Raw genomic sequence first — 228,278 nt, 5'->3', positions numbered from 1 at the left:
TCTCACGATGGTTGTAAGACATGTAAAAATCCTCCTTTGCTATATATATGTATAAGCGTCAAATAATAAAAAAACTCCCATCCCCACGACGAAGGGACGAGAGACAATTTCCCGCGGTACCACCCAAATTAGCGCAAATGCACTCACTCTGTTCCGTAACGTGGAAACACGTCGGGCATTAGTCTGTACCGGAATACATTTCACACCCGCAACTCAAAGGGGAGTTCGTGAATAAACAACGATTGACTTTCACCTTCCGTCAACTCTCTAGACGCCTTTATCCACTACTGATCCTTTTCACCGTTCTTGCTTTTTCATCCACTTATCATATTGTTATTTTAATGAATTTTATGAGTTCATGCAAGTCAATGTCGAAAAATTTGGATTTCAGTCTAATAATTAATAATTGACAGACCCTTTCAAGCTTGAATCAAGCAGCATTTCTGCTTCATTTAAAATGTCCTGCAAGATCGTGTCAGCAGCGTTTGGTCTATATAATTCAGCAATGCTCATTTTCATTTTTTCCATTTTTTCAGGGTGGTTAAATAAATCATTGACCGTCTCTTGAACTTTTTCTAGCTTATTGATGACAACCGCCGCCCCTTTTGCTGCAAACAAATCGGCATTCTCCCTTTCCTGCCCCGGAACAGGTTTATAGAGAATAAGCGGAACTTTTAATGCGGCCGCCTCGCTGAGAGTAATCCCTCCAGGCTTTGTTATCATGCAGGAACAAATGCGAAAGAGCTCGTCGATTCTTTCGACATAGCCAAAAACTTTTATTCGATCCGGGTGAATATACTGAAGCGGTTCAAGCTCATCTTTCAGCGATTGGTTATTTCCGCATACAACGACTATTTGCATGTCATCTCGTGTAAAAAATGATTCACACAAATCTTTTACATTTTTTAAAACTCCATGAGCGCCTGTAGCAATTAACAAAGTTTTCTTGTTCGGATCCAAATTGTATTTTTTATATAAATCGATCGTTTCCATTTTTTCTTCAAACTGCGGCCGAATAGGAATTCCGGTTACTTTGACAAGCGCTGGATGGATGTTGAGCATTGTCAGTTTTTCCTTCACATCGTCGCACGAAACATAATATTTATCAATGTTTTTATGAACCCATACTCGGTGAAGACAAAAATCGGTCAGCACATTAAATGTCGGGATGAACACGCCTGTCCGCGTGCGATATTCAGGAACAACTGAAATAGGAAATGTATTAATGATGATGTCAGGATTTATCTCCCTTACTAGCTGATTCAACTTGCGGTGTCCAAGCTTCAAATACAAATTCATAATGCGTTTGTTAGACATTTTGTCCACACTATAATAAAATAACCGATAAAATTGCTTACCGATGGAAAAACTTTTCAAATATAAATATCTTGTAATTTCCGCCATAATTGGATGAGACTCGCTAATTAAATCAGAAACTTTTACGTTGTTGATTCCCATCTTATGCAAAGACTGCTCCAATGTTTTAGCAACTTGGATATGACCGTTTCCATAATTTGCCGTTAATATTAATATCTTTGGGTCTTTTAACATTTTATTCACCTCAACTTAAAGCAGCTCAACAATTAGAACGAACTAAAATCAAAATAGTTTCACTTTAAATGTATATTTCCTTTTATAATTTTAGGAGAAAAAAATTAAGAATCCTTTATTATTTTATTACATTTACATTTCACTGGAAATTTTCGTTTTTTTTGTTGGTTGCAATAGCTAAAATGACAAATATATGGATTGGGATTTTTTAATGGTTCCAACAAAAAATAATTCTGCCCGTTTACTCGCATGGTTCATACAAGAATCTTACCGATACGCATTGGTTTAATTGAATTTATGCCGTTTTTCCGGGGATTTTTTAGCTAGCTAATGGACAGCCAAAGCTGCATGAATAACACCGAGAAGAATAAGATATGCCCTCCGAACAAAGTTTTTCCTTTATCTTTTCTGAACCGTTTTAGCCAAACAAGCTGAAACTCACGCTGCAGAGATTCAAATACTTTTTCTTTGCTAAACTTTATTTATGAAAAGCATTGGCAAATTCGTTATTCATGTCTTTCATCCATTGGTATATTTGTTCAAAGCTGATTCCTGCATAAAATGCGTCGATCATAATTTGCCGCAGCTCCTCTTTAATTATTTCAATTTTCTCTTCATCCAGCTTTTTCTGCACCATTTTCGATACAAATGTCCCCCGTCCTCTCAGCGTTTCAATCAAGCCTTCTCTTTCCAGCTCTTTATAAGCCTTTGAAACCGTGTTAGGATTAGCGATAATCATGGAAGACATCTCTCTTACAGAGGGCAGTTTATCGCCAGGCTTTAACACACCTTTGATACATAGTTCTTTCATTTTTTTTATGATCTGCTCATATATCGGAGTGGCACTTCTCGGGTCAATTTCAAACATCAAATACCCTTCTTTCTTACAAAAAGGACTCTTTTGTATTATGTGTACTACATTATATAGTACACATAATACAGAAAAGATGCAATCAACATTTTCTGATTCCGCATATAAAAAACACTGAATGATTTCACTCGTTCGGGGGCTCTTGATCTTAGGGAAAAATTATGATGTACATAGTCGTATAGCAGCTTTTTCTAGAAGTTTGACTGATGTTCAACAAACTGATCCCGATTTTGTTTTAAAATGTAATCGTTCATTCGCATTGAGCCGAGCTTTTATATCGGTAATTGCGCAATCTGTTGAAAGATATTTTTATTCTATATTTTCGTTTTTATTCCAAAAACCATTCTTTCCCTATGCAAATTTATATATAAGATCAAATCGGCTAAAGAATAAATGAAAAATCATAATTGCAATTAAAGGGCAAGCCTACAATCAGGCTTTGCCCTGGAATTTTAATGATCGAGCAAAATCATCTCATTTTGAAGGTGCTGCAGTTGAAGGCGCATGCGGTGAAGCTGCTCCCGCTGCTGGTCATTTGCGCTTAAACTGAGTTTTTCCACTTCTGCAAGTGCATCTTGAAGTTTTTGCTGTGCATTTGTATATTCTTCATCATTGTAATGCTCCTGTTTCAGTCCTTCAATATATTGCTCATTTGCATATTCCAATGCTTGCTGGCAATGTTGAATGCACTCTTCCACGGATTGTCTAGTAGCCAAACAAATCCCCTCCTTGATGAAGAATTTCTTCATCAACTGTATTTTTCGCTATTTCTGCAAGCTCCATCATGAAAAAAGCTGGTAAATTCTTATTTGAGATTGGTTTGGCAATCATGGTAAAATGTCTTGATAGTATATCGAAACAGGAGGAGTAGGAATTGGCGAACCACAATCCATTTCCGTATACGAATGACAACAAACGGTATCATACATGGAATTACCATTTACGAAATACATTTGGAGATAAAGTGTTTAAAGTTGCTTTAGACGGAGGATTTGACTGTCCAAACCGCGACGGTACGGTAGCACATGGCGGGTGTACGTTTTGCAGTGCCGCAGGGTCGGGCGATTTTGCCGGAAACAGAGCTGATGATCTTGTTACGCAATTTCACGACATTAAAAGCAAAATGCATGAGAAATGGAAAAACGGAAAGTATATTGCTTACTTTCAGGCATTTACAAACACTCATGCACCCGTGGAAGTTCTTCGTGAGAAATATGAAACGGTATTAGGTCTCGAAGGAGTTGTCGGTTTGTCCATTGCTACAAGGCCTGACTGTTTGCCTGACGATGTTGTTGATTATTTGGCGGAATTAAATGAGAGGACATATCTTTGGGTTGAATTAGGATTGCAAACCGTTCACCAGCGGACCGCTGATTTAATTAACCGTGCGCACGATTATGAATGTTATGTGGAAGGAGTTAACAAGCTCAGAAAGCACGGAATCCGAGTTTGCACACACATCATAAACGGTCTTCCACTTGAAACGTACGATATGATGATGGAAACTGCAAAAGAAGTTGCTAAGCTGGATGTTCAAGGAATTAAAATTCATCTGCTCCATTTGTTAAAAGGTACACCGATGGTTAAGCAATATGAAAAAGGGATGGTGCGCTTTTTATCCTTTGATGAATATGTACAATTAGTTTGCGATCAGCTAGAGGTACTGCCTCCTGAAATGATCGTTCATCGCATTACAGGCGACGGTCCGATCGATTTAATGATAGGGCCGATGTGGAGCGTTAACAAATGGGAAGTGCTGAATGCCATTGATGCCGAACTCGAAAAACGAAACAGCTACCAAGGGAAGTATTATACAAAAGATCGAGTGATGTCAAAATGAACCTCATTCGCATTCTTCCATTTGCAAAAAAATTGATGGCTTCCGCTGTCCAAAACGGCGATATCGTTATTGATGCAACAGTCGGGAACGGACATGATACCGTCTTTTTAGCACAACTCGTTGGCGAACAAGGTCATGTGTTTGGATATGATATTCAAAAACAAGCGCTTGAAGAGACAAAAAAACGGTTGAAGGAATCCGGTTTAATCGACCGTGTTACTTTGTTTCATTCCAGCCATGATGACATTTTCAATACGATTCCGAAAAAACATCACAATCATATCGCCGGTGCGATGTTTAATCTCGGTTATTTGCCCGGTGGCCAAAAAAACATTGTGACAAAACCAGAATCAACTATTGAAGCAGTAAAGCAGCTTTTATCCATACTAAGACCCGGTGGAATGATCGTGCTGGTCGTTTATCACGGCCATCCGGAAGGAAAACGTGAGAGAGATGAGCTTCTTAAATTTGCCGAACAAATCGATCAACATACTGCTCATGTACTTGAATACCGGTTTTTAAACCAAAAAAATTCCCCTCCGTTTATTGTAGCAATCGAAAAAGCAAAATAGCCGGGAATAATATCCCGGCTAGCTTTATCCATCAAGAAGATTTAATCAAATTCCATTTTCGGAACGTTCGATATGCCCTAGCATTCACATAAAAGAAAACGGAGGTTGTTCCTCCTTTTTTTATTAATTTTTTAGCCAGCTTTCCTAAATCTTTATGTACTAATACTTTGTCATCAGATAAATAAATGCCGAGCAATCCGCGGTTAATTAATTTATGAAAATTTTCGTTCGGAATACCTTTTAAATTTTTGTCCGCTTCATGTACAAAATGAGCTAATCGTTCCATCATTTCTGATGTGCTTTCATAAAAACTGCAAAAATTTAAATCGCCCTCCAATTGATCCTCCTCTTGATCAATAAAGTAATCCAATAAAATGTGAAGCCCTTGCACATATGGAAAGTAACCGTCTTTAATTTTTTTGGCAATCGCTTCGTTAAAGCTGGGCTGAAATGCATAGGCGACTAAACAAAAAATGCCCAATGTCGATCCAGCGCAGGCAGAAAATTCATACCACCGCATATCCGGGAGGGAAGATTTATATTGTTCGAACCACTGTACTAGCCTTGGCACTCTTTCCTCTTCTATTACATGCTTATGTACTTGCAGTTCACAATAATATTCGCAAAGCTCCATCAAATAGCCAGCTATAACCGGATAGTTCTCCAATTGGCTCAGCATTCTTTGGCATGTCATGACAAGCTCTTTTAAATATCCGCCGTCATCTTGGTCCTCACGAAATTGGTAGTAATTTTTTAATTCTGCATGAATCGACAGTGCGTCCTTCATTGATTGGTGCAGCATGCGGAAATCTTCCGGATCAAAAGAAGTGCTTCTGTCGCATAAATTATCCAAGTAATCGCTAATCGTTTGATAAGCAACGATAAACTCTATGCATTCCTCTATATGAGAGTTCGACAAAAGCGCTAAAATGCTTCCTCCTTCGCAATGAAATGCCTTCGTATTTATGCTTGCAAGCGCCTGCTTTCTCAATTCAGGATTCGGTATTTCCTCAGCCTTTTTTTTCCACCCATCTAAGTAATAATGGACGGTCGGAAGAATTTCCCTATAAACTCTTGACATAAGGCTGATAGGGTGTTCAGGTATACTCAAAGATCAACTCACCTCTTCATTGTAAAATTCCAGTGTTTATGTTAAATGGCTTTCTGTAAATCTCAACGCATCTTGAAAAACAAGTTCTCTTTCCGGTTCATTAAAAATTTCGTGATATAGTCCTTCCCATTCTTTATAGCTCTTTTCCGTGAGATTCAACTGACTATACCATTTTTGAACTGCTGATTTATCAACAATTTTGTCTTCTCCTCCCTGCATGACGAAAAGAGGGACATCTGGAAACTGCGGAAGCTGCTGAAATGCTAGTTCAATGGCATGAAGAAGCTCTCTGTACCAGCGCACAGAAACTTTTCTTACGTAAAGGGAGTCGTTTCTGTTTATGTCTTGAATTTCCTTATTTCTCGTTGCCATCTCAACTGTCAAACCGGAATCAAAGCGTACACTAGGCGCGAAAATATTTAATCCTTTTGCCAAAAGATCGAGCGCTTTACTCGGTTTTTGCAAAATTCCTAAACATGGCGAAGATAAAATGACCCCGTTTAACGGAATTTTATTTCTCTGCAGCGTACGTATGGCTATTAAACCGCCCATGCTATGCCCCAGCAAAAAAAGCGGCAATTGGAAAGATTGAGCCTCCCTGATCCAACGGTCAACTTCATCAATATATTCATCAAACGATTGGACATGTCCCCGTCTGGAGGATGAATTTCCTTGTCCTGGCAAATCCCCCATGACAACATGGTACCCGTTTGTTTGCCACTTTTTTATCAGCCATTTGTAACGTCCATGATGTTCTAAAGCTCCATGAATGATGACAATCGCAGCTTTAGGACTAGAACTTACCCATTTCCACATAAGTTAACTCCTTTCCGAACATGACGGAAAATTTGTTATAATATGAAAAAAAGAAAAGGATGGTTCCCATGGTTATTTATCCATATAAAGACAAAAAACCTATAATTAGCGATTCGGCTTATATAGCTGATTTTGTCACAATCACCGGCGATGTTCAAATAGGAGATGAATCAAGCATTTGGTTTCAGACGGTTATTCGCGGTGACGTTGCCCCAACTATTATTGGAAATCGGGTCAATATTCAAGACCAATGCTGTCTGCACCAGAGCCCAAATAAACCGTTAATTATTGAAGATGATGTAACCGTCGGCCATCAAGTTCTGCTCCATAGTGCGATTGTGCGGAAAGGAGCTCTAATTGGAATGGGTTCGATTATTCTGGATGGAGCAGAAATCGGAAAAGGCGCTTTTATCGGTGCAGGCAGTCTTGTCCCGCCAGGCAAAAAGATACCTGAGAAAACTTTAGCATTCGGAAGACCCGCCAAAGTGATTAGAGAATTAACAGAAGAAGATCTTCAAGATATGGAACGCATCCGTCGCGAGTATATCGAAAAAGCTCAATATTATAAAAATATTGCTCGTATGAACAACATATAAATTGCTTATAAAAACATTTTAAAACTTTCTCTTTCAAATGTCATTCTTTACCGGGCAGCTTCATGTATTTTTAAAATTTTGTAAAATTTTTATTAGATTTGTTGAAGTTTACATAAATATGAGAGAAAATTTTTTTAAGAATTTTTGCTTTTTGAAAAGAGGAACTTTAACATGGGCAGACTGCTGAATCAGCTTTACCAATTTGAGTGCAAGTTGTTCAAACTGATTAATTCGCATTTTGAACGAAAAGGACTGAATGTTTATTTTCGGTATATTACTCATTTAGGAGGGGCTGTTTTTTCAATTGCAACATGTTTAATGCTGATGTTATTTTTTAATGAACCTGTAAAAACTGTTGCCTTGGCAAGTTCAGCTGCACTTTTTTTCAGTCATATTCCGGTTTTCATTGTGAAAAGAATTTATCCACGCAGACGGCCTTATCTTACATTATTTGAAACAAAAGTGTTAGAAAATCCGTTAACTGACCATTCATTTCCTTCTGGACATACGACAGCTGTATTTTCAGTGGCAACACCATTTTTGCTCTTTTTTCCAGCCTTAACATGGATTTTGCTTCCTCTCGCATTCAGTGTGGCACTATCAAGAATTTTTCTTGGCCTACACTACCCTTCAGATGTGCTGGCGGGAATAGTTCTAGGAGCTTCAGCAGGCACCATCTGTTTTGTCGCATTCGGACCATAAAAGCAAAAAGGTGTCTAATGCATGCATCGCATTGGACACCTTTTTATTTTACAAATATTGATGAGCTTGTTCGCGCAAAGCTTCCGCTTTATCTGTGCGTTCCCATGGCAAATCTAGATCGTTTCGTCCGAAATGACCGTAAGCAGCTGTCTGTTTGTAAATCGGGCGGCGCAAGTCAAGCATTTTTATAATGCCAGCTGGGCGCAAATCAAAGTTATTGCGAATTAATTCAACTAAAACATCTTCACTTACTTTGCCAGTACCGAACGTATCAACAGAAATAGAGACAGGTTTCGCTACACCAATTGCATAGGCCAGCTGAACCTCACATTTGTCTGCAAGTCCGGCTGCGACAATATTTTTCGCTACATAACGAGCCGCATAAGCTGCAGATCGGTCTACCTTCGTCGGATCTTTTCCTGAGAAAGCTCCTCCGCCATGGCGCGCATAGCCTCCGTAAGTATCGACAATGATTTTTCGTCCCGTTAATCCTGCATCTCCTTGTGGTCCGCCAATAACGAAACGTCCGGTAGGGTTGATGAAATATTTTGTTTCTTCATCGATCAGTTCTTTTGGAGCAACCGGATCAATTACTTTTTCTTTAATATCCTGCTTAATTTGTTCTAAAGTTGCCTCCGGATGGTGTTGAGTCGATATGACAATTGTGTCAATTCTAACCGGCTGTTCATTTTCATCATATTCTACCGTAACTTGCGTCTTTCCGTCCGGACGCAAATAAGGAATTTCTTCGCTTTTTCTAACTTCTGTAAGCCGGCGTGAAAGCTTATGGGCAATGGAAATCGGGAGAGGCATTAATTCCTTCGTTTCATTGCATGCAAAACCGAACATTAACCCTTGATCTCCAGCGCCAATCGCTTCAATTTCTTCATCAGTCATTTGTCCTTCTCTCGCTTCTAAAGCTTTATCCACCCCTGCAGCAATATCGGGTGATTGCTCATCAATTGATGTTAAAACAGCACAAGTTTCAGCATCAAAACCGTATTTAGCTCTCGTATAGCCGATCTCTTTGACCGTTTCTCGCACAATTTTTGGTATATCCACATACGTGCTTGTCGTAATTTCTCCACTGACTAATACAAGTCCGGTGGTGACAGATGTTTCGCAAGCTACACGTGCGTTCGGATCTTTTTCTAAAATGGCATCTAAAATCGCATCTGAAATTTGGTCGCAAATTTTGTCCGGATGCCCTTCCGTTACGGATTCAGATGTAAACAGACGGCGCTTTTTTGTCATTTACTGCTTCCTCCTCAAACTTAAAATGATGTTTATGGAGTGCTACACTCCTTGTCATTGACACGGAACTCATTCCCTCACCACTATTGTAAACATATCAAAATATTTCGTACGATAAGAAAAACTTGGCTAAACGAGATTTCTCTTATACATAGAAAAAACCTTCCCTGCCAGAGGAAAGGTTGTTATAAACTTCATTGCCTTTCACTCTTATCGTTCAAGGATATAACCTTGCATCAGGTTAGCACCATTGCTCGTCTATGAATATGGAATTCTTTCGCATCATGTTGTATGTCCATAGAATACTGGGATTTTGAAAGCCATATTCTACTGTCTTCTTTCAACGAGCCGGTTGCTGGGCTTCATAGGGCCTGTCCCTCCGCCAACTCGGGATAAGAGTATCCGTTCAAATGTATATCATACAGGAGCAAAAAAGTACTTGTCAACAATAAATAAAGCTTCTCTGTAATTTTCCAAATCATCTGATATCCATTATTTCAGTATCAGCTGATCAATCATGATTCGTATGATGCCCAAAAATGAAGGCAAAATATATAGTAAAAACATTATTTTCAGAAATCGATAAATAGGATGGATTATTTTTGCGAATGTGTTATACTATTTCTATAAAACCATTTCAAATATGCAAAAAAAGGATGGTATGTATATGAATATTGTAGATGTATCAAATGAATTAGCTTCGTTGATCAGCGGACCAAATGCATATCATAATTTACCAGTCGCACGACTTGTAGAAAAAGTTTTAGCTAGGAAAGAAGGTTTTTTAACAAATACAGGTGCAGTTTCGGTTACAACAGGCAAATATACCGGCCGGTCACCAGAAGATAAATTCATCGTTGAAGAAGATTCTGTCAAGCATTTAATTGATTGGGGACCCGTCAACAAGCCAATTTCATCAGAAGTTTTTGAAAAACTGTACTTAAAAGTCATACAATATTTAAAAAATAGAGATGAAATTTATGTTTTTAACGGATTTGCCGGAGCTGACAAAAAATATCGTCTTCCAATTCAAGTGGTCAATGAATTGGCGTGGCAAAATTTATTTGCTCGCCAACTGTTTATCCGTCCGAAAAGCCAAGACGATTTAAAGGAGCATAAAAATCCGTTTACGATTGTTTCCGCTCCTTCCTTTAAAGCAGATCCAGCTGTGGATGGAACGAACTCAGAAGCATTTATCATTATTTCTTTTGAAAAGAGAATAATCCTGATCGGCGGAACTGAATATGCAGGCGAGATGAAAAAGTCTATCTTTTCCGTCATGAACTTCCTGCTTCCAGAAAGAGATATATTTTCAATGCACTGCTCCGCCAATGTCGGTCAAGAAGGCGATGTCGCGCTCTTTTTCGGTTTATCGGGAACAGGCAAAACAACACTTTCCGCCGATCCAAAACGCCGATTAATTGGTGATGATGAACACGGCTGGTCTTCATCTGGTATTTTTAATATTGAAGGCGGCTGTTATGCAAAATGCATCGGTTTGTCTGAAGAAAAAGAACCTCAAATTTATAACGCGATTCGATTCGGTTCCGTTTTGGAAAACGTTGTGGTTGATGAATCGACACGAATTCCTGATTATGACAACTCCTTATTAACAGAAAACACCCGTGCGGCTTATCCAATTGAAGCGATTGACAATATTGCTAAACCGAGCATTGCGGGTCACCCTAACACAATTATTTTTTTAACAGCTGATGCGTTCGGTGTTCTGCCGCCAATAAGCAAATTAACGAAAGAACAGGCTATGTATCATTTCTTAAGCGGTTATACGAGCAAGCTTGCTGGAACGGAAAGGGGTATTACTTCCCCTAAAACAACGTTCTCCACATGCTTTGGCGCACCATTTCTTCCGCTTCCAGCTACAAGATACTCTGAAATGCTCGGAAGAAAAATCGAAGAACATGATGTGAAAGTATTTTTAGTCAATACAGGGTGGACCGGCGGAGAATACGGAGTAGGAAAACGAATTAAACTTGCTTATACAAGAGCCATGGTTCAGGCAGCATTGGAAGGCGAACTCGATGAGGTGGAAACTGTAAAAGACCCTATTTTCGGGCTGGCGATTCCTGCTCATGTTCCAGGAGTGCCTGATGAAGTTTTACAGCCTATTAAAACATGGAGTGATAAAAACGCTTATGAACAAAAAGCGTATGAATTAGCAAAAGCATTCAAAGAGAACTTCAAAAAATTCTCGAACGTTCCGAAGGAAATTGAAGAACTTGGCGGTCCAATCATATAAAAAAATTACTTACTTTCGGCTACAGCTTTGAACTGTCCCCTGTCAAGTAGACTGTAGAAATAATAAAAATATACCTAAGCGGCTTTAGCTCTATATTCCATGGGGCTAAAGCCGCTTAATCTTTTTTGATACCTTTCATAATGATAAAAGCGGTTGTACTCATCCATCGCAAGAGCTAATTCTTTAAATGTCTGATACTTATGTAAATAATACTTCTCGCATTTAAAGCGTTCCCCAAAAAGATACCATTGGCCCATTATCAATGCATCTGCCTACTCTTGACATACTTTGTGTCATCCCTGCTTGGTCTATCCTACGTTTAAAACCATGAGAGGTATATTGGAACCCACGGTCACTATGAATAAGTGGATGCTCTCCTTTTAAAAGTACGGTGGCTTGATCCAACGTTTTGAATACAAGATGATGATGATTGGAATGTCCTAAAACATCGCTCACAATTGATCCATCATATAGATCAAGAATAGCACTTAAATAGGCTCTCTTTGATGAACCTATTTTAATTCTGTGACATCAGCTACCCATTTTTCACTTGGCTTTTCCGCTGTAAATTCACGATTCAATATATTTTCTGCAACATGTTGAGGGAAAACGTTTTAACCACTTATAGTAAGCAGCTCGTGAAATACCGGCGATTTCACATATAAGATTATGCTTAGTTTTCTTTCTCATGAAGTTCCCGGATTGCGATATACTTGTCTTCAAAACGGATTTGGTTTACTTTCACCTCCTTTCGATTTCCTCTAACTTTTTTAAAAATAGATTCTCCGCACGTAAGCGCTCATTTTCTCTTTCTAACTTTTTCATCTCCAGTTTCATTTTCTCTTCTGGAGATAACTCTGCTTCTTCTTTTTTTCTTCCTCGTTTGTCTTTATCCATTGCCTTAAAGAATATTTAGTAATTTGATACCTTTTACAAAGCTCTTGAATAGTACATTCTCGGTTTTCATATGCAAGTAAAACTTCAAGTTTGAGCTCTGTTGTATATTGCTTATACATAGAAAAACTCCCCCTAAGGTAAAACAGATTTTTTATATTTTAATCTGTCTACCTTAAGGGGAGCATATCACTTTGTCGATAGCCTTTTAATATTTTTATGTGGTTTGGCAAAACAAATCGGCAACGCAGATTTTTAGACGAAAACCCCTTTTTCAACGAACTTTTATGAAAAAGGGGTTACGCGATTTTTTATGATAAGACAAATGGAAGCCGTACTCGAAAAAATTAAGCAAATTCCTCCTTCCACAATCCGTTCAGCAAATGAACGGAAATATGATGACGGTTAATTGGTTGAGTACAATGAAGTGAGATTATAAGTAAGCACGGTTTTGTTATCAGCCCATTCCAATTTAATAATTTCAGCTGTTCCTGTAGGATCGCTTATCAACGTTTTTCGAACTTCCAAAGGAATATTCATAGGATAAAGGCGATAGCCATCTTTGACAAGCTGAAATACGTTTTCCTCTATCCGCTTTTCCTTCCCTTTTGTAATAATCATCGTATTTAATTCAAGCGGCATGCCCATTTCTCCAATCCCCTTTCATTTGATCGATCATTTTTTAGTATGTATCATATGAAAAATATAATGGTCAATTTTTCATCCATTTTATCATTCGTTCTAAAACCATCCGGTTATGCCGAGGCGGAAAATGATGACTAAAATGTTGGAAATACCAGCTTTCCACTTGCTTTCCCAATTCTTTCAGCCTTCTTTCCAATCGATATGCATGTTCAATTGACACGTTTTCATCTTTTCCCCCATGAATGATTAAAACGGGTGCTTGCATTTTTTCAAGGTAATACAACGGTGTCCGCCATTTATAGCGGTCAGGATATTTCTTCGGTGTCCCTCCAATAACTCTTTTCATCATCCTTCTTAAGTCCTTTCTCTCCTCATAAGTTAAAAACATATCAGACACCCCGCCCCAGCTTACAACAGATCGAACATTTGAGCATATAATCCCAGTAAGCAAGGCCATGACTCCTCCCCTTGAAAAGCCAAAAACGTGAATGCGATCCGGATTCACTTGCGGATGTTTCATCAACAAATAGAATGCATTGACCGCATCAAAACGATCATTCCCCGCAAAATCTTCATTCCCTTCTCCTCCTAAATTTCCTCGATAAAAGGGAGCCATCACGATAAAGCCTTTTGATGCAAATTGTATAATTCTTCCTGCCCGGACCATACCAACATTTTTAATCCCTCCGCGCAAATATAAAAAGCCATCATAAACACCTTCTTGAACAGGTTCTGCTAACAGACCTTTCACTTTTAATCCTTCAGAAATATATGTCACGATGGAAAGCTTAATCGAAGGGTTCGGAGATGGGAAAATTTGTTTGTCAACTATTTCTCCGTTTCTCAGCATCTTTTCAACCTCCATTTAGGTAGGCAATCACACATTATATTTTTTTTCATACTTTATCCTAGATAAATATATTTAAACATTTTTCCTTTAATATGAACATCATTAGGGAGGATTTCACATGAAAAAAAGGCTTGCTTCCATCGTATTGGTGATCCTTTTCATCATACCTCTTTCAGCCTGCGGCGGAGGAGTGGAAAAAATTCGGCTGGCGGAAGTCACTCATTCTGTTTTTTACGCACCATTGTACGTGGCCATTGAAAAAGAATTTTTCAAAGAAGAAGGACTGGACGTAGAATTAAAAACTACTTGGGGCGGAGATAAAACAATGACCGCCATTTTATCAAACGGCGCTGATATCGGTCTTGTCGGTTCGGAAACGTCCATTTACGTATATGCCCAAGAAGCAAATGACCCAGTCATTAACTTCGCCCAGCTGACCGAAACGGACGGCACTTTCCTTGTCTCCAGAGCCAAGTTGGATGATTTTCAATGGGAAGATTTAAAAGGAAGCACTTTTTTAGGACAGCGTAAAGGCGGCATGCCGCAAATGGTAGGGGAATTTGTGCTGAAAAAGCATAACATCGATCCGCATCAAGATTTAAACCTTATCCAAAACATCGACTTTGCGAATATTGCAAATGCTTTTGCTTCCGGTACAGGCGAATATGTTCAGCTGTTTGAGCCAACCGCAAGTATTTTTGAAAAAGAAGGAAAAGGTCACATTATCGCATCCTTCGGAAAGGAATCGGGCAAAGTTCCTTATACAACATTTATGGCAAAAGAAAGCTATATTAAGAAAAATGATAAAACGGTGAAAAAATTCACAAAAGCGCTCTACAAAGCGCAAAAATGGGTGGAAGAACATGACGCCGAAACAATTGCCGAAACGATAGCGCCGCAATTTAAAGATACGCCGATCGATATTTTAATATCTTCCATTGACCGTTATAAAAGCCAAGGATCCTATGCAAAAACCCCGCTGTTAGATGAGGACGAATGGAACAATTTGCAAAAAATTATGGAAGAAGCAGGAGAACTGCCGGAGAAAATTGATTATGAACTATTAGTCAACACGTCCATAGCAAACGAAGTGGCAAAATAATGTTGTTTCAAAAGGAGTAAATTTATCGACAAGGGGGGAGGAGATTGTCATTTTTAACGATCGATCATGTCAGCCATACTTATTTTACAAAAAAATCGGCAACGACTGCTTTGGAGGACATCCATTTGGAAGTAGAGGAAGGGGAATTTATATCCTTTCTAGGTCCTAGCGGCTGCGGCAAAACAACGCTGCTTTCCATCATTGCCGGTATCATGAAACCGACAGAAGGGCAAGTTATTTTGAACGGAAAGCAAATATCTTCCGCAACACCGTCTGTCGGTTATATGCTGCAACAAGATTATTTATTTCCATGGAAAACGATAGAGGAAAATATTTTAATTGGATTAAAATTATTGAACAAACTGAATGAAAATGAGAAAAAGCGGACATTTCAGCTTCTGCACCAAATGGGTCTCGAAAATGTAGAAAAGCTATATCCGAATCAATTATCAGGCGGAATGAGACAAAGAGCCGCTTTAGTCCGCACTCTTTCTACAGATCCGAAAATGCTGCTATTGGATGAACCTTTTTCCGCCCTCGATTATCAAACGAAATTAAAGCTTGAAGACTTAGTCTTTCAAACATTAAAGGATTTTAAAAAAACAGCCATTCTAGTCACGCATGATATTGGGGAAGCAATCGCCATGAGCGATCGGATTGTCCTGCTATCCAAAAGGCCTGGCAAAATTGCCAAAATATTTACTGTCCCAAAAGAATTGCGGGATACATCCCCGTTTAAAACAAGGCAGCATCCAACGTATACTTCACTTTTTGACTTAATCTGGAAGGAGTTAGATCAGCTTGAAACAAACAACAACAATTGATCTCCTCCATAAACAATATTTGCAAAGATTGAATAAGGAAAAGAAATGGATTACCTTTTATCAAATCTTAATTATTATTTCTTTTTTTCTCATATGGGAGGTGTCATCCAGCCAAAAATGGATAGACCCGCTCATATTCAGTTCGCCGACAAAAATTTTTCACTTATTTGTTGAAAAACTGCAGGACGGTACATTACTTGCCAATTTGAACGTGACGCTTTTTGAAACGGTCTTGGGGTTTATTTTTGGGACATTATTCGGGACATTACTTGCTGCTCTATTATGGTGGTTTCCAAGGCTGTCTAAAATATTAGATCCGTATTTAGTGGTTTTAAACGCAATGCCGAAAGTAGCTCTTGGGCCGATTTTCATCGTTGTACTTGGGCCCGGATTTACCTCAATTATCGCGATGGGAACAATCATTTCGGTTATTATTACTACAATTGTAGTCTATACTTCCTTTAAAGAAGTGGATCCGAATTATATAAAAGTGCTGCAAACATTTGGGGCAGGCAAAAAGCACGTGTTCAGAGAGGCGATCCTGCCGTCATCTTTTCCAACCATTATTTCTACTTTGAAAGTCAATGTCGGGTTATCCTGGGTGGGTGTGATCGTCGGAGAATTTCTCGTTTCAGCTAAAGGATTAGGCTATATGATTATTTACGGGTTCCAAGTTTTTAATTTTACCCTTGTGCTGTTAAGCCTAGTTATCATTGCCATCTTTGCAACGATCATGTACAAAATTGTCGAACTAATTGAAAAAACATTAATCAAAAGCCAATAAGAGGCTGTCAAGAAAGTCAAATCGCCATTGAAAACATAAAATCATAAACACCGATATATCAACGTTTCTAACACATTAATGGGGGCGTCAATAAGCCGTAAAAACGACTTATTAGACACCCCCTTAAACAATTTCTAAACCGACTTTCAGGAATTTAAAAGCTATTTTATGTAATCGGCATAAATTTTGTCCAAGCTGCGTTTTAGAACATCATCTTTCATAATAAAGCTAAAGCGATGATCGTCCTCAATTTTTTCAGGCAAGTCCGCAAGCAGGACTGGACCTAACGTTTCAAAATACGTGCTCTGTTTTTCGAGCCTCTCAATTTCCGCATAATAAATATTTTTCACAATCGTTTTCTCTTTTCCTATAACCTTATATTGCCCAATATATACGATATCTTGGACAATTCCTCCCGTTTCTTCCCTCACTTCCCGGACAGCAGCTTCAACCGGCTTTTCGCCGTTCTCGACTTTTCCTCCTGGAAACTCGTAGCCCCGGTCTTCATGTAAAGTTAAAAGCCATTTGTTTTCATATCGGCAGATGACCCAGACATGCTTCGGGTAAACAGAAAAAGGGTGTTGACGGAAAGACAGGTATACATCATTGCCGTAAAAATCTTTAAAATAAAACATAATCAATCCCTCTACTCCCATTTATCTGTTTTCATCATAACATATGGAAAAGAGGATTGTATAACTTATTCTTGATTATGCATAAGACCCATTGAAGCAATATGTTTTCTAGCTTCTTCGTCGCCATGCTTATAAATGAATTCATATACTTTTTTTGTTAAAGCATCAATCGCATCATTTTCCTTGTCATAATGATACTGTATATACGGAACATGCGCCCGGAAGAAATTTTGCCAGCTGGTAGAATGAATCTGATCGAAATACTCCCGTAACTCCGTAATTTCCTCATCATTGGCAGAAATTTGAAAATCCCACGGAGATGCTTCTCTGCTTTGGGAAATCTCACCGCTAGCTACTGATATATAATAGGTTTTTTTTGGATTTTCGGACATTTATATCCCCCTCCTCTTTTTAAGTATTGCCTTATCAAAGAAAAATATTTATAAAAAAAGGCTGCCTAACGCAGCCAAAAGAGGAAGGATATAATTATTTTCCAAGGAATGACTTTAACATCCAGTTATGTTTTTCAAGATTCACTTTAATATCGAGAAGCATGTCACCAGTTGCTTCGTCATTCACTTCTTCAGCAACTTTGATTCCTTTGTCCAAATCTTGAATGATGGCGGAAAAGTCGTCAACAACTGCCTGCACCATTTGTTCTGCAGTTTCAACGCCTTCTGCTTCTTTAATAGAGGAGATTTCTAGGCTTTCTCTAATCGTAGCAACAGGTTTAGCGCCCAAAGCTAAAAGTCTTTCCGCTAATTCGTCAATATAACCAGCAGCTTCATTGTACAGCTCTTCAAACTTTTCATGGAGAACGAAAAATTGGTCTCCTTTTACATTCCAATGAAAGTTATGTAATTTTACATAAAGTACCGTCCAATCCGCAATTTGTTTATTTACGATTTGAAATAAATCTTGTTTAGACATAATCCCATCTCCTTTTTATTTAATCTTTTAGTTATACAGTACCCCTTTTTTGCACTCTTAAAACTATAAAAAAAGTTGCATCATTGCGTGTAGCTGTTAGCTGAACACTTTTTCCAAATCCTCTTTACTATGCTTTAGCCAATATTCCATGAGCTTTTTGGCGCCTTCTAAATCATGAAGCTTCGCTTGGCCGCATTGCAGTTCGTTTGCGGCAGGCACTTCTGTCTGCTCTACAGCATCTTTCATTGTCTCTTCCAATAAATCAATGATTTCTTTTACGGTCGGTTCCCCGCTAACGACTAAATAAAAGCCTGTTTGACACCCCATTGGAGAAATATCAATGATATCAAAGTGATCATATTTTTCCGCATATTTGCGAATTGTAAATGCCAGAAGATGCTCCAATGTGTGAATAGCATCCGGTTTCATTGCCTGCTTATTCGGCTGGCAGAAGCGGATATCAAATTTGTTAACTACTCCATCCGTGCCGACTTTATGTACTCCGCAATGTCTGACATACGGTGCTTGCACTTTTGTATGATCCAGTTCAAAACTCTCCACTGAAGGCATTCCCATCACTCCTTACATTTTCTTAGTTTCCATTTTAACACAAAATTTTATAACATACATTTATGTTAAAATGTTGTCAAGATTCCAGAAAAAAGAGGTGCTTGCTGTGAAATCTGTCATGATCGCCCTTATCCGTTTTTATCAAATCTTTATCTCCCCGTTAAAGCCGCCTTCATGCCGCTTTTACCCAACATGCTCTGAATACGGGCTTGAAGCAGTGAAGCGTTTCGGAGCTGTCAAAGGCGGCTTTCTGACAGTAAAACGAATCTTGAAATGCCACCCGTTTCACCCGGGAGGATTTGACCCTGTCCCGGAAATTGAAAAAGATATAAATAAAAAAACGAGTGAATAAATGAAAAATAATGCAAAATACTACAATTATCAAATAAAGCTAAAGGGGAGCAAAAGATATGGAAAATATGATCGCTCAATTTAAACATGAAGTGAATAATGCAACAGAAGAGACGTTCCATTCTTCTGTTTGTTCTTTTTTAAATTTGTGGAGCTATGAATACGGCTCGTTCGAACATTTGCCAAACGAAATCCACCACTTATTGCATATTAGCCAATATGATATTTTAACTGTCGATCATGAATAGCCAAAAACTACAGCCATTCTTTTAGTTTTCTCCTGAGCAGCTTTTTAGATGCATTTCGTGGCAGAGATTCAACAAATGTAAATCCTTTTGGAACTTTGTATTTTGCCAGCTTTTTCAAACAAAATTGCCTTAATTCTTCTTCAGACACCTCTTCGCTTCGGACGACAAAAGCATGGGGAACTTTTCCCCATTTTTTATTTTCTTTTCCTACCACTCCTACATCTTTTACGGAAGGATGCGACAAAATAACTGCTTCAACCTCCGCCGGATAAATGTTTTCTCCTCCCGAAACAATTAAATCGGATCGGCGGTCCAATACATATAAAAATCCTTCTTCATCCAGATAGCCTAAATCTCCAGTATAAAACCAGCCGTCACGTATAGCTTCGTTTGTTGCGTCTGGACGATGTAAATACCCCGGTGTAACATTCGGTCCTTTTACTACAATTTCTCCTTCTTCATTAGGGGAGCAGGCCCTGCCGTCTGCTACGATCCGAATTTGAGCTGGAAACAACGGTTTTCCCGCAGATCCGAGTTTTGAAAAGCAAAATTCAGGGGCTAATGTGGCAATTTGCGAACACGTTTCCGTCATCCCATATGTTTGAAAAACGGGAATTTCTTTTTCACGGCATTGTTCAAGAATCGGCCGCGGGGCAGGACCTCCTCCTAAAAGCATGCAGCGAAACGATTTCGGATACGTGTCACTTCCTAATTCCTGCAGCATGTCATTCAGCATGGCCGTAACGACGGAAGCAATCGTAACTCCTTCATTTTTGATCGCTCTGTTTGCTTCTTTCGCTGAAAATGAAGAATGGAGAACAATTCCGATTCCATAAATGACGCTGCGCATCAAAATTGACAGTCCGCTTATATGAAAAAGAGGAACTGCCAAAAGCCAGCAATCGCCGTCCTTCAGTCCAAGATTCAGCACAGAACCGATCGCACTCCACCAATGATTCCCAAATGTTTGCTGAACTCCTTTCGGTTTTCCTGTTGTTCCAGACGTATACATAATCGTTGCCACGTCATCTAAAATAAAGCTGTCATCTAATGCTGCTTCCTTTTCATCACAAAGCTGCAACTCTGATAATGTCATAACTTTTTTACCGGGAAAATGAACCGATAATTCATCATCACAGATAACGCATTTTATATTCGCATCATTTATTTGCCATAATAATTCTCCAGCTGTTAGTCTAGTATTCAAAAGAACATTGACCGCACCGAGATACATTAAAGCATGAATATTAATGACCATTTCTAAGCTGTTTTTCATTAAAAGCCCGACTGTATCTCCACGCTTGATATCTATTTGATGCAGCTGTCTTGCTCTTTTTTCAACAAGCTGATGCAAGTCCAAAAATGAATAATTTTTCCCCTCATAACGAATGGCCAATCGGTCCGGAGTCAAAAAAGCTCGCTGTTTAAGCCAATTCGGTGTTTCATTTCGATTTGCACTCATGTCTTAACACCTCGATTATTGCACAATAAAGCAGCTCGATGCATCGCCATCAAGCTGCTTGTACTTTTTAAGGGAAACGCGGGAATTGTTTGAAATCAGGTTTTCTTTTCTCTTTAAATGCATCTCGTCCTTCTTTCGCTTCATCTGTTGTATAATACAATAATGTCGCATCCCCCGCAAATTGTTGGAGACCGGCGAGACCATCTGTATCTGCATTAAATGCAGCTTTCAAGAAGCGAATAGCAGTTGGACTTTTTTCCAAAATTTCTTCACACCATTTGACAGTTTCCTCTTCAAGCTGCTCTAATGGGACAACTTTGTTGACTAAGCCCATCTCATAAGCTTCCTGCGCATTATATTGACGGCATAAATACCATATTTCACGAGCTCTTTTCGTACCAACAAGCCGGGCAAGCAGTCCCACTCCATATCCCGCATCAAAGCTTCCAACTTTTGGGCCTGTTTGTCCGAAAATTGCATTCTCTGATGCGATCGTTAAATCACACACGACATGCAGAACATGTCCTCCTCCAATTGCATATCCGTTCACCATTGCAATAACCGGTTTTGGAATCACCCGAATAAGCCGTTGCAAATCCAAAACGTTTAATCTAGGAATTTTATCATCCCCGACGTATCCGCCATGCCCCCGCACTTTTTGATCTCCGCCTGAGCAAAACGCTTTATCACCAGCACCTGTCAAAATAATTACACCAATTTTATCATCGTCCCGCGCATAGGAAAAAGCATCGATCATTTCCGCGACCGTTTTTGGTGTGAATGCATTATGTACATGAGGACGATTCATCGTAATTTTTGCTATCCCATTGTACGTTTCATAAATGATTTCATCATATTCTCGTTCTTTTACCCAAGGAAATCCCATTTTTATCCTCCTTTAATATGTAGAAAAATGTTGGAGAAACTCATCTACTATTTTACCAAAAAATTTTGACTGTTCCACATGAACTGCATGTCCGGCTTGCGGCACGACCTTTAATTCAGAGCAAGGAATCAATTGGTTCATTTCTTTCATAATTTTGCAAAACTTAAGATCCCTTTCACCGCAAATTAATAATGTAGGGATGTTGAAACTTTTTAATGCTCCCCACCATGAAGGTTGAACGCCAGTTCCCATTCCTTTTAAACTGTTTGCCAATCCAATTGCATTATTTTTCAGCCGGTCCTTTCTTATTTTGTCCTTGACGGCAGGCGGGAGAGACTTTTGCGTTAAAAACAAAGGGATATTTTCCCAATGTTGGACAAATGCCGCAACCCCTTCGTCCAAAATCATTTGGGCAAGTCGTTCGTCCTGCAGCCTTCTCGTCTCTCGTTCCTTTTCAGTTTTTAATCCAGGAGAACTGCTTTCCAATATTAAAGTCTTCACAAATTCCGGCTGTCTCATTGCAAAGCTCAATGCCAATCTTCCGCCCATTGAATACCCGAGCACATGCGCTTTTCGAATATTGAATGAAAGGAATATTTCTTTTAAATCTTCAACTGCTTCTTCCATCCGATATCTTTCAGGATTTTCAGGCGAATCTGTTTGACCATGGCCGATGATGTCGATAAGTACTAGCTGGTATTTTTTTAAACTATTTTTCAAAAATCCCCAGGTTTCTCCGCTTCCTGTAAAACCATGAAGGAGAACAAGTGGCTCCCCCTTTCCAAACGTTTCAGCCCAATAATTCACATTTCGAACGGCCAATTTTCCCATCATAACATCCTTTCTATTTCCCAGGAAACAGAACGAAGCCATTTTCTCTGTTCGTTGACTCGTGTATGTCGATTGGTCGGGATTTCAATAATATTTAATCCATCTCTATTCATGCAGAATTGAAACTCGCTTCTGAATTCTTCCCAAGTGGAAATTTTTTTATAATGTGCACTATATAAGCTGGCTGCATATTGAAAATCTAAATTGGTCGGGGTGCCAAACAATTGTTCAAAATGCGTCTTTTCATCCGCCTGCGGCAAAAATGAAAAAATGCCGCCGCCGTTATTATTAATTAATAAAACAGTTAAGTTCAATTTATTTTGTTTTGCAGCAAGGAGTCCATTTAAATCATGATAAAATGATAAATCCCCTATGATTAAAATAGTTTTTTCATGACTAGCTGCAGAAACCCCAAGGGCTGTCGAAACGACTCCGTCAATTCCATTCGCTCCCCGGTTGGCATAAACCGTAATATTTTTATCACTGTTATGGAAAAACGTGTCTACATCTCGAATCGGCATGCTGTTTCCTACAAATACATTGCAGCGATCCGGGAGCAATTTTTGCAATTCGACATATACCGTTCCTTCAAATAAAGAATCTTCCTCAATGACCGGCGTTGACAAATACTCTCGAAAGAGATTGTTTACTTGTTTCCATTTTTTACACCAGGATGTTTCCTGTTTATCTTTACATTTTTTGATCAGCATTTCACATAAATAGGCTTCATCACTGTGAACATGTTCTGCTGATAAAGTAGGATCGCGATAACCGCCATCACCATCAACCACAATTTGCTTTATTTCAGGATGGTCTCTTAACAATAGAAACAGCGGTTTTGAGACGGGTATTGCACCAAAACGAAGGACGACATCAGGTTTCAGATACGCTTTCTTTTCCATCGTTTTTAAAATGGAATCATAACAATCAATAATATAATGTTTAGAATGTTCGCCAAAGCGTAAATTGGACAACGGATCCGCTAATATCGGGAATTTCAATTTCTCTGCTAGTGCCAAAACTTGTTCACGAAACTCTTTGTTATGTAATTCCCCGCATACAATAAGTCCTTTCTCGCTTGAATCGATTTCATCCACAATCCGTTCAATTTGCTCATGTTCGACCAGCTTTTTTGTTTCCACCACTGGCTCAATATGAAGAGACTTCTGCAATTGATGGATTTTCGATAGATCGGGCAAAAGCGGCTCTCGGAAAGGTAAGTTGATATGGACTGGTCCTTTCGGATTTTCATTTGCAGTTTGGACCGCCCGTTGAGCGATATTTTTTATATATAACAGCATCGTTTGACTGCTTTCAGGAAGAGCGCAATCAACAAACCATTTCACATAGTTCGAATACAGATGAATTTGATCAATTGCTTGTGGAGCTCCAATATCCCGCAGCTCATGAGGTCTGTCAGCCGTTAAAATCACAAGAGGGATGCGTGAATAATGGGCTTCTATGATAGCTGGATAATAGTTTGCTGCAGCTGTTCCTGATGTGCAAAGCAAAGCAATTGGTTTTCTTTGTTTTTTAGCCAATCCAAGAGCAAAAAAACCTGCAGATCGTTCATCAATATTAATATAAGCATGTATTTTCGGATGCTCTGCAAATGTGATCGCAAGCGGGGTAGATCGTGAACCTGGGCTAATCACAACTTCAGAAATACCTTTTGTAATTAATCCATTTACAAATGCAATGACATAGTCAGATAGATTTTTATTTTTCATTCAGTTTTCCCCCTAATGCATGCTGCATAGGTCCAAATTTGATTTCTGTCTCCCTGTATTCCTCTTCCGGCTTCGAATCTCCAACAATCCCGCATCCTGCGTACAAATAAGCTTTTTGCTCATCCAGCAGACCTGAACGGATCGCAACGACAAATTCTCCGTTGTCCTGATCATCCATCCATCCAACCGGAGCAGCATACCAGCCTCTCTCTAAAGGTTCTTCATTGCGAATAAATGCTAGAGCAGCATCTTTCGGATAGCCGCCAAGCGCAGGGGTCGGATGCAATTTTTCTACAAAATCAATCAACGTAAAACCTTTTTTTACGGTTCCTTCAACAGGTGTATACAAATGTTGAATATTCGGCGTTTTTAAAATCGTTGGATTGTTTTGTAGTTGCACTTCTTGGCAATATTCACGGAACACTTTTTCGATCGCTTTGACAACAATTTGATGTTCATGAATGTTTTTTGTATCTGAAAGCAGCATCTGAGCGTATTCTTCGTCTGCCTCCACTGTTTTTCCTCTTTTAATTGATCCTGCTACACATGCAGACTGGACCTTTTGGTCTCTCTTGCTTACAAGCCGCTCAGGAGTTGCACCAACGAACGTTTTTCCTTCATTTTCAACAACAAATAAATAACAATTAGGCTGATGTTCATTTAACATTGATAAAACATAATGTATATCAATCGATCCCTCAAACTCCAGCAGCATTTCCCTTGCCAATACGACTTTCTCAAAACGGTTTTGTTTTATTTGTTCTGTTGCTTTTTCAACAGCTGCCATCCACTCTTTTTTATAAAACAAACTTTCTTTTTTGATGGTAAAATTCAAAAAAGAATTTGTGTCTTCATTTTTTTTCTTTAAGGTGTATTCATATGTATTGAAATGATTTATAATTTCATTTATATCATCAGTTGATTGAATTACCCTGTTTATAGTAGCAAGTGTGTGACGGCCAATTTTTGTAATCATGAAAGAAGGTAAAGTGAATCGTGCTTCATGAAACGGTTTCCATTTTGAAGAATTCGCATTTTTTAAAGGGTCAAAAGAAAAACCCCCAAAAAGAAGCGGACCCGTTCCAATCGGATGGGCGCCTTCAATTTGTATATGCTCTTTCCAATCTTTCCACTTTGAATAAATGTCAAAAAAACGGTTGGAAAATTTTTTGTCTGTCGTCAATTCGAGCTCAACACCAATTCCACAAAGGATAAATGTACGATCAGGTGTCGCCCAATAAAATCTTTTCCCTGCATAAGCCGATTGAAAGCTTGAGAAAATCTGGAGCGGATCTTTCTCCTTGATTTCAAATACATAACTTAAAATGATTGGATGGGAATATTTTTTGACATGATTGACAGCATTCGCAACTTTATCCCTCAATGTATCTGAACATGGAATTGAAACCAAAGATGATCCCTCCATAACCGAAAAATAGCTTATATTAAGATACACCTGTTCAAAATTTATGTCAACTATATTATAGAATGACGCAATGCAAAACAACAAGCAAACAAACTGCCTCAGCTCTTTGATGGGGCTTGAGCATTTATTCCAATGAAAAACAATTGACACTCTTTCGACATTTTTCTAGACTAGGTTGTGGGGAATAGCTTTCGTTTTCAGAATGAAATAAAGGAGAGAACATATTATGCATCCTAAAACGGAGTCACATAATGTACCCATTATAAAAGCTGAACGAGGGTTTCGGGCTTGGTGGATGCTTTTAAGACCCCATACATTAACTGCAGCATTTGTCCCCGTGATTGTCGGAACTCTTTTGGCACTGCAAGTAGGACCCATTCATATTGGACTTTTTCTTACGATGCTTACTGCCTCGTTGTTAATTCAAACAGCCACAAACTTATTTAATGAATATTTCGATTATAAACGAGGTCTTGATACAGAAGAATCTGTCGGAATTGGAGGAGCAATTGTCCGAAATGGCTTCAAGCCCCAAACCGTTTTAAATTTAGCAATCACATGTATTGTTGTCTCTATCCTATTGGGAATTTACATCTGTCTCCAGTCAAGCTGGTGGTTGGCATTAGTCGGTTCAATTTGTATGGCAGTAGGATACTTATATACTGGAGGTCCATATCCAATCGCTTACACGCCGTTTGGCGAGCTAGCTTCAGGTTTATTTATGGGAGTCGTTATTATCCTTATTTCCTTTTTTATTCAGACAGGTTATCTAACTTCAACAGCTTTCATTCATTCGATCCCGATTGCGATCACGATCGGCGCCATCATGCTTGCGAATAACATAAGAGACTTAGACGGCGATAAGGAAAACGGAAGAAAAACATTAGCAATTTTGCTTGGCCGCCAGAATGCAATTCGATTTTTAGCAATTATGTTTATTGTTTCTTACTGTCTCATTTTTATTATGATCATTTTTGATTATTCCACATGGTGGTCTATTCTTGCTTTTCTTAGCATTCCAAAAGCTATTCAGGCGGTGAAGCGATTTGTCGGCAAAACAAAGCCTATTGAAATGATGCCGGCCATGAAAGCAACATCGCAAACAAACACTTTATTAGGCTTTTTGCTTGCTGCAGGTTTGCTCATAAGCACCATCATATCTCAGTAACACGATAGTATGTTTACTATCGTGTTTTTTTATTAAGCTTTACTGTGAAATTTGTTCTGTATCATCCACTCGCAATTTCAATATGCTGAGCAAATATTTTGTCCTGAAAAAACATCTCGATAGGTCACAGCCTCTTTATCGGATAGCCAGCCTGTTTCTCAGCCGAATGATGTTGTGGTAGCCTTTCAAGTGCCATCAGCTTCAAAGCATAGCGTTAAAAAAGGCGTGGAAGCAGCAATCCTTTCCTGACATGTTTTAAAATGATGATGAAATTTATGGCTGCAAAGGTGAATTTTTTTCATGATTTTAAAGTTATAATTTATTCCTTTTCGTCCAAAATAGCTTTAGATTCTAAAAAAGAAGGTGTCTTTCATATGGACATGGACGAAAAAAAATTAAAGGATTTTCAAAAGCAATTAATATTCATGAAAAATGAGATTGAAAAACGTTGGGATAATAACGATCATTTTCAATTGGAAAAAGGGCTGGACCATGAATCAACTGGAGAGCTTTCCAGCTACGACAATCACCCCGGAGACGATGCGACCGAACTGTATGAAAGAGAAAAAGATTTAGCATTAAATAAACATTTAGAAAAAGAATATGAAGAGATCGTTGAAGCATTAGAAAGAATTCATGAGGGTACTTACGGTACTTGTTCCGTCTGCGGAAAAAAAATTGATGAAGACCGTCTCAAAGCCATACCGACAGCCAAAACATGCAAAGAACATACTCTAGTTCAAACGATTTCTCATGAAAGACCTGTAGAGGAAGAAATACTTGATGCGACTTTTCACGGATCCTCTCAAATCGACCATGAAAATACCGCTGTTACTGAACCGTATGATTATTTTCAAGATGTTATCGAATACGGAACGTCAGAAACACCGCAAGATGTAAGAACTCCACCGTTATCGTACGGAGATATGTATAATTCCGATGATGAAATTGGATATATTGAAGATATTGAAAACTTCATTTATACAGATATTGAGGGAAAAAACGTAAACGTCTATCCGTCACATGAACATAAACGATATGAAAAAATGCTTGATGAAGAGGATTTAACAGTTTTATGGGGAGATCTTCCATTAACAGAAAAAGAACCATATACGAAAAATGATTAAAATTACAGAAGACAAAAAAAACGTTGCAAACTGCAACGCTTTTTTTGATTTCGAAATGACTCCGCAGGCAGGATTCGAACCTGCGACCGTTCGGTTAACAGCCGAATGCTCTACCACTGAGCTACTGCGGAATATAAAAAAAATTTAAGGCATTTTGCCAAATAGAACAGCTTTTGACTGACAATTGCAGCAATGTCAATTACCCAACTAAGCTGCTTAAAAAATAGCAATGGGCCTGAGTGGACTTGAACCACCGACCTCACGCTTATCAGGCGTGCGCTCTAACCAGCTGAGCTACAAGCCCATATTAAGCGGGTGATGGGAATCGAACCCACGACATCAGCTTGGAAGGCTGAGGTTTTACCACTAAACTACACCCGCACGAAAATATTTATTTTTCTATTTAAATGATAAACACGCATTTTCCATGCCTCTTCCTCTTCCAGCATTGTTCGAGGATGTAAATGCGTCGAGGCAACTCGCAGATTATTCATTGAAGTGTTGCTCGTGGCTGAGGTTTTACCACTAAACTACACCCGCATAATAAGCTGATAATAGAAATAAATACTTATTTTCAATGCCATATTATCTATCTCTACTATAGGCAAATGGGGCGACTGATGGGAATCGAACCCACGAATGCCAGAGCCACAATCTGGTGCGTTAACCACTTCGCCACAGTCGCCGCAATTAATAAAACAATGGCTCGGGACGGAATCGAACCGCCGACACAAGGATTTTCAGTCCTTTGCTCTACCGACTGAGCTACCGAGCCGTAAAACTCCGATAAAAAATTATGTACAATCCATCATTAAAGAAAGAATTCATTGACACAACCTGCTGTACTTGAAAAATTCCTCCTACAGCTGTTGAATCAATAATTAATGGCGGTCCCGACGGGAATCGAACCCGCGATCTCCTGCGTGACAGGCAGGCATGTTAACCGCTACACTACGGGACCATTGGTTGCGGGGGCAGGATTTGAACCTGCGACCTTCGGGTTATGAGCCCGACGAGCTACCGGACTGCTCCACCCCGCGATAATAATGACGGAGGAGGAGGGATTCGAACCCCCGCGCGGTTTGACCCGCCTCTCGGTTTTCAAGACCGACCCCTTCAGCCAGACTTGGGTACTCCTCCATATAATAAAGATGGTGGACCTTGCAGGATTCGAACCTGCGACCGGACGGTTATGAGCCGTCTGCTCTGACCAGCTGAGCTAAAGGTCCGAAAAATGGCGGTGGAGGGGATCGAACCCCCGACCTCACGGGTATGAACCGTACGCTCTAGCCAGCTGAGCTACACCGCCAAATTAAATATGGAGCCTAGCGGGATCGAACCGCTGACCTCCTGCGTGCAAAGCAGGCGCTCTCCCAGCTGAGCTAAGGCCCCTTTAAATTCCCTGGTCGGGAAGACAGGATTCGAACCTGCGACCCCATGGTCCCAAACCATGTGCTCTACCAAGCTGAGCTACTTCCCGATATGGCGCGCCCGAGAGGAGTCGAACCCCTAACCTTTTGATCCGTAGTCAAACGCTCTATCCAATTGAGCTACGGGCGCAAATATGGTGCCGAGGACCGGACTTGAACCGGTACGGTAGTCACCTACCGCAGGATTTTAAGTCCTGTGCGTCTGCCAATTCCGCCACCCCGGCAGAGAAAAGCGGAAGACGGGATTCGAACCCGCGACCCCCACCTTGGCAAGGTGGTGTTCTACCACTGAACTACTTCCGCGTATTATGCGGGTGGAGGGACTTGAACCCCCACGCCGTAAGGCGCTAGATCCTAAGTCTAGTGCGTCTGCCAATTCCGCCACACCCGCGTCAAAATGGTGAGCCATGGAGGATTCGAACCTCCGACCCTCTGATTAAAAGTCAGATGCTCTACCGACTGAGCTAATGGCTCATAAAAAATTTTTTTCTCCTAATCCATTTTTCATTTGTCAGATGTCCCTTCCTCTGCCAGTCTTTTCGAGGATGTTGGATGCGTCGGGACAACTCTCTGATTGTTCGTCGAAGCATTGCTCGTTTCTCTGACGACTAATCTAAAAGTTCCTGCTCAATATGCAACACCTTTAATGATGCCGGCGAGAGGAATCGAACCCCCAACCTACTGATTACGATTCAGTTGCTCTGCCAATTGAGCTACACCGGCATGATGAATACAACAATCAATAATCAGTCTTGCTTCATTTGATCGTCGTTCCAATCTTAGAAATCTTGTCCAAGGAAAAGTTCAATTGGTACGATGAAGCAGCATGAAAGACGATATCTCGACCGTGCTTTGCCAATTGAGCTGAATCGATATACTGTATGGTGGAGGATGACGGGATCGAACCGCCGACCCCTTGCTTGTAAGGCAAGTGCTCTCCCAGCTGAGCTAATCCTCCAATTCAAAAATCACCAGAGGACATATGCAAAGTAAATAAAAGTCCATAATTCTTTCAAAACTAGATAACGGTTCCTTCACGAATAGATGCTCTTTCTTGGTTAAGTCCTCGATCGATTAGTATCCGTCAGCTCCACGTGTCACCACGCTTCCACCTCGGACCTATCTACCTCGTCATCTTCAAGGGATCTTACTCGCTTCGAGCGATGGGAAATCTCATCTTGAGGGGGGCTTCACGCTTAGATGCTTTCAGCGCTTATCCCTTCCGCACATAGCTACCCAGCGATGCCCCTGGCGGGACAACTGGTACACCAGCGGTGCGTCCATCCCGGTCCTCTCGTACTAAGGACAGCTCCTCTCAAATTTCCTGCGCCCGCGACGGATAGGGACCGAACTGTCTCACGACGTTCTGAACCCAGCTCGCGTACCGCTTTAATGGGCGAACAGCCCAACCCTTGGGACCGACTACAGCCCCAGGATGCGATGAGCCGACATCGAGGTGCCAAACCTCCCCGTCGATGTGGACTCTTGGGGGAGATCAGCCTGTTATCCCCGGGGTAGCTTTTATCCGTTGAGCGATGGCCCTTCCATGCGGAACCACCGGATCACTAAGCCCGACTTTCGTCCCTGCTCGACTTGTAGGTCTCGCAGTCAAGCTCCCTTCTGCCTTTGCACTCTCCGAATGATTTCCAACCATTCTGAGGGAACCTTTGGGCGCCTCCGTTACCTTTTAGGAGGCGACCGCCCCAGTCAAACTGCCCACCTGACACTGTCTCCCGCCCCGATCAGGGGCGCGGGTTAGAATGTCAGTACAGCCAGGGTAGTATCCCACCGTCGCCTCAGCGCAAGCTGGCGCTCACGCGTCTCTGGCTCCTACCTATCCTGTACAAGCTGTACCCACATTCAATATCAGGCTGCAGTAAAGCTCCACGGGGTCTTTCCGTCCTGTCGCGGGTAACCTGCATCTTCACAGGTACTATAATTTCACCGAGTCTCTCGTTGAGACAGTGCCCAGATCGTTACGCCTTTCGTGCGGGTCGGAACTTACCCGACAAGGAATTTCGCTACCTTAGGACCGTTATAGTTACGGCCGCCGTTTACTGGGGCTTCGGTTCGCACCTTCGCTTTTCGCTAAGCGCTCCCCTTAACCTTCCAGCACCGGGCAGGCGTCAGCCCCTATACTTCACCTTACGGTTTCGCAGAGACCTGTGTTTTTGCTAAACAGTCGCCTGGGCCTTTTCACTGCGGCTCATCATGGCTTATCACCTTGATGAGCACCCCTTCTCCCGAAGTTACGGGGTCATTTTGCCGAGTTCCTTAACGAGAGTTCTCTCGCTCACCTTAGGATTCTCTCCTCGCCTACCTGTGTCGGTTTGCGGTACGGGCACCTCTCACCTCGCTAGAGGCTTTTCTTGGCAGTGTGGAATCGGGAACTTCGGTACTTCCTTTCCCTCGCCATCACAGCTCAGCCTTCCGGCAAGCGGATTTGCCTGCTTGCCAGCCTAACTGCTTGGACGCGCACATCCAGCCGCGCGCTTGCCCTATCCTCCTGCGTCCCCCCATTGCTCAAACGGTGAGGAGGTGGTACAGGAATATCAACCTGTTGTCCATCACCTACGCCTTTCGGCCTCGGCTTAGGTCCCGACTAACCCTGAGCGGACGAGCCTTCCTCAGGAAACCTTAGGCTTTCGGCGGAGGGGATTCTCACCCCTCTTTCGCTACTCATACCGGCATTCTCACTTCTAAGCGCTCCACCGGTCCTTCCGGTCCGGCTTCGATGCCCTTAGAACGCTCTCCTACCGCTGACACCAACGGTGTCAACCCGCAGCTTCGGTGATACGTTTAGCCCCGGTACATTTTCGGCGCAGAGCCACTCGACCAGTGAGCTATTACGCACTCTTTAAATGGTGGCTGCTTCTAAGCCAACATCCTGGTTGTCTAAGCAGCTCCACATCCTTTTCCACTTAACGTATACTTTGGGACCTTAGCTGGCGGTCTGGGCTGTTTCCCTTTTGACCACGGATCTTATCACTCGCAGTCTGACTCCCAAGGATAAGTCATTGGCATTCGGAGTTTGACTGAATTCGGTAACCCGATGGGGGCCCCTCGTCCAATCAGTGCTCTACCTCCAAGACTCTTCCCTTGAGGCTAGCCCTAAAGCTATTTCGGAGAGAACCAGCTATCTCCAAGTTCGATTGGCATTTCACCCCTACCCACACCTCATCCCCGCACTTTTCAACGTGCGTGGGTTCGGGCCTCCAGCAAGTGTTACCTTGCCTTCACCCTGGACATGGGTAGATCACCTGGTTTCGGGTCTGCGACCTCGTACTATTTCGCCCTCTTCAGACTCGCTTTCGCTGCGGCTCCGCCTTTCGGCTTAACCTTGCACGAAATCGCAACTCGCCGGTTCATTCTACAAAAGGCACGCCATCACCCGTTAACGGGCTCTGACTACTTGTAGGCACACGGTTTCAGGTTCTCTTTCACTCCCCTCCCGGGGTGCTTTTCACCTTTCCCTCACGGTACTGGTTCACTATCGGTCACTAGGGAGTATTTAGCCTTGGGAGATGGTCCTCCCTGCTTCCGACGGGATTTCACGTGTCCCGCCGTACTCAGGATCCACTCGGGAGGGAACGGAGTTTCGACTACAGGGTTGTTACCTTCTCTGACGGGCCTTTCCAGACCTCTTCGTCTACCCCGTTCCTTTGTCACTCCTTAATCGAGTGTCCTACAACCCCAAGAGGCACGCCTCTTGGTTTGGGCTGTTCCCGTTTCGCTCGCCGCTACTCAGGGAATCGCTGTTGCTTTCTCTTCCTCCGGGTACTTAGATGTTTCAGTTCCCCGGGTTGCCCTCCATACCCTATGGATTCAGGTATGGATACTGCCCCATTACGGGCAGTGGGTTCCCCCATTCGGACATCTCCGGATCGACGCTTACTTACAGCTCCCCGAAGCATTTCGGTGTTTGTCCCGTCCTTCATCGGCTCCTAGTGCCAAGGCATCCACCGTGCGCCCTTTCTAACTTAACCGTTTCTTCCTAACATGAGCGATCTATTCGTGAATGTCTTTCCGTTATCCAGTTTTCAAAGAACAATCAAGAAGGATATGATCCTTCAAAACTAAACAAAACGGAAAAGCGTACCCTATTTCAATGTATATATCCTTAGAAAGGAGGTGATCCAGCCGCACCTTCCGATACGGCTACCTTGTTACGACTTCACCCCAATCATTTGTCCCACCTTCGGCGGCTGGCTCCCGTAAGGGTTACCCCACCGACTTCGGGTGTTACAAACTCTCGTGGTGTGACGGGCGGTGTGTACAAGACCCGGGAACGTATTCACCGCGGCATGCTGATCCGCGATTACTAGCGATTCCGGCTTCATGCAGGCGAGTTGCAGCCTGCAATCCGAACTGAGAGTGGTTTTTTGGGATTCGCTCCACCTCGCGGTTTCGCTGCCCTTTGTACCACCCATTGTAGCACGTGTGTAGCCCAGGTCATAAGGGGCATGATGATTTGACGTCATCCCCACCTTCCTCCGACTTTTAGCCGGCAGTCACCTTAGAGTGCCCAACTGAATGCTGGCAACTAAGGTCAAGGGTTGCGCTCGTTGCGGGACTTAACCCAACATCTCACGACACGAGCTGACGACAACCATGCACCACCTGTCACCCTGTCCCCGAAAGGGGAACGCCCTATCTCTAGGGTTGTCAGGGGATGTCAAGACCTGGTAAGGTTCTTCGCGTTGCTTCGAATTAAACCACATGCTCCACCGCTTGTGCGGGTCCCCGTCAATTCCTTTGAGTTTCAGCCTTGCGGCCGTACTCCCCAGGCGGAGTGCTTAATGCGTTTGCTGCAGCACTAAAGGGTGGATACCCTCTAACACTTAGCACTCATCGTTTACGGCGTGGACTACCAGGGTATCTAATCCTGTTCGCTCCCCACGCTTTCGCGCCTCAGCGTCAGTTACAGGCCAGAGAGCCGCCTTCGCCACTGGTGTTCCTCCACATCTCTACGCATTTCACCGCTACACGTGGAATTCCGCTCCCCTCTCCTGCACTCAAGTTCCCCAGTTTCCAATGGCCGCTCGCGGTTGAGCCGCGAGATTTCACATCAGACTTAAGGAACCGCCTGCGCGCGCTTTACGCCCAATAATTCCGGACAACGCTTGCCACCTACGTATTACCGCGGCTGCTGGCACGTAGTTAGCCGTGGCTTCCTCGTCAGGTACCGTCAAGGTACCGCCCTGTTCGAACGGTACTTGTTCTTCCCTGACAACAGAGCTTTACGATCCGAAGACCTTCTTCGCTCACGCGGCGTTGCTCCGTCAGACTTTCGTCCATTGCGGAAGATTCCCTACTGCTGCCTCCCGTAGGAGTCTGGGCCGTGTCTCAGTCCCAGTGTGGCCGGTCACCCTCTCAGGTCGGCTACGCATCGTCGCCTTGGTGAGCCATTACCTCACCAACTAGCTAATGCGCCGCGGGCCCATCCTGCAGTGACAGCTAAAAGCCGCCTTTCAACCGAAAACCATGCGGTTTTCGGTGTTATCCGGTATTAGCTCCGGTTTCCCGAAGTTATCCCAGTCTGCAGGGCAGGTTGCCCACGTGTTACTCACCCGTCCGCCGCTAACCTAAAGGAGCAAGCTCCCTTCGGTCCGCTCGACTTGCATGTATTAGGCACGCCGCCAGCGTTCGTCCTGAGCCAGGATCAAACTCTCCAAAAAAAGTTTGTCACCAAATGCTCTTGTCAGAATCAACAGGCACGCTTTTCGTTTTGTTCAGTTTTCAAAGATCATTTTCCGCTGTATTTTTACAGCGACTTTTTCAATATACAACTATTCAGAGCAAAATGTCAAGAGTTTTTTTAAAAAGTAATTTTTTATTCATGACTAATGTCTCATTGATCTTAACGACATTTGATATTCTATCACCATTAACCACTAATTGCAATATAAATTTTTATAAAAAAAGATTTATTTTTGATAGTCGTTAGACAAAAATTGATTTAGTAGACGAAAGCATACTCATTCAAATAATTATCTGTTAGAACATATTTTACCACAAACAAACGCATTGTTAAGCACCTCTTACTGTTTGTGATCCGCTAAAATTTCTATCTAACGAGCCAAAGGAAAATCGATGTCAAGCATTTGTCAGCATCACCGTTTTCATAAACACGATTTCACCGGATTGAAACATGACACTGTGAAGCAATTTATCGATCGAAACAATAGTTTCCTCAACTTAAAAAAAGACGCGATGCAGCCAAGTACAAATAAAAGCAGAATGCTGATGCAGCCATAGCATTTATTTTTTTGTATTAAAAATGGACAAGCATGAATATATAAAATTTAGAGAGACAAAAGCGGGAGGGATAAAAATGGATCTGGCTTTCTTAATTATTGCTTATTTTTTATCCATTTTCCATTTTGCATATGGATATAAAGAAGCTATAAGAATAAGCGAAGAAAACGGAAAAGTGAACGGTTGGTCCGTCATTTTTTCGTTTCCACTCGGATTTATATTTGCATTTTTTACAAACTTTTTTTATCACAAAATATATTTATAAATTCAATCAGTAGATTTATACAATCTTTACGGAAAAGCTTTTTCCTTCATCTTTTCATTGAAGACGAATATTATCACAAAAAACTCATTTTTTATGAAGAAATAATAAAACCCTTGGTCAACAAGGGTTTTTTAAATGGAGCATAGGGGGCTCGAACCCCTGACCTTCGCGCTGCCAGCACGACGCTCTCCCAACTGAGCTAATGCCCCGTTTTTCATTTGTCACAGACAATATTATAGCGTGATGATTTTTCCAATACAAGTATAAATTTATACAAATGACGAAATTTCATAAGAGGTTTTTCTCCTGTAAAAAAGTTGATGCGGTAACGCTCTTTTCAAAGATATATCAGAATTTACATGGACCAATTACTTATCAAAATCATACGATGGCTACAGAGGGGGGAACGATAAATGATTGCAATTCAAAATAGGCCTATTACAGCTAATGAATTAAAAGAATTTTTTTCAGATGCAAAAGATCGGGAAATTATTGATTGGATGGCAAACAGCCACAAAGTTTATCGCTATGAATCCTTAAATGAATTAAAGTTTGAAATTTTATTCAGGAGAAAAACGATCGAAGCTTCGCTCGACCTTTTAAAAAGCAAAGCGCAATTTGCGACATTTGAAAATTCATACTGTCATGATCGCTTCTGGCAGCTGAGCAGTAAAGGGGCGTTTTTGTTAAAAAAAGATGTGACTCCGGCAAAAGGAATAGAGGACATTTTTATAAATGGAAATAAATATGCATTTGAATGTGCAACAGCTATAGTCATTGTGTTCTATAAAGCTGCTCTTGATTCAATAGGAGAAAAAGCTTTTAATTATTTATTTGCAGATCTTGTTTTATATGACTGGCATTACGACAAAGACCTCGGAGTCCGAACGACCGTTACGACTGATTTTGTCCCAGGAGACTGCGTTTATTTCAACAACCCGGATTTTAACCCGGAAACACCACAGTGGCGGGGGGTAAATGCGATTCATCTCGGCAATAATCTGTATTACGGTCACGGAATCGGAATTCGTGATGCAAAAGGCGTCATCGAAACGTTAAATCGATATCGAAAAAGACAAGCGGTTGAATCGGCTTATTTAAAAGATCAAGTTACAAGACCGAATTACAAGTACCTATCAACTTATCAAAACTATATTCGTGAAAATAAAAATAAACGAATTTCGGCTAGAATCGGGCAAACTTTTTATACATTTTAACTAAAACCTATCCTTTTAAAATTTTTGCATAATATGTCCGTTTTCTAGGTCCGTCAAACTCGCAAAAATAAATGCCTTGCCATGTCCCAAGCAGCAAATTTCCTTCCAAGATGATAACGTGCTGGGATGCTCCGACAGTACTTGCTTTCATATGAGCAGCAGTATTCCCTTCAAAATGCCGGTCAAGCGGATTCTCCCATGGGTACAGCTCATCGAAACGGCGAATCATATCCCGCTTTACGTCAGGATCAGCATTTTCATTGATCGTAATGCCTGCTGTCGTGTGCGGACAGTATACCACAACTATCCCTTCTGAAACGGCTGATTCATGTACAAACTGTTGAATTGACATTGTAATGTCAATCATTTCATCACGCCGGCTCGTCTGTAATATAAATTTTTTTAACATGATAAACACCGCCTCTTAGCCTTGCGCTTTTTCTAAAATGACAAGGGGCCTATTATACGAATAAGCCCCTTTTCCAATTTTTATTCTTCTTGAGATTGGAAGAAAATCATCACGAATTTCAGAAGTTCAAATAGAGATATTAAAGCTGCCGCAACATACGTTAAAGCCGCTGCATTTAATACTTTATTGACTCCGTGCTCTTCTTCGTTTCGGATAAAGCCGTCGCTTACTAAAATAGCTTTTGCTCTAGAGCTCGCATTAAACTCAACAGGCAATGTGATCAACTGAAATGCAACTGCAGCGGAGAAAAAGATAATCCCAAGCCCTAACAAGTTTAAGCTTTGTAATAAAAACCCGGCAATAAGCAAAATCGGAGCAATTCCCGATGTAAGATTGACAACTGGAAACATTTTATGTCTTAACACAAGAGCACCATACCGTTCTTTATGTTGAATTGCGTGTCCGCACTCATGCGCCGCGACGGAGACGGCCGCAATCGAATTTCCGTAATAAACCGGCTCTGATAACCGCACAACCCGATGAATTGGATCGTAGTGGTCTGTCAGCTGCCCGTGAACAGGCTCGACTGGAACGTCATAAAGTCCGTTTTGATCCAAAATTCTCCGCGCAACTTCTGCCCCTGTTAAATGACTCGAAGCGATCACATCGGAATACTTAGCAAAATTCCCTTTCACACGGAATTGCGCCCAAATAGATATTCCGAAGGCAATGAACACCAGAATGTCCATCGGATGAAAAAGCATTTTGAAAAACCTCCCGTTCTATTTTTTATAGTTAACAATAATATAACAATTTTTGAAGGAATTTGTACAGAATTTTGTATCAATGTAAAAGAACTGACACATGTCTTTACTATTCTACGATGACATGAACCATTTCATTCAGCTTTACTGTAAAATCACCCCATAATTATGAATTCAGCTGTCCAACATATTCATACGCATTTGTATACGAAAAGTTTCATTTTCAAAAAAGAATTTGCACATACTAATACAGGGGTGTTGAGATGAAACTTAATAATGAAGAGAAAAAACAACTGAGTACCGCAATTGATAACATGAACGATGCGTTAGATGTATTTATCGAGCTGTACAATGAATCAGAAGAAGATGTAAGCATTATAGAATTTGAAGATCAAACCATCAAGGCGATTAAACGCGCGGTCGATGCATACGGAAAAGAGGCCGTTTCCAAAAAAATCAATACAATTATTACAGAAATTTTCTCTTTTCTTGCCGAAACGAAAGGAAGTAAATCATGAAATCAAAGCTTTGGATTCAATATTTAAGGTGGCCGGTTTTTATCCGAATGTCTGTTATTGTGTTAATGATTTTAATTTTGTTTGGCACGATGATTTCTTACATAGAACCGAAGGAGTTTCCTACACCTTTTGAAGGCATATGGTGGGCTCTTGTAACAATGTCTACAACCGGTTATGGCGATTTCGTTCCAAAAACTTTTTTGGGACGTACATTCGGAATGATACTAATTTTGACCGGAGTAGCATTTTTAACATCCTATTTTACGAATTTATCAGCTGCTGCTGTAAAAAGGCAAAATGCCTATATTGACGGGGAAATTCCTTTCAAAGGGAAAAACCATTTTTTATTAATTGGCTGGAATGAAAAAACAAAGGAGATTATTGAAACACTGCGTATTATAAAATTTTACTGCCCTATTGTTCTTATCGACCAAACATTATCTGAGGCACCTTATATTGATGAAAACATACACTTTATTAAAGGAAATCCTGCCGATGATCAAATTTTAAATAAAGCAAACATTAAAGAGGCAAAAGCTGTCTTCATAACAGCTGATCAACATAGAAACGAATTGGAAGCCGACATGCTCACGATTTTAGTATTAATTACGGTAAAAGCGTCAAATCCGTCCGTGTACACCATTTGCGAAATGATGACAAAAACACAAACATTGAATGCCAAACGGGCGGGAGCTGATGAGATTATTCAATCTTTCCAGGTGGTTGGTCAAGTCTTTTTAAATAGCTTCTTATTTCAGAATGGATTTTCGAATGTTATATTAGAGCTCGGGAAAGCATACGGCGCCCGCTTAACAATTGAATCTCCAACAGACCAGGACATCGGGAAAAATTTTCAGCAATTACATAATGACCTGTTTTCCAATGGCATCATTCTTTTTGGCATCAAAAGAGGGGAAGAGATTTTTCTAAACCCTCCCCACAATTTTACAGTCGTTCAACACGATTGTTTAATAGCTTTAAAAAACTAATTTAATCTTCTTTCAAGCTCTTGAATTAGTGTCTCTCCTAATTGAACATAAGGCTCTAAAACATCGGCATCTTTTTCCGCCGGTTCGGAAAACTGATTAAAGGAGGCTTGGAAGTTTCCAATTGCCGCATGATCGTCAAGTCCCTCTTTATATTTGTGGGTTAAAATAAAAGGCCGGCCGAGTCTTACCGTTGCATTATGTGCATCCAATTGCCCGTCGACAGCACGAAACGGTATTCTTAAAAAGTGGTATCCGTCGTCATCATCCATCAGATAATCAAAATAACCGTGATCATAATCCCAATTCCCTCCAATTGTGTATCCTAACTGTTTTAATTCCAGTTCTAAATCGTATAAAGGATATTGTTTTCCTTCCAAAGATGAAGAAATTTCAATCATTACTTAAACACCTTCCTGCTCATTTTTTATTATGTTTACCCAATGGTGAAAAAGTAGTCATGAAAGATGCTCTTCAAGCTTTATGGAAAATGGCGATTTTTGCATTCGGCAAATATTCGAGCGAATTTTTCGTTTGATGGAAAGTCATTATTTTAAGTTAAAAAATTGGTTTTTTATTTCGAATTTTGCTCTAACTATGCGGATCCCTCTTCCCAATAATATTCTCCACGCTCTTACAGCAGACAGATAAAAGTTAAAGGGCTTCTGTTAATGGAAGGGATATAACGTGACAGTCAAAAATATTGCGATGAAGAGCAAATTGTGTATTTATTTTTCTAAATAAAGGAATAAAAGAGCAACATTGCATTCCAATTGTCGGAAGCGGGCAGCAGATAGACAAAAATAAAACAGCTGTAGCTAGAAATAGCTACAGCTGCTGCTTAATCAAATTCTGTCTGCTTGGCAAAGGAAAATTCAGCAACAAATTGCCGTTCTTTTTTACATGATTCCCTTTTATTTCAAGCGTTTTTCAAGCTCAGCTTTTTTCTCTTCAAAGCCCGGTTTGCCTAAAAGAGCGAACATGTTGATTTTGTATGCTTCTACGCCTGGCTGGTCAAACGGGTTAACGCCAAGTAAATAACCGCTCATTGCACAAGCTTTTTCAAAGAAATAAACGAGATATCCGAATGTATAAGCGTTTAATTCAGGAATGGAAACAATGAGGTTCGGTACGCCCCCGTCAGTATGAGCTAAGAGAGTCCCTTCAAATGCTTTTTTATTGACAAAATCAACAGATTTTCCGGCTAAATAATTTAATCCGTCTAGGTTGCTTTCATCTTCTTCAATCGTTATATCATGCCGTACCTTCTCTACATGTAAGATCGTTTCAAATATGTCCCGGCGCCCTTCTTGCACATATTGTCCTAACGAATGCAGATCTGTCGAAAAGTTGGCTGAAGCAGGGAAAATACCTTTCAAATCTTTTCCTTCACTTTCCCCGAAAAGCTGCTTCCACCATTCCGCAAAATATTGAAGAGCCGGCTCATAATTGATGAGCATTTCAATTGTTTTCCCTTTATTATAAAGAATATTGCGCGCAACGGCATACTGGTAAGCTGGATTCTCCATTAGCTCGGAAGAAGAAAAATCTCTTCTTGCATCTTGAGCGCCCTTCATAATCTCTTCAATATCCACTCCGCTTACCGCAATCGGAAGAAGCCCGACAGCAGTTAGAACAGAATATCGTCCGCCGACATCATCCGGGATAATAAATGATTCATATCCTTCTTCATTTGCGAGTGTTTTGAGGGCTCCGCGCGCTTTATCTGTCGTAGCATAAATACGTTTTTTCGCTTCTTCTCTTCCATATTTATCCTCTAATAATTTACGGAAAATTCGGAACGCTATCGCTGGTTCTGTCGTTGTTCCAGATTTAGAAATGACATTAATGGAAAAATCTTTTTCTTTTATAAAATCAATAACATCTTGGATATATGTAGAACTTATATTGTTTCCGACAAAAATAATTTGCGGCGCTTTTCTTTGGCTTTTTGAAAGAGCATTAAAAAATGAATGGTTCAACATTTCAATTGCAGCTCGAGCACCTAAATAAGAACCTCCGATTCCGATGACAAGCAATACATCAGAATCCGAACGGATTTTTTCGGCACATTGTTGAATCCGTGCAAATTCCTCCTTGTCATAATCTTGCGGCAAATCGATCCAGCCTAAAAAATCACTTCCTTGACCTGATTTTTCATGCAAGGAATGATGGGCAACCTTTACAAAATCTTGATAATATGTAAATTCTTGCTCACTAAAAAAAGATAAAGCTTTAGAGTAATCAAAACGTACATGTGCCATAAGCCAATTCCTCCATCTCTAAAAATTTATCTGCCATGTCTTCCACTTTATCGAAAATATTTGTCGAAATCAAGAAAACAATAAACAGAACAGGCTCATTATTCCTGCTATCAGATGTATAAATTTTTCATTTTGATACAAGTTAATAAGGAAAAATTCAACTTAAAGGAGGTAGCAACATGAGCACTTTACAGCGGATTGCACTGCTTTTTACAATAATCGGAGCCCTGAACTGGGGTCTTATCGGATTTTTTCAATTTGATCTTGTGGCAGCTATTTTTGGCGGCCAAAATGCTGCTTTATCTAGAATCATTTATGGTATAGTCGGTATTGCCGGTCTCATTAATCTTGCTCTCTTATTTAAACCTGATGCAGAATTTGCCCGTAATGAGCCTAAGACGGAAACAAGATAAAGACAACAAGCATTTCAATGAGATCAAAATTCGGAGCTTAAAAAATCGACATAATTTTCTGTAAAAAAACCTTCTATAATTTTTTTCTAAAATCGACAGAACCGAAAAGTAGGGTTCAAATAAACCGGCATAATTGCCGGTTTTTTTCATTAGCGCAGCTTGAAGGATTGCCGCTTTTCGAACTTCTATAACCGAAATGACATTCGATAAATCTTTAAAAGAATGTCCGGGCAAAGTTCGATAGCAGTCTTTGTAACAGGAATAAGTATTAAAAAGCAAATTCGTGTTCTACAATAACGTTTCCGTAAAATTCCGCCATGACCATGATGCGTATGTCTTTATTTTTTTATAATATTTTCGTGTTTTGATTGTTCAATCCATTCCTGCAGCTTTTCACGCAATGTGTTAAAGCCTCTTGACGCTTCGTTTTCTGTTTTTTGTTTAGCAATTGGTTTTGATTTTTCTTCCACTGCCTTAATGGATAAGCTGATCTTTCCCGATTCATGATCAACAGAAAGAATTTTTACATTTACTTCATCGCCGATCTTTAAGTAATCCCGGACATCTTTTACATATCCGTGGGCAATTTCCGAAATATGCACTAGACCTTGCGTTTCTTCATCCAATGCTACAAATGCACCGTACGGCTGGATTCCTGTCACTTTACCAACTAAAACAGCCCCGATAGGATATTGATTAGCCATTTAAACACTCCTAATTCATAATTTCTGCTTAAAACGAATATGCGGTGATCAATTATAACACAATGTACTCATTTGAGCAAAAATAAATAAAAAAACCTGGCCTCATATTAGGCCAGGCAATAAAAGCATTATAAAGATTGTACAAATCGTTTGATCCTTTTCATCGCTTCTTGAAGCTGCTCCATAGATGATGCGTATGAACAACGAATATATCCTTCGCCGCTTTGGCCAAAAACATTGCCGGGGACTACTGCTACTTTTTCTTCTAAAAGCAATCTCTCCGCAAATTCCTCGGAAGACAATCCGGTGCTTTTAATGCTTGGAAAAGCATAAAAGGCACCGCCCGGCATATGGCAAAATAAACCGGCTTCATTTAATGACTGAACAATGTAGTTTCTTCTTCTTTGATAGCTTTTCCGCATGTATAAAACATCTTCATCATTTTCCAATGCTTCTAATGCAGCGTATTGGGCCATTGTCGGCGCGCACATGATCGAATATTGATGAACCTTCAACATTGCACGCGCAAAAACTCGGTCAGCAGCTATATACCCAAGCCGCCACCCTGTCATGGCAAAGCCTTTAGAAAAGCCGGAAATAAGAATTGTCCGTTCCTTCATACCTTCAATACTCGGCATGCTTACATATTCATCTTCATAACAGAGCTCAGCATAAATCTCATCAGCCACTACCAGCAAGTCATATCGCTTAGCAATTTGTGCAACTGCTTCCAGCTCTTTCTTCGATAAAACCGTTCCTGTCGGGTTGTTTGGCGTACAAATCATAATGGCTTTTGTCTTACTTGTAATATATTTTTCCAAAATTTCCGGATTGACTTTAAATTCTTCTTCTCCAAAGGTAGATACGCTGACAGGCTTCCCTCCCGCGAGAGTGACCAGAGGCGCATATGAAACAAAGCAAGGTTCTATTATTAATACTTCATCCCCGCTATTAATAATAGACCGGAAAGCTATATCGATCGCTTGACTCGCACCAACTGTTACAATAATTTCTTCAGCCGGATCGTACTGTAAATCAAAACGTTTGAACAAATACTCGCTGATTTTTTCGCGAAGCTCATACAATCCAGCGTTTGCTGTATAAGACGTAAATCCTTGTTCCAAGGAAAGAATGCAGGCTTCGCGTACATTCCATGGAGTGACAAAATCAGGCTCTCCTACACCAAGTGAAATAACGCCTTCCATATTGGCAGCCAGGTCAAAAAACTTGCGGATGCCTGATGGCTTCATATTTATGACAGTTTCTGACAAATATGAATTTAACGTCTTCATTTTCATGGTGACACCACGATTCTTTTATCTTTATCTTCGTGATCAAAAATGATTCCGTCATGTTTATATTTTTTCAAAATAAAATGTGTTGTTGTAGATAAAACGGATTCAAGCGTTGACAGCTTCTCCGATACAAAACGGGCTATATCATTCATTGTTTTTCCTTCAATCACGACAGAAAGATCATAAGCGCCTGACATTAAATAAACCGATTTAACCTCGTTAAATCGATAAATGCGTTCGGCAATTTCATCAAACCCTACGCCTCTTTTTGGAGCCACCTTTACATCGATCATGGCTGTTACGCCTTCATGTCCGTCTACCTTTTTCCAATCAATGGTTGTCGCATAATTCACGATGATTTTTTTCTCTTCTAAACCTGAAATCAATTTCTTTGTCTCTTCCTCAGAAAGTCCAATCATTTTCGCAATTGTTTCAGGTGTTAATCGGCTGTCTTCCTCCAAAATTTCTAAAATTTCTGTTTCCTTTTCAGTCAATTTCATTTTTGTAAATCCCCCTAAAATGGAATCTTCAGATAATTATATCACGTTCCAGAATTTTTACATCACTATACCAGAAAATTTTTTAAATTGATGGATAAACTAACGGTACAAAATTACTGAAAGGAGAAATAAGCATTGCTAAAGGAAATCCATCACAAGATGAAAATATTAGGAACAAATATATATTACGAATATTATCATCATCCACAACAAACAGATACGATCGTGCTGATTCATGGATTTTTATCCTCCACCTTCAGCTACAGAAAATTAATCCCTTTATTAAAAAAGCACTTTTCCATTATAGCCATTGATCTTCCCCCATTTGGGAAATCCGAAAAAGCAACGAAGTTTTTCTATTCCTATCACAACATGGCAAAAGCGGTTATAGAGCTTTTAGAACGTTTGCAAATCAAACAGGCTGTAATTGTCGGCCATTCCATGGGCGGACAAATTTCTTTATATGCAGCTAAGCAAAAACCTGATTTGTTTAAAAAAATTGTGCTCATTTGCAGCTCTGGTTATATGCAAAAGATGCCTTCCTCTCTCATATTTTGTTCATATCTCCCGTATTTTTACCTTTACGTTAAAAGACAATTTATCAGGCAAGGCGTATGGAAAAGCTTATGCAGTGTCGTGCACGACCAATCGCTCATTAACGAAGACATGATATACGGATATAGCGAACCGTTTTATGACGATAAAATTTTCAGAGCATTGACCCGAATGATTCGTGAACGTGAAGGAGATCTTTCCTCACAAGACTTAAAAACGATTGAAATTCCATGCTTATTAGTATGGGGGGAAGAAGATAAAATCGTTCCAATCGAAGTCGGATACCAGCTTCAGAAAGATTTGCCCATCTCTCGTTTTGTCTCTTTTAAACAAACAGGCCATTTAGTGCCTGAAGAGCGGCCATATCATGTTAGTAATCACATTTTTGATTTTTGTTTCGGCTAAATAGGCAAGTGTTTTTACAATAATTGGCATGACACATTTTTTTTAATCGCCAATAGTTTTTTGGCGATTTTTTCACATTCCTTTAAAGGTATAACCTCTTCAAAAGAGAATTCGTAAATTGACTGAATCTTCCTAGCCAACTGTAAAGGGTGATCAATTGTATGAACGGCTTGAATACAATCAATTATTTCCATTTCGTAAGCATCATTGCCCAGTTGGAGCGGATCCCATTCACTTAACAGTTCAATCATAAATAAATTTGCCTCTTTTTGTTCCATATCGCTTCCCCCAAATTGGTACAAAATGTTTGCAATTGTATTTTAGCACATATACATTGGTATTGAGGTGAGAAGATGAGTGATTTTGATCAAGTAATAAAAAGAAAAGGAACACAATCTTACAAATGGGATTTCACAAAAGAATTGTTCGGACATGAAGATGTTTTGCCAATGTGGGTAGCTGATATGGATTTCAAATCTCCCGATGCGGTCATAGCGGCTTTGAAAGAACGAGTCGAACACGGTGTGTACGGCTATACTGGCGTCGCCTCCAAAACAAAAAAATCGGTTCAAAATTGGCTAAAAACAAGACATGGATGGGAAATTTCAGCCGATTCACTTGATTTTTGTTCAGGCGTAGTGGAAGCAATGAGCATAGCCATCCAAGCATTAACGGAAGAGGGGGATCGGATTGTGATTCAGCCCCCGGTATACAAGCCTTTTTTTGACATGGTGAAGTATAATAAACGCATTGTTGTGGAGAATGAATTAGTTTTAAAAGACGGGCGTTATTCTATCGATTTTGAAGATTTGGCGGAAAAGCTGGCAGATCCATCCGTCAAAATGCTGATTCTTTGCAACCCGCAAAACCCGAGCGGAAGAGTATGGACAAAAGAGGAGCTTGCAAAAATCGGCGAATTGTGCTTAGAAAACGGCGTGTTTGTTTTTTCAGATGAAATTCATTCAGATATTTTGCTGTTCGGCAATAAGCACACCCCTTTTGCTTCCATCAGTGAATCATTTGCTCAAAATTCCATTACAGCTATTGCGCCAAGCAAAACATTTAATCTTGCCGGCCTTCAAGCTTCAGCAGTGATCATTCCTGATAGGAAAATATTAGGTAAATTTAAACAAGTGAAAAGAAACCAGGGGCATTTTTCTTTAAATATTTTTGGCATTACGGCAATGGAAGCAGCCTACAATAACGGACATGAATGGCTGGATTCACTTCTCCTTTACCTTGAAGAAAACGTAAAACTTGTCGAACAATATATTGGGGAGCATTTAAAAAGTATAAACGTAATCCATCCTGATTCTACGTATTTAATTTGGCTTGATTGCCGTTCATTAAATATGACTGAACAACAATTAAAAAAACAGCTGCTTGAAAAAGGAAAATTAGCATTGGAACTGGGCAGTAAATACGGCAAGGCTGGAGAAGGTTTTGTGCGGATGAATATCGGCTGTCCGCGGCAGATGGTCCTAGATGGATTAAAGAGACTAAAAACGGCTCTTTCTTAACATTCGTTGGGAGGCATCGCCTCCCGGTTTCAGCTTCTTTTTTTCTCATTTTCTGAAAGCTTTTTCAGCAGCTCATTCGCTTTTTCTTCTTCCTTGCGGGATATTTTTTTAAAAAAAATGATCGCAACTACAGCTAAAATGATAAACGGAACCATTTGCAAAAAACCATATAAATATTCAATTTTATTTTCCGGAAAATATAGAATAAAATTTAGAAGCCATTCCATGATCATCACGACCTTTCAAATCCATTCTATCTTTTACTATAGCAAAATTTTGCTTTATCATGCCATCTGCTCTGAAAATAAAAGTGTACAATAGGTGAAAACATTACAATTGCTGGAGGGGAAAACTTTGGACATAAAAGTCGGGGATATCGTTACAGGCATTTATAAAACCGGTAAATATATCGGGGAAGTTACCGAAATTCGGGAGAATCATTATTTAGTAAGAGTAAAAGCGGTTTTAAAACATCCGATGCAAGGGGATTTGCACCAGCCGAAACAAGCAGATGTTCCGTTCTTTCATGAACGCAAAGCACTTTCCTTCAATGAACAAGCAAATATTCCAAAAAAAATGGTTCACCATTATAACGGGGAAATTCCTGATTACGAAACTTCTCTGAAAGAAGCTTCCGCTGCTTTAAAGAAGGAGCTTGAGGAAGATGGAAGCGATTGGGCATTGCGTTCTCTTGAAAACTTGAATCGATTAGAGAGAGAATATTTTAAAGCATTATGAAAAGGCCACTACAAATTGCAGCTGGCCTTTTCATGTCGCTTGCTTTTGCCATAATTTTGTTAAATCTATTCGTTCACCAATTGTCAGCGGCTTTGGTTTCAAAAGATATTGCTTATCTTTTTCAATCAGCTTAAAAATATTAAAAGTTGTTAACGCATCGTCAAGTGCACGATGATGCTTGCCGATTCCTTTTTTGCCGTATTCCTCCACAGCTTTCCACAATCCTGTTTGATTGCGGTCGCCAAAAAATTTTTTATATTCCATTGATAAATCGATCTCCGTACCTGCTATTGGAAATGGCAGTCCATGCTCTTTGCAATTATGGCGAAGAACTTTCATGTCCATGTTGCCCCATGTCACGATCATTGTTTCTTCCCCAAAAGAAAGCTTGCGAAGAAGATGAACCAATTCGGAAAACGATAGACCGTTATCAACTTGTTCTTGGGTAATTTCCAAAAAACGCTTACATCGTTCTGTTAATTTTGGAAAAAATCTAGGTTTTACAAATGTGGAAAACGTCTCTTTAATTTTTCCCCTTTCTACCTTTACGACACCCGCTTCGATAATTTCCGGAAAAAAGCCTTCCGGATTCATTTTGTTCTCAGCCATTGTAAATTCAAAATCAATAAATAACTGCTTCTTGGCCTCCACGTTATCCTCCCCCCTTATGAATCACTGCTCCGAAAACACCGTTACTTCATTATATCATTTAACAAGAATAAATATCTTCCATTTCGGAAAATAAAAAATTTTTTATGAATTTTTTATTATAAAATAGAAGAAAGGAGTGAATATCGATGAAGCCAAAAAAAATCATTCTTTTCGACGGCATGTGCAATTTTTGCGATTCGACCGTAAATTTCATCATTTCGCACGATCCAGATGAAATTTTTATATTCGCACCGCTGCAATCAAGCAAGGGAAAGGAATTATTACAGCAATTCGGCCTTTCGACTGAATCTTTTGATTCGCTCGTATTATCGGATGGGAATCGCTGTTATACAAAATCCACTGCTGCTTTACATATCGCCAAACACTTAAGCGGGTTTTTGAAAATATTTTACGGATTCATCATCATACCGAAACCAATTCGCGATTTTATTTATCAGATCATTGCTAAAAACCGATATAAATGGTTCGGTCAAAAAAACAAATGCATCCTTCCTAGTGAAAACATAAAAAAACGTTTTTTACAATAATCCGAGGAATTTTTAAAACTGCCTGTTCATCTCATAAATTTTTCTTTCTGTAAAGAAAGAAACTGGACAATCGCCAATTTCTTTTAAAAAACTCGATTTTACTTGTATTTTCTTTAATGTTTTTGGCATTTCATTCTTAGTAATTGATGACACGAATGTATTCTCTTGGTGCAAATTTTTCTTCATTCATATTTTTGGAAAAAGTATTGATTGGCGTCCACTCATATGATGGATGTACATACGTCTGTTTCGTTTGTTCATGCAAATACCATGAAATGCTGAATAATAAGATAAAAATTAAAACGGCTGTCATTACCTTTTTTGTCATCATACCACCTCATTTTCAAGGTGGGAAATTTCACAAAAAAATATACATTTTATGATTTTTTTGATACGATATTTGTGGTCTTATGAACTTGAAATTTAAAATGCTATATATGCAAAAAATATTGAGAACAATAAAATACAGCTAGTCCAAAACATTGGATAAGGAGGGTTTACATGACATTTCTGCATTGGGCTATATTATTTCCATTTCTATTTGCTTTCATGGTACCATTCCTATATAAGACATTTCGGAAAATACATACTGGATGGTTTGTGCTTCCCCTTCCTATATGTTTATTCATATTTTTTCTTCAATTTTTGCCGGGAGTTAAGTATAAAGAAGGTATCGTACAAACTGTTAAATGGATTCCATCATTAGGAATTGATTTTGCTGTTTATGTGGACGGACTCAGCCTTCTGTTTGCTTTGCTCATTACCGGTATCGGATCTCTCGTTGTTCTTTATTCGATTTACTATTTGTCGAAGGAAAAAGAACAGCTGAATGCGTTTTACGTTTATTTGTTGATGTTTATGGGGTCAATGCTTGGAGTAGTCTTAACTGATAATACTATTGTTTTATATACTTTTTGGGAAATTACCAGCTTTTCTTCTTTTCTATTAATTGGCTATTGGCATTATCGGGAAAGATCACGTTACGGGGCGCTAAAATCGATGCTTATTACTGTTTTCGGCGGGCTTTCCATGCTTGGCGGATTTATATTGCTCTACATCATGACTGGAACATTCAGCATTCGTGAAACAATTGCCCAAAGCAGCAGTATCGCCGACAATGGATTATTTATCCCAGCCCTTATTCTGCTCTTATTGGGAGCATTTACAAAATCCGCCCAATTTCCTTTTTACATTTGGCTGCCTGATGCGATGGAAGCGCCAACGCCAGTCAGTGCCTATCTCCACTCAGCAACGATGGTGAAAGCAGGCATTTATTTAGTTGCTCGATTCACACCTGTATTTGCAGGAAGTGCCGAATGGTTTTGGATCGTTTCACTTTTCGGAATTTTCACCTTATTCTGGGGATCCTTCCATGCGGTGAAACAAACAGATTTAAAAGCGATGTTAGCCTTTTCAACTGTCAGCCAGCTCGGCATGATTATGTCCCTTTTAGGTGTCGGCTCCGCCGCCCTCTTGTTTGATCATTTTGAATTTTATTCAGTTGCGATTTTAGCAGCGATTTTCCATTTGATTAACCATGCGACATTTAAAGGCAGCCTATTTATGGTTGCAGGCATTGTTGATCATGAGACAGGCACTCGAGATATTAGAAAGCTTGGCGGACTCATGTCCCTTATGCCCATTACCTTTACGATCGGTTTAATCGGCGCGTTTTCTATGGCAGGTCTTCCACCATTTAATGGATTTTTAAGCAAGGAAATGTTTTTTACCGGTATGATTCGAGTATTGAACATGGATGTATTTCAAACAGAAACATGGGGGTTTTTACTTCCAGTGCTCGCATGGATCGGCAGTATTTTTACATTTATTTACAGCATGATATTTGTTTTTAAAACATTTGCTGGAAAATTGCAGCTGGAAAATCTGCCTAAAAAGCCCCACGAGGCGCCGATCGGAATGCTGATTCCGCCTATTGTGCTGGCATCCCTTGTTGTTATTTTTGGATTTTTTCCAAACTTGCTTGCTTACAGCTTAATCGAACCGGCAATGAAATCTGTCATGCCTAGCTTGTTGAAGGATGGAGAACATTTTCACATTCATATTTCACATTGGCACGGCTTTACTGCGGAATTTTGGATGACAGTTGGCGTAGTGATACTTGGAATATTCCTATACTTGACAGCGTCAAAATGGAAAAGAGTTTACGATCTGCAGCCGAAAAGGATGACGCTCAATCAATTATATGATCATTCTTTAAAAACGGCAGGCAAAACTTCCAACCGGCTGACAAGCTTTTATATGACTGGATTTATTCGCGACTATCTCGTCTATATTTTTGCATTTATGATCATGGCAGTTGGAGCGACAATGATCATCAAGCAATCAATCTCTTTTGCTGCGGATGATGCTGCACCTGTCGGAATTTATGAATTGATCCTGTCGATTGTTATGATAGCCGGTTCAATCACAGCTGTTTTGGCAAGATCCAGATTGACAGCCATTATTGCACTTAGCTCCGTCGGGTATTCACTCGCACTGTTTTTCGTTTTATTTAGAGCGCCGGATTTAGCCTTAACGCAGCTAGTTATTGAAACGGTATCAACTGCCTTGTTTTTGCTTGCTTTTTATTTCTTACCTGAGCTGCAGAAAAAAGATAAAACTCGAAGATTCCGCCTAGTGAATTTTATAATTTCAGCAGGCGTCGGGGGGATTGTAACGCTGCTGGCCATTTCCGCAAGCAGCGAACGCACTGGAAAAACGATCGCGGAATACTTTCTGGAAACGAGCTATAGCTTGGGCGGCGGATACAATGTCGTCAACGTTATACTAGTCGATTTCCGCGGCTTTGACACGCTGTTTGAAATAACTGTTTTGGCAATCGCAGCGCTTGCTGTCTACAGTATGATTCGCCTTCGCACAGGAGGGAAAGACGTTGAAGAAAACGGGTTTAAAAACGAATGATCTTATTTTGCAAACAATTACAAAAATCGTGCTTTTTATCGTGATCATTTTTTCGTTCCATTTATTTTTCGCTGGCCATAATGCCCCTGGAGGCGGGTTTATCGGCGGGCTCATCACATCAGGAGCAATCGTTTTATTATTGATCGCTTTTGATGTCAAAACCGTGAAAGCGATTTTGCCCATTAATTATGTTAAAGTGGCGGCGTTCGGATTATTGATTGCGATTTTATCGGGGATCGGCTCCTTTCTTTTCGGAGTTCCATTCCTTTCTCATACACATGGCCACGTTCACATACCGGTTTTAGGCGATACGCATCTTGCGACTGCTGTCATTTTTGATCTCGGTGTATATTTTGTTGTTGTTGGCGTGACAATGACGATTATTCAAACGATTGGAGAGACGGAATAATGGAGATTGTAACTTCCATTGTTGCAGGAATTTTGTTTATGACAGCTACATATTTAATGCTTTCAAAAAGTTTATTGCGGATCATTATTGGAACAGGTCTTTTGAGTCACGGAGCTCATCTCCTCATTTTAACGATGGGGGGACTGAAAAGAGGAACTGTTCCGCTGCTAGATGAACACGCAGCTTCTTATGTAGACCCTTTGCCGCAAGCACTTATATTAACTGCAATTGTCATTAGCTTTGGAGTAACAGCCTTCTTTTTAGTGTTAGCCTACAGATCTTATCAAGAACTTGGAACAGACGATATGGATCAATTGAGGGGAAATGATCAGAAATGAATAACAATATCATTATTTTACCGATAATTATTCCTATGATAACTGCAGTATTGCTTATTTTTTTCAATAAACAAGAGAAAGTGCAAAAATATTTAAGCGCTGTTTCTTCTGTTATAAATATCGGCATTTCCGTTTTCCTTGTTCACTATGTTCATACAAACGGAATCATTTCCCTTGAAGTCGGAGATTGGAAAGCGCCGTTTGGGATTGTTCTTGTAGCCGATATGTACGCGATTCTGCTTGTTTTAACGGCAAACATTATTGTTTTTGCCTGTTTGCTATTTTCCTACAAAATAGTAGATTATAATCGAAGCAAATTTTTCTACTATTCCGGCGTCATGTTTTTATTGACCGGAGTGTCCGGTGCTTTTCTGACAGGAGATCTTTTCAATCTGTTTGTGTTCTATGAAGTTATGCTCATGTCTTCTTATTTTTTAATTGTTCACGGAAATTCAAAGCCGCAATTAAGAGAAACTATTAAATACATTTTAGTAAATGTTATTTCATCGGCTTTATTTGTCATATCCGTTGCATTTCTATATGCTGTAACAGGTACATTAAACATGGCTGACTTGAGCCTGCGAGTCGCAGAATTAGGCTCATCCGGCATCATCGCGGCCATCTCCATCATGTATTTAATTGTATTCGGATTGAAAGGAGCCATTTTCCCGCTTTTTTTCTGGATGCCCGGCTCCTATCAGGCTCCGCCAGCAGCTGTTACGGCTCTATTTGGTGCTCTTTTGACAAAAGTTGGCGTCTATTCGATCACAAGAGTGTTTACGCTTATTTTTTTGCAGGACATTGCATTTACTCATACGTTTATCGCATGGCTAGCGGTGCTTACGATCATATTTGGCGTTATTGGCGCCATTAGCTTCTCGGATATTAAACAGATCGTGATATACAACATTTTGACAGGCGTTGGTGTCATTTTATTCGGAGTGTCCACAATGACCGAATCAGGTTTAGAAGGATCTGTTTATTACATGATCCACGATATGATTATTAAAGGGTTGCTGTTCCTTTTGGTCGGAATCGTCTTTTCGATCACTGGAACAACAAACCTTGATAAATTCAGTGGACTAATAAAAAAATACCCAACACTTGGGTGGATGTTTTTTATCGCCGCATTAGCTTTAGCCGGCATTCCACCATTAAGCGGTTTTATCGGGAAACTGAAAATAGTCCAAGGGGGATTTGAGCAAGGTGAATTTGTATTAGCTTTCGCAGTCTTGCTTTCAAGCCTTTTAGTCCTATATTCTGTGATGAAAATATTTATTAACGGTTTTTGGGGAGAGGAAAAAATTCCGCAAGTTCGGGAAACCAGTCAAGTAAAAAGTCTTTACGTTCCGGCTGCTTTCTTGCTTGCTCTCTCATTATTTTACGGGCTTGGCACAGAATTTATCTCTTCATACATCAAACAGGCGGAACAGGTTCTTCTTTCTCCAGATCTTTATATTGAAGCCGTATTAAAGGAGTAGATCACATGGCCTTTCAAATACTGTTAAATTTTATGATTGCCATTACATGGATGCTTTTGCAGGATGACTACTCATTCATCACATTTTTTATCGGATATCTTTTAGGTATTATCATTCTTTTCGCGCTGCGCCGTTTTTTTCCAAGACGATTTTATCTGTACAATATTGCCGCTGTCATAAAGCTCATATTCATCTTTTTGAAGGAGCTTGTCCTTGCAAATATTGCTGTTTTAAAAATCGTTTTGTCGCCAAAATTGAAAATGGAGCCTGGAATTTTTGCCTTTGAAACAGAATTGGAAAAAGATTGGGAAATTACGATTCTATCCAATCTCATTACTTTAACACCAGGAACATTTGTTATTGATATTTCCGATGATAATAAAACGCTTTATATCCATTCTGTGGATATAGCGAATGTCGAACAAGCAAGAAAAGATATAAAAAGCAGTTTTGAGAAAGCTATTAAGGAGGTGAGCCGTTAATGTTTGAATTTATTATTTGGATTTCTTTGGCTCTTATCGCTTCTTCCTCTTTCTTATTGATGATTCGGCTCATCAAAGGCCCATCCGTTCCAGACCGTGCCATATCATTAGATGCGATCGGCATCAACTTAGTCGGGATCACAGCGATCATGTCGATTGTTTTAGATACAAGCGCTTTTTTGGACATTATTTTATTAATTGGAATTTTAGCTTTTATCGGCACGGTATCGATTGCTAAATTCTTGGAGAAAGGAGAAATTATCGAAAATGATCGAAACAATCAGTAAGTTTGTGATCGGATATCTCATTCTCCAAGGAGCCTTTTTCAGCCTAATTTCCGCCATTGGTGTGTTGAGGCTACCAGATGTATATACGAGAAACCATGCGGCTTCCAAAAGCGCGACATTAGGTGTGCTCTCTATTTTACTAGGGGTGTTCTTATATTTTTGGGTGCTTGAAAACCATATGAATGGAAGAGTTTTGCTGGGAATCCTGTTTATATTTTTAACATCGCCTGTAGCAGGACATTTAATCAGCCGCGCAGCTTACCATACAAAAGTGAAACTATGGGAAAACAGCAAAATTGATGAGTTAAAAGAAAAAAAGAAAGCAAAGGATAAGGTTCATTCATGAGCCTTATCTTTTATAGCAATCAAATTGGACGGGACTTCTTAATTTAAAGAATGCCTTCTGACTTCGCAATTAATACGGCTTCTGTCCGAGAGCTGACGTGCAGCTTATTAAAAATGGAAGTGAGACTATATTCAATCGATCTTTTGCTTAAATGCAGCTTATCTGCTATTTCCTGATTTGTTAGCCCTCTTTCGACTTCCATTAAAATCATTTTTTCCCTATCTGTTAAAGGCTCATTTGCTTCTTTCATAGATGGCGACTTTAATGTCTGTCGTTCAATCAATTTTTTTACGTAATCAAATGATAGAATAATCTCACCAAGCAACGCATGGCGAATGTGAGATAATATTTTCTCTTTTGACTCCGTCTTGCTGATTACTCCATGAATGCCTAAGGAAATCGCTTCTTCCATATAATCATTGACATCATATCCAGTATAAAGAAGGACTTTGCATTGGTGTTCTTGAGATGTTATTTGCTTTGCCAGTTCAATCCCGTTGACGTCACCTAAATTCATATCCATAAGAACTGCATCATATTGCAAAAAATCGATTTTCTTCATAAGTTCAGCCGTATAAGGAGGCTCCAGACAATCCACTTCAACTTCAGAATCCGTCTCCAATATCGCTTTTGTCCCTTCTCTCACAGCAGGATGATCGTCAATCACTAAAATACGAATCATGTTTTCCACCTCTTTAGACAAAATCTACAGTAAAATGACTTGGCAAAAGCCAAGTCAAGAATGTGATTAAATTTCAATTAAGACCCGAAATCCATTTCCCGGAGAAGTCTCAATCTTCATTTCACCATCCAAAGCTTTTACCCTCTCTCTAATTCCGGACAATCCCATGCTTTCTGTTTTCGCATACAACAGTTCTTCATCGATGCCTACGCCATCATCTTCATAGTGCAATACAATTTTTTCTCTTATATTGACGAGCATAATTAATATTTGCTTCGCGTTCGAATGCTTGCGCGCATTTGATAAAAGCTCCTGAATGATCCGGTACAAATTAAGCTGCATGTTTATATCAAGCTGCTTGTTAAAATTCCCCGTATTAAAGCGGATTTGAAAATTACACTGTTCTTCGTATTGCGCTACTAGCTTTGATACCGCCTTGACGAGTCCCAAGTCATATAAAATTTGCGGACGCAGCTCTTGACACGTTTCCCTCGTCATATGAATGATATCAAGAATGTTTTGATTCATGCTCTGAATTTTTTCGATCGTAGCAGCAGGATATTGTCCAGATTCCTCCAGAACCAATTCGCATTGCCTTTTTAACGAAATCAAATCTTGCAGCACAGAATCATGCAAATCTTTCGCCAAATTGGAGCGCTGCTTTTCTTCAATTGCAAACAGCAGTTTTTTGAGCCATGCAGGATTGCTGTTTCCCTCTTCCGCTTTTTCAAGCCTTTCCATCAATTCTTCTATTTTCAAAAAGTTTTCTACAGTTACATTCGTATAAAAAGCAAGGGAATTCAGCCAAGAAATTTCATCACGAGTCAGTTTAGGCGTTTTAATGACAGAAAGGCAAATAATAACATATTTCCTTCTATTCGTTTCACCGACAGTTAACACAAACCCTTTATCAAATTCTACAATTTTCCCTATTTCTGTTACAGCATTTAAAATATCTTTTTCGTATGGGGCAATTTCTAAAAGACCGCCATCCCCATCATCATCAACCATTTCGATCCGTCCACTCTCATGAACAACAAGGCAGTATGCACGGCTGACCTTCAAAACCTCTAAAATGGTCGATTTTAACTCAGCCATCATCTGTTTTAAACTGCCTGCTTTCCGGATCCTTGACGTATACTTCAAAATGCTGTCCTGATAATTATATTTTTCCGAAAACCGCTTAAACCGGAAGCGGAAGTCAACAATTTCTTTAAAATAAAAAACACATATCATTAATATATATATAATAATTGAAAGTTGAATAGGGTAAATTTTGGGATTATGTTCTTTCAGCAGTATGATAAAAGCCACTAAAAAGATAGTCGGCAAAATGGAAAGGAGAGCATAATATTTGACTCTGCCTAGAATAAACTCAATATCATATATCTTTGATGATAGAAACTGATACACAAGGGCGAAAGGTATTAACAACATAAATGAAGACAGGAACACTGGTGAGAACAAAGCATCTTTTAAAATGATATACGGAATGACATATAATAGGACAAAAGGTGCAAAAGCAAGTACATTTGTAATAATTAAATTTCTAATCGTAAAAGATATCTCGGAAAGTTTAAGTTTTCTCATTCCTTTTACTTTCACTATAAACGATATTAACAATAAAAAGAGAAAGGTGATTAGATTCAACACTTTCGAATTATAATTAATATCTAAATCTATCGGTTGTTTATTTATGTATTCAATTAAAAAATTTACAATTACAAGAAAATACCCAAAAATAATTACTTTTTTATTAAATAATTCTTGTCCATGTTCATAAAAATAGTGATACAAAAAATGCAGATATATAACTGGAGTCAAAGTAAAAAATAAAACAACCATATATTGGGAAAAAATATCTCCCCGGGCAGAACTGGTCGCAAATAAATAGGCAAGAGATACACATAATAGAAAAAATTTCAATAAATATGGGGATAAAATTTTTAATTTTTTACTTGATCTATAGACAAAAAAACTGCAATACATAGATAGAAGAAAAAGAATAATTGGTATTATCATCATGAAAAATGTTTGAAAATCTAATGATGTTTCCTCAACGTTTATTTTAAATATACTGCCATCTGCCCGTTTGATTGTTAAATTCTTTACTTCTTGATAAACAAAAAAACTGCTCTCTCTAAAAAACTTTTCAGTAGGCACTCCATTTAATTCTAATACTTGATCCCCAATTTTTAGTCCTGCTCGATCAGCCCAAGCTTTCGGGTCAATATTTCTAATATAATATTGACCCTTTGATGTTTTTTCAATGTTTGTTCCTAAATAAGGATACGAGAGGTTGATTTGAAAAATATAAACAATAAAAAACAGCGAGCTTATAAATACTGCAAGTTTATATCCATAATCAACGATTTTTACCTTATTAAAAACCAAATATTTTCACCCTTTAAACTATTTCCAAAATCCAGCAGGCGGCAACAATTTTAAACCGTCTGTAAGTCCAGTAATAATGCCTAAAAGTTCATCAGAATCTTTAACTCCAATCAAACTAGCTTGTCCATTCACGACTTTCTCCAAAACATCAGGGTTTTCGATTAAGAAATTTACGATTTCTTGCATATTGATCTCTCCTTTTTTATTTTTTGATTAAATTTGTTAATAGTTCATCCAATTTTTCAGCAGGCAGCGGAAGTTTTTTTATATAAGTTTCAGCCTTCTTAAGCGCGATGTGTTTCATCACATTTAAATATTGGGTGACTCCCGCTTCCAACAGCTTTTCTTTAAAAGCTACAATGCTTCCAAAGTATTCGTCGAAGTCTTTTCCGCTGTGCACATATTGTAAAATATCCACGCTTGTTTGATTAAATTTCCTTTGCAAATAAAGTAATGCCAGTGACGGCTTCAAAAACTTCCTGTCCTGTTTATGCGGAGTAAACAATCCTTTATAATCATTCTCAATCTGGCCGGCAATCCCTACTTGGTGCCCGTATTCCTTAACTTCCTCGTATCTTTTCCCGCATGCAAACATGACACCCGCTTCAGCTGCAAGAGCTGTAAGGGAACCTGATTTCCATCTCATCATTTGCAAACATTCTTTTTCTGTCTTCACGGCATTTGCCAAATCAATATGCTGGCCTTTCATAGCCTGCAAAGCATATTCAAGAAACAGACCAAGGATCTCAGAACGATAAGGTGATGACAGCGAATGGATATGCGATAAACTTAACGTATAAAGAAAGGATGAGCTGTTAATCGCTTCCCCTCTATCAATATCCATCCACGGTTCTGTAAAGTTGTCCAGATCCTCCAAATCATCAAACATATCAAAAGCTAGGACGAGCAATTCAACAGCTGCCATAAGCTTGTACAATTCTTCTTCATCATTTTCGCTGTTGAATACGTTCGCATGCAAATAACAAAGCTCTGCAAAAGGAAATGTTTGTTTAGATTCGATAAAACGATGCAAAAGATTCCGCAAATAAAGCCAGTCTACAGACCTTTCGACCGCATCCTTCATAAACATTGCCACTTGAACTTTGTTTAATAATAACTCACTTTTTAATGCCATCCCCTCCTTTTGATCTGATTTATATTCAGCTTGAAATCTATGGATGTTTTACAATTATTATACTATAAATTATATATATTATCATAAAAAAGGCGACCAAATTTGGTCGTCGCCTCATTATACAATTTTCGTATATTGATATTTATCGTATTTGTCAATGCTCTTATTGATATTATCAAGCGCCTTTTTCGTTTCGTCTAACTCCCTTTCAAGCATTAAGAAGATCTTGTTGATTTTTTCGATTTCTTGATGATTCAAAGTATCACACTCCCTTGAAAAGATCCTTTTTTCGATCTTTCATATTTATTTTATAGAATTTTCGATCATTTTTCACCGAAAAACTAATTTGAAGTTTTATGCGTGATACCGAAAAACACGCAATGTGATTGTATGTGTCTTTTTGCGATGTATGGCAAACTTGTTATAAAGATTGCATGATCATGATTTTTATAACAGAAGGACTCCTTCTTTCCCCCATTTGTTAAATTCATATAAAAAAGAAGGAAAATTTTGATAAAAGAGGGTTGAATGAACGAAAGAACATTGATAGAATATTTTCTAAATCCCGAGAAGATATGACAAATAAGGGTGAACATAGTGGAAAAAAAAGAATATGTTATACATATTAAATTGGACAATTTATTGAAACAAAAAAGAATGACCAAACGAGAACTTGCCCGTCAAGCTGATATTCGCCATACGCTTGTATGGGAAATGTGCCACAACAAAACGAAGCGCCTTCCTCTAGATAAGCTTGCAAAAATTTGCTCCGTATTACAAGTCGACATACATGATGTCATAGAATTAGTAGAGAGAAAAGAAAGCAATCTAATGTAACCTCCGTCTGACAGCAGAGGTTACATGTTTCTCAAATCCTCTTGAAAATTTACATTTCCTGTATCCATTGAGTAATTTTCGAAGAAAGTGAAATGGCAATGTTCTCATTCGATCTTTTTGCAATAGAATTTTGTAAATGTTCTCTTGTTTTGTCATTGATTTCTTCATATTTAATGATCTTGGACCATTCAAGCTGCGGTACAGCAACTAATATATACTCCTCTTTTTTGTTTTCATAAATATAGACGTTTCTGATCTCTTCACCGTTATGTATTATATTTGCCTTTCGTACTTTCATTGTTTCACTCCTTTTTTCCCTCTATATAAAAAAATACCTGAGTTGAAAGAAAAATCAATCTCAGGTTTTGCAAAATATTTTACCTATTCCCTATTATCGGTTGATCAAAGAAACTTTTCGAATGTTCATTCGTTTTGCTACGAACGTCAAATGTTTTTACATAGTCTCCAACATTTAAAGCTCCTGAACCAAGCGCAGATTTTAAACTCGCCTTAGGAGAAATAGAAAAGCTGTCACCCACTTTTATGATTCCTGAGTCGACTTCATTAATCTCAATTGGACCTACAAAAGAAGGCAAACGAAACCACCACTTCCATTGTTTGTTTATAGTATTGTATGATCAAACGCCTAAATTGTTCGCTTATACAATGGATTTTAACTGAGAATAGTACTTTTCAACTTTTTTATCTAGAGTCCTAATTTTCTTTAAAGCCAGCTTTTCGTCAATTTGACGGTAATGATGCATTCCGCCTGGTTCTTCATCCAATTCATCAGCAAGCCGAACTATACGCTGAAGAGGATTTTGCTTTAAATTACCATCAGGCAAATACGAATCCGTATGAAGGAGAATAGCTAAAGCAATTTGCTTGGCTGTTTCAGGCTTTTCCCCAAGCCTTATCAGCAGTTTATGCGCTCTGTTCGCTCCTTTTATTGCATGAATATCATTTTTTTGATATTTTTCATAATCCCATTTACCGTCCGTGTACCATTCATAATGGCCAATATCATGCAACAGCGCCGCCTTTGTCGCAAGATCGGGATTTACATTGAATGCTATCGCAAGACGAAAAGCGTGATCAGCCGTTTTAATCGCGTGAGCGATGCCAGATCGTTTTAAATATTTTTGTGTAATTGGATGAGTGAAGACTTCCATTAAAGTGACCCTTTTCACAGCTCATCCCTCCTAAATATTTCTGTATAAGATACCATATGTTCGAAATTTTCGCAACGGAAGTGGATTTTATAAATTTATGCAAATATACTGGCGGTTTCGCTGAAAGCTGCAGACAAACATACACCGATTTGCATATGATATAAAAACAAAAAATTCAATGAATGATTGCCAGCAGGAAAAGAAACAATAAAATGGACAGGTACATGAAAATTCCGACTCATTGTTGGTACATATGGAATATTAAAACGAAATTATATTATACAGGAGGGATTGCAATGATAATTGGTGTACCGCGGGAAATTAAAAATAACGAAAATCGTGTAGCCATTACACCAGCTGGAGTTGTTTCATTAGTCAAGGCAGGTCACCGTGTACTCGTAGAAGAAAGTGCAGGTCTTGGAAGCGGAATTCATGATGAAGAATATATTCAAGCAGGCGCCGAAATTCTTCATGATACAAGCAAGGTTTGGGAAGCAGATATGGTGTTGAAGGTCAAGGAGCCGCTTCAAGAAGAATATAAATATTTCCGTGATGGTCTTATTCTGTTTACTTACTTGCACCTTGCAGCTAATCCTGAACTGACAAAAGAGTTGAAGGAATCCGGTGTGATTGCGGTCGCTTACGAAACAGTTTCTGACGGTCATTCGTTACCCCTGTTAACACCGATGAGCGAAGTGGCCGGTCGTATGGCAACACTGGTTGGAACGCAATTTTTACAAAAACCGTACGGCGGAAAAGGTATTCTATTATCCGGTGTTCCAGGCGTTGAACGCGGCAAGGTCGTCATCATCGGCGGCGGGGTAGTCGGTACAAATGCTGCAAAAATGGCTATCGGTTTAGGAGCTCATGTAACGATCCTTGACGTAAGTCCTAAGCGTCTTCGGGAATTAGATGATCTTTTTGGCAACGACATTCAAACGCTCATGTCTAACTCCTATAATATTTTCGAAGCAGTAAAAGAAGCGGATCTAGTCATCGGTGCTGTCTTAATCCCCGGTGCAAAAGCGCCAAAGCTTGTGACTGAAGAAATGGTAAAATCGATGAAACCTGGATCAGTCATCGTTGATGTTGCCATTGACCAGGGCGGGATTTTTGAAACGAGTGATCATGTCACCACTCATGACAATCCGACATATGTAAAGCACGGAGTCCTTCATTACGCAGTTGCGAATATGCCGGGAGCAGTTCCGAGAACATCTACGTTCGCCCTTACTAATTCGACCATTCCATATGCATTGCAAATAGCCAACAAAGGGTTAGTAGAAGTAATCGCCAAAAACGAAGCGATCAAATTAGGTGTCAACGTTGCCAACAAAGAAATAACGTATGAGGCAGTCGCCCGCGATCTTGGGTACAATTATGTTCCTGTAGAAAAAGTTTTTGAAAAAGAGTTCGCAAATATGAATTCTGCCACATAATACACATATATTTTCGACTTACCTTAAAAGAAGGAAAACAGTTCTTGCCGAATCTATTATCAAAAATGCAAAAAAAGCCTTCGCTCTCTTTTGAAAAGCAATAAAAAATGCGCACTTATAGACATGTTAAGTACTGGGCTAATCGTGCACAATACAGACCAAATCAGGATAAATGTGCAGCAATTTGTTAAGTCAGAATGTGCCGACACATTATCCTAATTTGGTGTTGCTTCCGACAACATACATGTCAGAAAGAAATCAATCCACGATTTTCAAGCATACTGAATGGCGGTCATCTTTTTACAAAATAAGGAGAATAGATTCCGTCTCTTCTCCTTTATATATATTGAATTGCGGCTCCTGCTGAAAAACTGAAACAAGCAATAACATTTCTGACATAAAGCCTAATCTGCAATAGTTCAACCGAATGATGGAGGATTCCATCATGATTTAATCGGCACGAATTTTTCCACAAAGGCCGCCAATGTTCGAGTCATCACACCAGTTGCTCCTTCAGGTCCTAGAGGGCCTTTCTTAGAAGTAGTGGATGTCCCGGCAATGTCTAAATGAACCCACGGCGTATCTTCAGCAAATTCTGCTAAAAAAGCACCGCCCATTATCGCATGTCCTTCCCGGCCAGGGGAATTATTCAAATCCGCCATTTTACTGTTTTTTACCCGCTCGCGGTCATCTTCAAAAATTGGCAATCTCCATATTCTTTCATTACATTCAACAGACGCTTTCCAAAGCTGATCATACAGTTTTTCATTGTTCGTCATCGCACCTGTTGTGTGCTTTCCTAGAGCAACAATAACTCCACCGGTTAAAGTGGCAACATCGATAATGTATTTCGCTCCATGCTGCTTTGCATAAGTGATGCCATCTGCAAGAGCTAAACGCCCTTCAGCATCTGTATTTAAAATTTCAATTGTTTTTCCGCTTAATGACACGATGACATCATCCGGTTTCATCGCTCCGCTGCCAATCATGTTGTCAGTAGCCGGAATAACGGCTACAACATTTTGTTTCGGTTTTATTTCACCGATAATTTCCATCGCTCCTAAAACGGCTGCTGCTCCTGCCATATCAGTCTTCATGTTTACTAACCCATCTCTAGGTTTTAACGAGTAGCCCCCAGTATCGTAAGTAATTCCCTTGCCGACTAAACCAATCGCATCGTCCCAAATCTTTTTTCCTTGGTATTTTAACACAATCATTTTAGGGGGTTCACTGGAGCCTTTATTTACCGCCAATATCCCCCCCATGCCCATTTCCTCCATATCCTTTTTTTCAAGGATTTCGATCTCAAAAGAATATTTTTTGGCCAGTTCGATGGAATAATTCGCGAGTTCTGTCGCAGTTAATAAATTTGAAGGCATGTTCACAAGAGTTCTTGCCGAATTTGTTCCTCTTCCATAAACATAACCGGCAGTTAAGGCTGCGTTTATTTTCGCTTTATCTGCATCTGTCAAAACATGAACAGCTTCAATGCTTGATTCGCTGCTGCTTGATCGTTGTTTATAGTTTTTTATTTTGTATGTAGAAAGGGCAAACGCTTCCGCTAGTGCATGAGCTGCATCTACCTCTTCCACATCTCCTCCAATAAAGGTAGAAAGCTGTACGCTTACAATCTTTTTCTGATCTTGTTGAACAGCTTGAAACGCATGCCCAAAAGCTTCCATTGCCTTTTGGAACGTGAATTCTTTTTCTTTCCCAAGCCCGACAAAATAAATTCGTTTTACGTTTTCAGCATCGAATGTATATAGTTTTGCGACACTGTTTTTCGCAGAAGAAATTTCACCTGATTTTATAAGCTTGGTGAGTTCATTGTTCAATTTTTTATCCAGCTCCTGCAAAGCTTTTGACAAATTTCCGTTTTGCTTAAAAAGGCCAACAATTAAACTTTCCCCTTCTAAACCGTCTAGTACTTTAAACATTTTTCCACCTCCTTCAATTATTATACGAGGTCGAATAGAACTTTGCTTTATTTTCAAACCAAAAAATAAAGCCCATCCCTGTGGGATAAGCTACCGTTGTCTAAAAACTTCCATCGTTTTATTTTCGTTTAATTTTTTTAATTCCTCTTCTGTTAACGTTCCGTTTCCTTTTTTAACTAAATAAACATCCACTTTTTTCTTTCCCCACTGATTGTAAACATCTTCTACTGTTTCATAATACAAATCAAGCCGATTGCCTTTAATCGCAGCACCTTTATCTGCAACAACTCCGTAGCCATATCCGGGTACATAAAGTATCGTTCCGATCGGAAAAACGTTTAAATCTGCTGCTATAGTGGAAAAATGATCCCTTTTTACTTTAACACCTGAATAAGTAATTCCATATTCAGGGTGGCCAGGATGTTTTCCTGTCGACTCATATCCGGCTGTATATCCGGTAGCCACAACTGTTTTTTTTGGATACTTTGATAAATCAATGGATTTTTCCATCGTCTGTCCTTGATTTGCATGATTAATATTTTTTGCAACGGCTTGTTGGGAATTTTCTCTTTGATTATATTGTTTGATCACCCATTTTGTCAGTTCATCTGCTTTCACACCTGAAATGGTTTCAAAAGTTGTTAAAAACGCCCCAATAAACAACAGACTCATCATAATTCTTCTAGTCCACATTTTTATACTCTTCATTTTTTCTAATTTCACTCCTCTCACCGTCTATTTGTTTCCAAATCGCAAACAAAATATACGTTGGAGGAGCTTTTGAAAGGAGCGTATTTTTCAATACGTTCCGACATGTATAAATTTTCCGATAAATTAAAAATAAAATGTAGGCACTCAAATAACATTGTTTTAAAAAAAAAGCGTTTTTTTTACATAAAAAAAGCCTTCCGATTATACGGAAAAGCTTAAAACATTTGATATCCTCTTGCTCGAAGCATTCGAATGACAATCCCTGATAGGATCGCACCTACCATCCCGCTTCCTAAAATGAGAATGTCTGCTACGGCAAGAGAGGCGATTTTTTCCCCCAACAGAGAAAATGAGCGGCTAGGTGATTTGAAATAATCAAAAAAATTCACTTCATCAATTAAAAAAATACATACTAACGGATAAAGTATCGCCATTATCCATGACATTCTTAAAAGCATATTTAATAAAAAACCGATTCCAAAAAATAAAACTAAGAACAGCAGCATGGAAATCAACAGCACCGGTATGTTCATCATCGTGACCTCACCCTCAGAAAACTGTCGTATTATTATTAAAAGTTTTTATGTGGTTTAATAAGGATAAAACTTGACCAGCCTTTGTTAATTTGCCAGATCTTCTTACATGTGCCAAACCTTTAAAGCAGCAAATCGATAAATTGTTACCTTAATTATTAACCTATTTATTCCAATATATCAAGTACAAGATTGAATTTAATCGGCATAAATCAGCAAAGCAAGTTTGACATGCACACAAAAAGGTTCTCAGTAGGCTCTCCAACCTTTGAGCAGTTCAAAATTTATACAAAAGAACTGGAAGTTTCCCCAAACGTTTCAAAATGCCAAAAATCACCTTTAAGAAAGATTGTCCTAATGTACAGTGCTTTGTCTGTTTTTTACTCATGTGAGATGCTTTTGTGCTAGTACCATAAAGAGGGATTTGGCTTCAACATTTAAGAGAGAACTTTCATTCCTTCAAGCACAAAAAAGACGGTGTAAACAAACAAAAGAAGCACAAGAACTTGAGAATAAAACGAAGAACTTTGAAGGAAATATCGGGTATAGCTGTCCTACAGACCAAATACATCAGGCTACTATATAATTGCAGATCAGCATGGCGATTTTATGCTGAATCGAACCCTCTAATCGCAATCAGCATAGCGAGCTCTTTAATTTAATTTGTTTAAAAGCTTATTACTACGAAAATTCAATAAATACAGAGCGGCTCCTTCTCCAAAACATTTTACTTTCCTGCTTTAAAAGAAATTACAAAAGCTGTTCATGTTTATAAAACATTATTTTAAAAGAGCAAAAGCCCTTAAGCCTTTGCTCTTTTCTTCAGCTTAAAAAAATTTGAATTTTCCTTTTTTCAACACGAGACCTGCTCCGCCAACCATATATAGCGCGCGGTTATCAATCATTTTCTTCATGAAGGATGCTTTTGTACCGACCATTTTTTTGCCTAACGCAATACCTACTGCATCATCTTCTCCTAGAGAAGCAACAGTTCCTTTAATATCTGGCTTAAATGGTTCGAGTTCTTTTTTACCGCGAATTAATGCAGCTAAATTTCTCGCGCAAACTTCTCCCTGCTGCATTGCAATTTGCGCTGTCGGCGGATATGGACGATTGATTTCCTCATTAATAATTAATGAACAGTCTCCAATAATAAACACATCATCATGTCCTGGTGCGCGCAAGTCTTTCTCTACTTTTACGCGGCCCCGCATTGCCTCAAAACCAGATTCTTCAATTACACTGTTTCCGCGCACACCAGCCGCCCAAATAACAGTGCCTGCTTTTATTTCTTCCGTTTGATCGTCTTTCCCAACAATAATTCCTTGTTCAGTACATTCTTTTATCGCTGTGCCGATTCTAAACTCAACACCTTTGCGCTGCAGTTGATTGACTGCGTACTCCACAAGTTCAGGATCGAAACCTGGAAGTGCTGTCGGTGCTGCTTCCACACAAATAATACGGACTTTTTTAGGGTCAATATCATACTCTCGGCAAAGCTCAGGAACACGGTTGGCAAGTTCGCCTAAAAACTCAATTCCAGTGAATCCTGCACCTCCGACTACAATGGTTAGACGTGTATCATCTTTTTCTTCTTCTGTATTGTATGTAGCAAATTGATATTCAATATGCTCTCTAATTTGTCTAGCAGAATTAATGTTGGAAATTGTGAAAGCGTATTCTTTTAACCCTTGGATTCCAAACGTTTCCGGATGAGCCCCAAGAGCGACTACTAAGTAATCATAGTTAAGCTCGCCATTTTCAAGAATGACTTTTTTCTCATCTGTTTTAATTAATTTTACAGAATCTTGCACAAAGTTTACTTTGTTTGTATCAATTACATCTTTAATTGGATAGCGGCATCGGTCATGATGAAGGGTGCCTGCAGATGCTTCATGCAGCCATGTTGTTTCATAATGATAATCATGCTTATTGACAAGTGTAATATCAGCCTCGTTCACACTCACCATTTTTTGTAGACGTGTTACGGTCATTAATCCTCCATAACCGGCACCTAAAATAACAACTTTAGGATTTCTCACAAGACACACCAACCTTTTCCGTAATTTTTAAAGCGGTCAATTCTAGACTCACTTTTCACATAATTTGTGAAAATATTCACGTTCTTGGACAAAAAATTATAAGGGCAAAATTGTCAATAAAATTTAACATCTTTTTACCTATAGTCATGATATCCGTTTGTGTCCAACTTTTCAAGTTTATTTTTAAGCTAAATGATCAACTTTATAAATCTTTAAATGACAGAATTTTTGTATTTTTACAATCTTTTTTTTATGATATGATTAATAAAGATTAACAAGAGGGGGAATCGTCTGTGAAAGAGGACAGCAAAGTCTACGATATAACGATTATTGGCGGGGGACCTGTCGGGATGTTCACAGCTTTTTACGGAGGAATGAGGCAGGCTTCCGTTAAAATTATTGAAAGCCTTCCACAATTAGGAGGGCAATTGACAGCGCTTTATCCTGAAAAATACATATATGATGTAGCGGGGTTTCCAAAAATTAGAGCTCAAGAATTAGTCAATAATTTAAAAGAACAAATTGCCTTATTCAATCCAACCGTCTGCCTTGAACAGGAAGTTCAGGAAGTTGAAAAACAAAGTGACGGGACATTTAAGTTAACGACAAATTCAGAAATACATTATTCAAAAACGATTATCATCACTGCCGGAAACGGCGCATTTCAACCACGTAAACTTCAGCTGGAAAATGCTGAGCAATTTGAAGGGAAAAACCTGCACTATTTTGTAGAAGATTTAAACTATTTTGCAGGCAAAAAGGTCGTCCTGTTTGGAGGCGGCGACTCAGCTGTTGACTGGGCGTTAATGCTTGAGCCTATTGCAGAAAAAGTAACGGTTGTCCATCGAAGAGATAAATTTCGCGCGCACGAGCATAGCGTAAATCAATTAAAAAATTCTAAAGCAAATATATTAACACCTTTTGTTCCTGTTGAGCTTATCGGCAAGGATCGAATTGAACAAGTCGTAGTCGAAGAAGCAAAAGGAGATCGGAAAGAGATTATTGATGTAGATGAAGTAATTGTCAATTTTGGCTTCGTTTCCTCTTTAGGCCCTATCAAAAACTGGGGGCTGGAAATTGAGAAAAATTCGATTGTTGTTAACTCAAAAATGGAAACAAATATTCCGGGAATTTATGCTGCCGGAGACATTTGTACTTATGAAGGAAAAATAAAATTAATTGCGACTGGGTTTGGCGAAGGTCCAACAGCTGTAAACAATGCCAAAGCTTATATTGACCCAAGCGCAAAAGTTCAGCCAATGCACAGCACAAGTATGTTTAATTGATGAAAAAAGATGTGGGTGTCTAATAAGTCGTTTTTTCGGCTTTTTGACACCCTCTTTAATGTTTTAGAAACGTTGAAATACCAGGACTTATGATTTTTTGTTTTTCAATGGGGATCTGCCTTTCTGAACAGCCCCCTTACAGCGGGAATAATAAGCAAAAGTAAATTTTATTGGAAAGAATAAAGGCTGTCTCGTAAAAGGTCATTTTTTATGACCTTTTGAGACAGCCTTTTTGTCAAGTACTTTTCTAAAGAAACCAGACTGCATCAATCGGACAGACTATTTATCCTTTGTTTACATCCTTCAGAAGTTTTATGAAGGACTTTTCTTATGCTCTCTTTCTGAATTAGTCTTCAAAAGTTTTATGACGGACATTCAGCACATACAATTGCTTTTGTTGGACTTCATTGCCTCTATGAAGGACATTTACAAACTTGATTCCTTTATTTTTGTCCTTTACAGTAGCTCCAAAATCCTTCATTTTAGAAACTCATCGGACAGCCCTATCTTTTTTCAACTTTCATCGGTAATTCATATAGTCTTTCGCACAGTCTTCCATGATGAAAATCTGTGATCTGTAAATATCCTCATTTAATTCTCTATCACTTTTAATAAGTTGCATTTAGCCGTTTTTCCCATAAAAATATCCTAATAAAGCAGACTTTTTTTGGGATTCCACTTTATTAGGATATATTTTATTGTGAGTATAGAAAAAGTTAAGGAATAAAGCGATCATTATGCTTGGCTTCAGGAAAGAATCTTTTTTAGCACTCTTCCGGTGTTCCAGCGTGTGTTGCAGTTCTAAAGGAGGCGCCGCAGCCGCAAGACGCAATCGCATTAGGGTTGTCTATTGTGAATCCTCCACCAAGCATCGATTGTTTATAATCAATCTTTGTTCCCTTTAATATAGGGGCGCTGTCTTTATCCACTAAAATTCGAATGCCGAATTGTTCAAATTCGTGATCATCTTCTTGTTTTTCTTGTTCAAACCCGATGCCATATGAAAGTCCAGTGCAGCCGCCGCCTTTCACACCAATACGCAAATAGGCGCCTTCTTCCTCATTTTCTCTCATCATATCTTTTATTTGAAAAGCTGCCGCTTCGGTAAGCATAACAATTTCAGACATGACCCATCCTCCTTTTCATTAATTTTTGAGTCACTTTTAGTATACCTTTTCAGAAAAAAACTCTCAAATTTCTGAACCGGCTTCATAATAATAGGTCCCCGTGCAAACCGTTTCAGCAGGTCCTTTCATCAAAATTTTCCCCTCGTCAGTCCATTTAATAAATAAATCGCCGCCGGCAAGATGGACAACTGTTTCTTTGCCTCTTGTTGTTTGCTCGTTTAATACGGATGCGACCACTGCCGCACATGCTCCGGTGCCGCAAGCTTGTGTGACACCTGAACCTCTTTCCCATACTCGAAAATGAAGCTCATGGTCATTGACGATTTCGACAAATTCTACATTTACCCCTTCTGGAAATCTTGCATCTTTTTCGACAACCGGCCCCAATGTTGTTAATGGAGCTTTCTCAATATCGTCCACAAAAAAGATGATGTGTGGATTTCCCATCGAAACCGCTGTGACTTCATATTTCGAGCCGTTAAATTCCATGATTTCACCAATAGCTGTTTCATCTCCGTTTCCGGCCATCGGTATTTCCTTTTTTAACAGCTTAGGGTGACCCATATCAATTGTGACGCATGATACTCGTCCATTTTCTTCATGGACTTCGGCTTCAACCAAGCCAGAAAGTGTTTCGATCAAAAACTTTTTCTCTTTTACTATGTTATGCTCATAAACATATTTTGCGACACAGCGCAAACCGTTTCCGCAGTTTTTTCCTTCTGAACCGTCACTGTTGAAAATTCTCATTTTCACATTCGCACGTTCAGATGGAAGAATTAATATTAGCCCATCTGAACCGATGCCGGTATGAACGTTCGCAACTTTTCGCGCAATATCTGGCAGGAGATGCTCCGGAAGCGTTTCTTCGAATCCATTTACATAAATATAACTGTTTCCTAATCCATGCATTTTTGTAAATTGAAAAGTTTCCATCTTTTCCTCCAAAACAACAAAAAATTTGTTTTTATAAGTATAAAACGTTCAAAATTTGTTGACAATAAAAATATCCCCCGTTTTCATATATAAATAAAAGCTCCTCGGGAAATATAAGAGGGGCTTTTATTTTTTATATCATCAGCCTGCCGCTTCAAACACCTTGCTCATACGTAAAAAAAAGACTCATCCGCAAAGGCAAGCGTCGTACTGAGAAACAATATTGAGATTCATACTTACATTTTATAATATGCTCTCATACCTCGAATGAAATATTTAGAGACAGGATCAAAATAAGGAGAATCAAAAGCTTGTCTCCCTTTTAATTTTATCATTCACTTTTATTTTCTATTAAAACATTGGATTTTCTTCTAAAAATTGATAAATATTTTTCACTAGCTCTTCTGCCGTTTCCCCTTCTACCGCTTCTCCGTTTACAAGGGCAAAAAGCGATTCGTAGCATTGGCCGCAATACCCTAGGCAGCTGTATTCAACTATATCTAAATTAGGATCTTTTTCTAATTGTTCTAATGCTTTTTGTGAACCGTTTGCTAAGTTGCTGACACAAAACTCTATAATTGGTTTCACGTGAATTGTCCTCCTTCTATACTCAGTAGCCTATCATAATGCTTTTTTTCTTCATTGTCAAAGCATTGAACTTCAAGGCTCATTTAACATTTTGCCATAACAATTGTGCTATTTTTCCTTAAGTATGTTGTGATTTATACATAAATTCGTTATACTTTTAGTGGCATTTGTTACGATTGTCACAGTTTTGGGGTAAACATTTGCAGGGAAAAGGGGAATCGCGATGAGAAAGTTACTGCTCCTCGGAGGCGGCTATGGCGGCATGAGAATTCTTCACAAGCTGCTTCCCAATAACTTGCCGGATGGTGTCGAAATAACATTAGTGGATAAAAACCCTTATCATTGTTTAAAAACGGAATACTATGCGCTGGCTGCGGGAACGATTTCAGATCAGCATGTGCGCGTGGCCTTTCCAGAACACCCGAAATTGAACGTTCATTACGGTGAAGTCACGGACATTGACCTTGAACAAAAGCTTGTACATTTAAAAGATCAATCTCCAATCACGTATGATGATCTTATCATCGGATTAGGATGCGAAGACAAGTATCATAATGTTCCGGGTGCTGACAAATACACTTGCAGCATTCAAACAATCGATCAATCACGTGAAACGTATCAAAAGCTGAACAATTTAGGAGCAGGTGCAACAGTCTGCATAGTTGGAGCCGGATTGAGCGGCGTTGAATTGGCAAGCGAACTGCGTGAAAGCAGATCCGATTTAAAAATCAAGCTGTTTGACCGCGGAAAAGTGATCTTATCAAACTTCCCGGAACGATTAAGCAAATATGTCCAAACATGGTTTGAAGAGCACGGGGTTGAAGTAATCAACAGCGCCAATATTACAAAAGTTGAGCCCAATATGGTTTATAACCATGATGAACCGATTCCTTGTGATGTTGTCGTTTGGACCGCAGGAATTCAACCGAATTATGTCGTAAGGAAATTGAATGTTGAAAAAGACCGGCAAGGACGGGTTATTTTAACAAAATACCATCATCTTCCTCAAGATGAACATGTGTATGTTGTTGGAGACTGTGCAAGCCTTCCTTACGCACCAAGTGCTCAACTTGCCGAAGCGCAGGCTGAACAAATTGTACAAGTATTGCTCAAAAAATGGAACAACGAACCTCTTCCAGAGGAACTGCCGCCGTTCAAATTAAAAGGCGTTCTCGGTTCTCTCGGAAAAAAATCAGGTTTTGGGATGGTAGGAGATCGCGCACTCACTGGACGTGTGCCACGTCTTTTAAAATCAGGAATTCTTTGGATTTATAAATATCATAGTGGAGCATGAGAAAACCGGGCGTTCATTTGTACGTCCGGCTTCTCTTTTTCCGGAACTCTTTCACTGGAAAATATAAATCAAGAGAAATACAGTTGTCTATTATTTTGCATGCAAAAAAACGAAGCAGCGTTTTTTTTTTTTTTTAGCGAATCTGTTCTTTTGGCTTGAAGAAATCGACAATGCACTTTTTCTTTCACAGTTCTGGATGACGAGTAAACTCTTTCTTACACAGGTTGGTAACCATGTTTTTCCATCTCTTGAAAAATCCTTTTTATCTTTGGATTTCCTTCTCCTACTACCACTCCATTTATGACAACAAGGGGATAAAAATATTCTTCCTTCACGATTTGATCGGCTATTTTCTTTTTCTCTTCATCTTCCGGAGGACAATATATATCAATATATGTGATGTCAAATGGCTGATCTGGATATTTTCTAGTCAGTGCTGCTTCCAGCCATTCAAATGTATCTTTTGCTGAAGGCGAATTTACACAGCTTGGACATAAGTTTTCTGCACCATAAACGCAAATTTCTACCGGTTTTCTCATGTTTGTTCTCTCCTATTTAATAAAATGATGATCTCCTAGATTATCCATATTAGATTTAAAAAAAATGTGATACAATGAATTTGAAACTTACAAATAGATTTTATCGCTCATTTTGAATATAATGATGGATAAGAAAGGAGTCGATAGTATGTCAGATGTTCAAATAAAAGAACAAGTACAAGAAGTTTTAGATAAGCTGCGCCCGTTTTTGCTTCGTGACGGCGGAGACTGCGAATTAGTTGATGTTGAAGAGGGCATTGTGAAATTGCGCCTTTTAGGTGCGTGCGGGAGCTGCCCAAGTTCTACCATTACTTTGAAAGCAGGTATTGAGCGGGCTCTGCTGGAAGAAGTTCCAGGCATCGTAGAAGTAGAACAAGTATTTTAATGAAACAAACCGGCGAAAAGCCGGTTTGTTTCTTTATATCAAGCTTTCAATATGAGTAAACCAAGACTTTGTCCCTTCATAATCAATTTCTAGCTGTGTTACTTCACAATGAGGAAAAGCCTCTTTTAGTTTAGGACGCAATGAGTGTCTCATGCCTTTTGGAGCAAAACACAATATCGTTGGACCTGCACCGCTCAATACAGTCCCGTACACACCGTGCTCTTTTCCGATCTTTCGAACAGCTGACAGTTCAGGAACTAGACTTTCCCTATACGGTTGATGGAATATGTCCATTTCCATCATTTGACCTGCCAATTCCCAATTATTATTCATGATGCTCCCAACAAGCACATTGCTGATCGCACTGGCTTTCACCGACTGCTGAAATTTAAATGTCTTCGGCAAAACGCCTCTAGAATCCTTCGTATATAAATAATATGGCGGAATAACCGCGATAATATCCACATCCAGATTATCCACTTTTACAAAATATGTGTGGTCATCTGTTAAATAGCCGACCACTAGACCGCCTACTATAGAAGCTCCGGCATTATCCGGATGTCCCTCAAACTTGCTGGCAAAATGAATTTTTTCTTCATCGCTCAAATTCAGTTTACAAACACGATCGCAAAGCTCAATCCCTGCTGCAATGGCGGCCGCGCTGCTTCCGAGTCCTCTTGTCATCGGAATATCACTTGAAATTTCCACATAACATGCAGGAAGATTAACACCATGTTTTTCTGCTAGCTTGGAAGCGACTTTATAAATTAAATTCTCTTTCCCTTCCGGTACGTTTGCTACTTCTTCACTTACCGGCTTAAATGTCCAATTTTCCGCAAATGTAACGGCTAGTGTTAAATAGCGGTTTAAAGCGAGCCCTACAGAATCAAAACCGGGGCCAAGATTGGCTGTACTTCCGGGGACTTGAATTTTTAACATGTCTCCTTCTTTCATACATGCCCATCTCCCTTGAGATGGTCCATCACAGCTTTCTTTTCATTAGGCAGCACGATCGGCTGGATTGATGACACATCGATCGCAGTATTCGGATCTTTTAATCCGTTGCCGGTCAATACTGCTACAACTGTGCTTCCTTTCGGGATTTTCCCCGAATTTACATCTTTCATCACTCCTGCAATAGATGCACTTGAAGCAGGTTCAGCAAAAACGCCTTCAGTTCTTGCAATTAATTGATAAGCATCCAAAATTTCTTCATCTGTTACCATATCGATCTTTCCGCCTGATTCATTGGCAGCATTGACAGCAAATTCCCAGCTTGCTGGGTTTCCAATTCGAATGGCAGTTGCCACTGTTTCCGGATTTTCAATCACTTGATTTTTTACAATGGCTGCGGCGCCTTCCGCTTCAAAACCGTGCATTTTTGGAAGCCCTGTTTGGTGCCGCTCATTAAACTCTTTAAATCCTTTCCAATATGCTGTAATGTTTCCAGCATTTCCAACCGGAATCGCCAAATAATCCGGAGCTTTTCCCAGCTGTTCACAAATTTCAAACGCCGCTGTTTTTTGTCCTTCAATTCGGTAAGGATTTACAGAATTGACAAGAGTAATTGGCAGCTCTTCACAAATTTCACGAACCATTTTTAAGGCATCATCGAAGTTTCCTTCAATTGCAAAAATTTCTGCGCCGTACATAACTGCTTGGGCAAGCTTTCCAAAAGCGATTTTTCCGTTCGGTATAACAACAATGGAACGCAATCCTGCACGTGCCGCATAGGCGGAAGCAGCTGCAGACGTATTTCCAGTTGAAGCACACATTATAGTTGTGCTTCCTTCTTCCACCGCTTTTGCAACTGCCATCACCATACCGCGGTCTTTAAATGAACCGGTAGGATTCGCTCCTTCTGTTTTCACATACAGCTCAACGCCTAATTTTTCAGATAATTTTTGTAAATGAATGAGAGGTGTATTCCCTTCGTTCAATGTCAGCATCGGTGTTTTGTCCGTTACTGGCAAAAATTCTTTATATTTTGCAATTAGTCCATTCCATTTCATAATAAGCCGTTCCCTTCTACTCGATACGTACTTTTAACTTCCTTAACAACTTGCAAATCTCGGAGCTCCATTAAAATTTCCTCAAAATCTTTTTTCGATGCTTTATGGGTAACGATGACAATTTCCGCTAAATCTTTATTTTTCAGAGGTAATTGGAGAATTTTCTCAAAGCTTACACCTCTGTCTGAAAAGAGGGATGTAATTTTTGAAAAAGCTCCAACTTGATCTTCTACGTGAATTCGTAAAAAGTATTGAGCAAAAATTTCTTCAGGTGCCTTCAATTGTTTCTGATATTGCGGGGCTACGGCGCTTCTTCCATTTACACCTAGACGCATGTTTTTCAATACGCCTACTAAATCCGAAACAACAGCGGTTGCAGTTGGCAAGCTTCCTGCGCCAGGACCGTAAAACATTGTTTCCCCTACTGCTTCGCCGTACACATAAACCGCATTATATTCATCTTGAACGGAAGCTAACGGATGATGATCAGGCAGCAGTGCAGGCTGTACACTAACTTCAATTTTATCGCCGCTTCGATGGGCGATGCCGATTAATTTCATCGTATAGCCGAGCCGTTTACTGTAATCAATATCCTCTTGTGTAATATCCGTTATCCCTTTTACTTCCACATCTTCTAAATCTACTTCCATAGAAAATCCAAGTCTTGCCAAAATCGCCATCTTTCTCGCTGCATCCAAGCCTTCTACATCAGAAGTCGGATCAGCTTCTGCATATCCTAATCTTTGCGCTTCCTTCAGCACTTCTTCATAAGGGGTTCCGTATTTTGACATTTTCGTTAAAATAAAGTTTGTCGTTCCGTTAACAATCCCCATCATTTTTGTAATCCGATCTGACGCCAATCCATCTACCAATGTACGCAGAATCGGGATGCCGCCTGCGACACTTGCTTCATAAAAAAGATCGCAGCCGTTATCCGTCGCTTTTTTGAGCAACTCAGTTCCGTACACGGCCATCAAATCTTTATTTGCCGTCACAACATGCTTCTTCCGATTTAATGCTTCAAGCAAATATTCCCGTGTCTGCTCAATTCCCCCCATGACCTCAATAATGACGTCAATATCCGGATCTTCTATTACCTCATGAACATTCGTCGTTAATTGGGAAGGTTCTACATGAACATCTCTTTTTTTATTTGTATTTTGAACAAGAATTTTTTTTACTTTCACCGGGCAGCCGATTAAATGAATGAGCTTATCCTGGTGGTCTTCAATGATTTTTACTACTCCGCTACCAACGGTGCCTAAACCGAGCAGTCCTACTGAGATTGATTCCAACCAATTCATCTCCCTTATGTTTATTTATAATAGACAATTGTCTGCCGTAAAAAGACATTAACTGTTTTATAAGACATTATAAATTTCAATGACTGATTTTACAAGAGAAATTTTCATCATCCGCATATGTAAACGCTTTTTGGGCGTTTAAACAACGGCTGTTTTCGGTTTCTCGCCCGTTAACACACGTTGAATATTTTCGACGCAAAGTTCGATCATTTTTATGCGGGTTTCCCGACTCGCGCTGCCGATATGCGGAAGTGCTACAACTTGTTTCAATGATAAAAGCGGATGATTGGAATCAATCGGTTCTTCTTTAAACACATCCAATCCACAACCAGCGATTTCACCAGTTTTTAGAGCATTATACAAAGCGTTTTCATCAACAGATGCTCCTCTGCCAGCATTAACAAATATTGCACTTGTTTTCATTTTTTTAAAGGCTTCCTCGTCAAACAAGTTTTTCGTTTCATTTGTTAATGGCGTTAAATTAACGACAAAATCGGCTTTCTCCAGCAATTCATCAAATGTGCAGTATTTCGCTCCAAGCTCTTTTTCCACTTCCGGTTTCTTTGAACGATTATGATACAAAATTTCCATATCAAATCCTTTTGCCCGTCTCGCAACAGCTTCTCCAATTTTCCCCATCCCAACGATCCCAATCGTTTTATGATGGATATCGCTTCCCGCCAACAAAAATGGAGACCACCCTGTCCATTTTCCTTCTTTTACATACTCCGCAGCTTCAACCAATCTTCTTGCCGCTGCCATTAACAAAGCAAAGGTTAAATCGGCAGTCGTTTCTGTTAGTACATCCGGTGTATTAGTTACAGTCACGCCGTACTTTTTCGACGCTTCGAGATCGATATTGTCATACCCGACTGCTAAATTAGCAACGATTTTTAATTTTTTGGCTTTTTGAAGCAGTTCTTCATCCACCCGGTCTGACAGCATTGTAAGCAGAGCATCAGCTTTTTTTGCCTTTTCCAATAATACAGCCCTCGGACATGGAGAATCCTGCTCCCACATGTCGACAACTCCGATGGAACGAAGAGGATCCAATAGGTTTTCTGGCAGCTTTCTTGTTACAAAAATATATTGGGTCACTGATTCATCTTCTCCTTCTTCTAATAAATGGCTATTGTTTTGAATTGATATGACAAAATCGATGCTTTGTTCGAAACAGCAGCAAGATTTTAGCTGCTTTCTTTTTTATGATACCACAACAAAATGCAAATGAACCTTTTATAACCATGTCAAAGCCGGCAATACAATTTGCTTTTTCCTCAAATATATCATAGATGAAAACGAAGATAAAAATTGCTCATATTGCGAAGATGTTTGCAAAATTTTTTCCATTTGAAATTGCAGAGAATCCCTTTCTTCTTCCTCTGCAAGATAATAGTTTTCAACACATTCAAAATAATGAACAGGAAACAAAAGCCTGCTAAAAACTAACCGCCAAAAAAAAGAGGATAACGGAGACGCTCGGTCGTATTCTGCCAAAAAAAGCTCATCAATTGTTTGCCTTCCTGTCAGAAAATCATACCTTAAACATTCAGCAATATCTCTTCCTCCATGATCAAAAACGAAATCAACAGGCAATGAAAATGCGTTTTCCCATGTTTCTCTCGTAAAACGTTGATGACATATGGTGCCGGAATCAACCGGCAATGGTCGATCATCAAGCTCAGTATCCGCTAAATATTGGATGGCATTTTCGCCTAAGCCTAAATAATATGGAAAGGATTCAATAAATAGCTTGTCAAAGGCGTGATGAGGCTTTGAAGCAATTTGAATACTCCAAAATTGCTCCATTTGATCGATCCGCCTTGCCCATAAATTTCTCCATTGCCCAATTCGATTCGAATGAACGGGAGTAAAAGGCAGCCTTCTGCCAACTTCGTGAAAAAATGACAGCTCTTTTCCGAGAGAAGTTATATTAAGCCGCTTTGTTTGTTGAGGTATTTGAAACACAGCGTAGCGCGTTCCATTATGTTCTGCCGTAAGATCCCCATTTACAGTTAATAAAAACGAAGCAGCTTTTCTCTCGTTAGTCATAAGGAGATAACGACTCATTTCATACAGTTCATAAAGCTCCTTATGGTCAATATGTGAAACAGCAGCAATAAAACCGATATTTCTTTTTGTTTTAAACCCCTGCCATTGCCCAATTGAAAAAAAGTCGAGTACATCTATTCCATAATGCTTTTTTAAAAGCTCTTTCATTCCTAATTCCCCCTATAAATCCATTTTTCAAAAAAACACCCCAATATAAATAATGAAAAAATGCCATAAACTATAACATGTAGAAAAGCTTTTGTGTATACAATATAAAAAAGATGTTGATGCTTTTTGAAAATTTAAGCAAGAATTTATTGAAATCGGCGTCACAGCCGATTTCAGCACTTTCATATACTTGTAAAAGATAGGGTGAACGACATGGATAAAATAGAGCAAACTGCAAGAAAATGGCTGAAAGATAGAGGAGTTACACCGGATGACATCGCAGAGCTCGTCTATTTTTTACAGCAGCAATATTATCCAAACTTAACAAAAGAAGACTGTTTGCAAAACGTGGAAAGAGTTCTTTCGAAAAGAGAGGTTCAAAATGCCATTTTAACCGGAATTCAATTAGATGTTCTAGCAGAAAAGGGGGATTTACAGGAGCCTCTTCAATCGATCATCCAATCGGATGAAGGATTATATGGAATTGATGAAATTCTTGCATTTTCCATTGTGAATATTTACGGATCAATCGGGTTTACGAACTATGGCTATATCGATAAACAAAAGCCTGGTATACTTGCTCATTTAAACGATAAAAGCACAGGTAAGTGTCATACTTTTCTAGATGATATTGTCGGAGCCATTGCAGCGGCAGCTTCAAGCCGGCTCGCCCATCGATCCACTGATTCACAGTAGGGGCAGCGGAGCACCTATTGTGAAATCAGCTGGAAAAGAAAAAGGCTTCATCATAGCACATGCCATTCCAAAAGGTTATTCACTGTATAAGTCGGTTGTATTTCTTTGTGTTTTAAGTGTTCTTTCGTTGTTACGCCTGTATGCACAAGAAGGGTGTCCATCCCTGATTGGATACCTGCCTTAATATCCGTCTCGTAATTATCTCCGACAAGAAGCGTTTCTTCTTTTTTCGTTTTCAGCATTTTCAGCCCTTGCTCTACAATAATTTTTTCAGGTTTTCCGATAAAAATCGGCTGAACATTTGTAGATACTGAAATGACCGATGTAATGGCGCCATTGCCTGGAAGCAGTCCTCGCTCAGTCGGCAGAGCAGTATCCCCGTTTGTTGAAATAAATGTTGCACCTGCGCGAACCGCTAAACAGGCCTTGGCAAGCTTTTCATAATTGATGTTTCGGTCAATACCCACAACGACAAAATCCGGATTTTCATCGACGAAGCGAAAACCTTTTTCCTCCAAGGCCTTTCGCAGCCCCTCTTCACCGATTACATATATAGAAGCATTTTGTTTTCTTTCCCAAATAAAATTGGCTGTGGCAATGCTTGAAGTTAAAATTTGATGCTCTTCCGCCGGAATGCCGAGACTGATTAGTTTTTCAGCTACTTGCTTCGGGGTTTTAGAAGAATTGTTTGTCATAAATAAGTACGAAATTCCTTTTTCCTTCAGTTTTTTAACAAATTCTTCAGCTTCTTCAATTTTTTCTGTACCCCGATACATGGTGCCGTCTAAATCGATGAAATATCCTTTATATTTCTTCAATTTTTTTTCACTCCTTCAATCAATCCATTACGGCTTAAAAGCTGTAACTGGTCCAAGTTCATCTTCCAAGTAGGTTCGAACACGATGGCAAAAATTTCTCAAAACTTGTAAATGGGTTGATATTGAATCATACAGTTCTTCATGCCGTATGTTTAAATAATCTTGAACGAGCATTTTTCTGTAGGAAATTAATTTTTTTAATCCTTCCGCATCCCTGCTGTCAACGACAGATTCATCTTCTAAAATGTCAATAATATCTTCATAGCTTCCCGGGTCCCGCATAATAAAACCGTCAATAATTCCGTTTCCGATATCTAAAATCGCCTCAATCAACAATTGGGCAATCCGCTCCAACGCTTTTTTTTCAACATCAGACTCCCACTGTTGATGTCCTTCAAACATGGATACAAGATCTTCTACAAATTTTACAGTATCTTCAATCTTTTTTCTGTCCACAAAATACATATAATTTCTTTCCTTTCTTAAGGTTTTTGTATCCGTTTTTTATTTTACCATACTCGACCATTTGAACTACCTACTACTTTACACACTTTTGAGTTTTTTAAAGCAGAGCACTAAAATCCTCTCGTTAGACGGATCGATTTTGGCAAACAGAGCTGATGTTTCTAAAATTTGGATTTCGTGATTGAGCAGGCGTAAGCTTTCCGCGGTTTGATACATCTTGCATGCCGGGTAGGATCCGCTTAGATTTTTTCAATTTAATAAAGAAATTCCTAAACGCGCACAAAAAATTGCTTTTACAGATGACGATTTTTCATGACAAGCAGAGGAGGATTTTGAATATGACTTTCGTGCCGATTCATGATATGTTTCTCCAATTAACTTCCCATTCGATACAGAAATCATGGCTGATGGCAGCAGATGTGCGGGCTGATAAAAAAATTGTGTTATTTTGCTTCTATTTCAACAGAAAAATCGCTATGCGAATCGAAACAGAGGTAAGTTTTCTCACAAATTTGCGATAAATCGTTGTGAATGCATCATCTTATGCTACAATGCAATTATAAGAAACGGAGGTAATGAACCATGGCCGAACGCTTTTTTTTGTATGATGAAACCGTCGAGACAAAAACAAGATTTGTTAGCTTTATGGGAGAAAATCAACGCTTTGATTTAGCCATTATTCAATCGGACCGCTATTACGGAAAATATCTTGTACTAAATTTGCAAAGCAACCGGTTTGCGATCATTGGGGAAGATGATCTTAAAGAACCGGGGTATTTAGAAGATGTTTATCAATTAAATGATGAAGACGCAAAAGAGCTTCGGGAGTTTTTATATGAGATCGTCTAATGTATAAATTACCTTCCATGAGGAACGATAATGGTAAAATCATGGACAGGTGAACAAAATGGACAAACAAAATGAATATACTGATTTTTCAGTAGTGGAAACAATGCGAAACTATATTATCCCGGAGGATATGCCGGAAGGCGCCTACGGAGCTCCGCGGGGAAAGGATGAACCTGTGGAGAATAAAAGCACACCTTGGGAAGAAGGTCAGCGTCCATATAGCAGTTTTAACTATGAATTCAAATCCTTGCATCAGAATTTGCCGAGACAATTTCCGGGCAGTCATCCTCCTCATGATGAACCTGATAAAAATGAAGAAGACCCGTATGAAATAAAGTAATCAGGACGGCTGTATGCCGTCCTGATTACTTTTTCACACCCAGATGTTTTTGCATCTGGCGTTTATTTTTTTATTTTCTTTAATACAAAATAAGCACAGCCGAAATTGCAATATTCATACAAATATTCATCTAATGAGCTGATTTTCGTATCATGTGTTGCTTTTTGGTTTTGATCATCAAAAAATCCTCTCAGCCGCAATTGGCTATATCCCCAATCGCCGACAATATAATCATATTTGTTTAAAATTTCACTGTACCTTGCTTTAAAAGCCTCTTCATTAAAACCATTTTTAAAATCTTTTATAAGCTCGTATGTTTGATTAAAAATTGTGATCATTTACAAATTCACCCTCTTCCATATGTTTATCATAAACAAATGATTTCCCTCCATCAATTGCCTGACAACAATTTTTTAAAAGCGGCAATCCTAAAATTATAAGGAGGTGCTGAAATGAAAAAAAGGCTTTTTACTCCTTTTATCATAGCTGCGCTTGCAGCCAGCGGGTGCCAATATGATCAAGAAGGAAAAGGTCTATATAATGAAAACGGGAATACGGTAAACGTGGCAGAAAGAAATGATAATTATAACAGCAATAAAGATTCAGACAGCTTTGGATATGTCCGGCATCAAAAAAGTCCAACAGCCGGAATAGAGAAAGCCACAGTAAAAACTCCTGTCATCAATCGGGAACAATTAGCAGACGTAATCGGAAGGCTTGCCGTCCAGCTTCCAAATGTTCATGATGCTGCTACGCTCGTAACAGATGAAGAAGTTCTTATAGCGTATAAAACCGATTCAAACAACAAATTTGAAACAGCTGACCAAGTGAAAAAGACAGCTGCATCCATTGTTCCGCGTTATTTTCATATTTATGTAACCGATAATCCTAATCTGTTTAAAGAAATCGAATCATACAGCACTCTTGATGGAGAGTCTCCAAATATTAACCGCAATTTAAACCAGACCATTCAGCGCATGTTAAAGTCTCCCCAAGGAAGAAAATTGAATGCTGGTGAAAATGCAAATGGCGAAGGATTCGGAGAAATGAACGAAAGTATTGATCACGACATAAAAGATCAATGAAATAAACGTTGATGCATAGGTGAATTTTTTAGAGGTTATTTACCTATTTTTATTAAAACGGGCCGTCAAGAAATTCTTGACGGCTCTGTGGCTTTAAGCTTTTGCCTGCCGCTGTTTGGCTGCCTCATTTACTTGTTCATCAGCATGATAAGACGAACGGACTAACGGACCTGCCTCGCAATGGCTGAATCCTTTTGACAAAGCAATTTCTTTTAATTCTGCAAATTCATCTGGATGGTAAAATTTTTGAACTTTTAAATGTTTTTTCGTAGGCTGCAAATATTGTCCGATTGTGATGATGTCAACATGATTTGCACGAAGGTCGTCCATCGCTTCGATAATTTCTTCTTTCGTTTCCCCAAGCCCGATCATAATGCTTGATTTTGTCGGAATATCCGGATTGATTTCTTTTGCTCTCCGCAAAAACTCCAAAGAACGTTCATAGGTTGCACGAGCGCGAACCCTTGGGGTTAAGCGCCGAACAGTTTCAATATTATGGTTTAAAATATCAGGTTTAGCGTCCATTAATGTTTTTAAATTTTCGTACACTCCGCCCATGTCAGATGGAAGAACTTCTATTGTAGTAAATGGATTTTTTTTGCGCACAGCACGAACCGTTTCAGCAAAAACGGCTGCTCCGCCATCTTTCAAATCATCACGGGCAACTGCAGTGATGACAACATGCTTTAAGTTCATAATGCGGACGGAATCCGCTACACGCTCCGGCTCTTGCCAATCAAGCTCGGTTGGCAGTCCTGTTTTCACTGCACAGAAGCGGCATGCGCGTGTACAAACGCTTCCTAAAATCATAAATGTTGCCGTTCTTCTCACTGCCCAGCATTCATGAATATTGGGGCATTTCGCTTCTTCACAAACCGTATGAAGCTTTTGCTCGCGCATCAATTTTTTTAACCCTGTGTAATTCTCGTTTGTATTTAATTTTATTTTAAGCCATTCAGGTTTTCGTAAACTTTCTTCTTTTTGAGCCATTTTTCATCATCTCCAATATGTAATCATTAAAAAAATAAAGATGATACACTATAGTCAATTTAACATAAGGAAAGATATTGGACAAGAAAAAGGAATTTTATATTCCTTCAATTTCCAGCCATTGAAACTTTACTTTTTTCTTACACTAAGACATGACATGATGGAAAGGAGTTTATCAATTGTGGTTCTCAGAAAAATGTTATTATTGGCTGCACTTTTATCTTTATTTTCCAGCCATGCCAATGCGTCCAGTCAATTAACTGAACAACAAATAAATCATTTGCGAATGAGCCTGTATAAAAAGGTGGAAGCCATCACCCAGATTCCTTGGTATGTATTGGCTGCGTGCGACCAATACGAACGAAACGTCAGAAAAATAAAAAATGATATCCCAAAACAAAAAGGAGTTATTGGCATTTACATTCCTCCTGATAAATGGGCTGGGACAGCCAATCCGAATTTGAACGACCAAAATCCGGTTAGCATTCAGCTGTTCGGGGGAATCGGAATGGATGGAAACGGCGACGGCAAAGCGCAAATGGATCATGATGAAGATGTCTTATATAGTTTTGCACATTTTTTATCAAAATATGGTAATGATATAGAAAATTTAAAAATTGGTTTATGGTCTTATTATCACCGTGATAAAACGGTCGGAATTATTTTAGGTCATATGAAATTGTTCAAACATTTCGGGCATCTGCAATTAAACGAGCATGCTTTTCCTCTTCCCGTCAGAACTGATTACAGCTACCGTGACACATGGGGAGATGCGCGCGGATGGGGCGGCCGGAGAATTCATGAAGGCACAGATATATTTGCACATTATGGCGTACCGGTTCGTTCCACTTGCTACGGAATTGTCGAAATGAAAGGCTGGAATCGCTATGGGGGCTGGAGAATCGGTATTCGGGACATTCAGAATACGTACCATTATTTTGCACATTTAAACGGCTTTGCCAAAGACATTCACGTTGGACAAATCGTAAAACCGGGGCAAATCATCGGTTCTGTCGGAAGCAGCGGCTACGGCCCTCCAGGAACATCTGGCAAATTCCCGCCGCACTTGCATTACGGGATGTATAAAGACAACGGTAAAACCGAGTGGTCTTTTGACCCTTATCCGCATTTAAAACTATGGGAACGGCTTGAATGGCAAAAAGAAAAAAAATAAAGAGCCCGCACCAACTCAGGAACGGGCTCTTTATGAATCAATTTTATGTTTTTTACTCGACTGAATGGCAATTGCTTGCGGCTATATCGCTGATCAAATGATAGAAAATACTTTTTCATGTCTGTTGAAAAAAAATCCATTAAGGAATACATCTTATTTAAATTCATAGATGGTACGTTTTGGAAACTTCTTTCATCTGTACACTATAGATGAGCAATAATCATTCTTTTATAAAAAGATAATGGTTGTTTTTTATTTTTCTACCATTTTCAATAGTGCTTCTTTGCCTGTCATCCCTGCTTTAATGCCAATTGCCTCCGCTTCTGTTGTGACTGATTCCAATGGGGCTTCAAGAAGCTGCTCAATTGTCCTCACTCCGACAGCGCGGCCGGCAATAATTTTTCTCTCTTTTAATTTTTCATTCAATAAGGCTACATCAAGCGCACCGCACATAATATAACCTTTTTCGGCTGTAACAGCCATGAAATTCGTTTTTGGCAGCTGAATGGTAATGGCGGTAAATTGATGATCACCAATTTTAACCGGCGATACAGATACCATAAAATACCCTCCTTCCCTACTTCACTTTATGAAAGGAAAGGTGATGTTGACAAAAATTTATTGATGGATTTGCAGGAACTGTTTCGATAATTTCCAAGCAAGTACATCTCTTAGCAATTCAGGCATGAAGTATATTTTATTCTTTACACGGCTTAATTGCGGATATAATGGACCTAATGTAAACATATCAATAGTTGCCACTGCATACACATGATTTTGATCAAGATGTTTTCCATTTACAAAGATCTTTTTCACATGTTCCTTGCCATCTTCCAACGTTTCCATGACCGTTTCAATGCCGTCAAAAACCATACGCCCCATTACTTTGCCTCTGAAGCCTAATCCTTTAAGCTTCAATTGCTCCATTTCTTTTGTCCGTGCTTGTAAAATAACTTCTTTTAATTGATCGCCTTGAACCATGATTTTACAAGGATTAATCGGATGAGGACAAATCCGGTGCAAATCGCCTTTTGTGACGAGTCCTTTCGGAAGCGATTCAAGCAATACTCCGGCATTCACCATGGAAACTTCCCCATCGCACCATTCTTTTAAAGCGGAAGCCAACAGTTTTGCAAATGGTGAATCTGAAAACCAATCAATCCGTAATTCTTCTTTTAATTCCACAACAGCTTCGTTAAGTTTTTGAGCACTTTCAGCTTTTTTTTGATCAAGCCACTTTATAGTAAAAACATCTTCTTTTTCAATCGTTTTCGTTTCAATAATCTCCGCTTTTTTATTTACCAGCTTCTTTTGAGCAGAGTCGATCTTAAGTTCAATATGTCCAAGCCACTGTCCAAACTTTCCTGCTCCCGCCAAAAGCGTATTGCCTACAAGCTTTCCACGATCAAGCACATGATGTGTATGGGCTCCTAATATAACATCGATATCAGGAAATTGTTGAGCAATCCATTCATCATCGGATATTCCAAGGTGTGATAAAAGAATGATAACATCTGCTTTGCCCCGGATTTCCTCCAATGTTTCTTTTATATTTGCCATCGGTTCTGTTATCATCCACCCTAACTGACGGTAAAATTGCTCAAAGCAAACCGTTACGCCTAAAATACCGATTCGGACTCCATTTTGTAAATGTTTAATCACATAAGGCTTTGCCCATTTTGGTCTAGTACCGTCTAAGTAAAATAAATTAGACACAATGACAGGGAATTGTGCATGATTATACAGCCGATCCAATGCTTCAAAAGGAAGAGTAATTCCTTCATTATTTCCAATCGTTATTGCATCTGGAGTTAAATGATTCAGCAGCTCAACATTTGCGACTCCCCCGGTCGCTTCAGTAATTGGGTGAAAGCGATCGACGTGATCGCCGATATCGAATAAAAAAACAGTTTCGTTTTTACTTTTATGAATATGTTTTTTTGTTTTTAGATAATGAACGATTTTCGGCCAATTTTCAAAATGACTGTGCAGATCATTCGTATGATATATATGAACCGTCTCAATCAAAGTCGCTCTCTCCTTCAGTGGGATACTTTTCAAAACACTCAAATAAATCAAGCTGCCTTGGCGCTAAATCATGATATGTAATTCCTAACTTTTTCATCAGTTCTTTTCCATTGTCCGCCGCGTCTCCGCCCGAGTTGTTGTTGAAAATGAGATAGAGATCTTTAGTTTGCTTTTTCAGCATTTTTATGTGTCCTTTCCATTCATCAAGCTCTTGTTCATTATATCTATATAAATATCGTACTTCACGCCAATTCCCTTCTTTTGGCCTCAGCCATCCATGAACATTTCGTCCATGAAATCTTACCAAGGTCTTTTCTCTATTCGTGCAATATAATACGGTCGGAACTGAATTTTCCCCTGCCTGCGGCTCATCACAAATGGTGTGAATCCACCCTTCCTTCTCCATGAATTGAAGCGTTTTTTCATAATATGTAGGAAGGAACCAGGAGCGGTGGCGAAATTCTAGTGCACAAGGGGCATCCTTCATTTGCTCTTTGCACCATCGCAAGAAATCAACATTTTCTCTTTTGCAGTGAAACCAAGGGGGAAATTGAAAAAGAACCATTGCCAATTTATTCGCTTCTTGAAAGGGCTGAATCATTTTATAAAAAGCAGCGAACATTTCTGAGCGGCTTTCGAAAGATCCTAAGCCTGTTTCGTGTCCAGTCATTCCTTTATACGCCTTTACAATGAATTGAAAATTTTGGGGCGTCTCGTTCACCCATTTTCGAACGTTTTTCTCAGGCTGTATCGAATAAAAAGTGGAATCGACCTCAACAACAGGAAAATGTCCTGCATAAATCGTTAATTTATCATTCGATGATGTTCCGGATGGATAGAGAGAATCATGATCTCCCCAACCTGTCAAGCCTATGTAAATCATTTCTTACTCCTATCAATGTAGTCTTTATATACTCATCATAATACAGCATCGAAAAAGATTCACGATTTAAGCACTTTTTTGTTATAAAAGGCTGGCAGTATTTTTGGACATTGTATTTATAACAACAATAAAAATAAAGAGTTTTGCAACAAAAAAGTTCAAATATCTCATCCTGTACAGTTGCTGATCGAAAAAACAGGTAAAGTAAAGATGTTATAAGGATCTATGATCAGGAAAAAATTCACAGATTCATCATTTACAACTTGAAAAAGCTGATGCTGCCAATTGGACTACTTCAGATAGAAAAATTACAGAAAATGGTATAATAAACATATAAGAGCACAGTTTGGCCAAATGATAAAATACACCGTATTCGACAATTTTAGTAACCTCATACAACTGTAAAAGGATTTCCACAGAAAGATTGTTAGTCCTTGTTGGATGAATGATAAAAGGAGTGATAGCCACAACATGTCAGTACGAATCAAAATGACTTTAGATGCTTTGAATAAAAGACTAGATGAAAAGAATATGCTGGTTGTTCAAAATGAAGAAGGATTTTTAGGAAAACTACAATTTCGTTTCAATCCCCCTGCAATAGAAGAAGAAATCAAGAAGCTGCCTTTTAATATTCCTGTGACTATGAAGACTTTCTGAAAATATGTAATGGTGCTACATTATTTGATGATCCTGAAAACGGAGGTGGACTGCAATTATTATCTATCGAAGAGATACTAGAGGATTATCAATATATTGATTATCCTTCAGATTGGTTTCCTATTGGATATGGCTACGATGGCTGCCGGCTCATTATAGCTCCAGCTCCCGAAAGAAAAGGATATCTTTATTGGCTTGACAACGGCGGAAGTTTGGACGATCCGTTTGGGTTTCTAAACCTGACTTTTGAAAAATGGTTTGATTACTTTATAGTAGCCCAAGGTAGTAAGTTTTGGGAATGGACATGTGATTTTAATAGGTAAATTATCGCTTAGGGCTAAATATATTTTGATCGTATAAATGAGTTTGCTTCTTCTTTATGAAAGGATCTCATTAAAAAGGATGCGGCTTCAGAAAATGACGCGCAATACACATGTATTGAGGTGGTTGTGTTGAAGATCGTGAAAGAAGCCGTGATTGTTTCTCTTGTACTCCATAATTATATATTTTAGGAACAGTTATATTTGGCCAACATCTTATACTCCTAATATGATGAATTTTTATTAGGAGATGAAATTACTGCAAATAATATAGCATTTGGTTTTATCAATCCATTATTTTTCTTGTTATCTTTTATTCTCCTTGCAGTAATTTGCGGCTCGGTTTTATTTTTGTATGAGAAGATGTTCAAGCCTCATAGAAAAACGTAAGCCATCATTTATGGTGTTCTAGAGGAGAGGGGCAAGCGAAATTTTAAAGCCTTCTGATTCTTCTTTCTCACAGCCACTATTGGCATTGGAGAAAAGCTGTTATGCAATGTAAACTATTAGAAATAGTCCGGTGAGTGACGTTTCCTGCTTGTGACCGCCACAGAAGTGTGCAAACATGCAAACTCCCTGTTTTTTCTTTACATGATGCTCTCCTTTAGCTGGAGCGAAAGATTAAGATACTAAAGCATAAAAATACCGCTGACACATATCTCCATGTGACCAAGAAAATTGAGGACGAGGCACTGGAGTTGTATTAACGGTATAATACAAACATGAATATCTAATTTTTGTGGGTGAATTGTGGGACTGTCCGAAAAGTCAAATCCCCATTGAAAACAAAAAATTATAAACACCGATATATCAACTTTTCTAAAATAATGGGGGCGTCAATAAGCCGTAAAAACGACTTATTAGACACCCCCTTAGTATTATAAGGATTATCCAATACTTCCTTCCATTTCAAACTTGATGAGGCGGTTCATTTCAACGGCGTATTCCATTGGCAGCTCTTTTGTGAATGGTTCAATGAATCCCATAACGATCATTTCGGTTGCTTCCTCTTCAGAAATGCCGCGGCTCATGAGATAAAACAGCTGCTCTTCAGATACTTTCGATACTTTTGCTTCATGTTCCAAAGATATATTATCGTTTAGGATTTCATTATATGGAATCGTGTCGGAAGTTGATTGGTTATCCATGATTAATGTGTCGCATTCAATGTTTGCACGTGCTCCATCTGCTTTCCGACCAAAATGGACAATACCTCGGTACGTTACTTTTCCACCTTGTTTCGAGATCGATTTCGAAACAATCGTAGATGAAGTATTCGGCGCTAAATGAAGCATTTTCGCTCCTGCATCTTGATGTTGACCTTTACCGGCAAGGGCAATGGACAATGTCATGCCCCGTGCACCTTCACCTTTCAATACGACTGCAGGATATTTCATAGTTAATTTCGAACCGATGTTTCCGTCAATCCATTCCATTGTTGCATTTTCTTCACAAACCGCACGTTTCGTTACTAAGTTATACACATTGTTTGCCCAGTTTTGAATCGTTGTATAGCGGCAATAGGCTCCCTTTTTCACAATGATTTCTACAACAGCACTGTGCAGCGAGTTAGTTGTGTAGACAGGCGCCGTACATCCTTCAACATAATGAACGTGGGCACCTTCATCAACTATAATTAACGTACGTTCAAATTGTCCCATGTTTTCTGAATTAATTCGGAAATATGCTTGCAAAGGCGTATCAACTTTTACTCCAGGCGGAACGTAAATAAATGAACCCCCTGACCAAACTGCAGAGTTTAAAGCGGCAAATTTGTTATCAGTCGGCGGAACGACCGTCGCCCAATATTTTTTAAAGATGTCCTCGTTTTCTTTTAAGGCGCTGTCTGTATCTTTAAAAATGATGCCCATTTTTTCAAGGTCTTCTTTCATATTGTGATACACAACTTCTGATTCGTATTGGGCAGAAACACCTGCTAAATATTTTTGTTCCGCTTCAGGAATTCCGAGCTTATCAAAAGTGCGTTTAATTTCTTCTGGAACTTCATCCCAAGAACGTCCTGAGTGTTCAGAAGGTTTTACGTAATAAGTAATTTCATCGAAATCTAAAGCAGACAAATCGCCGCCCCATTGAGGCATTGGCATTTTATAAAAATGGTCTAAAGCTTTCAAGCGGAATTGCAGCATCCACTCAGGCTCATTTTTCATTTTCGAAATTTGTTCAACAATTTCTCTTGTCAATCCGCGTTCTGCTCGGTATATAGAAACGTCTTTATCGACAAAACCATACTTATAATCGCCTATTTCAGGCATTTTTTTCGCCATACTTTCTCACTCCAATCTAATTTAATTTTATCACTCGACTTCAGATCGCACACCTTTTTCCATCGCTTTCCAGGCAAGCGTTGCACATTTGATTCGAGCTGGAAATTTTGAAACGCCTTGCAATGCTTCAATATCTCCTAAATCAATATCATCATCGTATTCCTTGCCTTGCATCATATCGGAGAAGATTTTAGAAAGCTTAAGAGCATTTTCAATCGTTTGTCCTTTGATCGCTTCGGTCATCATGGATGCCGATGACATCGAAATGGAGCAGCCTTCCCCTTCAAACTTCGCATCGATGACTTTTCCATCTTCAATTTTCATTGTCAAATGAATTCTATCACCGCAGGTTGGATTGTTCATGTCAACCGTAACGCTGTCTTGAAGAGAGCCTTTATTTCTAGGATTTTTATAGTGATCCATAATGACTTGACGATACAATGTGTCAAGATTATCAAATGACATTGCCGAAATACTCCTTTGTTTTTTGAATTGCGCGAATGAATAAATCAATTTCTTCTTCAGTATTATATAGATAAAAGCTCGCCCGTGCTGTCGCTGATACTTCTAAGCATTTCATCAATGGCTGGGCGCAATGGTGCCCGGCTCGGATCGCAATACCTTCCGCATCCAGAACAGTTGCCACATCGTGAGGATGAATGCCTTCGAGGTTGAAGGTAACGAGCCCAGCCCGTTCTTTCGGTCCGTAAATTGTCATGCCTTCAATATTTGAGCATTGCTCCAATGCATATTGTGCAAGTCTATGTTCATGATTGAAAATATTCTCAAGCCCAATTTCTTCCAAAAAGTCAATTGCTGCGGCTAATCCAACTGCTCCGGCAATAATTGGTGTACCAGCTTCAAATTTCCATGGGAGCTCCTTCCATGTAGATTCATATAAACCGACAAAATCAATCATCTCTCCGCCGGTTTCAACCGGTTCCATATTTTCGAGCAGCTCTTTTTTTCCGTATAGAACACCGATTCCTGTCGGAGCACACATTTTATGTCCCGAGAAAGCAAGAAAATCACAATTTAAATCTTGAACATCAATTTTCATATGTGGTGCTCCTTGAGCAGCATCTACGACAAGAACAGCTCCGTTTTGATGAGCAATTTCGCCTATTTCTTTTACTGGATTGATCGTGCCAAGAACATTGGATACGAGCGCAATCGAAACAATTTTCGTATTGGCTGTAATCGTATTTCGAACATCACTTAACGAGATAGTTCCGTCTTCTTTTAGTGGTATATATTTTAACGTAGCTCCTGTTTCTTTTGCAACTTGCTGCCATGGAATTAAATTGGCATGATGCTCCATGTACGTAATGACAATTTCATCGCCTTCATTTAAATTGGCCCTTCCATAGCTCTGTGCCACCATATTTAGTCCTGTTGTTGTTCCCCGTGTAAAAATAATTTCCTGGACGGATTTTGCGTTAATAAATTGACGAACTCTTTCCCGTGAACCTTCATAGGCATCTGTAGCTTTTGTACCAAGTGTATGAACACCGCGATGCACATTTGAATTGTACTCGCGGTAGTATTTTGTGATTGCATCAATGACGACATTTGGCTTTTGCGATGTTGCAGCATTATCCAAATAAACTAAATCGCGGCCGTTGACCTTTTGACTAAGGATCGGGAACTGTTTGCGAATTTCTTTAATATCCATTACCGAACTTTCCTTTCAATAACCTCTGTCAATTGGTTTTTTACACTTTCAATCGGCATTTGTCTTACAACAGGATCTAAAAATCCATGAATAATTAATCGCTCAGCCTCCGATTTTGAAATTCCTCTGCTCATTAAATAGTAGAGCTGAATCGGGTCAACACGTCCCACAGATGCGGCATGGCCGGCGACAACATCATCTTCATCAATGAGCAAAATCGGATTTGCGTCTCCTCTTGCCTTTTCACTTAACATTAAAACGCGGGATTCCTGCTCAGCATTTGATTTCGATGCACCGTGCTCAATTTTGCCGATGCCGTTAAAAATGGACGTCGCACTGTCTTTCATAACACCATGTTTTAAAATGTTGCCTTCGGTATGTTTGCCAAAGTGAACGACCTTCGTCGTAAAGTTTTGAATCTGGCTTCCTCTCCCAACAACAACTGTTTTTGTATCGCCTATAGAACCGTCTCCGACAAGATTTGTTGTGTTTTCAGAAATCGTATTGCCGTCATTCATTAATCCTAATGCCCAAAGAATTTTTGCATCGCGTCCAGCAACCCCGCGGCGGTTCACATATGTTGTGATGTTTTCAGTCAGATTGTCAACCGCACCGTAAGAAACTTTCGCATTAGTATTGGCGATAACTTCGGTAATTAAATTAAACACAGCACCCTCTGTTTCGGTGGTCGAGATGTAGTTTTCGACATACGTAACAGAACTATTATCATCCGCAACGATGATCACATGATTAAACAAATTGGCTTCAGGGTTTTCATGTATAAAAACCGCCTGAAGAGGCTTTTCCACTTCTACATTTTTCGGCACATACACAAAGACCCCGCCGTTTAAATAGGCTGCGTGCAAAGCTGTCAGCCGATGTTCATCAATTTTTACTCCATCTTTCATAAAATATTGCTGAAGCAAGTCTCCGTGTTCCTTCGCAGCCGTGTGAATGTCAGTAAAAATAACTCCTTTTTCTTTCAAATCTTCAGAGACTGTCAAAAAAGCAGGCGTATTGTCACGTTGTATATAGAGATTTTTATGTTCTTCATCTGCGTCAATAAGCGTTTTTACTTCTTCCGGCAGCTCATCAAGAGAAGATAGAGTGCTGCTGGAAACGACATGTTTAGAAAACTGAGAGAAATTCCATTTGTCGATTTTTGTTTTATCCGGCTTTGGCAATGGAAGCTCTTCAGCTTTTGCAAGAGCAAGCAAGCGAAGATCTTTCAGCCAGTCCGGTTCACCTAACTGTTTGGAGAAATTTTCTATATATTTCTGGTCAAACGGTAGTTTCGTTTCTACAGTCATTTTGATCCTCCTAACACTTACGCTTCTTGCCCTACTGTTTCGTCTTCGATGCCTAATTCCTTTTTAATCCAGTCATATCCTTCTGCTTCAAGACGCTGAGCTAGTTCTGCTCCGCCGGATTTCACGATTCTTCCTTGCATCATAACATGAACAAAATCCGGTGTAATATAGTTTAACAAACGTTGATAGTGTGTAATAATCAAGCAGCCAAACTCAGGGCTCCGCATTTCGTTGATACCTTTGGAAACAATTTTCAACGCATCAATATCTAAGCCTGAATCAATTTCGTCCAAGATGGCAATCTTAGGCTCAAGCATCATTAATTGAAGTATTTCATTCCGCTTTTTCTCACCGCCCGAGAATCCTTCATTTAAATATCGCTGCGCCATCCCTTGATCCATTTCAAGAAATTCCATTTTTTCATCCATTTTGCGAATAAATTTCATTAAAGAAATTTCGTTGCCTTCGCCTCGGCGGGCGTTGATAGCTGAACGCAAGAAATCAGCATTTGTGACTCCGCTGATCTCACTTGGATATTGCATGGCAAGAAAAAGTCCTGCACGCGCACGCTCATCTACTTCCATCTCAAGCACATCTTGTCCGTCGAGAGTTATGGATCCTTGTGTCACTTCATATTTTGGATGTCCCATGATCGCGGAGGAAAGAGTTGATTTTCCTGTTCCGTTCGGCCCCATGATCGCATGAATTTCTCCGCCTTTTATTTCAAGGTTCACACCTTTTAAAATTTCTTTCCCTTCTACGGAAACATGCAAATCTTTAATCGTTAATGTAGATCCTGACATAACCAATACCTCCATTAATCTATAGGTCAAATATTAATATCATTCTCAATTTATTCTCATTATTATTTTATAACAAATTAAAAGTGAATACAACCTTTTAATATCTCACAACATTATTCATATTACCAAATTTTTAGGAACAAAGTATATAGTCATCTTAGTATCATTCAAACAAACTTGTTGTATGTATTCAATAAAAAGAAAAACCAGTCTTTGCCGACTGGCTGATTTAGTTTAGCGTAGACAAAAACAATTTCCCTTTCAGATTAGCTGTTACAATTTGGCTGCTGCGGTAATTTCGTTCTCTTTTTCTTTCAACCTTCATTCGCTTCTTATGTGTTCTCCTATATTCGTTATATCCCATTCCGTGAAATTGATGCATTGCTTTTTCCATTTCAGACGTAAATTTAATGTCTATCATTTCTTGGTTTAAATAAATAATGAACCAATCCTTTCATTTTTTATACAATTTAATGTTAGCAATGATTACAGCTTGCAAGCAACCTGCTGTATCGCTGATTAAAACAGCTTAAAACCCATTTTAAGCCAATGAGAAAGGATTAAAGGTTCAATCTTACAAATGCTCCAAAATACTGAAAATTACATCTTTATTTGTTTTTCATGCAAAACATTCCGTTCTAAATGCGGCCGCTAAGCTCATCACAAGTCCTTCTTCGAAAGCTGGTGCAAATCCTGCTGCTTCATATATTTCCTTTCGGCTGCATTCCCGCTGGAGAGAAAAAATACAATATTCATCTTGCATTTGACACTGATCTTTCATGCTATTGATAGCTCAACCTTTTTGAAACAAGCAATTGTAAAATTATGTTGAGTAAATGCCCCATTCCCTTTCTTATGTTCTGCTGAAGCGCTTAATTGAAATGAACAGCACTTTCTATTTGCTTTTTTGTCGGCATAAATTTCACCTAAGTTCGTACGTTTTTTCTCAAATGAAATTTTGTCCAAACAATACCAGCTCAGCTTGGTCCAAAAAAAGAAGCTGCGCGTAAATATGCACAGCTTCCCAATTGATTATTCAGCAGGAATAACGGAGCCTTGATAATTTGTTTGAATAAATTCTTTAATTTCATCTGATTGTAACACTTCTACAAGAGCTTTAATTTTTTCAGAGTCTTTATCTTCACTGCGGACAGCAATGACGTTTACATACGGATTGTCTTTTGGCGATTCAAGAGCAATGGCATCTTTTGATGGGTCAAGTCCTGCATCCAGAGCAAAGTTCCCGTTAATTAATACAGCGTCGCCTTCATTGTTTTCATAAGCTTTCGTCAACATTGGCGCTTCGATGTCTGTTTTGAATTTCAAATTCTTTTTGTTTTCTGCTATGTCATCAACTGTCGCTTTCGTTTTATCAACGCCATCTTTCAGCTTAATTAAACCTTTTTCCTCCAGCATTGACAGCATGCGTCCATGGTCAGCAACTGAGTTACTCATGATAATAGTAGCTCCATCCGGAAGCTCCTCTAAAGATTTATATTTTTTTGAATATACGCCAATTGGCTCAATATGAATTCCGCCGGCATTGACAAAATCATATCCATGTTCTTGTTTCTGTGCTTCAAGGTAAGGGATATGCTGGAAGTAGTTTGCATCAATATCCTTTTCCGCTAAAGCTTTATTCGGCAATACATAATCAGTGAATTCTTCAATTTCCAATTTATATCCTTTTTTCTCAAGAAGCGGTTTTGCTTCCTCTAAAATTTCTGCATGTGGAACAGGAGATGCGCCAACTTTAATTACTTCATTTTTCTCATTGTCAGAGCCGCCGGAGCTGCCTCCCTGATTACTACCACCTCCGCAAGCAGAAGCAAATATCATCGTCGCACCTAAAACAGTCGCTAAAAGCCATTTTTTCATATTATTCTCCTCCTTCGTTTAACGCTTATCAATTGCTCTTGTAATCATATCGCCGATCAATTGGATGATAAATACAATAATCAATATGAGTACAGTTGCAACAAATGTTACATCACTATGATTACGCTGAAATCCCTCTAAATAGGCAAGGTTTCCAAGACCACCGGCACCAATGGCGCCTGCCATGGCTGTATAACTTACCAATGCAATTGCTGTGACAGTTATTCCTGAAACTAAAGCAGGCATCGATTCTGGAAGCAGTACCTTGAAAATAATTGTGCTCATTGTAGCTCCCATCGATTTTGCAGCTTCAATCACCCCCTTGTCAACTTCCCTCAGTGCAATTTCCACCATCCTTCCATAAAAAGGCGCAGCACCAATGATGAGTGCAGGAAGTGCAGCATTAGCCCCTAAAATGGTACCAACGATTGCTTTTGTAAAAGGAAGCAGCAAAATGATCAAAATAATGAAGGGAATTGAACGGAATACATTGACAACTGCTGCAACAAACGAGTGGATAAACCGATTTTCCCACATGTTCCCCTTTGACGTTAAAAACAATAAAAGACCTAAAATAATTCCGAGAAAAAATGTAGCAAATACAGAAACAGCTGTCATATAAACCGTTTCATAAGTTGCATCAATGACTTTGTCCCATTTTACATTTGGCAACAATGTCTCAAACATTCGCAATCACCTCCAGCTCCACTTGTTGATTGCGAATAAATTCAATGGCTTGTTCAACTGTAGTTTCATCTCCATCAAAATGGATGATTAACGTCCCGTAGGATCCACTTTGAGTTTGTGAAATTTTCCCTTGCAAAATATTAACCTCTACATCGAACTCTTTAATGATTTTTGAAATCATAGGCTGCTCCGCTCTGTCTCCTACAAAGGTAAGTTTGACAACCTTTCCATGCTTGTACTTTTCAAGCAGGTAATCAATCGTTTCCATTGTTTCATCAGGTTCTGTAACTTGTTTAACAAATCGTTTTGTAATGTTAGCCTTCGGATTTCGGAAAACCGTCAACACATCACCATGTTCAACAATCTTCCCGTTTTCCATCACAGCCACTCTATGACAAATTTTTCGAATTACATGCATTTCATGGGTGATCAAAACAATCGTTAAACCTAATCGCTTGTTAATATCTACAAGCAAATCTAGGATGGAATCAGTCGTTTGAGGGTCTAAAGCAGAAGTCGCCTCATCGCACAAAAGAACTTTCGGATTGTTCGCAAGAGCTCTTGCAATGCCGACTCTTTGTTTTTGTCCTCCACTCAATTGCGAGGGATATGCATCTTCTTTTCCTTCTAAACCTACTAGTTTAATAAGTTCATCAACTCTTTTGAGCCGATCGCTTTTCTTCATGCCGGCAATTTCTAATGGAAAAGCGATGTTCTCCCGCACTGTTCTTGACCACAATAGATTAAAATGCTGAAAGATCATACTAATCTCTTTTCTGGCGGATCTCAGTTCTTTTCCTTTAATTTGGTCTATTCTTTTTCCCGCCACTTCAACTGTCCCATTTGTCGGCTTTTCAAGACCATTTAACAAGCGTATTAATGTACTCTTCCCAGCACCGCTGTATCCGATGATCCCAAAAATTTCTCCGCTCTGGATTTGAAGATCAACTTGATCGACAGCTTTTACTTGGCTATGATTCGTATGATAAATTTTTGTAACACCGTTGAGAGAAATCATGTTTACACCTTCTTTCACACATGCAGCAGCTTCGGTTTAATACTAAAAGCCTTCCTGCACAGCTGCAGAAAGGCACGATTACATTCAATTGACCTTCCTTTTTTTCAACGCAATTGTAGACAAAGCTTTATTGTACATGTGCACCCGCTATTTTTCTATTAAAACATTATTTTAAACAATACAAACTAACTGGGAGAGATTGTACCATTCAACAAACATTGTGTCAATATATTCTTTTCCGATATCTTTACTCTATTTTAACCTGTTAGGCCAATAAAGACAAGACAGATTCTAATCTTAAAATATCCCGAAATCTCCCCTCAACTTTTACTGCTTTCAATTTCATTAGTTGTTGGAGCTTTAGCTGGCCTGTAATGAGCTCTTCCATTTGCTCTTCATTTCCTATAATTTTTACATCAATGGATTCGATATTTCCATCAACTCGTCTTAATCCTTCCAAATCCAATTGATAACAATAAATGCTTTGGCCAAACTCAAAAGCAATAAACATAGGACGTGCCGGAAATAAAGGCTTTAAAAAATGATGATCATTTGCCTTTTCTAATAAAAAATCAAACATTGACAACCCCCCAGCAAATATTTTATTTTACTCATTCTTTCTAGCTTTCCTTCTTCCTGCTGGGAGTTGTCGACGCTTTCTAGAAAAAACTGACATATTTCTCAGGAAATATAATTATATGGTAGAAAAACTTTTTAACTTTTGATATAAATAGTCAATAGAATGAAACGCATATATTTTTTCGGCAATTTGTCCTTTCTCAAAGATCAATAAACATGGAACACTTTCAATTTTCCATTTTTCAGCAAATTCAGGGATATAATTCAAATCTTTCGTATATATGTTTATGGAAGGAATGATTTTTTCTACAATTTCCAGCATGCTTTTAGCTAATTTACACGTCCCGCAAAAAGGTGTATATAAAAATATAATGGTTTGCTCTTCATCGCTAATCGCATCTAATTGCTCTTTTGTTATTTCAATCATTGAACACACTCCACATTTATGATAAATATCTTGCATGTACATCAATATTTGCTCTCAGCAAAACGGCGGCAATATGCTGTTCAGGTGCGGATGCAACTTGACGGTACATTTTGTCTATATATAAATGGTTGGCTTCCGGAAGCTCCCGCTTAATTTGTTTTCTCAATTTTTCTCCTGCTTCATCTGCATCGACTAAAATATAAACATCCTTGAAAAATAAGCTTTCCGCCAATTCATCGAGCTTGGACAAGCTTAACGTGCCATTTGTACAAATAATCTCAGCAGGTTCATTAATAATTTTCTCTACTTTTTTCTTATCAGACTTTCCTTCAACAATGATAACTTTCTCAATTTCTATCAGTGCCATTGTTATCACCTGCTTATAGATGCTTTTTGATATATACTTATTCTAAATGAAGTGGTTGATTCCTTCACACAAAACACTTTGATTGTCCGCACTTTTCCATTTATAAAGAAAAGGAAACCCCCTTCTCAAAGGGAGACGGGGGTTTCATATTAGTCTTCTTTTACCATTTCTTCATATTCTTCAGCTGTCATTAATTTTTCAACATCTTGAATGTCATTTGGTTCAACAACAATCATCCAAGCCTTTTCATAAGGAGATTCATTTACATATTCAGGATTGTCATCCAATTCCTCATTCACTTCAACAACTTTTCCGCTGATAGGGGCATAAAGCTCAGAAACTGTTTTCACTGATTCAACGCTTCCGAAAGGTTCGTCAGCGACTATTTCATCTCCAACTTCTGGAAGTTCAACAAATACGATGTCACCGAGTTCAGACTGCGCAAAATCAGTGATCCCAATTCTTACTTTGTCACCTTCCACCTTTACCCATTCATGCTCTTCAGAATAACGCAATTCTTTTGGTGTATTCAATGTCATTCCCTCCAATTATCATTTTTATATAAGAATTCTATTTAAATAGAATCTTTTATAAATTTAATTTCCCCAAATCTTCTCAAATTCCTCTTCTTTAAAGCCAACGGTCACCTTTTCCCCATTGGTAACAATCGGCCGCTTAATGAGCATACCGTCTGATGCGAGCAAATCAAAGAGCTCCTCATCTGTTGCTGTTTTTACTTTTTCTTTTAAACCTAATTGACGATATTTTTGACCGCTCGTGTTAAAAAACTTTTTTAACTCCAATCCGCTCTTTTCATAAAAGGATTTTAACTCTTCTTTAGAAGGAGGATTTTCCACGATATGTATTTCACGAAAATCAATTCCGTGATCTTCCAGCCATTTTTTCGCTTTTCTGCAAGTTCCGCACTTCGGATACCAGTACATTGTTAAAGCCATTCCTTCTCACCTCCTTCATACAACACCAATAATATTTTATCATATCCGATTTGGACAAACATAATAACTTGATCAATAAATTTTTGGAGCTGTCCAGAAAGTCAAATTCCCATTGAAAACAAAAAATTATAAACACCAATATATCAACGTTTCTAAAACATTAAAGGGGGCGTCAATTAGCCGTAAAAACGACTTATTAGACACCCCTAAGTCCCGCAGTTATACTATATATTTTTCCTCTTCAATCACTCTAGCTGCAATTTGGCGTTTTTTCTTAATGACATTTACAGGGATTTGTCGCATCAATTTTTTTAGAGCAGAGAGAAGAATCCGCAAGTCGTCTCCTTCCTCGATCGCAACAATCGTTTCTTTTGCATTCGCCTCTAATTCTTGAAACGCTTCTTGCACAAACACTTGTGTATAAAGAAGCTTCTGTTTATTCTTTTCTTCTCCTGAGTTCACAATGGCCTTTTCTGTGCGCAAAATAGCGGATTCCATCGCATAAACGTTATTTACCGCATCCGCGATATTTGCAAGAATCTCTTGTTCCTGCTGCAAGGATTGGCCAAATTTTTGAGCTGCAGCACCTGCCAGCAAAAGCGTCACTCTTTTCGCTTGTTTCAACAAATATTTTTCTTGCTCCAATACGCCATCGCCGATTTCTTCCGGCATCCATGTCAACAGTTCTTTTTGAAGGCTTTGTGCTTTTTGAAGAAGAGGTAGCTCCCCTTTCATTGCTTTTTTCAAAAACATTCCCGGAACAAGCAAGCGGTTGATTTCATTCGTTCCTTCAAAAATGCGGTTAATTCTGGAGTCGCGATAGGCCCTTTCCACTTCATATTCCGCCATGTATCCGTATCCGCCATGAATTTGAACTCCTTCATCCGCTATATAATCAAGCGTTTCAGAACCGAATACTTTGTTTAATGAGCATTCGATCGCATATTCAGCAATCGATTGGGCAACAGCATTTCCATCCTTTTGCTCTTCAGGTGTTAAATAACTCATCCGGTCATCAAACAATCCAACCGTTCGATAGACTGAGCTTTCCATTGCATAAAGCTTCAGCGCCATATTGGCCAACTTTTCTTGGATTAACGGAAATTGGGCTATCGGCCGTCCAAATTGTTTCCTTTGCACCGCATATTTGACCGACAATTCGATGATGCGCTTGCAGGCTCCGATTGCCCCGACGGCTAATTTGTATCGTCCGATATTTAAAATATTGAAGGCAATTTTATGCCCTTTGCCGATTTCCCCTAAAACATTTTCTTTTGGCACTAAAACGTTGTCTAAGATCAATGTCCTTGTTGAAGAGCTTTTGATCCCCATTTTCTTTTCCTCAGGACCTGTTGAAACACCCGGAAAATCTCTTTCAACAATAAATGCTGTGAAATGTTTGCCGTCCACCTTTGCATACACGATAAAAACATCTGCAAAAGCTGAATTTGTGATCCATTGTTTTTCTCCGTTTAAAATATAATGTGTTCCTGCCTCATTTAGCTTCGCTGTAGTTTTTGCACCAAGAGCATCTGATCCTGATCCTGGTTCCGTTAATGCATATGCAGCGATTTTTTCACCGACTGCAAGGCTGGGCAAATATTTTTTCTTCTGTTCTTCATTTCCAAACAATACAATTGGAAGCGAGCCAATGCCTACATGGGCTCCAAATGTAATTGAGAAGCCCCCTGCGCGGGAAAATTGTTCTGCAATAAGAGCAGAGCTTACTTTATCAAGACCTAGTCCGGAATATTCTTCTGGAATATCTGCTGCGAGCAGACCAAGTTCGCCAGCTTGCTTCAGCAATTTCACCGAAATATCAAATTCATGGTTTTCAAGACGGTCAATAAAAGGAACAACCTCGTTCAGGACAAAATCTTCAGCTGTTTTCGCAATCATTTTATGTTCTTCTGTACAGTCTTCCGGCGTGAAGATCCGATCAAAAGGAATTTCTTCCATGATGAAGCTTCCGCCCTTTATATAGGCCTCTGTTTTGTTTGCCACCCAATATTCCCCCTTTTGGATTCATAAATAAGTTCGAAGACTCCATGTCATTTTCCATCATGTTTAGAAAACCTAACCTTTTGGTTTTTTATAGAAGCTCGAAAACTCCCGCTGCACCCATTCCGCCGCCGATACACATCGTCACCAATCCAAATTGTTCATTTCTTCTTCTCATTTCGTGGATAAGAGTTAATGTCAATTTTGCACCTGTACATCCAAGAGGATGTCCAAGAGCTATGGCACCTCCGTTTACGTTTACTTTCTCTTCGTCTAATTTGAGTTCTCTAATTACTTGAATCGCTTGTGAAGCAAATGCTTCGTTTAATTCAATGAGTCCAATATCGGAAAGTTCAAGACCCGCTAATTCAAGCGCTTTTGGCACCGCAACGACAGGGCCTATTCCCATCACTTCAGGCGGCACTCCTCCTACAGCAAAAGAACGGAATTTGGCCAGCGGCTTTAGCTGAAGCTCTTCCGCTTTTTTTCGATCCATTACCATAACGGCAGCCGCTCCGTCGCTCATTTGCGAAGAATTTCCCGCCGTTACAGATCCGTTTACTGCAAATACCGGTTTTAAAGATGAAAGAACCTCTTTTGTTGTTTCTGGTCGAACCCCTTCATCTTTGCGAAATATTGTTTTTTTCTCCTGCAGCTTGTTATTAGCATCAACTGTTCGGTTCGTGATTTCTACAGGAACGATTTCTTCAGCAAATGCTTCGTTTTGAATTGCTAATGCTGCTTTTTGGTGGCTCCGCACAGCAAATTCATCTTGTTCCTCTCGACTGATATTGTATTTTTGTGCGACCTGCTCGGCTGTATGTCCCATGCTCATGTAATATTCAGGCGCTTCCTCGGCAAGCTTTGCATTTGGCCGCAATACATTTCCAGTCATTGGAACAAGACTCATTGATTCTGTTCCTCCTGCGATAATGACTTCCGCATGCCCAAGCATGATCCGTTCAGCTGCATAAGCAATAGCCTGCAGCCCTGAAGAACAAAACCTGTTAATGGTTATTCCCGGCACTGTATAGGGGAGCCCTGCCAGCGCCGCGATATTTCTTGCAATGTTTAAGCCTTGTTCTGCCTCAGGCATAGCACAACCAATAATGACATCATCAATATGTCCGTCATAGCTTCCGGCCCGCTTCAATGTTTCCTTTACTACTAATGCTCCTAAATCATCCGGTCGTATGTTGGCTAATGCCCCTTTTTTTGCTTTTCCAACCGGTGTCCTAGCACCAGCGACAATGACAGCTTCCCTCATTTTTCTAACTCCTTTCTGTCAGTTGCGCAGCGGTTTTCCTTTTAACAGCATGTGCTGCATCCTGGCTTGTGTTTTCGGTTCACCTATTAAACTTAAAAATGCTTCCCGTTCCAAATCGAGCAAATATTGTTCATCTACCTTTGTCCTGTATGGAAGCTTGCCTCCCGCAATCACATAGGCTAATTTTTTAGCAATCTTTACATCGTGCTCCGAAGCGTATCCCGATAAATAAAGATTTTGTGCCCCTAATATCATGGCGGCATATCCGGTCTCGCCAACTACCGGAATTTTTTTGCGGACAGGAGGACGGTATCCGCTTTCATATAAAAACAGCGCTTTTTGCTTCGCATCATACAGCAGGTGATCTTTATTGATGGTTATGGCGTCTGTCGGTTGAAGAAACCCGTTTTGCTGCGCTTCCTGTGCGGATTTGGACACCTTAGCCATGGCGATCGTTTCAAATGTTTTATTTGCGACCTTTTGCAAATCAATTTCAATATCATTGCCGATTTGGTCAAGAATTTTTATATACAGTTCTTTGTTTCCTCCCCCGCCCGGGATCAGTCCAACACCTGTTTCAACTAGGCCAATGTAAGTTTCCATAGCTGCTTGAATGCTTGAGGCAGGCAAACATACTTCCGCGCCGCCTCCCAATGTCATATGAAAAGGGGCCGCTACAACCGGCTTCGGACTATATTTAATTTTCATCATCGCTTGCTGGAACTTTCTTATCATCAGCTCAATTTCAAAATAATTTTCATCCTGCGCCTCCATTAACATAAACGCAAGGTTTGCGCCTACACAAAAGTGTTTTCCTTCATTGCCGATGACTAGCCCTTTATAATTTTTATCAACTTCGTCGATGGCAAAATCGATCATTTGCACAATATCATAGCCGATCGCATTGTTTTTCGAATGAAACTCGAGCAGTGCGATATCATCGCCGATATCGATTAAGCTTGCCCCGTTATTTTCTTTAATGATTGATTTTTCATTTTTCAACGATTGCACATGAATTTGTTTCATATTTGTTTGCAGCAGTCTGTACTCGCCCCGATGATAAAAATAAGTGGTGCCTTCGCTTTGCTTATAAAACGTTTCATTTCCATCCTTCAGCATTTGCTTGACCCATGCTGGCACTGTTCCGCCCTGCTGTTCAATGGTTTCAACCGATCGTTTTATCCCGATTGCATCCCACATTTCAAACGGTCCAAGCTCCCAGCCAAATCCCCACTTCATCGCTTGGTCAATGTCAACGATCGTTTCGGCAATGCTGTCCAGCTGTTCTGCGGAATAAAGAAGCGTTGGAATAAGAATTTTCCAAATAAGAGTGCCTGCACGGTCGTTCGAATAAACAACTGCTTTTAACTTCTCCCCGGTGCCTTTTTCACGTCTCGCTATTTCGATAGAATCGGCACGCAGTTTTTTTCTATTTTCATATTCCATCGTATTTACATTTAATTCTAAAATTTCTTTGCCCGTTTTTTTGTAGAATCCTTGCCCGGCTTTTGACCCAATCCAGCCGTTTTCATGCATTTTCTTCATAAAATCCGGGACACGAAAAATTTCTTTTTCTTCGCCATCCACTCTTTCATATACGTTGTTTACGACATGAAAAAACGTGTCTAAACCGACTACATCAAGTGTGTGGAATGTGGCGCTTTTTGGTCTGCCGATCAAAGGCCCTGTCACGGAATCAACTTCTCCGACAGAATAATTCCCTTTCAGCATTTCACGTACGGTTACAAGAAAACCATATGTTCCAATGCGATTGGCAATGAAATTCGGTGTATCCTTTGCGCAAACAACCCCTTTGCCAAGAACATCTTCACCAAATCTCTTCATAAATGCTACAACTTGTTCGTCAGTATCTTTTGTTGGAATAATTTCGAGCAGCTTCAAATAGCGTGGCGGGTTAAAAAAGTGAGTGCCTAAAAAATGTTTGCGGAAATCTTCTGAGCGGTTTTCTGACATCGAATGAACGGAAACTCCAGACGTGTTTGTGCTGATAATGCTGCCTGGCCGCCGCCATTTGTCCACTTTTTCAAAAACTTTCTGTTTAATATCGAGCCTTTCCACAACTGCTTCAATCACCCAATCAGCTTCAGCAATTTTCTCAATGTCATCATCAAAATTCCCGATCTCAATTCGCTCTATATTTTCTTTTGCAGTCAATGGAGCAGGGGTCTGCTTCTGCAGTCTTTGCACGGCCTTTTGAGCATAACGGTTTCGAACGATTGGATCTTTCAGCGTCAATCCTTGCTGTTTTTCTTCTGCCGTTAGTTCTGTCGGTACAATATCCAGGAGTAATACATGAATCCCGACATTCGCTAAATGTGCTGCAATTTGGGATCCCATCACTCCTGATCCGAGTACTGCAGCTTTTTTTATTTGACGCACAATTTCAAATCCCCTTTCATTTGAATGAACATTCATTCATTTTTTTCTGTTTTACTAAAGTATAAAATATTTAAAATTTTTGTTCAATATTCCTGTTAAAAAATTTTTGCATAACTCTTTAAAAATTGTGGGATATTAAATTTGTACATTTTTGAAAAAGGGGGCTTTTATGATGAATCAAATGCCAACCAATATGCAAAATATGCAGCAAAATCAAATTTATAACGAACCGCCGCAAATTATTTCTGTAAAAGATCAACTATATTTAACAGATATGATGTCATGGAATTTAATTGCGATGAAAAAAGCACATTTTTTTGCTTCACAATGCCAAATTCCTGAAATTAAAGCTGAGTTGGAAAAGGTAGGAGAAATGCATCATCGCCACTATCAGCAGATATTAAATCAATTAAATGGCAATCCACAAATGCAGTAGAAAGGAGATTTATTATGCAAGCCCAGCAATCAAACAACACGAAAATCAGCAATCCGGAAACAACAGTTCAAAAAAGCCCGCAAATGAACGACCGCGACTTTATAAATGATTTGCTTGCAACTGAAAAATATATGACACAAGGTTATAGCACAGCTTTGAATGAGCTTAGCCACACCGTTTTATACGAAAATATTCAAATGATTTGCGACGAAACGCAAAAATGCCAGCGACAGTTATTTAATGTCATGTTTAAAAATGGATGGTATTCCCTTGAGGCGTGCGACAACCAAAAAATACAACAAAGCTATCAGCAATATGCTAATTATTTGCAGCAGCAATCTCCTTACAATCAAAACATTCAATAAAAATGAACTTAAAAGTGTCTGACCCCAATCGAACAGACAGCAAATAAAGAGTTAAAGCAGCCTTATTCCGGTAAACAAGCGGAGTAAGGTTTTATTTCTTTTACGGGACGGAAATGTTATTCCCAATCGATTACTGAATAGGCGAGCTCATTCCGTTCTATATGATAACATCCTATATTTATCTGCTGTTTTTAAAGTAAGAAGCATTTTGCTTTAGCACAAAAAATTTTTAACCTTTATCAGCATTCCATTGTTTCGTCCAACGTCAATGCTATGAAACCTTAAAGTTATTTTGAATGATACTATTCTGTCCGCATAAAAAATCCTCCTGCTACTTATAAGGAGGACAACTTCAAATTTAGATCAACGTTTTTTATTATTTCTATGCTGTTCATTTAATTCTTTTATTTCATTAATAATAGCTTTCATTTGTTCTTTTGCTTCTGGAAATTTTTCATTCCAATGTTTCACTAGCGGCGGCATCGATTTTGCCATGTACGTATACAACACCCAAATTTTCACTTTTTCTTTTAATTCAGGAGACGATTTTCCAAGCAAGAGTTCGGTATACTTTTCAACAAGCGCATCAACCTGAGCTTGAAACTGGTTATCCATTTTTAATCTCTCCAATTACTTTTTTATTGTACATTCACTAACATTCGGGCATGTTCTGCATTTTTTCCCATCATCGTCTGTCAAATAAAACAGGCAGCATGTTTTTCTTTTTCGAATATAATCATCATATTGATCAGAATATGTCTTAGGACCAAAAAATTTTTTTAAAGGGTTCCGATTAAAATCCCCAAACAATTCACCTTTTGCTTCCTTCACGCAATAAATAAAATCTTCTTTTATTTTTTCATGTTTATCTTCATGCTGCTTTTCATTGAGCAATGTTTCATACATCCAAAATATATAGATCGCAACATTTTCCCAAAGAATCCATTTTGAAATTTTTGCCTCTGTTGAGACAACCTGTAAAAGACGGGTGATGTTTTCTTTAAATAATAAGGTTAACATTTCATCCCGCCATTTTTTTCTTTCTTGGGGAGCGATTGTGACTTCGTTCGATTTGAAATAAAAGCCCGGCAGCCAAAGCGGATCTTCGTCATCAGTGATCAGGACAAGATTTTTTATATCCACTTTTAAAGCTTTATCAAACATTGTCATGGTATAAAGAGCTAAAGCGGCTAAAAAAGCATATCTTTTAATAAACATTGACCCGGCTACATAAAGAGGTGCATTAAATTTAGGCTGAATATTTTTTAAAAACAGCTGCAGTTTTTCCGGTTTTAGCAGTTCCTCCATGTCAATTGATGAATCGGTTGCACGTTTTGCTTCTGAATATCGAAATTTTGACAGCACCTTTATTTCATCGAACGTCAACTTTCCCATGCCTGCATCCCTACTTTATTAATATTTCTCCCTTTTCCGAACGGAATACATAGCGGTGTTCCAAAAATCGGATCGCGAATAATTTTGCAATCCATTTCAAAAACATCTTTGACCAGTTGTACATTCATTACATCTTCCGGTTTTCCTTGTTTATAAATGTTTTTATCCTTTAATACGACGATATGATGAGCATAACGGCAGGCTAAATTTAAATCGTGAAGAACCATGATGATCGTTCTTTTCTCTTTCATATTCAATTCAAATAATAAATCGAGTATTTCAATTTGATGTGTTATATCTAAATAAGTTGTTGGCTCGTCGAAAAGAATAATATCTGTATTTTGCGCCAAAGTCATGGCGATCCATGCACGCTGTTTTTGTCCTCCTGATAAAGAGTCCACTGTTCGTTCTGCCAATTCACTCATTCTAGTTGCTTCAAGCGCTCGAAAAACTAATTCTTCATCTTCCTTGGACCATTGGTTCAGCCAATTTTGATAAGGATACCGTCCTTGTTTAACAAGCTGCAAAACAGTTAATCCTTCTGGGGCTTCAGGCCCTTGCGGAAGTATAGCCAGTTTTTTTGCCACTTCCTTTGTCGGTAGCTCGGCAATGTCCTTTCCTTCCAAGAGTACTGAACCGCCTGCTGGCTTTAAAATTCTTGCCAAAGATTTTAATAAGGTCGACTTTCCGCAACCGTTGCTTCCAATTAATACAGTAATTTCTCCCGTTGGAATAGTAAGATTAAGATCTTCAATAATCATATTCTGTCCATAAGCAAAAGTTAACTCATGAGTATACAATCTATGCATGCCATCACCTCCTAAATATTTCTGTGCTTCATTAACAAGTAAATAAAATAAGGAGCCCCGATCGCTGAAGTAAACACACCAGCTGGAATTTCATGCGGCAAAAAGATTGTTTTTCCCAATAAATCAGAAAGCATAACAATGAGTGCCCCGACAAAGGCTGAAATCGGCAGCATCAAACCAAAGCTTGAACCGACAAGCTTTCTTGCAATGTGAGGAGCAATAAGACCTACAAACCCTATCCCTCCTCCAAAAGCGACAGCAACAGCAGTCAAAGCGGTTCCTAGAAATAAGAGGAAAAAGCGGGTTAATTGTACCCGGTTTCCCATACCGATTGCGATCTCATCGCCAAAACTTTGAATATTGATCGTTCGTACAGTAACAACCGTTATCAAGAGAAGAATGATAGTTGCTGGAAACAAAATCTTTACTTGAGACCAGTTTGCTGCATAAACTGAGCCGGTTATCCAAATATTTGCTTGGGATGCTTGGTAAATAGGCCCTTTTATCATTAACAAAGTCGTTAATGCTTTAGTTAAAAAGGAGATTCCAATGCCGACCAACACAAGCCTGATTGCAGTCACACCGTTTTTCCACGACAATAAATAAACACATATGCCTGTAACGGCTGCTCCTATGAAAGCTGCCAAAGGCATCCAATGAATGCTTACAGTTAAAGAATGATTCTTATCGGAAAACAGCATTAAAAATAGTACAACCGCTGCCGAAGCACCACCGGTAATTCCGATAATGTCAGGGGATGCTAAAGGGTTCCGAACTAAATTTTGCAAAATTCCGCCCGCAACAGCCAAACACATGCCGACCAAAAGGGAAATAAGAATTCTCGGAAGCCTAAATTGTTTAATAACAAGCTCGTTCGTTCCATCCCCTATTCCAAAAATTGTTTGAAAAACTTGGACAGGGCTGATCATCACTTCGCCTACACTTGCACTGACAAGGATTACGAAAAACGCCGCAAGAAAGAAAACGAACGTAAGTAAAAAGGCTTTTTTATCAATTAAAAATGAAATGACATTTCCGATCCGAAGCGAAACATATTTTTTCATGATGCACGAACCCCCTTCCTTGCAATATAAACAAAAAATGGGGTTCCAATTATCGCCGTCATGACCCCTACAGGGACTTCTTCAGGCATGACAATGAAACGGGCGCCAATATCTGCTGCAACTAGCAAAATCCCACCAAATACTGCACAGAACGGCAAAATCCATCTGTAATCATTTCCGGCCACATACTTTGCAATATGGGGCACGACTACGCCGATGAATGCAATAGGACCAGCCGCCGCAACTGCACCGCCCGCAAAAAATATGACAGCACAGGCTGCAAAAAACTTCACTGTTCCTACTTTTAGTCCTAAACTTTTCGCCACTTCTTCTCCCATTACTAAGACGTTTAATTTAGAGGCGATAAATGTACAAATAACTAATCCAATCAAAATATATGGAAGAACAGCTGTCATTACCTCCATTTTGCGGCCTTGCACAGATCCTGCAAGCCAAAATAATACTTGATCCAACGCTGCTTCATTTAAAACTAACAAACCTTGCGTAAGGGAAGAAAAAAGTGCCGCAACGGCCGCTCCTGCCAAAGTAAGCTTTACAGGCGTCAATCCATCACTACCCAATGAGCTGATCATGTACACAAGCATGGCAGCAAAAGCTGCGCCTGCAAAAGCAATCCAAGTAAACGCTTGTAAGCTGTTTACAGAAAATAAGGAAAAAGCTAGAACAATAAAAAATCCTGCACCGGCATTGATGCCAAAAACGCTTGGCGATGCAAGAGGATTTTTCGTAATAGCTTGCATCAATGCACCGGATAAAGCAAGACAAGCGCCGACTACACTCGCTATGACGGATCGAGGAAGTCGAACATTTTGTATAATAATATGTTCATTGGAACCATTAAAATGAAAAAAAGCATCCCATGCCATCTTCCAGCTTGTATCCGTATATCCATATACAATACTTGCACACATGCAGAATAATAGAAGCAAAAAGGAAAGAAAAAGTAAGATTGCTTTACGATTACTAGATAATGACAACTTCACGTCTCTCCTAACAAGTCGAACTTCTGAACCAATTGTACCAAATCATTTTGAATGTGAAAATCATTTTCAATTAATTATTGACTTTTTATTTCTCACTGATTACTATTATTAAGGAATTGAAAATCATTTTCAACTACATTTTAGGGGGTTACATAATGAAAAAAATATCAAAATTATTATTTTCCATCGTTGCCATACTCATGCTGGCAGTAATTGCTGCTTGCGGCAACGGGGACAGTAAAGAAGCTTCAAAAGAAAAGAAAGAAAGCTCAACTGAAAGTCAATCATACAAAGTTGAGCATGCAATGGGAACAGCTGAAATTCCAAAAAAACCTGAACGTGTCGTCGTATTAACGAATGAAGGAACCGAAGCGCTTTTAGCAATGGGATTAAAACCAGTCGGAGCCGTTCAATCTTGGCTTGGCGATCCTTGGTACGATCATATTAAAGATGAGATGAAAGACGTTGAAGTCGTTGGTACAGAAAGTGAAGTCAATGTTGAAAAAATTGCAGCTCTTCAGCCTGACTTGATTATAGGCAATAAGCTTCGCCAAGAAGCAATCTACGACAAGCTCAATCAAATAGCGCCAACAGTTTTTTCGGAAACATTAAGAGGCGACTGGCAGGAAAACTTTAAGCTATATGCAAAAGCCATCAATCGTGAAGAAGAAGGACAAAAAGTATTAGATGATTTTAATAATCATGTAGAAGAAGTAAAACAAAAATTAGGAGATCAAGTGAATCAAGAAGTTTCAGTTGTTCGTTTCATGGCTGGTGTAACGAGAATATATTGGAAAGATTCATTTTCTGGTGTGATTTTCGATCAAATTGGATTTAAACGTCCTGCTCAGCAAGAAAAATTGTTTACATCTGCAAATAAATTAGGAGATTTGGCAGTTGAAGTCGGAAAAGAACAAATTCCGGAAATGGACGGTGACATCATCTTCTATTTCACCTATGCACCGCAAGGAGACAAAGAAGCTTTGCAAGCAGAAAAAGAATGGACAAACGATCCACTTTGGAAAAACTTAAATGCTGTTAAAAACGGAAAAGCTTACAAAGTTGACGACGCTATTTGGAACACAGCCGGCGGTGTGCTTGCTGCAAACCATATGCTGGACGACTTAGAAAAATTGTTAACTCAATAAAATTGAGATGGTCGAAAAGATAATTTTTTCTTACCTTGAAAATCAGCAATATGAATAAAGCCAAAGCAACCTTACTTCAAAATTCATTGGAGTAAGGTTGTTCAGCTTTTATGCACTTTTGTTTCGTTTAACTAAATTTTCGCTTTATTTTGGTTTATAAGACTACTTTGCATTTGTTATTTAACTTATGTTCGAACAAGTTATACTGGACGAATCTTCATTCATTTATAAAAAGGAATTCTTTTTCGTATTCAATGCCAATCAATTATTTCGTTTAAAATTCTTTTGCCATACATTCTCTTTTTAAGGGAAGGGCGGCTTTTCATGTTTTTAATTAATCTATTCATACGTATCGACGTTACGTGCTTCGAACATATCTGGTTCCTGCCGTTCAATTAGTTCGCCACGACTTAATTGATTTCTTTCCCCGCTCTTATTTTTGTCCATACATATACACTTTTTCAGCGATTCTTTCTCAATTCTTTTCTACCATAAACAATATCCATTCCGATCTTTATTTTTGAACCGTTACCTTCTTCGTGACATGCTCATGTAGTCCTTCATCATTGTTGACATGAACTTGGATTTGATAAGTTCCTGAGGAAGAAAATGTATATTTCGCTTCATATGTACCTTTCTCGTCTCCTGCAGCATCTACCCAATCATGCTTTTCAGAACCGTCCTTCCAAATTTCATAACGGACGTTTGCATTTAACAACGGAGCGTTTTCTGCTTGAATTTTTGTTTGAATCAATGTTTCCGCATTCGCCTTTACATTTGTCGGCAGCTCCAATTGGATGTCTACAGATTCTTGAGAATGTTCATGAGTATGATTTGCGGTTTCTTCGTTTTCGCCCGTTGAAGCTCCATCTTTATGTAGTTCACCAATCACAATTTGTTTTTTGGGCATATTATGCTGATTTTTCGCCGTAACGTGTGATTGAACAAAAAAAACTCCATTTTCATCAAATGTGTGTTCAATCGTATATTGGCCGTCTTTTTCATGTTTTGCTTCTATCATTTTACTTTCTTCTTTTTCTCCTTCTTTCCATATTTCAAATTTTACTTCATCAGCATCTTCAACCGCTTCTCCTCCGTAGCTCACTTCAGCAGTCAACGAAACTTTTTCATGTATATTCGCATGGTCCGGCACTTTCAAATTGACTTCGAGCGGATGAACTTCGGTACTTTCTCCGCTGTTCTCTTGTTTCGTTTCATTTTGACCGCAAGCTGCAAGAAGGAAAACGGCGGCAAGCAATATAATGATTTTTTTCACAATAAATCTCCTTTCTTCAATAAAAATTAATTGAGAACTATTAAATAAAGAATAAATTTAATACATACATATTGCAACATTGCAAAGGTGAATATTTTGTGTAGGATTCATGAAATTTTTATGTGGAGGATAATGGTTTTTGCACCTGGCAGCATTGAATATAAATAAGAAAACCGGACGCACAAATTGAACATATCCCGATCAAAGATCAAATAGACAGTATTAAAAATTCCCCCTTATTCAGCGGCTTACAGAATAGTTGTAGAAGGAATCACTGTTAAAGAAATCATCTGACAATTCCTCCCCATATAACTCAGTAGGTCTGTACGCTGAAGAAAGAAGCACTGTCTTCGAAGATATTTTTTAACTGCTAAGAGTTTAAACTCAACTGAATAGTTTATGAACTTTTGTCCTTTTCTTGCCATAAAAAATCACCTCTTAAAGCAGTGTTGACCAAATAGGGATTTTTCAACATCTACTTTAAGGGGTGCAGTTCATAGACAGTATAGGTTTTTTTCTTTCTATCTAGACAAGAGGGATCGTATCAAGTAGTGAGTATCGGTATATATTTTCATCTCCCAGCAAAAATTCAATGTTTTCTGTTACACCATTTTCTCCGGCTGGACAATGCGGTCAAATTCTTCGGCTGACAGAAGGTTCAGTTGAACAGCTGCCTCCTTTAAAGTCAATCGTTTTTCATATGCAAGCTTTGCAATTTTCGCTGCATTTTCGTATCCAATATGAGGATTTAAAGCAGTTACGAGCATGAGCGAGTCTTGTACATATTTATCAATCACTTCTTTGTTTGCTTCAATTCCCACAGCACAGCGGTCGTTGAAGGAAATTATACTATCCGATAAAAGCCGGATCGATTGTAAAAAGTTATAAATAATAACCGGTTTGAAAACATTTAATTCAAAATTTCCTTGGCTTGCGGCAAAACCGATCGCTGCATCATTTCCCATGACTTGGACTGCTACCATCGTTAATGCTTCGCTTTGCGTCGGATTCACTTTTCCCGGCATAATGGAGCTTCCGGGCTCATTTGCTGGTATCGTGATCTCGCCAATTCCGCATCTTGGACCGCTTGCCAGCCATCTAACATCATTTGCAATTTTCATAAGATCAGCTGCCAAGGCTTTTAGCGCTCCGTGTGCATGAACGATTTCATCATGGCTAGTTAGCGCATGGAATTTGTTTTCAGAGGAACGGAATGATTCATTCGTTTGCTTGCTTATTTCATCTGCTACAAGCTGTCCAAACTGAGGATCCGTATTAATTCCTGTTCCGACTGCTGTTCCGCCGATCGCCAAATCTCTCAAGTTATCCATTGCTTCGACAATCATTTTTCTGCTTTTTCTCAGCATATGTACCCATCCGCTGATTTCCTGTCCAAGCGTGAGCGGTGTTGCATCCTGCAAGTGGGTGCGGCCAATTTTCACAAGATTCTCAAACTGCTTGGATTTCTTATCAAGCGTCTCTGTCAACAAATCAATTGCCGGCAACAGCTTGTTTTTTATCACTATGACACCAGCAATATGCATTGCTGTAGGGAATGTGTCGTTTGAGCTTTGTCCCATATTCACATCATCATTTGGATGAATTTTTAATGATTCAAACCCATTTTCTTTCAAGTATTCATTTCCTTTAAACGAAATCACTTCATTGACATTCATGTTCGACTGCGTTCCGCTTCCGGTTTGCCATACTACGAGCGGGAAATGCTCATCAAGCTTCCCTTCTATAATTTCATCACAAACATGAACGATCGCATCTTTTTTCTCTTTTGGCAGCTTTCCTAATTTTTCATTAACGATCGCTGCACCTCTTTTTAAAATGGCAAATGCACGAATGACTTCAATCGGCATCGTCTCAGTACCGATTTTAAAATTGTTTCTGCTCCGTTCCGTCTGTGCACCCCAGTAGCGGTCTTTGGGAACTTTTACTTCTCCCAGCGTATCTCTTTCTATACGATAGTCCATTTTCTTCTTCCTCCTTTTTAAATAATCATCTATTTTAAATATACCTCTAATATTTTGTTAAAAGCAAAAAAACTCTGATAATTTTTTATAAAAATGAAGAACTTTATTAAATCATAAAAAAAAGCGGTTTTAACCGCCCTGAACTATTGTTTTCTTATTTTGAAGTGTGCATTCAGCTGGCCTTGAATCATTTTTTTCTTATCTTCTAGCATTTTATCTCTTTCTTTTTTCAGCATTTCTTTTCTAATTTCAAACGTTTGAACGCCGTCTTCGATTTTATCTGCAATTTCCATTAATGTTTCAATATCTGAAAAGGAATATTTTCTCGTTCCTTGTTTCGTTCTTTCGGGAAAAATTAATTTTCGTTCTTCATAATATCGTATTTTTCTTGGTGATAGTCCTGTTAGTTCACTAACGATACCGATCGTAATGACTTTTTTATCCTTATATGATTCTGACATTGTTATACCTCCTTTAATAACGTTATTACGTTAAAATTTATAACATTTTCAGCCATTAACTTTATTATACAATTTTTTTTCGTATTTTTTAATTTTTGTTGTAAGATTTTCTTACATTGAATACTTATAAATATTTTTTTCCTTGTTCAAATTGACAAGAAAGCAAACTATTAGTATCCTTTGTACAGATCACATTTGGGTTGGAGGAAAGGTTTATGTTACATACGAAACAAACGAATCTTGAATCTTTTTTACATCAATATAAAGATCGCGCACGTCTTCTTATTACATGCAACGACCAGCCAGGAATTGTTGCAAAAATTTCTAAAGTTTTATATGAACACGGCGCCAATATCGTCCAATCAGATCAATATTCAACAGATCCTTCAGGCGGCACTTTTTTTATGCGCGTTGAATTTGAATTACCGGATATAGAACGTAAAAAAGGCGAGCTTGAAAAAGACTTTGAGCCGATCGGAAAAGAATTGCAAATGAAATGGCAATTTTCATATATGAACCAATTAAAGCGAATGGCGATTTTCGTATCGAAACAAGATCATTGCCTTCTCGATCTTCTTTGGCGTTATCAATCAGGCGATTTTTTTTGCGAAATACCTTTGGTAATCAGCAACCATCCAGATTTGCGTGAACCAGTTGAATCGCTTGGAATTCCGTATTATTACATACCGGTCAATAAAGACAATAAGCCGGAAGCGGAAATGCAGCAGCTTGAACTGTTGAAGAAATATAATATTGATTTCGTCGTTCTCGCCCGTTATATGCAAATTTTATCTCCAGATTTCATCAAGCATTACCGGCATCGAATTATTAATATTCATCATTCGTTCTTGCCTGCATTTGTCGGTGCAAGACCGTATGAGCGCGCATATGAACGCGGAGTCAAAATTATTGGAGCCACTTCCCATTATGTGACGGAAGATTTGGACGAAGGACCAATTATTGAACAAGGGGTTAAAGAGGTCAGCCATCGGTACAATGTTGAAGATTTAAAAAGAGTCGGAAGAACGATTGAACGCGACGTTCTCGCCCGCGCTGTACAATTGCATTTGGAAGACCGCATCATTGTTCACGGAAACAAAACGATTGTCTTTTAATCAAAAAGCGCACTTGCTTTTCACAGCATGTGCGCTTTTTTTCAATAAGAGCTCTATTGATAAATTCAATTAACAAGGATGTGGCAAAAAAGAAAATGATGGTATACTTAAATACAAAAAATGCGGGATCATTTTTGAAAAAATATTTTGTTTTTATCATTCGTTTTCTATTGCTCTATACGGTATTTCAAATACTATCGGGTACTGTTTTAACTGCTTTTTACACGCCAGATTTTTCTGCCAAAACGGGCAGTCTTAGTCAAGAGGTAGTGTTCGGCGAGCCTTCTTCCATACCATTGCTTATATCATTGCTTATTGCTACAACAGCCTATTTTCTCGCTCAAAAAGTATTGAAAGCTGCACAATAATAAGAAAAAAGGACCTCAGCTTTGAACTGAAACCCTTTCCTTTAGCAAAGCATGTAAATAAAAGAAACCGGCATGTTTGCCGATTTCTTTTATTTCATTGTTAATTTTATAAAAATCACGGGAAACGTCTTTCTATAATGGAGACGGTGGGACGTGCTGATCCATGCTTTCGCAATGGCACTGACTATATCTTGAACCTAAACAGGTCCTCCGGCGTGTTATGCGAAATTTAGATTTGCCGTACGGCAGAATTTCGCATCCTAGTACTACCTTGAAGGCAGCCTATGAGTCGATACACGGCTGTTGGATTGCTCCACATACCGCTCGGTGTTGCCATATCGCAGAAACGACTTAGGTTTCACCGATTAAGCCGGATTTTCACTTGTGTGTTGCCACACAAGGCGACTATTTCCTAATCGAACCCACGTCCAGAGATATCGCCACTTAAGCATCTACGAGCGTATCCGACATATTTAACATTTCACTGTTCCTTAGCCTGTCGGCAGGCATCCGGACAGCTAGTCTGATTCGTCTCTTCCCTCTTCCTCAGACGGCGGAATCGGGCGTAGCCCACTTAAGTTGAACCCCTTTTCCTCCACATGGGCGATGGAAGAAAGGAGCCTTTAGCATTAAGCAGCTAAAGCGTAGTTGTTTTGTTTGCCAGTTATCTTTAGGCGACGTTGATGACGGAGACGATCCCTCCGGCTCGCAGCTTAAGCTCGATCTATCCCTGTCGAATCCAAAACGTCCCCGTTTTATTCGAGCTAGTGCTTGAGAAATATATTCAACTGGCAACGACATATATTATTATAACAAAAACAATATATTTTTCAATTGTCATTTATTGTTATCATTAATAGATCCCTTTTTGTTTTTGTTGAAATGCCCGTTCAATTTCTCTTTTCGCTTCTTTTCGTTTTAAATCCTCCCGCTTATCGTATTTCTTTTTCCCTTTTCCTAGCCCGATAAGCACTTTCGCAAATCCATTTTTAATGTAAAGCTTCAGCGGAACTAATGAATAGCCCTGTTCTTTTGTGGCCCCGATCAGCTTATTGATTTCTCTTCGATGCAAAAGAAGCTTTCTCGTTCTTAACGGCTCATGGTTGTATCGATTTCCCTGCTCATACGGGCTGATATGCATGTTATGAAGAAAAACTTCCCCTTTTTCCACTCTTGCGAACGCATCTTTTAAATTGGCGCGGCCGGCGCGAATCGATTTAATTTCTGTTCCCTGCAGGACGATCCCAGCTTCATACGTTTCTTCAATAAAATAGTCGTGGTGCGCCTTTTTATTTTGGGCAATCAGTTTCCCTTCTCCCTTTGACATTCTCTGTCACCCTTTCGTGAAAATTAGGGGTAAAGATTATTATAGCAAATGAACATTTTCGCCTCAATCAAGATTCTTTCTAAATGAAATTTTGCTGTTTCAATGAGTTTGTTTTTTTAGACATCTGGCCTCGCTTTAACGCTTTTTCTTCTTCCGCTTCTTTTTCGATACGTTTTTATAAAACTTTTTCTTTTTTGATTTCGGCGGTCTCGTTGACCATTCTTCCTCTTCTTCCTGATGTTTGCTCTTAATCACCTTCACCGTTTCAGGCCGTGTTGATTTTTTTCGTTTTTTTCTCATGCCGACAATTTCAAAATCGATGGATCGTTCCTCTTTATCAACATTCACAACGCGGACGGTAATTTCATCGCCGATGCGGTAAACATTTCCCGTTCTTTCGCCGATCATCGCATAATGACGTTCATCATAATGGTAGTAATCATCCGTCATATAGCTTACATGAACGAGACCTTCAACAGTATTCGGGAGCTCGACAAACATGCCGAAGTTTGTGACAGAACTGATGATTCCATCAAATTCTTCCCCAATCTTATCCAGCATAAATTCTGCTTTTTTCAAATCATCCGTTTCACGCTCCGCATCAACAGCCCGCCGTTCCATATTGGAAGAATGTTCTGCAATTTCCGGCAAAATTGATGCCCATTTCATCTGTGTCTTTTCGTCTATTTTCCCTTCAAGCAAATATTTTCGAATGAGTCGATGAACTATCAAATCGGGATAACGGCGAATCGGGGAAGTAAAATGGGTGTAAAATTCGGTCGACAATCCGAAATGCCCGACGCTTTCCGGATGATATTTCGCTTGCTTCATAGACCGAAGCATGACAGTTGAAATCACCATTTCTTCAGGTTTTCCCCGTACTTCATCTAAAATTTGCTGCAAAGCGCGCGGATGAATATTGTTTCCTGTTCCCTTCACGACATAACCGAAATTTGTAATAAATTCCAAGAAACGTCTTAGTTTTTCCTCATTCGGTTTTTCGTGAATTCGATATATAAACGGTACATTTAACCAGTGAAAATGTTCTGCTACTGTTTCATTTGCAAGCAGCATAAATTCTTCAATTAACCGTTCCGCTACAGATCGTTCCCGAATAATGACATCATACGGTTTGCCTTTCTCATCCACCAAAACTTTCGCTTCCTTAAAATCAAAATCGATAGCTCCGCGCAGCATTCTTTTTTTCCGTAAAATCGCCGCAAGCTCAGCCATATCCTCCAGCATGGGGACAATTTCTTGATATTTTTCCCGAAGCTGTTCATCCTTTTCAATCAAAATTTTATTGACATTTGAATAAGTCATCCGCTCAGCGGAGCGAATAATACTTTGAAAAATATCATGCTGAACTACGTTCCCATATTCATCCACAATCATTTCGCACGATAATGTCAGACGATCCACCTTCGGATTCAGTGAACAAATTCCGTTTGATAAACGATGCGGTATCATCGGAATGACGCGATCAACTAAATATACACTTGTCCCGCGTGCAAATGCCTCTCTGTCAATCGGAGTTCCTTCTTTTACATAATAACTGACATCTGCGATATGCACGCCAAGCTTATAGCAGCCGTTATTTAACTTTGTTACTGTTACGGCATCATCCAAATCTTTTGCATCTTCACCATCAATAGTAATGATTAATTCGTTGCGAAGGTCTCGTCTGTTCTTGATTTCCTCGCTCTTAATCTCATCAGGTGTTTCGTTTGCTTGCTTTAATACATCATCCGGAAAGCTCAATGGCAGCTGATGCTTATGAATGATTGATAAAATATCGACGCCAGGATCATTTTTATGGCCTAAAATTTGTACGACTTCTCCTTCTGCACTCATTCGTCCTTCAGGATATGACGTGAGTCGGACAATTACTTTATGACCTTCAACCGCCCCATTTGATGCATTTTTCGGAATAAAAATGTCGTTGACAATCTTTTTGTCGTCAGGTATGACAAATCCGAAGTTTTTGCTTTCCGTATATGTTCCGACAATTTCCGTTATTCCTCTTTCCAAAATGCGTATGACCGTGCCTTCCTGTCTCGCCCCGCTTGTTTTCGGGCTTAGCCGCACAAGAACTTTGTCTCCATGCATCGCATGATTCAGCTCGCCGGGCGGAATGAACACGTCATCAAAACCTGGTTCATCCGGTTCAACGAAAGCAAATCCGCGGGCATGTCCGACCAGTGTTCCGCGGATCAAATTCATTTTTTCTGGAACACCGTATCGATTTGCTCTCGTCCGCACAATGAGGCCTTTTTCTTCCATCTTATTTAAAGTAATAATCAGCTTTTTAAATTCGTCTGCGTCCTCTAGCTGAAAAGCTTCTTCTAATTCCTCCACAGTCAAAGGTTTATAAGCCTCTTCCTTCATAAAAGAAAGAAGCCTTTCAGCTAATTGCATATCGGGTTCTGCCAATACGATAACCTCCTTTTACTCCTGCCAATCAAGGCTCTCTAAAAATTCATAGACGTCCTGATGCAGTTCATCTCGCTGCTTGTCAAGCGTAATAACATGCGACGATTCTTCATACCATTTGATTTTTTTTATATTTGAGCTTACTTCGTTATAAATAATATTTGCACTATCCGGATTGATCATTTCATCGTGCCGCGCCTGAACCACAAATGTCGGGGCATAAATCATATCGACATTTTCTCTCACATCAGAAATCAAACGCTGCAGAGCTTTCAACGTTTTCATTGGTGTTTTTTGAAACTCTTCCATTTCCGCCTCAATCTGTTCTTCCGGCTTTCCTTCAAATTGTTTATATTTGCGGGCATATTTTAAAATCCCTTTATACATCGTTTCTTCGCTTTTAATATACATCGGGGCGCACATTGGAATAATTCCTTTTACAGGTACAGTGTATCCCAGTTTTAAAGAAAAAACTCCTCCAAGAGACAAACCGGCAACTGCAATTTCTTTAAAACCTAAGTCTTTCAGATGTTCGTAGCCGCCCATCACATCTTGCCACCAGTCATCGGGACCGGTATGAACCAATTCTTCCGGAGGAACCCCATGGCCTTTATATTGAGGGGCATGACAAGTATACCCTTTATCTTGCAAAAAACGCCCAAGTATCCGCACATCTGCTGAATTTCCAGTAAAGCCGTGAAGCAGCAGTACAGCACGATTCCCACCTTCAAACGTAAAAGGTTTTGGCGGTAAAACTTTCATTTTAAAATCTCCTTCTCTTTTTAAATTCTTTATTTTTTACAACGAATTGTAGTATGAAAAAAGTTTAAATTCCATTATATACCAAAAACATTATTCATTCAACAGCTTTATTTTCCCATAGAAAAAAGGCCTGTTTGACAGACCTTTCTAGCTATTATAATCCAAACCATGAAACAGCAATTGCTAAAACAAAAAATAACACAGAAAGAACGATTGTAATACGATGTAAGATTAAATCTATTCCACGCGCTTTTTGCTTCCCAAAAAGCTGTTCAGCACCGCCGGAAATGGCTCCAGATAATCCAGCACTTTTTCCAGACTGCAGTATCACCACAGCGATCAGCGCAATAGATACAATTGCTAATAGTATGACAAGCAGAGTATGCATGTCCACTCCACCTCCTAAAAAAACGCACATTACAATAGTTTTAATGTATCATAAATTGGCTCATTACACAATAGCGTATCCATTCAGAAAATACGAAAGCGGATGTCTTGAAGCAAGACATCCAACTCTGTATTACCTTCCACGATGTTTTGCCTTCGCTTTTAAACGCTTTAACTCTCTTTTTCGCTTGATGAGAGCTTCGCGCAGCTCCTTGCGCAAAACTTTTCTCTCTTTTTTACGATGCTCCAATTCTAGCTGAAGGGCTGTTTGTGCATATGTGGAAAGCGGCCTTGTTTTCATTTCCTTTGCAGCTTCACGTTGCAGTCGCTTCGGATTTTTGCGCTTTTTCATTTCAAGCGGCACGGCGGTTGTTGTGCGGCACTTGTGCAGTAACGATAGCATCGGACCATTCACAAATGCCAAAACTTCATCATCTTTTGGCTCTGAACCAAATACGTAGCGAACCGCTTTTATAGCTTCACCTTCCTTTTGCTCAACCACACCGATCCAGAATTGTCCATCGTAAAAAACCGTCAACTTCATGAAAGGTCCCTCCTTGTAAAACGTAACGACAGCGATGGACATCCCAAGGAGGGGAAGGATACTGACACTCTTTCGGAGTGCGCCCGGACTACCAACCGGGACTGTGTTTTTACGCTGTCTATGTTTTTATTATATGTTGTTTATTGGTAATAAGAAAGTATTTACACACCGTCTAGGTTATGATTTTGTGTGCTTTGAGCTTTAATTAAAAAAGGTCTAACCAAATAACTCGGTTAGACCTTTTCATAGATAGTGTTATTTTTTCAAGTTATAGAAAGATTTAATTCCTTGGTAAACTGCAGTATCGCCAAGTTGATCTTCGATGCGAAGCAATTGATTGTATTTCGCAACGCGGTCCGTGCGGGAAGGTGCGCCTGTTTTAATTTGGCCTGCGTTTGTTGCAACAGCAATGTCTGCAATGGTGCTGTCTTCCGTCTCGCCTGAGCGATGGGAGATGACCGCTGTATAGCCGGCGCGTTTTGCCATTTCGATCGCATCAAACGTTTCTGTTAACGTTCCGATTTGGTTAACTTTAATCAGAATAGAGTTGCCGACTCCTTTTTCAATGCCTTCCGCTAATTTTTTTGTATTTGTTACAAATAAATCGTCTCCGACAAGCTGAACTTTTCCGCCTAAACGTTCTGTTAACAGTTTATGGCCTTCCCAGTCGTTCTCATCAAGTCCGTCTTCAATCGAAATGATCGGATATTTGGAGACAAGCTCTTCATACCATTGCACCATTTCTTCCGACGTTTTTACAACGCCTTCTCCTTCTAGGTGGTACTTGCCGTCTTCTTTATTAAACAGTTCAGAAGAAGCAACATCCATCGCAAGCTTAACTTGTTCGCCAGGTTTGTAGCCGGCTTTTTCAATTGCTTCGATAATAGTTTGCAAAGCTTCTTCATTTGATTGTAAATTTGGAGCGAATCCACCTTCATCACCAACAGCTGTATTATATCCTTTTCCTTTTAATACAGATTTTAATGAATGGAAAATTTCCGCTCCCATCCGCAGTGCTTCCCGGAAGCTTTCCGCGCCGACCGGCATAATCATGAATTCTTGAATATCAACATTGTTGTCTGCATGAGCGCCGCCGTTTAAAATGTTCATCATCGGCACAGGAAGAGTTTTCGCATTGAAGCCGCCGAGATATTGATACAGCGGAACACCTAAATAATCAGCTGCAGCACGAGCAACGGCCATAGAAACACCTAAAATTGCGTTTGCTCCCAGCTTTCCTTTATTTTCTGTTCCGTCAAGTTCAATTAATAATTGATCGATGGCATTTTGTTCCGTCACATCAAAGCCTAACAGTTCTGGGGCAATAATTTCGTTCACGTTTTTAACTGCTGTTAAAACCCCTTTTCCAAGGTAGCGTTCTTTATCACCGTCACGCAATTCAACAGCCTCGTACTCACCTGTGGATGCACCGCTAGGTACAAGCGCCCGTCCAAATGCACCTGATTCTGTATACACCTCTACTTCAACTGTCGGATTTCCTCTTGAATCAAGCACTTCACGTGCATAAACATCAGTAATAGCTGGCATGTTGCTTCATCTCCTTTATTTATGATTTAATAAGACTTTTCCCTGTCATTTCTTTCGGTTTTTCCAGCCCGAGCAGCTCGAGCATCGTTGGTGCTAAATCGCCTAAAATTCCGTCTTCTCTTAATTCGATTCCTTTTTTCGTTATAATAACCGGCACTGGATTTGTCGTATGTGCGGTTTGCGGTTTTCCGTCAAGTGTGACGACTTCGTCCGCATTTCCGTGGTCAGCAGTTATAATAGCTGTTCCGCCTTTTTCGAGAATCAAATCCACCACTTTTCCGAGACATTCATCAACCGCTTCGACTGCCTTTATCGTTGGCTCAAGTTTGCCGGAGTGGCCGACCATGTCCGGATTGGCAAAATTCAATATGATCGCATCATGCTTGTCAGCCTCAATTTCTTTTAAAAGCGCATCAGTTACTTCATATGCGCTCATTTCCGGTTTTAAATCATACGTGGCTACCTTCGGTGAATTAATTAAAATCCGTTCTTCGCCAGGAAACTTCTCTTCCCGGCCTCCGCTCATAAAGAACGTAACATGCGGATATTTTTCTGTTTCTGCTATGCGCAGCTGCCTCAATCCGGCTTGGGAAATGACTTCGCCAATTGTGTTGTCCAAGTTAACCGGCTTGAAGGCAACATATCCTTTCACCGTTTCGCTAAAATGCGTCAAACAAACGAAGAATAAACGTTTTGGATGTTTCGGTCCCCTATCAAAGGAACGGAAATCTTCATTTGTGAATGTATTCGAAATTTGAATGGCGCGATCCGGACGGAAATTATAGAAAATGACCGCGTCATCATCTTGAATGGTTGCAACAGGACTGCCGTCTTCTTTTGTCATAACAGAAGGGATGACAAACTCATCATAAATCCCGTGTGCATAAGAATCTTCAATACATTCGTATGCGTTTTTGTAAGCTGGCCCTTCGCCATACACCATCGCTCTGTATGCTTTTTCTACTCGATCCCATCTTTTATCTCTGTCCATCGAGTAATAGCGGCCTGAAATCGTTGCGATCTGTCCTACTCCGTATTCATTGATCTTTTCATTCAGCTCATCAATATATTGCTTCGCCGTTTGCGGACCAACATCGCGTCCGTCCAAAAATCCATGAATGAACACATTTTTCACTTGCTGATCTTTCGCCAATTTTAACAAGGCGAATAAGTGGTTAATGTGGCTGTGAACACCGCCATCCGATAATAAGCCGAAAATGTGAAGGTTCGTTCCTTTTTCTTTCACGTGGTTCATAGCTGAAAGAAATGTTTCATTTTCAAAAAATTCGCCTTCACGAATCGCTATGTTAACGCGTGTCAAACTTTGGTATACAATTCTGCCTGCACCGATGTTTAAATGTCCAACTTCAGAATTTCCCATTTGACCTTCCGGCAAGCCGACAGCTTCTCCACATGCTTTTAACGTTGCATGCGGGTATGTATTCCAAAATCGATCAAAATTCGGCTTGTTCGCTTGAGCCACAGCATTTCCTTTCACTTCGTCACGCAGAGCAAAACCGTCTAATATAATTAACGCTACTGGCTTTTTACTCATTTTGGCCTGCCTCCAATAGCTGCAAGAAAGAGCGTGGTTCTAGGCTTGCGCCTCCGACTAATGCTCCGTCAATTTCCGGCTGGTTTAGAAAATCTTTAATATTTTCCGGTTTAACACTGCCGCCATATTGAATGCGAACTTCGTTTGCAACATCATCGGAATAAATATCGGCAATTACACCCCGAATATGGGCACATACTTCATTGGCATCCTCAGGAGAAGACGATTTTCCTGTGCCAATCGCCCAAATCGGCTCATAAGCAATCACTATGTTTTTCACAGCCGAAGCATCGACTCCAGCCAACGCTTTTTTGACTTGATCGCCAACAATTTCATTCGTTTTTCCAGCTTCACGCTCAGCTAATGATTCGCCTACACATACGATCGGAGTTAATTCGTGTTTGAAAGCAGCCAATACTTTTTTGTTCACGGTTTCGTCTGTTTCGGCAAACATTTCCCGGCGTTCGGAGTGTCCAATGATCACATAATCAACACCGATATCCGCCAATGCAACAGGGCTGATTTCCCCTGTATAAGCTCCGCTTTCTTCAAAATGCATATTTTGAGCGCCAATTTTTAGTTCAGAGCCTTCAGCCAATTCCACAAGCTGACCTAAAAATAAGGCAGGTGCACATATAACGGAATCAACTTTATCCTGTGGGGGAACGAGTGATTTGACTTCCTTTACAAAGCTTTTTGCTTCTTCCAACGTCTTATGCATTTTCCAATTCCCTGCAATAATCGGCTTTCTCATCTTTACACCTTCCTTTTTACGGAAATGGTTGTGGTTATTTGTCTTCCAATATTTGAACTCCCGGAAGTTTCTTCCCTTCCATGAACTCTAAAGATGCTCCGCCTCCGGTTGAGATGTGGTTCATTTTATCCGCAAGGCCGAATTTTTCTACTGCTGCTGCTGAATCACCGCCGCCGATGACCGTATAAGTATGTTCTGCTTTCGCCAAGCTTTCCGCTACAGCTTTTGTTCCCTTTGCAAAAGCATCCATTTCAAAAACGCCCATCGGTCCGTTCCAAACAACAAGCTTTGATTGTTGAATGACATCCGCATAAATTTCAGCCGTTTTAGGTCCAATGTCAAGTGCTTCCCAATCAGCCGGAATACTGTCAATATCCACTACTTTTGTATTGGCATCATTTGAAAAATCATCTGCTACCACAACATCTACAGGCATATAAAAGCGAACGCCCTTTTCTTTGGCACGTTCCATAAACGATTTTGCCAGTTCTATTTTATCTTCTTCAAGCAAAGACTTGCCGATTTCGTGACCCAGCGCTTTTACAAACGTATAAGCAAGTCCTCCGCCGATAATCAAATTATCTACACGTTCCAATAAATTTTCGATAACTCCGATTTTATCTTTTACTTTTGCACCCCCGATAATCGCTGTAAATGGGCGGTCAGGATTATCAAGCGCTTTCGCTAAAACATTGATTTCTTTTTCCATTAAAAATCCTGCAACAGATGGTAAATATTCCGCAATGCCTGCGGTGGATGCATGTGCGCGGTGAGCAGCGCCAAAGGCATCGTTAACATATAGATCAGCCAATTCAGCAAAAGCTTTAGCAAGCTCAGGATCATTTTTTTCTTCGCCAGGATAAAAGCGTACATTTTCCAGAACGAGAATGTCGCCATTGTTTAACTTGTCTACTTCCGCTTTTACAGCCGCACCGTAAGCTTCATCTACTTTGACCACCTTTTTGCCTAACAGTTCTTCTAAACGCTTCGCTACAGGCGTCAATCGAAGCTCTTCCACAACCTGTCCTTTTGGTCTGCCAAGGTGGCTGGCAAGCAATACTTTCGCTCCTTGATCCGCCAAGTATTGGATCGTTGGGAGTGCAGCTCGAATGCGTGTATCATCGGTTATTTTGCCATCCTGCATCGGTACATTAAAGTCAACTCGGCAAAATACCGTTTTCCCTTTCACATCGACATCTTTTATCGTTTTCTTGTTCATGGCTCAAGCTCCTCCTTCACAATAACGATCAGGAAAAAATTCTTCCTACATGTTGAAAGGGAAAGGGGAATGTAAACGTCCCCTTCCCCTTCCCGCTTTTCATTATAGCTTTTTAAACAGGCAAGCTACAAGTCCGTATTTAAAGATTATAAACCTTGTTTTGCAATGTAAGCCGCCAAATCTACCACGCGGTTTGAGTATCCTGTTTCGTTATCGTACCAAGAAACAACTTTCACCATGCGGTTTTCAAGCACCATAGTAGAAAGCGCATCAATCGTAGAAGAATGAGTATCACCATTATAGTCTCTGGATACAAGCGGCTCCTCGCTGTACGCTAAAATACCTTTCAATTCTCCTTCAGCTGCTTCTTTAAGCGCCGCATTTACTTCTTCCACTGTTACGTCTTTTTCAAGCTCTGCAACTAAGTCAACGATGGACACATTTGGTGTCGGAACACGCATTGCCATACCGTTAAGTTTTCCTTTTAATTCAGGCAATACGAGCGCAACCGCTTTAGCCGCACCAGTTGTTGTCGGTATGATAGACTCTGCTGCAGCGCGAGCGCGGCGGTAATCTTTGTGAGGCAAGTCTAAAATTTGTTGGTCATTTGTATAAGCATGCACAGTTGTCATCATGCCGCGAACAATGCCAAATTTTTCATGTAAAACTTTTGCAAACGGAGCTAAGCAGTTCGTTGTACATGAAGCGTTGGAAATGACATGATGATTGCTTGGATCATATTTGTCTTCGTTTACGCCCATAACAATTGTGATATCTTCTTCTTTAGCCGGAGCAGAAATGATTACTTTTTTCGCACCTGCTTCAAGGTGTTTTGCCGCATCTTGACGGTTTGTGAAGCGACCAGTAGATTCTACTACAATTTCTACGCCAAGGTCTTCCCAGCCTAATTGAGCTGGATCGCGCTCGGATAATACTTTAATTTCTTTTCCATCCACGACCAAGTTATTTCCGTTTACCCCGACTTCCACATCGAGTTTTCCATGAACAGAATCGTATTGTAAAAGATGTGCAAGCATGTTTGCATCTGTTAAATCGTTTACTGCTACTACTTCTACTTCAGGATTTTTTAATGCTGCGCGAAATACATTGCGTCCAATACGACCAAAACCATTAATACCTATTTTCACTGCCATCTTTAAGTCCTCCTTCAATTTTAGGAATGATGTTTATATTGAGGGAGCTTTACAGTTCCCTTAATAACTCTTTAGCTGCCACTTCGTCAGTTACTAAAATCGTGGCTAATGATTGATTCATATACGCTTTGATCGCTTTTGCTTTAGAGGCTCCTCCCGCAACCGCGATCACATTTCGTATGTTTTTTAAGTCCTCCAGCTGCATTCCAACCGTTTGAACTTTATGAACGACTTCACCTTTTTGGTTGAAGTAATAACCGAAAGCTTCGCCTACTGCATTTCCTTTTTTAATTTTTTCGAAATCTTCCTTCGGAGTCTTTCTTCGCTCCGCCATTGTTTGAGCATCCCCGATGCCATGAACAAGCATTTTCGCTGAACGTATAATTTTTAAAAGGTCTTTTATTTCCGGTTCTTCGATAATGGATTCATATGCTTCCTTGCTTAGCTGGTCAGGAACATGAAGCAGCCTGTATTTCCCATGTGCACGTTCAGCTATTTTGGCGCAAATCGTATTCGCCTGGTTTTCAACATTTTCCCCTAGTCCGCCTCTTGCAGGGACAAATAAAACATTTCGGTGATGACCTAACGGAATCATCATTTCAGCAACAGCTGCCAGCGTTGTGCCGCCTGCCACAGCAACAACCTCGTCATCCTGCAAATGATTCATAATGCATTGTGCACAAGCTCTTCCCATTTCTTTTTTCACGAGGGGCGAATGGTCGCTGTCACCTGAAACAACAATCACTTCATCTAAATGAAGCTTCTCTTTTAATGTAGTTTCCAAAAAAGTTAAACCTAAAACATCTTTCATCATTTCTTCCAATGATGAAAGAAGATCATCCCCTTCTTTCGTTAAGGTCATTCCCGAGGGGTGAATATGAATTAAATTTTGTTCTTTTAAAAATTGCACTTCTCCACGCAGAATTCTTTCACTGATGCCTAAATTGTTTGACAAGCTTCGTCTTCCTACAGGCTGCATCAGTCGAATGGACTGCAAAATTTGATAGCGCTTTTGCATAGTTTGGAGAAGATCAGGCAATAATTTTTTTTGAGCTTCAATTAATGATTGCATTTTCAAGACCCTTCAGCTCTTTCTTTCCGGGACTTTTTTTGTCCCTGTAAGACAAATTATGTCCCAATTATAGCAAAAAAATTCACCCCTTGCTACATATATTATTTTAGCAGGAGCGCAAATGTTAATCAACAGAAACAAGTTCCAGCAAACGTTTTCTTAAAGAATTTTCTTCAATTTTCCCAAAAATAACAATCTTTCCATTCACTTCAATCACTGGAATCATTAGTTGATATTTTTCCAGCAGCCGGTCATCTTGATAAATATCTTTTTCTTTCAGATCAAAGGGTATTTCAGCTTGCAGCTTATACAGCAATTCCTTTGCTTCATCACACAATGGACATGTTTGCTTCGTATAAAGAACCACTTGATTCACGAATCCAATTCCTTTCTAATTATATCTTTTTCGCAAATTGGACGAAGGGATATTGAGCTGATCGCGGTATTTGGCCACTGTTCTTCTCGAAACATTCATATTATAATTCTCTTTCAACAGGTTGGCAATTTTTTGATCTGAAAGCGGTCTTTGCTTATTTTCTTGATCAATTAATTGCTGAATGACCTGTTTAACATTCGCACTTGATGTATCTTCTTCTCCCACTTTGTTAGTGAAAAAATATTTCAACTCATATAAACCGAAAGGAGTTTGAACAAATTTATCATTGACCGCTCTGCTTACAGTCGACTCGTGAATGTTAAGTGAATCAGCGATATCTTTTAATGTTAGCGGTTTCAAAACGTTGTTTTTCAAATAGAAAAAGTCTTTCTGAAATCGTATAATTTCCTGCATAACTTTGACAAGCGTTTCCTTCCGCTGCTCAAGCGATTTTAACAGCCAGCGTCCTTGATGGAGTTTAGTCTGTACGTAAGATTTTACATCTTTTTCTGTTTGTACAATCGGTTCATAGTCCCGATTGATTTTAATTTGCGGCAAAAGATCTTCATTATAATATACAATCCAATCTCCATTTCGCTCTTCAATCATTAAATCAGGGATGATATAATTCGGGGTTTCCTCATCAAATTGCAGACCAGGTCTTGGATTCAATGTTTGAACAAAATCGAAAATTTGCTGAAGAGCATTCAGCGACAGACCTGTCTTTTTGGAAAGATCCTTCCAAGCTTTTGTGGCAAACAGATGAAAATGCTCTTTTAACACGAACTCGGAGCCTTTAGGTTTTTCCTCAATTTCTTTAGCCTGCAAAAGCAAGCATTCTTGAAGCGAACGTGCCCCGACGCCAATTGGATCTAATGATTGCAGTACAGACAGCTGTTTTTCCAAAAGATCGATCGAAATTTGGAACTTTTCCGATAGGCGGGATAAGTCTTCTGACATATAACCATTTGAGTCCACTGCATCGATTAAAATATGAATAGCACGCCGTTCGTTTTCGGTAAAACGAAATTCTACGAGCTGATTTCGCAAATGATCTTTTAGCCCCATCCCTTTTTTCGGCATATTTTCGATCCAGCGGCCATCCTCCTTGCTAGCCCTCTGCTGCTTTCTTTGATTATGATAAAATATCGTTGGATGGGATTCTTCCAATTCCACAAAGGGGTTTTCAAGCGTAATTTCCCTCAAGTAAGATACTAAATCGATTGTAGAATATTGCAAAAGCCCAATGGCTTGCTTCAGCTCTTTCGTCATCGCCAATCTCAAGGATTGGTTTTGGACTAAGTCCATTTTTATATGCATCAGAACTCCCCCCCTTTAGTTCTATTTTACATGAAGAATTTAAAAAAAGAATCTAAAATTTTGGAGGAACGAACATGACACAGCTTTTTTCTGTTTCCTATTTTAAAGAAAACTTTAAACAGTACATTGAAATGAATAAAGAAAAATCTTCAAAGATTGATGCCATGAACAGCTACTACCGATCTGTCGTCTCAACTTTAATTTACGACCAGCTAACCAAAAATGCAGAAATATTGAAAAGACTGCAAAATCTTGATCAAGCATATAATCAAGTGAAAAACGAGGAATAAAAGGACTTTTAAATTTTAATGTATGGGATCAGTTTTTGAAGTCGGCATATAAGCCGATTTCTTCTTTTTTTGCAATAAAACTTATGGCTAAACAAAAAAACTGAGCAAATATAAGCTGCCCAGCTTTCGTTTTCGTTTTTATTTCGATTCATGTTTTGGCAAATATTCTGTCGTAAAAATTTCCTTTGCATCAAATGTTTTTTCTAATAAACCGAGATCGTGCAATTGTTTAATTAATGTTGCCCAGCGTTCTTCCGTCATATATCCGACTCCATGCTCTGCTGCATCTCCTCCATATACAAAATCCACTTGTGTTTCGGCTTCAAATTTTAATGATTCTAATTCCATATCAGCGTTGTCTTTCTGAATCACTTTATTAATCTCTTCGTAAGAATCTTTGTATAAATACCATCCTTCGACAAAAGCATCCACAAATGCTTTGACAGTTTCTTTATTTTTTTCTAAATAGTCTTTTGTAACATATAACACAACGTTATAAGGATTATAACCTGCATCAGATATGAGCTTCGTTTCTACATCTACTCCATCTTTTTTTAAGAAAAACGGCTCTGAAGTCTTAAAGGCTTGGCTTACAGAATTGGGATCGCTAATAAAATTCGAATGCTGTCCTGTATAAGCCAATTCTTGTACATTAGTTAAATTATATTTAGATTTCAAAAAGTCCCAATACGTAATACCAGGCTGTATATATACTTTTCTTCCATTTAATTCATCAAAATCGTCAATTCCCTTTCCTTTATGGAACATTAATGCCTGCGGGCTTCCTTGCATGGCAGCAGCTACAGCGACTAATTCAATTCCTTGATTTCTAGCAATAACCATTTGGTCAGCATGTGCAAGCCCAAAGTCAGCACTTCCAGATGCAACCATTTGAATAGACGAGACTTGCGGCCCGCCCGGTTCGATCGTGACTTTTAAACCGTTTTTTTCAAACAATCCGTTTTCTTGTGCTGCATACAAACCGCCATGCTGCGCCTTCGGAAACCAATTTAATACAATTTTTACATCTTTTAATTCTTTTTTCTCTCCATTCGAAGCGCTGTCTCCCTCGTTTGTTGAGCTGCTCGACTCTTGTCCGCCGCAGGCGGCAAGGAAGAACATGAATATAATCACGATTAATAGAAAACTTGCTTTGCGCCATGCTTTCAATTCTTTTTCCCCCTTTTTGCACTTTTTTGAAACTCAATAAAGCTCGTTCCCTAACGCAGCAAACCATTTTTATGCAAAAAAATTAGCAAATTAAATTCAGCTCTTGTAAGCAATAGTGATTATGTCAACTTAATTTTTGATCAAATTTTTTATTTTTCTCCCTTCATCGCGGATTCGTGCCATGATCTCAGCATGAAATGAGAAAACAAACTTACGAGTAAGTAAAAGACAATCCCAAAAATAGCAGCGGCAATTCCGCAAGCAAATAAATATGGTGTTTTTAATTGAACGGCTGCTACCGTAATGGCATACCCTAAACCGCCTTTTCCTCCACCAATTCCAGCTATATATTCACCCGTAATAGCTCCAACGATCGATAGCGTGCTGGATATTTTTAAGCCGGTCATCATGTAAGGCATAGCAGCCGGAATTCGGAGCTTCCACATTTTTTGCCATTTTGACGCATTATATAAAGTAAATAATTCGCTCATATTTTTATCGACTGAATTCAATCCCATTAACGTATTTGAAATAATCGGAAAAAATCCGATTAAAAATGAAATCATCACAATCGAATTGAAGCCCGAGCCGAACCAGATAACAACGATCGGTGCAACAGCTACAACCGGTATCGTTTGTAAAATAACTGCATACGGGTAAATGCTTATTTCTAAAATTTTTGAGCTTGCTAATAAAACCGCAAAGCCAATTCCAATGATGGCGCTTATTACAAATCCGATCACAGATTCAGCCACCGTTATTTGTATGGCTGGCCATAATAACTCCCAATCTTCAACCGCCGCTTGAAGGACGTCTGTCGGTTTTGGAAGTATAAACGGCTGCACGCCAACCATAATCGGTACAAACTGCCATAAAGAAAGAAAAACAACAAGCGCAGCAATCGGACCAATAATCTTCCATTTTGATTTGCTCCATATTTTCAGTTTGCCAGTATTATTTGATTGAGCGACAATTTCCTTCGTTTGAGTGGTTGCTGTTTGTACAGACATTTATACCAACTCCCTTCGGGTTGAACTATTCTCAAGACTTTGCGAGGAAATATCGACATATTCTGTAAACCGTTCATCTGTCCGCTCCCTCGGATAAGGAAGATCGACATCGATGATAGATGATAATAGTCCGGGCCGAGCTGACAACACTGCAATTCTAGTAGAAAGATAGACAGCTTCAAATACATTATGAGTAACGAACAAAATTGTCATTTTCTCCCTTTTCCATATTTCAAGCAGCTCCGTCTGCAAGGTCTGTCTTGTAATCTCGTCTAATGCAGCAAACGGTTCATCCATTAACAGCAATTTAGGTTTTGCAGCCAACGCTCGAGCTATAGACACCCTCATTCTCATTCCGCCTGACAACTGCCTAGGATACGACTTTATATGATCTTTTAGTCCAACCATCTCCAATACTTTGATCGCATCCTCTTTGCGGCTTTTTTTATCGGAACCCCTTAATTCTAAAGGCAGCATCACATTTTCCAGCACCGTTCTCCATGGAAGCAAATTGGCATCTTGGAATACAAAAGCAACATCATTTGTATTTTTTATAACTTCTTTCGGGTTTTGCCCAAATACCTCTACCTTGCCCTCAGTAGCTTCGCCTAAACCTGCCACCATTCTTAATGCCGTTGATTTCCCGCAGCCAGATGGGCCGAGGAAGCTTATAAATTCCCCTTCTGTGATGGAAAAATGGAATTGGCTTAAAGCGACTGTGCCGGTATTGTAAATCTTACTAACATGATGAAATGCGACAACTTCGTTTTGGATCGCTTCCACTGTTTATCCCTCCTTACCTAAGTTAAAATAGCTGAGTTTCTTATTCTTGTTTTTTTATAATTGACTTTTGTATGCTCAAGAGCCGCTTCCAGCATTCTTTCAGCAGCTTTTTGCGCCCGCATGGCAAATGATTCTTCATTGATATTGACAAGACGCCCTTTATCTACGACAATCCGTCCGCCAACGATAGTCATATCGACTGTCGGTGTGCCCGCTAGAATCGGAAGTGCCGTATCGTTGAAAAGCGCACCGGCAAATTCTAATCGATTCGTATCAATCATAAACATATCTGCAGCCTTGCCGACTTCCAATGAGCCAATGGCATTTTCCCAGCCAAGCACTTTAGCTGAACCTCTCGTTGCAATCGACAAACAATCTTCAGCACTTAGCGCTGTCGTTCCATGCTGAAGATTATGGAGCAGGTTCATAATTTTTAAATCTAATAATAGATTGGAGGAATCATTAGAAGTTGAACCATCAACACCAAATCCCACCTTTACTCCTGCCTGCAGCATGTCCATAATTCGCATCGTTCCGGAAGCCATTTTCATATTGCTGCTCGGACAATGAGCGATTCCGCAGCCGCAAGCACCCAGCTTGGCAATTTCTTTGTCATCAAACCAGATTCCATGTGCATACCACACGTCTTCGCCGACCCATCCTGTTTCTTCCATTAGTTCGAAAGGACGCATGCCAAACTTTTCTCTGCAAAAATCCTCTTCATCGATCGTTTCCGCCAAATGGGTATGCATCCGAACGCCATAACTTCGTGCTAAATCCGCAGATTCACGCAGCAAGTCTTTGCTAACCGAAAATGGTGAACAAGGTGCAACACCTACCCGCAGCATCGAAAATTTACTAGGATCATGATAGGTTTCAATAATTCTCATGGTATCTCGAAGAATAACATCCTCCGGCTGAACGATTTCATCTGGCGGCAATCCCCCTTTTGATCGTCCTAAACTCATAGAACCTCTAGTTGGGTAAAAACGAATTCCGATCTCACGTGCTGCCCGTATTTCCTCATCAATTAATTCACGGCTGACTCCATTCGGAAAAACGTAAAAATGGTCAGCTGATGCCGTACAGCCGCTTTTAAGTAACTCACCTAATCCGACAACAGCACTTAAATACACATCTTCCGGCCTTAGATGGCGCCAAATATCGTACAAAGCGATTAGCCAATCAAACAGCTCAACATTTTGCACCCAAGGGATATTGCGGGTGAAAGTCTGATACAAATGATGATGCGTATTGATTAACCCCGGATAAACAATTTTTCCGCGCGCATCAATGACAATATCCGCTGACTCACAAGGTAAATCATAGCCGATCGCTTTAATCTCTTGACCGACAACATACATGCTGCCGCCTGGGTATTCCGTTCGATTTTCATCCATCGCAATAATATTTTTGGCATTTTTTATGAACAACGTCTTCATTCATTCACCCCTTTATAATACGATCAATCCCCTTTATGTTATTTTTTATAACACAATACGTAATGTATATTTATTATATATTCTTTTCAGCTGTTTAACATTAGCGGATATTCACAATTTTTAATGTGATTTTGTGTATTTTAACTAAAAATTTACGTATTTATGTTATATATTATGACATAAACGGCTTTTTTTAAGAGGAGCGGTATACGGGGGAGTGGATTTGTTTCCATATTTAGGAAATAAAAAGGGGCTGTCCGATAAGTCCCTAAAATGAAGCAAGTGGAGAAAAACAATTCGTTTCTCTCCACTTGCTTTTATATTTTTTCGATTTTTATCTGAAAGTAGCTGGCGGATGCCGGCTACTTTCAGTATGTTGTGGGCTAATGCCACAATCCCAAACTCAACATGTACCTTGTCGAGGCCCCGCAAAGAAAATCTGCGGAACGACCGATTGCCCTTGATGTGACCGAACACACTTTCTGCCTCGACTTTGCGTCGAGCGTAGATGGCGGCTTTCTCTTCACATTCAAGGGCTGTTTTGGCCTTTGCTTTCATTTCTTCGAAGATGGGATTCCAGTGAACTTGACGATTTCCCTTCGCTTTTGTGCATTTCGCTTTCAATGGGCAATCGGTACAATCTTCACATTCGTATATTTTGAAGCTTTGTTCATAGCCAGATGGATTCTTTTTGTTTTGGTATTTTTTAAACGTTACTCTCCTTCCATTCGGGCAAATAAAACAATCATCCTCTTCACAATAGGTCCAGTTTTTGGCATTTTTAATGTCTTTTTTGTATGTACGTGTTTGTTCTTTTACATAGCTCCCATAAGGAATTAGAAACTCAAACCGGGGCTCTTTCTCATCACCAACTGCATATACATAGTTTTCTTCACTACCATAGCCTGCATCCGCAATAACTGTTTGGGGCATCGGTAATGAAGTGGAGGCTAGCTTCTCCATATGTGGGATAAAGCAACGTGTATCGGTCGGTCGTTGATGAATGGTATAAAACAAGATAAACTGATTCTCTGTCCCCATTTGCACGTTGTATCCGGGCTTGAGCTGACCGTTTTTCATATGGTCTTCTTTCATGCGCATGAAGGTTGCGTCTTTGTCTGTTTTCGAGTAGCTGTTACGGTCACCGAACATTTCCTTTTGTTCCTTGTATCTTGCCATTCGGGGCAGGAAATCTTCCCGAATTTGTTTCACCGATTTCTTTAATTGACTGCGTTTTTTTCGCTTCTCTTTCCGAATGGATGTATCGGTCTCCTTTTCGATTTCTTCCGTTAGCGTTTCAACTTTTTCTTCTATTTCTTTTGCGATTTCCTCCAGGTTTTGTTCGGTGATCTCTGTATGTTGATCGCTTTCCTTTTGCCCTGTTCCGGCTTCTAATTGGGTTAATTCATGAATGTGCTTTAGTGTTTCTTGGATTTTTTCTTTTAATTTCTCTTCGAATTTCAAAGTGGATTTTTTCCACACAAAAGAATACTTATTGGCATTGGCTTCGATCTTAGTGCCATCCAAAAAGTAGTTTTCCATCGTGATGTAATGTTCTTTTATCAATTTGAGAATCATGACTTCAAAGAGCTCATCCATGAAAGCTTTCATCCGTTCCCCTCGGAACTCATTAATGGTGCGAAAATCTGGTTGTTGCATCGCTGAAAGCCACATGGCAGGAATATTTTCTTTAACGAGTTTTTCGATTCCTCGGCAGGAATAAACCTTTTGAGAATAAGCATACAGAATGATTTTCAGCATCATTTTGGGATGATAGGAACTTCTGCCGCCGCCTTTATAATGAGAAAACAATTGTTTATCTGGTATCGCCTCCACCATTTCGTCCACGACACGTGCCACGTGATGTTCGGGTATAAGAGATTCAATATCATAAATCATTTGAACTTGACGGTTGTCATATGGTTTGAAAGTAGGGGCTAAATTTCTTTTGGCAGGAGTTTTTTCTTCTTTTCCATCTAGAGGAAGTGTCATTTGTGTGTTATAATTTTCACGAGTAATCATTTGATTGCTCATAAAAAATCGTCCTTTCTGTAATGTTGTGTGGTAACTTCATTTTACTAGAAAGGACGATTTTTTTGTGCATTTTTTTTAAAAAGTGAAAAAATGAGGGGCTCCAAAAAGTCAGTTACCCTGACTTTTTGGACAGCCCCACGTTATTGCTGTGTTCAAACAAATACAGACCAAACACAAAGTAATCTTCCAGATAGAATATAAGTCGGAAATCGTTTTTTTAATCGCTAAAAGGCTGGTATTTTCTTTTGCAAAGGTCTTCACGTTTTGATGCACAAATTTTTCCTTAACATCCTTCAGAACATATAAAACTTGATTTGTTCTATATAAATATGGTGTTAGATAATAAAGTTGAGTGTAATGAAATCCCACCTCAATATCTGATAAAGAAACTACTTTATGAGTAAAAGTAAAATTAATCTTTTCTTAACGTTTTATAAACAAAATGTCAATTGCTTTGAATAACACTCTTTATTTTTATTATCCTTTTTCCATAGTTTATTCGATTATCTAGATGATTCCTTTTGGAAGTTAGGACGTTTTCGCAAATTATTAAAATCATAAAGAGAAGGAAGTTTACTCAGTTTTGTTTCATTTGAATTATGAAAAATATATTTTTCAACAGTATTTGCAAGTTCCAAGCTTTTTTTGATAACTTTATCATAGTCATCGTGATCCCCAAAACCAGCATGAGCAATATGATTTCGTATAATCCTTATTTCATCATAAACCTGTCCAATTTTTTGGTAATCCTTGTTTGAATCATTTTTCAAAAAATGTAATAATAGATTTTGTATCTTTTCCCGATCATTTTTGTTCTGATAATCAATGGAAGGAATTCTTTTTTTATAAATGTACTGTAAATAAGTGATAATAGATTCAGCCAAACAAATATACCCATTAGCGTATCGATTATGGTCAAAAAACCATTTTGCTAGTCGGAACTGGAATTCAGCATCATTATTTACGCCTTTAAAATAATTGACAAAATCAAGTAATTCCGGTTTTAAATACAATAACATCGACTGAGGCACTGGGACGTCATCAACTTTTTCCAATTGATACCTTAATTTATCCATCTGAGAACGTAATTCTCTAATATAATTCAAGTTAGTCAGTTTGGAAATGTTTAACATCGTTTGTTTGATATCGTTATCTTCCATTAATTCAGCCATTAAGTCGACATTCCCATATGTAACAAAATCAAATACTCCCTTCGTCCACTTGGTGATGGAAAACAATGGATTTAAATCTATAATGGGAGTATAATCAAGTTCCCGGCTCACTTCAAACATTCCATAATAAATACCTGATAAACGTATTATGTCTTTCCTTAATGTTTGAATAAAATCTATCATCAAATACATAAAAAGAGGAATTGAACGGAAAGAATGGGTAATATCTAAATAAATTTTATCAGCAGGCTGAAATTGTTGTTGTAAATCCATAAATATATCAAGATTTTTAAACAATTCTTCATCATTCATTCCATATTCTAAAATTTTACATACTGAACCACCAGACGCATGAGGATTAATATTTTTCAAAAATTCATCCATCACTTCGTTGACACACTGCAAATCGACCTCTGTTAACTGATCTCCAATTTTTTCTATTAGAGAGAAGTATTTTTTCTCTTTTTCTAAATCTCCTTCTATCTTTCCAAAATATCTGTATACCTCTTCCCACATCGAATTTTTCGTGCCAACCAAAATAATTTTATCCACTTTTAAATGTTCACTGATAGCTGCTGTGATAAAAGATGTCTCATAAATCTTTCCGCTATCAGGAAATTTATATTTAGCAGTTCTGTATTCTCGCATTCCCACACCTTTTTCTTCGTACCCCCCGCTACCGAGAGGAGCAATTAATATCTCCACTATTCCATCCACTCCTTTTATCCTTTATTTGATGTCATCCCGCAGGATACTCTCTAAAATTGACATGCTGAAAGATGCGATTCGTTCGAATGGTTCCGTCCTTTAGTTGTTCTTCTATCACTTTCCTTTCAGTTGTAGCATAATAAACAACGTATCCTCTTTTCTTTAACCATTGAACAAGGCAAAATGTTGCGCCAAATTCCCCTTGAACAATCAGTTTGTCCCCTTTTTTCAACTGTTTTGAAAGCCAATTTTTTATTTCTCTTAAAAAATCTTCTTGCCATTCCCCTGATGGGGGAATATTGGACCATATTTTTTGCAGGGAATCCGGCAGATACACAATATCATCAATTTTAAAACGTTGGTTAATTTCTTGTATTTGTATTTCTGACAATTTATGAGACAAAATGACAAACATCTTCATCTTAAAACTCCTAAAATAATTTTCTCTAAATCATAATATATACCCATCCTAATACCGATTCATAAACCTGACCGTTTTGAATAACAGATCTTGTTCTAGGAAAAGGAAGATAACTTCCCAAATTTGTTTTATTTCTAATCTTTTTAAGATCTTGTGGTGAAAATAAACCGGCAATTGTATTATCATAAAACGTTTTACCGCTTCCTAGCCTCATAACAGCACCGTTTTGTTCCTTCTCAAACTGCTGTGCACTCTTTAGCAATTTTTCATATAAGTCTGTTACCAGACTAAGTTCCGGAATTTTCAATTCCTTCAGTAAATTCCATTCTTTTTCAATTAGTTGTTTATAAAAGGAATTGACCATATTTAAAATCTTCCGTTCGCCGTTTTCTCCTTCTTCACTATATAAATAAGAAAATCGTTTATCTAAAGAGTGATAGTTCCGCTTTGCTTTACATTGAAGCCGAAATGTCAATTGTGTATTTTCCGGGATGGCTTCTTTTGTAACGGGTATAGTTCCGGTTTTCTTTTTGAAATCAAACCGCAAAGTTTTCACAATCATGATTTCGTCAGGTTTTAACATCGTTGAATCGGATATATGTAAATGTTTTAATAAATCTTTTTCGAATTCACCAAATAAATCCTCACCATTAGATTGTTTTATATTTTTGGGAACATCATCAAGGGAAAAACCGTCTTCTTGACGATGAATAAATAATAAACTTGTACGAACAGCACCTTTAATGCTGCTTCCCGGAATAAAAGGTCTTGCACTGCTTTTAATACACTCTTGAATTTCTTCATTTTTTACATCGGCATTCGTTTGAACGACTGATCGTGCCAATTGCTTATAATCCAAACCATACTCTTTAAAAAAGTGTTTTAAGGTATAAACATCGCTTGTATATTTCTTTGCAGAAATCCTTTGAACAAATTCATCAATAACTTCTTCGTTATTTTCCATTTCATATAATGCCTTTTCGACCTTATGAGGATCAATAATATAGACCATTCCGGTTTCATCATCAAAAATATAATCACTATACGGAGAAAGGATGTCACCATTGCCAATATGGAGAGGAGTAACTGTTTCTAAACGGAGGGTTAAGCCATTTCCCATCATGCTTTCCCTCCAAAACCAACAAATATGCTTTTCCCATATAAATAAACGGAATGATCAAAATTTTCAGGCTCTACATTGATCATATCACCTTTTACTTTTTCCCTAAACAAACTCCCCTCATTAATGACCATGGCGCTTTTTTTCCGAACTGTTTTTCCACCTAACGAATATACAAAGCCACTTCTTTTTTCCAATTCATAAAAATACAATTTTCCTGCTTCTTCTTTTTTCGGAAAATAAGTGGAAAGATTCATAAAATATCGCCCCTTTTGCGGCAATGTATAGGAAGTTTCTTTCCATTCAATTTTATGAAAAAATCCTTTTCCTAAACTTCTTTTTCCTCCAATTCCTTCATCCGCCAATAATTGAATGGCCGCGTTTAAAAAGACAGGCAGCTTTCCGTCAATTATAAAATACATAAAGGGTTGGACACGATAATATTTTGTTTCGTCAAAGGTCACTTCCAAATGCTCTTGAAAGTAAAATTTGCCCGGCTTCTTCAAATCTCTGCTTACTTCCACTCCAGGTTTACTGTCAAAATGTAAAAAGCGCAAAGACTGTAATTCTTGTTCTGTACATTCTAAATCAGCTATTTCTTCTCGTAAAACAGCAAATTTTTTCCCGATTAAAATGATGGAGCGAAAATCAAATTTGCAAGCCTCCTCTTCTTCATTCCAACTTTTTGACAGCTTTTCCAATAGTTTTATTGAAACATAATTTATTTTTTTTATTTCCTTATAGGAAACGGAATGTTGTTCAGTGCTCATAAAATCCACTTTTGGCCGCGGAAAAAAATAGATCGTCGCACCATTTTTATGTTGTTGTTTCGGCAAAAAATCCAACCCATAAAAGATGGAGGAAAAATGAATATGATCTTCACGTAACAACGATGTAAATTCACTTAACTGTTTATCCCCATATAAAAGGACGACATTATTCATTAACGCAGAAACAAGTTGATCTGAAGAAAAATGATCCTTTAAATCACCGCTGGAGTCGCCAAAATGAAATTTTGCATGATCATTAAGCAATAGTTTGGCTATTTTCATGCTTTCTCTTCCTCTTCTACCAAACTTTTTAATTTATTTTTTGCCTCTTCGTCCTCAAAATCCGATAACAAACCCGAAAAAATCTCTTTGCCTGTGCCTCCGCTTTCATAATCCGAGACGGTTTTCAATAAAATGGATACATTTTGAAATTGGATTCTTCCGTAGCCCCGTGAACCGTTGCCGCCCAAATAGTCATCTTCAAGCAATCTCAATGCGGTTATTACTTGATGAAAATATTCGATATCTTTTTTCGTCAAAATATTATAAATCATATTAAAATCGAATATGCTCCCAGCTGGAACCCGTTCCTGCTGACGAGGATGAGCTGCCTTTGAAGTTAATCGATTAATTTGATTTTCCCATTTTCCTTCTGTATAGGTAAGTTCTAAATTGGAAAAAATCCCTTCTTTTTTTTCCATTTGTTTTTTTGTATCCTCATTTAATTTTGCATCCCTTACGTATAAACGGGTCGGTCCCGCCGTTATGTTTTTATTTTTAGTAGGCAAGCCTGTTCCAAACACTGTGCAGATAACGCATTTATCCGTTCCACATGAGCAAACTTCTGGACGGCCCTCACGTTTTTCGATCAAACTGCGAAGCTTTCCCTTCAGTGATGAGCCTGGTATATAAGGAACACCTTCAGAATTTTTAATGACGTTATTGTCAATTCCCCCAATGGCCACATCACTTTTGGAACCCCCTATTGCCAGTCCCGTGAGCGCTTCAATATGGCCTGTAATTAACAATTTTCCTAACAGTTTCACGATCCATTACCTCCGTTTTAATTTAATCTTCAACGTATTTCAAATAGGCGACAATAGCTTCCATAAATTGTTGTATATATTGTAAATGGAGAATATCGTGTTCATCCCTTGATTTTGCATGTTTCGCTAAGTAGTCCAATATATGCATCAATTCCCCTACTCTCGGCTTATCCGAATTCCGACCGGCCAAATAGGCAAACTGGGGACGAAGTCTTTTTAATTCACTAATGCTTTTAGCCCTCATGATTTGGTCATAAACCTTTCTGATCATCGAGGTAGTAACTTCCGCTTGTTTCTTTAGACCTCTTAATTTTTTAGCGTACTCTAAAGCGATATCGCAAAATTCATCATAATCACAGTCGTCCAAACGCAGTACATTGTTTTTAAAATAATAGGCATAAGGACTTTCAATTTCTGAGATTTGTTCCCTCGAACCATTTCTCGTTAATAAATAATAAACTTCTTCCTCATATTTTTCACTAAGCGGCGGCCCTGCGAAATTTTCTCTCGTACATCTAATTTCTTTTTTATCAGCCGTAACAATATACCCAAAGTTTTTCTCAACATTAAAAAACTTAATTCTTCCTTTTAATTTAGCAGTCATTCATTCTCCTCCTCCGCTTTTCTTGTCGCTAATTCCGCCCATTTCACCGCAACAGGAATGATCATAATTTTACGGATTTGATCCCTTTCTTTGGAATGAAAAAGATTATGAACAACGATTTGACGGTATTGATGGACTAATTGTTCTACGTAATCCTCGCCTGCGGCTTCTTTGCCAAACTTTTTGCAACGGTAGTTATAATTTTTCTTAATATCCCGCAAATAATAATAGAGCCTCCAAAATTTTACGTGCTGAAACTTGCCCTGTGTAGAATCTTTTAAAATATGCTTAAATCCAAGTGTACTTTTATTCACTTTATACAACACGCTACGATTATCGTATTCAATGACCATTTTTTCTAAAATAGATTCAATTTCCTTTACTTGCTTAAACTCTTCCCAGTTAAACACTTCCCCCATTAATGAAACTTTGTTTTTTATAGGCGGAAAATTACCGTTTGAAATACCACTTGCTTTTTTTGCCGCTTCTAAAGAGTTTTCCGTTATATCCGCCGCTCGAGTAACTGGAAATTGATAGGAAAATACATTCATTCCTGCAGAAAAGGTTATATAACGATTTTGGCACGTAAATAACCTAAAATCTTGATAAAATTTCTCTGCAAAAGCAAACACATCTTTCCAAGTTCCAACCACATATGTGTCATCTCCACCAGAAAAAACAACGTATAACTTTTCTTGCCAGCGATGTTCTTCTATGAGTTGGTTAATATAGCCTCCAAAGTATAAGCCTAGCATTCTACTTAACACGGACACTCTCGAAATGGAGCTGCGCTCCCCTAATCCTTGACCAAAAATCATCCCCAAATTATCAACATCCAGTTTTAAATGAGCAAGTTTCGCATCCCCTCTCCCATTGACGATAGCTCTTTGTGATAATTCTTCAAACGTAACTTGTCCATCCTTTCCTTGAGGTAAAAAATAAGCTCCAAATTGAAACCCATCACAATGATCCTCAACAAAATTCGTATCATTGATTTTGTACCATTGTTCCTGCTTATTAGGTGAATATTGGTTCATGTTAGAATAAAATGAAATATCATAACCGAATTGCCGAAACATATCTTGATATGTGTTATAGTCAAGGTCATTAGAGGTAGCTTTTCGAAAGACTAAATATGCAGCATCACGTAATTCATTCGTTAAATTAATAAAACTTTTGCACATTGTACAGACAGCCATAGAATCATCATCATCAAAAAATTCTTCATTTATAGGCCGTTTGCTGCCAAATGAACCGCAAACTTTGCACACATGAGATTCATCATTACCTTTATCCAGCGGTCCAAAAATCTCCTTAAACTTAGACTCAAGTCCAAGTTCACTCCATTTTCTTTTTTTCAACCGACTTGTTTTTGTTTTCGATGATTCCCATACACTTGAGAAATCTTGAAAATCGGCCATGGAAACAGGAACAAAATCTATCGCAAAGTAAATCTCACCATCATGCCCTTCAAGCAAATGTTGCAAAATTTTTTCCCGGATGCTCACAAATTTTTCTTGTTGGCAATAAGGTGCCAGAATGAAGAAATTTCCTCCGCCATTATATAAAAGGCTCGTTGAATGCAGTTCCAATTCATCAAGTATATAACGTACAATAACGTCTGAAAGCAAACTTATGTACACGGAACGTCCTTTTAAACTTTTAGCAGCTCCTTTTGAAGGGATATTAAAAATAAAGTTTTGAATCCCTGATACATCCCCATGGATTAACATAAACTGTTTAGTTGAACGATCAGACGATTCATTAAACTCTTTAATATCCAAATATCCTTTTTCATATTGCTTATAAAGAGAGCAAGCAATAGCAGCATTCGTTTTCATTAAGTCGTATAAAGAGATATCAACAGTATTGGCGTCAGCAACACTCCAAAAATATTTTTCTAACAAAAATAGCAGCTGCTCTTTCTTATGTATTTTCTCAAGTTCTTTCAAAAAGGAAGAAAACAATTGTCCGATCGAATCGCTATGAACATTTTCGGATGGCAAAATATTTGACAATTCAAGCGGCTTCAACGGGTACATAAAACTTTTTTTCTGCTGTTGATCAAATAAATTGGAAAATATAGACTGAAGAGGAACAAAATTATTCACTTTCGTCCCATCATGTATCCCATATTCCAATGTACTTAATTGAGAAGCCCTTCTAACAAAAAAGTTAATGATGCTAATGTTACTTTGATCGGAGGATAAGTTTTGATAATATTTTTGAAAAAAGCGGTTTTTATTACTTAAAGAATGGATCGTTTGCATATACAAAGTTTCAGTATCCGAATCGTCTATCAATTTTTTTTCGATAAACATGGGATAAAGATAATGAAATAAAGAAGCCAGCCAAATATGATTCTCCATCTGATGCTTATCCATTCCCCAACCTCCTTCTACAAAAAATCGTACTATTCTACTATATACGACAAAAATCTTACAATTCCTTTTGAAAAAACTAACAATTACACATTTTTTTACATTTGTTAATTAATTTGTCACAAATAATAAAAACGTAACCTTAGAGCATATGTCCTAAAGTTACGTTCACTATCTGTGTGATTTATTATTAATGAAAATTATGTAATAAGATGAAAATGGAACAGAACGTATTTAACAATTCAGTTGAAACGGAACTTCTAAACGAAGTCATTCCGACCATTGATGTTTTACTATTTGAAAATGAAATTGTTTTTCACTCAAAAAAGTCAATGCATAAAATTAGAGCTTTTCTCTCTGTTTAACGTTTCTGTTTTCTTAAAAATACTAATACGTTCTTTGAAGGATTGTATGGATAAGTAACAAAAAATAAAATAATTGGTGCTCAGCTATACAAGACGAGGAATTTTATTTAAAAAGCAGCCTAAAACACGAATTAAGAAGTTTAGGCTGCTTCCTTTTTCTATTGACTTTTAATATTTAAGAGTGCGGCACTTGTTGAGTATTTTATTAAAGAGATAGACATCATTCTTGCTTTCCAAGTTAATCAATGAACGCTTTTTCACATCATTTTAATAAATTTTAATGTTGCCGCTTGATACGCTTACGTCGATAGGATGTTCACCAGACCCATGGGTACCTTTGATGTTTTTATTATCTATTTTTTTGCTAGTTAGCGGAAAATCACATGTTATATTGCCGCTGTTTGTCTTTCCGTTTAAAGTAAAGTCAGCATCAGTCGGAAGATTAAGATCCACCACTCCTGAACTTACTTCAATATCAACTGAATCTGTTAATTCATCCATTTGTATATTTAAATTTCCAGATGATAGCTCAGCCTCAATAGCTCCGATATAATGCTTTACTTTGAGGTTTCCAGAACTAATATCAAATGATCCTGTTTCTGTCGTTAATGAGTCTATATCGACATTCCCCGACGAACTATCATGCTCAAAATGTTTAACCGATACATTCTTCAGGTTGACGTTTCCCGAGCCTATATCTAATATTAATTCATCTAGTTTCATCGGTTCATTTATTGAAAGGCCAGAGAAATTCAAATTCCCGGAGCCAAGATTTATAGCCATGTTTCGATCATAATCTTCAGGGATGTAAATATTCAATCTTGCCTTGTTATGAAACAACCACCCCAACCATTTCCATTTTTGTTTCGCACTTACTTTTACTTTGTCTCCATGCTGTTTAACAATCAGCTTTCCCTTTCCATCTAAATCAGCTTTTAAATCTTCTCGACTTTCCGGAATAATCGTTGTGCTAACACCTGAGGCATCAATTTCAATCATTTCAATTCCCTCTGATGTAACGGACTGGGTTCTTTGATTTCCTAAAGGCCACCAACTAAAATTGATTGGATTCAAAAAGATAATATATAAACCAATGAATCCGATGATACCCAACAGAATCACAAAAAATCTTTTCAATGTTTTCCCTTCCTTCCCAAAAATTTTTCGCAGCTTTATCACTTGATTTGTTTATCCTTTAGCACTCCGCTCAGAAAGGGGCAACAAAGTAGCACCGATCCTCCCCTTGTATACAAAATATTTTGACTAGAATTTTACACAGTTTGCTCCCATATATTTAGAATTTTCATTTAAAATGTCAATGAAACGTACTAGCTTCATTAACAAATCCCTAGTGCAAGAAGCTCGCCTAAACAAATATAAAAAAGCAATGCCTCTCCAAATCCACAGCCTTTTCGCGTTCTTATTTTAGAGAAGATTTTTAGCCTCATAAACAGCTATTATCCAAAAACTTCAAGCTGGATTGATTAAATGAATTTAAAGGAAAAACAAATTCAATTACTTTTCTCTTCCTTAGAATACAGCTCAAAAATCAACCGAACATTTCTAGCTTCTTCATTTTTTATAACTAGCAGACCATTCTCATCATTTTCATAGCCATAGCATTTCCTGTTATATAGTTTAGAAGTCCCTTGGGCGGCATGACGTTTATATCCCCATTTTAACTATATGATTAGTCTAAATTTAACACATTTTATGCCCTACATCTATCCTGTCAACTCCCCCATCCAAAATCCATTCTATCAACTCAACCCCGATTTTCAGGGCATCTAAAACCAATAACAAAAAGGGTCCCACCTGTTTATTAACATAAAATAAATTTAAGTGAAACCCTATAAACCTTGCTCTATCAATGCTTGAACAGCTAGTGTATTTATTCCCTTGACATCAATGCTACCAACTCCACATGGCTTGAGAGGATAGGATCCAATGTCTTTTGAACCTGCCCGTTCTCGGAAATATATCTACGGCACTTTTTGCACTATCGGTAGACGAGAACATATCCACTGAATTTGCATTAAATAGAGACCTACAACATTCCCCAAAATAAGTTGATTTGAGCGGAAAAGAAATAGAGAAGCAATCCTATTGTCACTACCTTGAATATTTGTTTTGGAGACTGATATAAAACAAAAATCGTGGCAATCCAGAGTAACAATTCCAAATTATCTCTAATATCAAAATACCAAAATCCAAATACAAAAGCCTGTCTTGAGATAAACATAAAAATTATAGATGAAATAAAAATAGCAATAATACCTTTCCCCTTTGCATACCAACACACAAAAGCCAGAAATGGTGAAATACAAGTCATTATTATCCAAATCATCATATATGATTTAGGAAAAAAGCCAGCTATCAAAACTGTGAATAAATAATAGCTACCTACCATACCCGCAAAAAACAAAAATACATTTATGGCAGACCTGAGAGCTGATTTGCTATATAAAGATATTAACACCGCAAGGAAAAGCCAAACCCCCATGCGAGAAAAGAAGTTTCTTAAATCTAAGACTTCTAGAAAATAGGGTAATGAATTACTTAGGGTTGTTTCAAGCATCTTGGAAACTAAGCCTAAAGTAATCCCCGCTATAAATATTAAAGTTGAATATAAAAACTTTTTTGTTAGCGATATACTAATTGGTTTTCGAATTTCATTTAAGAAATCTTTCATTTATTCTCTCCCGAAAAAATCCTTATTTCATATTTTTCTATCAAACCACGGCATAAGATGTAAATAATTCGCTTTCTAAATAAGAATTTATGCCTAGTCTGAATAATAATTGTACACCCTTAAGCCACCTGAATTTGCTATGTATATTAGTACTTGCGCCTTTTCATATCCTCTTCGTAGGCGGCTAGAATACGCTGATATTCTTTTGGATCATCATTCTCACAGTCAAGTTTTATCACTCGATCCACGATAGACTCTAAAGAATCCGGGTTGTAGCAAGGTTCTTTAATTGTAAGATATATAATCTTTTTTGTCTTTTGACGTTGGGCCATTTCTTTCAGCATCTGAATCTCTTTTTCATTTTTTGTTACACTTTGAATTGGCCATATAATCATAAAGTCAAATGCATAATCATCGTATTTTTCACTATTACTTTTCGTGGTTAGATTATCAAAGTAAATTATAAGATTTGATAATTTCATTCCTTGTCCATATTTCTTCGGTACATTAACTTTATATAGTTCCGCCCATCGATAAAAATTCTCCATTCCATCTTTTGTTGTATGAATTAAATTAATCAGCCCTTTCAAGATTCCTTAAGCGTTCAAGGCTTTAAGAAGAGTCTGATGTTTTTCCTTGTCAGCAATCCCCCGTAGCAATAATGTTTTTTCTGTTTCATTGTTCAAGAAATCAATAATCTGATCATATGCATTTTTTACGTCGGACATATTATTCACCCCTTCATTTAAAAATCACTATTTGTTTTTTGAATATACCCAAAATAAAATGCTATCTGTTAGTCTCAAACAAAACAGTGCATCTTCAATTGTTGGAGATTCAATAGTATTCTCATTCCTATGGTTTCCATAATCAGACATCATAGAATAAATCATATAAATCGTTTTTATCTTTGTCAGCTTTCCATCTTTATTTTCATTAAAAAAATCTGCTAAATCTTCTTTTTTCAGATCTGATTTAAGAGCCCTATCTAAGTCAGCAACCGTTGCTATGTAAGCGTAAAATAATCCCCACCTTTTAATGATAGGGATTAAATACTATTATTGTGATAAGTTATTAAAAACCCGACAATTCAAAGGAATTGTTTTGGACCAAGGAAGTAGTTGATCAAGCTCATCCATATTGCTTATATCCATATTGGGAAGCCTTTCAAATAAGTAGCGAAGATAATAAAATGGATTTAATTTATTCTCTTTTGCTGTCTCCACAATACTGTAAATGATTGAGCTGGCCTTAGCTCCTTTCGGAGTATTGCTAAAAATCCAGTTCTTCCTTCCGATCACAAATGGTTTAATGGATCGTTCACTTCGATTATTATCGATTTCTAAACGTCCATCCTCTAAAAATGCCACGAGTTTTTCCCATTGGTTGAGGCAGTATGTAATGGCTTGACCTAATAGACTCTTTGGTAAAACATTGCTTTTCTCTGTTTTTAGCCATGCTGAAAAAGCCTCCAACAATGGTTGGCTGTGTTTAAGTCGTTTTTTATATCGTTCTTCTGGTGTACATTCTTTCAAATCACGCTCGATGGCAAATAGCTGATTACAGAAATTGAGTCCTTCCCGAGCTGTGACTGCTGAATGACGTTTGGATTCAGGAAGTACGTTTAAAGCCTCATCGAACTTTCTGCGGGCATGAGCCCAACATCCAACTAATGTTACGCCGGATACCTTATGGTATCCTGCATATCCATCGACATGCAGGTATCCTTTAAACCCTTTTAGGAATTCTTTGGCATGTTCTCCTGCTCTAGTTTCCTGATAGTCATAAAGGACAAGTGGTGGATCCTCTCTTCCAGTCCGATAAAGCCACATGTAAGATTTCGATGTGCTTGACCTTCCAGGTTCATGTAAAACCTGAACAGTTGTTTCATCCGCATGTAGAATGTCTTTAGAGAGGAGATGCTCTTTCATTCGTTGATAAATTGGCGCAAGCCATTTTTCGGCACCATAAAGCATCCAATTGGCCATGGTTTGCCTGGATAAGATCACACCTAATCGTTTGAACTGTTGTTCTTGGCGATATAGAGGTAGCCCCTCTACATATTTTTGATTCATAATATATGCCATGCTTGACGGTGAAGCTAAACTTTTTGGATACACAGATTTTGGGGCAGGTGCTGTAACGATTGGTGTCTCTATTTCATTACGCTCACAATGACGGCATCCATAGACATATCGAACGTGTTTTAAAACTTTGACTTGAGCCGGAATAATCACTAATTCTTGTCGTACTTCTGTGCTCATTTCGTGTGTTTTTTCACCGCAACACGAACAGACCTGCTCTTCTTCGGGTAAACGATATTCAATCGTTTCCATAGGCAGGTTTTCAAACGTAGCTTGACGTTGACCACGTTTCTTTTTACGACGATATGTAATTGTTTCAACAGTTGGCTCTTCGGCTTTTACATTAGACTCTACCTCTGCTTCATTGAATAAAGGTAGTTCTAATTGATTAGGATTTGTTTTTTCGCTTGAAGAGCCAAATTTTCGTTTTTGACTAAGACGATACTGTTCTTCATACCATTGTAATTTCGCCGTCAATTCAACGATTTGCTGTTGAAGTTTTTCAATTAATTCAAATGGGTTTTGGTTAGGATTCTTTAAATTTTTCATCATGTAGTAATAATTCGACGGTTTTAGCTATTTTCCTCCAAGGTTTTTGTTAAAAGTAAAAAATTCATATAACTGTTCTAGCCTTTACTTCTGGGTGTGCTTTCTTTTGCTCCATTGCAAGACCATCCAATAACCAGCGTAATTGCCGATAACTAATTTGTATCGTTCCAGTGTCATTTTCATTTGGCCATTGAAATTTTCCTTTTTCCAATCGACGATAATAAAGCCAAAAACCATTATAGTCCCAGTGAAGAATTTTTAATTTATCTCGCTTTCGATTACAGAACACAAAATAGCTTGATGAAAAGGGATCTAAATCAAATCCCTCTTTCACCAAAGCAGCTAATCCATCAATGGATTTTCTCAAATCAGTACTTCCTTTTGCCAAGTAAACTCGTTCAGCTCTTGTACCAACTAACATGTTGATTTCAACGTCCTAACCACTTCTGAAAGAAAGGCCGGATCGAAACCAGGTTTTACTTCAATTGAAATCCCACTAATTTCAATCCGTAATGAATTTTCAACTGTTTGTGAATGATCTTCTAGGGTAACGGATGCCCATTTTGTAGACTTTCCTTGATTTTTTATTGGATTTTCAATTTTTCTTAACCAGTATTTAAACTGGTGAATACTCCATTGATTTTCCTTGCACCAGTTTACTTGAGTTTGACCGCTTTTACGATAGTCAGCGATTCGTTGTTCCCAAACCTTTCGTAATTCAGGATTCTTAGGCATAAAAAAACCCCCTTCAATTTCATCTTGAGGAGATTATCTCATGAAATTAGCACATCAAGAAGGTGTGCAAGATTTGACGCTTACGTTTAGAAAGTTTCAATTCCTCATAGTTAAGATAAAAACTTATATAATGAATGCTGGTTATTGTCCCATGAAATAGTTTCAATTCCTCATAGTTAAGATAAAAACGGAGTTGCTTTACACCAGTACCTCTTGAGCCACGTTTGTTTCAATTCCTCATAGTTAAGATAAAAACGAAAATCTTGCAAGAGATCGTAAAAATAAAACGAATGTTTCAATTCCTCATAGTTAAGATAAAAACTTTAGAGCAAAATGGCGACTTACTTCGTGGTGTGGCGGGTTTCAATTCCTCATAGTTAAGATAAAAACCGCGCAAGTGCGTCCTTGTCCTCGACGAAAACCTCGTTTCAATTCCTCATAGTTAAGATAAAAACAGTATCTGGTGGTTGATACTTTTTAACTTTTTTTGGTTTCAATTCCTCATAAATTATAACATTTATCTTGTGAATTGTTGCTAATTTTTAAAACCCTTGAAAATCAAGGGTTTTTCTTTTTCATCTTAGCGTAAATCCGAGTGAATTTTATGCCCTCCAAATAGCTTTTGCCCCCAATTTGTCCCCTTTAATTCTTCCGATTACATCAAGAAAAGCAGGTAAAAAAGCACGGCCTTTTCGGTCGTACTTTTTTACCTCACACGCAACTTTTGCCCGACAAGAATCAAGTCTGGATTTTTGATATTATTGAGCTTCACTAAATTTTGCACGGTTGTTTCGTACTTCTTTGCAATTTTAGTTAGGGTATCACCCTTCTTTACAGCGTAATACTCATCTTTTTCTGTTTTAGCAGGCACTTTTAATACTTGCCCGGTGATGATCAAATTTGGGTTTTTAATGTTGTTCAGTTTAACCAATTCATTAACAGTCGTTCCATATTTTTGAGCAATTTCTGAAAGGGTATCGCCTTTTTTGACTGTATAAACTTGATGTTCTTCTTTTTTCGCTGCAGCTTCAGGTTTTGTCGGCTTTTTATTTCCAACTTTATCGTATTTGTGCAGCTCATATTTTTCAATGATTCGGATTAACTTTGCTGCATAGTTTGGATCGGTTGCGTATCCGCACTCTTGGACCTTTTTGCATGCAGTCACATAGTTCGTTTCACCGATAATTGACTTGTATTTGTTTTTATCCCAAGAAACACCGTTTGTGTAGAGCTGTGCTAAATCTTCCAGGCTCTCTACCCATGAAGGATACTTCCGAAATGCGGCATCCGTTTTGTATGGCTTGCCGTTGCGATATTCAGTCGTTTTCATCGTTACCGACTGACCGTTGTAACTTCCTTTGATTCCGAAAAGGTTTTTCCCATTTTGAGCTAATCCACTTTGGCCAAAGTTGCTTTCCAAACACGCTTGCGCAATCACAAGCGATGCAAGAATTTTGTACTTCTCTTGAATTTTTTGAGCGTGCGGAGCGATTTGTTTGATGAATTCCATTTAATCATCTCCTTATGAAAAAAAATAAAAAAGAGCAACCAAACACGATTGCTCTTTTCTGGATCAAAAAACATTCTTGACTATCATTTCTTTGAGGCTAAATAAAGACTAACCCTTTTAAATTGAGATTCTGGGCTAAATGTACGAGTTACATTATATTTAACTTTTTCTCCGTTTATAGCGGAATTTAAATCTGTAAAAATTTGATAGAGATAGCTTAAAGAAGGTTTATCATAGTAATTTTCTGCCTGTAGTATTAAGGCCCCCGCAATATTTAAATCATTCAAAATTTCTGATTCATCAAATCCATAATATTTTAGATAAGCAACATCCTCCACAAGCTTCTGCCATTTATCATTAATCTCTAAGTTCTCAACTGCATGGAAACTTGTGCCATGATCTGTCAGATCATCTAAATACTTTTGAACATTCTTCAAACGTTGCTTTGCTATTTGTTCGTTTTTAAATACGACTTTATCTTCATAATCAACGTATTGGAGGGATAGTGCAAATGAGTAGGAATCATTTTTAAACGCTTCTGATAGGTTTTGTTCTTCCATCTTCTTATCTTCATGATCTTTATAAATTTTAAGTTCATCTGAATTTATACTAAACATCATGAAGTTAATCGTAATCCCCATAATAAACAATAAATTTTTCATGGAAAAATCCCCCTATAACCATTTGGAAATATCATACCAAATGATCTTTAGGGGATCAATAATTTTTTATTTTACCAAGTAAATAGTCTTCTGTGCAGAATAAAGTAACTTACCTGATGCACTGTACCATTCAACCTTTACGTAGTATGTTCCTCTTTCATCGGTAGGATATATTCTTATGTTATTTCTAAAATCCATATGCCCATTTATTCCTACAACTTTATTGTGTACAACTATTCGCCCTGTCGTACCTCGAACTAGGTATACACCTGCATAAAGATGTGCGTTCCCATTGTATGGCGTACAATTTGCATAAACCTCAATGTATTTTGCTTTAGGTCCATAATATGTCGCGTCAGTTTTTATAAAAGGCATGATTTTATTCCCCCTTTCCGATTTCCCTTTACTTAAAAGATTCCAAATAATGATCTGCTTGTTGCGCTTTTTTTGTGAGGCTATTATTCTTCCATGCAGTCCACATGGAAACAATGACTGTCAACACAACTGAAACGCCTTCATAAATTTCTTCATCAGTAAAAGGCAGCAATTGAAAATGAAAAAAAGAGATTGATACTTGGTTGATTAATACCAAAAATAAAGTGATAATTCTAATCCAAGTACTTTTTGTAACACCCTTCCAATTCATACTCTCACCTCCTTTCAATTTTGAATGATGTTCACGATAAGCATTAAAATAGCGACAATCCAACCGCCCCATTCTCGAATGGCATCTAAAACGGTTGTCTTGCCGCTTTCAGCTGCTTTAAGTTTCTCAATTTCGCTTTCAATGTTGTACAGTTCTTCTCGCAACCCGTTGTATTTTCTGATGATGTCTCTGGTTTCTTTCATTTCAGAGCGTAGACTAATAATCTCATCTCTCATCTTCATAATTTGTTCGAATAGTTCTTTGTTCGAATACCATTGTTCCACCAATACTCTTCCTTTCTGCCATCTATCATTCAGGAGTTGGCAAATATGTGAACACGCGCGGATCTTCCTGCCCGACGGTCCACATGGCTACACCTTTACAACCATAATTTTTTATAAAACCAAGAGTCGTTATAAACCCTTCCAGGTCACTATTCCAGGCAATTGAATATTCCTCCCCATCACCGACGTAAAAATTTCTCAACCAAACGCCGGCGTCAACTAACCGGATCCTGATGTTTTTTTCACCAACCCAGGACGGAATATTGACAATCGGAAAGTTATCGTAATCATTGTCAATGTCAATATCCAGGCCTTCATCCGGATTAAACCCGCTGTATACTAAATAGCCCAATTCATCATACGAATAAGGACGGTCCTCTTCTAAAGCAACATATTCCCGCCCATCAACAATCGCTGACACTTTCTCCATCGGTTCATACCGGTCGTTTGTAGCAATGTGCAGGCGATAGCAACGGATTCTTGTACCATTCGCATAAACGCCATGAGCACCCCTAGACAAAGAACCAGGTAAAGAACCGGAATAATTGATATATTCGACAGCACCGACCAGAATTTTTATGCGACCATTGTGAACACGAACGGTGAGAGTATGGCGACTTCCTAGGCCGTTAGCCAACGTTTCCGACATGGCCGCAGTCGCCAAGACCTGACTGGATCCGCCGCTTTCGTAAACCAGTCGAACTGTTCGATTGCGATAGTTAAGCTGTGCAATATAACCATTTCCGACCGTTCCAGGATTTCTCGCGTAAAAACGAATTCCATAAATCGCATTTGAATCCAAGGCTCGAATGTCAGCCTCAATATGAGCGTTGAAGGAGAACTCACGATTTAACACAAGCTGTGCCGAACTATTCCGAGCATCACAATAAACATGAGCTTCATCACCGCCAGACGCGGCAACTGGCCGCCATGTTCCATTTGAATAACCGATATTTTGAAGTGGACCACGACAAGCCCCATCAACCGGATATGGTCCATTTGGTGCCCGGAAACCGGTAATCGCCCTCTGGTAATAATTCGTTTCCGTCAAATTCTCCACTTCTTGATCAGCAAAAGGACCAAACAAGTCTTCCCAAAAAATCGCCGGTCTTGGATGGCGACGGATTAATTCAGCAGTCAGCGTTACTTCATCCGGCATATCTGCGTCCACTTTCGTAACAACACCATCAACAACGGATCCTCTCTTTTTGGGAACTTGAAGATTAACGTTATATTCAACTTCTCCTCCGGACATTCCATGTTCAAAATCCCGACAGATTACAAACCCCATGATTTGAGCTGAATCTTGAGTAACACCAACTGTAATCGTATTTGATGTGCTAAACGAAAAAGTGCCGCAATCGAAAAAGTGATGGGATGGATTGACGAAAAACGGATACCAATCCGGAATATCCTCGCCAATGACATAATCAACCCCATTCACGTTAATAGGAATGCGGCAATTCAGATAAGGAAAATATACCGTCGCTACCAGGCGATACGTTCCAGGCGTTGATAAAGAAAACGAATAAGTGACACGCCCATCCTGACCAATAGCACCGCTGGCCCGGACGCACGAATTCGTCGCTTCGTCGTAAAGATACTGGCCAGGTAACGTATTGTAACCATAAAAGGTATAACCAGGCAGATCATCCTTAGGTTCCCAAACAGAATGAGCATCGCTGATATGTCCAGAGGTCGAGGTCGCCTCGGTCAATACCCTTTGAATCCCGGTAAATTTGGCACGTTGGTGTTTGGAATAGCTGGTGATGTATTCCGCGTTTCGATAAGTCCCCCGATAAACCACTTGACTGTTATTGTAAGGCAACAGACGAGCAAAGCGAGCCTGAAAACGATCGTAACAATGCAAAAAAGTATATTCATAGCCCGACTCTTCATCATGGAATCCACAATACGGAATAAACGATTGATCGAACCAAATGAACTCGCCCTGGTCGTTTCGTTGCCCGGCGTTATGCTTAAACAGGCCATTTTGCCACTGTAGCAACTGCCAATAAGCAATCGCAGTACCCAAACGGTCACGATTTAAGGACCAACGCCGCCCATAGGCCGCATTCCCGATAAAAGTCTTTTCCGGTGGTAAAACATTCCGAACATGATCCAAGACCTCTAAAAGCCACCAGACAGGAGTCGATGGCCCCGGTGCGGTATTTCCAGCCGAGAAATCATATGACATGATTTGATATTCATCCAGATCCGCTTCAGCAATGGTCGAATAATTCGTCCAAGCATACCAGGACGGATTATACTCACCGGTCATGGCATGAAGGTTTACACGAATCTCCAAACCAAGTGGCCGGCAAACTTCGTCTTTTACACGTCTCAAAAGGTCCCGGTATTTTTCCGGTTCTTGAGCCGACCGCGGCCTTGATGTAGTTTTCTCGAAGTCCATCTCAATCCCCTTGATCCGTCCAGGAAACCGGTTCAAATAAAGCTCGGCTATTTTTTTAAATTGCCGAACAAAAGTGTCCTGTGCTCCATTCACATTATCGAGGATCGGCTCCACACGAGATGCACCGAAACAAACCATTTGCAACGACCATTTGATATCTGGATAATGGTCGACCAAAAAACGAAGTGAATCACGCATCCACCATCGAATGGCCGTCTCATCTTCATTTAGAACCGGGTATCCCTCGCCGGCTTTATAGCTATAAATCGTACCGTCGGCATTTACACCGAAATCATGCAGGCCAACTCCGTAAATTTTATCATGATGATTCATGAAAGCGAGCCAGAAATTCTTTTGATTGCCGCCCCAGTTTTTCCAGGCGTCCGGATTAAGGATCCGCCATTCACCTGGTGAAACTTCGGTCGCGTATTCCGCAAACTGTGCATTGGACGGTTCATTCAAGGTCCATGAGATGAACTTCAAAACTTAGCCCCCCCTTCTTCCCAATGGAACAATTCAGCAATTCCCCAAAAACCAATCCCGGTATCACGCATAACGCCATCCACCAGCTTATAAAATTCAATACGGATCCGATTTGAACCGTAGGCCAAGCCCATAAACATCTGGCGTCTTATCGGCAATTTCCCTTCGCCAACAGAGATAACACGACTGGCCAAATTGGCCGGTTTCCCATCAACGGTGGCCACACGTTGAGTACCCAGTAATTTAATTTCACTCCCAGGACCACCAGGAATATCAAAAATAAATTCACGCGTGTACCGTTTGTTCAAAGGATGATCCGGTTCATCCTCGTAGACCATTTCACCATAACCTGTTTTAAACGCTCCATAATTCGACGAAATCCGCAATAAATCAAACTCATTTTTTGCATAAAGAGTTAAATCAACTGGAGTCGTTACCGTCGGCTCATTAAAATTGGATTCAAAAATATTCGGAACCACAATCACTTCATGCCCGCGACCGACGATGTTATAAAATCGGTTTTGGACATTTTCAAAGACTCTCGGCTGATCACCTAAGTAAACATCATCGCCAACAGCAGTGACAGTTTCATCCAACGTGCCATATTTTGCTTTGAACCACTCGGCCGTATTCGGAATGGTCGCGGTCACTTGCTCGCCATCCTGCAATTGAAAATCGGTGACATGAACTGAACCCTGTTCCGCATTTTCCACCACAAAATCAATTTCAATACTAGAAACTTTTTTATCTTTTGCTCCTTCAACTTTAGTGAAATATCGCGTCCAGGATTCTTTGTTCATCTTTCATCACCCATCCAAAGACCAACGCATCTCCGATGGATGCCCGGTCCACATAGTCGCGATCGTTCCGCCTTGCAACATAATATCCGTTACGTTAACGGAACCAGACTGGCAATTTTCAACCACAAACTCAATTTCAATCGAAGAAACACCGCGACTAGGATCCGGAACATCTATCTTCCGGTTGAAAAAATTAAAAAATAACATGACTACTCATCCCCACTTAACGGAATCCAGATAGGCTCTTCTTCCGTTCCATCTTGATATTTGAATTTTACATAAACACCTATGCGGCCATTTCCGACCCGTAGGTTTTCTGTTGCCACTCGCAGACTTAATGAATACGAATCGCGGTGTGCAGGATAAATTGTTTGCCGCAATGATTTCTTCACGCCAGGCTGGGCCGTCGCACGAAATGAAGCATTTCCGCTGTAGCCATTTTCCGCATCCAACTCCCAGCCATCGTTTGTCCAGTAATTAAAGCCATCATCACCGCGAGAATTCATCAAATAGTTAAAAACATGAAGGTTCAGCATTTCGTCTCGCTCAACCGCGTCCTCGGAATACAAAAACTCGGCCCCTTCCTGGATCCCAGTCAACAAATCAGACAAGCTCGGCTGTTTAGATTCCAGCTGAAGTTCTGTATTCCAAGGCTGGATAACATTATACTTCCAGGACACGATCCGAGTCCGAACATTAATGCCGAGTTCTTTATCATAGACTAAAACCTCGTCGCCCAGGGAAAACTCTTCATGCGACATACCGGATAAAGCCGATAAATCAGCCGCTCTTAACACATAAGAGGACCGAGGACGAGCAAGGACCTTCAGAGCTTCCTCGCCGCGTTCCTTTAAGTGGTACGGATTCGTGAACCGCTCGTCTTTAGTGACCCGAACCCGAACCTTATCGGTAAAGGAAAAGTCGGTCAAATAAGGAACGCCATCATTCGCATCCGCGATTGACATGTTGTTTTTACCATACAGATAAAGTTTTGTGACCAATTCCTCGGTGTCGTAAATCGCCTCGACTTCTTCCATGTTTTTTGAATAGGCGATAGCCGCCCCGGATTTGCGACCAACTGGTTCTGTAAAATCAACCGTCATGGTATAGGTATTAAAATGTAATTCACCACCAAAAAGACTAGGCAATTCATACAAAGCCTTTAAACGATTGGTAAACCCTGCTTCCAGTTCAAGTGTGCGTTCACGAGTAATAGTCACTTTTCCGACACGCCAACCTGTGCCATCCAAGATGTCCTTCATAATGACTTCAGGCGTAGCACTTTCCCAACGAGCATGCTCCACTGGCTCAGCAAATTGTAAATCATACCATAGAGCCTCCGCGTAAACTTCAATTTCAGCCGGCGACAACCCGGACCGTTTCACGCTCACACGACGGATGATATAAATGCTATTAACCAGCTGGACCAAGTTCTCATTAACTAAATATTTTCTCTTTTCGTCTTTCCAAGGCAACGTAAACGTAACCTGGTCAATCCCGTTTATTTCTTGCTCCAGGATTATATTGTCGGCATTTTCCAGGGCTGCCAAACGTCGGCGATTTTGATCAAGAATAACCGGCCTAGCTTGAGCTAGACGATTAAACAACGGTTTGACTTCCCGGGCACCCCGACTGTTATATTTAATTCTTCCAAGCTGGTTATATCGCACAGAACCAAGCTGGTTATATTTATTCATTCACATCACTCCACAACAAGCCAAGGCGAACAATAGTGAACACGCTGGAACAACTCACCACTCGCAGGATACGGATCCGGCATATTTCCAAACGGAATATCCGTCGCTCGATAGCCGCCATAATAAGTGTGTGGATTCGGCCTTTCAGCGAGGTCACGCAAAAAAGTAACCGCGTTAAATGACACCAAAGGAATAACGCTTTGTTGTCCTAACCCATTCCAGTAGGCTGTGGTTCCATCATGCCGAGCAATCCAATAAAAACCAGGCTCTAGTTCCCAGTTAACGTCGGCATAACCCCAGCCGCCCTCGGCAGGAATCGTTATTGTTGGACTTTCATACAAGAGCCGGCCAGGACGCATAGAACCGTTATCTTGATAAATTCCGACCTTCACATTGACGGTAGAACTGGCATAGTTCAAACTCATAGCCGCTTGTTTGAAACGTGTTTTTGTTGTAACCGGAAACGGAAAGGCATCAATGGTGTTCCCGTAGACAAGAACTGCAAAAGACGGCCTATGAGTGTCCACATTTACAGAGCCATCAGGATGAAGTGGATTATAATCACGACGAAAATGCGTTAAATAAGAACCGGAAACAGGATAAAAATGAAAAGTCCCTCCCGGATTATTGGCAAGCAAGGCCGAATATTGATCAATCCCAGACTGCAGGCTTTCAATTACCGAGGACCCGGCAGTTATGTGCGTAAAATCCGCTGTGATTTCGTCCGTTGATGCTTGCTGTTGATGGAATACCACTACACCATGAGCCGGAGAAATTACATAATCATTCGGATCCACTACCGAGCCATTCCGATAAATAATCGGTTCCGGCTCTTCCAACCAGCCACGAATTGACCCTTCATAAATGCGAAAACGTAAAGAAGGATCGTCCTGGTCATCAACCGGCCGCAATTGGTGACCTGTTGTTTGTGAAGTTTTCATATCCAGGACTAACTCAATTTTATTGACGGAATGCTGCAAACCACTCACATGAGCCGCCAAAATATCCTCGCTTGACAAATCGCGATAAGGTGTAATGGCCATATTATCCCCCCTTTTACTTCCAGCAACTACGAGCTGTTACTTTGAACGTTGAAACCGTCGCGTTTCCTTCGACCGATATCGATAAACGATTTGCACCAGGAACTAAAACCGGCATGTCGATATTGTCAATGTCATTTAAAGCCGATTCTTGAGTGCCATCCGTTTTTATGATGTAAGCAGTAACGAATTTGGAATCCAATACAAGCGTTTCTCCGGCCGCAAGCTCCCCGGTAAAAGTAATATCCGCGTTATCAGTCACCAGCTGAATTGAACCGCCTACATTAGACCCTTGAATTTCGATCTTTGGATAAGACACCGCCGTCCCTTTCCGGTCAAGCGTATAGGTTCCCGGACCATTCCATGACATCACGTCGTCCTCAATGGCGTACCAATATGGATCAGGACAGAAAAACTGGATTTCCCCCTGACCGACCGTCGCGATTTCATCCAGGACGGACTCATCGGCCAAAATTCCTTCAATGAATTTGTCCGGCTCATCCGAAAAAATCATCGGAACAGGTTCTTCGGTGTCCAAATAAACCGCTAATTCACGAACCAAAGACCGGTAACTTTGATGATCCTTTTCATGCAAAGTGACTTCCACTGGCAACAAAATAGGACCGTCTCTTTTTTCAAAAAAGAAAGCACCAGGACGCCCATAAATCTCCTTAGTGCTTAGGTGCCGCGGTGCGAGAATTGGCCGGCCAACATTATTCACAATGATAAGGTCGCTCAAATCGTGACCATTAAACGTCAGCATTAAAAACCACCCCTTGAACGAATTCTGGATCGTTGAATATGGCCCAATTCGCGGTCCATATACGGTGCGGTAACACGAGCAATCTCGCGACCATCCAGATTGACCGGCACAACAACCTCTTTAGGACCATTGTAGACCGTAAAATCTCTTAAATCGCTTCCGCCCTGAGAGAGCTGGGCATGGTTTTTCCCAATTTCTCTCGCATACCGCATGCTGACGTCATGAGGTATGACTTGAGTTCCAGAAGGCAAAAGGACGAGCTCTCCGCGACCCCCCTCGTTGATTCTTGCAAAACCGCCTTCCCAGTCATCCGTACCTCGAGCCAGGTATGGAATTTTTGATATGTTTACCCCAGGAATTTTGTTAATCAGACCAATTGCCGCGTTTATTCCACCGATAACGCCATTGATAAAACTTTTTACTTGATTGACAAGTCTTTGTACCGCATTACCGATACCGCTAAAAACACCGGAAACAAAGCTGGTCAAGCCAGACCAGGAACTTTGAATAGCATTAAACACTCCAGTTATGACCGAGCTCACCCGGTTCATAATGCTGGATGCAATCGAGAAAATCCGGTTAAACACTCCGGAAACGACACCACTCAAAGAGCTGATTATGCTAGAAACGGTACGGATCGCCGACGTTACCGTCCCTAGAATGTTACGGAACACGCCGGAAATAATACTAAACACCGTACTAAACACACCGGAAACAAAAGAAATGATTGGAGAGATTACGCTAAAAATCGAGCTAATAATTCCAGCGATAAACGTGACGATCGGCGAAATTATACTGATGATTGACGAAATGATGCCAGCAACAAAAGCAACAATTGGCGAAATGGCCGAAATGATATTTGCTACGACATTAACGACCGTCGATAACACCGCCATCACCACAGGAATGATGGCATCAAACGCTGACGCAACCGCCCCAAGGATTGCAATAAGAGCCGGTGCGACAGCCTGAACGATATTCAGGACCGTTTCAATCAAAATCATTAAAACAGGAACCAAAGAGCTGACCAGGATAGTCACTAATGGTGCGACTTGAGCAATAATGCCGGCGAAAGTAGTCACCAGCTGAGTGATGATCGGTAACAATTGACTAAAGACATCAATCAAAATCGGAATTATGGCCATCGCTAAATCCATGATGGTCATCCCTAAGCTCATAACGACAGGCATCAGAGCACTGATCACATTCATGACCATCGGAATTATGGCCGCTGCCAATTGCCCCAACGATTGACCGAGCATGGTGAGTAACGGTAATGCCATAGATGCAATTTGACTAAATCCCTGTGCAATTTGAGGACCGAATTCTTGCAGTATTAACAAAGCCATGCTTAAAACCGGATTAAACCCTAGGAACAAGGAAGAAAGTGATGTGACCTCGCCACCGGCACTTTGGAAACCTTGGATAAAGCTAGAAACGAATTCCGTAACAGCACCAATAACCGTCTGCAGAACGGAAACAATCAATTCGAATCCATTTATTAATCGATCGCCTACTGCTTCAGCAAAAGATGCCAGGCCTTCACGAGCACCATCCCACATTGTCTGCAGGATCGGCGACACCGTCGCAATTACGGTAGAAATAATGCTTGCTAAATTTTGAAAAACGCCAAAAACAAGATTCCTAAACTCTTCACTTTTTGCCATTGCCACCCCAAAGGCAACAGCCAGGCCAGTAATGCCGACAACAACTAGACCGATCGGACTTAATAACAACGACGCGATATTCAACAGCGATCCAAAACTTGTCGTCAAAAATCCTACAATTTTCAAGGCCGGACCAATTCCAACCAAGAACCCGGCACCAATGGCTACAGCCCTTGTAATAAGTGTTTGGACGGAAGGTGATAGGCCATCAAACCAGGATTTTAATTCACGAGCACGATCAATAACATTATTAAACGCCTGACCGAACGCAACGCCCCAATCGGCCGCCTGTTCTTCAACTTGAGCCAAAAAGCCGCGGAATTCGGTTAATAGTGGCTTGACCGTTGAGAAAAAACCTCCGGCTTTGCCGCCAGCATCAAGGAAATTAGCACCTATCCGAGCAATGTCGGCCCCTATATTCGCAATCGCTGCAGAAAACGATTCTTCCCCCATAATTTTGGCCGCACCGCCAATATTCTTCTCAATCGCATTCAAAAGCATATCAGTGGAGACTTGTCCTTTACTTGCCATATCAAAGATGGCGTCCGCGGTCGTATTTGCTTCTTCAGCCAGCCATTGATAAACCGGCAAACCTCTGTCGGAAAGCATTTGCAATTCGCTGTTGTAAGCCCGGCCAGATGTGGTAACTTTGTTCAGGATTGCACCGATCTCACTTAATGACGCACCAGCAATCGCCGCAGTATCCGCTGTTAAGCTCAAATAACGAGTTAGCTCTTTCCCCGGTGGGATTCCAGCCGCTACCGCATTGGCCGCAGTCGTAGCCGCTTCATCCAAGCCGAAAGCTGTCCCCTTAACAGACGCCAACGCGGAATCCATGATGCTCTCAATAGCCTCGGCATCATGGCCTAAACCTTTCAGTTTAGCACGAGCAGAATCAATCCCTACCAGACGGTCAAAACCTTTTACAAGCGTAATGCTAGTGAGTGCCGTCGCCGCCCCTACCGCTGGTAAAGTTATATTCCGCGTCAATTTGCTACCAAAATCCGAAATGGATTTCCCGATCGATTGAAACCTTTTCCCGGTTTGATTCACTCGGCTTTGAAGGTTTGCCAAAGATTCCTGTGCTTTTTGGAAACCAGCCCTGAATCCACTCGGATCCGCTGTTAATTTAGCTGTAAGAGTGTAATCTGCCATTTAATCACCAACCTTCCGTCCCGGTTTCACCGGCCGTTTCAGGCCCGCTTCTTTGTAAATCCTGTCAATCCAAGACTTACCGTCGCGTTTTTCCATTTCCGTAATGATTTGAATCGCGTTTTCGTTGTATTCTTTGTCCGCTTTGGCCTGTTTCCGTTTGAACAGCTCTATGAATTTTTTGTTTTTCTTTCTAAAGGCGTTATTGATTGCATTCAGAACCGCGTTTCTAAGATGCGTCATTTCCGTAACCAGTTTTGTTTCATAGGCCTTGTAAATAAACGCCTTTTCCACTTCGGTCAATTCGTTATAATCCCGTTTCGTAAAGCCAAAATTGACAACAAAAAAAGCAAGTTCTCGTTCACGAGAATAAGAACTTGCTAATTCCGCCAATTCCTTCTGTTTCCCGGTTCGCGGTTCGACCTGGGAAGTATCAAAATATTCATATTCGACCAGCTCTAACGGAATAAAAAACCCAGGTCTTCTTGCAGTTTAGAAACAATAACCGCATTTAAATCGCCATAGCCATGCTCCTCAAGTAATTTCTCGAAAATTTCCTGTGCTTTTTTACCGCGAACTGGCTGTTCTTGAGTGACGTTGTACAAGCCAACACTAAACAGCCCTTCCATCAAGTGAAAGGAAAGGATCCCCTTGCTTTGGCTCAATTCAGACATCAAAGAGATTTTATACAAGTTTTCAAGGTTTTTTATTTTTTGCAGATTAAAACGAAGTTCTAATACATCGCCATCGACTTCAAACATGCACCATCATTCTCCTTTTTAAAAATTTTTAAGCCCCAGCTGGTTCACCATTTCCACCGTCTCCATTTTCGCTGTCACCAGGCATCATGCCGCCTTCTTGATCAGACAAATCAACCAAAGGCCCGTTTCCTTCCAGGCTAATCGAATAGGTAACCGCATCATCAAACGGTGCCTCGATTGGATAATCCGTCACAATCGCAATACCGCCAAATAGTGCTTGTTTTGTCTTTTGATTAACGACCTTTAGGCAAACGAACTCATCATCATGAAATGCTTTTGACAGTGCTTTGTGAGATTCATCATCAGCAACATAAAGACCATCATTATCGATGGACCATTCCTTCATGCCGCCGATTTTGGCCTTCCACCCGCCCTTTGTATCTTTGGAAGTGACCTCAATGGAGTCTTTGGAACGGTTGATCGTTAAACCTTGCTGACCAGCAACAGCCAGCAATTTATCACCAGTGCTATTAAATACCGCCAATAAAATATCCTTTCCAGCTACAGCTTTTGTCGCTGTCCCGGAAAAATCGCAATAAAGATTGTTTTCAAAAGCCATCGCTATCACACTCCTTAAATCTTAACTTTAAAACCATAAGAAACCCGGAACAGGAACCCCAGCACTGCATGATGTTCCTTTGTTTGTGGTTCGATGTAATTTGAAACAAGGCCGCTTTCCACTTGACCCCAGAGCTCGTATCCTTCTGGCAGACGAATATACTCCGTCAAGGCTTCATCCACCGCCTGGATGTTCCGGTAATGAGGAACACTGCTACCAGGTGGAGAAATAATATGAACATGAACCTGGTATTCATGGACAAACATCGTTTTTGTATTCCGCGGCCGAGAATTAATAAATTCCAAAAAGGTAAACGGTGGCTTTTCAGTCCGCGGAATATCATCCAGGCATTTCAGATCAGTTCCTTCATGGATCCGATCCTGGATCGGTTTGTGAAGGTCCAAAAGCGAAAGTTTTCTTAGCATTTAACTCACTTCTTCCTCAGTTCTTCAAGTAAATCTTGACGGAAAATCGGCTGTTGGATGTTGACGTTTGTCCGCAAATAATATTGACCCGGAACATAACCAATCGTCCGGCCACCACGAACAAGCCTGTGGCCGAATTCCACATGCGGTGCGTAATCCTTGGTATAACCAAATGTATCGCCAGCCGGATTCACTGTCGCACTCAACCGCAATTCACCGGTGTCTTTTGGAGTTCCACCCTTAGACGGATCCGTCGACCGAACAGCTCGATTCCGCAATTCAAGAATGTTTTTTTGTTCTACCTTTTTGAAATCAGTTTCGCTTTTACGCTTTAAAGCCCTAGCAAGAGATTCAACGCCCATCCATTCATAGTGAATTCTCATGGATCATCAGCCTTTACATGGCAAAGACGCCACCGACGGAAATCCTTTTTTAAATCGGTGATGGCATAGGAAACGCCTTCTATTTCGACGCGTTCAGCACGCTCCAGGACAGAACGCGGTGCGTCTGTTAATAGTTTCTGATGCGTTTCTAAAACTTCACGATCCATAACCGCAATTTCTTCCAGCGACCATTGAGTTAAAACCCCTTTATACGAACCAATAGGAACCGGTTCATAGATTGGATTGTTTAATTCATCGCGGCCGACTACTTCCAAAGCAAAAAAATGGACCGGCTTCATCCTCATAGAAACCGGACCTTTCTATCTTCGTCGTCTTTCAGCATTTCCCGATATTCCATCAATTCCGCTTCATATGGCCGCAACAGATCATCAATGAACCGGATGGAAAAGACGTCAACTTTTTCTTCAGTTACGCCTTCATGGTTCATTTGATGGCGATTATACATAGCGGTGACAATTTCCACGCCGATCGATTCCAATTCATCCGGTAAAGATTCCTGCCGCAAACCGATACGCAAAAGGATCCGGTCGGTGGCTGTTTTGATTAATTCTTCCGCCAGCGTTTCGTCAATGTCCGGAATTCGGACCTTTAAACGCTCCAACATATTATCACCGCTTTATTTTTTTGCTTTTGTTTTGGACGTCGGCTTTTCCGTCGTTTTCTTTTCTTCTTGTTTTTCCTCTTTAACCAGAACTTCAACAATTAAAGGCTCTTTTCTTCGGTTTTTGTCGCTGGCCAATTCTTCAGCACGCTCCTCATCCAATTCGATGCCTTCACGCGGATAAAAATCGCCAGCCCGATAGATATAGCCATTATCCTTTAGGTCTTTAAAATCTTTAATTACAACGAATTTCCGCATTAACTATCACCTCCACCAAACACTTCACCTTCGAGAGCTTCCAGCCGCGAAATGATTTCATTGTATTGTTCCTCTGTGCCAAACCCTGGTGGACCTTCAGGACCCTCTGGCCCTTGAGGTCCTTCAGGTCCTTGTGGGCCTCTTAAATTTCCTTGTTTTTGCCAGGTTCCGTTGACATTGCTGAAAATATCCCCGGTGCTAGTATTCAAAAAGACATCACCAGGCTGGCCATCGTTTGAAGTGGGATCGCTCGTGCCAAAAATAAATCGCATACTCGATCCACCACCTGCATCACCACCGATTATTTTTACCGGCAGTGGATTTTTATCCGAAACGGACTTCCCATCCGGTGTTTGTAAAACTTCAGCCAAAGCGAACCCCCCTTTCTTATGCACCATCCACGTCTAACTCAGTTTTAAATTTGAACTTCACGATACGGATCGCTTTTGGCTCATAAACACGCTCCCAGTTTGAACCATCGGCCAATTCTTCATTTGTTGGGAATACATCGGCAACATTATTCTCCGTCCATTTCACACCGCGAGGATGCAAAATCTGGATACGACGGTTAATTAAGAAATCTTCACCGCTAGAAGATTGACTGTTTCTATCAACCTCTGTCGGTAAAATGTTTGGATGAGAGCCAACGCCAGATGCAATCGCACCGGTACCAAAGAGGTAAATAACCCCTTCTTTTGTTTGAGTGTCATAAGGCATGGCATCATCGACGATAACACGTTTGTTCATGAAATAAGGAATTCGGTCGGTTTGATCGGCTTCTTGAACGTATTCAATTAACTGACGTTTTGCAAGATACGCTTCTACAGCAGAATGCATCATCACGCCTGTTAAAAGGTCTTTCGCATCACCCATGAGCTGGCCAGCATCAATAAAGCTATCGCCATCAAGCAACGCGTCAGAACCAGGCTCACCAGTGATGTCCAAAACCTTATCGGCCATGCTATCAGAATTGAAAATGCCTTCCAATGTCGCTAAAAGCATTTTCTGGTCCTGACGGATCCAGTAATCGGCCACCAAATCTGCGATTGCTCGCATTGGATCGTCACCAGAAAGCAATGCAGATAAACCACTTGCACCCCACATACGAGCTCGTCCTTGCTTGCGAGCTACGTCTTTACCAGACGTGATTTTTCCAGCAGTTAGGTTCCCTTCATCACGAATAACCTCGGAATCGCCCGTTAAATCGTTCCAGAAAGGCATATTAACCAGCGTATTCGGACCACTGGCCAAAGCATCAAATTCAGCGTTTCGTTCAATGATGCCACTTTGAACCAGTGCCGATTTTTCCGTCGTTCTTTGGACAACATATTCAGTGAAAATTTCCGGTTGAATAATATCCTGTAGACGAGTAGTCACTTCACATCACCCTTCATCATTGATTTTTCGCTTGAGCTTTTAGACGTTTGTAAAGCTCTGGATCGGTTCTGAGTAAACGTCCTTGTTCGGTTAAGTTGAAATGCTCTTTGCTAAACGGATTTTTAAAACCACCCTGCTGACCGTCCTTTTTAGGTGGTCGCCCTTTCAGTTTTTCCTTCATTCTCATATCCGCAAGTTTGTCGACAAGCGAAATGAAAGTTTTCACCGCTTCTTGTGTTTGTTCAGCATCATCGCGGACTACGAAGGAAAGAACATCATCGTCGGCCATGATTCCGGCCTCGCCTAGCATTTTTGTGGCTTCCCTTCCCAATTCGTACCGCAGCTGTGCCTTTTTCAGCTGTTCATTTTCTCGGCGTAACTTTTCCAGTTCGTACTCCCGTTTTTGTTCAGCGTTCATTTTCGCGAGTTTTTCCGCTTCTTTGATTGCCTCCTCTTTATCCTTTAAGGCACGTGCCAAACGTTCTTTTACAATCCGATTGACCTCTTCCTGGGTAAAAAGTTTTTCCTTTTTGTTTGGCTTTTTATTTGTATTATCGTCGTCTTCACCGGAATGCGGTCCCGGTTCAGTTCCAGGATTTTCGTCATCATGCCCCTCGTAACCAGGATCGTCATCTCCAGGATTATCATCCTGTGCGAAAAATTGAAGATCCAATTTAAGCAAAGAGTCTTTCTTCTCGTCGATTTCATTCATAAAAATTGTCATTCCAAACTCCCCTTTTTTACGTCTTGTTTGACGGTTATTCCTTGCACCTTTTAACGCCTTAAGCAAGTTTTGGGCACAAAAAAACACAGCTATAAAGGCTGTGTTAACAAAAAAGTATATAAAAAAAGCACCCAACTACTTTTTTAATTAGTCGGTGCTTTTATTGAAAAATAACCTTCCCAGTTTCAGGATCGATAATTTTAAAATCTCCTTTTTTCGTCGTGAATTTATCTTCGCGAGAGTATTCTCTTCTGACTTTTTCAAGGTCAACGCCTTTCGCTTTCAGCCTAGCATCCGTTTCAGCATTAAGGCGACGCAAAAATTCTTGATCCTCTTTACTCAACATCATCAATCATCTCCATTCGTATAACGGTCATTCGTCCTTCTTCGACAACCTCAGTTATTCGGAACGAAGCACCGCGTTTTATTAAAAATTCGTATTCTTCATCTTTGAAAAGGCTTATTTCATTGATATAAGCCCCTCGACCCTTTCCACCCGGAACAGTTATTTCAAACATGACATCATAAGACGAAAAAGCTCCTTCACGCAGAACGCTGGTGCTCATATAACCGTCATCTTTATAAATTGTTCCTTCCAGGTCTTTCAAGCGTTCCGAGCTTGAAGGAAGTGCGTCTCTGCCCACATTTCTATACACCATTATACCATCTTTTAACTCAAATTTCCTTATAGCTTCGTCTATGTGCTTTATTTGTTCTTTGACCCGTTCACTGCCCGGACGTTTACCACGAAGATAACCGTTTATTTTTCGATAAGCAGTACCAGTATATTCCCGAATAGCTTCATTTTCATCCGCTGATAATCCCTTAATCCAATTCAGATCATCTTTACCAAGCCACTCTCTGACTTCATCTGGAGATTCAAAACGCTTCGGATCAATGGTCCGCGGTTCCAAAACACCAATGAAGGTCGTCCGGCAATGCGGATGAAATGGTGGAAAATTGACGCCCACTTCCAATTCATCAAACCGAAAGACTTTTCCATGCATCCGACGACAAATATCCGACGTTTTACGGTCAATAATTGCCACCAGCTCGTATTCTTCCACACCAGCGTTTTTATAGGCATGGAGATGAGCCTGATTCAAAATAAAAGCCGCTTCAGTCCAAACAAGCCGCCTAGCATCATAATAGCTAACACCAAAACGCTCCCGAACCTCTTTAATCAACTTTTCATAGTTATCCCCCCTCGCTAAAGCATCACGATAGCGAGTTTGCAGATGGTTCAACAGTTTTTCTTTGTTGTTCCAAATACGATCCGAGAAATTCTCATCATTTATCCAGCCAGAATAAATGGTGTCTCGTATAATCGCTTCATTCATGGCCAGGAAACGATGACCAAGACCAAGTTCACGCATCATTTGTTCATAATGATAGCCATAGGTTTCTCTCAAGTGACGCTCCAATTCCCGGTTTTCAATCGCCCCCAATTCCAGCAATTTCAGCATGGTAGAATAATGCAATCCTTGAAGGCGATTCAACTGGTAAATGCTTTCCCGGACCGGCAACAAGTGAGCAAACTCCGGATATTTTTCAGCAAAGGCGTCCATATTTTGAAATAACAATTCCCGGTCCTCTTCAGACAGCTCCTGCATCATGACCCGGAATTCAATAACATTGTCTCTACCGTAACGCTGAAAATAATCGGCTATTTCTTTTTCTAATTCCCTGGCGATTCGGTCGTATTCCTTTTTTAGTTTTCGAGTGGCTTTTTCGTCTTTATTGTCCTGACGGTTAAGCCATTGCTGGTGACGACCGATCCAATATTCTCTATTCTTCCTGGCCATCGTCTAACTCACCGCTTCCGAAAAAAGGCGAATTCATGGCGCGATTAAAGGAATTGATTTCTTCCCCTTCCTTCTCTTTTTGGATTCGGTCCAATTCATTCTGGACGTTATCGACAACAGACAGAACGGATAGCTGTGTCTGTCTTGAAGTAATTCCGGCCAATTTTTCCGCCGTTTCCGCTTCTTCCAAAATGTTGTTTGGAATGTTCCGCGTAAAAACATATTCGATGTTCAGATATTCGTCCGGATCCACGCCAAAGTTCGTCGGAATATTGAACATCATTTTAAAACGCCGGATCATGCCATTGTTGAATTTCCGCTCTTTCATTAGAGCGATGTTTTCCATCGGCTGGAGTTTGTATTTCAATGCAATCCCGGACGAAGTGCCGAACTTTTCGTCGGATATATTGGCCACCATCGAAATCTGAAAAATAAGCCTCTCCAGCCTTTCAATCAAATTCTCCTGAGTAGTGTCCGCGTTCGGTTTGTCCAGGAACTCCAGTACGATTTTTTGACCGTCTCCGGATTTCAGATTGATCACGCGATTATCCCGGATTTGCTTTATCGTTTCCTCGTCTAATTCAGCACCCAGGATGGCCAAGTAGGCGTCGGCAAAATAATCAACATCGTTCGCTTTTTCTGATATCGCCTTATTGTAGGCGTTGATAAGTGTCTCCACATTTTCAAAGGCCGACTGACGCTCGTTATTTTCGACATATTCAATTAAAGGAACATCGCCGAAAAAATGCTCCTGGCCTTTTTCTTCAATCACGAGTTCGCCATCATCAGACGTAAAAAAATCGCGTTCATCATAACGCGAATAAATCGTCCCATAAGACCGCTCTTTATCGTCTTTTAGCACACGAACGCCGTATAACGGTTCCTGGGCAACCGTATTGTCATAAATCACAAACGCCTCACGCGGATCCACATAGGTCACCCTAGTATGAGCATTTTCATCCTGATAAAGAAATTCATAGGCATGACCATAAATTGAACACATCTTCGAGAGCTCAGCGTTATTATCGTTTTGACTGTTTCGTTTAGCAATTTCTTTCATTTTGGCCGCCACTTCTTTATTTTTATGAATGGTTTTGACCGGAATGCCAATAAAATAACCGTTCAGCATGTCAACAATGTATTTTGCAAAATTGACCACTAAACGGTTATCCGGTTTTCCTAGTTCTTTTTCTTTTTCATACAAAATCGGATGTTTACCCATGTACATATTCATCAACCGATCGTAGCGAGGAAGTCTCGCCGCATGACGGTCCAGGAAATCCTTTAATTTTTCGCTCGTTAGTTCTTCATTCGGATCCATGATGAAAATATCCACTTAAAACAGCCCTCCTTTGAACAGCTTAACGGTCGTATAATCTTGAACCGATTCAGCCACGCCAGTCAGAGCATCCGGTGCGTCGTCATATGCGTTTTTTCCTTCTCTTTGGTAGGTCGTTAAGGCCTGGTAAAGTTCCGGCCATCTATGCCGCCAATTGGCAGGAAAATAGATATGTTCCATCACCCAGGTAGCATTTGAGAGGATCCTCGCCTCTTTGTTTTTGCTTTGGTAGAAAAAATCAAAGCTCGTCCGATTGGTGCCATATTTTTCTTTTAGGATACGCTGGACACTTCGACCAAAGCCCCGGCCGCCATTATTCGATTCAATCCTGGCCAGGTTCACTTTATGTTCATATAGTTTTTGAGCCAGCAAAGGCTCGGTCACTTCCATCGGCTCTTTTGTATAAATGGCATCCAGAATATAGGCTTCTTTGTCCTTTGTTTCCGCATAAATGAAGGACGCCAAATAATCGCCACCGGTATCGGCAGTGTCGGTATAGGACGCAATCCTGACCACATTTGATGGCAATTCATCATACGTTTTAAACCGCGAATACAATCGGCCTTTGATATCGATCGGTTCTTGCTGATAGTTTGCACTGGCCACTTCAGTACTCATGGCACTTGTTTTTTGTTCATATTCCTTCCGCGTTAAGATTTCATCACACAGCATAGAACCGTCGTCCTGGACCGCCTTCATTTTTATGTGCCTTACCGAATAGCCCAATTCCGGCAATTCACGTAAAGCTCTACCGGCCAGATCGTCCGAATGCCAACGCGTCATAATGATGATGATTTTCCCGCCGGTTTCCAGCCGAGAGAGCATGGTGTTCACGAACCAGGACCAATGTTTCTCCAAAACATCCGCGTTAAAGGCTTCCTCGGCATTTTTTATCAAGTCGTCAATGATAATAAGGCTTGCACCGAACCCAGTCGCTGTCCCGGTCGGGCTTGTGGCCAGGTAATTGTTAAAACCGCCTTCCAGGCTCCACAGGTTCATGGCCGCATCGCCATGTTTTATCCGAACTCCAGGAAAAATGTCCGAATAAACGATTTTCCCTTCATGAGCCTTTACTTCCTGAATCGAATTTCTGACCTGTTTTGAAAAAACGGTGGAAAGCGTCTCGTTATAGGAACCAGTCATAATTTTTTCATGTCGATTCTTACCAAAAACCCACTGAGCGAATAGCCCGGCAGTCCGCGACTTACCATGCCGCGGTGGAATGTTGATCACCAGGACGTCATCCTCACTAAAATAAAACTGCTGCATGCTGTTACACAATTTAACAAGGAAATTTCTCTCCGGCCGGTAAAAGTCCGGTGCCAAGGCATGGCAAAAATAAAAAAACTCGCGTCTTGCGAGTTCAATTTTTGCCCCTAGCCTTATTCGTTCTCGTTTATCCATCTTCGACCAACTTCTTCAATTCTTCCGTCGTTAGATCAGCAAACGGATTGTGAAGATTGACGCCCCCGGAAAGTTCGGTTTCTTTTTTATCTCGCCAAACTTCCGGCTTCCGGTTTTTGAGCCAGAATATTTGAGCCGTCACATCGCCAGGAACGTGCTTAACCGTTTTTTCAACACGTTTCTTTTTCTTACCGTCCGATTCTTCAATGTACGTTTTAACTTCTTCGTATTCGTAGCCGAGTGCCCTTTTCAGCAAAACATTTTCAACTTCGCGATCAACAACCTCTTTCCCATTTTTTAAGGCCTCGGAAATCTCGGGAAAACGTTTAATCCAAGTGTACAGCGTATCCGGATTGATGCCTATATTTTTGGCGATTTGCTCATTGGTAAGACCATCTCTGGCCCAGCCTTCGATTTTTAGAAGGCCCTCTTTAGTTATCCATTGATGGTACTTCCCCCTTTTTCCTCTCAATTTACATCGCACCTACCTCCTGCCAAAATCACTCTAACTTAACAGCATTTTGACCGGTGAATTCTTCCCAACGCCGGATGATAACTTCAGCATAAACCGGATCATACTCCATCATGTGGCAAATACGACCAGTCTGTTCACAGGCAATCAACGTTGACCCAGAACCGCCAAACGGATCCAGGACACGTTCTCCAGGCTTACTAGAATTCCGAATGGCTCCCCTAACTCGCTTGTACGTCGGACGATTCACTCCCATCAAGTCAATCAATTCCCGATGACTCAATTTCTCTTTTCGTTTTTTCTTCCGTTTTTTCATGTTCATCACTCCAGAGTAAAATAAAAACGCCTGTCATTTAGACAGACGTTCCCGTGTATTTTGTATGTCTTGTTCAACTATCGCACCCGTTAGTTCAATTATTTTTTTAGTTCTTTTTTGTCAGGCAGTCTCTTATAAATATCAAATAAATCTATTATAGTTTTTTTAATAAATTCATCTCCACCAGTTCCATTTATTGCAGTATCAAGCCTTGCATACATAATCATTAACAGACTTTTCGCTTCCGACTCATCTAATTGAGTAATTTTCTCTTTTACTTTTTCAATTTCTAACAACAAAAACCCCTCCCATTCAACAGTATAGCACTTTCACTATCCTGCCCCGTTAGTTGAATAAGAAAAAAGCGATGAAATCAACATTCACGTTTAACAAATCCTTGGAATAAAAACACCACCCCGATCGGAGTGACGCCCTGCTTCAACATATCCCACGATACCATCATAACACGTCTGGAACAAAATAATCTGTCATCTTTCCGTCATTTTTCCTTCATTTTTCTGTCATAAAAAACACCCTTTAATTAGGGTGCTTTTATGCAAAACTGTATGTTATAGGTTGTGGATTTTGCATCTCTGAAGATAATTCACGGAGTTCTTTAATATTTTCTGATTCATTATAGATATCATCAAAAGAATAATCATTGTTAGCTAACTCGTTACACAGCTCCTCCATTTTATCAAACACAATTTTGTAATTTGTCAATTTTATCTCCTCCTCAATATATTATACGATCGGTAATCCTGTTTGTGATTGTATATCCTTTCTGGCAGGCGTTAAATCCATCTTTTCACCACAGCCGGGACATTCTAGTATATTATTCGGAGGGAATGGAATATGACCGCTTTCTAATGGCTGTACCTGACCTAAGTTTGCCTGTATCTTCATTATTTTATTACATCTACGGCACTGCAAGTCAAATACAGCCTTAGTTCCTCGACCATTAGGTTGTCCCGGAGGTTGTGAAGGAGGATGAATGGCTTTGAAAATCTGCGAGTCAATTGTTTCAAATACTTTATAAATATTTGTGTCCAAAGTCATTTTAAGCAAAGTATAGTAACGACGGATAGCATCTGCAAGCTCTAAATTCTGGGAATAATCATCAATTTTTAACTTCATTCTTTCCAAATCGTCTATTTTTATTGATCTACCATGGGTGAGCCATTTGCTATGGTCAGCCAATTCAGATGCTATTTCTTCCGCACGATGTAGCTTCTCTTCATATGTAACAGGTGAACCATCCGAAGAATGAAAATTCCAATCCTTAAATTTATACTTTACAAGCCACTCTCTGACAAGCTCTTTTGCAAAATTCAAAGCATTTTGTGCCCCTTGAAGTTCACCAGGAGATATCCCCTGCAATATTGGAATATATGCTTTGTTCAAAATTCCTGTTCTTGTCACTTCATCTTTAATTTCTTCCATTCCTTTTATAAGAGCATCAGCTGAAAAGGTTTTACCTCCTCGAGTAATTTGAGCATCGATTGGACCTAATGCAGAAGCAGGTTCCATTAAAATAGCATCACAGGACATAGCAATAATGGTTCCCGCACTTTTGGACCAACCTGGCACAATCACAGCAACATCATTGTATTTTTCTCTAATTAGCTTAACAATATCTTCAGCTACTTCACCTGATCCGCCTGGGGTTTCCAAAATAAGATCCAATGCATCCCCAGAAAGGTTACTTAACTGATCGTTTATTGCCAATAAATCATCATAAACAATTGAAATCGGTGCGTTATTCTTATTCAAATCGGCCGCATAGACTAAGATGTCTCTTCCACCACGCAATTCAGAAATCCTTTTTAATTGCCTTTTTCTTTCTTTGTTAAGCTCTTCAAAAGTGAGGTTTTTTTCTAAATATTCTGTAAAGATACCCATAAGTTACCCCCCTTGATATAAATTAATTATAAAAAATGATATAAAAATCCTCCTTTTCCATAAAAAAATAATAAAAAATCCTCTTTTTTTCCTAAAAAAAGACACCTAAACAGGTGCCTCTTCCTTATACACTTCAATTCGCAACGCGAAGGCCAGCTTATAAAACGCCTTCTCACGGATACGGTAAAACTTCGATTCGCTGATTCCCATTTCGTTGTAAACTTCGTAATCGTATGGTTCGTCAATAGACAAGTATCGCTTAATAATCAATTCCCGCTCCATTTTGTTCAGTCGATTCACCGCGCGGCGTATTCTCTCCATGTACTCGTCTCTTTCACGCTCAAAGTCCACCTTCTTGATCGCCGCATCTTCCGTAGACGAGTGAAACGCATTTGTCTGCGACGGCGGCACGAGAGAGTACGTTTGCGTCACGCGTGGCAGGAATTCGTCCGGAACCGTCAACATATACATGCGATATTTTTCAAGTGCTGCCTCGACTGCTTCTTTTGTTTTTTCTCCGTCCGTGTCACGCAAAAAAGACAGTTGATAATACCGTTTGCCCACTCGGACCCCTCCCGTGGTATAATATGGTTTGAGGACGATATTTTACCTTCATCCTTTTTAACTTGACCGGGAGAAGTCCGGTCTTTTTTATTTAGGTCCGAACCTTACGCCTTGCAATTCTGTGTCTCCGTCGGATCGTACTTATTCACGAGTGTATATCCACGCAACTGGTACTGTTTCACTTTCCATTTTCGTTTCGTTCTGACTTCCTTGTGTGTTTTTGGATGACGCAAAATATAGATCATTCGGTTCCCTCCAATGCCTTAAATAAAATCACTCCATGATAACCCAACCATTTTCATATAGCAGTCCGCATTACAAGTGCGAAACGTCGTATGATATTCGTCTGTTTCGTCCAACTCTACTCCGCAATACTCGCATACAAATTCTTCTCGCTCTTTATCGTTCATTCCATTCTCTCCTTTCTCTCATAAACTCCAAATAATGCTCCCGGATTCTCCATGCCATCTTCGGCCCGATACCCGGTATTTCTTCCAACTTCCCAAGCCACTCCATCATCAATTGCGTGTCTAATTCATTTTGCTGTTTGGCTCCTGCTTCAAATCCACGATTCCATGCAGCCATGATTTCTGGATGAAAGGGAGAAGTTGTTTTCTCCCTCTCACGTTTGATTTTGCGTAGTGATTTGCCCATCACATCACCAGCTTCCAGCCTTTTCTGATACGACTATCAAGCTCGTATTTTTTTAATGGTTCATATCGATAAACGGCTTGTCCATCTTCACGACGATAAAGCAGATACCATTTCGCCTGGCGCTTTCTCTTCTTCATAGACAGCCCCCGTTTCTAAGCCCCGTAAACGTCGATATGGAGCTTTTGAAGTGCGTATAGTCTTAAACCCTTCACCTCTTGTTCCAAACGCATCAGATCGGCAAAATAGCGCTCATTTTTGGCTGTCAGTTCGTCGTTCGCCTCTTTTAATCTTTGAATCTGATTTTCTAGCAATAAATTCTCTTTATGCAGCCGTTCCTTATCTCCCATTGCCGTTTCAAACAGCTCTTTCCAATGCTCCACTTCCTGTTCCTTCTCTGTTACAAGCTTGTGTGCGTGGATTGCTTCGCGTTTCAGCCATTCCATGCCGTTGTCGTTCTCCGGTGCAATGTTCGCTTGCAATTCTTCCAGCTGTTTCTTCAATTCATCACGCTCGGCCACAACTTCCTCGTATTTGGCATATGAAATCACTTTCGGCTTTTGTTGTTTCATCGTATCCTCTCCCTTCAAAATATCATCAAGCTTTTCGCCGTTTTTATATCGTTCAAGCTGTTCCGGTGTCAGCTGATACTTTTTGACGCTCGTATCGATATTGTGCGGGCGGTTGCCAAACCGTGGCGGCCCCATGCGAGAGGGAGAAATTTTCGTCAAGGTTGCCATCCTACTCACCTTCTTTTATGCTCCGGGAGCAGAAAGAACTGCTCCCATTGTTTACTTAACAGCTCTTAATACTCCTTCACGCTCAATGTCATCCAACGACATCTGATAATCGGCTTCACGTACTGCCGCGGCAAACTTTTCGATTCCGGTATCCCAAAGGCCATGACGCTTGATAACATCCGAAAACTCCTCAACATCGTGTTCCCGGATGGACCAGCTATCTGGATCATTTTTGTTTTCGTAGATCGTAACCCATTCATTTGTCTTTGGATCAACTTCTTTAGTACTCTTACGGGAGAAATGGCATAGTTCATGATCGACAAGAGCAAGTCTTTGTTCCTGACTCATTCGTTCCCATGCTTCAGCATTAATGAACACAAAAAGCATATTTCCAGTTACATAACGTTCAAACGCTGTACATTTTTTTGCCTTTCCTGCCCAATCGCTTGAACCTTCACGGAAGTAGTAACCGATGACATCTTTAGCATCTTGAAGATGCGGATGGTACTTATCGATTAATTCATCCGCAATTTCTCTTACCTCTGTAGCTTCTTTAAAGAATACTCCAGCCATATTGTTAACCTCCTAGATTGATAGATTAAGAGATTTTATTCAAAGCTTCTTTTTGAAACTTTGTTAACTCAACTTGTCCATTTAAAGCTCTTGCGATTTGAGCCAATACAAACGCATCGCGGACGTTGTCGGATGGGTGTTCAAAGCCCCATTCCTTGAAAATCGGCAGAATCATATCTTCTTTTTTAGCGTTTCCTTTTCCAGTAGCGAATTTTTTGACTGTGTTCGGAGTGACTTCGATATATTTCATTTTTCTCCGGAACAAAGCCATCCGAATTCCCCAGCCAATGCCGCCAAGCTGAATAGCTTGCTGCGACGCAAATCCGAATCCTTCAATGACGATTTTGTCATTTTCGTGAATGTGCCTCATAATCTCATCGATCAAAGTAACCATTCGTTTTGGATCTTTCGAACCAACTCCCGTCAGTTCTTTCGCCTTCAATACGTTCCCGTTCTCGTCCAATGCAACAAATCCAGTTCTAGTGGATGGGTCTATGCCGACATACCTTCTCATTTGCTATCACCCTTTTCCACAATTCTCGCAATTCATATGTTGATAACTCATCAACATATCTGCCGTCACTAATTCTGCTGATTCCTCTATTTTTCAGTCTATCGATAAGACTTTTTCTCAACGTGTTATGGAGAACGATAACATTTGACATATCATCAACCTCGCTCTTTCGGTAGTTCTCGGAATTGCATCTTCCAGCCCTGGAACAACAATCGAAATTCATTCAGTCCGATGTCACGGCCTTTTGCAATTGTCTGCTGAATCACCTTTCCTCCCATTTCGGTATCATTCGGATCATGCCAGAGAAATTCCACAACGTCTGCATCCTGCTCAATTGATCCTGATTCTTTGAGGTGTGACAACTGCGGCTTGAGTGCTTTTTCAAATTCCCGTGACATTTGAGATAGCATGATAAAGCAACAATCTAAATCCATCGCTATTCTCTTTGCTTCTCCTGTCACATTCCCGATTGCTTCAGCTCTGGTTTCTCCCCTGCGTCTTGGTATTTTCATGATCTGCAGGTAATCAACTGCAATTGCGGCAAGACGTCCGTGCTTTTTCTTGATCTGTTTTGCAACTGCTTTGACTTCTTCGATCGAGACACCTGCTGAATCCTGAACGTACAATGGCAATTCCTCAAATGCTTCGTATGCGATATATATTTGATCCATTTCTGACGGTTTAAGGTTTTTGTGTTTGATTCTCTGAAATGGAATACCTGTTGCGCTGGAAATCCATCTGTCAATGATCTGTTCTTTTTTCATTTCTTGTGAAAAGAGAAGAACAGCGCCTTTGTTTTGCATAGCCACACCTTGCAGGCGCTGCAAAAGCATGGCTGTTTTTCCTACAGACGGCCTTCCAGCCGAGATAAATAACCACTTCCGCCAGAGCCCTTTTGCCCACTCGTCAAATTGTTTGAAGCCTGTTGGAATATATTCGGCAGGAGTTTTCAAATGCTTGAAATATTGTTCTCTCATATCTTTGAAGCTCTGCATTTTCTCATTGTGTTGCGGTCTCATTTCTGAAACTAGAGCTTCGATGTATGAGAAAAACTCTTCGTCCGATTCATAATCATCACGTGACATATCTTTGATGATTTCGGCCATGTTTTTTACCCTGCGTTCCAGGGCTTTTGACCGAATAATTTTTGCATAGTATTCAACGTTTGCTGTTGTCGGACAAGAGTTTGCTAGTTTGTAGAGATAGTCAACCCCGCCCAAATCTTCTATTTTTCCAAACTTCGCAAATGCTTCTGTGACGGTAACAAGATCTACAGGATTGTTCTTTTTCTCCAACCAGCGCATAGTTTTGTATATTTGCTGATGCATTGGATTGTAAAAATCCCGATCTTCAAGAAACGTGATTTCATCCAAAACGCTACAATCTATCAAAATGGCCCCCAACACTGCTTGTTCTGCAGCAATATCAGCAACCTCAAATGTTCCAGTCAAATTCATCCGGATCATTCCCCTCTGCTACCCAACGTTGAAACTCAATTTCTTTGTCTCGTATGTCAGTAGTTTTGACAGTCTTCTGATTCTTCGGTTTCTGATTTAAATAGTTTTCAAAGTTTTTTTGCGCAAAGAGTGTGGACGGCCGTAAATATTCGTTCATTTTTGGGTCATCAAGCCAATGGTCACACTTAACGTCAATTACATACTTGAAGTCTTCTACTGTTCTACCCTCGGCTAGACGACCATTGATTAGTTTTCTATTGGCTTGAGACTTTGGAGAAAATCTTTTACCTGCTTTTTTATTGAGGTATTCGATAATCTCGACATATATATTTTTTTTATTATTTTCTTTATTATTTTCTTTCTTTGTACGCTGATTAGAGTACACATCTGTACTCTGATTAGAGTACACTTCTGTACGCGAATTAGAGTACTGTGCTCTATTTAGCGTACAGTGCTCCCATTCGTCGTAATTTTTGTTGAAACTCAAAATTCTTACCCCCTTCGGACCTGAATCAGATTTGATAATCTTTCTATCTATCAAAACTGATAATTCTCTGTTGACTTGTGTTCGACTTGCATCGATCGCTTTTGCTATGAAATTCAAGGACATTTCATGTTCTTTTCTCTGAAAGCCGTATGTGTATCGCCATACGGCCATAACAATCCTGAATTGAGTGCCATTCAGATTCAATTTCATGATTTGATCCAAGATCTCATTGGCAATCCTAGTATGCCCATGTTCAACTTGTGGATTAGCCATTTTTATTCATCCGTTCACTTTTGTTGGATAAAAAATCGTGTGATTCTTTCAGCAAACATTTCAACATCTTTTTCTTCATCTTCCACATACGGCTCTGACAGCCAATTTTTCAGTATTGTTTTCAAAGCTCCCGTTTTGTCCGTTGTATAACCGTAAATCAATGCTTGCAGGTATTTTGTCGGGTTTTTCATAGCATAATCTTTCAAAATCTTTAAATCTCCTGATCTTCCAAAAACAAAAATGTTTAAGAAGATCAGGCTTAGATCATCTTCGTTGACATGGCTTAAAGTCTTTTTTACGTTTTCAAACGCTTCGTAAACTTGATTCGGAACTAATACTTTATTCATTCATACCACCTCAATTTCATAGTCGACTCCAGGCTTTAAACCTTTTTTGTAAAGAGCGTGTACAACCGTTGTTTCAGCTAATGAAGGCATATTGTTTTTGGACGATAAGTGGGTGAGATATATTTTTTCTCCCTTGCCCCGCACAAGCTTTTGAAGTGCAGCTGCAGTTTGTTTGTTGGACAGGTGGCCAACATCAGAAAGAATCCTCGCTTTCACACTGTTCGGATAGTTTGAAGCTTCCACCATTTTTGGATCATGGTTTGCTTCAATGATGTACACATTCGAATCTTTCATAGCTTCCAACATATTCGAATCTATGTGGCCAGTATCCAGGCAGATACTGACCTTCATATCTTTGGTTTGGACAACATATCCGTATGGTTCGAATGCGTCATGATGCACCGCAAAAGGAATTATTTCGATGTATCTAGCGAAATCACCGCATATTTCGTAACTTAACACTACGCTTTCCATTTTCAAAATGTTGGCTAAGTCCTCGTCGACTGATTTGATCTCTTTCCATTCGCCTTTTGACGCAAAGACAGGAATCTTATATTTGTTGGCCAATGGAAGTCCCTTAGTATGGTCTTTGTGAGCGTGAGTAATAAAGATTGCTGCAATAGTATCCGGACGGATCCCGACTTCAAGAAGCCGCTTTTCAATTTTTGTTTTTGCAATGCCTGCATCGATAAGAACAACAGTTTCATTATTCCGGAGGGCAATGCAATTGCCCCCGGATCCGCTCGCTAAAATATTGATTTTCATTTCTATCACTCCAATGAATCTTCATTAGAGGCTTGAGCTTCTTTCATATCAATATGCATGTCCAATATTTCTAGCAAAGCTATCAGATCGGCTTCTGATGGATTCTCGCCAATATGTGGAGCATGTTTTTTGATATAGTCCTGCATACCTTGCTTTGTTGTGATCCCCAAAATTTTGAATGCATCCTTCATTTGCTGTTTCAATTCTGCAATTCTATCGTTCTTTTCAATTTCATCCTGTTCTTTTGCAGGCGCTTCGATCACTTCTGGTTGCGGCGTGACATCTTTTCTAGGTTGCTGATATTCCGGAATGCCATCGCTGCCACCATCTACAACCGTATCGTCGTCAAAGTTCAACTCAAATGCCGCTTTCAATGCTCTGCGGACCATGTGTTTTTTGAACATGTCATTGAAGAAGTGCGTCCACATGGTCTTTTGCATACCAATATTTGAACGCTTGAAATGTTCGACCTCTTCGACTTCCATCACAACCGTAAACGGCTTGTAGCCTTCCCGATAGGCGATGGCGTATCCGCCAATCACCTTTCCTCTCGGAAAGCCAAAACTGTGCTGATCTATCACCATATAGTAGCGACCGTCTTCCGCCCGCTCCTGGTGCATCTTAAATTCATCATTTTCATGAACTAACTGCACGTCATACCCCAAATACCCTTCACTTTCTTTCGCTTTCCGAACATAGAAGTCAATCCCGAACTGAACGGTCAATTGCCCCTGGCGAACAGTCGGATAAATCTCATTCATGATCGGATTTGCGCCAGCTGCTTTTGAGATCGACATGAACAATCTGAATTGAGACTCATTGCAGTCTTTTGCAATTGTTTCCCTAAGCGTAATCACGTCCTGCGGTGTGATTTCTCCGAATGCTAAATCTTGATAAATTGCTAATTGATTTGCCATTTCTATTCATCCTCCCGTTTTATGAATTTAAGATGTATTTTTTGATCTCTGCGAACAAATGCTTATTTTGTTTCGGGTCTTTAGACAAAGCATCCAACTTGTCTAGCACTTCTAGCTTTTCCTGTTCCTTTCCATACGGTTTAATGACCAATTTGTCATTATCCAGAAACATTTCCATTGCTTGTCCGGCTTTCCAGCCTTGAGAATCACGAATCTCCTTCGGAATAACAACACGTCCTAAATCATCAATTCTGCGAACAATTCCTAACGCTCTCATTCAGCATCCTCCTTCTCACCTTCATAAATAAATCTCACTTTCTTCCCTTTGTGCTTAATTAAAAATTCTTCTAATAAACTTGCAAAATCAGAAGGACCAACAAGATCACGTTCTAATATTGCATCTTCAGGGCATTCTGTAAGGGGGCCTGCATACATGACCTCTTCATCGTCAATAAACAAGGTTTCACGACGATAGCCTTCCCAACCAACACCAATTACTACTTTTACTGTGACAATTTCACTCATTCGATCACCTCAATATCTACTGTTATCTCATCAGATTTACTTGTTTCTGATTCGATTTTTAGCTCCTGCCCCGCTACAACTCGAGAAATTATCAGCTGCCCGACCGGCTGTTTAAAGCTGGTGATTGATTCGGCATTGTCAACAAAGACAGGAGTAATAACTCCACTTTGTCGCGAAAGAACATCTCGCAATTCCAACCCAGCTCGAATGCCTTCTGATAAAGAAAGCTTGCGATAAGGCTTGCCGTCCATTTCAATTTCAAAAGTGGGTTTGATTTCGCCGTTTTTGAGCTCTTCAAATAGTTTGATAGAAAGATTGTCAAAGAGCTCCTGCACTTTTCCGGCTTGAATTTCAGCTTCTTTTGCTCGAAAAGCCTTCACGCTGTCCAGAACAAAAATCGAATTATTTAATGATTCAAGCGTTTCTTTTTCATCCGCTTGAGCTTGTTCAACTTGTTTCTGCAGCAATTCGAATTGTTTGTGCTTATTGATCTCCGCTTCAATTTGATAGATTTGCTCTTGGATCTCCCGCACTTTTGATAGTTGCTCAGAAACGTCAATATATTCGAGAGATTGTAGCTCCGCTTCTAGTTCTTTTCGTTTAGCCACCACTTCGTCAAACTGTTGTTTAATTCTGTCCATCCGAGCTTGTTTTTCTTGCTCAGCTGCAGTAACGGCGTCACCTTGCAACGGCTGTTTGCAAACCCGACAAGTATCTTCAATCTTTTCCGCTTTTATGATTGAGAAATCTTCTTTCAGCTGATCCCGCTCCCTTAGAAGAGCATTTATTTGCCCCTGCAACACGTTTATTCTTGCGTTTGTTTCTCCAGTTGCATCGGTGATTTTCTCAATTTCCGCTCTTTTCTTTTTCAACGCACTCAGCTCAGCATTGAGCGAATCTAGTGGAACAGTTGGCGCTTGCTCTTCCAATTGCTCTTTTAGCGTTTTAGTTCGGCTTTGAGCCGCAATGTAAGCTTTATCTTTCTTGTTTTTGTTCTCTTTGTGCACTTTTTCAATGTCGTCCAGTGAATGCTTTTTCAGCAGCTCCGATAATACTTTTGCCTGTTCTTCCGGAAGCTCTTTCAGAACTTCCTTGTTTGCCGGAGCTGTTACATATTTCAAAAGCATCGATCTTTGTTTTTCCCAATGCAGTGATGGGAAATAACTTGGATTGAATAGAGACAAAAACAAGTCTTTGTCAAAGAGTTTTTCAAGCAACTCATTAAATTCAGTTGCTTTTGAAGGCACTTCATTGATGAAATATTTCGTTTTTCCTTTTTTTAGCTCACGACCCAAAAGCACTTCTTTACCATCAACATTGATGAGAAGTGAAACAAATGTTTCATCCGCTTCGTATGTGATCGGAGTTGGATCCAACTTGCTTCCAAGTGGATCAGTGCCGTATAATGTCCATGAGATGGATTCAAAAATGCTGGACTTTCCAGTAGCATTTTCACCCGTGATCTGTATTTTGTCGCCAAACTCAATCGACAGATCACGGTGACTTTTGAAATTATGCAATCTGAGATTCACGAATTTTATCTTCATACTTGCTTGACCTCCTTACAATTCCGCTAATTCTTTTTTCAAGCTCTTCGATCTTCTCTTGAGCAATTTTAATGTCAGTTTTTTAAAGGTAATCACCATTGCTCATTAATCTCCTCTCCATTGATTTAACGAGGTGATTCCTGTATCATGAAAGTAACTGTTCTCTAAAAGGAATCACCTTCCTGAAACGTCTCACTCCGCCAAGTGAGGCGTTTTTTATTCTGCGATTTTTCTAATTGCTCCAAGATTTTCAGTGAGGTACTGACGAATGTTTTCCTCCAGAACGATCTCACCGTCTGGGAACTCATAGATGACATCTCCGTAAAGAATCTCATCACCGCAAGCATCAATTCCCCAGTGAGTGCTTTCCTCGTGGTAAGGGCGAACCATAGGGTTTTCAACTTGCGTCATGGATTAGCCCCCTTTTTCTCAAATCATTTATTTTTTTCTTAATTGATTTATAGCTGCGACCCAATTTTTCGGCCAAATCCCGACGTTTCATATGGAGATTTCGTAAAAGGAACTGTTCTTCTTGTGTTGTCCAACGGCGATATGATTCCATCTGTTCAATTCGACGACATCCGCCTAACTTTTTCCCGAGCGATTGTATCTCTTGTCCAATGGGGCAGCTCGGGCAAACGTTGATGCTAGAATGTACCTTTTGCCGGTATTGGCAACCTTCACACTGATCGAGAAGTTTGATGATCCGAAATCGAATCATTTTCTTCTCCTCACGTGTCATACTCGTCCCTCCTTTCGAATAGACTGATAGTGTAGAAGATGTGCTAGTGCACATCGCTAAAGGCAAGAACGTTGATAGTCAGGGGGAGAAAACTAGCGCAACGCTCTCACCTTTAACGACAGGCACTAGACCTGCCGTTGTTGCCGGAGAGGAAATATGGTAGAATTGATTGTGGTATAATGTAGTATCTTTAAACGGCTAGTGTTGGCGCACTGGCCGTTTTTTCTTGTTGTCGCAACAGCTTGTACACTTCCTCTTTTGCCTTCAATTCAGTTGCCATGAGAAGCGCTGGATTTTCACGCAGCTCCTGACACAATCTACGAACCTCTGAAACTTTCATCAGTCGGCTTGTAGTGAAACAGACAATCATTTGTAACTCCTCCTCACAATTAAAGCTAAATTGATTCCTTTCTTTTGCATTTCACTGACAAATTCCATTAACCGATCATGCTCTTCTTTCCTCCGTACCAGCTCGTCCAAATCTTTTTTGCATCTCAAAAATTCTTTTACCCACTGCTCAGCCACATCAAAACGACTATTGATATACTCTACCCTAGCTTTATCCAAGCAAGTGCAGCCAAATTTCCATATCTTCTCTGCCAACTTTCGATCTTGTGGAAGGACGTTCATTGTTTGTTCACCTCCTCAAATACTTCTTGCTTCTGAAACAGTTCTATACAGTTGCATTAAGTATGGGTTTTGCTTTTCAAACTCTTGATCCCGCAGAGTTGGAATATTGTAGGCTTGTTCAAGATCGGACATCAGAATTACAAGTCTTGAATCTCTCAAACTATTAGGACCGTTCATGATCTCTTTGAAACGATTGGTATACTGAAGCATTTCCCCAACTGTCATACCTCATCACCTCCCTTCCACATAATTCTTTTCTTCCTGTTCACGGATCCACTGATTGAGCCTACTGCTGCTGAAAAAATACCGGGGGTTCTTGCTGCCGTCCGCACCGTGTACCCGATGTGGGATGCGTTTTTCTCGGCACAAACGGCGCAAGGTGTATTCAGACATGTGCAGGTACTCGCATGCTTCTGAAAATGTGAGTGTGCGATCGGGTGAAAGATTCATCTCCGCTCGCAACTCTTGGAGCAGCTCAGTTTTGAGCTGTTCTTTCAGGTCAGCAATGATGGCAGCGAACGCTTTTTCAGCGGTCATGATTTATCCTCCTTATCAGCTGATCATGTATTTGTTATAGATTGTTTTACTAACAGACAGCTCAAGGCCGAACTTTTTCACCAAAGCCATCAGTTTTACTGTGTCTTCAAGTACTTGCTGCCGCTTAACAAGCATGTCTGGCGTCATGTCATTTTTCTTAATTATCTTCGGGTATCCATACATGGAGGACACGGCTTTATTAGCAATGGTGTTGGCTTTGATGAAATCCACTCTGACCGGTTTCTCCAAAGATTCTTTGAGCTTGCGCATAGCTTCTTTTTGGTGCTCTTTGTCGAGCATGCGGAATATTTGGAAGCCTTCAAGGCCGGTAGACTGGCGGAGTTGTTTGATTACCTGTTTGACCCACTTTTTGAACGCCTTTGCTTCCTGACGCCGGCTGTTGAATATTGCTTCATAGATTCCTGTTTCAGAAATAACGATCATTTCTTGATTTCCTCCAGGGGTACGCACAATGTGCGTATCCTTTTCCTCATTATCCATAAGCCGTGTCATGTCAGAAGCCATTCGGTAACCCAAAGCACCAGCGACATCTTTAGCGACCGCCCACCAATCGCCAGGGTCCTTTTCTACAAACCGAATTTGGCGACCGTTCCAGATTTCGGTTTTTAAAGATGTCATGTCCGCACCTCCTTCCATGAAGTTTTGTGTTCCTTTTTAGGAACGTTTGGTTCAAAAAAATATTCGATTGGAACTCTAAACCCATTATGAAGTCGTTTGACTTCACTTAAAGTGAAATCGCCACCGAATCCATTTAATTTCTTACTAATTGTGTTTGGTGTCATATCAAGTAATTCAGCTACATCTTTATGTTTTATTCCATTCTCTACTAGAAATGCTTTTATCTTATTGTAAGGTTGCCTTTTCCTCGTCATTCAATATCACCTCCTTTATCGTTCCGTTTTAGGAACAATTTAAATATACTCCTTTTTATTTTCTGTGTCAATAAAATTTGTTCCTTTTTCGGTATTATTTTTATTAAAAATGTTGCGTTTATGGAACATGTATTATAAAATATTCCCGTAGAAGGAATATTTTTTTAGGATGTGAATAGAAGATGAGCACTTTCGGAGAGAAAATTAAAAAGCTAAGAAAGAGTAAAAATTTAAGCATTGGAGAATTAGTGACAGAATTAAATAAAATTTACAAAACAAACATTAGCAAGAGTATGATTTCTCGATATGAAAATGATACTGCTGATCCGAAAATGGAAAACATAAGAATTCTTGCCGACTATTTCAATGTATCTGCGGATTATTTAGTAGGGATTAAGGATGAAAACAATAATATAACCACAATAGCTGCTCACCACGACGGTGATGAGGATTGGACCGAAGAAGAATTAGAGGAAATTGAACGCTTTAAAGAATTTATAAGGTCCAAAAGAAAACGCCAGGAGTGATGAACATATATGACGTACGAAAATTTACTGCGGGAGGCACAACAGCATGGTATAGACACTTACGAAAAGCCGATGACACCGACTATCAAGGGGTTGTATTCCGATAAAGTGATTTGGATAAACAAGAATATCCCTACTAATGACGAAAAAGCCTGCATCCTGGCTGAAGAATTAGGACACTACCACACATCCTCTGGCAACATTTTGGATCAGTCTAAAATATCGAATCGCAAACAAGAGCTTCGGGCTCGCACTTGGGCATATGAACGTCTTGTTCCATTACAAAAAATTGTACAAGCCCACAAAAGTGGAGTCCGTAACCGATATGAATTAGCTGAATATCTCGGAGTGACTGAAGATTTCCTAAATTCAGCGATTAAGCGTTATCAAGAGAAATACGGTTTATGCGTCTCTGTTGAGAGTTATACTGTGTGTTTTGAGCCATTGGGCGTACTTGAAATGTTTGAGTAAACTTTGCGCTTTCCAGCCACAAGGCTGTTCACATATATCTTTTAAACCGAACATACATTCTTATGAAAGGAGAAATGCTGTTGGCATGAAAGGAAGTATCGAAAAACGAGGAAAAAACAGTTGGCGGCTGCGAATCGATCTTGGATATCATCCTGACGGTCGGCGTAATCGACCATCAAAGACGGTCACAATTGAGGACAAAGCACTACTCAAAACAAAGAAAAAACTCCAAGACTATTTGGAAGATCAGCTGGCTATTTTTAAACAGGAGGTGTTGTCCGGCACCTACATCAAACCGGAAAAAACAACTTTCAAAGAATTTGTAGACAAGCATTGGCGGCCGAAATTCGCATCCGATCCGGACAACCTGGCCCCTTCCACACTCGTCGTGTATGACCAGCACCTTGCCACACACATTATACCGAGTTTCGGTCATATGCGATTAGACGACATACAGACCATGCACGTTGTTGATTTTCTAGCGTACCTGAAAACACCTGAGGCGAGGAAAGACGGAAAGCCAGGTACACTAGGAAATGGTACACAGCGAGACATTTTGAAAGTTTTGCGCAATGTTTTGAACATTGCGGTAGAGTGGAAATTCATTGCCCAGAATCCATGTGACGGAGTACGCTGGCCGAAGAAGCCGGAAACGAAGATCGAGGTGTACGATGAACCCGAAATCATGGAGATCATCGATGCGCTATACCAGCAACCTACCGTCTGGTGGCTCCTGATCTTGGGGACGTTTTTGGGCGGATTCCGACGCGGAGAGATTGTTGCGCTTGAGATCCAAGATTGCGACTTTGGGGACAACAGTATATTGATTGATGAAAACATCCCAATGAAAATTGATCGGGAATACCTCATCAAGGCTCCCAAAACCCGTTCATCCGTCCGAAAAGTCAAAATGCCTGCCTGGTATATGGAAGAATTGAAAGAGTACTCTACAAAAGAGTGGAAACGCCAACGTTGGACAGCAGGATCAAAGTGGAAAGCTCCGGAAGGAAGACAATTTCTTTTCCATAAAGGAGACGGTCTACCCTATCACCCCAACTATGTTACACGCTGGTGGAGAGAATTTTTAAAGAAAAATGGATTTCGGCACATCAAATTACATGCCCTGCGCCATACCTCCGCTACTTTTTTGCTCGAGCAAGGTCTGACTGCGCGTGCAGTAGCAGAACGACTTGGACATGCAAACGAAAAAACGCTCTTGTCCACGTACAGCCACGTGACCAAGAGCATGGAAGAACGGGCAGCACAGGAGTTTGACCGGTTCCAACGCCGCCCGAAATCAAATATATAGAAACCGTCCCCAATTCGTCCCCAACTTCGAAAAAGGGGCGGCAACTACCTTTTTAAACCCCTGATATATCAAGGTTTTCAGTAACATTATATCACAATGTTACTACTCCTCATAGTTAAGATAAAAACTCAGTGTAGATTGCAGTTTCAAGAAGTAATTGCCAAGTTTCAATTCCTCATAGTTAAGATAAAAACCCCAAAAAATTGTTGCTACATAAGTATTTGGTTTTAAATGGTTGATTGGTTATTTTTATTTTAACGAAGGAGGTAAGTTTTATCAATCCTTTGATTTAGGTGGGCTCAATAAAGATTTAAAAGAGTCGTCGATCCCCAGGGATTTTTGCACGATTGGGGGTCGACGACAAATATTTCCCTGTTACTAAAATTCACGAATAACACGGAACATTCCAAACCCTTGAGAATTTCGTCCCCCTATTCCAGTTTGCAAAAGGAAAGTAAGATACTTCGGAGAAGACCGCAAACGATACCTTCCCTGCCATGCAGTGATATAGTAATTTTTAAAAGTCGTGACGACTTTATGTCTCTTAGTAACATGTAAAGGTTCAATAAACAATCTCTCTTGTGGCGGATCTCCGTAATAGGCTTCATACTTATTTCGAAAATTAAGCTCCACTAAATGTGGAAATGCTTCATCATATGGATGAAAAAACTGTGTCTTCTGGGTACCATCTACCGTTTCATATGTGCTATAGACTGTTACTGGTGAAAGCATCTCAATTTCAATTTCAGAGCTCTTTACTTCGCTTTCCTCCATTTTTATACTTTGTATCTCCACCGATTGATTTCCTAGATGAACTTCATTTTGTAATAAAAAGTATTCTCCTAACTGCTGCGTCAGTTCAGGCAATACAGTAGAAACATGCCAAGAAATATTGTCATCGAATATAATCGTTTTCGGATCTAATTGAATTTTATGTTGCCCGAAAAGACGACTGAATGTAAATAATTTATATGTTCTCTTCCCTTTCTGGAAACCAATTTCATGCAAAAATGAAGCGAAACTTTTATCCTGTAAAGAATTATAAAGTAAACCATGCAATAAATACTGATAATGTAATGGCAGTATCACAACATTATTTTTTGGCTTCATCGTTACCGTTAATCGCATAGCTTGTCCTTCTTTCTACAAAATAAATTCGTCGCCGCCTTTTTTTAATCCAAATTCCTCACGCGACCAATATTTCTGCGTTCGAAATGTATAAAAAATTACGGAATCTTCATCTGGATTCATAAGATTTTGCAATTCTACTTTTAGTTTTTTATAATTTGCTTGTGAAATTTCTCCTTCAAAAACAGAATTTTGTACCCAATGAAGATATTTGCGAGCAATTTTTAGCGCCTTCGCTACACGTTTCTCATTAAAATCATACACAAGTATGACAAACATGAAAATCCCCTACCATTTAGCTGTATATGGTTCATATGGCTTCTCACCAAGTAAATGCTTCTGCAATTTATACAATTCCAAACGAATCAAGCGTCGGTATGACACAGATTTGCCTAGATGGCGATGTTGGACGGTTGTTTGCATTTTTTTATCCAGTTCACTGATAAAAACCTTCCGTCCTTCCTCCGATAACAAAATACCATCGGTCAGTTTTTCAAAATGCTTTTTTGTCAGCATTTTTTTATTTACAAGGGAAAAAATTAACCGATCCACGATAATAGGTTTAAAAATTTCGGCAATATCAAGATTTAAAGAAAAGCGTCGAAAATTCGTACTATGTAAATACCCAATGCGGGGGTCAAGATACGTTTTATAAATCTCGCTTAAACACATCGTATACACTATAGAGTTCCCGAAGCTGATTAACGCATTTAATCGGTTGTGCGGTGGTCGTTTTGTTCGTTTTTCAAAAATAAAATCGGGATGTTGAATAATCGTATCAAAAGTACTGTAATACTTTTCTCGTGTATGTCCTTCTGATGCCATTAATTGTTCAACTGACTGAGCAGTTGGCAATTTTTGCAGCTCTTTTTGAAAATCTTCTAGCACTTCATCAAAAACAGCTTTTTCTTCTAAGCAAGAACGATAATATTTTAATACGCGGCTCATCTGTTGGATAGAGCCTGCAATAAATCGCTGCGCCAAATCAAGCCGCTTCCCGTCATCAAGATAGTGCTCCGCTTGTTTTAAAACAACGTGCCCAGCATTTAAGTGCTCGCGGGGATAAAATGATCCAACAAAGTAGCCATGATGATTAAAATAATGGACTATAATTTCTTTTTGTGCAGCAAACTCTAAAAATTTTTTTGATACATCAACTTCTCCAAAAATATAAATATCATTTGTATTCTCAACTGGGATATAACGTTTTTTCTCCTCTGTTTCAAAATATAAACTATTATCTTTCCGACGTAGTTCACCGCTTTGAAAGATGTATAACGTTTTTTTCATATTTACTCCTCCGCCCAACAATATTCACGATAGGCACATTTACCGCAAAACTGAATTTTCTCCGGTGCAGGTGGTACAGGCATGCGAGCAATACGGCGAATATCTTCCATTGCCCGCTCTAGCTCCTGTTTTGCATCCTCCGTCCACTCTACTGATTCTTTTTTCCTTTCTTCCGGAAAAAGCAATTCCCCTTTTGCATCCATTCCCATTTGACGAAGTGTGTCTAAATAGTACAGAAGTTGCATTTTGGCACTTTTCATATATCGCGATGATTTTTTCACTTCTCCAATCACTAATTGGCCATCTTCCCTACCACAAAAGAAATAGACAGGTTTGTTTGTCTTAAAATCAATTTAGCAACTCCATTTTGCAGAGATTATCGAACATGATCATAATGTAATGGGAACATGTCCATACAACATCATCACTTTAATTCAAGAAAGCGACAACTTGATTCAGTTGTTCCAAAGCATGAGGAGGTATTTTCAGTGTTGAGGTTGGTTCTCCCGTTCCTCCGTAAATGAACGGATAGCGAAAAAGTTCTTTATCGATTATACAAGGCAAAGAAAGACCAACTAAAGGAACGCTGCCGACAGTGTATCCCGTTATCTTCTGGACTTCTTTTGGGGGTGCCATTTTTAATTGATTGCATCCCAAGATTTCTGACAATTTTTCCAGATTCACACGACCGCGTCCTCCTGAAACGATGATTGCAAAATAGCCTTTGTCAGACTTAAGTATCAATGTAGGAGCAGTCTGACCTATTTCGATTCCAAAAAAGTCCGCGCCTTCCTGCGCTGTGCGAATTGGATTTTCGTGATAAAGGATGTCAAATGGGATTCTATTTTCCTGTAAAATGCTTTTTATATGATCCATAAGTAAGCCCTCCTATTACAAATTCCACGAAACGGACTCTTCTAACAATTTAATTGCCAACAGCTTACTTCCACAAATTAATCCAATTTCCTTTTGAAAAGTGGTTTTCTTTACAAAAAAGAAGTGAAATACAGTTGAATGGGACTTTATGGGGATTGTTGCGAGTAAATGCTATTCATAAACTGGAGAGTTTCGTAAGTATCTAAAATGGTATTGAAATGTAAATGAAAACTCCAAGAAGGCTGCCGCAAATTTTTTATCTATATATGATCCGGTTTAAACTTCAAATGAATACAGTAGAAGCCGAATCGGCATTCATTAATAGTTCCCAATTGCCTATGCTAAAAAAGAGAAAGTACCGCAACCTGATGGTCCTGTACCCTTCCGCTTTGTTACTCGTCCAATTTAAAATCTTTTTTTCTCTCTTTAATGATTCTTTCTGAAATTCTTGCCCGTCAAAGCGGCGTACTACAATTTAGCTGTCGGCTCTTTGCAGTTGCAATTTCCGAAGCCTATGACGCCACAGCAGCAGATGTACTGTGCCTTTTCACATTTTTCAATCACTATGCAAAAAAGGCTATCGAATGCACTCGATAGCCTTTTGAATGATGATTGATCTAAGCTATATGGACTTGGGTTCCTTGCGAATTCATGGATAATCGATACTATTCTTTATGAACTCGGAAGCAATTCTGTATAGTATCGTACTGTTATCCCATGGATGATCGATCTTATCCTTTCTGAGCCTTGATTAATACGTCTTTTCCTCCAACTACGCTGGATGGATAACTACTATGGTCGATTTTAAACTGATCTCCGTTCAGTAAAATAATAGGAGTAATGGTGTTGTACCCTTTTTGACCAATTTGATCGATAGCGAATTGTGCGATAAGATCTCCTTTTTTGATTTTGTCTCTAGGTGAAACTTTTATTTCAAAGCCTTCTCCTTTTAAGTTCACTGTTTCTAGTCCCAAATGAATCAACAGCTCTGCTCCTTCATCTGAACGAAGTGTAATGGCATGCTTGGTTGGGAATACATCGACGATTTCACCGTCAACCGGAGAATAGACATCTCCGCTTGTTGGTTGAACAGCAATGCCGTCGCCCATCATTTTTTGAGAGAAAACTTCATCAGGCACTTCTTCCAATGCAACAACCTTTCCTGATAATGGCGCTACAAAACTAATAGTTGATTCTTCTTTATATTCGTTTGTTTCCTGATTCATGATATCTAAAATTTGATTTTTTAACGTGTCTGAAGTAGGTCCAAATATTGCTTGAACTCCATTTCCTACCTCCAATACGCCTGAAGCACCAAGAGCTTTCAGTTTTTCTTTATTAACAGCGCCTTTGTTTTTTACACCTACTCTTAACCGTGTAATACATGCATCAAGATTATTGATATTTTCTTTTCCGCCAAGTGCTGCTAATACTTCATACGCTTTTTGATTGACAACAGATTCATCACTTTTTCTATTTGTTTTTTCTTCGTAATCTTTTCTAGTATAAAGTCTGTTCGAATCTTCATCTCCGCGTCCTGGTGTAAGAAGATCCCACTTTTTAATAGCCCATCTGAATACAACGTAGTAAACAACAGCCATTGCCAGACCAACGATAATGACATACCACCATGGCTCTCCAACACCAGGTAATATACCAAATAAGATAAAATCAATGATTCCGGATCCGCCGGCATATCCAACATTCACATCTAAAACATACATCAGCATAAATGACAGCCCTGCCATTAATGTGTGGAAAACGTATAATAATGGCGCTACGAACAAGAACGTGAATTCAAGTGGCTCTGTAATTCCTGTAAAAAATGCTGTTCCCGCAGCAGTCAATAATAAGCCTGCTACAGCTTTTTTGTTTTTCGGTTTTGCCATGTGATACATTGCTAACGCTACCGCTGGCAGACCAAACAGGACGAACGGGAATTTCCCTGCCATAAATCTTCCTGCTGTTATTTCAACGGCATCATTTACTTGTTTATCCGCAAGCTGAGCCATATACATTGCCGTATCCCCGGAAACGACAGATCCAGCAAGTGTTGTATACGTTCCGCCAACTTCCGAAAAACGAATTGGGATATAGAAAATATGATGCAATCCAAACGGAATAAGGGCACGTTCTACTAGTCCATAAATGAACATGTAAAGCGGCGGCGTATTTTCTCCAGATAAGGCAGCTCCAAGTGCATAAATGCCGTCTTGTACATGTGGCCAAACAAAGGCCAAAATCAGTGCAATAATGATTGAATAACCTGCTGTTATAATAGGAACAAATCGTGAACCGCCGAAAAAGGACAGCATTTCCGGCATTTTGAAATCATGATATTTTTCATAAAGAACTGCTGCTACAAACCCGATGATGATACCGCCAAAAACACCGATTTGAAGTGTCGGGATCCCTAACTCAAGTACACGCCCTGGCTCCGATACGTTTTCCGGCGTGATTCCAAGGACAATCCCGATAACGGTATGCATAACTAAATAACCAACAAGTGCTGATAAGGAGGCTGCCGCTTTTCCACCGGTCCAGCTCCCCGCTATACCGATAGCGAACAAAACACCTAAGTTTCCAAATATCGCTTTTCCTGCACCCTTCATTAAATCAGAAATCGTTTTCCAAAATCCTGAATCTAAAAAAGGCAAATATTCGATTAAATACGGAGATTGTAACGTTGTACCGATTCCCAGCAATAAACCGGCTGCAGGAAGCAAAGAAATTATAACCATAAAAGTTTTGCCAATTCTCTGAAAGAAATCAAAGTTAAATACCTTCTTCATTTCATAGCTCCCCTTCTAGATAAGATATAGAAAACGGATACATTCTAGCTATTTTTCAAGCAGGGAGTCATAACGGCTCCCTGCACGGACAAGTTATTATCGCAATTCCGGCCAGTATTCTTTATTGGCTTCGATTAAGGCATCCAATACCTCTCTTGCTTTTGCTGCAGATACAACTGTACGATTTAAAGTTAAAGCTTGCAGCGCTTTGGCGTATGAGCCTTCCATATATGCTTCCACAGTAAGTTTTTCATACGCATATTGCCCTTCAATCAATCCTTTATAGAATGTTGGAATTTCTCCAACTGCGTATGGTCTAGGCCCGTTTGAGGTTATACTTGCAGCCACTTCAACCATCGCATCATCCGGCAAATTGCTGATGATTCCATCATTTTTCAAAATGACAATAAAATTGTCGCCTTTGTTGTATGCAATGGATTCTGCAACAATTAAGATAAACTCACCATGCGCATCATTTGCTACTACGTTGGAATCTTTTGCAGTTCCTGTTTCAGCAACGCGCACACAATCTTCAAATACGCGTTTCTCTCTTCCGGCTTGTACTTCATTTGCACGCGTAAAATCCGGATTCAATTTTTTCAGCACTTTATCTGGATATAAATAATACTGTAAATACGTATTCGGCAAATAGTCCGGAAAATCTCGCACCATTTGCTGCACCATGGCATACGTTTCGAGCCATGATTTATCCCTTTGCTCGTAGTCAGCCGGACGGAAGCCGTTTTTCAAAATCATTTCCCTTAACTCAGGCAATTTGTCATTGCCTTGCGGATCATATAAATGAGTAAACCAGCCAAAGTGATTTAATCCGAAGTATACAGGATCAAAATCACGTTCATTCATATTTAATAAACGGCCGTACGAACGAAGCAAGTTTTCAGGCTGGTCGCAAATATTGAGGATTCTTTTATCATCAGGAAACATTTGCTGTAACGCAATCGCAACGATAGCAGCAGGATTTGTGTAGTTTAAAATCCATGCGTCTTTCGTTTTGCTTCTGACATCCTTGACCAATTGAATCATATCGCGGATCGATCTCATACCGTAAGCAAAACCGCCCGGCCCGCATGTTTCCTGACCGATAACCCCTAGTTTCAACGGGATCTTTTCGTCTTTTTCACGCATTTCATAGCCGCCAGTACGCATTTGCACAAAAACAAAATCGATATCTTCCGTGAATGCTTCCTCTTTATCTGTTGTATAGCTAAAATGAATGTCAGGGTACTCTTCTTTAAAGAGCACTTTCGCAAATTCGCCTATTATTTTTTGGCGTTCGTAATTGATATCATACATGACCAATCGGTTGATCGGGAAAGTATCTTGACGCGAGCAAATTGCTTTTAAAAGCCCTGGCGTCCAAGTACTACCCCCGCCAACAATAAGTACATTGAATTTTTTCATTGTGTTTCAGCTCCTGGTAGTAATTTTTCATGTAACTGCTTCTACCGATATCTTAACGAACGAAAAAACATAGACAGGAAAAATTTCATTTTATGAAACTTTTTTCATGGTCATTTATAATAGAGCGTACAATAAATATGAAATCCGGAGTGATTCGATGTACAACTTTATGGCTAAATTATTAAACTTCATTGAATCTTCAACAGACCAAACAAAATCAGAAATCATTATTGCCGAATATATTTTGAGGAATGTGGAAAAAATCCCGAAAATGTCCATTTATGAATTAGCTGAAGCGTGCCATACATCACCTGCAACGATCACCCGATTTTGTCAGCGCTTTGAAAATATTACGTTTAAAGAGCTTAAAGAATATGCCAGATCATTTATTGAATTTAATGATACCGAAGTAGACTATCAAAACCTAAAAACGAAATTTAATCTAAAACAAATAAACGAATATTATGACGAATTACTTGCTTCTCTGAAGCAAACAGAGCAATTTCTCCGCTCAAAGGAAATCATTCAAGTTGTTCACGAAATTCATCACTCAAAAAAAGTTGCTTTTTTTGGGGTAACATTTTCGCATCTCATTGCAAGAAATGCACAATTCAAATTTATTCGTCTGGGCAAATATGCTACTGCGTACAGCAACCATGAAAATCAAATTTCCGAAGCAGAATCACTTACGCCCAGAGATTTAGCCGTTGTCATTTCTTTTTCCGGAGAAACAAGATTTATCGTTCAGCTAGTAAAGGTATTAAAGAAGAGAGGCATTCCTATCGTTGCGATTACAGGCAATGAAAAAGGCTATTTAGCACAGAATGCGAAACAAATCATCAAAGTGAGCAGCTGCAAACTAGAATCCTTTAAATCACCTATTTTGGAAGAAATCAATATGCTGAGTGTAATTAATTCCATTTATCTCGTTTATTCTATCGTTTTTAAAAATTCGGAAGGATATCAGGCAAACAAAGGAGGCAGCTAAATGAATATTGTCGTAGCACCTGATTCTTTTAAAGGGAGTCTGACCTCTTCTCAAGCAGCAAATATTATGAAACAAGCAATACTTGACCTTCATTATGGTGATACAGTAAGAACAAAGCCAATGGCTGACGGCGGAGAAGGAACAGTCGATGCATTGTTAGCATCTTCAGCCGGGGATCGCATTGAGGTAACCTGTACAGGCCCCTTGGGTAAAAAAATAAAAACATATTATGCCATCCTCGAAAATAATACGGCTGCTATTGAAGTTGCCAATATCGCTGGGCTTGTCCAAGTGCCTCCTTCACAACGAAACCCGGATGTGACCACTACTTTCGGACTTGGCGAAGTGATGAAAGATGCATTGGATAAAGGCTGTAAATCGTTTATTATCGGGCTTGGCGGCAGTGCTACAAATGATGGAGGTCTTGGCTTTTTACAGGCGCTTGGCATGAAAGCTTGGGATAAAGAAGGAAAAGAAGCGGGGATTTTCGGAAAAGATTTATTGGAGGTCAATCAAGTAAGTTTCGACCGTTTGGATCCAAGATTGGAACATATTACAATAAAGGTTGCTTGTGATGTGGACAATCCGTTATGTGGTGAAAAAGGTGCCAGCGCAGTTTACGGACCGCAAAAAGGTGCCAGCAGCAAACAAATACCGATTTACGACGAAGCATTGGCCCGATTTGCTGCTCTTATTGAGAAGCAGAAAGGAAAAGTCTTCAATAACGTGAAAGGTGCAGGGGCAGCAGGAGGCTTGGGATTTGCATTCCTTGTACTAGGCGCAAAGCTTATATCCGGTGCTGAGCTTGTAGCAGAAGCCTCGAACTTGAAGGAAGCAATAGAGCAGGCGGATCTTGTCATTACAGGAGAAGGACAAAGCGATGAACAAACATTATACGGAAAAGCGCCCGGCTATATCGCTGATCTCGCTCAAATATACGGAGTTCCAACGATATTAATATCCGGCTCGCTTGCAGGCAATTTGGATGTGCTCCGCAGCAAATTTCACGGATGCTTTTCGATTATTACTAAACCATTGACGATTGAGGAATGTATGGATCAGGCAAAACAGCTATTGTACAACCAGACGAAGCAAGTGATGCATCTTATTCACTCTTTGAAGATATAATCGGATCCAGGTTTTCGCTTTTATAATCCAGATGGGGAAATTTTTTTCAGATGTTTATGTTGAATACTGCAAAAATAACTTACCCCTTATTCCATCTCAATTTTATCTAGAAGATTGACCGGCAAATCTCCAAAATTCCACATTAGAGAGGCATCTAAGATCTTGTTCAACATCTAAGATGCCTCTTTTGTAATGAAGGTAAAAGAAATAATTGATGTATTCCATTAAGCACCGACAATATCTTCACAATTTTTTGTTAAATTTATCGAATACAGATCATTTTCCTCACGATCATCCATGTTGTCTTTAAACAAGTCTATAATGCTTCCTGCACGTTTAAACGGTTCTTTCAACTTTTATTCCATAACTCCGTTTTTACCCCATATACTTTTCTTCTTGGTGCTGCAAATGCTAAAGTTCTTTAATGATTTCGACTTCGATGTTAAACAACCGTTCCGTTAAACTATTTCCTTCCATTCCTTTTGGATTTTCGCGGAAAAACTCAAAATTACCAAAATTGCCAAAAAGGTGAATGCGTATTAACTTCTCCAATCCTAGTAAGTCTTTATATAAGCGTGTTCTGAACCGAATTATTTGCCAAAACTTTGGTGTCGAACGTCCTTTCTTGAAAAAACACGAGATTGACGACTTCCGGAATATCGACTTCAGTACCGAGTTTATCGGCTGATACAGCAATTTGCGTCAGAAAAATGATCGATTAACGTTTGATACCAGTTGACGCTGTAATCAATAACCATTGCAAATCCGTCCTTATTCTCAGAAAACAGTTGATCAAAGCGCTCACTATCCGTTCTGTATGATGATTTTCGCAAAAACAATCGTTTTCTGCCTTCAACTCGAATTTATTTTTTATTAAATTTTTCAGTACAGTATCAATTAATAAGTCCATTCGTTTAGTGCTTTTAACACTAAGGGGGTGAAAACATTTGTTGTGTGATATCCACAAAATTGATTTCTAGGGATAAATTCCTTCTTTGATCTAGCTGTGCCGATCTCTTCGCATGTCTAGAAAATGCACGAATAAATTGTCATCCGATTAAACGCTATGTGCAATCTCTTCACGCATCGTTCCGTTTTTAGCAAAATTTATATGCCATGAAAGAGCTTTTTCTAAAACATGTGGTGTATGCCCTCCTCTTGCAAGAGCTTCCTGATAATATTCACGAAGCTGGTCGCGATACATCGGATGGGCGCAGCGTTCGATAATCAGTTCCACACGCTCTCTTGGCGCCAAGCCCCGGAGATCCGCATACCCTTGTTCGGTGACGATGACATCGACGTCATGCTCCGTATGGTCAACATGGGAGACAAAAGGAACAATGCTTGATATGTTTCCGTCTTTCGCTATTGATTTTGTCACAAAAATCGCCAGGCGGGCATTTCTTGCAAAATCACCTGATCCGCCAATGCCGTTCATCATTTTCGTTCCAAGTACGTGGGTTGAATTGACATTGCCGTAGATGTCCACTTCCAATGCTGTGTTAATGGAAATCAAACCGAGCCGACGAATAATTTCAGGATGGTTGGAAATTTCCTGCGGTCTCAGCACTAAACGGTCGCGGTATTTCTTAAAATTCGAGAAAACCTCCTTCATTTTCGGCTCTGAAAGGGTAATCGAACAACAAGAGGCAAAACGGACTTTGCCAGCATCTATCAAATCAAAGACTGCATCCTGCAATACTTCAGAATACACCTCTAAATCCTCAAATTCTGAATCCAGCAAGCCATGAAGAACTGCATTGGCGACGGAACCGATGCCTGACTGCAGCGGGGCCAAACGTTCCGTTAACCGGCCGGCTTTAATTTCTTTACGCAAAAACTCTATCAAATGCTGCGCCATAATGACTGTTTCTTCATCCGGAGGCACAATTGTCGACGGTGAATCCAGCTGATTGGTAAATACAATTCCTTTTACCTTCTCGATATCAATCGGTATTCCGATCGTACCGATTCGATCATTCGATTTTGTCAGCGGAATCGGTTTTCTTTCCCCTTGTTTCTCAGGTTCATACAAATCATGCATTCCTACTAAATCTGCAGGCTGTGCCATATTAATCTCTATAATGATCGATTTTGCGTGCTGGGCAAATGTCAACGAGTTTCCAATGGAGGTTGTCGGAATAACCATTCCATCTCTTGTAATAGAAACCGCTTCCAAAATTGCAAAATCGATTGGACCCATAACATTTGAGCGCACTAATTCAGCAGTATGGGACAAATGCTGATCGACAAATAAAAATTCTCCCCGATTGATTCCTTTTCTCATCGTAGGATCTGCCTGAAAAGGAAGCCTCTTGCCTAAAATGCCAGCTTCAGTGAACATTTTATCGATATCAGAACCTAAAGAGGCTCCTGTATACACATTTACTTTAAACGATTCTCGCTCTGCACGTTTTACCAACGCATATGGAACCGCTTTCGCATCACCCGCGCGTGTAAATCCGCTTAACCCTAAAGTCATCCCGTCTTTGATCCATGATGCGGCTTCATCAGCTGTGACTATTCGATCGCGCAAACGCAAATCTTCAATCCTTTCCAATTTATGGTCCATTTCCCCATCATCTCCCCTTTAATGAATTTAAAATTTATTTTACCGATAAAAGTTAATGGGGCAAGGTTTTGGGGATAAGTGACCGAAAATTCAGATAAACAACTCAATTTCCATACTAAAACAGAACGATTTTTTAAAATCCAAGCAATTTTCGAAAATAACTGGAGTAGGACTGACTGACAGGAATTTTATCACCGTTATTCATCAACAGCAAAAAAGTTGAATGCGCATCAGGGTAGATCTCCTTAATATGGTTGACATTCACAATAAAAGCCCGATGACAGCGAATAAAATAGTCCTTTGGAAGCAAGTATTCAAATTCCTGGAGAGAGTATTTATGCGTTCCTGAGCATCCTTCAGTGTACACATAGGTCTTTTTATCTTTTGCTTCTAAATACGCAACTTTCGAAAAAGGAATAGGAACCCATCCATCATCAGTTTTGACGGTCACAACAGATTTTCCATCCGTCAAAGCAGGAAAAATCGCAGTGACGCATCCCTCAAGCTTTCCTTCCCAAAAAAACGGTACAGCCATCCCGTGATAAGGAACGCCAAACACATCGCGGTTAATAAACTCAGAAACCTTTTGTTTGGTGTGCAAAGCTTTATACGCAATCGTTCCTTTTCTCACCAAGTCTCCCGGTCTGATTTTCAAATCAATCCGTTTGCTCGGCCGGTAATAGATATATTCCTTAGTATTGGAAACAGCAATCGAAACTTCATCAGAAAACAATTCACCAATAACGTCTAAAATGGAAACTACTGAAATACGTTCCATTCTTCAACACCCTTCGTGATCTATAAATCTTCAAGATATTAATATTTTACATCTTTTTTCACCCTTTTTGGCATAGTTCATATCGAGTGCGACTAATATCGTCACCTTTTTCAAATAGTTTATGATAAATGTATGTCTTAAACAGTGTAAGACTTACGCAACATTCGTCTTTTAGTTTGAATATTTCCCTGATGTTTCCTTCTTTTTAACTTTTCACCATATTGATTAACGAATACATATGAAATGTTACCGAAGTATCCTCGAATTTCTTCTATCAAGTAGTTTACATACTTCTTTAGTCATTGGAACAATCCGGCTTTTACGGCTATTGTTTTTGGTCCCAGTAACATAAAAATACCAGAAATTTCTGACTATTCAACTTAGTTTGCCCTTTGTTCTCACTCTAACATTAGTTTAATAGCACCATAGTCACGAAATCCCGTAAATACCTATATCTTTGACGTTTCATAGCCTCTTTACTTGCGTGTCTGTAGGCACAAAGATTCGTTGTTTATCCTTATTAATTTTGGCATTTTTTTTGACGAGACTTTCTTCAAATAATACCGTATTTATGTAGCTTTCTAAAAATCGATTTAATAGCACCGAAAAGAATATCCACGGTTACAGATGACGTATTAAATGTACCGTCTAATTTGGTCAGTAGTAAGATCTCTAAAACCGACAACATCTATAAAATTTTTTCAAGAACTTCAATAATCGGTACTCGTTCGTCCTGGATAGCTTCCGTTTTGTAAATGATCTTAGCGTATTTTAATCCTTCTGCAACCGTCATATAATCGAGATTACATCTACAATCAGATGTCTTGAAACTACCTTTCTAGCCTTTTTCGCATAATAAAAACCTCCAAAATTTTTCATTTTGGAGGCACGCGGTCTCTTTGATTCAGTGGGACGGAAACCTTGCGAAAATACGTTGTCCGTTTTTCGGTAGTTCCCGTCCGTTGAACGACTTCTAAATCGCTCAAACCCTTGTTGCTCTAGGCTTACGCGCTCGGAGGGACTCGAACCCCCGACGGACGTGGTACCGGAAACCACCGCTCTATCCAACTGAGCTACGAGCGCATTTTTCAAATGTCACGAATTATATTATAATCGAACCGAACAGTATATGCAAGAATAAATTTTGCTTAATTATCCATCGTGTCAAAATTGTTTTGAAAAATTCATTTTTCATCGTTGTTTGAAAAATAAAAAATGAGGGTATGATGGTACATGTATTGATCTTATAAATAATTATATATAAAAGTTTTTTGTTTGACCTTTATTGACCTTTTATGTATGATGGAATAGAAATGACTTTAACTTTGATGTGAGGGAGGAAACATAATGAATTTAATACCGACTGTTATTGAACAGACAAACCGTGGTGAACGTGCTTACGATATTTATTCAAGATTGTTAAAAGACCGCATTATTATCCTTGGTACGCCAATTGATGATCATGTTGCAAACTCCATCGTTGCTCAGCTTCTTTTCTTGGCAGCGGAGGATCCTGAAAAAGATATTTCCCTTTACATTAACAGCCCGGGCGGATCAATTACTGCTGGCATGGCGATTTATGATACGATGCAATTTATTAAACCTGATGTATCCACGATGTGTATAGGAATGGCTGCTTCCATGGGAGCATTCTTATTGGCGGCAGGTGCAAAAGGAAAACGTTTTGCCCTTCCGAATAGTGAAGTAATGATCCATCAACCGTTAGGAGGCGCGCAAGGTCAGGCAACTGACATTGATATTGCAGCTAGACGAATTCTCTCTTTAAGAGATAAATTGAACAGAATTTTATCTGAAAACACTGGCCAGCCTCTTGAAGTAATTGAACGTGATACGGACCGCGACAATTTCATGTCAGCTGAACGTGCAAAAGAATATGGGTTGATTGACAAAGTTTTAACAAAATAAAAGCTGCCTCAAATAGGAAGACAAAAAAAATTTAAACATATCAAGCAGACAGTATAAAAATAAACCGCTGCTTCATACCTTCACGCATTTGAATGAGGAGCAAATGTCAAGAATGATCTTGACAGCAGCTCCTCATTTAACTTTTTGGCAGGAATCGTCAGCTTTACGTTTTCGAAAGGCCGTTAACTGCCGATATTGCTTTAATCTAAGCCCAAAATGCGGATCGAGCCGGATGAAGGATTAAATATGCTTTCGGAGAGCCTGTGTAAACCGTATTTTGCTGAAGTTTTTTCTGGACACCTGCTGGCAAAAACAAGTGTTATACTCGATTTTTTCATGTTATAAAGGGCTAGAATCTCTCTTTATCCATTCAGCTGTAAGTCATTCGAACCATATCAAAGCACGTTTGTTTTTTCTTGAATGTTGATCGCAAATTTATGAAAAAATAGTATTTACACCAAATATATTGCTCGGATTCGTCCCGCTCTTTCGCAATGCTTTGAATCCAAAAGTTCCAGTTAAGAACCTTCACGAAGCTCTCTCCCAACATAAGATTTATCACAACTTTTCTATTAACGCACCCGAAGCCATTTTGTCTTCATATCAGTTTTAGCAAAAATAAAGCCCTCTTGTGGCTGACAGCGGTTGTTTCCTGCTTTCTCCCACAAGAGAGGCAATATCCATCCATTGATGAATTTTGTGGCAATTTTTTTGTGTGTTCACATTAATTTTCGTTTTGAATGTAGTTGATAAGCGCTTCTAATGCTTCTTCCTCATCGTTTCCTTCTGCGATCAATGTGATCTCAGAGCCGCTGTTAATAGCTAAGCTCATCAACCCCATGATGCTTTTGGCGTTTACTTTCTTTCCGTCTTTTTCGATAAAAATGTCAGATGAAAACCTGTTGGCTTCCTGAACAAACAATGCAGCCGGTCGTGCCTGCAAACCGGTTTTTAACCGAACTTCCACTTTTTTCTCAACCATATTAATCCCTCTCTTCTTAAAATTTATTTAAATGAAATCGTTTTGCCAGCCCGCAATTTTTCAGCGATTTCATCGATTTTTCTTAATCGGTGGTTGATTCCCGATTTGCTGATTTTCCCGCTGGACACCATTTCACCTAGTTCCTTCAATGTCACATCTTGATACATAACCCGTAATTCTGCAATTTCCCTCAGCTTTTCAGGTAAGGCGCTTAATCCGATCTTTTCATCAATGAATTTTATATTTTCTACCTGCCGTAAAGCAGCTCCAATGGTTTTATTTAAATTTGCTGTTTCGCAATTGACAAGGCGGTTCACTGAATTTCTCATATCACGAACGATTCGGACATCTTCAAAACGCAGTAGAGCTTGATGGGCACCGATCAATGTCAAAAATTCCCCAATTTTTTCAGCTTCCTTTAAGTATGTAATATATCCTTTTTTCCGTTCCAGTGTTTTTGCATTTAAATAAAACGTATTCATCAAACTGCATAGCGAATCGTTATGTTCCTTATATAACGACGAGATTTCCAAATGGTATGAAGAAGTTTCCGGGTTGTTGACAGATCCGCCCGCTAAAAACGCACCACGCATATACGACCGCTTGCAGCACTTTTTTTTCACAAGGTCTAAAGAGATTTGATGGTTATACATAAAATCCTTGCCTAAAATTCGCAAATCCTCCAAAATCTCTTTTACTTGTTCATTCATTCTAACAATATAGACGTTATTCTTTTTTAATCGCATCTTTTTTCGTACAAGCAGCTTGATCGGAACGTCATATTTTTTTTTGATCAGCATGTAAATGCGTCTTGCAATCGCTGCGTTTTCCGTCTGCACATCCAAAAGCAATTCCCGGTTGGAAAATGACACAGTTCCGTTCATTCGGATGAGCGCGGACAACTCTGCTTTTAAACAACATTGTTTTACTTCCAGTGTTGTCAATTCTTTTTTCGTCTCTGAAGCAAACGACATGTTTCCATTACCGCCCTTTCCGATTACGTTTCTTCCAGAAGCAAATTTTTTAAGATGTTTGCCACTTTATTCGTATCATGTCGAATAACATGTTGATCGAAGGAGACCATGTTGTCCTGCACTACTCGAAGTCCCATATCTTTTAGCGCCTCTGCATCGACTTGGACAGGAAAAGCTGATTCTTTCGCGTAGCGTTTTTGTATGTATTCGGGAATAGATCCGTTGTTCACGAGGATCACATCAATAAACGGACAGTTTAAATGATCGTAAAGAGCCTTCACATGATCGCTCGCTGTATAGTTTAGCGTCTCCCCTGGCTGAGTCATGACATTGCATATATATATTTTTTTGGCCGAGGACTTGCAAACCTCCTCGCCAATTTTCGGAACGAGCAAATTCGGTAAAATGCTTGTATAAAGACTTCCAGGCCCTAAAATGATCATATGTGCCTGTCTGATGACATCGATCGTTTCTTGAAGAGGTTTTACATTTTTCGGGGTTAAAAACACCTTTTTAATTTTTTTTCCTGAAAAAGGGATTTTCGATTCCCCTTTCACAACAGATCCATCTTCCATCTCCGCATTTAATACAACGCTCTGGTTCGCTGCAGGCAAAACAGTACCGCGAACATTTAAAACTTTACTCATTTCCCGAATGGCGTGCATAAAGTCACCGGTGATATTGGTCATCGCTGCAAGTATTAAATTGCCTAGAGAATGGCCAGTCAAATCGTTCCCTTTTTTAAAACGATGCTGGAAAAGTTCCTCGATTAGCGGTTCCACATCGGAAAGAGCAGCTAACACGTTGCGAATGTCGCCCGGCGGGGGAATGTTCAGTTCATCACGAAGTCTACCGGAGCTGCCACCATCATCTGCAACTGTTACAATGGCCGTGATATCAAAAGGGAGCAGCTTTAAGCCTCGAAGCAGAACAGATAATCCGGTTCCTCCTCCAATAATGACGATTTTCTTTTTATCCATAGTTATCGATAGTTTCTCCTTTCAATATCACGATGGGATACATGCACTTTGTAGTTTTTGCGGAAAAAATCCCCTAAATATTCAGCCAGAGTCACCGAGCGATGCTGTCCGCCAGTGCAACCGATTGCAATGACCACTTGACTTTTTCCTTCTCTTTGAAAATGAGGGATCATAAATGAGAGTAAATCTGTCAGCTTCTCTAAAAATTTAGATGTCTCTGTCCATTTTAAAACATATGATGAAACTTCTTCGTCAAGCCCCGTCTTAGGGCGCATATGATCAATATAATACGGGTTGGGCAAAAATCTCACGTCAAACACTAAGTCCGCGTCGATCGGCAAACCATATTTAAATCCAAATGATAAAACGTTCAACGTAAAGGTTTGATCGCCATTTTCTGCGAACTGTTTTAAAATTTTTTCTCTTAATTCTCTTGGCTTTAAGTTGGATGTATCATATACAATTTGCGCACGTCCCTTTAATTCCTCCAGCATTTCCCGTTCAAGGCGGATCCCCTCAAGCGGAAGACCTTTTGGAGCTAATGGATGGGTTCTTCTCGTCTCTTTATACCGGTTAACTAATACTTGATCATGTGCATCAAGAAACAAAATTTGCGGTGCGATCCACGGGATATCATTGATTTCTTCAATTGCCTGATGGAAAGATTCAAAAAATTCCCTTCCCCTCAAATCCATAACTACAGCTACTTTGTTCATTTTCGTTCTCGATTCTTTCATAAGCTCTAGAAACTTGGACAAAAGAGTAGGTGGAAGATTATCGACGCAAAAATATCCAAGATCTTCAAAGCTTTGAATCGCAACCGTCTTACCTGCCCCGGACATCCCCGTAATAATAACCATCTTAATATTTGAAGTTTCACTCATCATTCAAAGCCCCCCGTTTTTTCAAAAGAAAAATATTCAGTAACAGATGTTGAATAGGAAATATCGGGATTTATTTTTTTGATCTGATAGCTTTTTGATCAAGGATGAGAAGAGTCAAATCATAAATTTATTTATCGGAAATTTTGAAACTGGCATGTATATCCTCTTCTCTGAACCTTGGCTTCGATTTTCTTGCAGCTGAAGTTTTCTTTATTGTGGATCGAGCCGATAAGACAAAAGCTCATAATCAGGTGTATAGATGAATGTTCCATACATGATTCCTGACCCTTTAATCATATATTCAATAATGTGGTAGTCGCCCGCAGCCATCGGCAACTGTTTAATTTCATCAATCGAGTGCCATTTCAGCTTTCCTTCCTCAGTTTCCAAAACATTTTCCCCGTTAAATTGTGTTGCGAAAAATGTAAACATCATCCATTCTTGAACAACCTTATCTCCATCTTTGACAATGATCGTGAAAATCCCTTTAATTTTTGGATTTATTAAATAAATTCCAGTTTCTTCTCTAAATTCTCTTACAACAGATTCTTTTATCGATTCCCCTTGCTCCATTTTCCCTCCAGGGGCTACCCACCAATTCCGGCGCGGTTTTTGAAGCAAGAGCAGCTGACCTTCATGAACAAGAACACAATTTGTAACCCTTTGCAAAGCAAGTTCACCCCTAGGTTGCGGTACATAAAAAATATTTATTCCTTTTATTATACAATTAAATGCTATAGTGTCTCAATGCGCATGCTTTCCTACTTTATCATACGTTTTTTCTCTTTTAAAGGTTTCAAAAGAAAAGGTGCAACAAAAAAAGGAGCATGGGAAGGGTTGCCCATGCTCAAAAGTATATATTATAAAAGGGGGTCAATTACTACTTTTATAGTAACTGAATTTTATTTCATTGATGTTACAGCACAATTAAATCATAGTTACGATTTTGTTAACAATTTTAGGCATTTTTTAATTTCTCTTTTAATTCTTCAATATAATGTTGAGCACTTTGGGCAGCAATGCTTCCGTCACCAGTTGCAGTTACAATTTGCCGCAAAGATTTTTCCCGAATATCTCCTGCCGCAAAGATGCCGGGAATTTTCGTTTCCATGTTTTCATTTGTTTCAATATATCCTGCTTCATTCGTAATTCCGAGATTTTCAAAAGGTTTGGACAGCGGCACCATGCCAATGTATACAAATACACCGTCTATCTCTTTTTCTGTTTCTTCATTTGTTATCGTATTTACGAGCGTGACTTTGCCAACCTTCCCGTCGACTTCATGAATTTCTTTTACTGTATGATTCCAAATAAAATCAATCTTTTCATTATCAAAGGCGCGCTGCTGCAATATTTTTTGGGCGCGCAATTGATCGCGGCGATGAACGATTGTCACACTGTTCGCAAAGCGGGTTAAATAAACTCCTTCCTCGACAGCAGAGTCTCCGCCGCCGACAACAATCAAATCTTTTCCTTTAAAGAATGCTCCGTCGCATACAGCACAATAAGAGACGCCTCGTCCGCCCAGTTCTTTCTCTCCAGGCACGCCGAGCTTTTTATATTCGGCCCCTGTAGCGATAATCACTGCTCTTGCTTTATATTCTTTGTTGCCTGTTTTGACGATTTTATATTCGCCTTCATCGACAATTTCCTTCACATCTCCATATTCGTATTCAGCACCAAACTTTTTAGCATGTTCAAACATTTTATTTGATAGCTCTGGACCTAAAATATGATCAAATCCAGGATAGTTTTCAACATCTTCCGTATTGGCCATTTGTCCTCCAGGCACGCCTCTTTCTATCATTAAAGTAGAAAGGTTGGCGCGGGATGTGTAAACAGCAGCTGTCAATCCTGCAGGTCCTGCTCCGGCAATGATACAATCATAAATTTTTTCTTCAGACACGAGACTCACTCCTCATCATATGATCCAATAAATAATACAAAATTATTATTCCCTACAACATATCCTATATAAAATAAATGTCTCGTGCTATTTATTTGCTCACATTTTCAATTTTTTTGCGACGCGCACGTATTTAGACAGCGTAGCTTTGCTGATGTTAAAATGATTTGCCGCACCATCTTGTGTGATGTTTTTTCCTATCTGCTTCATCCATAAATAATAGACAGCTGCTGACCATGCGTTGACATTGCGAAATTTTATGTCGAACTTAAAGGCATTTTTGAAAAGCCGAAACCAAAATAAAACCAATTCTTTTCCTTCTGACGTTTTGTCCATTAAACTATCGGCCACATGGAAAGCGAAATGAACAGCATGAAAACCTGTCGGCCTTTTGCCATTTAAAACGCTTAAAGCATATTGAACAGCTTCTCTTTCAAGACGAGTTTCAAACTCCTGCTCATTTACTAAATACGCTCGTTCATCCATTTTCATTGCGAAATAGATAGAGAGCAGCCGCTCCGGGACTTGATTTTCCATTTCGTTTAGCCCTTTCATATTCCACGGTTCAGAGCCTTCCTTCCGCGGATTTAAATACAGAACCTTCTTCCATATTTTTTTAGCAAAGTCATAGTGTCCTATAAAATAAGAAGAGTATGCGAGCCAATAATAAAACGTGTCATCCCCCTCAAATCCTTTTCGATACAAGGCATGGAGCCTCTTGAATGCATGAGGATAAAAGCCGATGAGTGCAAACGTCGCCCCCAGTTTATATTGGTGCTCTGAAACAAGCGGATAAACTCTTTTTAGTTTTTCAACTAGCATGCTTATGCTCGCTTCATCACCTTCATAATAAAAAAATACAAGCAAATTGCATAAAGCATGCAAATTCCCTGGATTTTTCCGGAGCACAAGGGAAATCATGTCCTTCGCTTTTTCCACTTCCCCAAGGTAAAAATAGGCAAGCGCCAAATTATTATAAGCGGACCAAAACTCTGGGTAATCAGCTATAATCTCTTTTAAAATGGAAATAGATTCTTGAAACTGTCCATTCTCAAGCAAAGAGCGCGCTTTTTCTTGCTTCACGATTAGATCATCCGAATGCTCAGCCTCTTCTTCTATTTCGATCATTTCAAGAAGATCGCTGTTTTCTACGGAAAATATGCCTTGCGGCGCCTTTTCCTTATATATCATTGCATGTTTATAAGCTTCGTGAAACAAGCCGAGATGAGCATAATTATTTGCAAGAAAATAATAGCATTCTACCGAATGAGGGTGAATATGTTCAATAATATATGTTAATAGTTCGTTTGATTTTTGAAACTTTCCTAATTCGGTATAAATGCTGGCCAGCCTGCAAATCATTTCTTCGTTATACGGATCCAGATCTACTGCCCGCTTGACGAATTTTGAAGCCGACTGCAAATCGCCTTTTTGATAAGCCTTTAATCCCCAGCGATAAAACGTTGCACTGTCTTGGAAAAACGAAACAATTTTTGAATCTTCGTCTTTTTTTACTTTACGGTTTCCCACTCAAACCCTCCATTTCACTTTATTTGCCGAGGGATAGTATACCATATCTTATAAACTGTAGATGAGCAATTTTCATAACAATAATTACCATACCAAAAGAGACAAACAGGGTACCCCTTATGCCACATGGAGCTGTTTTTTGACAACATCAATGGGAATATCTTGCTTCGCTGCATGGTAAATGAACTCGACGAGACTATGCCCTTTCTTCGTTCGGAGAAGATCAAGCCCAGTAGAGAAATCCCGGTTGGACTCGACCATACTGTACACATAAGCGAGTTGCACCAAGATCCAATACCGTTTCACCGCACGACGTTGACGAACGCGGTACCCATCGAGCTTCAGCTGGTCTTTCGCTTGTCGAAAAAAGCATTCGATCGACCAACGCTGGGCATAGTAGCGCAAGATCTCTTCATCGCTTAGCTCCCGGTCGGTGCTCAAGACGCAGTGAAGATGTTCGGGTGTCATCGGCTGATCGGCTTTCCAAGCCAACAACACAACGGCATCATCGAGACCTTTCAGCGATCCCTCGTAGCGATACACGCGATAACGCTCTTCTCCCACCGTGACGAGATGGGTGTCGTTCGGTTCGATATAGCGGGCAAACTGTTTGGCTTGGATGGCGATGCCTTTCGGATAGAGAATCCGGTTCGTTTTGAGCATCGCGATGACGTGAAATCCTTTTTTCAGACAGGCTTCCACGAGCGCTTGCGATGGATACCACGAATCCATCAGCACATAAACGGGACGGCGTACATCCAAAGAAGAAAGCATCTCGATCGCGAGTTCCCCCTTGCTTTTCCCAGCCGCCTTGTCGTAGAGGCGGAACGCAAAGGGAAAAGCTTGGGTCATCGTATGAACCATGAGCCAAACAAGAGAATGTCCCCAGATCGACTTTTTCTCTGTGTGAGAATAGTGCCAATCACACCCTTGAATGGCGTGCGTTGCCCGTGACGAAGGCTTGATTTTTTGGCAAATCGTATCATCGATCGAAACAAAAAGGGGTTGATTTTTCTGTTTGGCGATCCGTTCGACACGATGAAGCATCCATTGCTGGAGTTTGCGAAGCAGCGTCTCTTCATCCCAAGGGCTTTTCGTGAAAAAATGGCTGAGTGTCGTTCGATGATTGGGGTGAAAGCTCCAATGATGAAGATCGGTCAACGTTCCAGAAAAGCCTTTCGTGATCATCGCATCCACGATATGAACGAGATGCTTCATGACAGGTTTTGAAAAATAAAGTGCCAACCCCAACATCGTGAAAAACTTGTGGATTCCTTGATGATGTGCTAATCTATTCATGAGACATGAACCTCCTTGTGTGAATGGTTTGTTGGCACATCTATTCTAACCAAGGAATCGGGTTCATGTCTCCTTTTTTGTTTCGATGTAAATTTATGTTAGTGATTTTGCTCATCTACAGTTATAAATAGGAAAAACCTATTTTTACTCGCGATTATTTTTCATGTCTTTCTTTTAAAACTGTCAATACTTCATCGAGCGGAAGCTTTTGCTCGCGCAGCAGAACAAGCAAATGAAATAATAAATCCGCGGCTTCCCATTTCAGCTCATCATGGCTGCGGTTTTTTGCTGCAATAATGACCTCTGAAGCTTCTTCTCCAACCTTTTTTAAAATTTTGTCCAAGCCTTTTTCAAACAAATAGGTAGTATAAGAATCTTCCGGACGCTCAGCTTCACGCTCAGCAATGACGGCCTCCAGCTTGTTAATAATATCAAAACGGCTACCGTCCACCTGGCCGCCACTTTCTTTTGAAAAACAGCTGTATTGCCCTGTATGGCAGGCCGGACCATTCGGGATTACCAGCACGACAAGCGCGTCCTTGTCACAGTCATAGCGTATCTCTTGAACAGTTTGTGTATTGCCGGACGTTTCTCCTTTATGCCAAAGTTTTTGGCGAGAACGGCTGTAAAACCATGTTTCCTTCGTTTCCAACGTTTTTTTTAGCGACTCTTCGTTCATATAAGCTACTGTTAACACTTCTTTGCTAACAGCATCTTGAACAACCGCAGGAATAAGTCCATTTTCATCGAATTTGAGTTCTGCTATGTTCACCGTATATTCACCCCTTCTTTTTGCAAAAATCTTTTTACTTCTTTGACTGATGTTTCTTTGTAATGGAAAATGGAAGCTGCCAGCGCTGCATCCGCTCGGGCATCGCGAAAAACTTCAAGAAAATGCTCAGCATTACCGGCGCCGCCGGATGCAATGACTGGGACGGGAACTGCCTCGCTTACTTTTTTGGTTAAGTCAATGTCAAAGCCGGATTTTTCTCCATCCTGATCCATGCTAGTCAGCAAAATCTCGCCAGCACCTCTTTTTACAGCTTCCTTTGCCCACGCCACGACTTCCCATTCGGTCGCTTTTCGTCCCCCGTGCGTATAGACGCGGTGGCTTCCGAGCTGCGGATCGTATTTTGCGTCAATCGCTACCACAATGCACTGGCTGCCAAAGTAATCAGCTCCCTCCATAATCAGCGAAGGGGTTAATACAGCAGAAGTGTTAATGGAAACTTTATCCGCACCAGCACGCAAAATTTTTTTCATATCTTCCAAAGAGTTGATTCCGCCTCCGACCGTAAAGGGAATGGCTAATGTTGCTGCTACTCGTTCGACAACATCAATCATCGTTTTTCTGCCTTCATGAGATGCGGAAATATCTAAGAAGACAAGCTCATCTGCTCCTTCTTCATCATAAAATTTCGCTAGCTCCACTGGATCGCCCGCATCTTTCAACTGGACAAATTGCACGCCTTTGACGACACGTCCGTCCTTAACATCTAGACAAGGAATGATGCGTTTCGTAATCATAGCCCATTCACCTCATGGATAGCATCGCGGAGGCTGAACTTTTTCGTATAAAGCGCTTTTCCGACAATAGCGCCTTTCACTCCATCCTGTTCATATTGCTTTAACTTTTTCAAATCATCAATGGAGCTTACCCCTCCGGAAGCGATGACTGTTTTTCCAGTTGCTTTTGCCATTTCCACAATCGCCTTGACATTTGGTCCCGAGAGCATTCCATCTGTTGCAATATCAGTAAAAATAAATGTTTCTGCACCGCTTTTCGCCAGTTCTTTTCCAAGATCAACCGCTTTAACTTCGGACGTATTCAGCCAGCCTTCTGTTGATACATAGCCATTTTTCGCATCGATACCGATTGCGATTCGGCCGCCGTATTCAGCCAGCATTTTTTCAACAAATGACCTGTTTGAAACGGCAGAACTGCCTAAAATAACCCTGGAAATGCCGTTTTCCAAATATTCGTATACATCTTTTTCTGTGCGAATGCCGCCGCCAACTTGTACCTTTACTTTTAGCTCTTTTGCCACTTTCAAAACATGTTGATGGTTCACGCGGACTCCGTCTTTTGCCCCATCCAAATCTACCATATGAATCCAGTCAGCACCTTCCTTTACAAACGACTCGGCGACAGCAAACGGTGAATCTCCGTAAACCGTTTCTTTATTGTAATCGCCTTGAAGCAGCCGGACGCATTTCCCTCCGCGCAAATCAATGGCGGGAAAAATAGTAAAACTCATCATTAGCTCACATCCTTGATACAAAAGTTAAATAGTTTTTCAAGATGGCTAGTCCCAGCTTGCCGCTTTTTTCCGGATGAAACTGGCAGCCGAATACATTTCCACTTCCTACAATAGCCGGAACCGTCACACCGTATGAAGCGCTGGCGACCACAACGTCCGGATCGTTTACGACCGCATAATAAGAATGGACAAAGTATACGTAATCTTCTTGAAGACCAGTTATAAGAGGATGATCTCGTTGAAAAGCCAGCTTATTCCATCCCATATGCGGGACTTTTACATTTTCTCCTGGAATTCTTTTTACTTGGCCGTTTAAAAAGCCGAGTCCTTCAGTCCAGCCGTGTTCTTCGCTTTCGTTGAACAAAAGCTGCATGCCAAGACAAATACCTAATAAAGCCTTTCCCTTTTGCACTTCGTCCTTCAAAAATTTATCTGTTTTTGTTTCCGTTAAAATAGCCATCGCGTCTTTGAATGCGCCTACTCCTGGCAATATATAAGCTGTTGCCTTTTCAAGCTCGTTTAAATCACTTGATACAAAATATTCCGCATTCATGCGTTCCAAGGCTTTCGAGACGCTGTATAAATTCCCCATGCCATAGTCGATCACGCCAATCATTTTTACAACATCCCCTTCGTTGATGGGACCCCTTTGACTCTGGGGTCGATCATAGTCGCTTCATCAAGAGCTCTCCCCAACGCTTTAAATACAGCTTCAATCATATGATGGGTATTCATTCCATAGTGAATGATTACATGCAGGTTCATCCGTGCTTCAAGCGCCAGCTTCCATAAAAATTCATGAACAAGCTCCGTATCAAATGTTCCTACTTTCCCCTTCGGCAATTCTCCACGCATTTCAAAATGCGGTCGGTTGCTTAAATCAATAACAACCTGCGCTAAAGAGTCATCCATTGGGACAAAGGCATGACCGTACCGTTTAATTCCTTTTTTATCGCCTAGTGCTTGTTGAATCGCCTGTCCCAAACAAATGCCAATATCCTCTGTCGTATGGTGATCATCAATGTCAATGTCGCCTTCTGCCTCAATCTTTAAATCAAAATGGCCATGCCTTGTGAACAGATCAAGCATATGAGTTAAAAAAGGAACTCCAGTTTTTAGATCTGCACGGCCTTCACCATCTATTGAAAATGACAGCTGAATATTCGTTTCGTTCGTTTTTCGAGATATTGTGGCGGTTCTATTCATTTCGATCACTTCCTCTTTTTTCTAGTCGAGCTTCAATTGCTCTTGCATGCGCCTCTAATCCTTCATATCTTGCAAACTTTGCAATTTTTGAAGCATGTGCACGGAATGCTTCTTCACTGTATGAAATGATGCTTGACTTTTTCATAAAGTCATCCACGTTAAGCGGGCTGGAAAAACGCGCTGTTCCGTTTGTCGGCAAAACGTGATTGGGACCTGCGAAATAATCGCCTACAGGTTCACTGCTATATCTCCCTAAAAAGATGGCTCCTGCATGTTTAATTTTTGGCAGAACACCCGTCGGGTTTTCCGTTAATACCTCCAAATGCTCAGGTGCCAGTTGGTTGACTATCCCAACCGCTTCCTCGATTGAATCCGTTATATAAATAGCACCGAACTGTTCGATCGAAGCAGCGGCGATATCTTTTCGCGGCAAATCGGCCAATTGTGCCGCAACTTCCTTTTGAACTTCCTTTGCTAATTTTATAGAAGGCGTAACAAGGATGCTGGTTGCCAGCCTGTCATGCTCTGCTTGCGATAATAAATCGGCCGCAACTTCATGCGGAACAGCCGTTTCATCAGCTAAGACGACAATTTCACTTGGCCCGGCGATCATATCGATATCAACTGTTCCAAATACCTCCCGCTTTGCAAGAGCGACGAATATATTGCCAGGACCGACAATTTTGTCGACCGGTTCGATTGTTTCTGTACCGTAAGCTAGCGCGGCTATTGCTTGGGCACCGCCAGCTTTATATATTTCCGATACGCCAGCTTCATTGGCTGCCACCAGCACTTCCGCCGGCAGGCTCCCATTTTGATCTGGAGGAGAAACGAGCACGATTCTGCCTACACCAGCCACTTTAGCCGGCATGATATTCATTAAAACAGAAGAAGGATAGGCAGCTGTGCCTCCGGGAACATAAACGCCGACAGCATCTACCGGCGTTAATTTCTGACCGAGCATTGTTCCTTTTTCATCGAAATAAAACCATGATTCTTTCTTTTGTTTTTCATGAAAATGAAAGATATTTTCTGCTGCTTCTTGAACAATGTCAATGAATTCTTTATCTACCGCTTCGTACGCTCGACTAATTTCTTCTTTTGATACGTGCAAAGATTGAAGATCTGCCCCATCAAAACGTTTCGTATATTCGTATAGCGCCTGATCGCCTTCCTTTTTGACTCGTTCAATAATTTCCCTCACAATTTTGCGCTGCTCCTCTGTTCCAGCGTCAATCGATCTTTTCAAGGAAAGCTTTTGATCCTTAGTGATGTGAATAATTTTCAATCCGAATCCTCCTTTCCTTCTTCCACTGTTTTGGCAAGCCGCTCCACAAGCATGTCGATCGGCTTGTCCTTCATCCGATAGCTGACGGGATTGACAATGAGTCTTGAAGTGATATCAGCAATATGTTCAAATTCTACTAATCCGTTTTCTTTTAACGTTCTTCCCGTCGAAACAATATCGACAATTCTGTCAGCCAGTCCAATCAATGGCGCCAGCTCGATCGATCCATTCAAATGAATGATTTCGACCTGCTCCCCTTGCTCTCGAAAATATTTAGAAGCCACATTTGGATATTTTGTCGCCACCTTTGGAGCGATGTCATTCATTTTCGTATCAGGCAGTCCGGCTACAGCCAGATGACATTTGCTAATTTTCAAATCAAGCACTTCAAAAACATCCCGCTCTTCTTCCATCATGACATCCTTTCCGGCGATCCCAACATCTGCAACACCATGCTCTACATATGTTCCGACATCCATCGGCTTCGCTAAAATAAAGCGAATATTTTCTTCCGGCACGGTCAAAATTAGTTTTCTTGATTCATCAAATTCGTCTGGCAGCTTGTAGCCTGATTTTCTTAATAGTTCGACAGCTTCTGAAAAAATTCGCCCTTTCGGCATCGCAATCGTTAACATGCTCATCACTCTCTCACCTTTCCTGGTTTTCCGAGGAAATAATAAATATCTGTAAATTGACCAGTAAACCTGTCGATTTGATCGATACCGGAAATATCTTGCATGACAACCTGTTTTCCTTCTTTTCGCAGCTTATTGGCATACCGAAAAGCTTCTTGTCGATTCTCTCTGCTGAATATGATGCAATAGCGATCTTTATTCAATTTTAAATCCCCCAGAGCTTCCAGCAAATTATCTAACCGTATGCCAAAGCCTGTCGCCGGGGCAGGACGTTCAAATTTTTCTAAAAGATGGTCATAGCGCCCGCCGTTTCCGATCGGAAGTCCAACACCGTTCGCATATAATTCAAAAATCACGCTTGTGTAATAACTCATGTGGCTGACGATATTCAGTTCCAATTTGATATATTGATCCACTTCATAAGCTCTTAATTGGATAAGGAGCTGTTTTAAATCTTCCAGCGCTTTCTTCCCGCTGTCACAAGCAACAAGGCTTGAAGCTTCATCAGCCTTCTCAATTCCTCCTTTTAAATCAATGACTCTTAAAAGGCGTTCTTTGTCAATGGTAGAGAGAGATAATCTTTTCACATGCTCGCGGTATCCGACAAAGTTCTTTTCATATAAATAGCGGCGCAGCTTCTCCGCCCGTTCTTCCTTCCCTAAAATTTCTCCGAACAAAGCATTGATAAATCCGATATGCCCAATGGAAATTTTAAAATCTTTAAGGCCAGTATTTTTTAAGGCATATATCATTAGAGCGATCGCTTCCGCATCAGCGCTAATCGTTCCATCGCCAATCAGCTCAATGCCAATTTGTTCAAATTCTGCCGGTCTGCCGCCTTCATGCTGCTGTGCACGAAACACATTTGCAGAATAAGCGAGCCTTAACGGCAAGCTTTCTTTCATCAGCTTGGAAGCCGCAATTCGTGCAATGGGAGCTGTCATATCTGGTCTTAAAACGAGCGTATGCCCCTGCCTGTCAAGAAGTTTAAATAATTGCTGCTCTTGTATCGCCGACTGAACTCCTACTGTTTCATAAAATTCCAACGTTGGAGTCTCCAAAAATTGATAACCCCAGCTTTCAATCACATTCATCATTTTTTTACGAACGCTTTCTTTTATGACATATAAGCCCGGCAATGTATCCCGCATTCCCAAGGGCTTTTCAAACATAAACACTCACTGACACCTCCATGGCGCATTCACTTTAATCCGCTAATATGTTACCATACTACCAAAATAAAGATTTATAATCAATAAGTTTTTGATGTAAACTTCTTTCACAGAGCGCCTTTATTTCACTTTCGCTCAATCCTGCTTAATCAAAAAGCGGTAAGCGACAAAAATTGATGACGCTTACCGCTTTCTTTTTTCCATTTCTTCTTTTGTGTAGATGATTTGCATTGGGTTTCCTCCTGCAAAAGAGCCTTCCGGAACATCTTTATGAACTACAGTGCCGGCAGAAACGATAGCTCGATTTCCAATTTTCACACCAGGCAAAATAGTCGTGTTTGCTCCGATCATGACTTCATCTCCAATTTCCACTTCGCCGATGCGATATTCATCGATTAAATATTCATGTGCTAAAATCGTCGTGTTGTATCCGATAATAGAATTGCGCCCAACTTTAATTTTTTCCGGGAACAAAATATCCACCATAACCATAAATGCAAACGATGTTTGCTGTCCGATTTTCATGCCAAGAAATGTGCGGTAAAGCCAGTTTTTGATAGGCATAAATGGAGTGTAGCGCGCGATAAGAATCACGATGACATTTTTGACAACTTTCCAAAAAGAAACCGTCTTGTACACCTGCCAAAGGGAGTTTGCTCCTTCAACAGGAAATTTATCCGTTCTTCTCACAATCTTCACTCCATCACAATGTTCAATAAATCACTCATTTTGTCCAGCACAAAATCTGGCTTTAACGATTCTATATACTCTCTCCCTTTTATGCTCCAAGCAACTCCTGCCGTTAATGTTCCTGCATTTTTTCCCGCCTCTATATCATGAAGGTTATCTCCCACCATTAATGCATTAGACGGCTCGGAACCGAGCAATTTAAGAGCGGACAAGACCGGCTCAGGATGAGGCTTCGCATGCTGTACATCATCCAGTGTGATAATTGCGTCAAAAAATGAATCCATTTCCGTTAATTTCAGCCCCATCATAACAGTGTCGCGAATTTTCGTTGTCACAATGCCCAGTTTCAATCCCTTTTCTTTTAAAGCTCGAACCGTTTCGTGCACATGATCATATTCCTTCACAAGCAGATCATGCTGGGCATGATTAAACTCCCGATATCTTCGGACCATTTCCTCCGCTTTTTCAGGGTTAATACGTTGAAATGTGTCAATAAGCGGAGGCCCGATGAAAGGAAGTATATCTTCCCGTTGATATTTGCCCGGATAATAATAGTTCAGCGTATGTAAAAACGATTCAATAATTAATTCATTTGTGTTTATTAACGTGCCGTCCAAGTCAAACAATACGGTGTCAATGTTCATAAACCGTTCCCCTTTTCCCGATATGTGCTTGTTTTTTCCAGACAAAACCGATAATCATCGTTAAAAGAATGGCTGCGAACAGCCGGATGAGTAAAAGCGGCCAAACTGAACCGACGATCGGAACAAAAATCAATGTGTCTTCTATCACAGCATGGCAGGCAACGAGGAATATAAACGCCAACGTTAAATCGCGATGCTCCACTCCATCTTCTTTTACTGCTTGCAGCATCACGCCAGCCCCGTAGGCAAGCCCGAAAATTAATCCTGCCGCAAGCGTTGTTGAAGTGTTCCTCTTCATTCCCAGCATTTCGGTTACCGGCTCCATCTTTTTTGAGAAAGCGTCGACCCAGCCTAAATCTTTCATAAATTGAATGGCAATCATTAGCGGGATGACGATGGCCGCAAGCTGAATGACTCCCATTGCCGCTTTTTCAAGCCCTTCAAGTAAGATCATTCCCCAGTCTGAAGGCACGGCATCTTGTTGAGATATAAATCCGTATTGAGCTTTTTCTCCACCGCCGTCCCAAAAAAGATTGATGATAAAAGCCGAAAAAAATGCCAGTCCGAGCCGGACGGACAAGATGATCCATAGTTTCACACCGACTTTGCTTGCTACAGTCGTTTCGATTAATAAGTTGTGGGAAAATGACAGCATGACTGCCAAAATAAAGACTTCTTTTACCGTAAAATCAATGGACAAAATGGCTCCAATCGCCGCATACAAGTTAAGAAAATTCCCAATCACAAGGGGGATTGCAGCATCTCCATTTAACCCGATTACCTTCATGACCGGCGTTATAAAATGAACCATCCAATCAATCAAAGGAGTATGTTGTAAAAATGAAACAATCAACGTTACAGGGAAAATGACTTTACCGAGAGTCCACGTTGTTTCCAATCCTGTTTGTAATCCTTTTTTCAATGTTTGTTTCAAAGTTTCACCTTCATTCCAGCAATTTATCAATATTCATCTAAATATCTTTCTACTTTTTTTAGTCTCCGGTAAATTATAAGAGCAATTGCACTAAGAATAAGTAAAATCGAAATGACCTGTGCCATTTTTACCGTTTCCGTCAGCATCAAACTATCAGTTCTCATGCCCTCGATAAAAAATCGCCCGATCGAATACCAAATAACATATGATAAAAACAGCTCTCCACGCCGCAAATTAAACCTTCTTAGCAAAATTAAGATGACGAACCCAGCGAGATTCCAAATGGATTCATATAAAAAAGTCGGGTGATAATATTGTCCATTTATATACATTTGATTAATGATAAATTCAGGCAAGTGGAGATTTTCCAAAAATTCTCTTGAAACAGGTCCTCCATGAGCTTCCTGGTTAATAAAATTCCCCCATCTGCCGATCGCCTGCCCTAAAATAATACTCGGCGCAGCTATATCAGCCAGTTGCCAGAAAGATAGTTTTTTTACTTTTGCATACACAATCCCGGTTGCCACAGCACCGATTAACC

Annotated in this window: 253 protein-coding genes, 21 tRNA genes, 2 rRNA genes, 1 other RNA gene, 2 pseudogenes, 1 CRISPR repeat array, 1 riboswitch and 1 other annotated feature (2 of these 282 only partly in view); of the genes and pseudogenes, 53 read left to right on the top strand and 226 right to left on the bottom strand. The window is 39.7% G+C overall.

The genetic code is table 11. From position 1 onward, the window contains the following. The 4 genes from leuS to RI196_RS04885 all read right to left on the bottom strand — a co-directional run. Positions 1-22, bottom strand: the 5' end (the start) of a protein-coding gene (gene leuS / locus RI196_RS04900; protein ID WP_063386584.1) for a leucine--tRNA ligase. 2,393 nt of this gene lie to the left of the window's left edge; 22 of the gene's 2,415 nt are visible here — the first part of the coding sequence; the start codon lies at positions 20-22; the stop codon falls past the left edge of the window. Positions 23-89: 67 nt separating this feature from the next. Then, positions 90-310 (bottom strand) — a binding site (T-box leader). A gap of 89 nt (positions 311-399) precedes the next feature. Continuing rightward, the gene (locus RI196_RS04895; protein ID WP_063386583.1) at positions 400-1,551 is read right to left on the bottom strand and encodes a diglucosyl diacylglycerol synthase; all 1,152 of its coding nucleotides are present in this window, start codon (positions 1,549-1,551) and stop codon (positions 400-402) included. 478 nt (positions 1,552-2,029) lie between these two features. Continuing rightward, positions 2,030-2,419 (bottom strand): GntR family transcriptional regulator, encoded by a 390-nt coding sequence (locus tag RI196_RS04890; protein ID WP_311067003.1) that lies wholly within the window; start codon positions 2,417-2,419, stop codon positions 2,030-2,032. A gap of 455 nt (positions 2,420-2,874) precedes the next feature. After that, positions 2,875-3,138, bottom strand: coding sequence for a YtzC family protein (locus tag RI196_RS04885; protein ID WP_063386581.1), 264 nt, complete (start codon positions 3,136-3,138; stop codon positions 2,875-2,877). 158 nt (positions 3,139-3,296) lie between these two features. Here RI196_RS04885 and mnmL point away from each other — a divergent pair, with 158 nt between their 5' ends. Together mnmL and mnmM are read left to right on the top strand one after the other, a co-directional pair. Continuing rightward, a complete protein-coding gene (gene mnmL / locus RI196_RS04880; RefSeq protein WP_066249458.1) occupies positions 3,297-4,262 on the top strand; it encodes a tRNA modification radical SAM protein MnmL/YtqA in 966 nt (321 codons plus the stop codon). Further along, on the top strand, positions 4,259-4,834 hold the full coding sequence (mnmM, locus tag RI196_RS04875; RefSeq protein WP_066249456.1) for a tRNA 5-(aminomethyl)-2-thiouridylate-methyltransferase MnmM: 576 nt from the start codon (positions 4,259-4,261) through the stop codon (positions 4,832-4,834). Before mnmL ends, mnmM begins: the two co-directional genes overlap by 4 nt. A 31-nt stretch (positions 4,835-4,865) precedes the next feature. Here mnmM and tbcS read toward each other — a convergent pair whose 3' ends face one another. Then, positions 4,866-5,945 (bottom strand): tetraprenyl-beta-curcumene synthase, encoded by a 1,080-nt coding sequence (gene tbcS / locus RI196_RS04870; RefSeq protein WP_063386578.1) that lies wholly within the window; start codon positions 5,943-5,945, stop codon positions 4,866-4,868. Positions 5,946-5,981: 36 nt separating this feature from the next. Beyond that, a complete protein-coding gene (locus RI196_RS04865) occupies positions 5,982-6,761 on the bottom strand; it encodes an alpha/beta hydrolase (protein ID WP_066249454.1) in 780 nt (259 codons plus the stop codon). Between the two features lie 68 nt (positions 6,762-6,829). On the opposite strand from RI196_RS04865, the gene RI196_RS04860 reads away from it, so the two are divergent. After that, positions 6,830-7,357, top strand: coding sequence for a gamma carbonic anhydrase (locus RI196_RS04860; protein ID WP_063386577.1), 528 nt, complete (start codon positions 6,830-6,832; stop codon positions 7,355-7,357). Between the two features lie 171 nt (positions 7,358-7,528). Next, the gene (locus RI196_RS04855; RefSeq protein ID WP_066249451.1) at positions 7,529-8,059 is read left to right on the top strand and encodes a phosphatase PAP2 family protein; all 531 of its coding nucleotides are present in this window, start codon (positions 7,529-7,531) and stop codon (positions 8,057-8,059) included. Positions 8,060-8,107: 48 nt separating this feature from the next. Here RI196_RS04855 and metK read toward each other — a convergent pair whose 3' ends face one another. Further along, positions 8,108-9,313: a methionine adenosyltransferase gene (gene metK, locus RI196_RS04850; protein WP_311067002.1), complete on the bottom strand. Its 1,206-nt coding sequence runs from the start codon at positions 9,311-9,313 to the stop codon at positions 8,108-8,110. A gap of 207 nt (positions 9,314-9,520) precedes the next feature. Continuing rightward, positions 9,521-9,712: riboswitch (SAM riboswitch) on the bottom strand. Positions 9,713-9,980: 268 nt separating this feature from the next. Between metK and pckA the strand changes: the two genes are divergently transcribed. After that, on the top strand, positions 9,981-11,570 hold the full coding sequence (pckA, locus tag RI196_RS04845; protein WP_063386648.1) for a phosphoenolpyruvate carboxykinase (ATP): 1,590 nt from the start codon (positions 9,981-9,983) through the stop codon (positions 11,568-11,570). Between the two features lie 74 nt (positions 11,571-11,644). On the opposite strand, the pseudogene RI196_RS04840 reads toward pckA, so the two are convergent. The 4 genes and pseudogenes from RI196_RS04840 to RI196_RS04830 form a co-directional block, all read right to left on the bottom strand. After that, positions 11,645-12,458 (bottom strand): annotated as a pseudogene (locus tag RI196_RS04840) (IS3 family transposase); the annotation flags it as partial. Next, positions 12,404-12,586 carry a transposase gene (locus tag RI196_RS18510; protein ID WP_063386574.1) on the bottom strand — a complete coding sequence of 61 codons (183 nt, stop codon included), beginning with the start codon at positions 12,584-12,586 and terminating at the stop codon, positions 12,404-12,406. The gene RI196_RS18510 and the pseudogene RI196_RS04840, both read right to left, overlap by 55 nt. Before the next feature lie 283 nt (positions 12,587-12,869). Next, positions 12,870-13,112, bottom strand: coding sequence for a DUF2584 domain-containing protein (locus RI196_RS04835; protein WP_063386573.1), 243 nt, complete (start codon positions 13,110-13,112; stop codon positions 12,870-12,872). Positions 13,113-13,176: 64 nt separating this feature from the next. Further along, positions 13,177-13,959 (bottom strand): alpha/beta hydrolase family protein, encoded by a 783-nt coding sequence (locus RI196_RS04830; protein WP_063386572.1) that lies wholly within the window; start codon positions 13,957-13,959, stop codon positions 13,177-13,179. Positions 13,960-14,077: 118 nt separating this feature from the next. Between RI196_RS04830 and RI196_RS04825 the strand changes: the two genes are divergently transcribed. From RI196_RS04825 to RI196_RS04815, 3 genes are read left to right on the top strand one after another with little or no spacing between them, the layout of a single operon-like run. Next, a complete protein-coding gene (locus RI196_RS04825) occupies positions 14,078-15,061 on the top strand; it encodes an ABC transporter substrate-binding protein (RefSeq protein WP_063386571.1) in 984 nt (327 codons plus the stop codon). A gap of 44 nt (positions 15,062-15,105) precedes the next feature. Then, positions 15,106-15,885, top strand: a complete 780-nt coding sequence (locus tag RI196_RS04820) for an ABC transporter ATP-binding protein (protein WP_066249444.1) — start codon at positions 15,106-15,108, stop codon at positions 15,883-15,885. Continuing rightward, positions 15,863-16,669, top strand: a complete 807-nt coding sequence (locus tag RI196_RS04815) for an ABC transporter permease (RefSeq protein WP_311067001.1) — start codon at positions 15,863-15,865, stop codon at positions 16,667-16,669. The genes RI196_RS04820 and RI196_RS04815 overlap by 23 nt, the downstream gene beginning before the upstream one ends. Positions 16,670-16,830: 161 nt before the next feature. Here RI196_RS04815 and ytkD read toward each other — a convergent pair whose 3' ends face one another. From ytkD to RI196_RS04795, 4 genes are all read right to left on the bottom strand, one after another. Continuing rightward, a complete protein-coding gene (gene ytkD / locus RI196_RS04810; protein ID WP_094245279.1) occupies positions 16,831-17,304 on the bottom strand; it encodes an RNA deprotection pyrophosphohydrolase in 474 nt (157 codons plus the stop codon). 65 nt (positions 17,305-17,369) lie between these two features. After that, positions 17,370-17,696, bottom strand: a complete 327-nt coding sequence (locus RI196_RS04805; protein WP_063386567.1) for a hypothetical protein — start codon at positions 17,694-17,696, stop codon at positions 17,370-17,372. A gap of 94 nt (positions 17,697-17,790) precedes the next feature. Further along, complete coding sequence (locus RI196_RS04800; protein ID WP_063386566.1) at positions 17,791-18,234, bottom strand: Dps family protein; 444 nt, start codon at positions 18,232-18,234, stop codon at positions 17,791-17,793. Between the two features lie 96 nt (positions 18,235-18,330). Continuing rightward, positions 18,331-18,804 (bottom strand): S-ribosylhomocysteine lyase, encoded by a 474-nt coding sequence (locus tag RI196_RS04795; protein ID WP_063386565.1) that lies wholly within the window; start codon positions 18,802-18,804, stop codon positions 18,331-18,333. Between the two features lie 118 nt (positions 18,805-18,922). Between RI196_RS04795 and yidD the strand changes: the two genes are divergently transcribed. Together yidD and RI196_RS04785 are read left to right on the top strand one after the other, a co-directional pair. Continuing rightward, positions 18,923-19,156, top strand: a complete 234-nt coding sequence (gene yidD / locus RI196_RS04790) for a membrane protein insertion efficiency factor YidD (protein ID WP_375338802.1) — start codon at positions 18,923-18,925, stop codon at positions 19,154-19,156. A gap of 58 nt (positions 19,157-19,214) precedes the next feature. Continuing rightward, positions 19,215-19,403 carry a hypothetical protein gene (locus RI196_RS04785; RefSeq protein ID WP_063386563.1) on the top strand — a complete coding sequence of 63 codons (189 nt, stop codon included), beginning with the start codon at positions 19,215-19,217 and terminating at the stop codon, positions 19,401-19,403. Positions 19,404-19,410: 7 nt separating this feature from the next. Here the strand turns inward: RI196_RS04785 and RI196_RS04780 are convergent, their stop codons facing one another. The 5 genes from RI196_RS04780 to RI196_RS04760 all read right to left on the bottom strand — a co-directional run bounded on the left by RI196_RS04780 (position 19,411) and on the right by RI196_RS04760 (position 25,723). Next, positions 19,411-20,865, bottom strand: coding sequence for an o-succinylbenzoate--CoA ligase (locus RI196_RS04780; RefSeq protein ID WP_311067000.1), 1,455 nt, complete (start codon positions 20,863-20,865; stop codon positions 19,411-19,413). Positions 20,866-20,932: 67 nt separating this feature from the next. Next, complete coding sequence (menB, locus tag RI196_RS04775; RefSeq protein WP_063386561.1) at positions 20,933-21,751, bottom strand: 1,4-dihydroxy-2-naphthoyl-CoA synthase; 819 nt, start codon at positions 21,749-21,751, stop codon at positions 20,933-20,935. 12 nt (positions 21,752-21,763) lie between these two features. Then, positions 21,764-22,585, bottom strand: coding sequence for a 2-succinyl-6-hydroxy-2,4-cyclohexadiene-1-carboxylate synthase (gene menH, locus RI196_RS04770; RefSeq protein ID WP_375338783.1), 822 nt, complete (start codon positions 22,583-22,585; stop codon positions 21,764-21,766). After that, entirely contained in the window at positions 22,582-24,312 is a 1,731-nt protein-coding gene (menD, locus tag RI196_RS04765) for a 2-succinyl-5-enolpyruvyl-6-hydroxy-3-cyclohexene-1-carboxylic-acid synthase (protein WP_311066999.1), read from the bottom strand. Before menD ends, menH begins: the two co-directional genes overlap by 4 nt. Next, positions 24,302-25,723, bottom strand: coding sequence for an isochorismate synthase (locus RI196_RS04760; RefSeq protein ID WP_165381974.1), 1,422 nt, complete (start codon positions 25,721-25,723; stop codon positions 24,302-24,304). The genes menD and RI196_RS04760 overlap by 11 nt, the downstream gene beginning before the upstream one ends. Positions 25,724-25,964: 241 nt before the next feature. On the opposite strand from RI196_RS04760, the gene RI196_RS04755 reads away from it, so the two are divergent. Further along, positions 25,965-26,906: a 1,4-dihydroxy-2-naphthoate polyprenyltransferase gene (locus tag RI196_RS04755; RefSeq protein ID WP_063386558.1), complete on the top strand. Its 942-nt coding sequence runs from the start codon at positions 25,965-25,967 to the stop codon at positions 26,904-26,906. Between the two features lie 374 nt (positions 26,907-27,280). Then, on the top strand, positions 27,281-28,033 hold the full coding sequence (locus RI196_RS04750) for a TraR/DksA C4-type zinc finger protein (RefSeq protein WP_240326840.1): 753 nt from the start codon (positions 27,281-27,283) through the stop codon (positions 28,031-28,033). 59 nt (positions 28,034-28,092) lie between these two features. Here RI196_RS04750 and RI196_RS04745 read toward each other — a convergent pair. From RI196_RS04745 to RI196_RS04645, 21 genes are all read right to left on the bottom strand, one after another. Next, positions 28,093-28,164 (bottom strand) — tRNA-Asn (locus tag RI196_RS04745). A gap of 99 nt (positions 28,165-28,263) precedes the next feature. Beyond that, positions 28,264-28,337, bottom strand: a tRNA-Ile gene (locus tag RI196_RS04740). A 6-nt stretch (positions 28,338-28,343) separates the two neighbouring features. Continuing rightward, positions 28,344-28,414: transfer RNA gene (locus RI196_RS04735), tRNA-Gly, on the bottom strand. A 228-nt stretch (positions 28,415-28,642) separates the two neighbouring features. Next, positions 28,643-28,718: transfer RNA gene (locus RI196_RS04730), tRNA-His, on the bottom strand. A 17-nt stretch (positions 28,719-28,735) separates the two neighbouring features. Beyond that, positions 28,736-28,808 (bottom strand) — tRNA-Phe (locus tag RI196_RS04725). 110 nt (positions 28,809-28,918) lie between these two features. Next, positions 28,919-28,994, bottom strand: a tRNA-Asp gene (locus RI196_RS04720). Positions 28,995-28,996: 2 nt separating this feature from the next. Then, positions 28,997-29,073, bottom strand: a tRNA-Met gene (locus RI196_RS04715). Between the two features lie 10 nt (positions 29,074-29,083). Next, positions 29,084-29,173: transfer RNA gene (locus tag RI196_RS04710), tRNA-Ser, on the bottom strand. Positions 29,174-29,185: 12 nt separating this feature from the next. After that, positions 29,186-29,262, bottom strand: a tRNA-Ile gene (locus RI196_RS04705). 6 nt (positions 29,263-29,268) lie between these two features. After that, positions 29,269-29,342 (bottom strand) — tRNA-Met (locus RI196_RS04700). Positions 29,343-29,352: 10 nt separating this feature from the next. After that, positions 29,353-29,425, bottom strand: a tRNA-Ala gene (locus tag RI196_RS04695). A gap of 11 nt (positions 29,426-29,436) precedes the next feature. Then, a tRNA-Pro gene (locus RI196_RS04690) sits at positions 29,437-29,513 on the bottom strand. A 3-nt stretch (positions 29,514-29,516) separates the two neighbouring features. Beyond that, positions 29,517-29,593 (bottom strand) — tRNA-Arg (locus tag RI196_RS04685). 5 nt (positions 29,594-29,598) lie between these two features. After that, positions 29,599-29,687: transfer RNA gene (locus RI196_RS04680), tRNA-Leu, on the bottom strand. Between the two features lie 7 nt (positions 29,688-29,694). Further along, positions 29,695-29,766 (bottom strand) — tRNA-Gly (locus tag RI196_RS04675). Positions 29,767-29,772: 6 nt separating this feature from the next. Continuing rightward, positions 29,773-29,854: transfer RNA gene (locus RI196_RS04670), tRNA-Leu, on the bottom strand. Positions 29,855-29,861: 7 nt separating this feature from the next. After that, a tRNA-Lys gene (locus RI196_RS04665) sits at positions 29,862-29,937 on the bottom strand. A 176-nt stretch (positions 29,938-30,113) separates the two neighbouring features. Next, positions 30,114-30,186: transfer RNA gene (locus RI196_RS04660), tRNA-Thr, on the bottom strand. A 159-nt stretch (positions 30,187-30,345) separates the two neighbouring features. Further along, a tRNA-Val gene (locus RI196_RS04655) sits at positions 30,346-30,421 on the bottom strand. 96 nt (positions 30,422-30,517) lie between these two features. Next, positions 30,518-33,449 (bottom strand): 23S ribosomal RNA (locus RI196_RS04650). Between the two features lie 138 nt (positions 33,450-33,587). Then, positions 33,588-35,141 (bottom strand): 16S ribosomal RNA (locus RI196_RS04645). Together the 16S and 23S rRNA genes with 19 tRNA genes alongside form the textbook arrangement of a ribosomal RNA operon. Positions 35,142-35,797: 656 nt before the next feature. On the opposite strand from RI196_RS04645, the gene RI196_RS04640 reads away from it, so the two are divergent. After that, positions 35,798-35,986, top strand: a complete 189-nt coding sequence (locus RI196_RS04640) for a hypothetical protein (RefSeq protein WP_063387041.1) — start codon at positions 35,798-35,800, stop codon at positions 35,984-35,986. Positions 35,987-36,122: 136 nt separating this feature from the next. Here RI196_RS04640 and RI196_RS04635 read toward each other — a convergent pair. Further along, positions 36,123-36,195, bottom strand: a tRNA-Ala gene (locus tag RI196_RS04635). 204 nt (positions 36,196-36,399) lie between these two features. Here RI196_RS04635 and RI196_RS04630 point away from each other — a divergent pair. Continuing rightward, complete coding sequence (locus RI196_RS04630; protein ID WP_063387042.1) at positions 36,400-37,203, top strand: protein-glutamine gamma-glutamyltransferase; 804 nt, start codon at positions 36,400-36,402, stop codon at positions 37,201-37,203. A gap of 7 nt (positions 37,204-37,210) precedes the next feature. Here the strand turns inward: RI196_RS04630 and RI196_RS04625 are convergent, their stop codons facing one another. Both RI196_RS04625 and RI196_RS04620 read right to left on the bottom strand, forming a co-directional pair. Next, positions 37,211-37,612, bottom strand: a complete 402-nt coding sequence (locus RI196_RS04625; RefSeq protein WP_063387043.1) for a secondary thiamine-phosphate synthase enzyme YjbQ — start codon at positions 37,610-37,612, stop codon at positions 37,211-37,213. A gap of 80 nt (positions 37,613-37,692) precedes the next feature. Further along, positions 37,693-38,376 (bottom strand): zinc metallopeptidase, encoded by a 684-nt coding sequence (locus tag RI196_RS04620; RefSeq protein WP_063387044.1) that lies wholly within the window; start codon positions 38,374-38,376, stop codon positions 37,693-37,695. A gap of 263 nt (positions 38,377-38,639) precedes the next feature. Here RI196_RS04620 and RI196_RS04615 point away from each other — a divergent pair, with 263 nt between their 5' ends. Then, positions 38,640-38,894 (top strand): hypothetical protein, encoded by a 255-nt coding sequence (locus RI196_RS04615; RefSeq protein ID WP_063387045.1) that lies wholly within the window; start codon positions 38,640-38,642, stop codon positions 38,892-38,894. After that, on the top strand, positions 38,891-39,883 hold the full coding sequence (locus tag RI196_RS04610; RefSeq protein ID WP_311066998.1) for a potassium channel family protein: 993 nt from the start codon (positions 38,891-38,893) through the stop codon (positions 39,881-39,883). Before RI196_RS04615 ends, RI196_RS04610 begins: the two co-directional genes overlap by 4 nt. Here RI196_RS04610 and RI196_RS04605 read toward each other — a convergent pair. Beyond that, the gene (locus RI196_RS04605; RefSeq protein ID WP_063387047.1) at positions 39,880-40,281 is read right to left on the bottom strand and encodes a YugN-like family protein; all 402 of its coding nucleotides are present in this window, start codon (positions 40,279-40,281) and stop codon (positions 39,880-39,882) included. The two genes, RI196_RS04610 and RI196_RS04605, sit on opposite strands and share 4 nt — an antisense overlap. 513 nt (positions 40,282-40,794) lie before the next feature. Beyond that, positions 40,795-42,144: a glucose-6-phosphate isomerase gene (locus tag RI196_RS04600; RefSeq protein WP_063387048.1), complete on the bottom strand. Its 1,350-nt coding sequence runs from the start codon at positions 42,142-42,144 to the stop codon at positions 40,795-40,797. 179 nt (positions 42,145-42,323) lie between these two features. Between RI196_RS04600 and RI196_RS04595 the strand changes: the two genes are divergently transcribed. After that, the gene (locus tag RI196_RS04595; protein WP_063387049.1) at positions 42,324-42,557 is read left to right on the top strand and encodes a DUF378 domain-containing protein; all 234 of its coding nucleotides are present in this window, start codon (positions 42,324-42,326) and stop codon (positions 42,555-42,557) included. A gap of 338 nt (positions 42,558-42,895) precedes the next feature. Here RI196_RS04595 and yugI read toward each other — a convergent pair whose 3' ends face one another. The 3 genes from yugI to RI196_RS04580 all read right to left on the bottom strand — a co-directional run bounded on the left by yugI (position 42,896) and on the right by RI196_RS04580 (position 45,056). Beyond that, on the bottom strand, positions 42,896-43,261 hold the full coding sequence (gene yugI / locus RI196_RS04590) for a S1 domain-containing post-transcriptional regulator GSP13 (protein ID WP_063387050.1): 366 nt from the start codon (positions 43,259-43,261) through the stop codon (positions 42,896-42,898). A 128-nt stretch (positions 43,262-43,389) separates the two neighbouring features. Then, positions 43,390-44,559: an aminotransferase gene (locus RI196_RS04585; protein WP_186439307.1), complete on the bottom strand. Its 1,170-nt coding sequence runs from the start codon at positions 44,557-44,559 to the stop codon at positions 43,390-43,392. Continuing rightward, positions 44,556-45,056, bottom strand: a complete 501-nt coding sequence (locus tag RI196_RS04580; protein WP_063387051.1) for an Lrp/AsnC family transcriptional regulator — start codon at positions 45,054-45,056, stop codon at positions 44,556-44,558. Before RI196_RS04580 ends, RI196_RS04585 begins: the two co-directional genes overlap by 4 nt. A 159-nt stretch (positions 45,057-45,215) precedes the next feature. On the opposite strand from RI196_RS04580, the gene RI196_RS04575 reads away from it, so the two are divergent. Beyond that, the gene (locus RI196_RS04575) at positions 45,216-46,016 is read left to right on the top strand and encodes an alpha/beta fold hydrolase (RefSeq protein ID WP_063387100.1); all 801 of its coding nucleotides are present in this window, start codon (positions 45,216-45,218) and stop codon (positions 46,014-46,016) included. Between the two features lie 14 nt (positions 46,017-46,030). On the opposite strand, the gene RI196_RS04570 is transcribed toward RI196_RS04575, so the two are convergent. Continuing rightward, positions 46,031-46,294 carry a DUF1871 family protein gene (locus RI196_RS04570; protein ID WP_144597764.1) on the bottom strand — a complete coding sequence of 88 codons (264 nt, stop codon included), beginning with the start codon at positions 46,292-46,294 and terminating at the stop codon, positions 46,031-46,033. 75 nt (positions 46,295-46,369) lie between these two features. On the opposite strand from RI196_RS04570, the gene RI196_RS04565 reads away from it, so the two are divergent. Further along, positions 46,370-47,536 (top strand): MalY/PatB family protein, encoded by a 1,167-nt coding sequence (locus RI196_RS04565; RefSeq protein ID WP_144597765.1) that lies wholly within the window; start codon positions 46,370-46,372, stop codon positions 47,534-47,536. A 29-nt stretch (positions 47,537-47,565) separates the two neighbouring features. On the opposite strand, the gene RI196_RS04560 is transcribed toward RI196_RS04565, so the two are convergent. Then, positions 47,566-47,763 carry a hypothetical protein gene (locus RI196_RS04560; protein WP_063387054.1) on the bottom strand — a complete coding sequence of 66 codons (198 nt, stop codon included), beginning with the start codon at positions 47,761-47,763 and terminating at the stop codon, positions 47,566-47,568. A gap of 127 nt (positions 47,764-47,890) precedes the next feature. Between RI196_RS04560 and kapB the strand changes: the two genes are divergently transcribed. Beyond that, complete coding sequence (gene kapB, locus RI196_RS04555; protein ID WP_063387055.1) at positions 47,891-48,274, top strand: kinase-associated lipoprotein KapB; 384 nt, start codon at positions 47,891-47,893, stop codon at positions 48,272-48,274. A 30-nt stretch (positions 48,275-48,304) separates the two neighbouring features. Here kapB and kapD read toward each other — a convergent pair whose 3' ends face one another. Further along, positions 48,305-48,925, bottom strand: a complete 621-nt coding sequence (gene kapD, locus RI196_RS04550) for a 3'-5' exonuclease KapD (RefSeq protein ID WP_063387101.1) — start codon at positions 48,923-48,925, stop codon at positions 48,305-48,307. Between the two features lie 146 nt (positions 48,926-49,071). Here kapD and RI196_RS04545 point away from each other — a divergent pair, with 146 nt between their 5' ends. Further along, positions 49,072-49,473: a thiol-disulfide oxidoreductase DCC family protein gene (locus RI196_RS04545; protein WP_144597766.1), complete on the top strand. Its 402-nt coding sequence runs from the start codon at positions 49,072-49,074 to the stop codon at positions 49,471-49,473. A gap of 136 nt (positions 49,474-49,609) precedes the next feature. Here RI196_RS04545 and RI196_RS04540 read toward each other — a convergent pair whose 3' ends face one another. After that, a complete protein-coding gene (locus RI196_RS04540; protein ID WP_130157067.1) occupies positions 49,610-49,801 on the bottom strand; it encodes a hypothetical protein in 192 nt (63 codons plus the stop codon). Between the two features lie 173 nt (positions 49,802-49,974). On the opposite strand from RI196_RS04540, the gene RI196_RS04535 reads away from it, so the two are divergent. Genes RI196_RS04535 through mnhG form a run of 7 tightly spaced genes read left to right on the top strand, consistent with a single transcriptional unit; the run spans position 49,975 to position 55,738 of the window. Further along, positions 49,975-52,395 carry a Na+/H+ antiporter subunit A gene (locus RI196_RS04535; RefSeq protein ID WP_311066997.1) on the top strand — a complete coding sequence of 807 codons (2,421 nt, stop codon included), beginning with the start codon at positions 49,975-49,977 and terminating at the stop codon, positions 52,393-52,395. Continuing rightward, a complete protein-coding gene (locus RI196_RS04530) occupies positions 52,367-52,804 on the top strand; it encodes a Na(+)/H(+) antiporter subunit B (protein WP_130157063.1) in 438 nt (145 codons plus the stop codon). Before RI196_RS04535 ends, RI196_RS04530 begins: the two co-directional genes overlap by 29 nt. Further along, positions 52,804-53,142: a Na(+)/H(+) antiporter subunit C gene (locus RI196_RS04525; protein ID WP_144597768.1), complete on the top strand. Its 339-nt coding sequence runs from the start codon at positions 52,804-52,806 to the stop codon at positions 53,140-53,142. Before RI196_RS04530 ends, RI196_RS04525 begins: the two co-directional genes overlap by 1 nt. Further along, positions 53,139-54,623: a Na+/H+ antiporter subunit D gene (locus RI196_RS04520; protein WP_066249250.1), complete on the top strand. Its 1,485-nt coding sequence runs from the start codon at positions 53,139-53,141 to the stop codon at positions 54,621-54,623. The genes RI196_RS04525 and RI196_RS04520 overlap by 4 nt, the downstream gene beginning before the upstream one ends. Positions 54,624-54,628: 5 nt before the next feature. Continuing rightward, the gene (locus tag RI196_RS04515) at positions 54,629-55,105 is read left to right on the top strand and encodes a Na+/H+ antiporter subunit E (RefSeq protein ID WP_130157059.1); all 477 of its coding nucleotides are present in this window, start codon (positions 54,629-54,631) and stop codon (positions 55,103-55,105) included. Continuing rightward, positions 55,105-55,392, top strand: coding sequence for a Na(+)/H(+) antiporter subunit F1 (locus RI196_RS04510; protein ID WP_311066996.1), 288 nt, complete (start codon positions 55,105-55,107; stop codon positions 55,390-55,392). The genes RI196_RS04515 and RI196_RS04510 overlap by 1 nt, the downstream gene beginning before the upstream one ends. After that, the gene (mnhG, locus tag RI196_RS04505) at positions 55,373-55,738 is read left to right on the top strand and encodes a monovalent cation/H(+) antiporter subunit G (RefSeq protein ID WP_311066995.1); all 366 of its coding nucleotides are present in this window, start codon (positions 55,373-55,375) and stop codon (positions 55,736-55,738) included. Before RI196_RS04510 ends, mnhG begins: the two co-directional genes overlap by 20 nt. A gap of 43 nt (positions 55,739-55,781) precedes the next feature. Here the strand turns inward: mnhG and RI196_RS04500 are convergent, their stop codons facing one another. From RI196_RS04500 to RI196_RS04480, 5 genes are all read right to left on the bottom strand, one after another. Next, positions 55,782-56,420, bottom strand: a complete 639-nt coding sequence (locus RI196_RS04500; protein WP_066249242.1) for a response regulator transcription factor — start codon at positions 56,418-56,420, stop codon at positions 55,782-55,784. A 66-nt stretch (positions 56,421-56,486) separates the two neighbouring features. Next, complete coding sequence (locus RI196_RS04495) at positions 56,487-58,814, bottom strand: histidine kinase (protein WP_311066994.1); 2,328 nt, start codon at positions 58,812-58,814, stop codon at positions 56,487-56,489. Between the two features lie 18 nt (positions 58,815-58,832). Continuing rightward, complete coding sequence (gene comX / locus RI196_RS04490) at positions 58,833-59,000, bottom strand: competence pheromone ComX (protein WP_082829505.1); 168 nt, start codon at positions 58,998-59,000, stop codon at positions 58,833-58,835. Between the two features lie 16 nt (positions 59,001-59,016). Continuing rightward, complete coding sequence (locus RI196_RS04485) at positions 59,017-59,949, bottom strand: polyprenyl synthetase family protein (RefSeq protein WP_082830254.1); 933 nt, start codon at positions 59,947-59,949, stop codon at positions 59,017-59,019. 117 nt (positions 59,950-60,066) lie between these two features. Then, positions 60,067-60,207 carry a DegQ family regulator gene (locus RI196_RS04480; protein ID WP_063387066.1) on the bottom strand — a complete coding sequence of 47 codons (141 nt, stop codon included), beginning with the start codon at positions 60,205-60,207 and terminating at the stop codon, positions 60,067-60,069. 339 nt (positions 60,208-60,546) lie between these two features. On the opposite strand from RI196_RS04480, the gene RI196_RS04475 reads away from it, so the two are divergent. Further along, on the top strand, positions 60,547-60,786 hold the full coding sequence (locus tag RI196_RS04475) for a helix-turn-helix domain-containing protein (protein WP_232515690.1): 240 nt from the start codon (positions 60,547-60,549) through the stop codon (positions 60,784-60,786). A 49-nt stretch (positions 60,787-60,835) separates the two neighbouring features. On the opposite strand, the gene RI196_RS04470 is transcribed toward RI196_RS04475, so the two are convergent. From RI196_RS04470 to RI196_RS04460, 3 genes are all read right to left on the bottom strand, one after another. Further along, a complete protein-coding gene (locus tag RI196_RS04470) occupies positions 60,836-61,084 on the bottom strand; it encodes a YueH family protein (protein ID WP_066249236.1) in 249 nt (82 codons plus the stop codon). A 79-nt stretch (positions 61,085-61,163) separates the two neighbouring features. Then, positions 61,164-61,382: a spore germination protein gene (locus tag RI196_RS04465; protein ID WP_063387068.1), complete on the bottom strand. Its 219-nt coding sequence runs from the start codon at positions 61,380-61,382 to the stop codon at positions 61,164-61,166. Positions 61,383-61,445: 63 nt separating this feature from the next. Next, positions 61,446-61,976: an HD domain-containing protein gene (locus RI196_RS04460; RefSeq protein WP_311066993.1), complete on the bottom strand. Its 531-nt coding sequence runs from the start codon at positions 61,974-61,976 to the stop codon at positions 61,446-61,448. 278 nt (positions 61,977-62,254) lie between these two features. Here RI196_RS04460 and ald point away from each other — a divergent pair, with 278 nt between their 5' ends. Beyond that, positions 62,255-63,397, top strand: a complete 1,143-nt coding sequence (ald, locus tag RI196_RS04455; RefSeq protein ID WP_063387070.1) for an alanine dehydrogenase — start codon at positions 62,255-62,257, stop codon at positions 63,395-63,397. 443 nt (positions 63,398-63,840) lie between these two features. Here the strand turns inward: ald and RI196_RS04450 are convergent, their stop codons facing one another. From RI196_RS04450 to RI196_RS04435, 4 genes are all read right to left on the bottom strand, one after another. Continuing rightward, on the bottom strand, positions 63,841-65,334 hold the full coding sequence (locus RI196_RS04450) for a leucyl aminopeptidase (RefSeq protein ID WP_311066992.1): 1,494 nt from the start codon (positions 65,332-65,334) through the stop codon (positions 63,841-63,843). A gap of 90 nt (positions 65,335-65,424) precedes the next feature. Continuing rightward, complete coding sequence (spsC, locus tag RI196_RS04445) at positions 65,425-66,042, bottom strand: stationary phase survival protein SpsC (RefSeq protein ID WP_063387072.1); 618 nt, start codon at positions 66,040-66,042, stop codon at positions 65,425-65,427. Positions 66,043-66,260: 218 nt separating this feature from the next. Then, positions 66,261-66,578, bottom strand: coding sequence for a YuiB family protein (locus tag RI196_RS04440; protein ID WP_063387105.1), 318 nt, complete (start codon positions 66,576-66,578; stop codon positions 66,261-66,263). A gap of 827 nt (positions 66,579-67,405) precedes the next feature. After that, the gene (locus RI196_RS04435; RefSeq protein WP_186439306.1) at positions 67,406-68,629 is read right to left on the bottom strand and encodes an NAD(P)/FAD-dependent oxidoreductase; all 1,224 of its coding nucleotides are present in this window, start codon (positions 68,627-68,629) and stop codon (positions 67,406-67,408) included. Positions 68,630-68,913: 284 nt separating this feature from the next. Between RI196_RS04435 and RI196_RS04430 the strand changes: the two genes are divergently transcribed. Next, complete coding sequence (locus tag RI196_RS04430) at positions 68,914-69,906, top strand: NAD(P)/FAD-dependent oxidoreductase (RefSeq protein WP_063387074.1); 993 nt, start codon at positions 68,914-68,916, stop codon at positions 69,904-69,906. Positions 69,907-70,252: 346 nt separating this feature from the next. Here RI196_RS04430 and RI196_RS04425 read toward each other — a convergent pair whose 3' ends face one another. The 4 genes from RI196_RS04425 to RI196_RS04410 form a co-directional block, all read right to left on the bottom strand. Continuing rightward, positions 70,253-70,387 carry a hypothetical protein gene (locus RI196_RS04425; RefSeq protein ID WP_311066991.1) on the bottom strand — a complete coding sequence of 45 codons (135 nt, stop codon included), beginning with the start codon at positions 70,385-70,387 and terminating at the stop codon, positions 70,253-70,255. A gap of 283 nt (positions 70,388-70,670) precedes the next feature. Continuing rightward, a complete protein-coding gene (locus RI196_RS04420; RefSeq protein ID WP_063387075.1) occupies positions 70,671-71,033 on the bottom strand; it encodes a HesB/IscA family protein in 363 nt (120 codons plus the stop codon). 63 nt (positions 71,034-71,096) lie between these two features. Next, positions 71,097-71,969 carry a diaminopimelate epimerase gene (gene dapF, locus RI196_RS04415; protein WP_094245257.1) on the bottom strand — a complete coding sequence of 291 codons (873 nt, stop codon included), beginning with the start codon at positions 71,967-71,969 and terminating at the stop codon, positions 71,097-71,099. Between the two features lie 351 nt (positions 71,970-72,320). Further along, on the bottom strand, positions 72,321-72,557 hold the full coding sequence (locus RI196_RS04410) for a YuzB family protein (RefSeq protein ID WP_094245256.1): 237 nt from the start codon (positions 72,555-72,557) through the stop codon (positions 72,321-72,323). Between the two features lie 223 nt (positions 72,558-72,780). Between RI196_RS04410 and RI196_RS04405 the strand changes: the two genes are divergently transcribed. After that, entirely contained in the window at positions 72,781-73,851 is a 1,071-nt protein-coding gene (locus RI196_RS04405; RefSeq protein WP_063387078.1) for an NAD(P)/FAD-dependent oxidoreductase, read from the top strand. Positions 73,852-74,066: 215 nt separating this feature from the next. Here RI196_RS04405 and RI196_RS04400 read toward each other — a convergent pair whose 3' ends face one another. Further along, positions 74,067-74,390 (bottom strand): YuzD family protein, encoded by a 324-nt coding sequence (locus RI196_RS04400; RefSeq protein ID WP_066249224.1) that lies wholly within the window; start codon positions 74,388-74,390, stop codon positions 74,067-74,069. 121 nt (positions 74,391-74,511) lie between these two features. Between RI196_RS04400 and RI196_RS04395 the strand changes: the two genes are divergently transcribed. Then, on the top strand, positions 74,512-74,775 hold the full coding sequence (locus RI196_RS04395) for a NifU family protein (protein WP_375338782.1): 264 nt from the start codon (positions 74,512-74,514) through the stop codon (positions 74,773-74,775). 33 nt (positions 74,776-74,808) lie between these two features. Here the strand turns inward: RI196_RS04395 and thrB are convergent, their stop codons facing one another. The 5 genes from thrB to yutH form a co-directional block, all read right to left on the bottom strand. Continuing rightward, positions 74,809-75,729, bottom strand: coding sequence for a homoserine kinase (gene thrB, locus RI196_RS04390; protein WP_311066990.1), 921 nt, complete (start codon positions 75,727-75,729; stop codon positions 74,809-74,811). Beyond that, complete coding sequence (thrC, locus tag RI196_RS04385) at positions 75,726-76,787, bottom strand: threonine synthase (RefSeq protein ID WP_311066989.1); 1,062 nt, start codon at positions 76,785-76,787, stop codon at positions 75,726-75,728. Before thrC ends, thrB begins: the two co-directional genes overlap by 4 nt. Then, the gene (locus RI196_RS04380; protein WP_186439305.1) at positions 76,784-78,082 is read right to left on the bottom strand and encodes a homoserine dehydrogenase; all 1,299 of its coding nucleotides are present in this window, start codon (positions 78,080-78,082) and stop codon (positions 76,784-76,786) included. The genes thrC and RI196_RS04380 overlap by 4 nt, the downstream gene beginning before the upstream one ends. Positions 78,083-78,229: 147 nt before the next feature. After that, positions 78,230-79,189 carry a 2-hydroxyacid dehydrogenase gene (locus RI196_RS04375; protein ID WP_311066988.1) on the bottom strand — a complete coding sequence of 320 codons (960 nt, stop codon included), beginning with the start codon at positions 79,187-79,189 and terminating at the stop codon, positions 78,230-78,232. Positions 79,190-79,327: 138 nt separating this feature from the next. After that, positions 79,328-80,311, bottom strand: a complete 984-nt coding sequence (gene yutH, locus RI196_RS04370; RefSeq protein ID WP_066249218.1) for a spore coat putative kinase YutH — start codon at positions 80,309-80,311, stop codon at positions 79,328-79,330. Positions 80,312-80,524: 213 nt separating this feature from the next. Here yutH and RI196_RS04365 point away from each other — a divergent pair, with 213 nt between their 5' ends. Continuing rightward, entirely contained in the window at positions 80,525-81,007 is a 483-nt protein-coding gene (locus RI196_RS04365; RefSeq protein WP_144597770.1) for a phosphatidylglycerophosphatase A family protein, read from the top strand. Between the two features lie 50 nt (positions 81,008-81,057). Here the strand turns inward: RI196_RS04365 and nucF are convergent, their stop codons facing one another. Further along, positions 81,058-81,825 carry a 5' nucleotidase NucF gene (nucF, locus tag RI196_RS04360; RefSeq protein ID WP_144597771.1) on the bottom strand — a complete coding sequence of 256 codons (768 nt, stop codon included), beginning with the start codon at positions 81,823-81,825 and terminating at the stop codon, positions 81,058-81,060. A gap of 27 nt (positions 81,826-81,852) precedes the next feature. Then, on the bottom strand, positions 81,853-82,290 hold the full coding sequence (gene hepT, locus RI196_RS04355) for a type VII toxin-antitoxin system HepT family RNase toxin (protein WP_094245252.1): 438 nt from the start codon (positions 82,288-82,290) through the stop codon (positions 81,853-81,855). A gap of 338 nt (positions 82,291-82,628) precedes the next feature. Between hepT and RI196_RS04350 the strand changes: the two genes are divergently transcribed. From RI196_RS04350 to RI196_RS04340, 3 genes are all read left to right on the top strand, one after another. Further along, positions 82,629-82,811, top strand: a complete 183-nt coding sequence (locus RI196_RS04350) for a hypothetical protein (protein WP_311066987.1) — start codon at positions 82,629-82,631, stop codon at positions 82,809-82,811. A 61-nt stretch (positions 82,812-82,872) separates the two neighbouring features. Further along, on the top strand, positions 82,873-83,139 hold the full coding sequence (locus RI196_RS04345) for a DUF3055 domain-containing protein (protein WP_063387089.1): 267 nt from the start codon (positions 82,873-82,875) through the stop codon (positions 83,137-83,139). A 58-nt stretch (positions 83,140-83,197) separates the two neighbouring features. After that, positions 83,198-83,479 (top strand): hypothetical protein, encoded by a 282-nt coding sequence (locus RI196_RS04340; RefSeq protein WP_063387090.1) that lies wholly within the window; start codon positions 83,198-83,200, stop codon positions 83,477-83,479. A gap of 62 nt (positions 83,480-83,541) precedes the next feature. Here the strand turns inward: RI196_RS04340 and RI196_RS04335 are convergent, their stop codons facing one another. Beyond that, positions 83,542-83,817 carry a YutD family protein gene (locus RI196_RS04335; RefSeq protein ID WP_063387091.1) on the bottom strand — a complete coding sequence of 92 codons (276 nt, stop codon included), beginning with the start codon at positions 83,815-83,817 and terminating at the stop codon, positions 83,542-83,544. A gap of 114 nt (positions 83,818-83,931) precedes the next feature. Between RI196_RS04335 and RI196_RS04330 the strand changes: the two genes are divergently transcribed. Then, the gene (locus tag RI196_RS04330; protein ID WP_094245251.1) at positions 83,932-84,564 is read left to right on the top strand and encodes a YhcN/YlaJ family sporulation lipoprotein; all 633 of its coding nucleotides are present in this window, start codon (positions 83,932-83,934) and stop codon (positions 84,562-84,564) included. Positions 84,565-84,657: 93 nt separating this feature from the next. Here the strand turns inward: RI196_RS04330 and lipA are convergent, their stop codons facing one another. After that, a complete protein-coding gene (lipA, locus tag RI196_RS04325; protein WP_063387093.1) occupies positions 84,658-85,554 on the bottom strand; it encodes a lipoyl synthase in 897 nt (298 codons plus the stop codon). 196 nt (positions 85,555-85,750) lie between these two features. Here lipA and RI196_RS04320 point away from each other — a divergent pair, with 196 nt between their 5' ends. Beyond that, on the top strand, positions 85,751-86,728 hold the full coding sequence (locus RI196_RS04320; RefSeq protein WP_130157080.1) for a M23 family metallopeptidase: 978 nt from the start codon (positions 85,751-85,753) through the stop codon (positions 86,726-86,728). Between the two features lie 252 nt (positions 86,729-86,980). On the opposite strand, the gene RI196_RS04315 is transcribed toward RI196_RS04320, so the two are convergent. The 3 genes from RI196_RS04315 to RI196_RS04305 are packed head-to-tail and all read right to left on the bottom strand — an operon-like array spanning position 86,981 to position 89,639. Then, positions 86,981-87,289 (bottom strand): YunC family protein, encoded by a 309-nt coding sequence (locus RI196_RS04315; RefSeq protein ID WP_063387095.1) that lies wholly within the window; start codon positions 87,287-87,289, stop codon positions 86,981-86,983. A gap of 57 nt (positions 87,290-87,346) precedes the next feature. Continuing rightward, the gene (locus RI196_RS04310; RefSeq protein WP_066249209.1) at positions 87,347-88,756 is read right to left on the bottom strand and encodes a bifunctional metallophosphatase/5'-nucleotidase; all 1,410 of its coding nucleotides are present in this window, start codon (positions 88,754-88,756) and stop codon (positions 87,347-87,349) included. Next, the gene (locus tag RI196_RS04305) at positions 88,749-89,639 is read right to left on the bottom strand and encodes a DUF72 domain-containing protein (RefSeq protein ID WP_066249206.1); all 891 of its coding nucleotides are present in this window, start codon (positions 89,637-89,639) and stop codon (positions 88,749-88,751) included. Before RI196_RS04305 ends, RI196_RS04310 begins: the two co-directional genes overlap by 8 nt. A 471-nt stretch (positions 89,640-90,110) precedes the next feature. Between RI196_RS04305 and RI196_RS04300 the strand changes: the two genes are divergently transcribed. Together RI196_RS04300 and RI196_RS18505 are read left to right on the top strand one after the other, a co-directional pair. Further along, the gene (locus RI196_RS04300) at positions 90,111-90,296 is read left to right on the top strand and encodes a hypothetical protein (protein WP_066249204.1); all 186 of its coding nucleotides are present in this window, start codon (positions 90,111-90,113) and stop codon (positions 90,294-90,296) included. Then, on the top strand, positions 90,293-90,619 hold the full coding sequence (locus tag RI196_RS18505) for a hypothetical protein (protein ID WP_375338801.1): 327 nt from the start codon (positions 90,293-90,295) through the stop codon (positions 90,617-90,619). Before RI196_RS04300 ends, RI196_RS18505 begins: the two co-directional genes overlap by 4 nt. A gap of 884 nt (positions 90,620-91,503) precedes the next feature. Here the strand turns inward: RI196_RS18505 and sufB are convergent. The 17 genes from sufB to RI196_RS04220 all read right to left on the bottom strand — a co-directional run bounded on the left by sufB (position 91,504) and on the right by RI196_RS04220 (position 108,269). After that, entirely contained in the window at positions 91,504-92,901 is a 1,398-nt protein-coding gene (sufB, locus tag RI196_RS04295) for a Fe-S cluster assembly protein SufB (protein WP_063386926.1), read from the bottom strand. A gap of 30 nt (positions 92,902-92,931) precedes the next feature. Continuing rightward, on the bottom strand, positions 92,932-93,366 hold the full coding sequence (gene sufU / locus RI196_RS04290) for a Fe-S cluster assembly sulfur transfer protein SufU (protein ID WP_063386927.1): 435 nt from the start codon (positions 93,364-93,366) through the stop codon (positions 92,932-92,934). Next, positions 93,356-94,576, bottom strand: coding sequence for a cysteine desulfurase (locus RI196_RS04285; RefSeq protein ID WP_063386928.1), 1,221 nt, complete (start codon positions 94,574-94,576; stop codon positions 93,356-93,358). The genes sufU and RI196_RS04285 overlap by 11 nt, the downstream gene beginning before the upstream one ends. Next, entirely contained in the window at positions 94,576-95,886 is a 1,311-nt protein-coding gene (gene sufD, locus RI196_RS04280) for a Fe-S cluster assembly protein SufD (RefSeq protein ID WP_311066986.1), read from the bottom strand. The genes RI196_RS04285 and sufD overlap by 1 nt, the downstream gene beginning before the upstream one ends. 17 nt (positions 95,887-95,903) lie before the next feature. Then, entirely contained in the window at positions 95,904-96,689 is a 786-nt protein-coding gene (sufC, locus tag RI196_RS04275; protein WP_063386930.1) for a Fe-S cluster assembly ATPase SufC, read from the bottom strand. 229 nt (positions 96,690-96,918) lie between these two features. Beyond that, positions 96,919-97,053 (bottom strand): YuzK family famiily protein, encoded by a 135-nt coding sequence (locus tag RI196_RS18780; RefSeq protein ID WP_498710709.1) that lies wholly within the window; start codon positions 97,051-97,053, stop codon positions 96,919-96,921. Between the two features lie 668 nt (positions 97,054-97,721). Then, positions 97,722-98,567: a MetQ/NlpA family ABC transporter substrate-binding protein gene (locus RI196_RS04270; protein ID WP_063386932.1), complete on the bottom strand. Its 846-nt coding sequence runs from the start codon at positions 98,565-98,567 to the stop codon at positions 97,722-97,724. Between the two features lie 18 nt (positions 98,568-98,585). Continuing rightward, complete coding sequence (locus RI196_RS04265) at positions 98,586-99,254, bottom strand: methionine ABC transporter permease (protein ID WP_063386933.1); 669 nt, start codon at positions 99,252-99,254, stop codon at positions 98,586-98,588. Next, positions 99,247-100,272, bottom strand: a complete 1,026-nt coding sequence (locus tag RI196_RS04260) for a methionine ABC transporter ATP-binding protein (RefSeq protein ID WP_063386934.1) — start codon at positions 100,270-100,272, stop codon at positions 99,247-99,249. Before RI196_RS04260 ends, RI196_RS04265 begins: the two co-directional genes overlap by 8 nt. A gap of 265 nt (positions 100,273-100,537) precedes the next feature. Next, positions 100,538-100,852: an SCP2 sterol-binding domain-containing protein gene (locus RI196_RS04255; RefSeq protein WP_063386935.1), complete on the bottom strand. Its 315-nt coding sequence runs from the start codon at positions 100,850-100,852 to the stop codon at positions 100,538-100,540. A 114-nt stretch (positions 100,853-100,966) separates the two neighbouring features. Then, entirely contained in the window at positions 100,967-101,278 is a 312-nt protein-coding gene (locus tag RI196_RS04250) for a thioredoxin family protein (protein WP_063386936.1), read from the bottom strand. A 16-nt stretch (positions 101,279-101,294) separates the two neighbouring features. After that, a complete protein-coding gene (locus tag RI196_RS04245) occupies positions 101,295-101,645 on the bottom strand; it encodes a toprim domain-containing protein (protein ID WP_063386937.1) in 351 nt (116 codons plus the stop codon). Between the two features lie 149 nt (positions 101,646-101,794). Further along, entirely contained in the window at positions 101,795-102,178 is a 384-nt protein-coding gene (gene gcvH / locus RI196_RS04240; RefSeq protein WP_063386938.1) for a glycine cleavage system protein GcvH, read from the bottom strand. Between the two features lie 63 nt (positions 102,179-102,241). Continuing rightward, positions 102,242-102,601, bottom strand: coding sequence for an arsenate reductase family protein (locus RI196_RS04235; protein WP_063386939.1), 360 nt, complete (start codon positions 102,599-102,601; stop codon positions 102,242-102,244). Positions 102,602-102,820: 219 nt separating this feature from the next. Beyond that, on the bottom strand, positions 102,821-104,560 hold the full coding sequence (locus RI196_RS04230) for an acyl-CoA dehydrogenase FadE (RefSeq protein WP_063386989.1): 1,740 nt from the start codon (positions 104,558-104,560) through the stop codon (positions 102,821-102,823). A gap of 133 nt (positions 104,561-104,693) precedes the next feature. Continuing rightward, a complete protein-coding gene (locus tag RI196_RS04225; RefSeq protein ID WP_066249187.1) occupies positions 104,694-105,869 on the bottom strand; it encodes an acetyl-CoA C-acetyltransferase in 1,176 nt (391 codons plus the stop codon). Between the two features lie 18 nt (positions 105,870-105,887). Then, positions 105,888-108,269, bottom strand: a complete 2,382-nt coding sequence (locus RI196_RS04220; protein WP_311066985.1) for a 3-hydroxyacyl-CoA dehydrogenase/enoyl-CoA hydratase family protein — start codon at positions 108,267-108,269, stop codon at positions 105,888-105,890. A 172-nt stretch (positions 108,270-108,441) separates the two neighbouring features. Between RI196_RS04220 and RI196_RS04215 the strand changes: the two genes are divergently transcribed. Beyond that, positions 108,442-108,705, top strand: coding sequence for a hypothetical protein (locus RI196_RS04215; RefSeq protein WP_133309146.1), 264 nt, complete (start codon positions 108,442-108,444; stop codon positions 108,703-108,705). A gap of 14 nt (positions 108,706-108,719) precedes the next feature. Then, entirely contained in the window at positions 108,720-109,070 is a 351-nt protein-coding gene (locus tag RI196_RS04210; RefSeq protein ID WP_063386942.1) for a spore coat protein, read from the top strand. A 363-nt stretch (positions 109,071-109,433) separates the two neighbouring features. Here the strand turns inward: RI196_RS04210 and RI196_RS04205 are convergent, their stop codons facing one another. The 5 genes from RI196_RS04205 to RI196_RS04185 are packed head-to-tail and all read right to left on the bottom strand — an operon-like array spanning position 109,434 to position 113,336. Next, on the bottom strand, positions 109,434-109,685 hold the full coding sequence (locus tag RI196_RS04205) for a DUF2573 family protein (RefSeq protein WP_094245242.1): 252 nt from the start codon (positions 109,683-109,685) through the stop codon (positions 109,434-109,436). Between the two features lie 15 nt (positions 109,686-109,700). Next, positions 109,701-110,465 carry an IucA/IucC family C-terminal-domain containing protein gene (locus RI196_RS04200; RefSeq protein ID WP_311066984.1) on the bottom strand — a complete coding sequence of 255 codons (765 nt, stop codon included), beginning with the start codon at positions 110,463-110,465 and terminating at the stop codon, positions 109,701-109,703. Further along, positions 110,453-111,274 carry an ABC transporter ATP-binding protein gene (locus RI196_RS04195; protein WP_063386944.1) on the bottom strand — a complete coding sequence of 274 codons (822 nt, stop codon included), beginning with the start codon at positions 111,272-111,274 and terminating at the stop codon, positions 110,453-110,455. The genes RI196_RS04200 and RI196_RS04195 overlap by 13 nt, the downstream gene beginning before the upstream one ends. A gap of 11 nt (positions 111,275-111,285) precedes the next feature. Continuing rightward, positions 111,286-112,338 (bottom strand): FecCD family ABC transporter permease, encoded by a 1,053-nt coding sequence (locus tag RI196_RS04190; RefSeq protein ID WP_066249179.1) that lies wholly within the window; start codon positions 112,336-112,338, stop codon positions 111,286-111,288. Then, a complete protein-coding gene (locus RI196_RS04185; protein WP_235600414.1) occupies positions 112,335-113,336 on the bottom strand; it encodes a FecCD family ABC transporter permease in 1,002 nt (333 codons plus the stop codon). The genes RI196_RS04190 and RI196_RS04185 overlap by 4 nt, the downstream gene beginning before the upstream one ends. A gap of 161 nt (positions 113,337-113,497) precedes the next feature. Between RI196_RS04185 and RI196_RS04180 the strand changes: the two genes are divergently transcribed. Beyond that, positions 113,498-114,490: an ABC transporter substrate-binding protein gene (locus RI196_RS04180; protein WP_311066983.1), complete on the top strand. Its 993-nt coding sequence runs from the start codon at positions 113,498-113,500 to the stop codon at positions 114,488-114,490. A 514-nt stretch (positions 114,491-115,004) separates the two neighbouring features. Here the strand turns inward: RI196_RS04180 and RI196_RS04175 are convergent. The 3 genes from RI196_RS04175 to RI196_RS04165 form a co-directional block, all read right to left on the bottom strand. Beyond that, on the bottom strand, positions 115,005-115,766 hold the full coding sequence (locus tag RI196_RS04175; RefSeq protein WP_311066982.1) for a FixH family protein: 762 nt from the start codon (positions 115,764-115,766) through the stop codon (positions 115,005-115,007). A gap of 602 nt (positions 115,767-116,368) precedes the next feature. Then, a complete protein-coding gene (fumC, locus tag RI196_RS04170; RefSeq protein ID WP_311066981.1) occupies positions 116,369-117,748 on the bottom strand; it encodes a class II fumarate hydratase in 1,380 nt (459 codons plus the stop codon). Between the two features lie 143 nt (positions 117,749-117,891). Beyond that, positions 117,892-118,209, bottom strand: coding sequence for a MerR family transcriptional regulator (locus RI196_RS04165; protein ID WP_063386951.1), 318 nt, complete (start codon positions 118,207-118,209; stop codon positions 117,892-117,894). A 215-nt stretch (positions 118,210-118,424) separates the two neighbouring features. On the opposite strand from RI196_RS04165, the gene purU reads away from it, so the two are divergent. Both purU and RI196_RS04155 read left to right on the top strand, forming a co-directional pair. Then, a complete protein-coding gene (gene purU / locus RI196_RS04160; RefSeq protein WP_311066980.1) occupies positions 118,425-119,324 on the top strand; it encodes a formyltetrahydrofolate deformylase in 900 nt (299 codons plus the stop codon). A 95-nt stretch (positions 119,325-119,419) separates the two neighbouring features. Then, positions 119,420-119,692, top strand: a complete 273-nt coding sequence (locus RI196_RS04155; RefSeq protein WP_311066979.1) for a hypothetical protein — start codon at positions 119,420-119,422, stop codon at positions 119,690-119,692. A 413-nt stretch (positions 119,693-120,105) separates the two neighbouring features. Here RI196_RS04155 and ssrA read toward each other — a convergent pair. From ssrA to rpoN, 14 genes are all read right to left on the bottom strand, one after another. Then, positions 120,106-120,436, bottom strand: a transfer-messenger RNA (tmRNA) gene (gene ssrA, locus RI196_RS04150). Between the two features lie 109 nt (positions 120,437-120,545). Further along, positions 120,546-121,019: an SsrA-binding protein SmpB gene (gene smpB / locus RI196_RS04145; protein ID WP_063386953.1), complete on the bottom strand. Its 474-nt coding sequence runs from the start codon at positions 121,017-121,019 to the stop codon at positions 120,546-120,548. 135 nt (positions 121,020-121,154) lie between these two features. Further along, positions 121,155-123,437 (bottom strand): ribonuclease R, encoded by a 2,283-nt coding sequence (gene rnr / locus RI196_RS04140; RefSeq protein ID WP_311067323.1) that lies wholly within the window; start codon positions 123,435-123,437, stop codon positions 121,155-121,157. A gap of 30 nt (positions 123,438-123,467) precedes the next feature. Then, the gene (locus RI196_RS04135; RefSeq protein WP_066249166.1) at positions 123,468-124,214 is read right to left on the bottom strand and encodes an alpha/beta hydrolase; all 747 of its coding nucleotides are present in this window, start codon (positions 124,212-124,214) and stop codon (positions 123,468-123,470) included. 154 nt (positions 124,215-124,368) lie between these two features. After that, positions 124,369-124,602, bottom strand: coding sequence for a preprotein translocase subunit SecG (gene secG / locus RI196_RS04130; protein WP_063386955.1), 234 nt, complete (start codon positions 124,600-124,602; stop codon positions 124,369-124,371). 132 nt (positions 124,603-124,734) lie between these two features. After that, the gene (locus tag RI196_RS04125; RefSeq protein ID WP_066249163.1) at positions 124,735-125,145 is read right to left on the bottom strand and encodes a YjdF family protein; all 411 of its coding nucleotides are present in this window, start codon (positions 125,143-125,145) and stop codon (positions 124,735-124,737) included. 255 nt (positions 125,146-125,400) lie between these two features. After that, entirely contained in the window at positions 125,401-126,693 is a 1,293-nt protein-coding gene (eno, locus tag RI196_RS04120) for a phosphopyruvate hydratase (RefSeq protein WP_066249160.1), read from the bottom strand. 19 nt (positions 126,694-126,712) lie between these two features. After that, a complete protein-coding gene (gene gpmI / locus RI196_RS04115; RefSeq protein WP_066249157.1) occupies positions 126,713-128,248 on the bottom strand; it encodes a 2,3-bisphosphoglycerate-independent phosphoglycerate mutase in 1,536 nt (511 codons plus the stop codon). Continuing rightward, entirely contained in the window at positions 128,241-129,002 is a 762-nt protein-coding gene (gene tpiA, locus RI196_RS04110) for a triose-phosphate isomerase (RefSeq protein WP_066249154.1), read from the bottom strand. Before tpiA ends, gpmI begins: the two co-directional genes overlap by 8 nt. Before the next feature lie 34 nt (positions 129,003-129,036). Next, positions 129,037-130,221 carry a phosphoglycerate kinase gene (locus RI196_RS04105; RefSeq protein WP_311066978.1) on the bottom strand — a complete coding sequence of 395 codons (1,185 nt, stop codon included), beginning with the start codon at positions 130,219-130,221 and terminating at the stop codon, positions 129,037-129,039. Between the two features lie 146 nt (positions 130,222-130,367). Beyond that, a complete protein-coding gene (gap, locus tag RI196_RS04100; protein ID WP_311066977.1) occupies positions 130,368-131,375 on the bottom strand; it encodes a type I glyceraldehyde-3-phosphate dehydrogenase in 1,008 nt (335 codons plus the stop codon). Between the two features lie 49 nt (positions 131,376-131,424). Continuing rightward, positions 131,425-132,447: a sugar-binding transcriptional regulator gene (locus RI196_RS04095; RefSeq protein WP_311066976.1), complete on the bottom strand. Its 1,023-nt coding sequence runs from the start codon at positions 132,445-132,447 to the stop codon at positions 131,425-131,427. Positions 132,448-132,571: 124 nt separating this feature from the next. Continuing rightward, on the bottom strand, positions 132,572-132,823 hold the full coding sequence (locus RI196_RS04090; protein ID WP_063386962.1) for a glutaredoxin family protein: 252 nt from the start codon (positions 132,821-132,823) through the stop codon (positions 132,572-132,574). Positions 132,824-132,838: 15 nt separating this feature from the next. Beyond that, complete coding sequence (gene rpoN / locus RI196_RS04085; RefSeq protein ID WP_311066975.1) at positions 132,839-134,143, bottom strand: RNA polymerase factor sigma-54; 1,305 nt, start codon at positions 134,141-134,143, stop codon at positions 132,839-132,841. A gap of 74 nt (positions 134,144-134,217) precedes the next feature. On the opposite strand from rpoN, the gene yvfG reads away from it, so the two are divergent. Continuing rightward, positions 134,218-134,433, top strand: coding sequence for a protein YvfG (yvfG, locus tag RI196_RS04080; protein WP_063386963.1), 216 nt, complete (start codon positions 134,218-134,220; stop codon positions 134,431-134,433). 138 nt (positions 134,434-134,571) lie between these two features. On the opposite strand, the gene RI196_RS04075 is transcribed toward yvfG, so the two are convergent. From RI196_RS04075 to RI196_RS03705, 74 genes are all read right to left on the bottom strand, one after another. Further along, entirely contained in the window at positions 134,572-135,603 is a 1,032-nt protein-coding gene (locus tag RI196_RS04075) for an ABC transporter substrate-binding protein (protein ID WP_311066974.1), read from the bottom strand. A gap of 149 nt (positions 135,604-135,752) precedes the next feature. Then, positions 135,753-136,613: an ABC transporter permease gene (locus tag RI196_RS04070; RefSeq protein WP_063386965.1), complete on the bottom strand. Its 861-nt coding sequence runs from the start codon at positions 136,611-136,613 to the stop codon at positions 135,753-135,755. After that, entirely contained in the window at positions 136,614-137,396 is a 783-nt protein-coding gene (locus RI196_RS04065) for an ABC transporter ATP-binding protein (RefSeq protein ID WP_311066973.1), read from the bottom strand. 17 nt (positions 137,397-137,413) lie between these two features. After that, positions 137,414-138,838, bottom strand: a complete 1,425-nt coding sequence (locus RI196_RS04060; RefSeq protein WP_311066972.1) for an 8-oxoguanine deaminase — start codon at positions 138,836-138,838, stop codon at positions 137,414-137,416. A gap of 165 nt (positions 138,839-139,003) precedes the next feature. Then, on the bottom strand, positions 139,004-140,872 hold the full coding sequence (locus RI196_RS04055; RefSeq protein ID WP_311066971.1) for an IS1182 family transposase: 1,869 nt from the start codon (positions 140,870-140,872) through the stop codon (positions 139,004-139,006). Positions 140,873-141,375: 503 nt separating this feature from the next. After that, complete coding sequence (gene csx2, locus RI196_RS04050; RefSeq protein ID WP_311066970.1) at positions 141,376-142,749, bottom strand: TIGR02221 family CRISPR-associated protein; 1,374 nt, start codon at positions 142,747-142,749, stop codon at positions 141,376-141,378. Between the two features lie 34 nt (positions 142,750-142,783). Then, a complete protein-coding gene (csx20, locus tag RI196_RS04045; RefSeq protein ID WP_311066969.1) occupies positions 142,784-143,173 on the bottom strand; it encodes a CRISPR-associated protein Csx20 in 390 nt (129 codons plus the stop codon). Positions 143,174-143,198: 25 nt separating this feature from the next. Further along, the gene (gene csm5, locus RI196_RS04040; protein ID WP_311066968.1) at positions 143,199-144,296 is read right to left on the bottom strand and encodes a type III-A CRISPR-associated RAMP protein Csm5; all 1,098 of its coding nucleotides are present in this window, start codon (positions 144,294-144,296) and stop codon (positions 143,199-143,201) included. Then, positions 144,293-145,345 (bottom strand): type III-A CRISPR-associated RAMP protein Csm4, encoded by a 1,053-nt coding sequence (csm4, locus tag RI196_RS04035; protein WP_311066967.1) that lies wholly within the window; start codon positions 145,343-145,345, stop codon positions 144,293-144,295. Before csm4 ends, csm5 begins: the two co-directional genes overlap by 4 nt. Next, positions 145,342-146,109, bottom strand: coding sequence for a type III-A CRISPR-associated RAMP protein Csm3 (gene csm3 / locus RI196_RS04030; RefSeq protein ID WP_311066966.1), 768 nt, complete (start codon positions 146,107-146,109; stop codon positions 145,342-145,344). Before csm3 ends, csm4 begins: the two co-directional genes overlap by 4 nt. Positions 146,110-146,131: 22 nt before the next feature. Then, complete coding sequence (gene csm2 / locus RI196_RS04025; RefSeq protein WP_311066965.1) at positions 146,132-146,713, bottom strand: type III-A CRISPR-associated protein Csm2; 582 nt, start codon at positions 146,711-146,713, stop codon at positions 146,132-146,134. Then, entirely contained in the window at positions 146,710-149,097 is a 2,388-nt protein-coding gene (cas10, locus tag RI196_RS04020; protein ID WP_311066964.1) for a type III-A CRISPR-associated protein Cas10/Csm1, read from the bottom strand. The genes csm2 and cas10 overlap by 4 nt, the downstream gene beginning before the upstream one ends. A 629-nt stretch (positions 149,098-149,726) precedes the next feature. Then, positions 149,727-150,596, bottom strand: a complete 870-nt coding sequence (gene liaG, locus RI196_RS04015) for a LiaG family protein (protein WP_311066963.1) — start codon at positions 150,594-150,596, stop codon at positions 149,727-149,729. A gap of 910 nt (positions 150,597-151,506) precedes the next feature. Further along, positions 151,507-152,151, bottom strand: coding sequence for a hypothetical protein (locus tag RI196_RS04010; RefSeq protein WP_311066962.1), 645 nt, complete (start codon positions 152,149-152,151; stop codon positions 151,507-151,509). 146 nt (positions 152,152-152,297) lie between these two features. After that, positions 152,298-152,741, bottom strand: coding sequence for a hypothetical protein (locus RI196_RS04005; protein WP_311066961.1), 444 nt, complete (start codon positions 152,739-152,741; stop codon positions 152,298-152,300). Between the two features lie 468 nt (positions 152,742-153,209). Continuing rightward, the gene (gene tnpC / locus RI196_RS04000; RefSeq protein ID WP_094245431.1) at positions 153,210-154,787 is read right to left on the bottom strand and encodes an IS66 family transposase; all 1,578 of its coding nucleotides are present in this window, start codon (positions 154,785-154,787) and stop codon (positions 153,210-153,212) included. A 61-nt stretch (positions 154,788-154,848) separates the two neighbouring features. Further along, positions 154,849-155,205, bottom strand: a complete 357-nt coding sequence (gene tnpB / locus RI196_RS03995) for an IS66 family insertion sequence element accessory protein TnpB (protein WP_003352857.1) — start codon at positions 155,203-155,205, stop codon at positions 154,849-154,851. Further along, a complete protein-coding gene (tnpA, locus tag RI196_RS03990; RefSeq protein WP_003352856.1) occupies positions 155,199-155,519 on the bottom strand; it encodes an IS66 family insertion sequence element accessory protein TnpA in 321 nt (106 codons plus the stop codon). Before tnpA ends, tnpB begins: the two co-directional genes overlap by 7 nt. Positions 155,520-155,612: 93 nt before the next feature. Next, positions 155,613-155,974: direct repeats of the CRISPR family, unit length 30 nt; unit sequence GTTTCAATTCCTCATAGTTAAGATAAAAAC. A 251-nt stretch (positions 155,975-156,225) separates the two neighbouring features. Continuing rightward, on the bottom strand, positions 156,226-157,029 hold the full coding sequence (locus RI196_RS18500) for a glucosaminidase domain-containing protein (RefSeq protein ID WP_375338781.1): 804 nt from the start codon (positions 157,027-157,029) through the stop codon (positions 156,226-156,228). Between the two features lie 83 nt (positions 157,030-157,112). Then, complete coding sequence (locus tag RI196_RS03975) at positions 157,113-157,691, bottom strand: hypothetical protein (RefSeq protein ID WP_311066960.1); 579 nt, start codon at positions 157,689-157,691, stop codon at positions 157,113-157,115. A 66-nt stretch (positions 157,692-157,757) separates the two neighbouring features. Further along, positions 157,758-158,066, bottom strand: a complete 309-nt coding sequence (locus RI196_RS03970) for a hypothetical protein (protein WP_311066959.1) — start codon at positions 158,064-158,066, stop codon at positions 157,758-157,760. 28 nt (positions 158,067-158,094) lie between these two features. Then, complete coding sequence (locus RI196_RS03965; RefSeq protein ID WP_311066958.1) at positions 158,095-158,337, bottom strand: phage holin; 243 nt, start codon at positions 158,335-158,337, stop codon at positions 158,095-158,097. 14 nt (positions 158,338-158,351) lie between these two features. Next, positions 158,352-158,621, bottom strand: a complete 270-nt coding sequence (locus tag RI196_RS03960; protein WP_311066957.1) for a hypothetical protein — start codon at positions 158,619-158,621, stop codon at positions 158,352-158,354. 25 nt (positions 158,622-158,646) lie between these two features. Continuing rightward, positions 158,647-161,517, bottom strand: a complete 2,871-nt coding sequence (locus RI196_RS03955; protein WP_311066956.1) for a glycosyl hydrolase family 18 protein — start codon at positions 161,515-161,517, stop codon at positions 158,647-158,649. Beyond that, entirely contained in the window at positions 161,514-162,317 is an 804-nt protein-coding gene (locus RI196_RS03950) for a hypothetical protein (RefSeq protein ID WP_311066955.1), read from the bottom strand. The genes RI196_RS03955 and RI196_RS03950 overlap by 4 nt, the downstream gene beginning before the upstream one ends. Positions 162,318-162,323: 6 nt before the next feature. Then, positions 162,324-162,524 carry a hypothetical protein gene (locus tag RI196_RS03945; RefSeq protein WP_311066954.1) on the bottom strand — a complete coding sequence of 67 codons (201 nt, stop codon included), beginning with the start codon at positions 162,522-162,524 and terminating at the stop codon, positions 162,324-162,326. Between the two features lie 2 nt (positions 162,525-162,526). Then, positions 162,527-164,014: a phage tail spike protein gene (locus RI196_RS03940; protein ID WP_311066953.1), complete on the bottom strand. Its 1,488-nt coding sequence runs from the start codon at positions 164,012-164,014 to the stop codon at positions 162,527-162,529. 5 nt (positions 164,015-164,019) lie between these two features. Next, a complete protein-coding gene (locus RI196_RS03935; protein WP_311066952.1) occupies positions 164,020-165,057 on the bottom strand; it encodes a hypothetical protein in 1,038 nt (345 codons plus the stop codon). 13 nt (positions 165,058-165,070) lie between these two features. Continuing rightward, positions 165,071-165,817: a distal tail protein Dit gene (locus RI196_RS03930; protein ID WP_311066951.1), complete on the bottom strand. Its 747-nt coding sequence runs from the start codon at positions 165,815-165,817 to the stop codon at positions 165,071-165,073. After that, positions 165,817-168,639, bottom strand: coding sequence for a phage tail protein (locus tag RI196_RS03925; protein WP_311066950.1), 2,823 nt, complete (start codon positions 168,637-168,639; stop codon positions 165,817-165,819). Before RI196_RS03925 ends, RI196_RS03930 begins: the two co-directional genes overlap by 1 nt. After that, positions 168,640-169,029: a phenylalanine racemase gene (locus RI196_RS03920; RefSeq protein ID WP_311066949.1), complete on the bottom strand. Its 390-nt coding sequence runs from the start codon at positions 169,027-169,029 to the stop codon at positions 168,640-168,642. Between the two features lie 65 nt (positions 169,030-169,094). Next, the gene (locus RI196_RS03915; protein ID WP_010899649.1) at positions 169,095-169,397 is read right to left on the bottom strand and encodes a hypothetical protein; all 303 of its coding nucleotides are present in this window, start codon (positions 169,395-169,397) and stop codon (positions 169,095-169,097) included. Positions 169,398-169,425: 28 nt separating this feature from the next. After that, positions 169,426-169,956: a phage major tail protein, TP901-1 family gene (locus RI196_RS03910; protein WP_311066948.1), complete on the bottom strand. Its 531-nt coding sequence runs from the start codon at positions 169,954-169,956 to the stop codon at positions 169,426-169,428. A gap of 14 nt (positions 169,957-169,970) precedes the next feature. Next, the gene (locus RI196_RS03905; protein WP_311066947.1) at positions 169,971-170,381 is read right to left on the bottom strand and encodes a DUF5072 family protein; all 411 of its coding nucleotides are present in this window, start codon (positions 170,379-170,381) and stop codon (positions 169,971-169,973) included. Positions 170,382-170,386: 5 nt separating this feature from the next. Further along, positions 170,387-170,764, bottom strand: coding sequence for a hypothetical protein (locus tag RI196_RS03900; RefSeq protein ID WP_010899652.1), 378 nt, complete (start codon positions 170,762-170,764; stop codon positions 170,387-170,389). Further along, entirely contained in the window at positions 170,761-171,063 is a 303-nt protein-coding gene (locus tag RI196_RS03895; protein WP_311066946.1) for a hypothetical protein, read from the bottom strand. The genes RI196_RS03900 and RI196_RS03895 overlap by 4 nt, the downstream gene beginning before the upstream one ends. 2 nt (positions 171,064-171,065) lie before the next feature. Continuing rightward, entirely contained in the window at positions 171,066-171,389 is a 324-nt protein-coding gene (locus RI196_RS03890) for a phage head-tail connector protein (RefSeq protein ID WP_311066945.1), read from the bottom strand. Positions 171,390-171,401: 12 nt separating this feature from the next. Further along, entirely contained in the window at positions 171,402-171,644 is a 243-nt protein-coding gene (locus RI196_RS03885; protein WP_311066944.1) for a hypothetical protein, read from the bottom strand. Beyond that, positions 171,644-172,015, bottom strand: coding sequence for a hypothetical protein (locus tag RI196_RS03880; protein WP_311066943.1), 372 nt, complete (start codon positions 172,013-172,015; stop codon positions 171,644-171,646). Before RI196_RS03880 ends, RI196_RS03885 begins: the two co-directional genes overlap by 1 nt. A 16-nt stretch (positions 172,016-172,031) precedes the next feature. Further along, positions 172,032-173,021, bottom strand: coding sequence for a coat protein (locus RI196_RS03875; RefSeq protein ID WP_311066942.1), 990 nt, complete (start codon positions 173,019-173,021; stop codon positions 172,032-172,034). A gap of 16 nt (positions 173,022-173,037) precedes the next feature. Next, the gene (locus tag RI196_RS03870) at positions 173,038-173,745 is read right to left on the bottom strand and encodes a DUF4355 domain-containing protein (protein WP_311066941.1); all 708 of its coding nucleotides are present in this window, start codon (positions 173,743-173,745) and stop codon (positions 173,038-173,040) included. A gap of 160 nt (positions 173,746-173,905) precedes the next feature. Continuing rightward, complete coding sequence (locus tag RI196_RS03865; protein WP_041820884.1) at positions 173,906-174,094, bottom strand: hypothetical protein; 189 nt, start codon at positions 174,092-174,094, stop codon at positions 173,906-173,908. Beyond that, complete coding sequence (locus RI196_RS03860; protein ID WP_311066940.1) at positions 174,081-175,550, bottom strand: minor capsid protein; 1,470 nt, start codon at positions 175,548-175,550, stop codon at positions 174,081-174,083. The genes RI196_RS03865 and RI196_RS03860 overlap by 14 nt, the downstream gene beginning before the upstream one ends. Beyond that, positions 175,534-176,886: a phage portal protein gene (locus RI196_RS03855; RefSeq protein WP_311066939.1), complete on the bottom strand. Its 1,353-nt coding sequence runs from the start codon at positions 176,884-176,886 to the stop codon at positions 175,534-175,536. Before RI196_RS03855 ends, RI196_RS03860 begins: the two co-directional genes overlap by 17 nt. Then, positions 176,887-178,293: a phage terminase large subunit gene (gene terL / locus RI196_RS03850; protein WP_311066938.1), complete on the bottom strand. Its 1,407-nt coding sequence runs from the start codon at positions 178,291-178,293 to the stop codon at positions 176,887-176,889. After that, on the bottom strand, positions 178,286-178,765 hold the full coding sequence (locus tag RI196_RS03845; protein WP_311066937.1) for a transposase: 480 nt from the start codon (positions 178,763-178,765) through the stop codon (positions 178,286-178,288). Before RI196_RS03845 ends, terL begins: the two co-directional genes overlap by 8 nt. A gap of 28 nt (positions 178,766-178,793) precedes the next feature. After that, positions 178,794-179,087 carry a DNA methyltransferase gene (locus RI196_RS03840; RefSeq protein WP_311066936.1) on the bottom strand — a complete coding sequence of 98 codons (294 nt, stop codon included), beginning with the start codon at positions 179,085-179,087 and terminating at the stop codon, positions 178,794-178,796. A gap of 92 nt (positions 179,088-179,179) precedes the next feature. Beyond that, positions 179,180-179,377: a hypothetical protein gene (locus RI196_RS03835; protein WP_029761922.1), complete on the bottom strand. Its 198-nt coding sequence runs from the start codon at positions 179,375-179,377 to the stop codon at positions 179,180-179,182. Between the two features lie 256 nt (positions 179,378-179,633). After that, positions 179,634-179,804, bottom strand: a complete 171-nt coding sequence (locus RI196_RS03830) for a hypothetical protein (RefSeq protein WP_008880443.1) — start codon at positions 179,802-179,804, stop codon at positions 179,634-179,636. Positions 179,805-179,825: 21 nt separating this feature from the next. Further along, positions 179,826-180,983, bottom strand: a complete 1,158-nt coding sequence (locus RI196_RS03825) for an SDH family Clp fold serine proteinase (protein WP_311066935.1) — start codon at positions 180,981-180,983, stop codon at positions 179,826-179,828. Between the two features lie 105 nt (positions 180,984-181,088). Next, entirely contained in the window at positions 181,089-181,547 is a 459-nt protein-coding gene (locus tag RI196_RS03820) for an ArpU family phage packaging/lysis transcriptional regulator (protein ID WP_311066934.1), read from the bottom strand. Between the two features lie 104 nt (positions 181,548-181,651). Next, entirely contained in the window at positions 181,652-181,792 is a 141-nt protein-coding gene (locus RI196_RS03815; protein WP_311066933.1) for a hypothetical protein, read from the bottom strand. Positions 181,793-181,810: 18 nt separating this feature from the next. Continuing rightward, positions 181,811-181,957 carry a hypothetical protein gene (locus RI196_RS03810; RefSeq protein ID WP_311066932.1) on the bottom strand — a complete coding sequence of 49 codons (147 nt, stop codon included), beginning with the start codon at positions 181,955-181,957 and terminating at the stop codon, positions 181,811-181,813. Beyond that, a complete protein-coding gene (locus RI196_RS03805) occupies positions 181,947-182,201 on the bottom strand; it encodes a hypothetical protein (protein WP_311066931.1) in 255 nt (84 codons plus the stop codon). The genes RI196_RS03810 and RI196_RS03805 overlap by 11 nt, the downstream gene beginning before the upstream one ends. Next, a complete protein-coding gene (locus tag RI196_RS03800; protein ID WP_311066930.1) occupies positions 182,201-182,338 on the bottom strand; it encodes a hypothetical protein in 138 nt (45 codons plus the stop codon). The genes RI196_RS03805 and RI196_RS03800 overlap by 1 nt, the downstream gene beginning before the upstream one ends. Before the next feature lie 15 nt (positions 182,339-182,353). Further along, positions 182,354-182,938 (bottom strand): hypothetical protein, encoded by a 585-nt coding sequence (locus RI196_RS03795; RefSeq protein ID WP_311066929.1) that lies wholly within the window; start codon positions 182,936-182,938, stop codon positions 182,354-182,356. 51 nt (positions 182,939-182,989) lie between these two features. Further along, the gene (locus tag RI196_RS03790; protein ID WP_311066928.1) at positions 182,990-183,511 is read right to left on the bottom strand and encodes a putative metallopeptidase; all 522 of its coding nucleotides are present in this window, start codon (positions 183,509-183,511) and stop codon (positions 182,990-182,992) included. A gap of 25 nt (positions 183,512-183,536) precedes the next feature. Next, on the bottom strand, positions 183,537-184,025 hold the full coding sequence (locus RI196_RS03785) for a crossover junction endodeoxyribonuclease RuvC (RefSeq protein WP_311066927.1): 489 nt from the start codon (positions 184,023-184,025) through the stop codon (positions 183,537-183,539). Between the two features lie 155 nt (positions 184,026-184,180). Continuing rightward, a complete protein-coding gene (locus RI196_RS03780) occupies positions 184,181-185,482 on the bottom strand; it encodes a replicative DNA helicase (RefSeq protein ID WP_311066926.1) in 1,302 nt (433 codons plus the stop codon). Then, the gene (locus tag RI196_RS03775; RefSeq protein WP_311066925.1) at positions 185,460-186,242 is read right to left on the bottom strand and encodes a conserved phage C-terminal domain-containing protein; all 783 of its coding nucleotides are present in this window, start codon (positions 186,240-186,242) and stop codon (positions 185,460-185,462) included. Before RI196_RS03775 ends, RI196_RS03780 begins: the two co-directional genes overlap by 23 nt. A 14-nt stretch (positions 186,243-186,256) precedes the next feature. Further along, the gene (locus tag RI196_RS03770) at positions 186,257-186,589 is read right to left on the bottom strand and encodes a hypothetical protein (protein ID WP_311066924.1); all 333 of its coding nucleotides are present in this window, start codon (positions 186,587-186,589) and stop codon (positions 186,257-186,259) included. Then, a complete protein-coding gene (locus tag RI196_RS03765; protein WP_311066923.1) occupies positions 186,590-187,354 on the bottom strand; it encodes an MBL fold metallo-hydrolase in 765 nt (254 codons plus the stop codon). It abuts the gene before it with no gap. A 5-nt stretch (positions 187,355-187,359) separates the two neighbouring features. Then, positions 187,360-188,271 (bottom strand): recombinase RecT, encoded by a 912-nt coding sequence (locus RI196_RS03760; protein ID WP_311066922.1) that lies wholly within the window; start codon positions 188,269-188,271, stop codon positions 187,360-187,362. Between the two features lie 19 nt (positions 188,272-188,290). Further along, positions 188,291-188,548: an AbrB/MazE/SpoVT family DNA-binding domain-containing protein gene (locus tag RI196_RS03755; RefSeq protein ID WP_311066921.1), complete on the bottom strand. Its 258-nt coding sequence runs from the start codon at positions 188,546-188,548 to the stop codon at positions 188,291-188,293. Further along, on the bottom strand, positions 188,545-188,796 hold the full coding sequence (locus RI196_RS03750; RefSeq protein WP_311066920.1) for a hypothetical protein: 252 nt from the start codon (positions 188,794-188,796) through the stop codon (positions 188,545-188,547). Before RI196_RS03750 ends, RI196_RS03755 begins: the two co-directional genes overlap by 4 nt. Continuing rightward, on the bottom strand, positions 188,793-190,343 hold the full coding sequence (locus RI196_RS03745; protein WP_311066919.1) for an AAA family ATPase: 1,551 nt from the start codon (positions 190,341-190,343) through the stop codon (positions 188,793-188,795). The genes RI196_RS03750 and RI196_RS03745 overlap by 4 nt, the downstream gene beginning before the upstream one ends. Positions 190,344-190,559: 216 nt before the next feature. Further along, positions 190,560-190,754 carry a YqaI family protein gene (locus RI196_RS03740; protein WP_311066918.1) on the bottom strand — a complete coding sequence of 65 codons (195 nt, stop codon included), beginning with the start codon at positions 190,752-190,754 and terminating at the stop codon, positions 190,560-190,562. Further along, the gene (locus RI196_RS03735; RefSeq protein ID WP_311066917.1) at positions 190,741-191,085 is read right to left on the bottom strand and encodes a hypothetical protein; all 345 of its coding nucleotides are present in this window, start codon (positions 191,083-191,085) and stop codon (positions 190,741-190,743) included. Before RI196_RS03735 ends, RI196_RS03740 begins: the two co-directional genes overlap by 14 nt. A 190-nt stretch (positions 191,086-191,275) precedes the next feature. Then, complete coding sequence (locus RI196_RS03730; RefSeq protein WP_311066916.1) at positions 191,276-191,455, bottom strand: hypothetical protein; 180 nt, start codon at positions 191,453-191,455, stop codon at positions 191,276-191,278. Further along, entirely contained in the window at positions 191,452-191,715 is a 264-nt protein-coding gene (locus tag RI196_RS03725; RefSeq protein WP_311066915.1) for a hypothetical protein, read from the bottom strand. The genes RI196_RS03730 and RI196_RS03725 overlap by 4 nt, the downstream gene beginning before the upstream one ends. A 15-nt stretch (positions 191,716-191,730) precedes the next feature. Further along, on the bottom strand, positions 191,731-191,940 hold the full coding sequence (locus tag RI196_RS03720) for a hypothetical protein (RefSeq protein ID WP_311066914.1): 210 nt from the start codon (positions 191,938-191,940) through the stop codon (positions 191,731-191,733). Between the two features lie 6 nt (positions 191,941-191,946). After that, positions 191,947-192,252, bottom strand: a complete 306-nt coding sequence (locus RI196_RS03715) for a helix-turn-helix domain-containing protein (RefSeq protein ID WP_311066913.1) — start codon at positions 192,250-192,252, stop codon at positions 191,947-191,949. Positions 192,253-192,267: 15 nt separating this feature from the next. Then, on the bottom strand, positions 192,268-192,891 hold the full coding sequence (locus RI196_RS03710; protein WP_311066912.1) for a BRO-N domain-containing protein: 624 nt from the start codon (positions 192,889-192,891) through the stop codon (positions 192,268-192,270). Further along, positions 192,888-193,145: a helix-turn-helix transcriptional regulator gene (locus RI196_RS03705; RefSeq protein WP_311066911.1), complete on the bottom strand. Its 258-nt coding sequence runs from the start codon at positions 193,143-193,145 to the stop codon at positions 192,888-192,890. Before RI196_RS03705 ends, RI196_RS03710 begins: the two co-directional genes overlap by 4 nt. A 182-nt stretch (positions 193,146-193,327) precedes the next feature. On the opposite strand from RI196_RS03705, the gene RI196_RS03700 reads away from it, so the two are divergent. The 3 genes from RI196_RS03700 (at position 193,328) to RI196_RS03690 (ending at position 195,452) form a co-directional block, all read left to right on the top strand. Next, entirely contained in the window at positions 193,328-193,672 is a 345-nt protein-coding gene (locus RI196_RS03700; RefSeq protein ID WP_144597896.1) for a helix-turn-helix domain-containing protein, read from the top strand. Positions 193,673-193,681: 9 nt separating this feature from the next. Further along, positions 193,682-194,143 (top strand): ImmA/IrrE family metallo-endopeptidase, encoded by a 462-nt coding sequence (locus RI196_RS03695; protein ID WP_311066910.1) that lies wholly within the window; start codon positions 193,682-193,684, stop codon positions 194,141-194,143. An 85-nt stretch (positions 194,144-194,228) separates the two neighbouring features. After that, a complete protein-coding gene (locus RI196_RS03690; protein ID WP_311066909.1) occupies positions 194,229-195,452 on the top strand; it encodes a tyrosine-type recombinase/integrase in 1,224 nt (407 codons plus the stop codon). A gap of 378 nt (positions 195,453-195,830) precedes the next feature. On the opposite strand, the gene cas6 is transcribed toward RI196_RS03690, so the two are convergent. The 7 genes and pseudogenes from cas6 to RI196_RS03655 form a co-directional block, all read right to left on the bottom strand. Then, complete coding sequence (cas6, locus tag RI196_RS03685; RefSeq protein WP_311066908.1) at positions 195,831-196,580, bottom strand: CRISPR-associated endoribonuclease Cas6; 750 nt, start codon at positions 196,578-196,580, stop codon at positions 195,831-195,833. A gap of 15 nt (positions 196,581-196,595) precedes the next feature. Then, positions 196,596-196,859: a CRISPR-associated endonuclease Cas2 gene (gene cas2 / locus RI196_RS03680; protein ID WP_063386986.1), complete on the bottom strand. Its 264-nt coding sequence runs from the start codon at positions 196,857-196,859 to the stop codon at positions 196,596-196,598. A 9-nt stretch (positions 196,860-196,868) separates the two neighbouring features. Continuing rightward, on the bottom strand, positions 196,869-197,870 hold the full coding sequence (gene cas1b / locus RI196_RS03675) for a type I-B CRISPR-associated endonuclease Cas1b (protein WP_311066907.1): 1,002 nt from the start codon (positions 197,868-197,870) through the stop codon (positions 196,869-196,871). A 2-nt stretch (positions 197,871-197,872) separates the two neighbouring features. After that, positions 197,873-198,181 (bottom strand): annotated as a pseudogene (gene cas4 / locus RI196_RS03670) (CRISPR-associated protein Cas4); the annotation flags it as partial. Positions 198,182-198,299: 118 nt separating this feature from the next. Next, the gene (locus RI196_RS03665) at positions 198,300-198,746 is read right to left on the bottom strand and encodes an aminoacyl-tRNA deacylase (protein WP_311066906.1); all 447 of its coding nucleotides are present in this window, start codon (positions 198,744-198,746) and stop codon (positions 198,300-198,302) included. A gap of 731 nt (positions 198,747-199,477) precedes the next feature. Beyond that, positions 199,478-201,538, bottom strand: a complete 2,061-nt coding sequence (ptsG, locus tag RI196_RS03660; RefSeq protein ID WP_311066905.1) for a glucose-specific PTS transporter subunit IIBC — start codon at positions 201,536-201,538, stop codon at positions 199,478-199,480. Positions 201,539-201,634: 96 nt separating this feature from the next. Further along, positions 201,635-202,960, bottom strand: a complete 1,326-nt coding sequence (locus tag RI196_RS03655; RefSeq protein ID WP_063388732.1) for a 6-phospho-alpha-glucosidase — start codon at positions 202,958-202,960, stop codon at positions 201,635-201,637. A gap of 157 nt (positions 202,961-203,117) precedes the next feature. On the opposite strand from RI196_RS03655, the gene RI196_RS03650 reads away from it, so the two are divergent. Both RI196_RS03650 and RI196_RS03645 read left to right on the top strand, forming a co-directional pair. Further along, complete coding sequence (locus RI196_RS03650; RefSeq protein ID WP_235600468.1) at positions 203,118-203,948, top strand: MurR/RpiR family transcriptional regulator; 831 nt, start codon at positions 203,118-203,120, stop codon at positions 203,946-203,948. Then, positions 203,949-205,076: a glycerate kinase gene (locus RI196_RS03645; protein ID WP_130158641.1), complete on the top strand. Its 1,128-nt coding sequence runs from the start codon at positions 203,949-203,951 to the stop codon at positions 205,074-205,076. Between the two features lie 224 nt (positions 205,077-205,300). On the opposite strand, the gene RI196_RS03640 is transcribed toward RI196_RS03645, so the two are convergent. The 4 genes from RI196_RS03640 to RI196_RS03625 all read right to left on the bottom strand — a co-directional run bounded on the left by RI196_RS03640 (position 205,301) and on the right by RI196_RS03625 (position 209,509). Next, entirely contained in the window at positions 205,301-205,429 is a 129-nt protein-coding gene (locus tag RI196_RS03640; RefSeq protein ID WP_277986848.1) for a hypothetical protein, read from the bottom strand. 704 nt (positions 205,430-206,133) lie between these two features. Continuing rightward, positions 206,134-207,648, bottom strand: coding sequence for a succinyl-CoA:acetate CoA-transferase ScpC (gene scpC, locus RI196_RS03635; protein ID WP_311066904.1), 1,515 nt, complete (start codon positions 207,646-207,648; stop codon positions 206,134-206,136). 133 nt (positions 207,649-207,781) lie between these two features. After that, entirely contained in the window at positions 207,782-208,426 is a 645-nt protein-coding gene (locus RI196_RS03630; protein WP_066249117.1) for a LytTR family DNA-binding domain-containing protein, read from the bottom strand. A gap of 1,007 nt (positions 208,427-209,433) precedes the next feature. Beyond that, positions 209,434-209,509: transfer RNA gene (locus tag RI196_RS03625), tRNA-Arg, on the bottom strand. A gap of 264 nt (positions 209,510-209,773) precedes the next feature. Here RI196_RS03625 and clpP point away from each other — a divergent pair. Continuing rightward, positions 209,774-210,352, top strand: a complete 579-nt coding sequence (gene clpP / locus RI196_RS03620; RefSeq protein WP_063389160.1) for an ATP-dependent Clp endopeptidase proteolytic subunit ClpP — start codon at positions 209,774-209,776, stop codon at positions 210,350-210,352. 724 nt (positions 210,353-211,076) lie between these two features. On the opposite strand, the gene RI196_RS03615 is transcribed toward clpP, so the two are convergent. From RI196_RS03615 to lgt, 20 genes are all read right to left on the bottom strand, one after another. Next, complete coding sequence (locus RI196_RS03615) at positions 211,077-211,334, bottom strand: HPr family phosphocarrier protein (RefSeq protein WP_063389161.1); 258 nt, start codon at positions 211,332-211,334, stop codon at positions 211,077-211,079. A 23-nt stretch (positions 211,335-211,357) separates the two neighbouring features. Beyond that, positions 211,358-212,308 carry a DNA-binding protein WhiA gene (whiA, locus tag RI196_RS03610; protein ID WP_063389162.1) on the bottom strand — a complete coding sequence of 317 codons (951 nt, stop codon included), beginning with the start codon at positions 212,306-212,308 and terminating at the stop codon, positions 211,358-211,360. Between the two features lie 23 nt (positions 212,309-212,331). Further along, on the bottom strand, positions 212,332-213,288 hold the full coding sequence (gene mgfK / locus RI196_RS03605; RefSeq protein WP_063389163.1) for a gluconeogenesis morphogenetic factor MgfK: 957 nt from the start codon (positions 213,286-213,288) through the stop codon (positions 212,332-212,334). A gap of 2 nt (positions 213,289-213,290) precedes the next feature. Next, positions 213,291-214,175 (bottom strand): RNase adapter RapZ, encoded by an 885-nt coding sequence (rapZ, locus tag RI196_RS03600; protein ID WP_186439301.1) that lies wholly within the window; start codon positions 214,173-214,175, stop codon positions 213,291-213,293. A gap of 207 nt (positions 214,176-214,382) precedes the next feature. Then, a complete protein-coding gene (locus RI196_RS03595; protein WP_063389164.1) occupies positions 214,383-214,841 on the bottom strand; it encodes an 8-oxo-dGTP diphosphatase in 459 nt (152 codons plus the stop codon). A 289-nt stretch (positions 214,842-215,130) separates the two neighbouring features. After that, positions 215,131-216,078, bottom strand: a complete 948-nt coding sequence (trxB, locus tag RI196_RS03590) for a thioredoxin-disulfide reductase (protein ID WP_063389165.1) — start codon at positions 216,076-216,078, stop codon at positions 215,131-215,133. Between the two features lie 99 nt (positions 216,079-216,177). Further along, positions 216,178-217,608 carry a tetratricopeptide repeat protein gene (locus tag RI196_RS03585; protein WP_311066903.1) on the bottom strand — a complete coding sequence of 477 codons (1,431 nt, stop codon included), beginning with the start codon at positions 217,606-217,608 and terminating at the stop codon, positions 216,178-216,180. Between the two features lie 117 nt (positions 217,609-217,725). Beyond that, entirely contained in the window at positions 217,726-218,907 is a 1,182-nt protein-coding gene (locus RI196_RS03580; protein WP_311066339.1) for an IS701 family transposase, read from the bottom strand. Positions 218,908-219,061: 154 nt separating this feature from the next. Continuing rightward, positions 219,062-219,679 carry a bifunctional phosphoribosyl-AMP cyclohydrolase/phosphoribosyl-ATP diphosphatase HisIE gene (hisIE, locus tag RI196_RS03575; RefSeq protein WP_094245213.1) on the bottom strand — a complete coding sequence of 206 codons (618 nt, stop codon included), beginning with the start codon at positions 219,677-219,679 and terminating at the stop codon, positions 219,062-219,064. Continuing rightward, positions 219,676-220,434 carry an imidazole glycerol phosphate synthase subunit HisF gene (hisF, locus tag RI196_RS03570; protein WP_311066902.1) on the bottom strand — a complete coding sequence of 253 codons (759 nt, stop codon included), beginning with the start codon at positions 220,432-220,434 and terminating at the stop codon, positions 219,676-219,678. Before hisF ends, hisIE begins: the two co-directional genes overlap by 4 nt. After that, the gene (gene hisA, locus RI196_RS03565) at positions 220,431-221,168 is read right to left on the bottom strand and encodes a 1-(5-phosphoribosyl)-5-[(5-phosphoribosylamino)methylideneamino]imidazole-4-carboxamide isomerase (RefSeq protein ID WP_063389169.1); all 738 of its coding nucleotides are present in this window, start codon (positions 221,166-221,168) and stop codon (positions 220,431-220,433) included. Before hisA ends, hisF begins: the two co-directional genes overlap by 4 nt. Before the next feature lie 4 nt (positions 221,169-221,172). Further along, positions 221,173-221,784, bottom strand: a complete 612-nt coding sequence (gene hisH, locus RI196_RS03560; RefSeq protein WP_063389170.1) for an imidazole glycerol phosphate synthase subunit HisH — start codon at positions 221,782-221,784, stop codon at positions 221,173-221,175. A gap of 2 nt (positions 221,785-221,786) precedes the next feature. Beyond that, positions 221,787-222,374: an imidazoleglycerol-phosphate dehydratase HisB gene (gene hisB, locus RI196_RS03555; protein WP_063389171.1), complete on the bottom strand. Its 588-nt coding sequence runs from the start codon at positions 222,372-222,374 to the stop codon at positions 221,787-221,789. Continuing rightward, positions 222,367-223,662 carry a histidinol dehydrogenase gene (gene hisD / locus RI196_RS03550; protein ID WP_311066901.1) on the bottom strand — a complete coding sequence of 432 codons (1,296 nt, stop codon included), beginning with the start codon at positions 223,660-223,662 and terminating at the stop codon, positions 222,367-222,369. Before hisD ends, hisB begins: the two co-directional genes overlap by 8 nt. Continuing rightward, positions 223,659-224,297 (bottom strand): ATP phosphoribosyltransferase, encoded by a 639-nt coding sequence (gene hisG, locus RI196_RS03545; RefSeq protein WP_063389289.1) that lies wholly within the window; start codon positions 224,295-224,297, stop codon positions 223,659-223,661. The genes hisD and hisG overlap by 4 nt, the downstream gene beginning before the upstream one ends. A gap of 5 nt (positions 224,298-224,302) precedes the next feature. Next, positions 224,303-225,475, bottom strand: a complete 1,173-nt coding sequence (locus RI196_RS03540; protein ID WP_199757327.1) for an ATP phosphoribosyltransferase regulatory subunit — start codon at positions 225,473-225,475, stop codon at positions 224,303-224,305. 177 nt (positions 225,476-225,652) lie between these two features. Then, positions 225,653-226,159, bottom strand: coding sequence for an acyltransferase (locus tag RI196_RS03535; RefSeq protein WP_063389173.1), 507 nt, complete (start codon positions 226,157-226,159; stop codon positions 225,653-225,655). A 5-nt stretch (positions 226,160-226,164) separates the two neighbouring features. Then, positions 226,165-226,803: a pyrophosphatase PpaX gene (ppaX, locus tag RI196_RS03530; protein WP_063389174.1), complete on the bottom strand. Its 639-nt coding sequence runs from the start codon at positions 226,801-226,803 to the stop codon at positions 226,165-226,167. Next, positions 226,793-227,737 carry a nucleoside recognition domain-containing protein gene (locus RI196_RS03525; RefSeq protein WP_094246438.1) on the bottom strand — a complete coding sequence of 315 codons (945 nt, stop codon included), beginning with the start codon at positions 227,735-227,737 and terminating at the stop codon, positions 226,793-226,795. Before RI196_RS03525 ends, ppaX begins: the two co-directional genes overlap by 11 nt. 26 nt (positions 227,738-227,763) lie before the next feature. Continuing rightward, positions 227,764-228,278, bottom strand: partial view of a prolipoprotein diacylglyceryl transferase gene (lgt, locus tag RI196_RS03520; protein ID WP_063389175.1) — the 3' portion only. 295 nt of this gene lie beyond the right edge of the window; 515 of the gene's 810 nt are visible here — the last part of the coding sequence; the start codon falls outside the window, past its right edge; it ends in the stop codon at positions 227,764-227,766.

Origin of the sequence: Aeribacillus composti (genome assembly GCF_031760945.1) — a bacterium.
In the GTDB taxonomy this organism is placed as follows: domain Bacteria; phylum Bacillota; class Bacilli; order Bacillales; family Aeribacillaceae; genus Aeribacillus; species Aeribacillus composti.
Note: the sequence above shows the minus strand (reverse complement) of the source record. Positions and strands in the feature narration are given on the sequence as shown.

Excerpts from the sequence above, each read along its gene's own strand:
- RI196_RS04895 (WP_063386583.1), bottom strand. The coding sequence starts at position 1,551 with ATGTTAAAAGACCCAAAGATATTAATATTAACGGCAAATTATGGAAAC.
- RI196_RS04890 (WP_311067003.1), bottom strand. The coding sequence starts at position 2,419 with ATGTTTGAAATTGACCCGAGAAGTGCCACTCCGATATATGAGCAGATC.
- mnmM (WP_066249456.1), top strand. The coding sequence starts at position 4,259 with ATGAACCTCATTCGCATTCTTCCATTTGCAAAAAAATTGATGGCTTCC.
- RI196_RS04865 (WP_066249454.1), bottom strand. The coding sequence starts at position 6,761 with ATGTGGAAATGGGTAAGTTCTAGTCCTAAAGCTGCGATTGTCATCATT.
- RI196_RS04860 (WP_063386577.1), top strand. The coding sequence starts at position 6,830 with ATGGTTATTTATCCATATAAAGACAAAAAACCTATAATTAGCGATTCG.
- RI196_RS04855 (WP_066249451.1), top strand. The coding sequence starts at position 7,529 with ATGGGCAGACTGCTGAATCAGCTTTACCAATTTGAGTGCAAGTTGTTC.
- metK (WP_311067002.1), bottom strand. The coding sequence starts at position 9,313 with ATGACAAAAAAGCGCCGTCTGTTTACATCTGAATCCGTAACGGAAGGG.
- pckA (WP_063386648.1), top strand. The coding sequence starts at position 9,981 with ATGAATATTGTAGATGTATCAAATGAATTAGCTTCGTTGATCAGCGGA.
- RI196_RS18510 (WP_063386574.1), bottom strand. The coding sequence starts at position 12,586 with ATGTATAAGCAATATACAACAGAGCTCAAACTTGAAGTTTTACTTGCA.
- RI196_RS04835 (WP_063386573.1), bottom strand. The coding sequence starts at position 13,112 with ATGGGCATGCCGCTTGAATTAAATACGATGATTATTACAAAAGGGAAG.
- RI196_RS04830 (WP_063386572.1), bottom strand. The coding sequence starts at position 13,959 with ATGCTGAGAAACGGAGAAATAGTTGACAAACAAATTTTCCCATCTCCG.
- RI196_RS04825 (WP_063386571.1), top strand. The coding sequence starts at position 14,078 with ATGAAAAAAAGGCTTGCTTCCATCGTATTGGTGATCCTTTTCATCATA.
- ytkD (WP_094245279.1), bottom strand. The coding sequence starts at position 17,304 with ATGTTTTATTTTAAAGATTTTTACGGCAATGATGTATACCTGTCTTTC.
- RI196_RS04805 (WP_063386567.1), bottom strand. The coding sequence starts at position 17,696 with ATGTCCGAAAATCCAAAAAAAACCTATTATATATCAGTAGCTAGCGGT.
- RI196_RS04800 (WP_063386566.1), bottom strand. The coding sequence starts at position 18,234 with ATGTCTAAACAAGATTTATTTCAAATCGTAAATAAACAAATTGCGGAT.
- RI196_RS04795 (WP_063386565.1), bottom strand. The coding sequence starts at position 18,804 with ATGCCTTCAGTGGAGAGTTTTGAACTGGATCATACAAAAGTGCAAGCA.
- yidD (WP_375338802.1), top strand. The coding sequence starts at position 18,923 with ATGATCGCCCTTATCCGTTTTTATCAAATCTTTATCTCCCCGTTAAAG.
- RI196_RS04785 (WP_063386563.1), top strand. The coding sequence starts at position 19,215 with ATGGAAAATATGATCGCTCAATTTAAACATGAAGTGAATAATGCAACA.
- RI196_RS04780 (WP_311067000.1), bottom strand. The coding sequence starts at position 20,865 with ATGAGTGCAAATCGAAATGAAACACCGAATTGGCTTAAACAGCGAGCT.
- menB (WP_063386561.1), bottom strand. The coding sequence starts at position 21,751 with ATGGGATTTCCTTGGGTAAAAGAACGAGAATATGATGAAATCATTTAT.
- menH (WP_375338783.1), bottom strand. The coding sequence starts at position 22,585 with ATGATGGGAAAATTGGCCGTTCGAAATGTGAATTATTGGGCTGAAACG.
- menD (WP_311066999.1), bottom strand. The coding sequence starts at position 24,312 with ATGAAAAATAAAAATCTATCTGACTATGTCATTGCATTTGTAAATGGA.
- RI196_RS04755 (WP_063386558.1), top strand. The coding sequence starts at position 25,965 with ATGCATCCTAAAACGGAGTCACATAATGTACCCATTATAAAAGCTGAA.
- RI196_RS04750 (WP_240326840.1), top strand. The coding sequence starts at position 27,281 with ATGGACATGGACGAAAAAAAATTAAAGGATTTTCAAAAGCAATTAATA.
- RI196_RS04640 (WP_063387041.1), top strand. The coding sequence starts at position 35,798 with ATGGATCTGGCTTTCTTAATTATTGCTTATTTTTTATCCATTTTCCAT.
- RI196_RS04630 (WP_063387042.1), top strand. The coding sequence starts at position 36,400 with ATGATTGCAATTCAAAATAGGCCTATTACAGCTAATGAATTAAAAGAA.
- RI196_RS04625 (WP_063387043.1), bottom strand. The coding sequence starts at position 37,612 with ATGTTAAAAAAATTTATATTACAGACGAGCCGGCGTGATGAAATGATT.
- RI196_RS04620 (WP_063387044.1), bottom strand. The coding sequence starts at position 38,376 with ATGCTTTTTCATCCGATGGACATTCTGGTGTTCATTGCCTTCGGAATA.
- RI196_RS04615 (WP_063387045.1), top strand. The coding sequence starts at position 38,640 with ATGAAACTTAATAATGAAGAGAAAAAACAACTGAGTACCGCAATTGAT.
- RI196_RS04610 (WP_311066998.1), top strand. The coding sequence starts at position 38,891 with ATGAAATCAAAGCTTTGGATTCAATATTTAAGGTGGCCGGTTTTTATC.
- RI196_RS04605 (WP_063387047.1), bottom strand. The coding sequence starts at position 40,281 with ATGATTGAAATTTCTTCATCTTTGGAAGGAAAACAATATCCTTTATAC.
- RI196_RS04600 (WP_063387048.1), bottom strand. The coding sequence starts at position 42,144 with ATGGCACATGTACGTTTTGATTACTCTAAAGCTTTATCTTTTTTTAGT.
- RI196_RS04595 (WP_063387049.1), top strand. The coding sequence starts at position 42,324 with ATGAGCACTTTACAGCGGATTGCACTGCTTTTTACAATAATCGGAGCC.
- yugI (WP_063387050.1), bottom strand. The coding sequence starts at position 43,261 with ATGGCTAATCAATATCCTATCGGGGCTGTTTTAGTTGGTAAAGTGACA.
- RI196_RS04585 (WP_186439307.1), bottom strand. The coding sequence starts at position 44,559 with ATGAAAATGAAGACGTTAAATTCATATTTGTCAGAAACTGTCATAAAT.
- RI196_RS04580 (WP_063387051.1), bottom strand. The coding sequence starts at position 45,056 with ATGAAATTGACTGAAAAGGAAACAGAAATTTTAGAAATTTTGGAGGAA.
- RI196_RS04575 (WP_063387100.1), top strand. The coding sequence starts at position 45,216 with ATGAAAATATTAGGAACAAATATATATTACGAATATTATCATCATCCA.
- RI196_RS04570 (WP_144597764.1), bottom strand. The coding sequence starts at position 46,294 with ATGGAACAAAAAGAGGCAAATTTATTTATGATTGAACTGTTAAGTGAA.
- RI196_RS04565 (WP_144597765.1), top strand. The coding sequence starts at position 46,370 with ATGAGTGATTTTGATCAAGTAATAAAAAGAAAAGGAACACAATCTTAC.
- RI196_RS04560 (WP_063387054.1), bottom strand. The coding sequence starts at position 47,763 with ATGGAATGGCTTCTAAATTTTATTCTATATTTTCCGGAAAATAAAATT.
- RI196_RS04545 (WP_144597766.1), top strand. The coding sequence starts at position 49,072 with ATGAAGCCAAAAAAAATCATTCTTTTCGACGGCATGTGCAATTTTTGC.
- RI196_RS04540 (WP_130157067.1), bottom strand. The coding sequence starts at position 49,801 with ATGACAAAAAAGGTAATGACAGCCGTTTTAATTTTTATCTTATTATTC.
- RI196_RS04535 (WP_311066997.1), top strand. The coding sequence starts at position 49,975 with ATGACATTTCTGCATTGGGCTATATTATTTCCATTTCTATTTGCTTTC.
- RI196_RS04525 (WP_144597768.1), top strand. The coding sequence starts at position 52,804 with ATGGAGATTGTAACTTCCATTGTTGCAGGAATTTTGTTTATGACAGCT.
- RI196_RS04520 (WP_066249250.1), top strand. The coding sequence starts at position 53,139 with ATGAATAACAATATCATTATTTTACCGATAATTATTCCTATGATAACT.
- RI196_RS04515 (WP_130157059.1), top strand. The coding sequence starts at position 54,629 with ATGGCCTTTCAAATACTGTTAAATTTTATGATTGCCATTACATGGATG.
- RI196_RS04510 (WP_311066996.1), top strand. The coding sequence starts at position 55,105 with ATGTTTGAATTTATTATTTGGATTTCTTTGGCTCTTATCGCTTCTTCC.
- mnhG (WP_311066995.1), top strand. The coding sequence starts at position 55,373 with ATGATCGAAACAATCAGTAAGTTTGTGATCGGATATCTCATTCTCCAA.
- RI196_RS04500 (WP_066249242.1), bottom strand. The coding sequence starts at position 56,420 with ATGATTCGTATTTTAGTGATTGACGATCATCCTGCTGTGAGAGAAGGG.
- comX (WP_082829505.1), bottom strand. The coding sequence starts at position 59,000 with ATGCAAGAAATCGTAAATTTCTTAATCGAAAACCCTGATGTTTTGGAG.
- RI196_RS04485 (WP_082830254.1), bottom strand. The coding sequence starts at position 59,949 with ATGGCATTAAAAAGTGAGTTATTATTAAACAAAGTTCAAGTGGCAATG.
- RI196_RS04470 (WP_066249236.1), bottom strand. The coding sequence starts at position 61,084 with ATGAAAGTACGAAAGGCAAATATAATACATAACGGTGAAGAGATCAGA.
- ald (WP_063387070.1), top strand. The coding sequence starts at position 62,255 with ATGATAATTGGTGTACCGCGGGAAATTAAAAATAACGAAAATCGTGTA.
- RI196_RS04450 (WP_311066992.1), bottom strand. The coding sequence starts at position 65,334 with ATGTTTAAAGTACTAGACGGTTTAGAAGGGGAAAGTTTAATTGTTGGC.
- spsC (WP_063387072.1), bottom strand. The coding sequence starts at position 66,042 with ATGAAGAGTATAAAAATGTGGACTAGAAGAATTATGATGAGTCTGTTG.
- RI196_RS04440 (WP_063387105.1), bottom strand. The coding sequence starts at position 66,578 with ATGAACATACCGGTGCTGTTGATTTCCATGCTGCTGTTCTTAGTTTTA.
- RI196_RS04425 (WP_311066991.1), bottom strand. The coding sequence starts at position 70,387 with ATGAAGGATTTTGGAGCTACTGTAAAGGACAAAAATAAAGGAATCAAG.
- RI196_RS04420 (WP_063387075.1), bottom strand. The coding sequence starts at position 71,033 with ATGTCTGAAATTGTTATGCTTACCGAAGCGGCAGCTTTTCAAATAAAA.
- dapF (WP_094245257.1), bottom strand. The coding sequence starts at position 71,969 with ATGGAAACTTTTCAATTTACAAAAATGCATGGATTAGGAAACAGTTAT.
- RI196_RS04405 (WP_063387078.1), top strand. The coding sequence starts at position 72,781 with ATGAGAAAGTTACTGCTCCTCGGAGGCGGCTATGGCGGCATGAGAATT.
- RI196_RS04400 (WP_066249224.1), bottom strand. The coding sequence starts at position 74,390 with ATGAGAAAACCGGTAGAAATTTGCGTTTATGGTGCAGAAAACTTATGT.
- RI196_RS04395 (WP_375338782.1), top strand. The coding sequence starts at position 74,512 with ATGATGGATAAGAAAGGAGTCGATAGTATGTCAGATGTTCAAATAAAA.
- thrB (WP_311066990.1), bottom strand. The coding sequence starts at position 75,729 with ATGAAAGAAGGAGACATGTTAAAAATTCAAGTCCCCGGAAGTACAGCC.
- thrC (WP_311066989.1), bottom strand. The coding sequence starts at position 76,787 with ATGAAATGGAATGGACTAATTGCAAAATATAAAGAATTTTTGCCAGTA.
- yutH (WP_066249218.1), bottom strand. The coding sequence starts at position 80,311 with ATGAAAGAGCTTTTAAAAAAGCATTATGGAATAGATGTACTCGACTTT.
- RI196_RS04365 (WP_144597770.1), top strand. The coding sequence starts at position 80,525 with ATGGATAAAATAGAGCAAACTGCAAGAAAATGGCTGAAAGATAGAGGA.
- hepT (WP_094245252.1), bottom strand. The coding sequence starts at position 82,290 with ATGTATTTTGTGGACAGAAAAAAGATTGAAGATACTGTAAAATTTGTA.
- RI196_RS04350 (WP_311066987.1), top strand. The coding sequence starts at position 82,629 with ATGACTTTCGTGCCGATTCATGATATGTTTCTCCAATTAACTTCCCAT.
- RI196_RS04345 (WP_063387089.1), top strand. The coding sequence starts at position 82,873 with ATGGCCGAACGCTTTTTTTTGTATGATGAAACCGTCGAGACAAAAACA.
- RI196_RS04340 (WP_063387090.1), top strand. The coding sequence starts at position 83,198 with ATGGACAAACAAAATGAATATACTGATTTTTCAGTAGTGGAAACAATG.
- RI196_RS04335 (WP_063387091.1), bottom strand. The coding sequence starts at position 83,817 with ATGATCACAATTTTTAATCAAACATACGAGCTTATAAAAGATTTTAAA.
- RI196_RS04330 (WP_094245251.1), top strand. The coding sequence starts at position 83,932 with ATGAAAAAAAGGCTTTTTACTCCTTTTATCATAGCTGCGCTTGCAGCC.
- lipA (WP_063387093.1), bottom strand. The coding sequence starts at position 85,554 with ATGGCTCAAAAAGAAGAAAGTTTACGAAAACCTGAATGGCTTAAAATA.
- RI196_RS04320 (WP_130157080.1), top strand. The coding sequence starts at position 85,751 with ATGTTATTATTGGCTGCACTTTTATCTTTATTTTCCAGCCATGCCAAT.
- RI196_RS04315 (WP_063387095.1), bottom strand. The coding sequence starts at position 87,289 with ATGGTATCTGTATCGCCGGTTAAAATTGGTGATCATCAATTTACCGCC.
- RI196_RS04305 (WP_066249206.1), bottom strand. The coding sequence starts at position 89,639 with ATGATTTACATAGGCTTGACAGGTTGGGGAGATCATGATTCTCTCTAT.
- RI196_RS04300 (WP_066249204.1), top strand. The coding sequence starts at position 90,111 with ATGTCAGTACGAATCAAAATGACTTTAGATGCTTTGAATAAAAGACTA.
- sufB (WP_063386926.1), bottom strand. The coding sequence starts at position 92,901 with ATGGCGAAAAAAATGCCTGAAATAGGCGATTATAAGTATGGTTTTGTC.
- sufU (WP_063386927.1), bottom strand. The coding sequence starts at position 93,366 with ATGTCATTTGATAATCTTGACACATTGTATCGTCAAGTCATTATGGAT.
- RI196_RS04285 (WP_063386928.1), bottom strand. The coding sequence starts at position 94,576 with ATGGATATTAAAGAAATTCGCAAACAGTTCCCGATCCTTAGTCAAAAG.
- sufD (WP_311066986.1), bottom strand. The coding sequence starts at position 95,886 with ATGACTGTAGAAACGAAACTACCGTTTGACCAGAAATATATAGAAAAT.
- sufC (WP_063386930.1), bottom strand. The coding sequence starts at position 96,689 with ATGTCAGGATCTACATTAACGATTAAAGATTTGCATGTTTCCGTAGAA.
- RI196_RS18780 (WP_498710709.1), bottom strand. The coding sequence starts at position 97,053 with ATGGGATATAACGAATATAGGAGAACACATAAGAAGCGAATGAAGGTT.
- RI196_RS04270 (WP_063386932.1), bottom strand. The coding sequence starts at position 98,567 with ATGAAAAAATGGCTTTTAGCGACTGTTTTAGGTGCGACGATGATATTT.
- RI196_RS04265 (WP_063386933.1), bottom strand. The coding sequence starts at position 99,254 with ATGTTTGAGACATTGTTGCCAAATGTAAAATGGGACAAAGTCATTGAT.
- RI196_RS04260 (WP_063386934.1), bottom strand. The coding sequence starts at position 100,272 with ATGATTTCTCTCAACGGTGTTACAAAAATTTATCATACGAATCATAGC.
- RI196_RS04255 (WP_063386935.1), bottom strand. The coding sequence starts at position 100,852 with ATGTTTGATTTTTTATTAGAAAAGGCAAATGATCATCATTTTTTAAAG.
- RI196_RS04250 (WP_063386936.1), bottom strand. The coding sequence starts at position 101,278 with ATGATTGAAATAACAAAAGAGCAATTAGATGCGATTAGCGATGAAGAG.
- RI196_RS04245 (WP_063386937.1), bottom strand. The coding sequence starts at position 101,645 with ATGGCACTGATAGAAATTGAGAAAGTTATCATTGTTGAAGGAAAGTCT.
- RI196_RS04235 (WP_063386939.1), bottom strand. The coding sequence starts at position 102,601 with ATGGCTTTAACAATGTACTGGTATCCGAAGTGCGGAACTTGCAGAAAA.
- RI196_RS04230 (WP_063386989.1), bottom strand. The coding sequence starts at position 104,560 with ATGGAAGAAATTCCTTTTGATCGGATCTTCACGCCGGAAGACTGTACA.
- RI196_RS04225 (WP_066249187.1), bottom strand. The coding sequence starts at position 105,869 with ATGAGGGAAGCTGTCATTGTCGCTGGTGCTAGGACACCGGTTGGAAAA.
- RI196_RS04215 (WP_133309146.1), top strand. The coding sequence starts at position 108,442 with ATGAATCAAATGCCAACCAATATGCAAAATATGCAGCAAAATCAAATT.
- RI196_RS04210 (WP_063386942.1), top strand. The coding sequence starts at position 108,720 with ATGCAAGCCCAGCAATCAAACAACACGAAAATCAGCAATCCGGAAACA.
- RI196_RS04205 (WP_094245242.1), bottom strand. The coding sequence starts at position 109,685 with ATGGATAACCAGTTTCAAGCTCAGGTTGATGCGCTTGTTGAAAAGTAT.
- RI196_RS04200 (WP_311066984.1), bottom strand. The coding sequence starts at position 110,465 with ATGGGAAAGTTGACGTTCGATGAAATAAAGGTGCTGTCAAAATTTCGA.
- RI196_RS04195 (WP_063386944.1), bottom strand. The coding sequence starts at position 111,274 with ATGCATAGATTGTATACTCATGAGTTAACTTTTGCTTATGGACAGAAT.
- RI196_RS04190 (WP_066249179.1), bottom strand. The coding sequence starts at position 112,338 with ATGAAAAAATATGTTTCGCTTCGGATCGGAAATGTCATTTCATTTTTA.
- RI196_RS04180 (WP_311066983.1), top strand. The coding sequence starts at position 113,498 with ATGAAAAAAATATCAAAATTATTATTTTCCATCGTTGCCATACTCATG.
- fumC (WP_311066981.1), bottom strand. The coding sequence starts at position 117,748 with ATGGACTATCGTATAGAAAGAGATACGCTGGGAGAAGTAAAAGTTCCC.
- RI196_RS04165 (WP_063386951.1), bottom strand. The coding sequence starts at position 118,209 with ATGTCAGAATCATATAAGGATAAAAAAGTCATTACGATCGGTATCGTT.
- purU (WP_311066980.1), top strand. The coding sequence starts at position 118,425 with ATGTTACATACGAAACAAACGAATCTTGAATCTTTTTTACATCAATAT.
- RI196_RS04155 (WP_311066979.1), top strand. The coding sequence starts at position 119,420 with ATGATGGTATACTTAAATACAAAAAATGCGGGATCATTTTTGAAAAAA.
- smpB (WP_063386953.1), bottom strand. The coding sequence starts at position 121,019 with ATGTCAAAGGGAGAAGGGAAACTGATTGCCCAAAATAAAAAGGCGCAC.
- rnr (WP_311067323.1), bottom strand. The coding sequence starts at position 123,437 with ATGCAATTAGCTGAAAGGCTTCTTTCTTTTATGAAGGAAGAGGCTTAT.
- RI196_RS04135 (WP_066249166.1), bottom strand. The coding sequence starts at position 124,214 with ATGAAAGTTTTACCGCCAAAACCTTTTACGTTTGAAGGTGGGAATCGT.
- secG (WP_063386955.1), bottom strand. The coding sequence starts at position 124,602 with ATGCATACTCTGCTTGTCATACTATTAGCAATTGTATCTATTGCGCTG.
- RI196_RS04125 (WP_066249163.1), bottom strand. The coding sequence starts at position 125,145 with ATGAAGTTGACGGTTTTTTACGATGGACAATTCTGGATCGGTGTGGTT.
- eno (WP_066249160.1), bottom strand. The coding sequence starts at position 126,693 with ATGCCAGCTATTACTGATGTTTATGCACGTGAAGTGCTTGATTCAAGA.
- gpmI (WP_066249157.1), bottom strand. The coding sequence starts at position 128,248 with ATGAGTAAAAAGCCAGTAGCGTTAATTATATTAGACGGTTTTGCTCTG.
- tpiA (WP_066249154.1), bottom strand. The coding sequence starts at position 129,002 with ATGAGAAAGCCGATTATTGCAGGGAATTGGAAAATGCATAAGACGTTG.
- RI196_RS04105 (WP_311066978.1), bottom strand. The coding sequence starts at position 130,221 with ATGAACAAGAAAACGATAAAAGATGTCGATGTGAAAGGGAAAACGGTA.
- gap (WP_311066977.1), bottom strand. The coding sequence starts at position 131,375 with ATGGCAGTGAAAATAGGTATTAATGGTTTTGGTCGTATTGGACGCAAT.
- RI196_RS04095 (WP_311066976.1), bottom strand. The coding sequence starts at position 132,447 with ATGCAATCATTAATTGAAGCTCAAAAAAAATTATTGCCTGATCTTCTC.
- rpoN (WP_311066975.1), bottom strand. The coding sequence starts at position 134,143 with ATGCATATAAAAATGGACTTAGTCCAAAACCAATCCTTGAGATTGGCG.
- yvfG (WP_063386963.1), top strand. The coding sequence starts at position 134,218 with ATGACACAGCTTTTTTCTGTTTCCTATTTTAAAGAAAACTTTAAACAG.
- RI196_RS04070 (WP_063386965.1), bottom strand. The coding sequence starts at position 136,613 with ATGTCTGTACAAACAGCAACCACTCAAACGAAGGAAATTGTCGCTCAA.
- RI196_RS04060 (WP_311066972.1), bottom strand. The coding sequence starts at position 138,838 with ATGAAGACGTTGTTCATAAAAAATGCCAAAAATATTATTGCGATGGAT.
- RI196_RS04055 (WP_311066971.1), bottom strand. The coding sequence starts at position 140,872 with ATGAGCAATCAAATGATTACTCGTGAAAATTATAACACACAAATGACA.
- csx20 (WP_311066969.1), bottom strand. The coding sequence starts at position 143,173 with ATGAAGATGTTTGTCATTTTGTCTCATAAATTGTCAGAAATACAAATA.
- csm5 (WP_311066968.1), bottom strand. The coding sequence starts at position 144,296 with ATGATGGGAAATGGCTTAACCCTCCGTTTAGAAACAGTTACTCCTCTC.
- csm4 (WP_311066967.1), bottom strand. The coding sequence starts at position 145,345 with ATGAAAATAGCCAAACTATTGCTTAATGATCATGCAAAATTTCATTTT.
- csm2 (WP_311066965.1), bottom strand. The coding sequence starts at position 146,713 with ATGACTGCTAAATTAAAAGGAAGAATTAAGTTTTTTAATGTTGAGAAA.
- cas10 (WP_311066964.1), bottom strand. The coding sequence starts at position 149,097 with ATGGATAAGCATCAGATGGAGAATCATATTTGGCTGGCTTCTTTATTT.
- RI196_RS04010 (WP_311066962.1), bottom strand. The coding sequence starts at position 152,151 with ATGAAAGATTTCTTAAATGAAATTCGAAAACCAATTAGTATATCGCTA.
- tnpC (WP_094245431.1), bottom strand. The coding sequence starts at position 154,787 with ATGATGAAAAATTTAAAGAATCCTAACCAAAACCCATTTGAATTAATT.
- tnpB (WP_003352857.1), bottom strand. The coding sequence starts at position 155,205 with ATGTTAGTTGGTACAAGAGCTGAACGAGTTTACTTGGCAAAAGGAAGT.
- tnpA (WP_003352856.1), bottom strand. The coding sequence starts at position 155,519 with ATGCCTAAGAATCCTGAATTACGAAAGGTTTGGGAACAACGAATCGCT.
- RI196_RS18500 (WP_375338781.1), bottom strand. The coding sequence starts at position 157,029 with ATGGAATTCATCAAACAAATCGCTCCGCACGCTCAAAAAATTCAAGAG.
- RI196_RS03975 (WP_311066960.1), bottom strand. The coding sequence starts at position 157,691 with ATGAAAAATTTATTGTTTATTATGGGGATTACGATTAACTTCATGATG.
- RI196_RS03970 (WP_311066959.1), bottom strand. The coding sequence starts at position 158,066 with ATGCCTTTTATAAAAACTGACGCGACATATTATGGACCTAAAGCAAAA.
- RI196_RS03965 (WP_311066958.1), bottom strand. The coding sequence starts at position 158,337 with ATGAATTGGAAGGGTGTTACAAAAAGTACTTGGATTAGAATTATCACT.
- RI196_RS03950 (WP_311066955.1), bottom strand. The coding sequence starts at position 162,317 with ATGAACAAAGAATCCTGGACGCGATATTTCACTAAAGTTGAAGGAGCA.
- RI196_RS03945 (WP_311066954.1), bottom strand. The coding sequence starts at position 162,524 with ATGTTATTTTTTAATTTTTTCAACCGGAAGATAGATGTTCCGGATCCT.
- RI196_RS03940 (WP_311066953.1), bottom strand. The coding sequence starts at position 164,014 with ATGAATAAATATAACCAGCTTGGTTCTGTGCGATATAACCAGCTTGGA.
- RI196_RS03935 (WP_311066952.1), bottom strand. The coding sequence starts at position 165,057 with ATGGCCATTACACCTTATCGCGATTTGTCAAGCGAGGATATTTTGGCG.
- RI196_RS03930 (WP_311066951.1), bottom strand. The coding sequence starts at position 165,817 with ATGCTGACGTTTAATGGTCACGATTTGAGCGACCTTATCATTGTGAAT.
- RI196_RS03925 (WP_311066950.1), bottom strand. The coding sequence starts at position 168,639 with ATGGCAGATTACACTCTTACAGCTAAATTAACAGCGGATCCGAGTGGA.
- RI196_RS03915 (WP_010899649.1), bottom strand. The coding sequence starts at position 169,397 with ATGTTTGAAGTCGATGGCGATGTATTAGAACTTCGTTTTAATCTGCAA.
- RI196_RS03910 (WP_311066948.1), bottom strand. The coding sequence starts at position 169,956 with ATGGCTTTTGAAAACAATCTTTATTGCGATTTTTCCGGGACAGCGACA.
- RI196_RS03905 (WP_311066947.1), bottom strand. The coding sequence starts at position 170,381 with ATGCTAAGAAAACTTTCGCTTTTGGACCTTCACAAACCGATCCAGGAT.
- RI196_RS03900 (WP_010899652.1), bottom strand. The coding sequence starts at position 170,764 with ATGAGAATTCACTATGAATGGATGGGCGTTGAATCTCTTGCTAGGGCT.
- RI196_RS03895 (WP_311066946.1), bottom strand. The coding sequence starts at position 171,063 with ATGAAGCCGGTCCATTTTTTTGCTTTGGAAGTAGTCGGCCGCGATGAA.
- RI196_RS03890 (WP_311066945.1), bottom strand. The coding sequence starts at position 171,389 with ATGTTGGAGCGTTTAAAGGTCCGAATTCCGGACATTGACGAAACGCTG.
- RI196_RS03885 (WP_311066944.1), bottom strand. The coding sequence starts at position 171,644 with ATGCGGAAATTCGTTGTAATTAAAGATTTTAAAGACCTAAAGGATAAT.
- RI196_RS03870 (WP_311066941.1), bottom strand. The coding sequence starts at position 173,745 with ATGACAATTTTTATGAATGAAATCGACGAGAAGAAAGACTCTTTGCTT.
- RI196_RS03865 (WP_041820884.1), bottom strand. The coding sequence starts at position 174,094 with ATGATGTTGAGTAAAGAGGATCAAGAATTTTTGCGTCGCCTTAATGCT.
- RI196_RS03860 (WP_311066940.1), bottom strand. The coding sequence starts at position 175,550 with ATGGCCAGGAAGAATAGAGAATATTGGATCGGTCGTCACCAGCAATGG.
- terL (WP_311066938.1), bottom strand. The coding sequence starts at position 178,293 with ATGGATAAACGAGAACGAATAAGGCTAGGGGCAAAAATTGAACTCGCA.
- RI196_RS03840 (WP_311066936.1), bottom strand. The coding sequence starts at position 179,087 with ATGAACATGAAAAAACGGAAGAAAAAACGAAAAGAGAAATTGAGTCAT.
- RI196_RS03825 (WP_311066935.1), bottom strand. The coding sequence starts at position 180,983 with ATGGGTATCTTTACAGAATATTTAGAAAAAAACCTCACTTTTGAAGAG.
- RI196_RS03815 (WP_311066933.1), bottom strand. The coding sequence starts at position 181,792 with ATGATCTATATTTTGCGTCATCCAAAAACACACAAGGAAGTCAGAACG.
- RI196_RS03810 (WP_311066932.1), bottom strand. The coding sequence starts at position 181,957 with ATGAACGATAAAGAGCGAGAAGAATTTGTATGCGAGTATTGCGGAGTA.
- RI196_RS03805 (WP_311066931.1), bottom strand. The coding sequence starts at position 182,201 with ATGGGCAAATCACTACGCAAAATCAAACGTGAGAGGGAGAAAACAACT.
- RI196_RS03800 (WP_311066930.1), bottom strand. The coding sequence starts at position 182,338 with ATGAAGAAGAGAAAGCGCCAGGCGAAATGGTATCTGCTTTATCGTCGT.
- RI196_RS03795 (WP_311066929.1), bottom strand. The coding sequence starts at position 182,938 with ATGGCAACCTTGACGAAAATTTCTCCCTCTCGCATGGGGCCGCCACGG.
- RI196_RS03790 (WP_311066928.1), bottom strand. The coding sequence starts at position 183,511 with ATGGCTGGAGTATTCTTTAAAGAAGCTACAGAGGTAAGAGAAATTGCG.
- RI196_RS03785 (WP_311066927.1), bottom strand. The coding sequence starts at position 184,025 with ATGAGAAGGTATGTCGGCATAGACCCATCCACTAGAACTGGATTTGTT.
- RI196_RS03780 (WP_311066926.1), bottom strand. The coding sequence starts at position 185,482 with ATGAATTTGACTGGAACATTTGAGGTTGCTGATATTGCTGCAGAACAA.
- RI196_RS03775 (WP_311066925.1), bottom strand. The coding sequence starts at position 186,242 with ATGGCTAATCCACAAGTTGAACATGGGCATACTAGGATTGCCAATGAG.
- RI196_RS03770 (WP_311066924.1), bottom strand. The coding sequence starts at position 186,589 with ATGAATAAAGTATTAGTTCCGAATCAAGTTTACGAAGCGTTTGAAAAC.
- RI196_RS03765 (WP_311066923.1), bottom strand. The coding sequence starts at position 187,354 with ATGAAAATCAATATTTTAGCGAGCGGATCCGGGGGCAATTGCATTGCC.
- RI196_RS03760 (WP_311066922.1), bottom strand. The coding sequence starts at position 188,271 with ATGGCAAATCAATTAGCAATTTATCAAGATTTAGCATTCGGAGAAATC.
- RI196_RS03755 (WP_311066921.1), bottom strand. The coding sequence starts at position 188,548 with ATGAGAGCGTTAGGAATTGTTCGCAGAATTGATGATTTAGGACGTGTT.
- RI196_RS03750 (WP_311066920.1), bottom strand. The coding sequence starts at position 188,796 with ATGAGTGAAATTGTCACAGTAAAAGTAGTAATTGGTGTTGGTTGGGAA.
- RI196_RS03745 (WP_311066919.1), bottom strand. The coding sequence starts at position 190,343 with ATGAAGATAAAATTCGTGAATCTCAGATTGCATAATTTCAAAAGTCAC.
- RI196_RS03740 (WP_311066918.1), bottom strand. The coding sequence starts at position 190,754 with ATGACGCAAGTTGAAAACCCTATGGTTCGCCCTTACCACGAGGAAAGC.
- RI196_RS03735 (WP_311066917.1), bottom strand. The coding sequence starts at position 191,085 with ATGACACGTGAGGAGAAGAAAATGATTCGATTTCGGATCATCAAACTT.
- RI196_RS03730 (WP_311066916.1), bottom strand. The coding sequence starts at position 191,455 with ATGATTGTCTGTTTCACTACAAGCCGACTGATGAAAGTTTCAGAGGTT.
- RI196_RS03725 (WP_311066915.1), bottom strand. The coding sequence starts at position 191,715 with ATGAACGTCCTTCCACAAGATCGAAAGTTGGCAGAGAAGATATGGAAA.
- RI196_RS03720 (WP_311066914.1), bottom strand. The coding sequence starts at position 191,940 with ATGACAGTTGGGGAAATGCTTCAGTATACCAATCGTTTCAAAGAGATC.
- RI196_RS03715 (WP_311066913.1), bottom strand. The coding sequence starts at position 192,252 with ATGACCGCTGAAAAAGCGTTCGCTGCCATCATTGCTGACCTGAAAGAA.
- RI196_RS03710 (WP_311066912.1), bottom strand. The coding sequence starts at position 192,891 with ATGACATCTTTAAAAACCGAAATCTGGAACGGTCGCCAAATTCGGTTT.
- RI196_RS03705 (WP_311066911.1), bottom strand. The coding sequence starts at position 193,145 with ATGACGAGGAAAAGGCAACCTTACAATAAGATAAAAGCATTTCTAGTA.
- RI196_RS03700 (WP_144597896.1), top strand. The coding sequence starts at position 193,328 with ATGAGCACTTTCGGAGAGAAAATTAAAAAGCTAAGAAAGAGTAAAAAT.
- RI196_RS03695 (WP_311066910.1), top strand. The coding sequence starts at position 193,682 with ATGACGTACGAAAATTTACTGCGGGAGGCACAACAGCATGGTATAGAC.
- RI196_RS03690 (WP_311066909.1), top strand. The coding sequence starts at position 194,229 with ATGAAAGGAAGTATCGAAAAACGAGGAAAAAACAGTTGGCGGCTGCGA.
- cas6 (WP_311066908.1), bottom strand. The coding sequence starts at position 196,580 with ATGCGATTAACGGTAACGATGAAGCCAAAAAATAATGTTGTGATACTG.
- cas2 (WP_063386986.1), bottom strand. The coding sequence starts at position 196,859 with ATGTTTGTCATACTTGTGTATGATTTTAATGAGAAACGTGTAGCGAAG.
- cas1b (WP_311066907.1), bottom strand. The coding sequence starts at position 197,870 with ATGAAAAAAACGTTATACATCTTTCAAAGCGGTGAACTACGTCGGAAA.
- RI196_RS03665 (WP_311066906.1), bottom strand. The coding sequence starts at position 198,746 with ATGGATCATATAAAAAGCATTTTACAGGAAAATAGAATCCCATTTGAC.
- ptsG (WP_311066905.1), bottom strand. The coding sequence starts at position 201,538 with ATGAAGAAGGTATTTAACTTTGATTTCTTTCAGAGAATTGGCAAAACT.
- RI196_RS03655 (WP_063388732.1), bottom strand. The coding sequence starts at position 202,960 with ATGAAAAAATTCAATGTACTTATTGTTGGCGGGGGTAGTACTTGGACG.
- RI196_RS03650 (WP_235600468.1), top strand. The coding sequence starts at position 203,118 with ATGTACAACTTTATGGCTAAATTATTAAACTTCATTGAATCTTCAACA.
- RI196_RS03645 (WP_130158641.1), top strand. The coding sequence starts at position 203,949 with ATGAATATTGTCGTAGCACCTGATTCTTTTAAAGGGAGTCTGACCTCT.
- scpC (WP_311066904.1), bottom strand. The coding sequence starts at position 207,648 with ATGGACCATAAATTGGAAAGGATTGAAGATTTGCGTTTGCGCGATCGA.
- RI196_RS03630 (WP_066249117.1), bottom strand. The coding sequence starts at position 208,426 with ATGGAACGTATTTCAGTAGTTTCCATTTTAGACGTTATTGGTGAATTG.
- clpP (WP_063389160.1), top strand. The coding sequence starts at position 209,774 with ATGAATTTAATACCGACTGTTATTGAACAGACAAACCGTGGTGAACGT.
- RI196_RS03615 (WP_063389161.1), bottom strand. The coding sequence starts at position 211,334 with ATGGTTGAGAAAAAAGTGGAAGTTCGGTTAAAAACCGGTTTGCAGGCA.
- whiA (WP_063389162.1), bottom strand. The coding sequence starts at position 212,308 with ATGTCGTTTGCTTCAGAGACGAAAAAAGAATTGACAACACTGGAAGTA.
- mgfK (WP_063389163.1), bottom strand. The coding sequence starts at position 213,288 with ATGGATAAAAAGAAAATCGTCATTATTGGAGGAGGAACCGGATTATCT.
- rapZ (WP_186439301.1), bottom strand. The coding sequence starts at position 214,175 with ATGATGAGTGAAACTTCAAATATTAAGATGGTTATTATTACGGGGATG.
- RI196_RS03580 (WP_311066339.1), bottom strand. The coding sequence starts at position 218,907 with ATGAATAGATTAGCACATCATCAAGGAATCCACAAGTTTTTCACGATG.
- hisF (WP_311066902.1), bottom strand. The coding sequence starts at position 220,434 with ATGATTACGAAACGCATCATTCCTTGTCTAGATGTTAAGGACGGACGT.
- hisA (WP_063389169.1), bottom strand. The coding sequence starts at position 221,168 with ATGATGAGTTTTACTATTTTTCCCGCCATTGATTTGCGCGGAGGGAAA.
- hisH (WP_063389170.1), bottom strand. The coding sequence starts at position 221,784 with ATGATTGGCGTGATCGACTATGGCATGGGGAATTTATACAGCGTCTCG.
- hisB (WP_063389171.1), bottom strand. The coding sequence starts at position 222,374 with ATGAATAGAACCGCCACAATATCTCGAAAAACGAACGAAACGAATATT.
- hisG (WP_063389289.1), bottom strand. The coding sequence starts at position 224,297 with ATGTTAACGATTGCGATGCCGAAAGGGCGAATTTTTTCAGAAGCTGTC.
- ppaX (WP_063389174.1), bottom strand. The coding sequence starts at position 226,803 with ATGAACATTGACACCGTATTGTTTGACTTGGACGGCACGTTAATAAAC.